This is a genomic window from Bacillus sp. SB49 (genome assembly GCF_000469135.2).
Classification (GTDB): Bacteria; Bacillota; Bacilli; order Bacillales; family Halobacillaceae; genus Halobacillus.
Map to the genome: position 1 here is coordinate 3,141,646 of NZ_CP048117.1, position 230,686 is coordinate 3,372,331.

The 230,686-nt window shown below is 47.6% G+C and carries 225 protein-coding genes and 2 pseudogenes (2 of these 227 running past the window's edge); 37 read left to right on the forward strand and 190 right to left on the reverse strand.

Translation table 11 applies throughout. From position 1 onward, the window contains the following. The 14 genes from M662_RS16460 to M662_RS16525 form a co-directional block, all read right to left on the reverse strand. A protein-coding gene (locus tag M662_RS16460; protein WP_035388273.1) for a solute:sodium symporter family transporter crosses the window boundary here: on the reverse strand, positions 1-554 show its start. It extends 1,207 nt beyond the left edge of the window; only the first 554 of its 1,761 coding nucleotides appear in the window; its start codon is at positions 552-554; its stop codon lies off the left edge, out of view. Next, positions 551-1,240, reverse strand: a complete 690-nt coding sequence (locus tag M662_RS16465; RefSeq protein ID WP_035388272.1) for a DUF4867 family protein — start codon at positions 1,238-1,240, stop codon at positions 551-553. Before M662_RS16465 ends, M662_RS16460 begins: the two co-directional genes overlap by 4 nt. 180 nt (positions 1,241-1,420) lie before the next feature. After that, positions 1,421-1,885 carry a hypothetical protein gene (locus M662_RS16470; protein WP_026577977.1) on the reverse strand — a complete coding sequence of 155 codons (465 nt, stop codon included), beginning with the start codon at positions 1,883-1,885 and terminating at the stop codon, positions 1,421-1,423. A gap of 172 nt (positions 1,886-2,057) precedes the next feature. Further along, entirely contained in the window at positions 2,058-3,353 is a 1,296-nt protein-coding gene (locus M662_RS16475) for a (Fe-S)-binding protein (protein WP_026577976.1), read from the reverse strand. Further along, entirely contained in the window at positions 3,346-4,749 is a 1,404-nt protein-coding gene (locus M662_RS16480) for an FAD-binding oxidoreductase (RefSeq protein WP_026577975.1), read from the reverse strand. Before M662_RS16480 ends, M662_RS16475 begins: the two co-directional genes overlap by 8 nt. A 27-nt stretch (positions 4,750-4,776) precedes the next feature. Then, complete coding sequence (locus tag M662_RS16485) at positions 4,777-6,207, reverse strand: NAD-dependent succinate-semialdehyde dehydrogenase (protein WP_026577974.1); 1,431 nt, start codon at positions 6,205-6,207, stop codon at positions 4,777-4,779. Between the two features lie 12 nt (positions 6,208-6,219). Next, positions 6,220-7,497, reverse strand: coding sequence for an aspartate aminotransferase family protein (locus M662_RS16490; RefSeq protein WP_026577973.1), 1,278 nt, complete (start codon positions 7,495-7,497; stop codon positions 6,220-6,222). Positions 7,498-7,508: 11 nt separating this feature from the next. After that, complete coding sequence (locus M662_RS16495; protein ID WP_236096523.1) at positions 7,509-9,206, reverse strand: M20/M25/M40 family metallo-hydrolase; 1,698 nt, start codon at positions 9,204-9,206, stop codon at positions 7,509-7,511. 17 nt (positions 9,207-9,223) lie between these two features. Next, positions 9,224-10,177, reverse strand: a complete 954-nt coding sequence (locus M662_RS16500) for a D-2-hydroxyacid dehydrogenase (protein WP_026577971.1) — start codon at positions 10,175-10,177, stop codon at positions 9,224-9,226. Between the two features lie 8 nt (positions 10,178-10,185). Continuing rightward, entirely contained in the window at positions 10,186-11,472 is a 1,287-nt protein-coding gene (locus M662_RS16505; RefSeq protein WP_026577970.1) for a TRAP transporter large permease, read from the reverse strand. Beyond that, on the reverse strand, positions 11,469-11,969 hold the full coding sequence (locus tag M662_RS16510; protein WP_026577969.1) for a TRAP transporter small permease: 501 nt from the start codon (positions 11,967-11,969) through the stop codon (positions 11,469-11,471). The genes M662_RS16505 and M662_RS16510 overlap by 4 nt, the downstream gene beginning before the upstream one ends. 80 nt (positions 11,970-12,049) lie before the next feature. After that, positions 12,050-13,066: a TRAP transporter substrate-binding protein gene (locus M662_RS16515; protein ID WP_026577968.1), complete on the reverse strand. Its 1,017-nt coding sequence runs from the start codon at positions 13,064-13,066 to the stop codon at positions 12,050-12,052. Further along, on the reverse strand, positions 13,063-13,731 hold the full coding sequence (locus M662_RS16520; RefSeq protein WP_026577967.1) for a GntR family transcriptional regulator: 669 nt from the start codon (positions 13,729-13,731) through the stop codon (positions 13,063-13,065). The genes M662_RS16515 and M662_RS16520 overlap by 4 nt, the downstream gene beginning before the upstream one ends. Before the next feature lie 230 nt (positions 13,732-13,961). Then, on the reverse strand, positions 13,962-15,008 hold the full coding sequence (locus M662_RS16525; RefSeq protein ID WP_026577966.1) for a lactonase family protein: 1,047 nt from the start codon (positions 15,006-15,008) through the stop codon (positions 13,962-13,964). A gap of 230 nt (positions 15,009-15,238) precedes the next feature. On the opposite strand from M662_RS16525, the gene M662_RS16530 reads away from it, so the two are divergent. Together M662_RS16530 and M662_RS16535 are read left to right on the forward strand one after the other, a co-directional pair. Continuing rightward, positions 15,239-15,490: a helix-turn-helix domain-containing protein gene (locus M662_RS16530; protein ID WP_051348904.1), complete on the forward strand. Its 252-nt coding sequence runs from the start codon at positions 15,239-15,241 to the stop codon at positions 15,488-15,490. Between the two features lie 81 nt (positions 15,491-15,571). Beyond that, positions 15,572-15,772 carry a hypothetical protein gene (locus M662_RS16535; protein ID WP_026577964.1) on the forward strand — a complete coding sequence of 67 codons (201 nt, stop codon included), beginning with the start codon at positions 15,572-15,574 and terminating at the stop codon, positions 15,770-15,772. Positions 15,773-15,897: 125 nt separating this feature from the next. Here the strand turns inward: M662_RS16535 and M662_RS16540 are convergent, their stop codons facing one another. From M662_RS16540 to M662_RS16650, 23 genes are all read right to left on the reverse strand, one after another. Next, positions 15,898-16,488, reverse strand: coding sequence for a hypothetical protein (locus M662_RS16540; RefSeq protein WP_162129314.1), 591 nt, complete (start codon positions 16,486-16,488; stop codon positions 15,898-15,900). A 32-nt stretch (positions 16,489-16,520) separates the two neighbouring features. Beyond that, a complete protein-coding gene (istB, locus tag M662_RS16545; protein WP_026577073.1) occupies positions 16,521-17,285 on the reverse strand; it encodes an IS21-like element IS643 family helper ATPase IstB in 765 nt (254 codons plus the stop codon). After that, positions 17,282-18,829 carry an IS21 family transposase gene (gene istA / locus M662_RS16550; RefSeq protein WP_051348847.1) on the reverse strand — a complete coding sequence of 516 codons (1,548 nt, stop codon included), beginning with the start codon at positions 18,827-18,829 and terminating at the stop codon, positions 17,282-17,284. The genes istB and istA overlap by 4 nt, the downstream gene beginning before the upstream one ends. 95 nt (positions 18,830-18,924) lie before the next feature. Continuing rightward, on the reverse strand, positions 18,925-19,239 hold the full coding sequence (locus M662_RS16555) for a hypothetical protein (RefSeq protein ID WP_162129315.1): 315 nt from the start codon (positions 19,237-19,239) through the stop codon (positions 18,925-18,927). A 240-nt stretch (positions 19,240-19,479) separates the two neighbouring features. Beyond that, entirely contained in the window at positions 19,480-20,508 is a 1,029-nt protein-coding gene (locus M662_RS16560) for a GDP-mannose 4,6-dehydratase (RefSeq protein WP_026577961.1), read from the reverse strand. Next, complete coding sequence (locus M662_RS16565) at positions 20,483-21,856, reverse strand: UDP-glucose dehydrogenase family protein (protein WP_026577960.1); 1,374 nt, start codon at positions 21,854-21,856, stop codon at positions 20,483-20,485. Before M662_RS16565 ends, M662_RS16560 begins: the two co-directional genes overlap by 26 nt. 31 nt (positions 21,857-21,887) lie before the next feature. Continuing rightward, entirely contained in the window at positions 21,888-22,907 is a 1,020-nt protein-coding gene (gene rfbB, locus M662_RS16570; RefSeq protein ID WP_026577959.1) for a dTDP-glucose 4,6-dehydratase, read from the reverse strand. Beyond that, positions 22,908-23,762, reverse strand: coding sequence for a dTDP-4-dehydrorhamnose reductase (gene rfbD / locus M662_RS16575; RefSeq protein WP_026577958.1), 855 nt, complete (start codon positions 23,760-23,762; stop codon positions 22,908-22,910). It abuts the gene before it with no gap. Between the two features lies 1 nt (position 23,763). Next, positions 23,764-24,327 carry a dTDP-4-dehydrorhamnose 3,5-epimerase gene (gene rfbC / locus M662_RS16580; protein WP_026577957.1) on the reverse strand — a complete coding sequence of 188 codons (564 nt, stop codon included), beginning with the start codon at positions 24,325-24,327 and terminating at the stop codon, positions 23,764-23,766. Positions 24,328-24,342: 15 nt separating this feature from the next. Beyond that, positions 24,343-25,221, reverse strand: coding sequence for a glucose-1-phosphate thymidylyltransferase RfbA (gene rfbA, locus M662_RS16585; RefSeq protein ID WP_026577956.1), 879 nt, complete (start codon positions 25,219-25,221; stop codon positions 24,343-24,345). Between the two features lie 5 nt (positions 25,222-25,226). Further along, positions 25,227-26,480 (reverse strand): oligosaccharide flippase family protein, encoded by a 1,254-nt coding sequence (locus tag M662_RS16590; RefSeq protein ID WP_026577955.1) that lies wholly within the window; start codon positions 26,478-26,480, stop codon positions 25,227-25,229. 47 nt (positions 26,481-26,527) lie between these two features. Next, positions 26,528-27,829: a hypothetical protein gene (locus tag M662_RS16595; protein WP_162129316.1), complete on the reverse strand. Its 1,302-nt coding sequence runs from the start codon at positions 27,827-27,829 to the stop codon at positions 26,528-26,530. A 67-nt stretch (positions 27,830-27,896) separates the two neighbouring features. After that, positions 27,897-28,862, reverse strand: coding sequence for a GT-D fold domain-containing glycosyltransferase (locus M662_RS16600; protein WP_051348900.1), 966 nt, complete (start codon positions 28,860-28,862; stop codon positions 27,897-27,899). A gap of 13 nt (positions 28,863-28,875) precedes the next feature. Beyond that, the gene (locus M662_RS16605) at positions 28,876-30,063 is read right to left on the reverse strand and encodes a glycosyltransferase (protein ID WP_026577952.1); all 1,188 of its coding nucleotides are present in this window, start codon (positions 30,061-30,063) and stop codon (positions 28,876-28,878) included. A 17-nt stretch (positions 30,064-30,080) separates the two neighbouring features. Then, positions 30,081-30,680 (reverse strand): DapH/DapD/GlmU-related protein, encoded by a 600-nt coding sequence (locus M662_RS16610; protein ID WP_035388173.1) that lies wholly within the window; start codon positions 30,678-30,680, stop codon positions 30,081-30,083. A 50-nt stretch (positions 30,681-30,730) separates the two neighbouring features. Continuing rightward, positions 30,731-31,510, reverse strand: coding sequence for a glycosyltransferase family 2 protein (locus M662_RS16615; RefSeq protein WP_035388172.1), 780 nt, complete (start codon positions 31,508-31,510; stop codon positions 30,731-30,733). Positions 31,511-31,530: 20 nt separating this feature from the next. Beyond that, on the reverse strand, positions 31,531-32,328 hold the full coding sequence (locus tag M662_RS16620; protein WP_051348899.1) for an NAD-dependent epimerase/dehydratase family protein: 798 nt from the start codon (positions 32,326-32,328) through the stop codon (positions 31,531-31,533). A 20-nt stretch (positions 32,329-32,348) separates the two neighbouring features. Further along, positions 32,349-32,936, reverse strand: coding sequence for a sugar transferase (locus M662_RS16625; protein WP_026577949.1), 588 nt, complete (start codon positions 32,934-32,936; stop codon positions 32,349-32,351). 75 nt (positions 32,937-33,011) lie between these two features. Further along, a complete protein-coding gene (gene galU / locus M662_RS16630) occupies positions 33,012-33,896 on the reverse strand; it encodes a UTP--glucose-1-phosphate uridylyltransferase GalU (RefSeq protein WP_026577948.1) in 885 nt (294 codons plus the stop codon). 20 nt (positions 33,897-33,916) lie between these two features. Next, entirely contained in the window at positions 33,917-35,779 is a 1,863-nt protein-coding gene (locus M662_RS16635) for a polysaccharide biosynthesis protein (protein WP_026577947.1), read from the reverse strand. Positions 35,780-36,053: 274 nt separating this feature from the next. Continuing rightward, complete coding sequence (locus M662_RS16640) at positions 36,054-36,821, reverse strand: tyrosine-protein phosphatase (RefSeq protein ID WP_026577946.1); 768 nt, start codon at positions 36,819-36,821, stop codon at positions 36,054-36,056. A 186-nt stretch (positions 36,822-37,007) separates the two neighbouring features. Beyond that, positions 37,008-37,703 carry a CpsD/CapB family tyrosine-protein kinase gene (locus tag M662_RS16645; RefSeq protein WP_026577945.1) on the reverse strand — a complete coding sequence of 232 codons (696 nt, stop codon included), beginning with the start codon at positions 37,701-37,703 and terminating at the stop codon, positions 37,008-37,010. Further along, positions 37,693-38,448: a YveK family protein gene (locus M662_RS16650; RefSeq protein WP_026577944.1), complete on the reverse strand. Its 756-nt coding sequence runs from the start codon at positions 38,446-38,448 to the stop codon at positions 37,693-37,695. Before M662_RS16650 ends, M662_RS16645 begins: the two co-directional genes overlap by 11 nt. Before the next feature lie 286 nt (positions 38,449-38,734). On the opposite strand from M662_RS16650, the gene M662_RS16655 reads away from it, so the two are divergent. Next, a complete protein-coding gene (locus tag M662_RS16655) occupies positions 38,735-40,681 on the forward strand; it encodes an InlB B-repeat-containing protein (RefSeq protein WP_026577943.1) in 1,947 nt (648 codons plus the stop codon). 119 nt (positions 40,682-40,800) lie between these two features. Here M662_RS16655 and M662_RS16660 read toward each other — a convergent pair whose 3' ends face one another. The 3 genes from M662_RS16660 to M662_RS16670 form a co-directional block, all read right to left on the reverse strand. Further along, positions 40,801-41,976 (reverse strand): tetratricopeptide repeat protein, encoded by a 1,176-nt coding sequence (locus M662_RS16660; RefSeq protein ID WP_026577942.1) that lies wholly within the window; start codon positions 41,974-41,976, stop codon positions 40,801-40,803. A gap of 75 nt (positions 41,977-42,051) precedes the next feature. Then, positions 42,052-43,674 (reverse strand): teichoic acids export ABC transporter ATP-binding subunit TagH, encoded by a 1,623-nt coding sequence (tagH, locus tag M662_RS16665; RefSeq protein ID WP_026577941.1) that lies wholly within the window; start codon positions 43,672-43,674, stop codon positions 42,052-42,054. Between the two features lie 15 nt (positions 43,675-43,689). Then, positions 43,690-44,505 (reverse strand): ABC transporter permease, encoded by an 816-nt coding sequence (locus M662_RS16670; RefSeq protein ID WP_026577940.1) that lies wholly within the window; start codon positions 44,503-44,505, stop codon positions 43,690-43,692. Between the two features lie 375 nt (positions 44,506-44,880). On the opposite strand from M662_RS16670, the gene M662_RS16675 reads away from it, so the two are divergent. Next, on the forward strand, positions 44,881-48,684 hold the full coding sequence (locus tag M662_RS16675) for an HAD-IA family hydrolase (RefSeq protein ID WP_026577939.1): 3,804 nt from the start codon (positions 44,881-44,883) through the stop codon (positions 48,682-48,684). A 68-nt stretch (positions 48,685-48,752) separates the two neighbouring features. Here M662_RS16675 and M662_RS16680 read toward each other — a convergent pair whose 3' ends face one another. The 9 genes from M662_RS16680 to M662_RS16720 form a co-directional block, all read right to left on the reverse strand. Further along, positions 48,753-49,949, reverse strand: a complete 1,197-nt coding sequence (locus M662_RS16680; RefSeq protein WP_081694896.1) for a tetratricopeptide repeat protein — start codon at positions 49,947-49,949, stop codon at positions 48,753-48,755. Between the two features lie 60 nt (positions 49,950-50,009). Beyond that, a complete protein-coding gene (locus M662_RS16685; protein WP_201276721.1) occupies positions 50,010-51,134 on the reverse strand; it encodes a capsular polysaccharide export protein, LipB/KpsS family in 1,125 nt (374 codons plus the stop codon). Between the two features lie 21 nt (positions 51,135-51,155). Beyond that, positions 51,156-54,362 carry a capsular polysaccharide export protein, LipB/KpsS family gene (locus M662_RS16690; RefSeq protein WP_236096565.1) on the reverse strand — a complete coding sequence of 1,069 codons (3,207 nt, stop codon included), beginning with the start codon at positions 54,360-54,362 and terminating at the stop codon, positions 51,156-51,158. Positions 54,363-54,442: 80 nt separating this feature from the next. Continuing rightward, positions 54,443-54,877 carry an HIT family protein gene (locus tag M662_RS16695; RefSeq protein ID WP_026577936.1) on the reverse strand — a complete coding sequence of 145 codons (435 nt, stop codon included), beginning with the start codon at positions 54,875-54,877 and terminating at the stop codon, positions 54,443-54,445. 11 nt (positions 54,878-54,888) lie between these two features. Next, complete coding sequence (locus M662_RS16700; RefSeq protein ID WP_201276722.1) at positions 54,889-55,434, reverse strand: KdsC family phosphatase; 546 nt, start codon at positions 55,432-55,434, stop codon at positions 54,889-54,891. 2 nt (positions 55,435-55,436) lie between these two features. Further along, positions 55,437-56,420: a KpsF/GutQ family sugar-phosphate isomerase gene (locus M662_RS16705; RefSeq protein ID WP_051348898.1), complete on the reverse strand. Its 984-nt coding sequence runs from the start codon at positions 56,418-56,420 to the stop codon at positions 55,437-55,439. 18 nt (positions 56,421-56,438) lie between these two features. Continuing rightward, complete coding sequence (gene kdsA / locus M662_RS16710) at positions 56,439-57,269, reverse strand: 3-deoxy-8-phosphooctulonate synthase (protein WP_035388169.1); 831 nt, start codon at positions 57,267-57,269, stop codon at positions 56,439-56,441. Beyond that, on the reverse strand, positions 57,266-57,991 hold the full coding sequence (gene kdsB, locus M662_RS16715) for a 3-deoxy-manno-octulosonate cytidylyltransferase (protein ID WP_026577932.1): 726 nt from the start codon (positions 57,989-57,991) through the stop codon (positions 57,266-57,268). Before kdsB ends, kdsA begins: the two co-directional genes overlap by 4 nt. Beyond that, positions 57,957-59,354 carry a capsular polysaccharide export protein, LipB/KpsS family gene (locus M662_RS16720; protein ID WP_026577931.1) on the reverse strand — a complete coding sequence of 466 codons (1,398 nt, stop codon included), beginning with the start codon at positions 59,352-59,354 and terminating at the stop codon, positions 57,957-57,959. Before M662_RS16720 ends, kdsB begins: the two co-directional genes overlap by 35 nt. A 440-nt stretch (positions 59,355-59,794) precedes the next feature. Here M662_RS16720 and M662_RS16725 point away from each other — a divergent pair, with 440 nt between their 5' ends. Next, a complete protein-coding gene (locus tag M662_RS16725; protein ID WP_026577930.1) occupies positions 59,795-60,226 on the forward strand; it encodes a hypothetical protein in 432 nt (143 codons plus the stop codon). A gap of 24 nt (positions 60,227-60,250) precedes the next feature. Beyond that, positions 60,251-60,679 carry a hypothetical protein gene (locus M662_RS16730; RefSeq protein ID WP_026577929.1) on the forward strand — a complete coding sequence of 143 codons (429 nt, stop codon included), beginning with the start codon at positions 60,251-60,253 and terminating at the stop codon, positions 60,677-60,679. Between the two features lie 392 nt (positions 60,680-61,071). Here the strand turns inward: M662_RS16730 and M662_RS16735 are convergent, their stop codons facing one another. Next, positions 61,072-61,398, reverse strand: coding sequence for a hypothetical protein (locus M662_RS16735; RefSeq protein WP_051348897.1), 327 nt, complete (start codon positions 61,396-61,398; stop codon positions 61,072-61,074). A 142-nt stretch (positions 61,399-61,540) separates the two neighbouring features. Between M662_RS16735 and M662_RS16740 the strand changes: the two genes are divergently transcribed. After that, positions 61,541-61,825 carry a hypothetical protein gene (locus M662_RS16740; protein ID WP_026577928.1) on the forward strand — a complete coding sequence of 95 codons (285 nt, stop codon included), beginning with the start codon at positions 61,541-61,543 and terminating at the stop codon, positions 61,823-61,825. 705 nt (positions 61,826-62,530) lie between these two features. On the opposite strand, the gene gndA is transcribed toward M662_RS16740, so the two are convergent. From gndA to M662_RS16795, 11 genes are all read right to left on the reverse strand, one after another. Continuing rightward, entirely contained in the window at positions 62,531-63,940 is a 1,410-nt protein-coding gene (gene gndA, locus M662_RS16745; protein ID WP_026577927.1) for an NADP-dependent phosphogluconate dehydrogenase, read from the reverse strand. Positions 63,941-63,979: 39 nt separating this feature from the next. Beyond that, positions 63,980-65,479: a glucose-6-phosphate dehydrogenase gene (gene zwf, locus M662_RS16750; RefSeq protein WP_236096524.1), complete on the reverse strand. Its 1,500-nt coding sequence runs from the start codon at positions 65,477-65,479 to the stop codon at positions 63,980-63,982. 211 nt (positions 65,480-65,690) lie between these two features. Beyond that, positions 65,691-66,779, reverse strand: coding sequence for a glycosyltransferase (locus tag M662_RS16755; RefSeq protein WP_026577925.1), 1,089 nt, complete (start codon positions 66,777-66,779; stop codon positions 65,691-65,693). Between the two features lie 15 nt (positions 66,780-66,794). Then, positions 66,795-68,240: an O-antigen ligase family protein gene (locus tag M662_RS16760; protein ID WP_026577924.1), complete on the reverse strand. Its 1,446-nt coding sequence runs from the start codon at positions 68,238-68,240 to the stop codon at positions 66,795-66,797. 25 nt (positions 68,241-68,265) lie between these two features. Beyond that, positions 68,266-69,153, reverse strand: a complete 888-nt coding sequence (locus M662_RS16765) for a PIG-L deacetylase family protein (protein ID WP_051348896.1) — start codon at positions 69,151-69,153, stop codon at positions 68,266-68,268. Further along, positions 69,146-70,675 carry a murein biosynthesis integral membrane protein MurJ gene (gene murJ, locus M662_RS16770; protein ID WP_008634828.1) on the reverse strand — a complete coding sequence of 510 codons (1,530 nt, stop codon included), beginning with the start codon at positions 70,673-70,675 and terminating at the stop codon, positions 69,146-69,148. The genes M662_RS16765 and murJ overlap by 8 nt, the downstream gene beginning before the upstream one ends. A gap of 705 nt (positions 70,676-71,380) precedes the next feature. Then, positions 71,381-73,747 (reverse strand): cell wall-binding repeat-containing protein, encoded by a 2,367-nt coding sequence (locus M662_RS16775; RefSeq protein ID WP_026577923.1) that lies wholly within the window; start codon positions 73,745-73,747, stop codon positions 71,381-71,383. A gap of 27 nt (positions 73,748-73,774) precedes the next feature. Further along, entirely contained in the window at positions 73,775-74,656 is an 882-nt protein-coding gene (locus M662_RS16780; RefSeq protein WP_051348895.1) for a hypothetical protein, read from the reverse strand. Positions 74,657-74,672: 16 nt separating this feature from the next. Then, on the reverse strand, positions 74,673-76,892 hold the full coding sequence (locus M662_RS16785; protein ID WP_026577922.1) for a cell wall-binding repeat-containing protein: 2,220 nt from the start codon (positions 76,890-76,892) through the stop codon (positions 74,673-74,675). Between the two features lie 538 nt (positions 76,893-77,430). Further along, positions 77,431-78,144 (reverse strand): WecB/TagA/CpsF family glycosyltransferase, encoded by a 714-nt coding sequence (locus tag M662_RS16790; RefSeq protein WP_026577921.1) that lies wholly within the window; start codon positions 78,142-78,144, stop codon positions 77,431-77,433. Between the two features lie 14 nt (positions 78,145-78,158). Beyond that, complete coding sequence (locus M662_RS16795; protein ID WP_026577920.1) at positions 78,159-79,436, reverse strand: nucleotide sugar dehydrogenase; 1,278 nt, start codon at positions 79,434-79,436, stop codon at positions 78,159-78,161. A gap of 464 nt (positions 79,437-79,900) precedes the next feature. On the opposite strand from M662_RS16795, the gene M662_RS16800 reads away from it, so the two are divergent. After that, positions 79,901-80,917 (forward strand): GNAT family N-acetyltransferase, encoded by a 1,017-nt coding sequence (locus M662_RS16800; protein WP_236096525.1) that lies wholly within the window; start codon positions 79,901-79,903, stop codon positions 80,915-80,917. Between the two features lie 630 nt (positions 80,918-81,547). Here M662_RS16800 and M662_RS16805 read toward each other — a convergent pair. The 11 genes from M662_RS16805 to M662_RS16855 all read right to left on the reverse strand — a co-directional run bounded on the left by M662_RS16805 (position 81,548) and on the right by M662_RS16855 (position 93,082). Continuing rightward, positions 81,548-82,633: a glycosyltransferase family 4 protein gene (locus M662_RS16805; protein ID WP_008640240.1), complete on the reverse strand. Its 1,086-nt coding sequence runs from the start codon at positions 82,631-82,633 to the stop codon at positions 81,548-81,550. Positions 82,634-83,514: 881 nt separating this feature from the next. Then, positions 83,515-84,081, reverse strand: a complete 567-nt coding sequence (locus M662_RS16810; RefSeq protein WP_162129317.1) for a hypothetical protein — start codon at positions 84,079-84,081, stop codon at positions 83,515-83,517. A 39-nt stretch (positions 84,082-84,120) separates the two neighbouring features. Further along, on the reverse strand, positions 84,121-84,357 hold the full coding sequence (locus M662_RS16815) for a helix-turn-helix domain-containing protein (protein ID WP_008639979.1): 237 nt from the start codon (positions 84,355-84,357) through the stop codon (positions 84,121-84,123). A gap of 232 nt (positions 84,358-84,589) precedes the next feature. Beyond that, positions 84,590-85,786, reverse strand: coding sequence for a helix-turn-helix domain-containing protein (locus tag M662_RS16820; protein ID WP_026577917.1), 1,197 nt, complete (start codon positions 85,784-85,786; stop codon positions 84,590-84,592). Between the two features lie 95 nt (positions 85,787-85,881). Further along, complete coding sequence (locus M662_RS16825; RefSeq protein ID WP_008639976.1) at positions 85,882-86,022, reverse strand: anti-repressor SinI family protein; 141 nt, start codon at positions 86,020-86,022, stop codon at positions 85,882-85,884. A gap of 299 nt (positions 86,023-86,321) precedes the next feature. Further along, a complete protein-coding gene (locus M662_RS16830) occupies positions 86,322-86,777 on the reverse strand; it encodes an IDEAL domain-containing protein (protein WP_008639974.1) in 456 nt (151 codons plus the stop codon). A gap of 529 nt (positions 86,778-87,306) precedes the next feature. Continuing rightward, the gene (locus tag M662_RS16835; protein WP_026577916.1) at positions 87,307-89,013 is read right to left on the reverse strand and encodes a phospho-sugar mutase; all 1,707 of its coding nucleotides are present in this window, start codon (positions 89,011-89,013) and stop codon (positions 87,307-87,309) included. 21 nt (positions 89,014-89,034) lie between these two features. After that, positions 89,035-89,991 carry a mannose-6-phosphate isomerase, class I gene (gene manA, locus M662_RS16840; protein WP_008632910.1) on the reverse strand — a complete coding sequence of 319 codons (957 nt, stop codon included), beginning with the start codon at positions 89,989-89,991 and terminating at the stop codon, positions 89,035-89,037. 155 nt (positions 89,992-90,146) lie between these two features. Then, a complete protein-coding gene (locus tag M662_RS16845) occupies positions 90,147-91,544 on the reverse strand; it encodes a sucrose-specific PTS transporter subunit IIBC (protein ID WP_026577915.1) in 1,398 nt (465 codons plus the stop codon). Positions 91,545-91,697: 153 nt separating this feature from the next. Then, positions 91,698-92,687 carry a LacI family DNA-binding transcriptional regulator gene (locus M662_RS16850; protein WP_026577914.1) on the reverse strand — a complete coding sequence of 330 codons (990 nt, stop codon included), beginning with the start codon at positions 92,685-92,687 and terminating at the stop codon, positions 91,698-91,700. A 155-nt stretch (positions 92,688-92,842) separates the two neighbouring features. Further along, positions 92,843-93,082 (reverse strand): hypothetical protein, encoded by a 240-nt coding sequence (locus tag M662_RS16855; RefSeq protein ID WP_008632917.1) that lies wholly within the window; start codon positions 93,080-93,082, stop codon positions 92,843-92,845. A 398-nt stretch (positions 93,083-93,480) separates the two neighbouring features. Between M662_RS16855 and M662_RS16860 the strand changes: the two genes are divergently transcribed. Genes M662_RS16860 through thrB form a run of 3 tightly spaced genes read left to right on the forward strand, consistent with a single transcriptional unit; the run spans position 93,481 to position 96,744 of the window. After that, entirely contained in the window at positions 93,481-94,773 is a 1,293-nt protein-coding gene (locus M662_RS16860) for a homoserine dehydrogenase (RefSeq protein WP_008632919.1), read from the forward strand. A gap of 1 nt (position 94,774) precedes the next feature. After that, a complete protein-coding gene (gene thrC, locus M662_RS16865; protein ID WP_008632920.1) occupies positions 94,775-95,830 on the forward strand; it encodes a threonine synthase in 1,056 nt (351 codons plus the stop codon). After that, positions 95,827-96,744, forward strand: coding sequence for a homoserine kinase (thrB, locus tag M662_RS16870; RefSeq protein ID WP_026577913.1), 918 nt, complete (start codon positions 95,827-95,829; stop codon positions 96,742-96,744). The genes thrC and thrB overlap by 4 nt, the downstream gene beginning before the upstream one ends. A gap of 303 nt (positions 96,745-97,047) precedes the next feature. On the opposite strand, the gene M662_RS16875 is transcribed toward thrB, so the two are convergent. Continuing rightward, positions 97,048-97,539, reverse strand: a complete 492-nt coding sequence (locus tag M662_RS16875; protein WP_035388166.1) for a VanZ family protein — start codon at positions 97,537-97,539, stop codon at positions 97,048-97,050. Between the two features lie 169 nt (positions 97,540-97,708). On the opposite strand from M662_RS16875, the gene M662_RS16880 reads away from it, so the two are divergent. Beyond that, entirely contained in the window at positions 97,709-98,086 is a 378-nt protein-coding gene (locus M662_RS16880) for a hypothetical protein (RefSeq protein ID WP_008632926.1), read from the forward strand. Positions 98,087-98,125: 39 nt separating this feature from the next. On the opposite strand, the gene M662_RS16885 is transcribed toward M662_RS16880, so the two are convergent. Further along, the gene (locus M662_RS16885; protein WP_026577911.1) at positions 98,126-98,617 is read right to left on the reverse strand and encodes a sigma-70 family RNA polymerase sigma factor; all 492 of its coding nucleotides are present in this window, start codon (positions 98,615-98,617) and stop codon (positions 98,126-98,128) included. A 105-nt stretch (positions 98,618-98,722) separates the two neighbouring features. Beyond that, positions 98,723-99,127 (reverse strand): hypothetical protein, encoded by a 405-nt coding sequence (locus tag M662_RS16890; RefSeq protein ID WP_062514804.1) that lies wholly within the window; start codon positions 99,125-99,127, stop codon positions 98,723-98,725. Between the two features lie 195 nt (positions 99,128-99,322). Between M662_RS16890 and M662_RS16895 the strand changes: the two genes are divergently transcribed. Both M662_RS16895 and M662_RS16900 read left to right on the forward strand, forming a co-directional pair. Continuing rightward, positions 99,323-99,607 (forward strand): hypothetical protein, encoded by a 285-nt coding sequence (locus tag M662_RS16895; RefSeq protein WP_026577909.1) that lies wholly within the window; start codon positions 99,323-99,325, stop codon positions 99,605-99,607. 17 nt (positions 99,608-99,624) lie between these two features. Beyond that, on the forward strand, positions 99,625-99,831 hold the full coding sequence (locus tag M662_RS16900) for a hypothetical protein (protein ID WP_008632930.1): 207 nt from the start codon (positions 99,625-99,627) through the stop codon (positions 99,829-99,831). Positions 99,832-100,127: 296 nt separating this feature from the next. Here M662_RS16900 and M662_RS16905 read toward each other — a convergent pair whose 3' ends face one another. After that, entirely contained in the window at positions 100,128-101,024 is an 897-nt protein-coding gene (locus M662_RS16905; protein WP_026577908.1) for an AEC family transporter, read from the reverse strand. A 174-nt stretch (positions 101,025-101,198) separates the two neighbouring features. Here M662_RS16905 and M662_RS16910 point away from each other — a divergent pair, with 174 nt between their 5' ends. Next, positions 101,199-102,686, forward strand: a complete 1,488-nt coding sequence (locus M662_RS16910; RefSeq protein ID WP_008632932.1) for a gluconokinase — start codon at positions 101,199-101,201, stop codon at positions 102,684-102,686. Between the two features lie 91 nt (positions 102,687-102,777). On the opposite strand, the gene M662_RS16915 is transcribed toward M662_RS16910, so the two are convergent. Beyond that, complete coding sequence (locus M662_RS16915; protein WP_026577907.1) at positions 102,778-104,355, reverse strand: BCCT family transporter; 1,578 nt, start codon at positions 104,353-104,355, stop codon at positions 102,778-102,780. 197 nt (positions 104,356-104,552) lie between these two features. On the opposite strand from M662_RS16915, the gene M662_RS16920 reads away from it, so the two are divergent. Continuing rightward, positions 104,553-104,894: a hypothetical protein gene (locus tag M662_RS16920; RefSeq protein WP_026577906.1), complete on the forward strand. Its 342-nt coding sequence runs from the start codon at positions 104,553-104,555 to the stop codon at positions 104,892-104,894. Positions 104,895-105,168: 274 nt separating this feature from the next. Here the strand turns inward: M662_RS16920 and M662_RS16925 are convergent, their stop codons facing one another. The 5 genes from M662_RS16925 to M662_RS16945 all read right to left on the reverse strand — a co-directional run bounded on the left by M662_RS16925 (position 105,169) and on the right by M662_RS16945 (position 109,796). Further along, positions 105,169-106,065, reverse strand: a complete 897-nt coding sequence (locus M662_RS16925) for a DNA/RNA non-specific endonuclease (RefSeq protein ID WP_026577905.1) — start codon at positions 106,063-106,065, stop codon at positions 105,169-105,171. A 505-nt stretch (positions 106,066-106,570) separates the two neighbouring features. Continuing rightward, entirely contained in the window at positions 106,571-108,229 is a 1,659-nt protein-coding gene (locus M662_RS16930; protein ID WP_026577904.1) for a sodium:solute symporter family protein, read from the reverse strand. A gap of 15 nt (positions 108,230-108,244) precedes the next feature. Next, positions 108,245-108,532, reverse strand: coding sequence for a DUF4212 domain-containing protein (locus M662_RS16935; RefSeq protein ID WP_328700190.1), 288 nt, complete (start codon positions 108,530-108,532; stop codon positions 108,245-108,247). Between the two features lie 29 nt (positions 108,533-108,561). Next, entirely contained in the window at positions 108,562-108,747 is a 186-nt protein-coding gene (locus tag M662_RS16940) for a hypothetical protein (protein ID WP_008632508.1), read from the reverse strand. A 200-nt stretch (positions 108,748-108,947) separates the two neighbouring features. Then, the gene (locus M662_RS16945) at positions 108,948-109,796 is read right to left on the reverse strand and encodes a peptidoglycan-binding protein (RefSeq protein WP_026577903.1); all 849 of its coding nucleotides are present in this window, start codon (positions 109,794-109,796) and stop codon (positions 108,948-108,950) included. 124 nt (positions 109,797-109,920) lie between these two features. On the opposite strand from M662_RS16945, the gene M662_RS16950 reads away from it, so the two are divergent. Beyond that, positions 109,921-110,634 carry a DsbA family oxidoreductase gene (locus tag M662_RS16950; protein ID WP_026577902.1) on the forward strand — a complete coding sequence of 238 codons (714 nt, stop codon included), beginning with the start codon at positions 109,921-109,923 and terminating at the stop codon, positions 110,632-110,634. A 239-nt stretch (positions 110,635-110,873) separates the two neighbouring features. On the opposite strand, the gene M662_RS16955 is transcribed toward M662_RS16950, so the two are convergent. Together M662_RS16955 and M662_RS16960 are read right to left on the reverse strand one after the other, a co-directional pair. Beyond that, positions 110,874-111,326, reverse strand: coding sequence for a hypothetical protein (locus tag M662_RS16955; RefSeq protein ID WP_026577901.1), 453 nt, complete (start codon positions 111,324-111,326; stop codon positions 110,874-110,876). Between the two features lie 2 nt (positions 111,327-111,328). Then, complete coding sequence (locus tag M662_RS16960; protein ID WP_008632501.1) at positions 111,329-112,138, reverse strand: DUF3100 domain-containing protein; 810 nt, start codon at positions 112,136-112,138, stop codon at positions 111,329-111,331. A gap of 249 nt (positions 112,139-112,387) precedes the next feature. Here M662_RS16960 and M662_RS16965 point away from each other — a divergent pair, with 249 nt between their 5' ends. Further along, on the forward strand, positions 112,388-113,803 hold the full coding sequence (locus M662_RS16965) for a hypothetical protein (protein WP_026577900.1): 1,416 nt from the start codon (positions 112,388-112,390) through the stop codon (positions 113,801-113,803). A 127-nt stretch (positions 113,804-113,930) separates the two neighbouring features. Here M662_RS16965 and M662_RS16970 read toward each other — a convergent pair whose 3' ends face one another. From M662_RS16970 to M662_RS16995, 6 genes are read right to left on the reverse strand one after another with little or no spacing between them, the layout of a single operon-like run. Further along, positions 113,931-115,886 carry a beta-galactosidase gene (locus M662_RS16970; protein ID WP_008632497.1) on the reverse strand — a complete coding sequence of 652 codons (1,956 nt, stop codon included), beginning with the start codon at positions 115,884-115,886 and terminating at the stop codon, positions 113,931-113,933. Then, positions 115,887-116,837 carry an aldose epimerase family protein gene (locus M662_RS16975; RefSeq protein WP_026577899.1) on the reverse strand — a complete coding sequence of 317 codons (951 nt, stop codon included), beginning with the start codon at positions 116,835-116,837 and terminating at the stop codon, positions 115,887-115,889. Positions 116,838-116,850: 13 nt separating this feature from the next. Then, positions 116,851-118,362: a UDP-glucose--hexose-1-phosphate uridylyltransferase gene (gene galT / locus M662_RS16980; RefSeq protein WP_026577898.1), complete on the reverse strand. Its 1,512-nt coding sequence runs from the start codon at positions 118,360-118,362 to the stop codon at positions 116,851-116,853. A gap of 5 nt (positions 118,363-118,367) precedes the next feature. Continuing rightward, a complete protein-coding gene (gene galE, locus M662_RS16985; RefSeq protein ID WP_008632491.1) occupies positions 118,368-119,363 on the reverse strand; it encodes a UDP-glucose 4-epimerase GalE in 996 nt (331 codons plus the stop codon). Continuing rightward, positions 119,360-120,532 (reverse strand): galactokinase, encoded by a 1,173-nt coding sequence (locus M662_RS16990; protein ID WP_026577897.1) that lies wholly within the window; start codon positions 120,530-120,532, stop codon positions 119,360-119,362. Before M662_RS16990 ends, galE begins: the two co-directional genes overlap by 4 nt. 18 nt (positions 120,533-120,550) lie before the next feature. Further along, the gene (locus M662_RS16995) at positions 120,551-122,776 is read right to left on the reverse strand and encodes an alpha-galactosidase (RefSeq protein ID WP_008632482.1); all 2,226 of its coding nucleotides are present in this window, start codon (positions 122,774-122,776) and stop codon (positions 120,551-120,553) included. A 309-nt stretch (positions 122,777-123,085) separates the two neighbouring features. On the opposite strand from M662_RS16995, the gene M662_RS17000 reads away from it, so the two are divergent. Further along, entirely contained in the window at positions 123,086-124,297 is a 1,212-nt protein-coding gene (locus M662_RS17000) for an ROK family transcriptional regulator (protein WP_008632481.1), read from the forward strand. Positions 124,298-124,442: 145 nt separating this feature from the next. On the opposite strand, the gene M662_RS17005 is transcribed toward M662_RS17000, so the two are convergent. Both M662_RS17005 and M662_RS17010 read right to left on the reverse strand, forming a co-directional pair. After that, positions 124,443-124,814 carry a hypothetical protein gene (locus tag M662_RS17005; RefSeq protein ID WP_008632480.1) on the reverse strand — a complete coding sequence of 124 codons (372 nt, stop codon included), beginning with the start codon at positions 124,812-124,814 and terminating at the stop codon, positions 124,443-124,445. Positions 124,815-124,888: 74 nt separating this feature from the next. After that, positions 124,889-125,788, reverse strand: a complete 900-nt coding sequence (locus M662_RS17010; protein ID WP_026577896.1) for an ROK family protein — start codon at positions 125,786-125,788, stop codon at positions 124,889-124,891. 127 nt (positions 125,789-125,915) lie between these two features. On the opposite strand from M662_RS17010, the gene M662_RS17015 reads away from it, so the two are divergent. After that, on the forward strand, positions 125,916-126,848 hold the full coding sequence (locus M662_RS17015; protein ID WP_008632478.1) for an LCP family glycopolymer transferase: 933 nt from the start codon (positions 125,916-125,918) through the stop codon (positions 126,846-126,848). A gap of 197 nt (positions 126,849-127,045) precedes the next feature. Beyond that, a pseudogene (locus M662_RS17020) lies at positions 127,046-127,474 on the forward strand (ferritin-like domain-containing protein); the annotation flags it as partial. Positions 127,475-127,526: 52 nt separating this feature from the next. Here M662_RS17020 and M662_RS17025 read toward each other — a convergent pair. The 5 genes from M662_RS17025 to M662_RS17045 all read right to left on the reverse strand — a co-directional run bounded on the left by M662_RS17025 (position 127,527) and on the right by M662_RS17045 (position 130,582). Continuing rightward, complete coding sequence (locus M662_RS17025; RefSeq protein WP_008632474.1) at positions 127,527-127,724, reverse strand: hypothetical protein; 198 nt, start codon at positions 127,722-127,724, stop codon at positions 127,527-127,529. Between the two features lie 182 nt (positions 127,725-127,906). Further along, positions 127,907-128,410, reverse strand: a complete 504-nt coding sequence (locus M662_RS17030) for a GNAT family N-acetyltransferase (protein WP_035388162.1) — start codon at positions 128,408-128,410, stop codon at positions 127,907-127,909. A gap of 71 nt (positions 128,411-128,481) precedes the next feature. Then, positions 128,482-128,904, reverse strand: coding sequence for an arsenate reductase (thioredoxin) (gene arsC, locus M662_RS17035; RefSeq protein ID WP_026577893.1), 423 nt, complete (start codon positions 128,902-128,904; stop codon positions 128,482-128,484). Positions 128,905-128,928: 24 nt separating this feature from the next. After that, positions 128,929-130,224, reverse strand: a complete 1,296-nt coding sequence (locus M662_RS17040) for an arsenic transporter (RefSeq protein ID WP_026577892.1) — start codon at positions 130,222-130,224, stop codon at positions 128,929-128,931. 10 nt (positions 130,225-130,234) lie between these two features. Next, complete coding sequence (locus tag M662_RS17045; protein WP_026577891.1) at positions 130,235-130,582, reverse strand: ArsR/SmtB family transcription factor; 348 nt, start codon at positions 130,580-130,582, stop codon at positions 130,235-130,237. A gap of 150 nt (positions 130,583-130,732) precedes the next feature. Between M662_RS17045 and M662_RS17050 the strand changes: the two genes are divergently transcribed. The 3 genes and pseudogenes from M662_RS17050 to M662_RS17060 all read left to right on the forward strand — a co-directional run bounded on the left by M662_RS17050 (position 130,733) and on the right by M662_RS17060 (position 131,633). Further along, positions 130,733-131,053 (forward strand): ArsR/SmtB family transcription factor, encoded by a 321-nt coding sequence (locus M662_RS17050; protein ID WP_051348893.1) that lies wholly within the window; start codon positions 130,733-130,735, stop codon positions 131,051-131,053. 48 nt (positions 131,054-131,101) lie between these two features. Further along, a pseudogene (locus M662_RS17055) lies at positions 131,102-131,467 on the forward strand (ArsI/CadI family heavy metal resistance metalloenzyme); the annotation flags it as partial. A gap of 16 nt (positions 131,468-131,483) precedes the next feature. Next, positions 131,484-131,633, forward strand: coding sequence for a hypothetical protein (locus M662_RS17060; RefSeq protein WP_162129318.1), 150 nt, complete (start codon positions 131,484-131,486; stop codon positions 131,631-131,633). Positions 131,634-131,682: 49 nt separating this feature from the next. On the opposite strand, the gene M662_RS17065 is transcribed toward M662_RS17060, so the two are convergent. The 16 genes from M662_RS17065 to M662_RS17140 all read right to left on the reverse strand — a co-directional run bounded on the left by M662_RS17065 (position 131,683) and on the right by M662_RS17140 (position 147,549). Further along, positions 131,683-131,958: a hypothetical protein gene (locus tag M662_RS17065; protein WP_008632462.1), complete on the reverse strand. Its 276-nt coding sequence runs from the start codon at positions 131,956-131,958 to the stop codon at positions 131,683-131,685. 43 nt (positions 131,959-132,001) lie between these two features. After that, on the reverse strand, positions 132,002-132,466 hold the full coding sequence (locus tag M662_RS17070; RefSeq protein ID WP_026577888.1) for a GNAT family N-acetyltransferase: 465 nt from the start codon (positions 132,464-132,466) through the stop codon (positions 132,002-132,004). Positions 132,467-132,559: 93 nt separating this feature from the next. Beyond that, positions 132,560-132,970 carry a hypothetical protein gene (locus M662_RS17075; RefSeq protein ID WP_026577887.1) on the reverse strand — a complete coding sequence of 137 codons (411 nt, stop codon included), beginning with the start codon at positions 132,968-132,970 and terminating at the stop codon, positions 132,560-132,562. A gap of 67 nt (positions 132,971-133,037) precedes the next feature. Further along, a complete protein-coding gene (hutG, locus tag M662_RS17080) occupies positions 133,038-133,973 on the reverse strand; it encodes a formimidoylglutamase (RefSeq protein WP_026577886.1) in 936 nt (311 codons plus the stop codon). Further along, positions 133,954-135,204: an imidazolonepropionase gene (gene hutI, locus M662_RS17085; protein ID WP_026577885.1), complete on the reverse strand. Its 1,251-nt coding sequence runs from the start codon at positions 135,202-135,204 to the stop codon at positions 133,954-133,956. Before hutI ends, hutG begins: the two co-directional genes overlap by 20 nt. After that, positions 135,204-136,910, reverse strand: coding sequence for a urocanate hydratase (gene hutU, locus M662_RS17090; RefSeq protein ID WP_051348892.1), 1,707 nt, complete (start codon positions 136,908-136,910; stop codon positions 135,204-135,206). The genes hutI and hutU overlap by 1 nt, the downstream gene beginning before the upstream one ends. Next, positions 136,822-138,384, reverse strand: coding sequence for a histidine ammonia-lyase (hutH, locus tag M662_RS17095; protein WP_035388159.1), 1,563 nt, complete (start codon positions 138,382-138,384; stop codon positions 136,822-136,824). The genes hutU and hutH overlap by 89 nt, the downstream gene beginning before the upstream one ends. A gap of 383 nt (positions 138,385-138,767) precedes the next feature. Then, entirely contained in the window at positions 138,768-139,463 is a 696-nt protein-coding gene (locus M662_RS17100; RefSeq protein ID WP_008632444.1) for a YesL family protein, read from the reverse strand. 41 nt (positions 139,464-139,504) lie between these two features. Beyond that, entirely contained in the window at positions 139,505-140,473 is a 969-nt protein-coding gene (locus M662_RS17105; protein ID WP_026577883.1) for a sugar phosphate isomerase/epimerase family protein, read from the reverse strand. Positions 140,474-140,487: 14 nt separating this feature from the next. Further along, positions 140,488-141,531, reverse strand: coding sequence for a Gfo/Idh/MocA family protein (locus M662_RS17110; RefSeq protein WP_026577882.1), 1,044 nt, complete (start codon positions 141,529-141,531; stop codon positions 140,488-140,490). Continuing rightward, the gene (locus tag M662_RS17115; protein WP_008632441.1) at positions 141,528-142,568 is read right to left on the reverse strand and encodes a Gfo/Idh/MocA family protein; all 1,041 of its coding nucleotides are present in this window, start codon (positions 142,566-142,568) and stop codon (positions 141,528-141,530) included. Before M662_RS17115 ends, M662_RS17110 begins: the two co-directional genes overlap by 4 nt. Positions 142,569-142,589: 21 nt before the next feature. Further along, complete coding sequence (locus M662_RS17120) at positions 142,590-143,309, reverse strand: ThuA domain-containing protein (protein WP_008632434.1); 720 nt, start codon at positions 143,307-143,309, stop codon at positions 142,590-142,592. A gap of 25 nt (positions 143,310-143,334) precedes the next feature. Further along, positions 143,335-144,372, reverse strand: a complete 1,038-nt coding sequence (locus M662_RS17125; RefSeq protein ID WP_008632432.1) for a LacI family DNA-binding transcriptional regulator — start codon at positions 144,370-144,372, stop codon at positions 143,335-143,337. A gap of 21 nt (positions 144,373-144,393) precedes the next feature. After that, on the reverse strand, positions 144,394-145,218 hold the full coding sequence (locus tag M662_RS17130; RefSeq protein ID WP_026577881.1) for a carbohydrate ABC transporter permease: 825 nt from the start codon (positions 145,216-145,218) through the stop codon (positions 144,394-144,396). Beyond that, on the reverse strand, positions 145,218-146,078 hold the full coding sequence (locus M662_RS17135; RefSeq protein WP_008632424.1) for a carbohydrate ABC transporter permease: 861 nt from the start codon (positions 146,076-146,078) through the stop codon (positions 145,218-145,220). The genes M662_RS17130 and M662_RS17135 overlap by 1 nt, the downstream gene beginning before the upstream one ends. Before the next feature lie 163 nt (positions 146,079-146,241). Then, entirely contained in the window at positions 146,242-147,549 is a 1,308-nt protein-coding gene (locus tag M662_RS17140; RefSeq protein WP_008632423.1) for an ABC transporter substrate-binding protein, read from the reverse strand. 359 nt (positions 147,550-147,908) lie between these two features. On the opposite strand from M662_RS17140, the gene M662_RS17145 reads away from it, so the two are divergent. Further along, positions 147,909-148,343, forward strand: coding sequence for an Hsp20/alpha crystallin family protein (locus tag M662_RS17145; RefSeq protein ID WP_008632422.1), 435 nt, complete (start codon positions 147,909-147,911; stop codon positions 148,341-148,343). On the opposite strand, the gene M662_RS17150 is transcribed toward M662_RS17145, so the two are convergent. After that, complete coding sequence (locus M662_RS17150) at positions 148,337-148,795, reverse strand: Hsp20/alpha crystallin family protein (RefSeq protein ID WP_008632421.1); 459 nt, start codon at positions 148,793-148,795, stop codon at positions 148,337-148,339. The two genes, M662_RS17145 and M662_RS17150, sit on opposite strands and share 7 nt — an antisense overlap. Before the next feature lie 43 nt (positions 148,796-148,838). Here M662_RS17150 and M662_RS17155 point away from each other — a divergent pair, with 43 nt between their 5' ends. From M662_RS17155 to M662_RS17165, 3 genes are read left to right on the forward strand one after another with little or no spacing between them, the layout of a single operon-like run. Then, positions 148,839-149,033 carry a hypothetical protein gene (locus M662_RS17155; protein ID WP_008632420.1) on the forward strand — a complete coding sequence of 65 codons (195 nt, stop codon included), beginning with the start codon at positions 148,839-148,841 and terminating at the stop codon, positions 149,031-149,033. A 4-nt stretch (positions 149,034-149,037) separates the two neighbouring features. After that, positions 149,038-149,358: a hypothetical protein gene (locus M662_RS17160; protein WP_008632419.1), complete on the forward strand. Its 321-nt coding sequence runs from the start codon at positions 149,038-149,040 to the stop codon at positions 149,356-149,358. A gap of 1 nt (position 149,359) precedes the next feature. Beyond that, positions 149,360-149,653 (forward strand): hypothetical protein, encoded by a 294-nt coding sequence (locus M662_RS17165; RefSeq protein WP_008632418.1) that lies wholly within the window; start codon positions 149,360-149,362, stop codon positions 149,651-149,653. A 257-nt stretch (positions 149,654-149,910) separates the two neighbouring features. Here M662_RS17165 and M662_RS17170 read toward each other — a convergent pair whose 3' ends face one another. From M662_RS17170 to M662_RS17180, 3 genes are all read right to left on the reverse strand, one after another. Continuing rightward, the gene (locus M662_RS17170) at positions 149,911-150,156 is read right to left on the reverse strand and encodes a hypothetical protein (RefSeq protein ID WP_008632417.1); all 246 of its coding nucleotides are present in this window, start codon (positions 150,154-150,156) and stop codon (positions 149,911-149,913) included. Between the two features lie 56 nt (positions 150,157-150,212). Beyond that, complete coding sequence (locus M662_RS17175) at positions 150,213-150,383, reverse strand: hypothetical protein (RefSeq protein WP_161484927.1); 171 nt, start codon at positions 150,381-150,383, stop codon at positions 150,213-150,215. 338 nt (positions 150,384-150,721) lie between these two features. Next, the gene (locus tag M662_RS17180; RefSeq protein ID WP_008632415.1) at positions 150,722-151,051 is read right to left on the reverse strand and encodes a helix-turn-helix domain-containing protein; all 330 of its coding nucleotides are present in this window, start codon (positions 151,049-151,051) and stop codon (positions 150,722-150,724) included. Positions 151,052-151,302: 251 nt separating this feature from the next. On the opposite strand from M662_RS17180, the gene M662_RS17185 reads away from it, so the two are divergent. Continuing rightward, positions 151,303-152,019 (forward strand): CBS domain-containing protein, encoded by a 717-nt coding sequence (locus M662_RS17185; RefSeq protein ID WP_026577880.1) that lies wholly within the window; start codon positions 151,303-151,305, stop codon positions 152,017-152,019. 81 nt (positions 152,020-152,100) lie between these two features. After that, positions 152,101-152,460 carry a PilZ domain-containing protein gene (locus tag M662_RS17190; protein ID WP_152413288.1) on the forward strand — a complete coding sequence of 120 codons (360 nt, stop codon included), beginning with the start codon at positions 152,101-152,103 and terminating at the stop codon, positions 152,458-152,460. A 65-nt stretch (positions 152,461-152,525) separates the two neighbouring features. Here M662_RS17190 and M662_RS17195 read toward each other — a convergent pair whose 3' ends face one another. From M662_RS17195 to M662_RS17210, 4 genes are all read right to left on the reverse strand, one after another. Continuing rightward, positions 152,526-153,479 (reverse strand): class F sortase, encoded by a 954-nt coding sequence (locus M662_RS17195; protein ID WP_051348891.1) that lies wholly within the window; start codon positions 153,477-153,479, stop codon positions 152,526-152,528. Between the two features lie 138 nt (positions 153,480-153,617). Further along, positions 153,618-156,692, reverse strand: a complete 3,075-nt coding sequence (locus tag M662_RS17200; protein ID WP_008632409.1) for an efflux RND transporter permease subunit — start codon at positions 156,690-156,692, stop codon at positions 153,618-153,620. Then, complete coding sequence (locus tag M662_RS17205) at positions 156,679-158,028, reverse strand: efflux RND transporter periplasmic adaptor subunit (protein WP_008632407.1); 1,350 nt, start codon at positions 158,026-158,028, stop codon at positions 156,679-156,681. The genes M662_RS17200 and M662_RS17205 overlap by 14 nt, the downstream gene beginning before the upstream one ends. 290 nt (positions 158,029-158,318) lie before the next feature. Continuing rightward, positions 158,319-158,939: a hypothetical protein gene (locus M662_RS17210; protein WP_026577878.1), complete on the reverse strand. Its 621-nt coding sequence runs from the start codon at positions 158,937-158,939 to the stop codon at positions 158,319-158,321. 195 nt (positions 158,940-159,134) lie between these two features. Here M662_RS17210 and M662_RS17215 point away from each other — a divergent pair, with 195 nt between their 5' ends. Together M662_RS17215 and M662_RS17220 are read left to right on the forward strand one after the other, a co-directional pair. Then, a complete protein-coding gene (locus tag M662_RS17215) occupies positions 159,135-159,314 on the forward strand; it encodes a YjfB family protein (RefSeq protein WP_008632402.1) in 180 nt (59 codons plus the stop codon). A 46-nt stretch (positions 159,315-159,360) separates the two neighbouring features. Continuing rightward, complete coding sequence (locus M662_RS17220; RefSeq protein ID WP_161484928.1) at positions 159,361-159,528, forward strand: hypothetical protein; 168 nt, start codon at positions 159,361-159,363, stop codon at positions 159,526-159,528. Positions 159,529-159,549: 21 nt separating this feature from the next. Here the strand turns inward: M662_RS17220 and M662_RS17225 are convergent, their stop codons facing one another. After that, entirely contained in the window at positions 159,550-159,843 is a 294-nt protein-coding gene (locus M662_RS17225; protein ID WP_152413287.1) for a hypothetical protein, read from the reverse strand. Positions 159,844-159,957: 114 nt separating this feature from the next. Continuing rightward, positions 159,958-160,380 carry a 3-hydroxyacyl-ACP dehydratase FabZ gene (fabZ, locus tag M662_RS17230; RefSeq protein WP_008632383.1) on the reverse strand — a complete coding sequence of 141 codons (423 nt, stop codon included), beginning with the start codon at positions 160,378-160,380 and terminating at the stop codon, positions 159,958-159,960. A gap of 148 nt (positions 160,381-160,528) precedes the next feature. Here fabZ and M662_RS17235 point away from each other — a divergent pair, with 148 nt between their 5' ends. Next, positions 160,529-160,672, forward strand: coding sequence for a lmo0937 family membrane protein (locus M662_RS17235; RefSeq protein WP_008632381.1), 144 nt, complete (start codon positions 160,529-160,531; stop codon positions 160,670-160,672). Positions 160,673-160,714: 42 nt separating this feature from the next. Here the strand turns inward: M662_RS17235 and M662_RS17240 are convergent, their stop codons facing one another. From M662_RS17240 to rpoE, 46 genes are all read right to left on the reverse strand, one after another. Next, positions 160,715-161,797 (reverse strand): class I SAM-dependent methyltransferase, encoded by a 1,083-nt coding sequence (locus M662_RS17240; RefSeq protein ID WP_035388155.1) that lies wholly within the window; start codon positions 161,795-161,797, stop codon positions 160,715-160,717. After that, positions 161,794-163,125: an FAD-dependent oxidoreductase gene (locus tag M662_RS17245; protein ID WP_008632377.1), complete on the reverse strand. Its 1,332-nt coding sequence runs from the start codon at positions 163,123-163,125 to the stop codon at positions 161,794-161,796. The genes M662_RS17240 and M662_RS17245 overlap by 4 nt, the downstream gene beginning before the upstream one ends. A 150-nt stretch (positions 163,126-163,275) precedes the next feature. After that, positions 163,276-163,566: a DNA-directed RNA polymerase subunit beta gene (locus M662_RS17250; protein ID WP_008632376.1), complete on the reverse strand. Its 291-nt coding sequence runs from the start codon at positions 163,564-163,566 to the stop codon at positions 163,276-163,278. Positions 163,567-163,586: 20 nt separating this feature from the next. Further along, positions 163,587-164,411, reverse strand: a complete 825-nt coding sequence (locus M662_RS17255) for a flagellar hook-basal body protein (protein WP_081694889.1) — start codon at positions 164,409-164,411, stop codon at positions 163,587-163,589. A gap of 14 nt (positions 164,412-164,425) precedes the next feature. Further along, positions 164,426-165,241 carry a flagellar hook-basal body protein gene (locus M662_RS17260; protein ID WP_026577876.1) on the reverse strand — a complete coding sequence of 272 codons (816 nt, stop codon included), beginning with the start codon at positions 165,239-165,241 and terminating at the stop codon, positions 164,426-164,428. 31 nt (positions 165,242-165,272) lie between these two features. Beyond that, positions 165,273-166,271, reverse strand: coding sequence for a rod shape-determining protein (locus tag M662_RS17265; RefSeq protein WP_008632370.1), 999 nt, complete (start codon positions 166,269-166,271; stop codon positions 165,273-165,275). 261 nt (positions 166,272-166,532) lie between these two features. Next, positions 166,533-166,814 (reverse strand): sporulation transcriptional regulator SpoIIID, encoded by a 282-nt coding sequence (gene spoIIID, locus M662_RS17270; RefSeq protein WP_008632369.1) that lies wholly within the window; start codon positions 166,812-166,814, stop codon positions 166,533-166,535. 373 nt (positions 166,815-167,187) lie between these two features. After that, on the reverse strand, positions 167,188-168,135 hold the full coding sequence (locus tag M662_RS17275) for a stage II sporulation protein SpoIIQ (protein WP_235601502.1): 948 nt from the start codon (positions 168,133-168,135) through the stop codon (positions 167,188-167,190). Positions 168,136-168,305: 170 nt separating this feature from the next. Further along, entirely contained in the window at positions 168,306-169,352 is a 1,047-nt protein-coding gene (gene spoIID / locus M662_RS17280; RefSeq protein WP_008632367.1) for a stage II sporulation protein D, read from the reverse strand. 125 nt (positions 169,353-169,477) lie between these two features. Next, positions 169,478-170,788: a UDP-N-acetylglucosamine 1-carboxyvinyltransferase gene (gene murA, locus M662_RS17285; RefSeq protein ID WP_008632366.1), complete on the reverse strand. Its 1,311-nt coding sequence runs from the start codon at positions 170,786-170,788 to the stop codon at positions 169,478-169,480. A gap of 34 nt (positions 170,789-170,822) precedes the next feature. Continuing rightward, a complete protein-coding gene (locus M662_RS17290; protein ID WP_008632365.1) occupies positions 170,823-171,533 on the reverse strand; it encodes a YwmB family TATA-box binding protein in 711 nt (236 codons plus the stop codon). A gap of 98 nt (positions 171,534-171,631) precedes the next feature. Further along, positions 171,632-171,865, reverse strand: a complete 234-nt coding sequence (locus M662_RS17295; RefSeq protein ID WP_008632363.1) for a DUF1146 family protein — start codon at positions 171,863-171,865, stop codon at positions 171,632-171,634. Positions 171,866-172,086: 221 nt separating this feature from the next. Beyond that, positions 172,087-172,491 (reverse strand): F0F1 ATP synthase subunit epsilon, encoded by a 405-nt coding sequence (locus tag M662_RS17300; protein WP_008632360.1) that lies wholly within the window; start codon positions 172,489-172,491, stop codon positions 172,087-172,089. A 75-nt stretch (positions 172,492-172,566) separates the two neighbouring features. Continuing rightward, positions 172,567-173,979, reverse strand: coding sequence for a F0F1 ATP synthase subunit beta (atpD, locus tag M662_RS17305; protein WP_008632359.1), 1,413 nt, complete (start codon positions 173,977-173,979; stop codon positions 172,567-172,569). 42 nt (positions 173,980-174,021) lie between these two features. Next, positions 174,022-174,885 carry a F0F1 ATP synthase subunit gamma gene (locus M662_RS17310; protein ID WP_026577875.1) on the reverse strand — a complete coding sequence of 288 codons (864 nt, stop codon included), beginning with the start codon at positions 174,883-174,885 and terminating at the stop codon, positions 174,022-174,024. Between the two features lie 33 nt (positions 174,886-174,918). Further along, a complete protein-coding gene (atpA, locus tag M662_RS17315) occupies positions 174,919-176,427 on the reverse strand; it encodes a F0F1 ATP synthase subunit alpha (RefSeq protein WP_008632357.1) in 1,509 nt (502 codons plus the stop codon). Between the two features lie 18 nt (positions 176,428-176,445). Continuing rightward, positions 176,446-176,991, reverse strand: coding sequence for a F0F1 ATP synthase subunit delta (locus tag M662_RS17320; RefSeq protein WP_026577874.1), 546 nt, complete (start codon positions 176,989-176,991; stop codon positions 176,446-176,448). Further along, a complete protein-coding gene (gene atpF / locus M662_RS17325) occupies positions 176,988-177,512 on the reverse strand; it encodes a F0F1 ATP synthase subunit B (protein WP_026577873.1) in 525 nt (174 codons plus the stop codon). Before atpF ends, M662_RS17320 begins: the two co-directional genes overlap by 4 nt. Positions 177,513-177,741: 229 nt before the next feature. After that, positions 177,742-177,954: a F0F1 ATP synthase subunit C gene (atpE, locus tag M662_RS17330; protein WP_008632354.1), complete on the reverse strand. Its 213-nt coding sequence runs from the start codon at positions 177,952-177,954 to the stop codon at positions 177,742-177,744. Between the two features lie 50 nt (positions 177,955-178,004). Beyond that, positions 178,005-178,727: a F0F1 ATP synthase subunit A gene (gene atpB, locus M662_RS17335; RefSeq protein ID WP_008632352.1), complete on the reverse strand. Its 723-nt coding sequence runs from the start codon at positions 178,725-178,727 to the stop codon at positions 178,005-178,007. Between the two features lie 24 nt (positions 178,728-178,751). Continuing rightward, the gene (locus M662_RS17340; protein ID WP_008632351.1) at positions 178,752-179,120 is read right to left on the reverse strand and encodes an ATP synthase subunit I; all 369 of its coding nucleotides are present in this window, start codon (positions 179,118-179,120) and stop codon (positions 178,752-178,754) included. 1 nt (position 179,121) lies between these two features. Beyond that, positions 179,122-179,340, reverse strand: coding sequence for an AtpZ/AtpI family protein (locus M662_RS17345; protein ID WP_008632348.1), 219 nt, complete (start codon positions 179,338-179,340; stop codon positions 179,122-179,124). 320 nt (positions 179,341-179,660) lie between these two features. After that, on the reverse strand, positions 179,661-181,811 hold the full coding sequence (locus M662_RS17350; protein ID WP_026577872.1) for a S8 family serine peptidase: 2,151 nt from the start codon (positions 181,809-181,811) through the stop codon (positions 179,661-179,663). Between the two features lie 109 nt (positions 181,812-181,920). Further along, positions 181,921-183,069 carry a non-hydrolyzing UDP-N-acetylglucosamine 2-epimerase gene (wecB, locus tag M662_RS17355; protein WP_026577871.1) on the reverse strand — a complete coding sequence of 383 codons (1,149 nt, stop codon included), beginning with the start codon at positions 183,067-183,069 and terminating at the stop codon, positions 181,921-181,923. Positions 183,070-183,101: 32 nt separating this feature from the next. Further along, entirely contained in the window at positions 183,102-183,734 is a 633-nt protein-coding gene (gene upp / locus M662_RS17360; protein WP_008632331.1) for a uracil phosphoribosyltransferase, read from the reverse strand. A 266-nt stretch (positions 183,735-184,000) separates the two neighbouring features. Next, positions 184,001-185,257, reverse strand: coding sequence for a serine hydroxymethyltransferase (glyA, locus tag M662_RS17365; RefSeq protein ID WP_008632329.1), 1,257 nt, complete (start codon positions 185,255-185,257; stop codon positions 184,001-184,003). A gap of 27 nt (positions 185,258-185,284) precedes the next feature. Continuing rightward, positions 185,285-185,854, reverse strand: coding sequence for a TIGR01440 family protein (locus M662_RS17370; protein ID WP_026577870.1), 570 nt, complete (start codon positions 185,852-185,854; stop codon positions 185,285-185,287). Positions 185,855-185,961: 107 nt separating this feature from the next. Next, a complete protein-coding gene (gene rpiB / locus M662_RS17375; RefSeq protein WP_008632322.1) occupies positions 185,962-186,402 on the reverse strand; it encodes a ribose 5-phosphate isomerase B in 441 nt (146 codons plus the stop codon). A 127-nt stretch (positions 186,403-186,529) separates the two neighbouring features. Then, positions 186,530-187,144: a low molecular weight protein arginine phosphatase gene (locus M662_RS17380; RefSeq protein WP_008632320.1), complete on the reverse strand. Its 615-nt coding sequence runs from the start codon at positions 187,142-187,144 to the stop codon at positions 186,530-186,532. A gap of 71 nt (positions 187,145-187,215) precedes the next feature. Beyond that, on the reverse strand, positions 187,216-187,752 hold the full coding sequence (locus M662_RS17385; protein WP_008632318.1) for a manganese efflux pump MntP: 537 nt from the start codon (positions 187,750-187,752) through the stop codon (positions 187,216-187,218). Between the two features lie 60 nt (positions 187,753-187,812). Next, a complete protein-coding gene (locus M662_RS17390; RefSeq protein WP_026577869.1) occupies positions 187,813-188,847 on the reverse strand; it encodes an L-threonylcarbamoyladenylate synthase in 1,035 nt (344 codons plus the stop codon). Positions 188,848-189,084: 237 nt separating this feature from the next. After that, the gene (locus M662_RS17395) at positions 189,085-189,396 is read right to left on the reverse strand and encodes a hypothetical protein (RefSeq protein WP_008632314.1); all 312 of its coding nucleotides are present in this window, start codon (positions 189,394-189,396) and stop codon (positions 189,085-189,087) included. A gap of 54 nt (positions 189,397-189,450) precedes the next feature. Further along, a complete protein-coding gene (gene spoIIR / locus M662_RS17400) occupies positions 189,451-190,104 on the reverse strand; it encodes a stage II sporulation protein R (RefSeq protein WP_008632313.1) in 654 nt (217 codons plus the stop codon). Positions 190,105-190,188: 84 nt separating this feature from the next. Then, positions 190,189-191,061 (reverse strand): peptide chain release factor N(5)-glutamine methyltransferase, encoded by an 873-nt coding sequence (gene prmC / locus M662_RS17405; protein WP_035388149.1) that lies wholly within the window; start codon positions 191,059-191,061, stop codon positions 190,189-190,191. Position 191,062: 1 nt separating this feature from the next. Then, complete coding sequence (gene prfA / locus M662_RS17410) at positions 191,063-192,133, reverse strand: peptide chain release factor 1 (protein ID WP_008632311.1); 1,071 nt, start codon at positions 192,131-192,133, stop codon at positions 191,063-191,065. Positions 192,134-192,262: 129 nt separating this feature from the next. Beyond that, the gene (locus M662_RS17415) at positions 192,263-192,667 is read right to left on the reverse strand and encodes a hypothetical protein (protein ID WP_026577866.1); all 405 of its coding nucleotides are present in this window, start codon (positions 192,665-192,667) and stop codon (positions 192,263-192,265) included. 73 nt (positions 192,668-192,740) lie between these two features. Then, positions 192,741-193,031: a four-helix bundle copper-binding protein gene (locus tag M662_RS17420; RefSeq protein ID WP_026577865.1), complete on the reverse strand. Its 291-nt coding sequence runs from the start codon at positions 193,029-193,031 to the stop codon at positions 192,741-192,743. A gap of 128 nt (positions 193,032-193,159) precedes the next feature. Next, positions 193,160-193,786: a thymidine kinase gene (locus tag M662_RS17425; RefSeq protein ID WP_008632306.1), complete on the reverse strand. Its 627-nt coding sequence runs from the start codon at positions 193,784-193,786 to the stop codon at positions 193,160-193,162. A 369-nt stretch (positions 193,787-194,155) separates the two neighbouring features. Next, entirely contained in the window at positions 194,156-194,401 is a 246-nt protein-coding gene (locus tag M662_RS17430; protein ID WP_008632303.1) for a type B 50S ribosomal protein L31, read from the reverse strand. Positions 194,402-194,582: 181 nt separating this feature from the next. Next, positions 194,583-195,866 carry a transcription termination factor Rho gene (gene rho, locus M662_RS17435; RefSeq protein ID WP_008632301.1) on the reverse strand — a complete coding sequence of 428 codons (1,284 nt, stop codon included), beginning with the start codon at positions 195,864-195,866 and terminating at the stop codon, positions 194,583-194,585. 439 nt (positions 195,867-196,305) lie between these two features. Next, complete coding sequence (locus M662_RS17440) at positions 196,306-197,592, reverse strand: UDP-N-acetylglucosamine 1-carboxyvinyltransferase (RefSeq protein WP_008632299.1); 1,287 nt, start codon at positions 197,590-197,592, stop codon at positions 196,306-196,308. Positions 197,593-197,658: 66 nt separating this feature from the next. Then, positions 197,659-198,303, reverse strand: a complete 645-nt coding sequence (gene fsa, locus M662_RS17445; RefSeq protein WP_026577864.1) for a fructose-6-phosphate aldolase — start codon at positions 198,301-198,303, stop codon at positions 197,659-197,661. 122 nt (positions 198,304-198,425) lie between these two features. Next, a complete protein-coding gene (fba, locus tag M662_RS17450) occupies positions 198,426-199,289 on the reverse strand; it encodes a class II fructose-1,6-bisphosphate aldolase (RefSeq protein WP_008632295.1) in 864 nt (287 codons plus the stop codon). Between the two features lie 163 nt (positions 199,290-199,452). Next, the gene (locus tag M662_RS17455) at positions 199,453-199,818 is read right to left on the reverse strand and encodes a response regulator (protein WP_008632294.1); all 366 of its coding nucleotides are present in this window, start codon (positions 199,816-199,818) and stop codon (positions 199,453-199,455) included. A 247-nt stretch (positions 199,819-200,065) separates the two neighbouring features. Beyond that, positions 200,066-201,670: a CTP synthase gene (locus M662_RS17460; protein WP_026577863.1), complete on the reverse strand. Its 1,605-nt coding sequence runs from the start codon at positions 201,668-201,670 to the stop codon at positions 200,066-200,068. A gap of 237 nt (positions 201,671-201,907) precedes the next feature. Then, positions 201,908-202,453 carry a DNA-directed RNA polymerase subunit delta gene (gene rpoE, locus M662_RS17465; protein ID WP_008632292.1) on the reverse strand — a complete coding sequence of 182 codons (546 nt, stop codon included), beginning with the start codon at positions 202,451-202,453 and terminating at the stop codon, positions 201,908-201,910. A 342-nt stretch (positions 202,454-202,795) separates the two neighbouring features. On the opposite strand from rpoE, the gene M662_RS17470 reads away from it, so the two are divergent. Then, positions 202,796-203,110: a hypothetical protein gene (locus M662_RS17470; RefSeq protein ID WP_008632291.1), complete on the forward strand. Its 315-nt coding sequence runs from the start codon at positions 202,796-202,798 to the stop codon at positions 203,108-203,110. A 43-nt stretch (positions 203,111-203,153) separates the two neighbouring features. Here M662_RS17470 and icmF read toward each other — a convergent pair whose 3' ends face one another. The 8 genes from icmF to M662_RS17510 all read right to left on the reverse strand — a co-directional run bounded on the left by icmF (position 203,154) and on the right by M662_RS17510 (position 214,681). Beyond that, on the reverse strand, positions 203,154-206,399 hold the full coding sequence (gene icmF / locus M662_RS17475) for a fused isobutyryl-CoA mutase/GTPase IcmF (protein ID WP_026577862.1): 3,246 nt from the start codon (positions 206,397-206,399) through the stop codon (positions 203,154-203,156). Between the two features lie 24 nt (positions 206,400-206,423). Further along, entirely contained in the window at positions 206,424-207,059 is a 636-nt protein-coding gene (locus M662_RS17480; RefSeq protein ID WP_026577861.1) for a TetR/AcrR family transcriptional regulator, read from the reverse strand. Next, the gene (meaB, locus tag M662_RS17485; RefSeq protein ID WP_026577860.1) at positions 207,049-207,999 is read right to left on the reverse strand and encodes a methylmalonyl Co-A mutase-associated GTPase MeaB; all 951 of its coding nucleotides are present in this window, start codon (positions 207,997-207,999) and stop codon (positions 207,049-207,051) included. Before meaB ends, M662_RS17480 begins: the two co-directional genes overlap by 11 nt. Positions 208,000-208,022: 23 nt before the next feature. Beyond that, complete coding sequence (locus tag M662_RS17490) at positions 208,023-209,162, reverse strand: acyl-CoA dehydrogenase (protein ID WP_008632286.1); 1,140 nt, start codon at positions 209,160-209,162, stop codon at positions 208,023-208,025. A gap of 13 nt (positions 209,163-209,175) precedes the next feature. Beyond that, entirely contained in the window at positions 209,176-210,321 is a 1,146-nt protein-coding gene (locus M662_RS17495; protein WP_026577859.1) for an acyl-CoA dehydrogenase, read from the reverse strand. 21 nt (positions 210,322-210,342) lie between these two features. Beyond that, on the reverse strand, positions 210,343-211,194 hold the full coding sequence (locus M662_RS17500) for a 3-hydroxybutyryl-CoA dehydrogenase (RefSeq protein WP_026577858.1): 852 nt from the start codon (positions 211,192-211,194) through the stop codon (positions 210,343-210,345). 13 nt (positions 211,195-211,207) lie between these two features. Continuing rightward, a complete protein-coding gene (locus M662_RS17505) occupies positions 211,208-212,395 on the reverse strand; it encodes an acetyl-CoA C-acetyltransferase (RefSeq protein WP_008632282.1) in 1,188 nt (395 codons plus the stop codon). Positions 212,396-212,548: 153 nt separating this feature from the next. Next, on the reverse strand, positions 212,549-214,681 hold the full coding sequence (locus tag M662_RS17510) for a heterodisulfide reductase-related iron-sulfur binding cluster (RefSeq protein ID WP_026577857.1): 2,133 nt from the start codon (positions 214,679-214,681) through the stop codon (positions 212,549-212,551). 181 nt (positions 214,682-214,862) lie between these two features. Here M662_RS17510 and M662_RS17515 point away from each other — a divergent pair, with 181 nt between their 5' ends. Then, positions 214,863-216,059, forward strand: coding sequence for a phospholipase D-like domain-containing protein (locus M662_RS17515; RefSeq protein WP_026577856.1), 1,197 nt, complete (start codon positions 214,863-214,865; stop codon positions 216,057-216,059). 2 nt (positions 216,060-216,061) lie between these two features. On the opposite strand, the gene M662_RS17520 is transcribed toward M662_RS17515, so the two are convergent. From M662_RS17520 to speE, 6 genes are all read right to left on the reverse strand, one after another. Beyond that, entirely contained in the window at positions 216,062-216,241 is a 180-nt protein-coding gene (locus M662_RS17520; protein WP_008632279.1) for a XapX domain-containing protein, read from the reverse strand. A 187-nt stretch (positions 216,242-216,428) separates the two neighbouring features. Then, positions 216,429-218,096: an arginine--tRNA ligase gene (gene argS / locus M662_RS17525; RefSeq protein WP_026577855.1), complete on the reverse strand. Its 1,668-nt coding sequence runs from the start codon at positions 218,094-218,096 to the stop codon at positions 216,429-216,431. Beyond that, positions 218,093-218,533, reverse strand: a complete 441-nt coding sequence (locus M662_RS17530; protein ID WP_008632277.1) for a YwiB family protein — start codon at positions 218,531-218,533, stop codon at positions 218,093-218,095. Before M662_RS17530 ends, argS begins: the two co-directional genes overlap by 4 nt. Before the next feature lie 88 nt (positions 218,534-218,621). After that, positions 218,622-219,068, reverse strand: a complete 447-nt coding sequence (locus tag M662_RS17535; RefSeq protein WP_026577854.1) for a hypothetical protein — start codon at positions 219,066-219,068, stop codon at positions 218,622-218,624. A gap of 80 nt (positions 219,069-219,148) precedes the next feature. Then, positions 219,149-220,021, reverse strand: coding sequence for an agmatinase (gene speB / locus M662_RS17540; RefSeq protein ID WP_026577853.1), 873 nt, complete (start codon positions 220,019-220,021; stop codon positions 219,149-219,151). 6 nt (positions 220,022-220,027) lie between these two features. Next, positions 220,028-220,858, reverse strand: a complete 831-nt coding sequence (gene speE, locus M662_RS17545; protein WP_026577852.1) for a spermidine synthase — start codon at positions 220,856-220,858, stop codon at positions 220,028-220,030. A gap of 131 nt (positions 220,859-220,989) precedes the next feature. On the opposite strand from speE, the gene M662_RS17550 reads away from it, so the two are divergent. Further along, the gene (locus M662_RS17550; RefSeq protein WP_026577851.1) at positions 220,990-223,041 is read left to right on the forward strand and encodes a transglycosylase domain-containing protein; all 2,052 of its coding nucleotides are present in this window, start codon (positions 220,990-220,992) and stop codon (positions 223,039-223,041) included. A 67-nt stretch (positions 223,042-223,108) separates the two neighbouring features. On the opposite strand, the gene M662_RS17555 is transcribed toward M662_RS17550, so the two are convergent. The 5 genes from M662_RS17555 to M662_RS17575 all read right to left on the reverse strand — a co-directional run bounded on the left by M662_RS17555 (position 223,109) and on the right by M662_RS17575 (position 228,177). After that, a complete protein-coding gene (locus M662_RS17555) occupies positions 223,109-223,450 on the reverse strand; it encodes a YolD-like family protein (protein ID WP_152413285.1) in 342 nt (113 codons plus the stop codon). A 124-nt stretch (positions 223,451-223,574) separates the two neighbouring features. Continuing rightward, positions 223,575-224,117 (reverse strand): YwhD family protein, encoded by a 543-nt coding sequence (locus tag M662_RS17560; protein WP_008632268.1) that lies wholly within the window; start codon positions 224,115-224,117, stop codon positions 223,575-223,577. 121 nt (positions 224,118-224,238) lie between these two features. Further along, positions 224,239-226,239: an ABC transporter permease subunit gene (locus tag M662_RS17565; RefSeq protein WP_026577850.1), complete on the reverse strand. Its 2,001-nt coding sequence runs from the start codon at positions 226,237-226,239 to the stop codon at positions 224,239-224,241. 128 nt (positions 226,240-226,367) lie between these two features. Beyond that, positions 226,368-226,868, reverse strand: coding sequence for a YwgA family protein (locus M662_RS17570; RefSeq protein WP_026577849.1), 501 nt, complete (start codon positions 226,866-226,868; stop codon positions 226,368-226,370). A 13-nt stretch (positions 226,869-226,881) separates the two neighbouring features. After that, positions 226,882-228,177, reverse strand: coding sequence for an HD domain-containing protein (locus M662_RS17575; protein ID WP_008632265.1), 1,296 nt, complete (start codon positions 228,175-228,177; stop codon positions 226,882-226,884). A 192-nt stretch (positions 228,178-228,369) separates the two neighbouring features. On the opposite strand from M662_RS17575, the gene M662_RS17580 reads away from it, so the two are divergent. Continuing rightward, a complete protein-coding gene (locus M662_RS17580; protein ID WP_026577848.1) occupies positions 228,370-229,212 on the forward strand; it encodes an octanoyl-[GcvH]:protein N-octanoyltransferase in 843 nt (280 codons plus the stop codon). Between the two features lie 20 nt (positions 229,213-229,232). Here M662_RS17580 and M662_RS17585 read toward each other — a convergent pair whose 3' ends face one another. Both M662_RS17585 and M662_RS17590 read right to left on the reverse strand, forming a co-directional pair. Beyond that, positions 229,233-230,360 carry a hypothetical protein gene (locus M662_RS17585; protein WP_026577847.1) on the reverse strand — a complete coding sequence of 376 codons (1,128 nt, stop codon included), beginning with the start codon at positions 230,358-230,360 and terminating at the stop codon, positions 229,233-229,235. 64 nt (positions 230,361-230,424) lie between these two features. Next, positions 230,425-230,686, reverse strand: the 3' portion of a protein-coding gene (locus M662_RS17590) for a hypothetical protein (RefSeq protein ID WP_152522205.1). It continues 896 nt past the right edge of the window; the window shows 262 of its 1,158 coding nt (coding positions 897-1,158); its start codon lies beyond the right edge, outside the window; it ends in the stop codon at positions 230,425-230,427.

Genomic DNA, 230,686 nt, shown 5'->3' on the forward strand with positions numbered 1-230,686 from the left:
TTCAATCCTCCGAAAATAGCATAAACTGCACCGATGATTCCGATAATCCATATCACTAACCAAACCGAGGATTCAAACGAAATTCCGAGAAGGCCCGGGACGTCGAATAATTTCAGGACTGCCAGTGCTCCCGAATACAAAACCGAAGGAATCGTAACAAATACATAACCAAGCATGAACAACAGGACAATGTACCGTCTCACACCATCATCGAACCTGGTGCTGAGGAATTCCGGCAGCGTGGAGAAGGCCCCGCCCAAGTACTTCGGCAAGAGGACAAGCGCCATGATAATGACAGCAATCGGTGCCGTGACTTCCCAAGCCATGTTGGATAGATTCGCACTGTACGCCTGTCCGTTCAATCCGATCAGCTGCTCCGCAGACAAGTTCGTCAGAAGCAGACTACCAGCTATGAATCCCCCTGTCAGACCGCGTCCTGCCAAGAAGTATCCATCCGAATCATTGACCTGGCCCTTCGCCTTCCGATAAGAGATCCAACCGACAAGTCCCATAAAGAATACACATGTAATCAGAGTAAAAGCGATGCTATTCATGTCCTTCCTCCTTGAGTGAATTCATTTTCCAGAAACTGAACAAATACATTCGGACCTTTGATCCCGACATGAGCGCCATTAGAGACAAACCTGTCATGCTCTTCGTGAGCAAGAAGCCATTTGTTCTTCATGTAAAGCAGAGGGTCTTCCCCTGCCTGTTCCTCTTCCAAGGGAGTATTCGTACCCTCCGGCAAGATGACCATGCATTTAAATCCGTCAGCGGTTACTTTGCAAGGTGCCAGGTGCAGAGTCGTTTGATAGATTTCCACCGCTGTGCCCTTCGGTATGTAGAATGCCTTCAGAAATCCCGTATCGAATGAATTATCCTCCACTTCATTCAAGTGCCCTAACAACAACACCATATCCGTCATGGCGACGTTGATCTCACTGCCTTTGTGGTACTCCAGTCCACCCAGGTTCGAATTATTGCCGTTACAGTATCCAATCTGACAGCTCATCCCCCCGTAGTACCTTCGTTCCAAAAGCGACTTCAATTCGGGTTCCTCCAACTCCGCTGACCCGGGAACATATTCATTACCCTCCTCCGGAATCAACGTGCGGGCCATCCGTTCCTCGAACCTCTGAAAAGGAAAATCCTCCAACACTCTTCCGTAACGTATAAAGGACTTCGATCTGACATCTTCCACATTCATCGACTGATTAAGGTCCTGCAACTGCTTCAGCATATGCTTCCTCCTCCAAAAGGTATGAACCTTTAATTAAACATCACTACCTATCTTTGAGTCTTATTCTAATGGAAGCGCATTCAATAAAGCAAGTGTTTTTTTAATTTTGAGATAACTTTTCATAGTTTGTTGTTTTAGATAACAAAAAAACGCAGACATAGTCTGCGCTCTTCGTCCTGTTCAGGAAGGATGGACAATCGGTTTAAACCCACCCAATTCCACGATTTCCTGTTTCCCACCGGCCGTAACGAGGTAAAAGTATTCCTTTTCCATAGCCTCGATTCCCTCAACCGTTACCCCCTTCTTCTTATAAAAATTTATGATTTCACTTCTCGCGGCGGTAGATACATTTTTTGAAATCCCTGCGTCTGTAGTCGACGATGGCGTGGGAATGTCCTCCTTGTCCCGCTCCTTCTCCGGCGCTCCTTGGTTATAGATTCCCTGCAGCAGTTTGATGATTTCAGAGAATCCCAGTAACACGACTCCCCAGACGACCCCGTAGATGACGAAGGACCATCCAAGTGTTCGTTGATCGTAGCCATAGGACGGCTCCTCCGTTCCGTAAACCAAGCCTAAAATGATCCCTCCAACAATGGATAACACGCCGAGAATAAACAGCGCTGTAGCAATCGGATTTTTCTTCATACCCTTTCCCCCTTCCTCACATAGTCCTATGTATTCCCTATTTCCTCCAGTATTCCTTCATTAACCACAAAAACAACAAAGTGGGGGCGTAATTGTTATAGAATTGTTATAGTGCATGTAAATAACAGGCATGAGCTAAAACAAAGCCCATGCCTGTTATAAAGAAACGCTCCTATTGAGGCTCCGGATCAGCCTCCAGTAATAGATCCACAAGGTGAACGGCTGACATACTCTCCGTTCTCCCTTCTCTTTCTATCCCTAACTTCATTTGCAGCAAACAGCCGGGATTAGTCGTAACGACAGTATCCGCTTCCTTGGAGCAGACATCCTTCATTTTCACATCCAGAATATCCATCGACTCTTCATAGTTTACTAGGTTATAAATCCCGGCAGAGCCGCAGCAGAACTCAGGACGGTCCAGCTCTTTCAACGTGATACCGGGCACCCGTTTCAACAGCTCAAGGGGCGGTGTGATGACCTTCTGTACATTGGTCATATGACAGGAAGGTTGATACGTGATTGTCTTATGTACAGGCTTAAGGAATTTCAGACCATCGACGTTAAGAAGGACTTCAGAAATATCCATCACTTTAGAAGTGAAGCTCTTTGCCCGGTTGTACCATTCGGGGTCTTCTTCAAAGAGATGATGGAGTTCAATCAGGCGAGCGCCGCAGCCCCCGGCGTTATTGATGATATAGTCGACCTCCTCGTTTTCAAACGCTTCAATATTGCGCTTGGCGAGCTCTTTGGATTCTTCCACCTTCCCTGCATGCGCATGCAGGGCACCGCAACAGGTTTGCTGTTCCGGTATGACAACCTCTAAGCCGCTCCGCAGCAGCAGCTCCACCGTATTTTGATTGGTGTCAAAAAAAACACCATCCATGACACAGCCGGTGAAGAAAGCGACTCTGCCTTTCGCCGGGCGTGTCCGCACGTACCTTTTTGCACGTTTTCTGTGTTTCGGCACTGGCTGAGGAGGAATGGCTTTTTCAAACGCACCTAAGTGAAGCGGCAATCGATCTGTCACCTTTAAGCGCTGGGCGCCTTTTTGCAGACCCGACACTTGGTAGAGCCAAGTAGCATTCCCTAAGAAGTTCATCCATTTACTTGAAGGGAAAAAGGATTCAAACAGGAAGTTTTCTGTTTTTCTCTGCCATGTTTTCTTTTCTTTCGTGGACTCGATTACTTCTTTCGCGCCTTCTAATATCTGCCCATACTGCACATTCGTCGGGCATACGGATGTGCAAGCCATACAGCCCAGGCATTTCTCTATCGGCTCCACCAGGTCCCCGATGGATATCTTGCCTTCGCCAGCCATTTTCACTAAGTTGATCCGGCCGCGTGGAGAGTGTGTTTCCCGTTCCATTGTCTCGTAGGTGGGGCAAACTGGAAGACAGTAGCCACATTGAACACAATCGAATGTTTTATCGTACTTAATGACACGTTGCAGCTCTTTTACACTATCCATCCGCAAGCACCAGCTTCTGTCCTTTTTCCGGGAAAATCTTGCCTGGGTTCATAATCCCGTTCGGGTCCCAGCTATCCTTGACGCGTTTCATCATATCTAATCCTACGGCCCCCAGTTCCGCTTCCATAAACGGCGCTTTCATCGTTCCAATACCGTGTTCCCCAGAAAGTGTTCCTCCGAGAGCTATCGCTGCTAGAAAGATCTCTTCCACTGCTTTCTCCACCCGGAGCATCTCTTCTCTATTCGTCTTATCACATAGTATATTCGGATGGAGGTTTCCATCGCCGGCATGGCCGAAGACAACCATCTCCACCTTATATTTCTCCTTGATTTCCTGCAATCGATCCATCATTTCCGGAATTTTACTACGAGGAACGGTAGCATCTTCGGATATTTTGGTCGGCTTGATCTTTGCGATTGCCGGCGAAACCTGCTTCCTTGCATGCCAAATAGCAGCTGCTTCCTCCTCTGAAGCGGGGATGACCATACTACGGGCGCCTATTTGCTCCATGATGGCTTTCATCATCGTCGTCTCCAGTTTCAGCGTTTCCGGATGACCGTCTAATTCAATAATAATAATGGATGCAGCATCGAGCGGAAGGCCGGATGGTTTGAAGTTCTCTACGGCACGGATACAGGCATGGTCCATCATTTCCATTTTGGATGGTAGAATCCCTGAGGTCAGCGTACGAGAAATCGCTTCTCCCGCTGTCCGGATATCATTGAATTCGACCATGATCGTTTGTTTGGCAATCGGTTTCGGCAGGAGTTTCAACGTTGCTTCCGTAATGACACCAAGCGTCCCTTCTGAGCCGACAATCAATTTCGTCAAATCATAACCAGTCACATTCTTGATGGTCTGTCCTCCCGTTCGGATGAGCTCGCCCTCTGGTGTAACCAGCTCGAGACCAAGAACATAGTCTTTCGTCACTCCATATTTCAACCCGCGGGGACCTCCGGAATTTTCAGCCAGGTTTCCACCAATCGTAGATACGTGGGCACTGCTTGGGTCCGGCGGGTACATCAGCCCATGCTTCTCCGCTTCTGCGTTGATTCGTGCTGTACGGACACTTGGAGATACCTTGACGATTAAATCTTCCGCACTCATCGTGATTTCCTCCGGCCACTGCGAGAGGTCCAGTACCATTCCCCCGTCAACAGCCAAGGGACCGCCGCTTAAGCATGTCCCTTGGCCTCTTGGATATACAGGTATGTGAAAGCTGTTGGCCACTCTCATACAGTGGACCACTTCTTGTTTACTTTTGACTTGGATCACTGCTTCAGGCAGGTGTTCCCCGAACGAAGCATCGAAGCTATAAGAATACCTTCCAGCCAAGTCTGTGATGATGCGCGGAGCCGGTATCCCCTCTTTCAGTTCATCCAGCCAGTGCTTCATCCCTTCCCCTCCTATCCAAGACTTTCCCTAAATACTTCCGATCGATACGAATTTGTCTTCTAAGTATTCATCGATTCCTTGATGTCCGCCTTCGCGCCCGATTCCGCTTTCTTTCATCCCTCCGAACGGAGCTTGTGCGGTGGTGGGAACCGGATCGTTCACTCCGATAATCCCGTATTCCAAGCCCTCCACCAACCGGTAGGAACGAGCCAGATCCTTCGTAAAGCAGTAAGCGGCTAGTCCATAATCCGGGTGGTTGGCGCGTTCAATCGCTTCCTCTTCCGTAGAAAAAGTATAAATGGGTGCCACAGGCCCGAACGTCTCTTCCTGTGTGATCAACATGTCATCGGTTGCTCCCCCTAGAACGGTCGGTTCATAGAAGCTGCTTCCATCCATTCCTGGAACACTTAAGCGGTTCCCGCCACAAAGGACAGCCGCGCCTTTCCCTTTCGCATCCTGAATCTGCTCTTCTACTTTCGCCACTGCAGATTCATCAATCAACGGACCGATTTCCACCCCTTCTTCCAATCCATTACCGATGGTGAGGTCCTTCACCTTAGCAACGAATTTCCGGGAGAACTCGTCTACGATTGTATCTTGAACGTAAATTCGGTTTGTACAGATACACGTTTGTCCTGCATTTCTGAACTTACTTCCGATGACACTATCGACAACCAGGTCTATATCCGCATCATCAAACACGACAAATGGTGCGTGTCCTCCTAATTCCATCGACATCTTCTTCACCGTATCCGCTGAATCCTTCATCAATTTCTTTCCGACTTCCGTCGATCCTGTAAAGGTGATTCTTTTCACTTTCGGATTTCTCGTCATTTCTCCGACAACAGCGGAAGCGGAACCGCTGACAAGGTTCGCAACGCCTGCTGGAAGTCCCACTTCGTGAAATGCTTCAAACACTTTCATGGCTGAAAGAGGCGTAGCGGAAGCAGGCTTCACTACGACCGTACATCCGGCAGCCAGGGCAGGAGCAACCTTCCTTGTAATCATCGCAACCGGGAAGTTCCAGGGAGTGACCGCCGCCGTCACACCGACCGGTTCCTTGAACACTTGTAACCGCTTGGATGGGTGGGAGGCTGGAATGATCTCTCCGTACACCCTTTTCGCTTCCTCTGCATACCAATCCAAATAATCAATGGCAAGGTTGACTTCACCTTTGGATTCAGCCAGCGGTTTTCCCATCTCTTTCGTCACTATTTCTGCCAAGCCATCCGCATGCTCTCTTAGATAATCCGCCGTTTTCCGCAGGTACGTGCTACGCTCTTTAGCCGTTTTTTTCTTCCAGATCTGGAATGATCGATCTGCCGCGGCGATAGCGCGCTCAGAGTCTTCCGCCCCGCCCTTCGCCACCTTATCCACGATGTCGCCCGTGGCCGGATTCACCACTTCGATGGTTTCCCCCGATGACGCATGACTCCACTCTCCATTTATATATAACATGTCTGGCCCTCCCTATTTCTCATCCAATACTTTTTCTACTATCGTAATGACACGATCGATTTCTTCCTTTTTCACCGTCGTCGGCGGGATAAATCGCAGGACATTCTTTTTCGTTCCGCATCCTAATAGGATGACCCCGTCTTCAAGTGCCGCTTGTCTGATTCTTGTGAGTGCATCTGAATCAGGGGAGCCGTCCGGATTGGTCAATTCAATGGCAAGCATTAAGCCGATCCCCCGTACATCTCCAATCCCTGCGACACGTCGTTGAAGCTGATGCAGCTGTTCTTTGAAATATGCACCTTTTTCTTTAGCATTGGACAGCCCTTCCCGCTCCAGGATTTCGATGGAAGCTAAGGAAGCAGCACAGGCTACTGGGTTGCCTCCATACGTGCCCCCGTGCGTACCGGCGGACCACTGCTCCATAATCCTTTTAGGCGCGACAATCGCGCTTAACGGAAAGCCGGATGCTATTCCCTTGGCAAGGGTAAGGATGTCCGGTTTCACACCAAAATTCTGATAGGCGAACATTTCCCCGGTCCGGCCGAACCCTGTTTGTATTTCATCGAAAATCAGAAGAATGCCATGTTTGTCACAAAGCGATCGCAGCTCCTCTAGGAACGTCACCGGAGGTACGATATAGCCACCCTCTCCCTGAACAGGTTCCAAAATGATCGCCGCCACACTCCCCGGGTCCACTTGAAAGGCAAACAGTTCATCCAGTTGGTATAAACACCGCTGCACTTCCTCTTCCTCTGATAGTCCCGTTCGGAAAGCGTATGGATAATCCGCATAGTAGACACTCGGAAGTAGACCTTCGTAATCTTTGCGATACGCGGCATTCGATGCTGTAATGGATGTAGCCGCTATCGTTCTCCCATGAAACCCGCGTTTAAAGGAAATGACCGCCGGCCGCTTCGTCACTTTCTTTGCCAGTTTAAGAGCTCCCTCATTCGCTTCCGCTCCACTGTTGCTGAAATAAACCATCTGCTCTCCACCATTAAGCTCGTTCAGCTTCTCTGCAAGCTTCACGTAGGAAGGATAATACACAACGTTGTGGCCTCCATGGATCATTTCATCCACCTGGGCTTTCGCAGCTGCCACGACTTCCGGATGATTGTGACCGACGTTCGTTACTGCTACTCCACTGGCAAAGTCCAGATAGCGCGTACCTTCCTCGCTGATCAAGTAATGCCCCTCTGCTTTAACTATCCCTAACTCCGTCGCACGGGCTGCGGTGGGAGGCGTGACTTCCTTCGCTCTTGCATATAAACTCTTCGTCGTCTGTACCATTCATGTTCCTCCTATTTATTAAGAACTTGTACCGTCACCTCACGAATAAGGTGTGGTAATATCCGAAAACTGTATGGTTTATAAACGCGTTCCGTGTATTTATGAGCATCCTTCCCGAATACCCCCATGGTTATAGAAGGGATGTTCAGCTTTCTGATTTCCTGGATTGGAACAGGGTAAATCTTCTCGTACTCCGGGAAATTGTTGATCAGCGACTTCACCTCTTCATTAGAATCATGAAGCGAAAGATAGCTGCTATCCGATAAGAACGGGAAGAATTTCTTTACCGCCACTTTATCTTCCAGCTTGTTCTTCTGAATGACGGTATCAAGGATGTGAAGGATTTCTCTCTCCTCTTCCACATGGTTCCTTAAATAATTGTGCGGGCAATAAGGGGGTGCGAAGAATACAATGACCTTCGGCTTCTTATCAGGATCGAGTGCTTGCAGGGTTTCGACTACATGGAAGGCCATCTCCCTTTTATCCATACCATCTGGATCAGTCATTCGATCGGTTACTGCCTTCACATCTATCCCATGACTTTCCAAGTAATTCACATACGCTTCGAAGGTATAGACAGATATATCCCAGTGCAGCGCTTCCGTATCCGGATAATCCCCTTGCTTTATGAAGGTCCTGTATTGTTTTTCCATGTGAGACTTGGCCGAGCGGCAAGCGTCCTCCGCCTGTTCGACAAGCTTCCTCATCACTTCATCAGGAGAAGCTTCATAAATGAAATAGTTGAAATAAAGCCTGCTGTACGGCGGAGTCTGTACATTATAGAAGTCTTTGATATCTCTTTGCTGCAGACACGTGGGCGGCAGCATATGCTCGCCTTCCATCTTTTCGGAGAGCTCCATGTTATTATTGATCCTTATATTGATTTCAGAAGAAACCAAGGTCGGATCCACCCCTTTAACGGTTTCCCCGACGTGCACTTCCCTCCCGCTTATAGAGAAACAGGGCAGCAGCTTACCGACGGCACCCGTATAAATATAGTAATGAGGATCACCGGGATAAAGCTCCGTTACGAAGTCGCTGTTTACAGCTAATTGAATAGACAGTCCGAGATCCTCCTGGACTCTTTTCAATTCATGGATAGATTGGATTACTCCCGTGTGTTCGTTCTCCTCTACCGGGTTCAACATCAACAGGATGTTCCCTTCTAACTCCTCCAAATGACAGCAGAAGTGCAGAAGATTGACGATATGAACAGCAATGCCGCTCTTCATATCCAGCGCCCCTCTGCCGAACATCCATTGATCGCTCCGGGCGTGGCTTCTGACTTCAGGATTGTCGGAGTACTTGGAGAAATGCTCCTTCAACTCCTCGGGGGAAGATGCGATCGCTTTGATATCTCTATAATCTTCAATGCCTACGGTATCCATATGAGAATGATATAGAATTGTCTGGCTGCTTGCCGCTTTTCTTACAAGGGCATAAACATTCCGCCTCTTTAAGGAATCATTCGGTAATTCCTGTGTCCAAACGTGGGACGGGTTGCTTCGGAAATAGGGGAAGGCGCGGATGAACGCTTCCAGGTATTCAGCCATATGGACTTCTCCTGCTGTACCGTTGATACTTCTAATTCGGACAAGCGTTTCGGTTATACGCTCCATTTTCTCTTCATCAGAAAGACCTTTAATTTGATCAAATAGGGCTTCCGGACTCTGCGTGACCCATTCATTCGTCTGCATAGGATTAGACATATCATGACTCCTCTCTATTAATAATTCCTGCTGATATCAATCAAGTTCTTCATATTGGCAGGATCGTTACTCCGGTACCGTTGATAATTCTCCAGCAAAATGTCCATGCAGCGAGTCATATAATGATTGGACTTGGCAGACATATGAGGGGTCAGCAGCAGATTAGGTACCTCCCATAAACTATGGTCCCTTGGTAAAGGCTCCTGGATGAAAACGTCGAGAACCGCGCCTTTCAATCTTCCGGTCTTCAACATATGTACAAGGGCCTCCTCATCCAGAACCGCTCCCCGTCCCAGATTCATGAATACACTGTCGGTTGCAAGGGTGGCCAGCCTTTCTTTTGAGAACACATTCTTTGTGGAAGCCGTGAGTGGAAGGACGGAGATCACGTAATCGTACTCCCCGATCTTATCCAGACCTTCCTCCAATCCATATACATGGTGGAAGGCATCAACCTCCCTGCCACGGGTATTGACTCCATCCACACGCATTCCAAAATAACTCGATGCTTTCGCAATTTCCGTACCGATGGTCCCTGTACCGAACAGCAGCACTTTCCGCCCGATGAGTTCCCCGACAAGCGTCTCCCTTTCCCAGACCCTTTCTTCCTTCTGCTTCAAAAAACGATGGAAATGTTTTTCGAAATGTAACATCGCACCGATGACATACTCCTTCATCGGAATAGAATGGACGCCTTTCGCATTGGTGATATAGAGACCCTTCTTCCGTAATTCTTCAAACGGCAGATCCTCAAGTCCCGCACTTAACAATTGGATCCATTTCAAAGATGGGAAATCATGAATGTTCTTTGCGGTCAAATCATTCCCGAAGGTAATTAACACATCTGTCCGAGAGCGGATTTCCTTAGGAATCTCCTCGATTCCATTGAAAATATAGACTTCTTCGTCATAGCGCTCCTTCCAGCAGGATACATGAGATTCTCTCCATTCATCAGAAGTACTGACAATCATGGTCCCACTTACCTCCCCTCATATAATTCAGGTAAATACAGTGATAAAGAAGGAACATAGGTAATGATCAATAAAGAAAGGATGAGCATAAGTAAAATAGGCAGGATCGCTTTCGATATGACTTCTATCCTCGTTCCGCTGATATTAGATGCTACAAACAAGTTGACCCCTACAGGAGGAGTAATGAAACCGATAGCTAAGTTAGCGACTAAAATGACGCCGAAATGAATCGGATCCACACCCAGCGCAGTCACGACAGGCAATAGAATCGGCGCTAATACCACTAAAGCAGAGATCGTATCAATAAACGCACCGACGATAAGAAGGAGAATGTTGATCAATAAGAGAATGACCAGCGGATTCTGCGAAAGGTTCGTTAGGTATTCTGCAATCGTCATCGGCACTCTTTCGGAAGTCATCAAGAAAGAGAAGGAAATGGATAATCCGATGATGATCATCGTCGCCCCATTGATCACAGCCGCCTCAGACAGGGAAGCATAGACATCTTTCCAGCTCAGCTCCCGGTACACGAAGACACCGACAACAATGGCATAGACGACCGCTACAACAGCAGCTTCCGTTGGAGAAAAGATACTTCCATAAATTCCGCCTAAGATAATGAAAGGAATGAGAAGCGCCCATTTCGCATCCCAGAAAGTTCGTAAAACATCTTTAAAGGAAAAAGACTCTACCGCAGCTGTATAGTTATTCTTCTTCGAAATAACATAGGAGATCGCAAGCAGGCAGATGCTGATTAATATTCCCGGCAGGATTCCTGCCAAGAACATGCTTCCGACAGACACACTTCCCACAACCCCGTAAAGGACAAAGGGAATACTTGGAGGAATGATAACCCCGATGGAACCAGCGGCTGCGGTGATGGCGGCAGCGAAGCCTTCTCCATAGTTACGCCTTTTCATTTCAGGAATCATGAAGGAACCGATGGCAGCAACCGTCGCTGGACCGGAACCCGAAATCGCAGAGAAGAACATGCAAGCTACGACCGTAACCATGGCCAGTCCGCCGACAATCCAGCCGACTAGAGCACTGGCGAAGTTGAGAATACGTTTGGATATCCCTCCTTTGCCCATCAGAATTCCGGCAAGCATAAAGAAAGGGATAGCCATTAAAGGAAAAGAATCAAGGGAAGTGAAAGCTCGTTGTGCAACGATGGTGAGGTTCATGTTAGTGGCGAACATTATAGTGAAGATAGACGATAAACCGAGTGCAATGGCTATGGGGACATTGATAATGATGAATAGAAACAGAGTTCCAAATAATATTAAAATGGTCATAGGCTCTCACCCTCTGATGAAGAATATTCCTGATCAGGATGTTTCCACAAGCGAATGAACTGTTGGATCAAGCGGATAGACATGAGCAAACCGCCGACAGGAATAGCAAGATACGCCCACCACATTGGAATCCTCATGGCAGGTGACACTTGTCCCTGCTCCATCAAGCTTAGGATGACATCACTTCCTACATAAGCCAGGGTGACTGCAACGAAGAACCATAAAGCCAAAGCAATGAAGTCGATGATTCTCCTGTACAGGTTAGGAAGCAGATCCTTGAACATTTCTACTTTGATATGTTTGCCTTTCTTCACAGCGAAACTCGCCGCTATCCAAACCTGCCAAATATGTATATACCGCGCCAGTTCTTCTGTCCAACTCATCGAGTCATTGAAAACATAACGAGACACGACTTGATAGAAAATCAGAAGCACCATTAAAGCCATGGTAATTACGATAAGGATTTCTTCTAACCTTTCATCTAAAAACTGCTTCATATTGTCGCTCCTTTATTCCAGCTGATTCGTCAGGAACAGATGAACTGGTGAGGCAGGAACACCCCACCAATTCGATCCTGTTATTCGTTGGCAGCTTTCGCCTGCTCAATCAGGTCTTTGCCGATTTCATCTTCGTAATCTGTATAAACCGACTTGGTCGCTTCAATGAACGCATCCTTTTGCTCATCTGTCAGTTCATTGATCTTAACTCCTTCTTTCTCCAGCTCTTTCACCCATTCTTCATCCTGCTCACTGGCAATCTTCCGCTGCTCATCGCGATAGGTCTCTGCTTCTTCTTCAAGAATCGTTTGCAGGTCTTCCGGAAGATCATCCATGAAATCCTTGTTCATCAACAAGATAGTTGCTGCATAAAAGTGACCACTCTTCGTCAGGTAATCCTGTACTTCATAGAACTTGTTGGTATAGATCAATGAAATAGGACTCTCCATTGCGTCATATGTACCCTGCTGCAAAGAAGTGTACAGTTCACCAAAGGCAAACGGAGAAGCATTCGCTCCTAAAGCGTTGAACGTATCGGTATGAACCGGATTCTCCATCGTTCTCAGTTTCAATCCTTCCAAATCTTCAGGGCTCTCGATCGGACCTTTATTGTTGGTCATGTGACGGAATCCGTTCTCCCCAAAGGCCAGCCCCTTAAACCCTTCATCTTCCAAGTCCGATAAGAGTGACTGTCCAAGCTCGCCATCCAGTGCGGAGTAAGCCGCTTCTTTCGTCTTGAACAAGAAAGGTAAATCAAAAACCATAAACTTGCTGTTAAAGCCTGATAATGGCGCGACCGCTGGAATCGTCATCTCCAGGTTGCCCATCTGTACGGCCTCAATCGCTTCCCGATCCGATCCATATAGCGATCCATTCGGATAAGCTTCAATCTTCAAGCGGCCATCCGATCGATCTTCCACCCGATCGATGAAGGACTCCAGAGCAACATGTGTCGACTGTTCTTCACTCACTAGGTGAGCGACCCGTATTTCATACGTGTCACCATCTCCACCATTGGAGCTCGCCTCTTTACTGTCGCAACCTACTAAAGCAGAAGATAACAAAATGCCGGCTAAGGGTAATAACCATTTTTTCATCCTTTAACTTCCTCCTCTTGTTTATAGTTAATGATCCGTCTCGTCACTTGCTTGATGTGCTCTTCCATGGAGTGCTCAGCCAACACGGGATCATTACTCTTAATTGCTTCGATAATTCGGTAGTGCTCTTCCACCGCACCTATCGCACTATCAGACAGTGTGCTTGTCAGGATTAAGAAACGCTGGATTTGGCTGTACAGGTTTTCTATGAATTCTTTTAACTTCTCGTTTTGCGATATGTCTGCCACGGTAGAATGGAAGTCATAATCCAATTCAATAAATTGGTGATAATCCCTTTCATCTATGGACTCCTTCTGCTTCACACATATTTCTGTCAACCGCTCGACGTCCTCCGCTGTGGCAAAACGGCTGGCCAGTCCTGCAGCCATCGACTCCAAACGCTCCCGAATCAATTGATAATCATAAGCATTCTCAGGAGTCACCGAGCTCACTTTCGCCTTGCTGCCTTTCTTCAGTTCTACCAATCCTTCAAAAGCCAGTCTCTTCAATGCCTCACGTATAGGTGTTCTGCTGATACCCAACTGCGAAGCAATTCTTTCTTCTGCTAAATTATCTCCAGGCTGAACTTCGTTATTAACGATAGAAGCCTTGATCGCTTTGTATGCTTGTTCCATCAATGTTTCCCTCGGTGCAATCGGTCTCAAAAAATCTTCCTCCAATTATGATATTCTGTATACTGTATACAGTTTGATACTACTAGTCTATCTGCTCGCTATGAACAATGTCAAGACTTTTCTGAAAATTATAATATTATGTGGATACTTGTATAATTCGGTCGGAAATTGGCATAAAAAGACCGCAGACACATTCGTCTGCGGTCTTTCCTTCTATTTAAAATCTGTTTTCCTCGCATTTATAGTTGGTACAGAGCTTCTTATTTACCGGAAGTAAACTTCACACAAACCGGCTCCGGAACATACACATCCGACTGAACAAGCGTCAGCTTCCCTGTATCCTTATCCCGCTCAAACAACGTCATCGTGTTCGATTTCTGGTTCGTCGCAATCAAGAATTCCTCCGTCGGATCAAGGACGAAATCGCGCGGCCAGTTTCCTTCCGTCGACGTCCATTCGATGAACGTCAGCTCTCCGGAATCCTGGTCCACTTTGTATGCCGCAATCGAATTGTGGCCGCGGTTTCCGGCGTAGACGAACTGTCCGTCGGACGAGATGTGGATCGCACTTCCGTCGTTCGTCTCTTCGAACGTTTCCGGAATCGTTGTGATCGCCTGCTTCTGGGTGAAGCTTCCGTCCTTTTCGTCATAGTGAAGCACGAGTACGTCCGAGCTCAGCTCGGTCATGACGTAGGCATATTTGCCGTTCGGGTGGAAGGTGATGTGGCGCGGACCGGCACCAGGTGCTGTCTTAAACACTTGGACTTGATCGAGCTTCCCGTCATTTACCGCATAAGAAATCACGCGGTCGCTTCCGAGGTCGATGGCGATGACATACTTCTCATCCGGCGTGAAGCCTGTATAGTGCATGTGCGGCTTCTCCTGGCGTTCGTGCGGGCCTGTCCCTTCGTGCTCCACGACGGAAGCAGCCGGATTCAGCGATCCGTTTTCATTCGTTAAATAGGAAGCAATTTTCGTCGTATGGTAATTCGCTGTCACGACCGTATTCGTATTGCGGTCGACGCTCACATGACACGGAGGTGATCCGGCTGCGAACTGCCCGTTCAGCGGTGTCAGCCCGCCGTCGCTTCCGATCGAGAACGCCGTCACGCCGCCTTCATCACCGTCTTTTGCAACCGCATATAAATGCTGATCATCGTCACTGACCGTTACATACGTAGGGTTGTTCAATTCAGCAGCGAGCTTCACATCGCCAAGCTCTTTCTTCTCCGTATCGAGCGTGAACTGGTACACGCCTTTACTTTCCTGTTTCGTATACGTACCGACATATCCATTATACTTAGCCATTCCAAAACTCCTTTAACGATTAGTGTGCTGCGTTTCTTATCTAATTATCTCATAAACTAGTCGATTGCAAAATGAAACACCTTTCCAGATAACGAGAAAAAGAACGCAGCCTTATAACAGGCCATGTATATAGTCGCGCACACGGAAAAATTCCGATAAATTGTAAATAAAACCCAAAACTTGACTCATAGTCCATGGGCAGATCACCGAAACCATTGGATGATTTTCACATGGCTAATTATATTGAAAGTAAGTTGTACAACGTGGTTGTAGGAATCAAAATTCGCAAACTCCGCATTGAAAGAAATTGGACGCAAGAGGAGCTGGCCTTCCGTGCCGGTATGGATGTGACCTACATCAGTGATTTAGAAAACGGAAAGAGAAATCCCACCATTATCACCATGAAAGCAGTGGCGGAAGCATTAGAAATCGAATACAACGAAATCTATCCCACCCCGGAAGAGATAAAAGAGTATAATTAAACCTGTTCCTTTATCTCTTCCCGCTCCTCAAGCGCTATCCCCGGTAACACTCCAACCATTCCCCGAACGAGGTGAACCCCATTGAAAAAAGAATATCTCTACTTTACCATCGAGCAGGAACGTATTTGCATTGAAATCTGGTGCGGTCTCTTGTCTTACTTTGTCATTGGCAGCGTGCTTGGAACTTTCGAGTTTGGAAGTCTTCGTGAAGGCCGTGATAAGGAGGAGGCTGTCGGTTATGTTGTGGATCAGTTGAGGAAGGAGATTGAGAGAAGGAAATAATCGTAGCGCCTAAAACTCTTAACCAAATGATCCTTATATGAAAAATCCACCTATCACTTAGAAATTTGGGACAAAAAAGAGGCGAATACTAAAATAGCGCTACGCCTCTTTTATATTTTGCAAAGCTACTCAATGACTTCCGCTTCCATAGCAGGAAGAGTAATTTGATGACCAGCTGTAGATTCATATGTATAAGAGCCTGAAACCGTTCCATAAACAGTAACGATATCCTCTTCCACAAACGGTGTCGTATCATCAAACGTTACATAAACAACGTCATTATAATCATATCCATAGCTGTCTTTCGTTACAGCCAGGCGAATGACCGTTGACGTTTCATCTTCCATGATTTGTATGATTTCTCCTTGGTACTTGAGAAAGTCCCCACTATATTTATCCGGATTTTTGTCCAGCTCCTTAAATCGAATGTCTTTAGCATTATCTTTCTTCTTTTCTAATTCTTTCTCAGCTTTTTCGTTCTTCTCTTTTATATACGCTTCAAAGGCTGCATCTGACTCTTCCACGGAATGCCCTTCTGTGACATTTACTGTGCCAATAGACTCATACGTGATAATATAATGGGTGTAGTAATCTTCCACGTCACCATCAACCAGATTCTCTACTTGCTCAGCAGACCCATTATTATCATAGAATTCCGTATTATATTCGGATTCATTAACGTATATGGTCGCTGCTAAACTATATGTAGACGTCAAGTCGAATTTTACACTTTATGCTCGTTTTCCCTTTACACTTCTGCTGAAAATATGCTTTTTCTATTTTTCATACGATGACTTTCCTCATTCTCTCCGCCATGTATAACTTCCACACGATGGAGTAAACGATCTAAAATCGCTGTCGTAATCCCCTGGTCGCCAATCAAATGCCCCCATTCCTCTGGACTTTTATTTGAGGTCAAAATGATCGAACTTCGTTCGTATAAATGGTTAATTAAATGAAAAAACAGATTTGCCTCTCGTTGATCCATCGCCATATACATCAGGTCATCAATAATCACAAGGTCAGCGTTTCTCATTCGTTTCAGTTGTACCTTTGATTTGTTCAGATACTCTTCCGTCTTTAAGAGCTGCACAAGATCCCCCATTGTAACGAAGTAAACATTGAATCCCCTGGAAACAGCTTCGATCCCCAGTCCAATGGCAATATACGTTTTCCCTATGCCGGGTGGCCCGAGAATAATTAAGTTATACTGCTGTTCCAGCCAGCTTAACTCTCTGAGTTGAGTTAGTTGGCGGGCAGTCAGAACGTTTTGACCACTCAGTTCAAACTCATCTAACGACTTAACGAAAGGAAAACGTGCCCATTTCATTCTTTTTTCAAGGCTTTTTGCTTCACGCTTTGCTAGTTCATATTGCGTAATCGATTCTAGAAATTCTAAGTAGGTCCATGAGGATTTTTCAGCTTCGCGAAGAAGCTGTGGAAGCTCCTCCGCCGTTTCTGAGAGCCGTAACTGACGAAACTGATCTTGTAATTCTTGTACTGTCTTGTTCATGATGATCGACCTCCTAAAATGCTGGTATAAGCATTTAAAGATCGAGTAGAGGCTTTAATATGACAACGTCTTGTTGAATAGGTATTAAAGGGTTTTATCTCTTTTAGCGGGTCATGAGGTAATTTATGAATGTGCTGGGCGATATCACGAAAGTCATTCGCACTAAACAGCTTTTCTCTCATACATTTGGCTAATACTTTTCCGATTACCGTTGGGTACTGTTGGATGACCTGGTGAATGATCGCAAACTGGTCTCGACGATACCTTGGGTATCTTTGGCTAATCTCGTCAAAGTAAGTAGCTGCCTGTGTTTGATTTTCAAAAAAGGAGACCAACCGTTGTTTGAATTCTTCAACCCCTTTGGAGCGATCACGGGTATGATTGCGGTTTTGAATGAGCTTTCCTTTTTCTAAACTGACACAGTGTTCGGCGATGATTTCACTTTCTGCTTCCTTTCGAATTACGAGCGTCGCCGGTTCTTGGCCTGTCACTTCAATCAAAACATGATTATCAACGTTTGTTTGATAAGTCCCGAGAGGGACGGAATATCGATTAGACTTATACCGGATTGTATTGTCCTTGCTTACACTTCTTGATATACTTTGATTATTGGTACTTTCAAATGAAAGTAGGGAAGAGACCGGCTTTAAGTGTTGCTTTTCGACGAGAAACACTTCGGCTGGTCTTTTTTTTGTTGTCTGATGAACTTGATAATTTCCGGTACGCTTTAGCCATTGTAGGGCCCGCTGATTCCAATCCTCTATATCACGGAACACTCGACTGTCTGCGAAATTGCCTTTAATGTACTTCACTACATTCTCAATCATTCCTTTAGATTCCGGATCAGCTCTCCTACACAAATGAACCGTAAACTTACGTTCATTCACATAACTTTGAAACTCAGCTGTTAAAAGCAGCTGTCCTGCATTTTCACTAACCGTAATTAAATGATCCTGATCGTATACAATTTCTTCTGTACACCCTCCGTAGAATTGAAAGGCATTTTCATGGCAGCGAATCGCATCTCTCGTGGTAAATGGTCTTGACTGCCATTCCATATACTTTTGTCTGGAGTGGGCGAGTACAAACGCAATGAAATACAACTTAATCTCTTTACGGTCAGTTGTCTTCTGTTTTGTTTCACCCCAGTCTACCTGGAGTTGTTTCCCCATTGGTTGTTCAGGTATTGCCTCATATTGGCGAACCAATTGTTTCTTCTCAATTTGGTAGACTTCCCTGACTTCTCTAACATATGACCTCACTGTACTTCCACCGACCGCTAGGTCGGGGTATCTCTCTAAAAGCCAATCGTGTATCTGTGCAGCACTCAAGTGGGGATACTCTTCTAACCAGGCGAGTATCCAATCTTTGTAGCTGTCTAATTTCTTTTTCTTGCCAATCGGTTGTTCCGTATAAGCTTTGGCTTCTTCAAAAGTCATCTCTAAATATTTATAGACAGTTGGTCTTGAGATCTTAAGCTCCTTAGCAATTTGTGCTATTTTAAACTTCCGTTTATGTAGGTCTTTGATATTTAAATACAACACTAATTTCTCCTCCAAAATCCTAACCTCCAGTAAAATAATGTCACCAACTATTTTACTAAAGTAATAGGCTGATAGAGCAAAAGTGTAAAATCTTATCAAGCGAAAACTGTCAACTTTATTCTAGCGTTTACACTATATCGACCGTTAGCAACCAACTGCCCTTCATCATCTCCAAATACCACGTTCAGCTCTCCGTTTTCAACAGTGCTCTCACCAGGATAATCCTTTAACTCATCATCATCGTTCAATCGCATATTAACAACTGTCCCATCCGGGAGATTGGTCTCCAAAGTAGCATGGATGACGTCTTCCCCTTTGTCAAAACTCATTTCTTCCAATGTAATTGTAAACTTTTCTTCTTGATCTGTCGGACTCTCTGCGTCTGCCTCTACGTCAACACTCGTATCCAAAAGAACACCTACAACAAAGACCAGGAAACAAACTAAAGAAGTTAAGAAAGTTTTCACATTAAACTTCCGTTGTCTTATAGAATTAATTATTGACATTATGAATAAAATTACAGCCGCGATTAAACAAGCAAAAGTGAACAAAAACCCCATAAACTCTACCTTCTCTCTATGTACTTACACTCCATCTAACGCAATAAAGTGCAACCCTTTTAAAAAGGGTTGCACTTTTGTTCTCCCTAGTTATTTCAATTTGTAATAATCTACATACCAATCAGCAAAATGCTGCAAGCCTTCTTCAATGGATGTTTCCGGCTTAAACCCGACAGCTTCCTGCAGCTGATCCGTACTTGCATACGTTGCAGGAACGTCTCCCGGCTTAATCGGCTCATACTCTTTATGGAACTCCACTTCCTTGCCAAGCGCACTGCTCAATGCCTTCTCCAGAGCGTGGATGAATGTCATAAGTTTCTCAGGGCTGTTATTCCCGATGTTGAATACTTTATGCGGTGCCGCTTCCGTTTCCGGAGGATTACTCAGAAGCCTCTCTATCCCAATGACAATATCATCAATATATGTAAAGTCACGGTAAAGGTCATTGTCAAAATCCGCATTGTTAAAGATTTTGATAGCTTCATCATTAAAGTATTTATCCGTAAAGCCGAAATAGGCCATATCCGGGCGCCCCATAGGACCGTACACGGTAAAGAACCGCAACCCGGTTGAAGGGATATCGTACAAGTGACTGTAGGTATGTGCCATCAGCTCATTTGATTTCTTCGTCGAAGCATACAGGGAAACCGGATGATCGACAAAGTCCGTCTCTTCAAATGGAACTTTCTTATTAGCACCATATACGGAGCTTGAAGAAGCATAAACGAGATGATCGACTGGATGATGACGACATGCTTCCAGGATATTATAAAAGCCTATGACGTTACTTTGAATATAGGCATCTGGATTTTCAATGGAATAACGAACGCCTGCCTGTGCAGCCAAGTTTACCACAATATCCGGCTTATACTCTGTGAATACATCATTCACCACACCCTTGTCAGACAAGTCCCCTTTTACGAAAGTAAACGCGTTATATGGCTTTAACAATTCCAAGCGCTTATGTTTAAGTTTCACATCATAATAGTCGTTTACGTTATCAATCCCGATTACCTTACATCCCTGCTCTAATAGTTTCTTAGATAGGTAATATCCAATAAAACCGGCAGCACCGGTTACGAGATAGGTCTTATTAGTATCTAGCTGCTTGTAGCTCATCAGAAAACTCCTTCGTCACTTCAATCTTCCCAGGCTCTCTGCCGATAGAGTGGTATTCTACTTTCGCCTGCTTCATCGCCTCAATATCATAGATGTTACGACCATCATAAACTAGCGGGGTACGCATAAGCTCTCTATATTGACTCGGAGTCACAGCCTTAACCTCTCCCCATTCTGTCAGCACGAAGCACACGTTCGCATCTTCTAGGGCTTCTTCCGGAGTGTTTACATAGGTAATAGATCCTTGCCCGTTCTCACCTTCCGGGTAAACTTTAGCAAAGTTCTCTGCTCCTACAGGATCATAGGCATAAATATCGGCACCTTGTTCAAGCAGCAATGGTACGTTATCCAAAGAAGGAGATTCTCTTAAATCGTCGGTACCAGGCTTAAATGTTAACCCAAGCACAGCCACTTTCAAACCATCGAACGTAATCAGACGATTACTTGCTTTTTTATACAATACCGTTTTCTGCTTTTTGTTTACATCAATCGCAGCTTTTACTGTTTTCAGCTCATAGCCATTTTGCTTGGCAAGATAGTCTAAGGCCTGTGTATCTTTAGGGAAGCAAGAACCTCCAAAGCCGATTCCTGCATTCAAGAACTTCGCACCAATTCGCTCATCATAGCTCATACCTCTGGCAACATCCTGGACATCTGCACCGATTAGCTCACATAGGTTGGCAATATCGTTCATATAAGAAATCTTCAAGGCAAGAAAATCGTTGGAAGCATATTTGATCATTTCTGCTGATCTTCTATTTACCGATACGACTGGCAGATGGAAAGGCTCATAGATATCCTGAAGCACTTTTTCTGCCCATTCCGATTCTGTCCCAATAATAATTCTTTCCGCATAAAGCGTGTCATGAACCGCAGATCCCTGAGCCAAGAATTCCGGGTTAGAAGCGACTTCTACTCGGACATCGTTCACCAGGAAGTCTTGGATGAACTGTTCTACCTTGTCATTCGTTCCAACAGGTACAGTAGATTTAACGACAACTAAACAATCTTTCTCAACAGATTCAGCAATTTGTCTGGCAACGGTAGCTATGTATGATAGGTTTGCTGAACCATCCGGTTTCTCAGGAGTTCCTACGCCAAGGAAAATGGCATCGGCATTTTTATAAGCAGATTGGTAATCCGTTGTATAGTCAATCCTGCCTGCGGCATAATTTTTCTGCATCAGTTCTTCTAAGCCTTCTTCGTAGATTGGAGAGGCACCTGATTTCATTAATTCTACTTTCCTCTGATCAATATCAACACAAGTCACTTGGTGACCCATTTCTGCGAAACATACACCTGCAACTAAACCTACATAACCTGTACCTGCTACTGCAATTTGCATAATAGCAACTCCCTTTTTAATATGCAATTTAAAACTATATATTATACTGCTCTACAAAGTATTGTTTATATTCACCACTAACTATTTGTTCCCACCATCTTTTATTATTTAAATACCATTTGATTGTTTGCTCCATTCCGGTTTCAAAATTGTAGTTGGGTTTCCAACCTAATTTTTCTAATTTAGTAGGGTCAATAGCATATCTCTTATCATGGCCTAAACGATCTTTTACGAATTCGATAAGATCTTCAGATTTATCTAACGACTTGATAATAGTCTTTACTACTTCCAGATTGGTACGTTCATTATGTCCTCCAACGTTATATACTTGACCGCTGACGCCATTGTGCATGACTAAATCAATTGCTTTGCAATGATCTTCAACGTGTAACCAGTCTCTAATATTTTTACCATCACCATACACAGGTACTGTCTGATTATTTAGTACTCTCGAAATAGTTAAGGGTATTAATTTTTCAGGGAAATGATATGGACCGTAATTGTTTGAACATCTAGTAATATTAATGGGTAAACCATAAGTCTCGTGATACGCTCTTACTAGAAGATCAGATGAAGCTTTACTTGCGCTATAAGGACTGTTGGGCTGTAATGGTGTCTCTTCGGTAAAGAAAGTAGATGGATCAAAATCTAGTTCTCCATATACTTCATCGGTTGATACATGCACAAATTTTTCAATCCTATTTTTCAAAGAAGCATCGAGTAGTACTTGAGTACCCTTTATGTTTGTCTCTACAAAAATTCCGGGATCAGTTATAGAACGATCTACATGACTTTCGGCTGCAAAATGAACCACAAAATCAAATTGTTCTTGTTGAAACAAATTATCTATAGTGGAGCGATCCGCTATATCAGCTTTGATGAATTTATAGTTAGCTTTATGTTCTATCTCTTTATGCTTTGTTAGATCTCCTGCATATGTGAGTAAATCAAGGTTATAAATCGTTATATCTGGATATTTATTAACCATATAATTAACGAAATTACCCCCTATAAATCCTGCGCCACCTGTAACTAAAACCTTCTTACCAATCATTTACTTCACCTCATCTTTTAATTGTTGTAAATAATGATCAAGTGCTTCGTCCCAAGAGGGAAGTGGTTTAAACCCTTTTTTCACCAATTTATCTTTAGACATTCGTGAGTTCTTTGGTCGTACTGCTTTTGTTGGAAATTCTTCTGTGCTAATTGGATTTACATCCACTTTATTCCTTGTCTTATAAAATATTGCTATTGCAAAGTCCGCCCATGTGCAATAGCCTTCATTAGAAGCATGATAAATTCCAAATTTATCTGTACGAATCATATCAATAATTAGCCTTGCTAAATGAAAGGTGTATGTGGGGGATCCGTATTGATCACTCACTATATCTAGTGTTGTTCTAGTTTCAGCTAACTTCAACATGGTTTTCACAAAATTATTCCCATTAGTTCCAAACACCCAAGAAATACGCAATATAAAATACTTTTCTAATATATTTTCAACTCTTTTCTCACCAATATATTTAGAAAAACCGTAGTATCCTATGGGATCAGGAATGTCTTCTTCATGAAATGGCACATTACCTTCTCCGTGAAAAACATAATCAGTACTTACATAAAGAAATTTAGCGTCAATATCTTTAGCTGCTTTAGCTAAATTCTCTGTACCTATAACATTCGTATTCCAACAGGTTTCACGTTCTTCCTCAGCTTTATCGACAGCTGTGTAGGCAGCACAATGTATAATTACATCTGGCTCCATATTCCTAACGAATTGTAAGGTTGAAAGCCCATCAGTAATATCAAAATCAGCACTGCTAACTCCGGTCATATTGAGCCCGCGTGCATTTCCTTCTTTAACAACATCGTATCCAAGCTGACCAGTATATCCTGTCACTAATATGCTCATATTACTGGTCACCATATGTAAAATTGTTTTCAGCCTCTTTTAAACTTGGTGCACTCTTATCTTTTTCTGATAATACAGGAGTGATATTTTCAGGCCAATTTATATTTATAGTAGGATCATCCCATATAATACTTCTGTCATTTTTAGGAGAATAAAACTCATCTACCTTATATTGAACTTCTGCATCCTCTGTTAGAGTTATAAAACCGTGCGCAAATCCCTTTGGAACTAGTAATTGCTTTTTATTATCTTCTGATAACTCTAAACCAAACCATTTACCATATGAAGGACTACCTTCTCTAATATCCACAGCTACATCAAATATCGATCCCTTTGTACAACGGACAAGTTTCGTTTGAGCCTTAGGATTCGTTTGGTAGTGGAGACCCCTAAGAGTACCTTTAACCGATGAGAATGAATGATTGTCTTGTGAAAATTTTATATTAATACCTACTTTGCGGAAGCTAGCCTCACTATAGGTTTCCATGAACCAACCTCTATGGTCGCCATGTATATTAGGATCGATTATTAAAACTTCTTTTAGAGGTGACTCTGCTACTTTCATTACAACACACTCCAATTAGTATTTTATTTCATCATTGGCTACTTTTAATAAATACTGACCATAACCTGTTTTAGAGAATTGTTCTCCAGACTTTATTAAGCTTTCTTTTGAAATCCACCCGTTTATGTAAGCTATTTCTTCTAATGATGCAATTTTAACACCTTGGTGCTCCTCTACTGTTTTCACAAAATTGGTGGCAGCAACTAAACTTTGATGGGTACCAGTATCTAGCCAAGTATAACCTCTTCCTAGCAATTCAACCTCTAGATTTCCCCTGGATAAGTATGCTTCGTTAATAGCTGTAATTTCTAATTCACCACGAAAGGACGGCTTAACATTTTTGGCTATTTCAACGACATTGTTATCGTAAAAGTAAAGACCGGTTATAGCATAATTAGATTTTGGAACTTTGGGCTTTTCTTCTACACTAATAACTTTACCTTTATTATCAAACTCTACTACTCCAAATCGCTCAGGGTCCTGTACATGGTAGCCAAATACAGTTGCTCCGTTTTCCTTACTAGCCGATCTTTTTAGAATTTCTCTCATACCGCTTCCATAATATATGTTATCTCCTAAAATCATTGCCACTGAATCGTCACCAATGAACTCTTCACCTATTATAAAGGCTTGGGCTAAACCTTCAGGTTCCGGTTGTATAGCGTAATCTATGTTAATTCCGTATTGTGATCCATCCCCAAAAAGTTCCGAAAAACGTGGCGTATCTTCTGGGGTGGAAATTATTAAAATATCCTTTATTCCTGCTAACATTAAAGTTGAAAGAGGGTAAAAGACCATCGGTTTATCATATATAGGTAGAAGTTGTTTGCTAGTGACCATAGTCAAAGGATGCAATCGTGTTCCGCTTCCTCCGGCCAAAATAATACCTTTCATACTAATTACCTCCTATTCAAAGAAAAATTTTTATATTTATTTTTTAGTATATCCTTTTCATAAGCTTGAAAAATAAAAATTTCATCTAACCTAATTTTGTATCTTTTCATAAATGATGCTAGCATAATTATTCCAGATAATAAGTAAGAGATTACTGAAGAAATCGCCGCTCCTAGAATACCCATATATGGGATTAAAATCACATTTAAAATGACATTTAAAATGACAGAAATTAACAGAATATAAAAACTGAATTTTTGTGCACCAATTGATTGGTATAGTGTATTAATCATTTTGAAAAAAATCATAGGAATAGTACCAATTAACAAAATTAGAGAAACATTATATGAAGACGAATACTGAACTCCATAAATAAAATCAATAAACAACTGTCCTATTAAGAAAAAGAAAAGGATTACTACTATGCATATATATATATTAATTTTTATACTAAGTTTAACTAAATATATAGAATCACTTTTGGCAGTTCTATTAAATAAAACATCCTTAAAAGCATCTGGTATAATCCATAGCATTGAAGCAAGTGTCACACCTACACTATATATACCGACTTCTTTACTTCCTACAAACAATTTAAGTATAACCACATCAATATTGTAGTTGAATATTGTAAATAAAGATATTATCATAGGAAAAAAACTAAACTTAAGAACTTCTTTTGTACTTAGTTTAAATGTGTTTTTTCCAGGTATAAGTTTGTTACTAATTAAAAATAAGAATATTTTCAGAATATTGTACGCTAATAGAACAAACAATACATACTGAACTTTACTTTCAAAACTAAAAGATAAATATATTAAAGAAATAGTATTTATTATAGAGGCTATTATTACTATTCTGTTTCTTTTGTTTACATTCAATATGATACTTAAGAAATCAAGTTGATTACTAAATTGAATAATTATACTTATGATAATTACACTTACTAAAAGTTTATTATCAAAAAAACAATAAATCACAAGTATAGCAATTGCATAGATACTAATTTGTACAAATAAAATATTTATGTAATTCCTAATTAGGTTACTTCCAGTTTTTCTTGAAAAGAATGGGTATGAAGAGGCAATATTGAATCCTATGATAATTGTTATTATATTTGATATATTTAGTATAAAAGCGTAATCGCCTCTTAATTCAGCACCTAAGTAGCGGTTAATAACTATAGTGTTAACAAAAGATAGTAATACTAATGTTATTTTTGAAATAATAGATACAAGAAATTCATTATCTCTTCTCAATAAATTCTCAACCTTACACTTTTAAATTTTGTTTATTTTATAATTAACTATCCATGTTTTAATTTTTTTGTAGTAAGAGTATCTACAATTATACTAATAATTAACAAGACAGATAAGATAAATATAACAGATCTATACAAGACGAATGGAGTGTACAAATACCACCTAAAAGTCATGACTATTAAGCAAATTCTGTATAGTTTAATGTAATTATTTTGGCTCGAAAAAAGAGACCTAATTATATAGCCTAATACAATAGCACCTACTATTACCCCAACTATTCCAAACCAAAAATAAAACCAAGAGAAATAAAAGCCCCCGCCTTTATTCAATAAATATTCAAAGGATACAGCTCCAACATCAGCATTCCTAAATCCCCCACCCAAAAATATCCCTCCTAAAAAATCGAAGAAATAGCTCTCGGTTGAGTTTACTAAATAATGTGATTTAACAATTGTAATTCCTGTGTAATATGATTGTGAAACTGTATCCGACAAAAATGCGGTCATACCATACTTATCAAAAAATATATCCTTTAAATCGCTTAATGAAAAAGCTATTCTATAAGCTGATACAATATTTGAAGCTAATATTCCTGAGATAGCCAATATTATTAATGTTCTGAGATTTATTTTGAAATCATTAATTAAAACTAAGGCAAGAATCATAGGAAAAGCAGAAGAGCGGTCTCCTCTAACTAAAGCTTGTAAAATATACATAATGGCAAAGAAATAAAGTAGAAGGAGTCTAATGTTTGACTTACCGCTATAAAACCATACAACTAAAAAGATTAAAATACTGTACTCGTATATCGTTCTAGTATTACTGTGATAGGTATCCCCCATTGAAGAACTGTAACCGAAGAACCAAAATACTAAGAGTACTAACATCCCTGCAAAAAAAATATAAAAATTATCTTTTTTTATAATTGTATTTGTAGAAGCTGTTTTTATCTTATTTAAATATTCTTTATTAATCATAATATTCAATATAATCATAACAAACAGCAATGCCTTTGATGCTATGATATTATAATCAGATGAACGTAATCCCATTTGCCAATTTAAACTTTCTGACCCTAAGACTTGACTAACTTGTAGAAGATCACCAATTGCAACAGATAAATTAACATACGCAATTAGACCAAATAAAATCAATAAGCTTGAATAAAACCTTACCTTATATATTAGATAGAATGAAATTAGAATTAAAAGAAAGCCAATTATCTTGAGTGAATTCTGTGAATTATTAAGAGTCAAAAGTATTATAGTAATTAATAGTGATATAGCTACATCATTATAAATATTAAACACTTTTATATATTTATTGTGCTGCTCATTTTTACTCATATGCACCCCAACCAAAAATAAATGATATAGACAAAACTTATAAGAGTAACTTACTTAATTTCTAAAATTATATTTTGTCTATTATCTCTAATTTATATTTCTCGTGTGTCTTTTTCGGTAACTCTAAAGTGTAAGCCCCCCCTGCTTCATTAACATATTTCCCTTGAACAGGCTCTTTCTTAGTTGCACCGGAAAGATACCATTCATATTCTATATCTAAGTGCCCTATATCTATTGCTTGCCCTCCCATTTTTCCAATATCATAGGCCAAAATTGTTGCTGTAGGACCAAGTGATATTAAGAATAAAGTTTCTTTGTTAATGTAATTCTTTACAACACCATAAATTTCATTATATTTTTTAAAAGCATTTTCGGAAGGAGCAATTATTCTTTTAATGCTTGTTGCATTATCAAGTAAATCATTACCAACACCAAATCGTGTTTGGCTGCCTTCTACAACTATAATATGTTTATCCTCCCAAATTTTTCTCCAATCGTTAAACAATGGACTAGTACAATTATTTTCTAAACCATTATAAACTCTTGTAATCAGAGCGTCAGCATACTTTTTATCAGTTTCAAGTAATTCATTCCATCTATTATAGTATTTACCAAGATGAGCATTTCGAGAATTTTTTCTTTTTCTTGAGAAGCCATTCAACTCTCCAAAGAAATTTGGTACCCCTATTAGGATTCGATCATCATTCGAAAATATTATTTCCCTTAATCTGTCACTAAGTTCTTTTGAATTCTCTTGACTAAAATACCCTCTAGAGTCTCTGTATATCCAAGATATCTCTCCATCACCAAATCGGCACAGAGATTTCTTATAGCTATTAATTAAGTCAAAAGTTTCTTTATTATTATAAAAATTTACTTTTTTAATTTTATGTTTAATGAAATTAAACTTTAATGCGTAAATTTTTGTAAGCGGTACCGCAAGAATATAGTGATATGCTTTTAAAAAAAACTTACCGTAGGGATTACCAGAAAGTACACGCTTTATATTTATTAACGTAGTCATTAAATTCATATAGCCCTCTTCCTTAATTTCTTTTCGAAAAAGATGCCAACACATCTTCTTTATATGCCTCGTAAATTTTTTTTCGATTAGAATCTAGTTTTATTAACTCAAACTCTTTTGCTTTATTAAAGTTTCTACTTGCTATCCACTCTAAATTCATATAACTAATTCTTTTTAGTATTTTACATATATCATTCGTATCACCTTTTCGAAAAACCATATCCTCTTGGATTAATTCAGGAATTCCTGCTGTAGTTGATCCAATAGCTGGACATGCTCTACTCAAAGCTTCAATCATAGCTCTAGGTAAACCTTCTTGTTTACTTGGTTGTGCATATATATCAATTGAATCCAACCATGATATTACATCTTTATTTAATAAAACACCTTTAAATCGAACTTTATCCTCCACACCAAGATTTTTAGCAATTTTTTTTAGACGGCTTTTATTACCACCTCCTACTAATTCATACTCAAAATTATAGCCTTGTTTATTTAATTTCGAAATAGCCTTAATAATATATTCCTGACCTTTATATCTAACATCAATTGCTGCTGTCGTACCTATAATTATTGGATCTTTAAAATTTCTTTTTCTCAATTTAATCATTCTCTGTTTGTACACATTATCATCTAGAGGATTCAAATATACATTAGAAGCTGGGATATTGGGGCGCTTGCATGGGTATCTTTGCTGCAACCACTTTTCAGTCACATAAGTGGCATAACTAGCATTTTTAACTCCTATATACTCATTGTAAAACATAAGTGGAGCTACCAGCTTCCCTTTTATTCCATGGTTCCAAAAAGCATCCCATGCACATCCGCCTACTTCTACCATATATTTTTTTTTCTTTTGCCGTGCTAAATCAATTGTTATATCACTAATTACACTGGGCATTCTTGCAAATATCATATCTGCTTTATCGACTTGTGTCTCTATTTGTCTCTTGTATTCCTTTTTATCGAATAACATTCCTTTAAAAGAATTAATATTAGGAATTTCAATTATTTTTATACCCTTTAGATCCACCTTGTTTAAATTTGCTTCTTTATAAGTTTTATCCAAATGAAAAGTTCGTATTACTAATATTAACTCATCAACTACATGAAAATATCTAGACAACATTTCCGAAGTAATTGTAGTATTACAATATACACCATTACTGTCTCTATACATTGGACCATCAAAACTAAATAAACCAATCATATTACTCACTACTCCCACTATCTAGGTACTTGCCATTCTTTAGTTGTATAATTATATTTTTTAACTACTTTTGCAGGAACACCAACAGCAATACTGTTATCGGGGATATTTTTATTCACAACAGAATTAGCGCCTATTACGCATCCATTACCAATTTTCACGCCCGGTAGCACACATACATTTTCACCTAGCCACACATTACTGCCTATGGTCACAGGCTTTGTTGTTAAAGGTCTATCATCAGGTGGTATAGAAGGATCTGAGTTTCTATTTGAAGAAGAATATTCACCATGGCTTATATCACTAATATATATTTTTGAAGCAAATAAGCATTTGTCACCGATAATGACTTTTTGACCCGCTGCAATATGTACATTGTCACCAATCTTACAACCTTCTCCAATTTCTAATAAGTTTTCAGGATTACTATCATTTACTACTAACATCTCAAACCTACAATTATATCCTGTAGTAAAACCCTTCCCAAAACTCATATACTTCCTTCCTCTTATAAAAATAGGTCTTCTTATCAGTCTAGCTTGCTTAAAGAAGATTTTAGTATATATAAGCGATATAGAATTTTTTATAAACTCGCTCAAACTATATGTATTTTGCACAGAAGAAAATCTCCTCTCGTTGTTTCAATAATTCTTTGTATATCTTCTTTTCAAAATAACTTCCATCCCCATTTTTTAAAGTAAATCTTCATAGATTTTAACGTAATCAAAGCTAATTTAAAGCTTTTGTGCCCCCCACGTTCCCAAGCATGTATTACTTTCGCTTCGGGATAATATATAGCTTTTGAAACTTGATTAACTCTCCTAGTTATATCAGCGTCTTCTAAATACATGAAAAATCTTTCATCAAATCCATTAATACTTAGATAAACATCACTTCTAAACACCATAAAACAACCCGAAGCGTAGTCCACACTCATAATCTGATTATAGCCTGTTGATTTCAATATGTACCTTGCTTGCCTAGAAGGAAAAAGATTAGGTGATATTCTTCTAATCATCATATCAAAAACAGTTGGATTTTGTTTACAAAGATATTGTATTGACAAATCAGTATTTAATATCTTTGGAGATAATAATCCAACTTCTTCATTTTGTTCCATATAACTAATGATTTTTCTTAAATCGTTCTCCGTTTGGATAGTTATATCTGGATTTACAACAATATGATAATCTGATCTAATTTTATCCTTTATTATGTTGTGCCCATGTGCAAATCCTTTATTATCCTTTAACGCGATGATCTCAATGGAACCAGCTATTTTTTTTGCTATTTTTAAAGTGTCATCAGAAGAATTATTATCGATTATATACAATTTGTATTCCATATCATTTGGTATATTACTAATAATACTCTCTATTGTCTCTTCAATTATATTTTCATTATTATAAGTAACGATTGCTAAACTCAGAATTACTTTCTCTTCCATCAAGTTCCCCTCACTCTTTATCATTCTTTTTTATAAGTTAAATTTCCAAATACTTTATTAATTAAACTAGACTTTTTACCTATGAATAATATTAATATCCCAAGTTTTTTGGACAAGATCATTTTACGACCACTTTCTTCTCTAATACTTTTAACTAGCCTACTTGTGTTTACATATGCTTCATCTTGTGGAAGATAAATTCCACTGGCATTTAAATCTATATACTTCTCCAAAAAATAACACAGTTTATTAACATTCAACATACTTCTTTGATTATCTATCATAGGGAATATAGGGGTTAGCAAAGCTAACTTCTTTAATGATTTAAAGTTCCCCGGGCAATCCTCTCCGTATATCATAGGTGGTCTAACAATTGTAACCTTAAAATTTTCAGACGCTAACTTCATTATTTCTTTCTCTGCATGCAACTTGCTCTTTCCATAAAGAGATATAGGATTTGGTACAGTTTTTTTAGTAATATTAACTTCCTTAGATAATTTTCCTTGCTCTCCATAAACAGCCATAGTACTCATAAATATAAATTGCTTTACACCTGATTCTTTTGCTTTTTTTGCTAATTTAACGGTTAAATTCGAATTAACTTCAAAGTATGTAAGTTCCTTTTCCTTTTTCTCTCTTTTGTGTACTATAGCCGCAACATGGAGAAGGATATTGTATTTTGAGAAGTCCTTATCAATCCATTCATCACTCTTCACACTAATTGAATCCGTTGAATAATCATTAAAATTCTGATTAATATAATTATCGAAATTTCGACCGATATAACTATTTATTCCAGTGATTAAAATACTTTTCACTACGCACTTTCTCCTTATTATTATTTACTAGGGCCTTCTACAATATTTTCTCTTTTAATTACTTTTATAAGTGTCAGAAAAATACACTTCAAATCCATAGACATGCTTATATTTCCAACATACTCTCCATCTAATTTTGCTTTCAAGTCAATTGGTACTTCATCTCTTCCATTAACTTGAGCCCATCCGGTTAACCCTGGCAAAGCATCATTTGCACCATACTTCTCTCTAGCTATTATTAAGTCCTCTTGGTTCCATAGAGCTGGTCTAGGTCCAACAAAACTCATATGGCCTAATAATATATTCCAAATTTGTGGTAATTCATCCAATGAAGTCTTACGCATGAATTTTCCTACATTAGTAATATAATTTTCTGCATTAATTAGTAAATGTGTGGGGGTATCCTTAGGAGTATCAACTTTCATAGTGCGGAATTTCAACATATAGAAGTATTTTTGATTAATCCCTACTCTTTTCTGTTTAAATAAAACAGGCCCTTTTGAATCTAACTTTAGTATTATCACGAATATAAGGATGAAAGGTGACAATAGTAAAAGTGCTGTTACTGATAACATGACATCAATAAATCTTTTTAATTTAATATACATAACTTACTCCTTTTATAAAATAAAACTGGGAAATCACTTTATATACATCTTTACGCATTATACAATTGAGGACAGCTACTCAGATAGTGCTTTATTTTTTAATAATATCTCTTCAATAAAACATAGCACGTCGCTTTTTAACTCTTTTTGATCTAAGGCTAATTCAAGTGTAGTCTTCACAAAACCTAACTTCTCTCCGACATCATAGCGCTTACCTTCAAAATCATACGCATAAACAAGCTGAATCTCATTCAACTTTTGAATAGCGTCCGTCAACTGTACCTCACCACCAGCGCCTTTCTCCTGCTTATCCAAAAACATAAAGATTTCAGGATTTAACACGTAACGTCCCATGATGGCCAAGTTAGAAGGAGCCGTCCCCAGTACAGGTTTCTCAACGAAAGCATTTACTTGATAACGACGACCATCCTGACTTTGTGGATCAATAATTCCATATCGATGTGTTTCTTCATCAGGAACAGTCTGCACACCGATGACGGAAGAAAGGGTGTCTTCGAACTGGTCCATCAGTTGTCGCAGGCAGGGCTTTTCCGCACGGACGATATCGTCCCCGAGAAGGACCGCAAACGGTTCATCGCCAATGAATTTGCGAGCACACCAGACTGCATGACCAAGGCCTTTCGGTTCTTTCTGGCGGATAAAGTGGATTTCTACATTAGAAGTGGCATTGACCTTTTCAAGGAGATCGAACTTTTCCTTTTCCATCAAGTTATTCTCGAGTTCGAAGTTCTTATCGAAGTGATCCTCGATGGCCCGTTTCCCTTTTCCGGTAACAATGATGATATCTTCGATTCCAGACTCAATCGCTTCTTCTACTATGTATTGAATCGTCGGTTTGTCGACGATCGGCAGCATTTCCTTCGGCATCGCTTTTGTTGCCGGAAGGAATCGGGTTCCGAGTCCCGCAGCGGGAATAATCGCTTTTCTTACTTTTTTCATCACTGACTCCCCCTTGGCGTTTAATGTACTTTTTCCATGATTGGTATACTTGTTAATTTATTGTTAGCTAAAGCAATGGCATAGTCTTTTATATCCTTTGCATTACTCTCTACATGCTGGTCGATCAAATATTGAACCAGTTGAAAATCGAAATCGACGGTCTTCCCGATAAAAATTTTAGGGAATACCGGTTCTTTGTTCACTTCCTTCTCACTCAACAGTTCTTCGTACATCTTCTCTCCAGGGCGGATACCGCTGAAGGCGATCGGAATCTGTTCTTCTGTAAAGCCGGAAAGATGAATAAGATTTTTCGCAAGGTCGACAATTTTGACTGGTTCTCCCATATCGAGCACAAATACTTCTCCCCCGCGGGCAAGTGCTCCTGCCTGCAGAACCAATCTAGAGGCTTCCGGAATCGTCATGAAGTAGCGCGTCATATCCGGGTGGGTTACGGTAACTGGTCCACCTGCTGCGATCTGTTTCTTGAATAGTGGAATGACACTCCCACGGCTTCCCAATACGTTCCCAAAACGGACGGCAACGAATTTCGTTTCGCTCTTCTTACTTAAGTTCTGGACAACCATTTCTGCGATTCGTTTCGTCGAACCCATCACGTTTGGCGGGTTAACCGCTTTGTCTGTGGAGACGAGCACGAAGGCTTTTACGCCTGCATGATCGGCTGCTTCTGCGACGTTCTTCGTACCGATGACGTTGTTCTTCACCGCTTCTTTCGGGTTCGCTTCCATTAACGGCACGTGTTTATGGGCTGCAGCATGATAAATATAAGACGGGTAATAGTCGGATACCACTTGGAAGATCCGTTCCCTATCCTGCACATCAGCGATGACAGTGACCAGCTCTGTCGGGATGTCTAATTGCTGTAATTCCATATGTATCGTATAAATGCTATTTTCCCCGTGTCCCAAAAGAACCAGTCGCTCCGGCTCGAACTTCACGAGCTGACGGCAGATTTCCGACCCGATACTGCCTCCCGCACCGGTGACAAGCACCGTTCTTCCTTTCACTTCCGATTCAATCGATTGGATGTCGAGTTCCACCGGCTCTCTTCCGAGCAGGTCTTCGATCTGGACATCCCGGATCTGGTTGACAGATACGTTTCCGAAGGCGATATCTTCAATCATCGGCAGCGTCTGTACGTTCTTGACTACTCCCTTTGCGTCATGAATGATATCTTTCACCCGTTCATGGTCGACCGAAGGCATCGCCATGACGATATGGTTCACGGTATGTTTTTCCGCGATCGCTTGGATGTTCCTCGTACTACCCAGGACAGGTAAGTGCGCGACTGTCAGTCCATGCATCGTAAAGTCATCATCGACAAAGCCGATCACGTCTGCATTAAATTCCTTTGAATTCCTCATCTGCCTTGCAAGCATCCGTCCGGCAGAACCAGCACCGACGATCAGCGTGCGCTGGCGGTTTGGATCGCGGAGGACCACTTTCGCTTTCTTCCTTCTAGGCTTCAGCGTCAGGCCGTACGTTTTATAGTACTGCCACGTGAAGCGAATTCCACCGAGAAGAAGGATATGCAGCATCCACGCAACCGTCAGCGCCCTCTCATAGATATTTCCGAAGGCTGCCAGCTGAATGACGGCAGCGGATAGGATCGAGAGCGTGACGACGGCGATGATACCGATCAATTCTTCGATACTCGCATAGCGCCATTTCATCTTGTACAAGCCGAACAGGCTGGAGTATGTATGATGCGTGATCAGCAGCACTGCAGATAAAACGATCATTTTCGCATCGAACACGTTGACGTATGGATTTAAGAAAAAGTGCGACATATAAATAGAGAACGCGACGATGATCGAATCGATGCCCATCAATAGTAATAGTCGTTTCCGATAAGCAGCTGTCATTAGTCCATCCTTCTCCTTTCTTATTCTTATATTTCCAATCTTGGATTGTGTGTGTGAATCATTTATCCTGCTTTGTAACATAATTGCAACATTGGCTATTGTAACAGGTTTTACTAGGATAATGAAGGTATGAAAAGGACAATTTTACAATCTTTTATAAAAATGTTTGTTAACCGCTTTCTTTTTCCTACAAGTTGTTAAGTTTATTTAAAAAAAGGGAGTAACAATAGACTATTACCTCGACTAAAGTTACTCCAAAAGAAAGATACAATGGTTAAAAAAGACCTAAGAATTTAGTTTTCCTTACATGTTCCGGCGGGTAAGCCTGCAGAACCCGGTTTCCGACGATGTCTTCTGCGTTCTCCCTCAGCATATAGACCATATCCATTCCGAAGTTCTTCTCGACCGTCTCATAGGCTTCCGATAAACAGAACCCTCTCGTATCCGTATTGTGGGCATCTGTCGCAATCAAGTGAGCTAGGTTCGCTTCCAGCAGCTGTTCGGAGAACTTCTTGATCTTCTTGCCGAACTTGCCGCACACGCTTCCGGCCGTTAGTTGGGCGAAAGCTCCCTTCTTTACAAAAGAGTAAAGGATGTCCGGCTTCTCCATGATCGCCTTATTCCGCTCCGGATGGACAATGATCGGCGTGTAGCCGGCGACTTGAATCTCAAAGAAGAGCTCGGATGCATAACGCGGTACAGAAGAAGAGGGGAATTCGACCAGCACATAGCTGCTGTCTACCTGTATAGGAAGAATCTCTTCTTGTTCCAAACCTGCGATGAATTCGCCGTACACTCTTGTTTCCTGCCCCGGAAGGACCTCCAGTTTAATACCCCGCTCCTGAAAGGTTCTGTTCAGCTCCGAAACCTGCAGAATAATGTCATGCTTGTAATTGTCATACCGGCCGTTCTTATGATGGGGGGTTGCAATGATCGTATGTATGCCGTCTGCCTCTGCTGCACGGGCCATCTGGACACTTTCTTCAATCGTCTGAGCGCCGTCATCGACACCGGGTAAGATATGACTATGTAAATCTATCAATCGTCCTGCTCCCTTACAAAATATTTCTTTTTCCGCTATTTTCTAACTAAAATGGTTCCTGTTAGATACTGAAACTTATTATAACAATTTAGGACAAATTATTGAATACTTTTATCTATTTTTCTTTTATTTTTATCCTTTTCAGGGAAAAAGAACAAAAAAAGAGAGTCCTTAGACTCTCTTTTCCTATTGGCCGTAATAGTAGTAATAATTACTCTTCTTGATATCCTGATCATTCAGCACGACGCCAAGGATGTTCGCCTGCGCCTGGACCAGCTGATCCTTCGCTTTCAAGATCGATTCTTTCTCGGTCTGCTTGCTGCGGACGACGAGGACGACACCGTCGACGAAATTCGCAAGCACCTGAGAATCTGTCACCGCATGGACGGGAGGGGTATCAAAGATGATCATGTCATACATGCCCTTCGCTTCTTCGATGAAAGCCTCCATCTTGTTCGAGCCGAGCAGCTCGGACGGATTCGGCGGAATCGGTCCGCATGTCAAGACGTCCAGCTTGCTCAAGTCCGTCTGGTGGACGATATTCCCCAGCTTCTGAGCTCCAATCAAGTAATTACTCAAGCCTTCCGTATTGGAAACGCGGAAGGTGTAATGAATCGTCGGCTTCCGTAAATCAGCATCGACAAGGAGTGTCCGCTTGCCCTGCTGGGCGAAGACGACGGCGACGTTCGCTGCCGTTACGGATTTCCCTTCCGATGGGTTCGCTGACGTCACGACCATCGTCGAAACGTCCTGGTCGACGGATGTGTACTGCAGGTTGGTACGGATCGTCCGGAACTGTTCGGCGATCGGGGATTTCGGATTATCATGGGCGATCAACGTCTTCGCCCGTGTTTGCACTGCTGCTTTCTTCTTACGTGCCAACAGACTCACCTCTTACTTCTCTGAGTTGTTTCTTATTCGAACGGCCCTGTACCATATCACTCGGTGAAATGGTCGTTACGACTCCAAGGACAGGCAGATCAAGAATATCATCGATATCCTGTTCGGACTTGACGGTGTTATCCAAGTATTCAAGCAGGAAGGCGATTCCGACACCAAGCATCAACCCGACAACAAGGGCGATCGCGATATTCAACGTCGTATTCGGGCTGACCGGTGCAGGGTCCGCTCCGACAGACGCTTCTGTCAGCACCTGGATGTTATCGACACCGTTCATCAAGGTCGGTACTTCTTCCTTGAAGATTTCGACCGTCGTATTGGCAATGTCCGCAGCCATCAGCGCATTCGCATCCGTTGCTGTGACATTCACGACTTGGGATTCTGCCGCATTCGCGACGGTGATTTTACTGGATAAAGCTTCTGCTGATAGGTCGAGATTCAATTCTTCCGCCACGCGATCGAGGATGCGCGGACTTTCAATGATGACATTGTATGTATTGATGAGTTCGACGTTTGTCCGGATTTCATTGATATCATAGGCGGCATTCGCCTTCTGTTCCTGGGACTGGTTGACGATGAACTGAGAAGAAGACTCGTAGGTAGGAGTGACTAGGAAAATCGTATAAGCAGCACTAAGAACCGCTGCTCCGACTGCCAAAGCGATGATGAGCCAGATTCTCTTCTTGATGACCTCGAAAATTTCTTTCAAGGAAATTGTCTCTTCCATTAATAAACCTCCAATTTATGTCGAAATTACAGATAGGGATATTATAGCACACTCTTTTTCTAGAAAAATAGAACATTAGGAAATTTTTCTAAACCTTTACGTGCTATGTCCCCCGCCATTGTAATCATCGGAACAGAACGGAGAACTTAAAGGAAAACGCTTAAAATCCATCCCTTTGACCTATGAATTGCATAAGTTTGTAAAAATCGGTCGAATGAACGCAAACGGAAGAATGGAACATGTATAATGGTAATAATTATCTCTATTTACAGAAAGGTGTGAGTCTATGAATAAAAAGTACTTCCTGCTCGTACTGGCAGGAATCATCGTCGTCGGTGCCGCGGCCTTCTTCACGATGAACGCCGTCCAGGCCGATAGCGTGGACGAGCTGTATAAAGAAGCGAAGGCGGCTTACGATGACGAAGACTACGAAAAGAGCGTGGAACTCTATCAGGATGTCCTCGATATGGATGCCGCGCATGAGAAGGCAAGGCTCGAACTCGGGAAATCATACATAGCCTTATCCGACTACGAAGCAGCCATCCGCACGTTGAACGACGGCATCTATGAAGTGCCGGAGCGTGCCTCCAACTACCTGCTTCTCTCTGATGTCTACCTCAATCAGGAGAACGTGGAGAAAGCATTGGAAACATTGGATAAAGGCCAAAAGTACAGTGAAGCAGCTTCCATCAAGGAAGCGCATGACGCCATCACCTCCAACATTTTCGTTAACGTCGACGGTCCGATGATCCAGAAAGGCTACGACCGTGAACTTGAACTCGTCTGGGAAAGCAAGGAAGGGAACCTCGTCCCTCTCCCTGCCGAATGGGAAGTGGAAGACCCTGCCGTCGGTGACATAGCGAAAGAAGAAGATACCGTCACCTTCACATCAGCCGCTGTCGGCAAAACGAATGTGAACGCCAACTGGGAATCGATCACCCAGTCCATTGAACTGGAAGTGGCCGATCAGGTCTTGAAGGAAGTGACCGTCACTCCGGAAGAAATCGATCCCTTAGCTGTCGGAGAGACCCTCGAGCTGTCCGTCACCGGTGTCGATGAAGCCGGAGAAGAAATGGCCTTCACACCAGAGTGGGAAGTGAGCAAAGACTTCTTCTCGATTGAACCAGGAGAAGATCAGAACGTGACGATCACCGCGGAGAAGGAAGGGAAAGACACCCTGATTGTCCGCTACCAGAACTACCAGGAAGGCATTGATATCTACGTGGAAGGCGAGAACAAATACGTCCGCACAGAAGTAGTCGGAGAAGGACAGGTCACCGTCTTTCCAGCCGAAGAAAGCTTCCCTGTCGGAGAAGACATCACCATCGAAGCCAGACCGGCAGAGGGATGGGAATTCGTCCGCTGGGAAGGCGACATAGACGCAGACGGTCCTAAAGTGAATCTGACCATCGAAGATCACATCAACGCAACCGCCGTCTTCGAGAAAGTAGGACACAACCTGGAACTATCCATCGAAGGGGAAGGACAAATTATCCGCGACTCCCTGGCAGCCACCTACGCCCATAACGCCGAAGTCTCTCTTCGCGCCCGCGCCGACCAAGGATGGGAATTCGTCCGCTGGGAAGGTTCACAAACCGGCAGCGAATCCGATATCGAAGTCCTCATGGATGACGATAAAGCATTGAAAGCCGTCTTCCAGCAAGTCGGTGCAGAAGAGGAAGAAGAACAGGAAGAGGAAACGACAGATGAGACAGAAGCTTCCTCCGCTGCCTACAGCCTCAACCTCGCCATCAACGGCAACGGAAGAATAACGAAGAGCAAATCAGGAAGCAGTTTCCCGGAAGATACCGACGTCACCATCACCGCCATACCGGCAGATGGATGGACCTTCAAAGGCTGGAGCACAGGCAGCTACTCCTCCAGCCTGACCGTGACCATGAACCAAAACCGGGCCATGACCGCAACATTCGAGAAGAAAGCCTCCCAACCGGCCCCAACGCCGGCACCGGAGCCGAAACCGGAACCGAAGCCCGATCCGAAGCCTGAACCAGAACCGGAACAGTTCAGCCTTTCGACATCCGTAGAAGGACAAGGCAGCATCCAGGCCTCCGACCGCAGCGTGCGTGCCGGCAGGAATATAACCGTGACGGCTGTACCCGCTGAAGGCTGGTCGTTTGTCAGATGGTCTGGAGACATCAGTGGATCGAGTCCGTCAGCGACGTTTATGATGGATCGGAATAAGAGTGTGACGGCTGTGTTTGAGGAGAATTAACAGCAAGCCATATTTGCGATAATGAATCTTCATCTATCATAACGAATAAAAAGGATGATCTTGATTACTGCTCAAGATCATCCTTTTTCAATGCTGAAATCTGGTTTAAGTATCAGAGATTATACTTCCAATAATTCTTTTACTTCTTCTATCCGCTTTTCACTATTGTATTTTAGAACTTCTGCAAACTTATCCCTGTAATTCTTTTTGTGCTTCGCTAGGGAATAGGCTTGTCTGAACTCTTTTTCTGCATCGTCATGTTCTCCCAATTTCTCTAGAGCTAATCCAGCATGATGATAGGCACTTGCTAATTTAGGATCTAATTCATACGCGATCTTATTCGCCTCATAAGATTCTTTGTAACGCCCTATCGCTCTGAGACAAATCCCCAGGTGATGATGTGCCTTTTCGTTGTGTGGACTAAGTTCTGTCGCACGCTTTTGGTGGATATAAGCTTCTTTATGTTCTTTCAAGTGATACAAAGTAATTCCCAGAACGTGATGAACAATGTCATTGTCCGGCTCAAGATCGGCTGCTCTGGAAACAAGTTCCTTTGCATCCACAAAGTTCTTCACTTCAATTAGATCTAAAGCAGCCAACACTTTGTCTCTGACACCATTAGACATGGTACTCTTTTCAGGCATCTCTACAAAGGGGGTCCCATCGATAAAGTCGCTGAGTATTCTCTTGAAGCCATACTTCTTACTCAGATATAAAGGGGTCTTGTGTGCAATACCTTTCATACTGATACATTGCACATTAGGTAAGTGACTCAACTGCTGGACGGCAAGAAGATCATTATAATCCGTTTCACCTTGGTAGCTTAGAATACTGCATTCGCTCTTTTCTACTAAAGGAACGATACTCTTATATTTAAATTGGTATCCACTTTTAGCTAAACGGAAGCTTTGGCTTCCTCTAGTTCCAAGGACGACCCTTGCACCAAAGGATAACACCTTGCAATTCAGAAGTGCACCATACATAATAGCTGCATAAGCTCCCATGCTGCTTCCAATAGTAATGATATTATCTGCTCCTAATCTCTTCTTTAATTCGTTTATCTCTTGAACTGTTTCTTCTACAGTCACCCCGAGTCCCTCTATACCGTCTTGATACCATGTATTCTTGTCATTGAGATACAGTTTATGAACGGGTAAGTCTATTGTCTGTTTGTAAAATACGAATTTACCAGGCTGCATACCTACACTAGAGAATATTAACGCTAAAGTCTTCGCTCCTTCATGAGGAACAAATTTATAATAAGTATCTTCCACTTTTTCCAATAATGCCGACATAAGAAAGCCCCTTTATGAACTGAAATTCTAAAAAAACACATTTTCTTCATCATATTTCATTTCTGGTGTACGTAATTAAAGCGCATGATAGATCTCTACAGTGTCAACATTAACACCATCAGAAGATCGGAAGGAGTAGTCATAGTCCGCTGTATGATACAACATTAAGGTTGAACCACTTTCTAAATCAGGGTCTCCCAGCTCTCCTTTTAAGTTAGCTACAGCGACGTCTATGTCTTCAATAATAAATTTCTCAGCTTTAGAATCTTCCCCAAATACAGCCATTAACCCATTGCTGTATCTGTACTCATTCCCTACCAATAAAGGCTCGCCGTAATTTCGGTCCAGTACAACTTTACTTTTACCTAATTCATTTTTCGACAAGTCGATCAAAGGCTTTGTTTCACTTATGAAAACTTCTTCGACCTCTTCTTCCGTATAGGAAGGGGAAGTTATTTCACTTGTAGAGTCCTCTTGAATCCATGCTTTTTTGTTGTTATCCACGCTTACTTTCAACCACTCTTCACCATTCGTATCTTTTTCTTTCTCCAACACCAGCAGAGATTCTGAAAACATCACATTACCTGAGTCCTCAGATTCTGCATCAGGAGAACTCTTTAACACTGCGCCCTCCGGTTCAGTTACATAACGGGCTTCTGTGTCCGTATTTTCCGTACTATTTTCCGTAGTCTCTACAACATCGTTTTCTTCCTTGTCGCTTATTGTTTTTTCAACCTGAACATTACTCGTCGTAAGAGCATTTACATACTCAGTAATATCGTTCTTGGACATATACGTAAAAGAAACCAAGATCAACATGAATATAGTAAGCAATGTATTCTTTACAGCTTTTTTTCTCTTTCTTCTTTTCTTCTTTTTAAGCTTTTCCTTGCTTACAGTAGCTTCTTTGACTTCTGCTTGCTTACTGATTCCTTGTTCTTTAAATGCTTGTTGGTCTTTTTTGCTCATTTTCTTATAATCATTTATGAATTCTGTGTATTTAGGCAGAACCTCATGTATATCTCCTTGATCCCTTACCTCACCATGCTCAAGCCAGACGGCCTTTGTACAAAAGCTTCTTACTTGAGCTGCCGAGTGACTGACGAAGAATATTGTCTTCCCCTGAGCCTTGAATTCATTCAATTTATCCAAACACTTATCTGCAAAGGTTTGATCCCCAACAGAAAGAGCTTCATCTATAATCAACACATCTGGATCGACACTGACGGAGATCGCAAAACCTAACCTTGACCTCATTCCACTTGAGTACTTCTTTACCGGCATATCAATAAACTTACCAATATCAGCAAAGTCGATAATCTCCGGCTCCAAGTCTTTGATTTCTTCTTTTTTAATACCCATCATCAGGCATTTCAGCTCAATATTTTCTCTACCTGTCAATTCTTTATTTAATCCAGCAGAAACTGCAATTAATGCAACTTCTCCTCTGACAGTAATGCTTCCATAGGTAGGCGCTGTTACATTCGCGATCAGGTTGGAAATCGTTGACTTACCGGAACCGTTGATTCCTATAACTCCTACAATGTCTCCAGGTCTCGCCTCGAAGCTGATATTTCGGACAGCATAGAAATCGTTCTCAGAACTCCCGGTCGAGAACAGACTCTTTAATTTATCGGACTTCTTACTATGCATCTTATATCGTTTTGTTACGTTATGAAGCTTAACTGAAAAACTCATGATATTAAGACCTCTCTATAAATAATCTACGAAATGCTTCTTAAACTTCATGTGGAGACTTGCCCCTACTATGAGCATACATATAACTAAAGTCCAGAAATAAAGTGTGTATCCTACATCTTCAAAAAACCAGCGGCCTCCTATAAATGCGTCTCTATAGCCTTCAACAATATAATATAGAGGATTAATCTTAAGGATGGTTTCCACCAGATTTTTCATCGACTCGGGAAGACTATCGGTTGTCCACAGAATAGGTGTTAAATACAGCAGCATACGAATTACCGAACGTAAGCCTGTCTGAATATCCCGCACAACTGTAGTTAAAGTGGAGAATATAAGTGCAAAGGCAAAAATAAAGCTTACCAAAGCAAACATATAGTAGGGTAACTGAATAAAGTAGATGGATATCCCACCTGCAAAGATAATATAAATAATGGTTAGAAATGTCCCTAGGAAAAGGTGTTGATAAAAGGACGATAATATAACAAAACTAGGAATGGCACTGACAGGAAAATTCATTTTGGATATTAAATTCAGTCTAGAATGAATAGACCTCGATCCGTTCATTGCCGCCGCATTGAAGAAAAACCAGACGAACATGCCGATGGACAACCAATAAACAAAAGGGACTCCGTTGACATCTTCCCCACCACGAATACCTATGCCGAATACAAACCAATAAATTAGTAATTGGATGATCGGGTTGATTATCTCCCAAGCCATACCCAGATAATGGTTACTGTTATTGCTTTTCATTTGAAAAATGGACAATCGCTTAATTAAATACGCACTGCCGATTTGTTCTCGTAATAATTTGATTGTGGAATTCACAAGCAGTTTCCTCACGATCTTTACTGTATTTAAAGCATTTTACTATGTATCTTTAATCTCTAAGAGAAAATTTTAACACATTATCCTTACTTTTTACTAGACTGGAAAAGAATATCTGTCTGTCATTTCTGAATTGAATAATATTATCTCTGTGTCATTTGTTGCAGCTATATCACCATAGGTCCTCTATTTCCTTAAGAAATCGATACTGGCAAAAGCAGCCTATTTTACTGATTCCCTGCAGACTATTGTCTAACCTTGGCAATTTAGGTAGAATATAAAAGTATGACAATTAGGAGAATTCCACATAATTTGTAATTATAGATGATTATGTTATTAAAATATTGTATATAAAAGAAAGGATGATAGATACATATGGCAAACACCCCGTTTAAAAACGCTTTGTTCCTCTCCAACTTCACCATTGATATGGGGGACCCAAATTTCCGTACAGGTGCTTACTCCAAGTTCCTGGAGCCGATGGCTGATTCTTTATCAAAGATCAGTGATGTAGATGTCAAGTTCCTGGCTTCTAAACACACGTTTGACTCGATCACGAGGGATGCTAAAGCATCCAAAATAAAGAAAGACAATACGTTCATTGTCGATTACCAACGTAGTATCGATATCTTCGGATTCGGGGACTGGTTTATCCGCAAATCTTATAATGACGAGTTTACGAATGAAGAGAAAGCTTATATATCCGGCTATTTCAAGTCATTATTCGGTAACTGGGAGCCTGATCTTATCGTAAGCTGGGAATTCCCGACTACCATCCTGCGGTCTCTGTTCCCAGATGCTTTAGTCATTGACCTCATGCCTGGTTTGTTTATGAGACCTCCCTACCCAAGGACTATTTCCATTGATCCATCAGGTCTATACAAAGACAGTGCTTTTTCCAGCCAGATAGATCCTTCAACACGTGCGAAAGCTACAGATCAGGAATTGGATAATTATTATCGGATCAGAGATCACTATGAAACCTTCTATCGTGATCATAAAACAAAAGATATGATTCTATCCAAATTCCAAAACCCTGAGAAATTCAACAAGTTCGCATTAGTTCCTTTGCAGATTTCCCAGTACTTTGGCTTCCATGAGAATACACCTTATACATCACAATTCGATTTCTTATTAGATGTCCTCAGAAATACGCCGGAGGATACGGGGGTTATTGCTACACAGTATATTAGTGGTCTATTACAGGAAAAAGCTATCAATGACAAGAACATAGACTTCCTTCATGCTAACTTCCCGAATTTCCTTTACTCTAAAGAATTCGAGAAAGTAGACAACATATCCCAGTATATCGTTCCGTGGGCAGATATTACTTATTCCGTCTCCAGTACAATCGGCTTACAGACGAAATTCTTTGATAAGAAATTGATTTCCCCTTCCAGATCCCATCTGGCATATTTTGCAGACGAGACAGAACTGGGTAAGGATGGTTCAAACGAACACAATGATCATAATATGGCTTTGCTGTTGAATAGAGGTACATTCCTTGAGTCCCGACTTATCAATGAACCACAGTACCTGCTGGATATATTCACAGAAATGGCCGCTAACAAAAAGAATGGTAAAACTGGAATCGATCTCTTAGCTGGTCGTACCATCCATAAAGCCAATAAAGAAACACCGCTTCATTACATCGCTACATCCTCTCAACATGCAGCCGAGCGTCAACTGGCCAAACTTGGTGGATCAGCTGCCAAGTCTAAGAAAAATGAGTTGAAGGATATTCTTAATAAAATGGAAGAAGCCAGCATCGTTTCCTTCGACGTATTTGACACGTTGCTTTGTCGTTCTGTGTTCAAGCCGGAAGATGTCTTCCTCCTCATGCAGAAGGAACTGGCTTCAGGAGAGAAGAAGATAGATATTCCTTCTCACATCATCGGTGCGTTCGCTGAATTGCGGAAAGGCGTGGAAAGACAGTTAAGACAGGAAAGAGATGCAGCGTTAAAACTTCCAGAGTGTGAGCTGCAGGAAGAAATCCTTATTGAGGATGTGTACCGCATCCTGATCGAACAATTCGGCGGAAGTGCAAACGCTGCTCAGGAACTTGTAGATTTTGAGCAGGAAATGGAGTTCCGCATATTAAAACCGCGGCCGGTCGGTAAGTTCCTATTTGACGAAGCTGTCCGCGCTGGAAAACAAGTGATTATCATTTCTGATTTCATTCATGATAAAGTCTTTGTCAGCCAAGCACTTAAAAATGCCGGAATCACACAATATGATCATCTGTTCGTCTCTGCAAATGCTGGTATGAAGAAACACTCCGGTGATCTCTTCCATCATGTCGTAGAGCAGTTGAGTCTTGATACTAACAGTGTTCTTCATATTGGGGATAATGCGATAGGAGACCTAGCTAAAGGACATGAAGCTGGTTGGACGACCATGCGGATTACTTCAGCAAGGGAAAGAGCATTGGATATCCTTAAAAACCGTGATCTCTCTCCGGCAATCGTCGATAAGAGCTTCTTCCTGCGTACATCTCTGTCGCTATTTGCCGAAGAGTTCTTCAACACGAAGACATACAATCCGGACACTCCTAAGAATGAGAAGGAGAATCGCAATATTGTAGAAAGCGGTTTTGAGTTCGGATACCTGGCCTTGGGTCCAATCATGTACAATTTCTCCGAATGGATTCTTAAGCAGGCGAAAGACAAGGGCTGCACTTCCATCGTCTTCTTTGCCAGGGACTGTTACCTGCCTCATAAAGTTACAAAGAAAATTCTTGAAACGAGACAGGATGACAGCATAGAAGTGCATTACATCCCAGCCTCCAGAAAAGGTTTGATGGGGCTTAACCTGTATCAGCCGGAAGATTTCCTAAAAGTACGGATCGATGATTTCAACAGACGTAAGACGCTTGCAGATTTGATCGAGAGCCGTTTCGGGTTGGATCCTTACACCTTCTCCCAAGCCACTTTGGACAAATGGGGCGTAGAGGATATTGATGTAGAAGTCCGCTATGTAACATCTGCCGCAGTTTATGGTATCGTTCTTGCCCACGTAAGAAACAACTGGGAAGACGTATCTGCCATGCTTGACGATAAGCGTGATGTGTACACGAGGAAGTTGAAGGAAATTGGAGTCGACTTGAGCAAGGATACTCTGGCGCTGGACTTCGGATACAAAGGATCCACTCACAAAATGATCCGTGAACTGTTCCAAGGAGAATTCCATCCTGCATTCTTCATGACCTTTGCAGATGATTTCGGCAGAGATCCTATCGAGAATGCCGCAAGCTTCTACATGACGAATTTGAACCCTGTTCATAAGAACGGTAACATCATGTTAAGTCATAACTTGATTATCGAAACGTTAGTCAACGAACCTACCGGAAGCTTGATCGAAGTCATAGAACAAGATGGAGAGATAAGGACGGTAAAAGAAGAATTGGGTTCCGCCGATCACTTATCCAAGGTCAATGCGATCCACCAGGGTGTATTGAAGTTTGCTGACAGCTGGCTGGGAAGTTTCCAGGCCTTCCCTTCCTCTCTCGCTACGTTGGAAATGAATTCAGCCGAGTACTTCCTTTCCTCTATTTTGAGAAAGCCGGTCGTAGAGGAAACGGACGTGTTGAAAGGTTTATTGTTTGATAATGCATTCGCAGGACATGCCAACCGTTATATCCTTTCTCCAAATGCAGGGGCAAAAGACAACCAGAGTATTTGGAAAGAGGGTCATCGCGTCTATCAAGCGAGCATTCCAAAAAAAAACAGCAATCCGGTAAAAAAGCCCGCACCGAAAAAAAAGCCTGAACCACCAGTAAAACAAGTAAATACACCGGCTCCTGCTCCCGCAAAACCAAAGCAGCAAGCTGCTCCGAAGAAACCGGCAGCTAAAGCTGTACCGGAGAAGAAAAAAGCCGTGAAGAAACCGGCGAAAATCGTACTGCAGAAGAATAAAGTTATGATCGGAGATCAAAGCTATCCTAAGCAGATAACTGCACTTAAAGTGCTGCATAGAAATGAATTTATCGAGGTCATCTCCTGGCTGGCTAAACTTACTCCATCCGAGGAAGTTCGAAGAAGCTATGCGGATATGATCAAAGAAAATCCCAAAACATATGTAGCTGCCAGGTTATTGAACGAGTATGGCGGTATTTCAAAAGCAGATATCTCCAAGAAAGATAAGCTGCGTTCCTATAGAAGCCTGATGATGAAAAAATAAACGGAATCAGCTGACAAAAACGGATGAATTCCATGCATTTGCTGCATGGAATTCATCCGTTTTCTTTATTAATCAAAGGAGTTTCTTATTCTATTCGCAAAAAAAGATGCCTCCGCATATCCTAAATCGGAATCTTTCATAAAGAAAGTAATCAAACTTTCCCTGAATGTCGGATTTCCTCTATTAATTTTCACGGCGCATTTCAAGTAATGTCCTGCTTCATCCAAGTCTCCTGCCTGCATATACATCAAACCTAAACTATGGTAGGCATGGGCATGCCATGGATTTATAAGAATGGAGTGTTTCAGCAATTTCTCTGCCCGCTCTCTCTTGCCTCTTCTTTTGTACAATGCTCCCAGCTTCGCGTATGCTTCAAACTGATATTCACAAAGGTCGATGGACTTCCACCACGCTTCTTCCGCATCATCGTGCTGACGCAGGCGGTGGTATGCTTCCCCCAAACGAAGCCAGTAAAGGGATTCTCCCTTACAGGTAGAAAACATTCTCTTTAAGTATTTTATATGATATTTCTTATCCTTCTTCACCTTTTTTATATGATCGGCATGATACAGGGCTACGACAGCCTCCTGATTCTCTTCCAATATTCCTCTTCTCGGTATATCTTCCTCTGTTTCATTCCCTTTTGTGAATGTTTCAATTAAATGTACCAGTTTGTTTTCTAAGTGGACCGGCTGTACACCTGGATGAAAAGATCCCTTCACTGTATATGTATGTACATTGGGGATATCTCTTAACCAGTATTGGCTGATAAGATCCCACTCATCACTTTCACTTGCAAGCAGCCAAATTTTCATCGTGTTTTGATTCATAAGAGGTTTTAACCTCCGATACTTTACCTTCAGGCCATCCGGCATATGAAGCTGACTTCTGCTCCCTTGTTTATTAAGGACAGACTCCACACCAAAAGCCAAACATTTGTCCGCTCCGCCTAGTAACCCATATAACAGTGCACCATAAGCCCCCATGGAAGTCCCGAATGTCGTAACATGACCATTCCCTAATTCTCTTGCAGCACGGATAAGCATTTCCGCCGCTTCTTTCGGATCTATGGAGTAACCGACGATACCATGCTGATACCACAGGTTCCCATGATCGTTTACAAAAATGATATTAACATCCGCTTCGATAATTGCCTTATATGGTTTGAACTTCCCCGGTGGAGTATTCACTTGGGAGAATGCCACTAACGTAGGCAGGTGCTTTCCTTTACTGATAATCTGTACGTATTCATTTTCTATCATCATCTTTCCCCCCACAAAAAGACACTGGTAAATAAAAGGATGAGAGAGAAACTTAATCCCCTCTCATCCCATTAACTGCATATTCTTCTGTTTATAGAGCAGGTCGATTGCTTCTTCCACTTCTATTCTGGAACGATCTACCGGATTAACGTACACAGGATAGAGAATATATGCTGCAGCAAATACTTCTGCCAAGGTTCGTTGCTGTTTCCTTCTCGGAACTGGCTGACGGTCGTCTGTAAGGCCCCAACCAGAATAAAAGGGAGCTCCTATGCACGTCACCTTTATTCCTCTCATCAATGCTTCAAAGCCCGCTAAAGAAGTGATCGTATACACGTGATCGATCGTCTGAAATGCGTCCGACAAACTCAATGGGGTTGTAATTACAGTGGCTATATCCTGCACATGTGCTGGATTACTGAGAGCATCCCTCCGCCCGAATAATACATCAGGATGAGGCTTATAAATGATTTCCGCATCCGGATTTTCTTTACTCGCCAGCCTGACTAAGTCATTATTCGTAATGGAACGCTCACAACCCATTTTAATAGACGCATCGTCCTCTACTTGACCGATGACGAGAATCCTCTTTCTATTCTTAGGGCCATAGATCTCCTGTATGTTCTGACTTTTCACATGATTATACTTACTTAAACCTAGTTGGTTTAAACGAGTCATGCATATCCCGGCACGCTCCAGCAGCTCTACATCTTTAGAAAAATCATAGGTATTAAGCATATCCTCCAAGTCACTTGGTTTCTTGGAGTTATAATAAAGCTCTTGTTTGTCCAAGCACATGGATATAGGCTCAGAGAACATCGAGCCTAGACCGATGGACCGGATGAAGCCGTCTTCCATCCTGTAAACCGGGATGTTGTATTTGTCTGCGTATTCCACTAACTTCTTCTGCTCGGCATATCCCCACACGATAAACACTTTGTTCTTGTAAAGGCGAAGCAGGTATGGGAGAAGCACCCCTCCAGATGAAGGGATAAACTTAATGGTATAGCCAGTCAGGAAATTTGGTATGAATGAATGTTTCCACTTGGAGAAGTGAAAAAGGAAAGCTACGGGAGCTTCTTTCTTACTCCTCCGTTCAAACAGCCATCGCATAAACAGGATGTCCGCTTCTATCCTATTGATGATCTTCTTGATGATACGCTTTGTCCTCTTAAACACAACATTCATTCTTCAAGCTCCTTCACTGGCTCAGTTAACCGGTTCTGTTCTTGATTCTTTAATATGCTCAATTACCTCAAAGATCGTCCCGCGTCTGCCTGTTTCCGGATTAATATATCTCGGGTACATTAAGTAAGCAGCAGCAAACACTTCTTCTACCGTCCTTGTTACTTGCCTTCTCGGACACTGCAGCCGGTCCACTGTAATTCCCCAATTGGAGTAGAAAGGAAGTCCGAAACAATGCACTCGCTTCCCGAGCATCAATGCTTCAAATCCCATTTGGGAAGTGACCACATAAACTTCGGAGAACTGTTCTAACAGGGTCAACGGGTTGCAGTCATCATATATAAAGTACGTATGCTCATCTATTTCTACGTTGGAGAAGTAACCCTGCTTCTTCCCTGCGATGACATCCGGGTGTGTCTTGATATAGATGTCCGCTTCAGGATGGTCTTCTCTAGCGGAATGATACATCTCTTCAAAACGGCTTTCATCCGCCATTCCCAATCCTACAGACTTGTCTCCGAGAGTTTGGTCGATCAGTAATACTCTTGTTTTTGAATAATCCTTGATCAGACTCTTATCCATAGGAGGAGCATGGTTATACTTGCTCAACTGGTTCTCAACAATTAAACGCTTTGCTTCGCAGGCTTGATCCATCAGCTCTTCCGTTTCCCATCCTGGCGTGTTCAAAATGTTCTCCAGTCTGGAAGGTCGAGTGCCGTCATAATAAATACCTACATCATCCACACACATGGAAAGAGGAGGATAATTATTCACTCCCAGCCCCACCGAACGAAGGAATCCATCTTCCAGGCGTAAATACGGGATGTTATGCTTTTCCCCGAAAGCGATAGCCTTCTCTGCACTCGGCTTCATCCCCCAGCCTGCAATGAAGCTCAAACTGTTGATTGACTTCGCAGGAGAAAAGTTCACTGTACCATTAAGGAAAGACTGCAGGTTTGGGATGTCTTTGATTCCCTTCGACAAGATTCCAATATCCCCATTCTCTTCTCCTTTCACTTCAAGTTCCTCGAGTGACAAGGGTTGATTCTCTTTAGATGAAGTCATGCTATTGGTCGGGAGATTAGTGGTCCTTTCTTTGTTTATCCACTTATCTTTAACACCTTTCAGAGCCGTCTTCATGAATCCGATCATCTCTATCGCCTCTTTCAAACTAATCTTTTCTTTCGTGAAAGGATGGTAATAGGAGGTGCAGAGCATATAACTGCCGATAAACAACTCTTCCAAAAGAAGGGTCCTGTGACGGAATAACGTCTTACTTCTATCATCGGTCAGACCCCACCCTGCATAAAACGGCTCCCCAAAAGTGGTCACTTGCTTCCCGTAAAGCAAAGCTTCCATTCCACCCAAAGCTCCTTGTGTATAGACATGATCGACTCCACCTATGACCTGTGCCAGTGTCACAGGTTGGTCGATGATCCGGACAAAATGTTCGATGTCCTCCACTTCAGGATCTTTCTTACCTTCCAATAGATACAAAGGATGAGGAATGTAGAGAAGTTCTGCCTCCGGGTTTTCCATTTTTGCAATCCATGCCATATCCTTCACGGATGTGTTTGAGGTTTGTTTTTTGTCTCCTAGTAATAAAACTCGCCTTCCAGAGTCTGTTTCGCTCATTTCATAGACATGCTCTTGGCTGGAGAGATTATATTCACTTATTCCGTATTTCTTTATCAGCTTCATAGCCTCTTGAGCTTTCGCCTTCAGCTCAGGGCGAGAGGCAAAGTCATAGTTATACATAGATTGGATGATGGCCTCATCTGTACTCTTCAAGCTCCCATCTGCTTCGTGAACATACAGAGAGAACGAAAGGTCGTTACCCAAACGGCCCCCTCCCATGTTGATGGGACCTGTCTTGACAACTTTCACTTGGATCTTCTTCTCAGCGGCCAATTCAAGGATCTCATCTATCTTAGAAAAACCATCCCATATGATGAATTCTAAATCGGTATATGGTGCAGATCTCTCATCTAAACTTGCAAGCGTTTCATCAGCAGAAATGAACACTTTCTCATCATGAGAAAAGTAAGCATTGGCATAATCCGCTTTAGTTAAGTCGAATCCAAAGAAAAACGCAGCCGGTTCCGTAACCTTCTTCTGTATCGCGCGGTCTTGAATAGCACTTCTCATACGCTCTATGATACGGACAGCTTCTTCTGCGGATATCTCCTCTTTAGTAAAGGGACTGATATACTTCGGATAGAGCAAGTAAGCTGCTGCAAATATTTCATCGATCGTCAATGTTCTGTTACGCCGAGCTACTTCTTGTCTATCATCTGTCAATCCCCATCCAGAATAGAACGGAGCACCGACAGTTGTCACACTTATCCCACGTATGAGTGCTTCAAAACCTGCAAGTGATGTGATGGTATAAACGTGATCAATGGTTTTGAAGGCATCATTCAAACTTAGTGGTTCTCTAATGACTTGGGCAATATGAGCTACATCTTCAGGGTTTGACTGCATAGCTCTTTTACCGAATAATACATCTGGATGTGGTTTGTATATAATTTGTGCGTCGGGATTCTCTGTCTTCGCAAGCCACACTAAATCATTATTCGTCATTTTCCTCGCGCTTCCTTTGGCTATGGAAGCATCATCCTCCACCTGACCTACTACAAGTATCCTCTTCTGTGTTTTAGGGCCGTAAATCTTCTCGGTGTTTTTCTTTGAGACATTGTTATATTTACTGATTTCAAGATTCGTTAACAATTTCATCGTAGTTCTTGCTTTATCCATTAATTCATTGTCTTCCGAAAAAGGGTGGTTATTCAGAATATCCTCCAGGTCGCTTGCTTCTGTACTATCATAATATAAAGCTTTACTGTCAAGACACATGGATAACGGGATACTGTGAGCAGCTCCTAAATCTACTGAACGAATGAAACCATCTTCCATTCTGTAAAGCGGTATTCCGTAATTTTGTGCGAAAGACTTCATCTTTTGATGCTCTTTATACCCCCACACAATAAACACTACATCGTCATACTGCTTGGCTTGCTTCAATGTTTTACCTACACTTTGTTTCTCTTCTACGAAAATCATTTGATATTCAGGATAAAACGATTGAACATGATCTCTTTTCCAGAGGCTGAAACCTATCATGAACGCAACCGTCTTCTCTGTTTTTTGCTTTGGTTTAATTTTATGTACACTGGAAGCCAACTTCGCATAACCTTTATCTCCGACAATCGCCTTTGTCAAATCCTTCATTTTACTCACGACAGCCACACCACCTTTAAATTTACTCTGACATAAAACAAATAGCAGGGCTAGGCCTGCTATAAGGGAAGTTATCTATTCAAGTATGAAGAGACACGATCATTCAAACGATCGTATTCCAGGACAGCAACTTGTTTGCTCGTCTTAACCTTTTGTTGAGTTGCCTGTTCAATCAGAGGCAGCCCTTTAACTTCTTCTTCTCTGCTCCTGGGAATCAAATGCAGATGCAAATGCCTCACTGCTTCACTGATTGTAACTACATAAAGGCGTTCTGCTTTATCTTCTTCCCGAAGGACTTTTTCTACTTCCTGTACAAGCGGCCCCATCTCTGTCAACTCTTGAACAGATAAATCCGTCCAATTCTCTACATGCCTCTTCGGTTCCAGGTAATAATAACCGAGGACCTGCGAAGCATGAGGACCAGCGCTAACAGCCCAGTGGGCATTCTCATATAGAATGGAAGCGTCTTTCTTCTTATGTTTCTCGCATATTGGACATATGGTCATGGTGAATCCCCTTACTGTTGAAGCTTTATAGTTTCTGACTGGGTTACACCGGCAAGGTAATCTTCAATGAACTGGTTAAGGTCGCCTTTTTCTTGAAGGATTGCTTCGACAACTTCCCTCACGGCCCCTTCGCCGCCTTTCGCCTTCGTAACGAAATCGACATCCCGCTTCACTATCTCCACCCCGTCACTCGGAGCACAGGAGAAACCGGCATTTCTTAAGACCGGAAGATCATTGATGTCATCTCCGACATAACAAACGTCTTCCATTGTAAGACTTAGAGATTCCAAGATTTCATCCAGCACTTTCTGCTTGTGATGAATTCCTTGGTAGACAAAGTCTATTTTCAGTTCACCGGCACGTTTCTCCACAGAAGGAGATTTCCTGCCCGTAATAATCGCCGTCTTAATACCGGCATAACGGGCTAGGCTCAACCCCATGCCGTCTTTCGTATGGAACGGTTTATATTCTACTTGGTCGGACCCGATGTAGAGCTTGCCGTCTGTTAGGACGCCGTCTACGTCAAGAACGATTAATTTCACGTTTTCTGCACTCATCATTAAATCCCCAAATTCATCATATCGTGGAAGTGGATCATTCCCAGAGGCTTGTTATTGTCATCAATAACCGGCATGACATTGATCCGCTTCTCTTCCATTATTTCCAGGACGTTCGTTGCCAACACATCGGCTTTCGTAGTGATAGGCATCGTATTTCCTAATTCCTGAACAGTCTTGCCTAAGACAGACTCTCCATCAGCCATGGCTCTACGGATATCTCCATCTGTGAGTATTCCTGCCAGTTCTCCAGCTTCATCCACAATACACGTGGCACCAAGTCCGTGTCGTGTCATTTCAAACAACGCTTCTTGGACTGTTGTTCCTGACGTGACGATCGGTGTCTTTTTCTTAGTGGCAAGCAGATTATCGATGGTCATCAACAACCGGCGCCCTAATGATCCACTTGGATGATAAAGTGCAAAGTCTTCCGGTTGGAAATTGCGCTTTTTAAGTAGTGCGACAGCAATGGCATCACCGAGAGCGAGTGTTACCGTCGTACTGGTAGTAGGTGCCAAACGTAAAGGACAAGCTTCTTCAAAATGCCCCAACGTAAGGACAACATCAGATTTGATAGCTAAAGTTGACATCGGATTTTTCACAATAGCGATAAGGTTGACCCCGATCTTATCCAGGGAAGGTAGTAGATTTAACACTTCGTCTGTTTCCCCGCTGTTGGATAGGGCAATGACTGTATCGTCAGAAGTAACCATCCCAAGATCCCCGTGAAGACCTTCAGAAGGATGCATATAGATAGCCGGTGTTCCCGTACTGGCAAGGGTGGCAGCGATTTTCTTACCGACAAGTCCGGATTTCCCCATGCCGGTGATGATCGTACGGTTTTTGGTCGTGTAGATCATCTCAATCGCTTTTTCGAGATCATCCATGTCAATAGATTCAATTAAATCACGAATAGCATTCGCTTCTACATCCAGCACTTCCTTGACGATCGTCTTATAGTCAACTTCCGTTTTCAAATCTAACATTATACACCTACCACCTTTTTATTTTATATTCTTCACTAACCTGTCGATTTCTTTAATTGGCTTCAAAATCTCTTCCAGCTCTTCCATGCGGACCATGTTCGGACCATCAGAAGGTGATTTCTCAGGCTCTGGGTGTACTTCCATGAACAGACCGTCGATGCCGATACTTGCTGCTGCTCTGGATAGGTATGGAACGAATTCACGTTTACCACCTGTAGAAGTTCCATTACCACCTGGGATTTGTACACTGTGTGTTGCGTCAAAGACAACCGGCGCACCAAGCTCACGCATTGTCACAAGGGAACGCATGTCGACGACAAGGTTGTTGTAACCGAACGTAGAACCACGCTCTGTAAGAAGTGTGTTATCGTTCCCAGACTCCTGAAGCTTCGTTACAACGTTCTTCATATCGTTAGCTGCAAGGAATTGACCCTTCTTCACGTTAACGACTTTTCCTGTTTTTGCTGCTTCTACAAGCAGGTCCGTTTGACGGCAAAGGAAAGCAGGGATTTGAATGATATCCAATACTTCTCCAGCTGCTGCAGCTTGGTCTGGTGTGTGGATATCGGAAGTGACAGGTACGCCTACTTCTTCTTTGATAGCCGCAAGCATTTCCAAGCCTTTTTCCAAACCAGGTCCACGGTAAGAATGGATTGAAGAACGGTTTGCTTTATCGAATGATGCTTTGTACACATAAGGAATTTCCAGACGATCGGTAATTTCTTTCACGCGTTTCGCATTTTCAATTGCTTCCTGCTGGTCTTCCAGTACACAAGGTCCTGCGATTAGGACGAAGGGATTGTTTCCTCCGAAAGTGATTTGGTCGTTTAGTTTCGTCTCGATTGTCATTGTGTTACCCCCATGATTGTCTCTACTTTTTGTATATCTTCTGGTACATCAACGCCGACAGCGTCGTATGTCGTTTCAATTACTTTGATCGTATAGTCATTTTCCAATAGACGCAGCTGCTCCAGCACTTCCACTCTCTCCAGTGGAGACTGCGGCAGATCGACGAATTTGGTGATGACGTTTCTTGGATAACTATATATGCCTAAATGTTTATAATATGTAGTCGGTTCTTTGGAGCGGTTATAAGGAATTGGCGACCTTGAGAAATAAATTGCCGTGTCCTTTGAATCTGCGATGACTTTCACAACGTTAGGATCCTGTACATCTTCCATATCCTCAAGCTTTGTCTTTGCAGTAATGACGCTCTCAGGATTTTCAAGGGCCGCTTCGACCAGCTTATCGATCGTACCTGTGTGAATAAGCGGCTCGTCTCCTTGGATGTTGACGAAGATATCGCCTTCCATTTTGGATACGACTTCCGCCATACGGTCGGAACCGGTCTCGTGATCTTCTCTTGTCATGACGACCTTACCACCGAAGTTTAAAACGGTCTGTTTGATATCTTCATGATCGGTTGCGACGACTACCTCGTCGATTTTGTCAGACGCGCTGACTCTTTCGAATACGTGCTGGACCATCGGCTTTCCTAGAATGTCTGCCAATGGTTTCCCTGGGAATCGGGATGAATTATATCTTGCCGGAATAACACCAATCACTTTCATCTCTTTCACCTCTGATGGATAGATTGTTTTCCTGATGCTTATATGCTGCACTTTCTAAATGGTTCGCTACTTTCTTAGCCGTAGCTGCGTTCGGACTGATCAAGTTGCCTTCTACTTGATAATGAAACCGCAAATAATATAGGAACTGAGAAATCAATGTTTCATTAACCGGTTGTTCCAGCACATCTTCAATTAATTCATAAAGCCGGTGAAATTCTTCACAATGCCGGACGACGCCCTCAATATTATAAAAAGCGTCTCCAAGTGTGATTACACGCTTGTGCTGTGCTAACGCTTCTATGCCTACCGTAGAATTGATGGTTATGACTGCGAGACTTTTCTCGATCAATTCACTAACACTCTGTTTCTGCAGAAAGACGACATTAGGATCAGAAGCATAACGTTCCTTTAATGCCTTGTAATTATTTCGGGGCATGTCTTCTGGATGTTCCTTGAACACTAGACATATATTGCGCCCTTGTCTTTTATTAACTTTTGCTACATGTTCATAAACGAAATCTACGAGCGTCTCCATATTCTTTATGGACGAGTTGTAGAATATTTGGGTATCCCTGGAGACTTGGAACGGGACGAAGATGTATTCCTTTGGTAATGGTTCTTCATCCTTCTTCTTAAACTTGAATGCTTGCTTGAAAAGAAAATATTTAAATGCTTCGTACCAAGTTATGTGGGCATAAAGCTTGGGATTGATACCAAGTATACTTCCAAGCATACTGACAAACTTAACAAAGGCTACCTGAGTCAGGTTTTCACCTTTCACTTTCAGTAAGTCTTCATTCTCTGGAGCCATTAAATAGTTCTTATATTTATGGGAATTTACTGTGATAGATTCGTAGAATTCCTGGTATCGTGGGATGGTGGCTGCATTGTTTATTCCATTCGGATCACATGTCAGCGTATATGGGCGGAAATAACCTTGTTCAAAGTAAACCGTTTTGAGGCCACGTTGTTTCGCAATGTATGTAGAGACTTGGTCAATCCAATGATAGCCATTAAACATACAGATAACATCAATGTCGTGCTCTTCTATGAAACGATCGATAAAGTACATATAACGCTTGTACATCTTCAGCTCACGTTTCGATATGTCGGTGTCTTTCATCTCTCTCATGTATGTAATATTATAAATCTGCATGTCCAACAGTTCTGAGTCGGATATGGAATATGTCTTCCGAGAAACGCGGTTTGGAACAAACACCGCTTCAATCTTACTCGGTATTAAAAGCTCCCCCAGTTCAAACTTCAACTGATAACATTTATGTCCTGTCTCTTCCAGCTCCGATGCTACATCAGAAAAAAAATATTTATTTCGGTTCCCTCTCAAAAACAAGTAATTTGCCATCCATTTGCCCCCATGCTGCCATAAAAACCTTCTATCACCAGTTATTTCGGTTTGACTTTTCGAATAATTTCGAATCACGCTATACATTCTACCATATACAGGTAAGTAAATGAAGAAAAATAATGGACCTTCTGTAATTATGTTGAAATTTGTATAACCATTGACGTAATACGTCGGAATATTCCGTTAAAACATAACTAAATGTCCAATTACTACATAGATCGCTTCCGCAACCTTTTTGCAACTAAAACCACAAACTGTGTCTCCATACCTAAAAAATACATAGGTATAAAATAACATAACATAGTAAAATAATCCAATTACGTTTTTGTACCTGTCTTTCTATTCATCTCTATTGTATTAGGAACGATTTCATGAATTTAATGAGTTTTCTATTCAAATTTCTTTATGGTAAAATTAGCAAAAAAAGGTGGGTAAATATGAAACAAATGAAGATCATAGTAGCAGCTCTCAGCATATTACTACTTCTATGTGCCTGCAGCAGCGGAGAGACTTTAGTAGAGAAAGACTATCAAGAGTTCATGGACACCATTCAGAGTGAAGACTTTACTGGATTCGCTTATATTCTAAGAACCTATGAAGCACAGGATAATCATTACTTGGACGACTTGAAAGAAGTCTTTGATGAAAAAGGAGAAACATTGACGTACTTCAACGTTCAGACCGCTTCTGAAGAAACCAAAGACTTACATAACGAAGAAAGCAGCCAAATAGCTCTTTATCAGCCGAATGACGAGGTCGTTTATATCCAAGACGGCGAGCCGATGGAAGCATTAGAGATTACAGATGAGATCATGGCTGAGGGCTATCACGATACCTTGAAGGAATTCATTGATAACAATCCAAGATAAACCAAACATGGAGGTAGAGAATTCATGAAAAAAGTGAGACGAGTTGGGGCAGCTATCATTCTCCTCTTTATTCTGGGAGCATGCAGCAGCGGGGAGCCTCTTGTGGAAAAAGATTACCGTGACTTCATGGATACGATGCAAAGCGAAGATTTCACAGGATTCGCCTATATATTAACTAAATTCAAAGGTGAAGATAATGGATATTTAACCACAATGGAAGAAATCTTTGATGAAACCGGAGCATCATTAATGTATTACAACGCAGTATCCGATTCTGAGGATTTTGAAGTATTCAATAAAGAGTCTGGAACAATTGCCATTTATCAACCAACTAACACGATTGCCTTTATTGAAAATGGAGAGCCAAAGAAAGAGTTGGATATTACAGAGGAAATCATGTCCGAAGACAATCATGAAACGTTAAAAGAATTCATTGAGAATAATAAGAAATAAAGATGAACGAACGGTCCGCCCCATAACAGGCGGACCGTTTCTTTCAAATTGAAGCATTTCTTTAGTAAAGGAAGGACCCTACAAAAAAGACTCCCGCCGCTATCATAGAGAAAATCCCTGCAGCCACATGAGATCTCCGACGATTCGGTCTCACCCACACCGCTTCCGCTCCAAGCATAAACAGAAACACACACATCAGCCATTGGTAAAGGGTAGTGGACAATAATGAATGATTAAAAAATGCGGCATATAAGAATAGAAAAGCAAAAAGAAATGTAACGATGGTACTTATTTTGTGATACACAGGCGTCCCTCTCTTCCAAGCTACACCCTAACACAAAATGGTTAATTTAACCATAATAAAATTTAGAAGAAGAAAAGCAGCCTCCGTTTCAATCGGATGCTGCTTCTTCTGCCTCTCCCCTTGTTTTTACCTCTCCGACATGAAGATCCAGATGCGTCTGTGCCAGGAAAAACAACCCTGCAACAATGAGGAAGCCCGCTGCCAGCACAGAAAAAGCGGTCGCGTAAGTACCGTTGATGATCAAATTGTACGCATCCGCACCGACATAAGCATTCACGGCATCTCCGCTGCTTGTGAGAATATCATCCTCATACGGATTGTTGTAGGCCAAGATCTTGTAAAACCCGGCGATGATGAAACCGACACTCACCAGCCCCGACAGGATGCTCCACGCATAAAGCCGTTTCTCCCCCACTTCTATTCCCCCGCTTCGTCTGAATTGGCTGTTCCCATCACTATACGAAGCACCGGTATATTTCATTCCTTGATATGTTCGGCTCTATTTTTGTAAATGCTTTCATAACCATGTATAGTAGAAGCAAATAAGGAGGGATGACATGGAAACCATCGTCTATGTGTTCGTCATTGCTCTGTTCATCGTCGCCAACGTCTACGCTGTCAAATGGCAGCGCGACGGCTCCGCCGATCTCATGATCTCCGGCGTCCTCATCATGATTGGCGGCATTCTCGTCTCCATCACAGCCGGCGCCCTGTTCGCTGTGCTCGGATCGACAGGCGAAGCCTTCACCGGCGCCTACTTCGCCATCTTCGCCATCGCCAACGGCCTGCTCCTCTTCCTTCTAGGACTCATCACACAAATCACCAGAAGCAAAAAAGCATAACCCCACTCCCCCCATGTTCCCCAAAGAACATGGGCCTTCTTTTGCCCTCTCCATCTCCAAAAAAAAAGAAAATGGCTGTGACGTACCAGACGTTTCCGTTATTCCCATCATCGCAAGGAGGGGCGGGGGGACGGCGAGACTCCTGTGGGAACTGGAGAAGCAGGGAGACCCCGCAGATTTGAAAAATCGAGGAGGCTCCCCCTCTCCCCACGGAAAGCAAGTCGTCCCCCGCCCGCCATGTTCTTTTCCCTCCAAAAAAAAGAGAGTTGCTGTGACAATCCTCAGCGTTTCCGTTTCTCCATCACCGCAAGGAGGGGGCGGGGGTGACGAGACTCCTGTGGGAAGTGGAGCGTAGGGAAGACCCCACAGATCTGAAAGATCGAGGAGGCTTCCCACCTCCCCACGGAAAGCGAGTCGTCCCCAGCCCGCCATGTTCTTTTCCCTCCAAAAAAAGAGAGTAGCTGTGACAATTCTCAGCGTTTCCGTTTCTCCATCACCGCAAGGAGGGGGCGGGGGTGACGAGACTCCTGTGGGAACTGGAGAAGCGGGGAGACCCCACAGATCCAGAGGATCGAGGAGGCTCCCCCTCTCCCCACGGAAAGCGAGTCGTCCCCCGCCCCTCCTACACCCAACTAGATTACGGAAACACCCCCCAAACAAAACAAAAAAAGTCAGCACCCAAAAGGGCACTGACTCTAAAAAACATTAAATATTCATCCAGTCCGTATGGAACGTACCTTCCTTATCCACACGCTGATACGTATGCGCACCAAAATAATCACGCTGCGCCTGAAGCAGATTCGCCGGAAGCTTCGCCGTGCGATAACTGTCAAAGTACGCAAGCGCACCAGAGAACGCAGGAACAGGAATACCATTCTGGATCGCAAGCGTTAACGTATCACGAAGATCCTTCTGATAATTCACCGCGATATCCTGGAAATAAGGATCAAGCAGCAAGTTCGTCAACTCTTTATCATTCTCAAACGCATCCTTGATCTTCTGCAGGAACTGCGCACGGATGATACAGCCGCCGCGGAAGTTCATCGCGATGTCGCCGTACTGAAGGTCCCATCCTTTTTCTTCGGATGCTGCCTTCATCTGCGTGAAGCCTTGCGCGTAGGAAGCGATTTTACTCATGTACAACGCTTTGCGGATCGATTCGATCGCTTCTTCTTTGTTGCCGGTGAACTTGATTTCCGGACCAGTCAGGTATTGGCTCGCTTTCTGACGCTCTTCTTTCATAGCGGAGATGAAGCGTGCGAATACGGATTCGGTGATGATCGGAAGCGGTACACCGAGGTCAAGCGCGCTTTGGCTCGTCCATTTTCCGGTACCTTTCTGACCTGCGGTATCAAGGATCACTTCGACAAGCGGTTTGCCTGTTTCTTCGTCGACTTTCGTGAAGATGTCGGCTGTGATTTCGATCAGGTAGCTGTCGAGTTCGCCTTCGTTCCACTCTTTGAAGACTTGGTGAAGCTCTTCAGCGGACAGGCCGAGAACGTTCTTCATAAGGAAGTATGCTTCACAGATGAGCTGCATGTCGCCGTACTCGATGCCGTTGTGGACCATCTTCACGTAGTGGCCGGCTCCGCCTTGGCCCATGTAGGCAGCACAAGGAGTTCCTTGGACTTTCGCTGCGATCGCATCGAAGATCGGTTTCACTTCTTCGTATGCTTCGCGTGGTCCGCCAGGCATGATGGAAGGTCCTTTACGGGCACCTTCCTCCCCGCCGGAGAAGCCTGTTCCGATGAAGTGGATGCCTTTTTCTTCGAGATAAGAAGCGCGGCGCTCGGTATCTTCATAGAACGTGTTCCCGCCGTCGATCAGCATGTCACCTTTTTCAAGATAAGGGACGAGGCTGTCGATGACTTTGTCCGTCGTTTCGCCGGCTTTGACCATCATCAAGATCTTTCTCGGTGTTTCGAGGGAATCGACGAATTCTTCGGCACTGTATGTGCCGACGACTTTGTCGTCATTCGCATCCTTCACCATTTCTTCGACGCGGTCTGTCCAGTAATCGTAGACAGATACGCTGTAGCCGTTGTCTTTGATGTTCAGGGAAAGGTTCGCACCCATGACCCCTAAACCGATAACTCCGATATTCTGTTTACCCATGTTCCGATCAATCCTTCCCTTTTGTAATAAACGTCGTTCTTACCACCAGTTGAAGCCGTCTTCTTTAAGCAGGTCGTCGGCAGCTGCCGGTCCTTGTGATCCTGCTTTGTAGCCGTGGAGCGGAAGCTGGTCCGCTTCGAAGGCTTCCAAGATCGGCTGGATCCATTTCCATGACAGCTCTACTTCGCTCCAGTGGGCAAAGTAGGTGGAAAGGCCGCCCATGGCGTCGTTCAACAGGTTCTCGTATGCTTCGGGCTGGTCGTCCAAGTTCTTCGAGAACGTGACGTAAGCCGGTTCGAAGTGTTCGTTCGAGTCGTCCTTCATGTTGACGCGCAGGCTGATGCTTTCGTTCGGGTTGATTTCAATGACGAGCAGGTTGGAGACAACGCCTTGTTGTACCTCTGCTTCGTCTGCTTCGTTCTTGAATTCAATGACGATCTGGGTCGATTTCTTGGACAGGCGTTTTCCTGTACGGATGTAGAACGGGATGTCCTTCCAGTATTCGTTATCGAGATACAAGCGCGCTGCAAAGTAAGTATCGTTGTTGGAATCTTCGGCGACGCCGTCTTCTTCCATGTAACCAGGCAGAGCTTCGCCGTCGAGTTCGCCTGCTTCATACTGCCCGCGGACGACGTGCTGTTCGATGTTGTCCGTTACAGGACGGATCGACTGCATGATCGCTGTCTTTCTCTCTTCGATCTCTTTCGCTGACAACTTCTCTGGGTGGTGCAGCGCCGTCATCATTACCAATTGTAACAGATGGTTCTGGACCATATCACGGATTGCTCCGGATTTGTCATAATAACCGGCACGTGTACCGACACCGACTGTCTCACTCGCCGTAATCTGGACGTTGGAGATCAGTTCGTGGTTCCAGATCGATTTCAGGATCGGGTTCGGACGGATCAGGGATTCCAGGTTCTGCACCATCGGTTTTCCTAAGTAGTGGTCGATACGGAAGATTTCGTCCTCGTTAAACACTTGTGTCAGGCGCTCGTTCAAGTGCTGGGCGCTGGCAAGGTCGCTGCCAAATGGTTTCTCGACGATCAGACGCTTCCATCCTTCTGTATTCGTGATGCCGTTCTCGTTCATCGATTCGGTGATCGGCTCGACGAGTGTCGGCGCGACGGATAGATAGAACAGACGGTTGTCCGGAATACCGATCTCCGCTTCACGCTCTTCGATGAAGGCTTTCAGGTCCTGATAAGACTGAGCTTCCATCGCATCGAAAATGAAGTAACGGAACTGGTCGAGGAAAGTCTCGAGCTTGTCCGGGTCCGCTTTGCGGCGGGAGAAGGTTTCCAGGGACTCCTTGATGATGTCGTGGAACACTTCTTTCGTATATGGCTTACGTCCAAGACCTACGACAGAGAGCTTCTCTGGAGTTTTGCCTTCGATATATAAGTTGTATAAGGCCGGATAGATTTTACGTTTGGCCAAATCTCCGCTTGCTCCGAATAAAACAAAGGTCATGTCATCCATCATTTCGACGGAATCGATTCCATTTACATCCAATTGTTCACGTTCCTTTTGATCCATTTCTTTTCTACCTCCTGTACTTTACCAATGCACTGTACTCAAGTATATAGCATCTTTACCAATTTTTTAAGTCATCCACACTATACCCTATTATATAATTCGACATTTTTTTATGAAAGCAAGACGATTTAAACGAAAGCAGGCTGAGCATGGAAATTGCGTCAGCCTGCTGGTTTAACCTTATGTTTCGACCATTTGATAGAAGTATGCATCACTTGTTGTAAAGGGCGATGATTTTGTCCAAAAGGATATCGGTGTCGTTTTGTGCCGCTATTTCTTCGCCTTTGTCGATCATCCGCTTCCGGCCGAGTTCGTCTTCGACCATCTGCTTAAGACCAGCTTCGAGCGACTCGGCGCTCTTCGGTTCGACGAGGATGCCGGCTCCGTCCTTCAGGAGGTACGTGAGCCCGCCGACGTTCGATGCGACGACCGGCGTATGGCACGACATCGCTTCGAGGGCGACGAGTCCGAAGCCTTCGATATAGGAAGGAAGGGCGAACACATCGGCCGCAGCCGTCCACTTGGCAAGGTCGGCCTGGCTCTTCGTCCCGTGGAAATGGACGTGCGCCTTCTGATCCGGATGGACGCTCCGCTTCAGGAAGTCGAGGAAGTTCTCATCCTTCACGCTTCCGATATAGTGAAGCTCCATATCGCTGCGCTGTTTGTTGAGCGACTGGAACGCTTCGAGAAGCTCCTGGAGTCCTTTTGCCTTGATGTGGTTGCCGACGAACAGGATGTGCTTGCGGTCGCGAGAAAGTCCGAGTTCGTCCTTCATCTCCCCGGCATCGACCGGGCGGAAGACGCTGCGGTCGACGCCCATGTTGATGACGGATACTTTGTCGGGGCGGATGTGGAACTCCCCGACGACTTCGTCCTTCAGCGCTTCGCCGACGACGATGACTTCATCCGCCTTCTCCATGATCTTCTTCGTCATCTTACGGATCCACGGGTTCTTCTTCGCCATCTGGTCGAGATCTCCCCCGTGGGAGGTGACGACGAGCTTCGTTTTGAACAGCTTCTTGAAGAGAAGCGCCGGCAGTCCGCTCGGGAAGATGTAATGGGCATGGATGACGTCATAGGAGCGCCCGTTTGTCAGAAGCTTGATCAGGATCTTCAGCATCCAGATCAAGTATTTCTTAAGCAGGTGGAACTTGCCGCCGCGGTTGTCGCGGTTGACGGCGATATCGATCGACATCCCCTTCTCCTTCAATGCTTCCACCTGGTTTCTTACAAAGATTCCGTACGTCGGATTCTTCCGACTGGGATACATGTTGCTGATGACTAGCACACGTTTATTCATAAGCTTTCTCTCTCCTTAGTGGAGGTCAGGCTCATGGTCTGGCCTCATGTTCAACAAAAATCCGAGCAGGGCGAAGTAGAAGATCGTGAACGAATCCCCTTCCCATATGTTGTAAACCATACCGGCCGCAAACGCAGCAAGCAGTACAGCGAACAGGAATGGTGCGAGGATCGTTTCTTTTCTCCGCTTCCAAATTTCATACAGCATGTTCAACAGGAAGACGGCAAACAGGATGACGCCGACAGCTCCCGTTCCGGTGATGATCTGGATGTACTGGTTGTCGGAATAGAATTCGCGTTCGATGCCGTAATCGTCATAGATTGGAGACCCGTAGCTGAGTGTAGCTCCATCACCGTAGGTCGCGAATCCGGTTCCGATGACCGGGTGATCGAGGAAGATCTCGAATCCTTGCTTCACGATCCAGATACGGCCGGACTGCCCGCTTTGTTCACGGGTTTCCTTATCGAACGTCGAACCGATCCGGTCGCGGAAGCTTCCTTCACTTTCATCATAGACGGACTGCTTCGACTTCTTCTCCTGACCGAAGTTGGTATCTTCGATGAAGGACGTTGCGTAGCTGACCGGGACAGCGATAAGCACGATTCCGGCAGCAAGCGTAAGGGCGAGTGTCTTCAGGAACTTCCACGATTTCGTTACGAGCACGTAGGCAAGCAGGGCGACGCCGACAGCGATCCACGTCCCGCGGGAATACGTAAGCGCCCAGACGCCGAACGTCAGCGCAAGGATGACGTAGAAGAGCCACTGGTACTTCCCTTTGAACCAGTTACGGTAATACAGGATGATCGCAAACGAGAACGACAGATAGTAAGCCAGGATGTTCGGGTTTCCGATCATGCCGTAAATACGGATCCGGTTCTTCGAAGACAGCGGCATATCCTGCCAGCTTTGCGGAAGCAGCCACCCTCGGAGGGAGAGCTTCTCGATCAATCCATGGATACAGATGATGACCGTCACGAATATCGTCGTCGCGACGAACTTGTAGACATCCTCCTTCGTGATCTCGAGGCGCTTCGCAATGTAGAAGACGAGATAGAACAGGACGAATCCGCGGATCTGGAAAATGATTGCGGTCGGCGTCACGCCTGTGATCAAGGCGGAAACGGCTCCGACGATGATGAATCCGATGAAGGCGAGCTCGAACCAGTAGAAATGGAACAGCTTCTTCAAGTCTTTTCTATACATCCAAAGGATGCGGAATAAGAGCGCGAAGACGATGATGTCTCCGATCCCCTTCAATGCCGTGTTGTACTCCAGCAAAAACGGGCGGATCGGGAAATACATGAACAGCACGATGAGTGCGTTTTTCGGTTTCACAAGCGCGTAGCCTGCGAAGAAGAGCATCATCACAAGGTCTACGACGGTATTATCAAGGGCCGCTCCGACAAAGAAGAAAGCCAGGATGAGCGGGATGAATGTGAGTTTTTTCCATTCTATGGGCATGGGATAGGCACCTCTTTTCTGTTATTTAGGGCATCGTTTTGCGGTAGAGATCTTTCTTCATGGCGTAGTTCTTAAAGATCGCCCACAGCAGTGTGTCTGTCCGGTTGACTTGTTTGAAGTATTTCGGGAAATGGTAGTTCATATTCGTCAGGGTGTCACAGTGGTTGATAAAGTACCCCCGCTCCCATTCGATGAAGGCTTCCGCCGTCTCAACTCCGGGAGTAACGAGATTCCCCTTCAGGTGATTGAGCTCAAGGAAGCCGTCGAAGGCGATGGCCTGGGAGCCGAACACTTTCGTCGCTTCGACTTTATGGCCGTGCTGATCCGTCGTGTCGATCACACAGTTGATCGCACTCGGCGGGAAAGCACAGTTGATTTCATACATGCGGACCTTCGGATAGAAGTTCGGCAGCTCCTTCAGCGTATCAGCAAGGAGTTGCGCTGTATGGGTATGGTCCGGATGAGCATCTATGTACGGCGTCGTATAGATGACCTCCGGCTGGATCCGTTCGATTTTCTCTTTGATGTAGGAAATGCTTGTCGGATCGCTCGAAACGCTTCCATCCGGAAGGTTCAAATAATCGACGCTCGTCAGACCGAGGATGGTCGTGACTTCATCGATTTCCGCACGGCGGGCCTCCATCAGCTCTTCCTTCGACAGGTCGCTGACGCTGCTTCCGCCGTCCGTGATGAACAGGACGTGGACGTTCGCACCGGCATCGGCGTGCTTGCGGAGCGTCGCGCCGGGTCCGATCGTCTCATCATCCATATGTGGAGCAAGGACGAGGACGTTCTTCACGCCCTCATCGATGACCGGCTCCAAATCTTCATTATAATGCCGTTTCAACAACGTCTTCGTCACCGGCGAGTTGACCGGGCGGACGACTTTCATAGCTAATTCTTTTCTACTCATCACGATTCCCCTTCTTCTTTCGTTTGGTTAGATTATTCCATAAAAATAGGAAGGCATTCGTTCTCATCGCAAAGACGGCGATGACGAATACGATGGCGCCTGTAATGGCTGCCGTGATGATCTGGATGATGTTCGGAATCGTGTCCATCACTTGAAGCAGGCCGTAAACGGCGGCTGCCATGATCGCCGTTGCGATCGTAATTTTCACATAGTCGATGATGATCGCCTTGAAGTCGAGGCTGCCCACGAGCTTCACGAAGACGATCAGACAGGCACCTGTGTAGAACAGGGCCATGACGGATGCAGCAAGCGGGATACCGAGATATCCGAGCCACTCCGCAAACAGGAAGTTGAACAACACGTTCAGGCCGATGGAGCCGATGCTGATCATCAGGATCATGTGGCCTTTCTTCAGCGTGTAGAAGCCTTTGTTGATGACGTTGTTCAGGCTGAAGAACAGGACGGACCCGAAGTAGTAATACGCAACCTGGGATGTTGCCGTCGTCGCGTCTTCTCCGAACGCTCCGCGCTGGAAGAAGAGCTCGATCAAGTTCGGCATCAGAAGCATCATGCCGATGACCGCCGGCATAAGCACGAGGTACATCGTCGTGAGCCCTTTTTCAATGCCGCGCTTGAACAGGTCGTTATCCTCGTTCGTGATCGCTTTCGAGAGCATCGGGAAGATGATCGTCGCGATCGTCACGCCGAAGATCGCCTGTGGCATGTGGACGAGGTTCTTCGCGTAGTTGATGTAGGTGACCGCCCCTTCGCCCTGGAAACCGGCGAAGATCGAGCCGACCATCAGGTTGACCTGGCCGACCGCAACGGTGAGTCCGACGGGCAGGAACACCCAGTAGAACTTCTTCACTTCGATCCAGTCCAGCTTCTCGCGGATGCGCATCGACTTGTTCGGAATGGTGATGAACAGCTTGAAGACAAGCGACAGCACCGTTCCGACGACATACCCGAGCGCAAGCGAGTACGGCCCGATTTTGTTTGCGAAAAGGAACGCAGACAGGATCGAGCTCAGGATGACGATGATCTGCGAGACGATCGACAGCGAGAACTTGCTTTCGGCATCAAAGAATGCCTCCAGCACCGCGTTCATGCCGACGATGGCGATACATGAGAAGAAGATGACCGTCACCCATGTCGCGATCTCCGTCGCCTCCGGACTGAAATCCGGATAGAAGATGCGGATCATGAACGGCGCCACCGCCATTCCGATCAAGGACAGCACAAAAGCGAGGACGAGCGTCCCCTTGAAGACCTGTCCTAAATGACTCCTGCCGCGATTCTCTTCCACGGCGTCGATGTAGCTTGGTACGAGCGCGTTCTTCATCCCGTTCTGCATGAAGAGAATCAACATGTTGGGGATGATGAAGGCAGCAAGGTACGCATCCGCCACGTAGCTGTCCCCGAAATAATAGGCGACGACCATGTCGCGGATCAGCCCGGAAACCTTCAGCAGCAAGGTCGCACCGATGAACAGAATACTGGCTAGTCCTAATTTAGATTTCACTATATTTACCTCTTTCACTTTTGGGTATTTCATACAAAATACGACAATTACAACTATAAATCATATCTTGTGATTTTACCATAACTTCCAGGCAATCGTAATTTGCTAGTAAAATTATTCCCATTAATTTGTAAAGTTGGTTAGATCGACATAGGATCATCTCATCCCTGTGTGGTTCAACCCGCCGGGGGTTTCCGGGCAGAACTGTGCTTTCCGCGGGCGGGCGGCGAGCCTTCTCAGCGCTATGCTCTTCCGGGGTCTCTCCTGTCTCGCTTTTCCGCAGGATTCTCCGTCCTTGCCTCCAACTCCCAGCTCGATGAGAGGAAAGAGTATAGTGCTTAACCTATTCGTGCAGAAAACACAACACAGCAATGCTCAGTACCATCCCGTCTATTTCCCGGGGGCAACAGCAACTTGCTGCCGCCGGGGATTTCCGGGCAGGGCTGCGCTTTCCGCGGGCGGTCGGCGAGCCTCCTCAGAGCTACGCTCTTCCGGGGTCTCTCCTGTCTCGCTTTTCCCGCAGGAGTCTCCGCCCTGCCCTCCAATCCCCAGCTGGATGAGAGGAAATAACAGACGCCTGCACCTACTTCCTCTTCTTCATCGTGTAGTAGGCTATCTGTGAAGTTAATGGAAACGAAAAAGCGCGTAGAGTCTCTTTGGACTCTACGCGCTTTTTATATCGACCAAACAGTGTTTAGGATTCGATCAACGATAGCTTTCAAGCTTGGAACGTGTGGAACCGGAGATGGCTGCATCTCCACCTAGATAGTAGAGCTTAGGTGCGATGTTCAAGCCCTTCAAGTAACCCGATACCGTGCTCGGAACAGCATCCGTTCGTGTCAGGATGATCGGAGCTTCCATCTTCGCAGCGAGCGGCGATGCAGACAAAGCATCGACCACGATATGGCCGCGGGCGAAGAAAACATTCTCCATGTTCTTACCGAAGTACTTCTTCGCAATCTTCACACTCGTACTGAAACGATCCGAACCGGAGACACGCTCGACCGTGCCGACCTGGCTCTTCAGCTGGGATTCGACCCGTGACGAAACCGCGTTCGTTCCGCCGATGATCGTCACCTTCTTGACGCCGTTCTCCTTGATGAACCGGCTCGTCTCTTCATCCAGATCGTTCGTTCCTGTCAACAAGATCGGCGTGTGCGCCTGTCCTGCATAGGAAGCGATCGACAAGGCATCCGGAGATTCTGCATCCGCAGTCGTGACGAAAATCTCATCGACATTGATCTGGCTCGTCAATTCATCCGCAATTTCGTAAGCTGTGCCGTAACGCGTGTCGCCGGAAAGGCGGACGACGTTGCCGAACTGGCTCTTCAATTGGTTTTCGACCTTAGCGGAGATCGCTCCACCTTCGCCGCCCAATAGATAGATCTTATCCGGGTTCATGCGTCGCAGCTCTTTTTCGACATGCTCGGGAAGAATATCCGGCTGTGTCAAAAGCAGCGGCGAATCATAATAGGAAGCAAGGACACTTCCTGTCAGGGAATCAATCGGCAGATCGCCGCGTCCTAAGACGGCGACTTTCGGCTTGTCCCAATGCCATCCAAAGTTGGAAAGGGAAGCACTTGTGTCATAGCGGTGCTTACCAGCAAGCTCGACGGAGCGTGGTTCTTTATTTTCAGACAGGTAGCTGGAAGCGACATAGCCGGTCATTCCGCTTGACGTGCGGACCGGGTACCACATCCAGTGCTGCGTGTTGCTGTTCGATCCGATCGCCGGACCTGTGACCGTCAGCGCATCACCGCGCTTCAGGCTCGCTCTGACGACGCCGTTCGGTGTGGAGCGCATGTTAAGCGATCCTGCCGTCACATAGACCTTCTGCCCCTTCGTGAAGGCAGCCTTCGATGTATGGACCGGGTTGTCGATCGTTACATTCGTTTTCTCAAACTTCAGGATGCCGTCGATTCTCGGATTGAGTTCCTGTGTCGCAAGTGGCGTGACAGGGAACAATCCGTAGGAACGCATCCGGTCGTACACTTTGTCCTGATAAGAAACATAGGCACTGTCGATCGGGTGGTTACGGGAAGACAGGCCGTTGTAAGCGAGAATGGCGAAGTACCAGTTCTCGATGACGTCACGGTCCGCATTGTTGACCGTCGGGATCAGGCCGCTGTTTGCGTACTTCCACTTTTGATCGAGGATTTTCAGACCTTCACGGATGTTGTAGTTGATATCCGTCGAAAGCTTCGTCACTTCCTCTTGACGCTTGACCGGATCTTCGATGAAACGGTAGTCCGATACCTGCATGATACCGATTCCGATACAGTCGTAACCGAGCTTCACGTTCGTGCCGTCCCACTTCGTTCCTGTCGTGCTGTTGGAGGTACAGCTGTTCTGATAATGCGACACCGGCGTACGGCCCGGGTCCCAGTACTGCTGCCAGCCGCTCTCCTGGAAGGCGATCGCTTTCACGACTTCCGGCGGCATATCGAACTCTTCCGCAGCATCGGTCAGCATCCGGTTGATTTCCGCGTAGCTCGGGTTTTTGTATTTCTCATTCACCGACGTGCTCGCTGCTTTCACCGTGGCACTCTGAGCGGAAATCTTATCCTCCGCCGCTTCTTTCTTCACTTCACCACCATCCAACGTGAACGTATCTGTCACGATAGCGGAAGGCTCTGTGCTGATCGCATCTTCGTCGAAGGTAGGATAATCAACGGCGATTTTTCCACCGTCGACTTTGAAGTTCGCTCGCTCGTAGGCGTCAGAACCGTAGACTTTCTTCCACGTATCGGTGTTGTAGACGTCGAAGAACAGGCTCTGTCCGGAACCGTCGGCGCGGTAAACGACTGCCAGGCGGTTATCGGAGAGCTTATGTACTTCCGTCACTTTCGTCAGGTCGATTTTCTTCTCTTCTACGACTTTGCCGTTGTCACGGATCGTGACCGCAGCAGACGTTTCTCCGTTCGTGATGTCGACAGTCGTCCCTTCCTCCACAGTGAAGGACTCTTTCTGTTTCTCAACGACCCAGTCACTCGCTGATTCCGCGTTGGCAGACAGCGGTGCAACAAGGGAGCCGAACAAGACAGCAGTCAATAGTGGCAGACGTTTTTTCATGATCGTTACCTCTCTCTTATGCATAGTTTATTTTTTCAAAGCGGTAAGCTTGGAGTCGACTTCATAACCGTTATCTCCGTTGTCCTCAATTTGTTCGTCAATCAACCCGACACCAGGCGCGTAGGACTGGAGGGTGATGACGTTCCCGCCCTGGGAAACCGAACGTACGATGATGACGTTATCGAACGTCTGGACATCGGATTGGACCGTCGCCTTCTGATCGACGATCTGGAACTGATCGGTATCGCCTTTCGTCGCGTCAACGAGGACATTGATCGTTTCGACAGGCTCGAATGTATCGAGCATATTAGACGTATCCTTCGGGTTGTACTCTTCGTACACGACAGCGATGCTGCCTTCTTTCCATTCCAATACCTGCAGCGTCACCATATCCCCGAAGGTGATGACCCGCTGGACGAAGTTCCCTTTCACCGCAACGATGTCATAAGTCGCTTCGTACTCCCCGTTATGAAGGAATGTCTTCGTCATCGGACCATCCGGCATGTATGCCTTCAGACCGACGTTCGTTTCTTCCTCCGACTCCGATGCTTTGTCACCGGCGGCGTTTACGCTGTCATCCTCTGCATCTGCTTCTTCCTCAGCGGCAGGTTCCTCTTCCGGCGTCCCATCTTCCTCCGGCTGTGCTTCCTCTTCTGCAGGTGCTTCTTCTTCGGCCGTTCCATCCTCTTCCGCAGGTTCGGCAGCGGCTTCCCCGCTCTCCGTATCTTCCTGAGCTTCTTCCTCAGGCACTTCGGTTTCGGATTCCGGCGCAGCGTCCGTTTCTTCTTCGGCCGCTTCCTCCGTCGGCTCTTCGGAAGGCTCCAGCTGATCGGCCTTGTCCACATCTTCGGAACAGGCCGACAGCAGAGCGATGAACAGTACGGAAGCAGGCATCCATCCTTTTCTCATAGCTCTACACTCCTTCTTACTTCAAATAACCGGCGATTTCATTACGCAGTTGATCGGTTACGACACCACCGATGACGTCCAGACGATCGACGACGTTCTCGCGGCCGTATGTTTGTAACAGCTCTTTCATATCTGGATCAAGATCTTTTCCGACGAGAATCAGCGGTGCAGATGTCTTCGCTGATAAGGAGGATGCTGTGAGCGCATCCGGATAGTTCGTTCCTGTCGCTGTCAGGACGGTATCCGCATGGAGCTCATCCTCGAAGTGACGGATCGCTTCGACGACGGTTCCATAACGCGTCGCACCAGACAAGCGGACGACACGGTCTGCCCCGTTGTTGTTGATGATCGCTTTCTCGACTTTTTCAGAAACGACGGCTGTTCCACCGAGGATCGCTACTTCTTTCCCTGCAAGATAAGCGAGGCTTTCGTCCCCGATTTCCTCTTTATCTGTCAAAATGATCGACCAGCCGTTCGCTGCTGCGATCGCTGATGCTTCCAGTGCATCCGGGAAGCTTGTGCTGGAAGCGACGAAGACACCTTCTGCATTCGTCAGATGTTTGTTGATCGCAATGTTCGATTCGATCCTTGTCTTACCGGAAATACGCTCGACGGCGTAGTTCTTCTTCAACTGATCCTCCACTTTTTTGGACAGGGCATTCTCTCCACCGAGAAGCAGAACCTTGTCCGCCTTCAGACGGGCGAGTTCCTGACTCACTTCGGTGCTTAACGATTCCGTCCGGTTCAAGAGGATCGGTGCATTGTCATACTTCGCAGCAAGCGGTCCTGCCGACAGGGCGTCCGCAAATTCGAACGCTGTCGCAAGAACGACGGTGCGGCTTCCGCTCTGGAATCCGTTCGGATACAGCTCTTTCGATACTTCGACAGCCGTCTTCATCCGGTCTTTTCCGGAGAGCTTCTTCGTATCGAACGCATAGCTGTAGCCGGATTCGATATTATCCCAGACGACATCTCCCGATTGGGTGTTCGTCACTTTCGTGTTCTTCCAATGTTTCGCATAGGCGACCGCTTCGTCCTCTCTATAGAAGGAAGCAAGACTGCCTTTCTCTGTATGGGTTACGTCATAGATTTCTTTCAAATAGTTCGTCCAGACGACCTTGTCGTTCTTCTCGTTGATGACGGACGTATTCTTCCATTTCTTCGCATAGGCGACGGCTTCGTCTTCCGTATAGGCTTCAAAGAGCGTGCCTTGGTTGGAGTGGACGACCTTATAGCTCTTATCCAGGTAGTTGGACCAGATCACACGGCCTTCCTTGTTATCGACGACGCGCATGTTCTTCCACTTCTTCGCATGGGCAATCGCTTCGTCCCGATCCAAGAACAACTCTGTCGCCGAGCTGTTGGAAGAATGATAGACGCCGTAGCGTTTATTGATATTGTTATAGATTCGCTCCTGGGCATACTTGTCGAAGACATAGACGTTGTCCTTCGACTCGGCATAATCGAGCGCTTCGCCCTTATCTTCGGTACGCTTCAACAGCTCATCGTCATGGGTGCGGACTTCATACACTTGGAAAAACTCATCCGCTGCCTTCACGACAGCCGCTGCCGCCTGATTTTGGAAGGATGCCGTTTGGATCAGCTTCTCTTCCTCCGGATTCGACATGTAGCCGAATTCGAGGAGAGCGGACGGCATCTGGGCATTCCTTGTCACATACAGGTTGCCGGGCACCTTGCCCCGTCCTTCTTTCAGCGGCGTTCCCGCCAAAATGTTCTTATGTACTGCATTCGTCAGCCGCTTACTCTCCGGTGCATACTCGATCTGCATCGGGTCCGGCGGGTATGTAGAACTGATCGTATCCATATCGAAATAATACGTTTCATACCCTCTCATATAAGGGTTGGATGGAAGCGCGTTCGAATGAATGGAAAGGAAAATGGCATTGTCATTGTTCCCTTTCACATAGTCGTTCCCGTTGTCCGACCGCATCTTCAGATCGGTGCGGAGGACGGACGAGAATTGCGTATCGCCTTCCCGTGTCATATGTACGTCATACCCCTCGGCCTCAAGTGCCGCCTTCATTTTCTTGGCTGTTTCCAAGTTGAAATGCTTCTCATAATAACCCGTCGATGCACCGGAATAGCCGGTGGTTCCGGAATAGATTCCTCCGTGTCCCGGGTCGAGGACGACGGTCCGTTCCGCCGCAGCTTCCGTAGGGAAGATGGCGAATAAACTGAATAGAACAAAGAAACTGAGCACGTGGATCTTCTTCATGATTACCTCCTATTTGGTCTGTGTTTGCCCGAAAGCAGTGCTGCTTCCCTTCCTCTTGTTCGGTTTCTCACGATGTTCTGCTGGATTGAAGTAATAGGAATAGAGAATAAGGCGGTACGTGTTGTAAGAATCGGAAAAAAATAAACGCGAGGATGAAAAGATTCTCCGTCTTTTGACCTACTCTTTTCTATCAAAAGAAGGAGCCGTGTGCTAAGAAACTTCACTCGATCGTCTTCCGAACGGAGAGAAATCTCTCTCCTTCTTTCATCGGCTGAGGGGGTCTGGATGTTTAACAGAAAACGACAAAATGCCATATTTTTCACGTGTATCCATGGGAATAGTTTCTTATTCTACACAGAACCTCATTATATCGGAGGTACTGACAACAAACAATGGCGCTTGGGGTTCATTTGCAAGATTGCAAGTATTTAGGAGTATAGTAATGGGGGTTTTATAGAAAAATAGGACTAATATTCTGTTTTTTTCATAAAAAAATCCAGATGCGTCTCTTCTACGCATCCGGATGGTAAAACTCTAGTTATTTTTTAGCCTTCCACACTTTCAGAAGGAAAAGCGGGAGACGGATTTGGCGTTTGATCCGCCACGGTTCGGAAATCAGACGATACAGCCACTCCAGACCGAAGCGCTGGAAAACGGCAGGCGCCCGTTTGATCCGGCCGGACAGCACGTCGAACGAGCCGCCGACGCCTTGGAAGATGCTCACGTCGAGCTTATCCATGTTCTCGACGATCCAGTATTCCTGACGCGGGCTGCCTAGTGCGACGAAAAGGATGTCGGGCTTTGCCGCGTTGATCGTTTCGATGATCTTCTGCTCGTCCTTCTCGTAGCCGTCGATGACACCGGCGACGTTCAGTCCCGGAAATTCTTCGATCAGCTTGTCCTTCGCTTCTTCCGCGATGCCCGGCTTCGCACCGTAGAGAAAGACGGATTTGTCGTTTTCCTGAGCGAGACCGCACAGCGTCATCAGCATGTCGATACCTGTGACGCGCTCTTTGATGCTGCCCTTGTTGAGCTTGGAAGCGATCAGGACTCCTACTCCGTCCGGAATCTGATAAGTCGCTTTATTAAGCAGGTTCTTCAAATCGGCATCTTCCTGGGCTTTCAGAATCTTCTCCGGGTTGATCGCGACGACGAACGACTGCTTCTTGTTTTCGATATCTGCCAACACATTCCGCTTCAAGTCATTATAGGAATGACTGCTTACATCGACACCTAAAAACTGTTCCTTCATGCTCTCACCTTAACTTATCCATTCTTGGAATCGCCCAAACGCTTGGCGACGAATCCAGCAGCTTTCCATGTATCTAAATTGAGGGCGTTCTTCGTATCATAGACGACACGGCTGCCCATCTTATCTTTGATCGTTTCCGGATCGAGCTTCTTGAACTCGTCGTGGTCGGTCAAAATGACGACGATGTCCGCATCTTGGAGCGCCTCGTCCATATCCTGCGTCTGGTTGGATACGACGTTCTCCTTGATATGCGGGTCATAAGACGTGAAGCTGATGCCGCGCTGAACAAGCTCCATGATGACCTTCAAGGACGGGCTCTCCCGCTGGTCGTCGATGTTGGCTTTGAACGATAGTCCGAACAACGCGACTTTCGGGTCGTTGATGAACTGTTCCTTCATCAGCTTCTCGATCTGGTCGGCCGTATAGACAGGCATGTAATCATTCGTATTACGGGACAGCTGGATGATTTCCGAAATCTCCGGCTCGATCTCCGCTAAGAACCAAGGATCGACCGCGATGCAGTGTCCACCGACGCCGGGACCTGGTGTATGGATGTTGACACGCGGGTGGAAGTTCGCAAGCTTGATCGCTTCCCACGCATTGACGCCGATCTTGTCGCTGATGCGGGCAAGCTCGTTCGCGAACGCGATGTTCACGTCACGATACGTGTTCTCGATGACCTTTGCCATCTCCGCTGTCGTCGCATCCGTCAAATGGATCGTCCCTTTGACGAACGACTCGTACAATTCCTTCGTCATTTCGGAAGACTTGTCGTCGATTCCGCCGACGATGCGGTCGTTGTCGACAAGCTCCTGGAACACCTTCCCTGGAATGACGCGCTCCGGAGAGTGGGAGACGAACAATTCTTTACCAAGCTCAAGGCCCGTCTGCTCCAGGACCGGAAGCATGACATCCTCCACCGTACGCGGAGGTACCGTCGATTCAAGGATGACGAGGTTGCCTTCCTTCACGAACGGCACGATCGATTCTGTCGCTTTACGGACGTAATCGAGGTTGGCTGTTTTATCTTCACGGATCGGGGATGGAACAGCGATGACGAATACATCTGCCTCCGTCGGTTCAAGAGAAGCCTTGAACATGCCTGCATCCACAGCCTCTTCCAGGCGCTCCTGCAGCCCGTTCTCTTCGATATGCAGCTGCTTGTTGTTGATCATTTCCACCGCTTTACGGTTGACGTCCACGCCGTGCACCTGATGGCCATGAATGGCGAACATGACAGATGTAGGCAGACCGATATACCCTAAACCGACGACACACAGTGACTTCTTCATACTACTATACTCCCTTTCTTTCTGACACGAACGTTGTGATCAGTGTGGTACCGTTTATTTGCATTCGTTTGTATATAGATGGATGAGTGACAAATTAGTCCTACTCCTTATAGCATTCGACAACATCCGGCGTTTATGACGTTTGTTGTCATCTTTCTTATATAATGGATAAAAAAAAGCAAACTCTTGCCTGTGTTCCTCTTTTCTCCATTGTTCAAACATTTCTAAGAAATAGGATCTCCGATTATCCATTGTAGCTCATTTCCGTAATCGGTTCTATCCTCATCATATAAACACATGCATCAATTATACTTCGAAGCGACCTGTTCCGACAACATCCAGCGGTGATATTTCCACAAACAGACAAATGTCCGCCTCTGAAGCGAACGGTTCATGCGCGGCGGGAGCTTTTTTTGCTATACTGGATGCATGATTTTCTTCATATAGAAAGGAAAGAATCCGAAATGACAGTCAGACGCTATCAACCAGGCGATGAAGCACAAATACAGACCCTGTTTACGAAAACGTTCCATCAGGAGCGCCCGCTCGATGCGTGGGAATGGAAATTCAAACAGAACCCTAAACATAAAGAACCGTTCATCCTCGTCTTCGAGGAGGATGGGAAAATTCTCGGTCACATCAGTCTCTGGCTGATGGATGCCTATATCAAAGGCGAAGTCACTACGGTCGGGATCCGTGTCGATACGATGGTCGACCCCGACGCCCGCGGGAAAGGCGTTTACAAGAAACTGAACGACGCCCTGCTCACCGAGGGGAAGAAAGCCGGCATCGAGTACTTGTACGGTTTTCCTGCACCGAAGGCGAAGGAGCTCTTCCTCCGCTACACCGGCGCGACCCATCTGACCGATATGCCGCGCTGGATGTACGTCCAGAAGCCGCTGCACCTGCTTTCCACCAAGTTCAAACCGCTGAAGGCCGTGAAATCGCTGGACGGCCTCTATACGAAGCTCCGTTCTCCGAAGGGGCAGTTGGACGGCTATGAGAAAAAAGAAATCACCCGCTGTGACGAAGCGTTCGACCGCCTCGCGGAACAGACGAAGCACATGGCGGACGGGCTGGTCGTCCGGGACAGTGCCTACTTGAACTGGCGCTATTTCGACCATCCGACGAAAACGTATAAAATGATTGCTCTATATAAGGAAGGCGAGCTGAAGGGCTATGTCATCACACACCAAAGCGAAGGGTCGTTTACGAACGGTCTCTTGATCGACTGGCTCGGCGTCGATGAACATGTGTGGCCGGTGCTCCTCGATCAGGCGCTGCTGGAGCTGAAGCATGCGGATGTCGTCCAATCCTGGGCGCTGCCTCATACGTTCGCCGCCGGCATCCTGAAAGCGAAGGGCTTCGTCCATAAAGACAGTCCGATGCCGCTCGTAGGAAAAGACCTCCACACGCGGACGGAAGAAATGAACGACCAGACGAAGTGGTACATCACTCCGGGGGATGTCGATTCGTATTAATCGGTTTGTAATCCACCCCCAATAACTTTTGTCACGAAGGTATCATCATAAAAAACCCCCTCGGTTCATTCAAGGGGGTTTCTTATCAATATGGAGAGGACCGGGCTCCGGGAAATGGGACGCTTTCCACGGGGCGGCCGCTGAGCCTCCTCATCGCATTCGCTCTTCCGGGGTCTCACCTATTCCGCTAATCCCGTTGGAGTCTGCCCATTTCCCTCCGCCCTTTGCTGAAATTAGCGTTCCGTAATTAGATACAAACGCTGAGTGGGACTTCTGCGGGTGATTTCTTTCGTTAGAACCCCTCGCGGAAGAACATCTAAAAATGTAGAAGCCAAAAACACCGAATCGAAATCGATTCGGTGTTTTTATACTTCTAATAAAAGGGAGAAAAGTAAGACGGCACTCCCATCACGCCTGACACTCATCAGCTGTTGATCGGAGGGGAAGGAGGAGACTCCTGCGGGAAAAGCGAGACAGGAGAGACCCCGGAAGAGCGGAGCTCTGAGGAGGCTCGCCGACCGCCCGCGGAAAGCGCAGCCTTCCCCGGAGATTAACAGCGTCGCCTGTGAGCCGGAATGAAAATTACTTCTTTGACAAGCAGAAAAAAAGAGCGGGGAAATCCCCGCTCTTTTAACCTTCTTCTTTTCTTTTTTCCTTCTTCCCTCTCGAAAACAGCCCGATGACCGGACGCTTTCCGCCGGATACCACACCCGTCATCTCCGCAAACAGATGAAGCAGGAACAAAATCACGATCGTAATGATCAACGATATGCCGAACGAAGTCAGCGAGAACAAGAGTGCCAGGAAACCGAAAATCGCACTGAACGCATAAATGATCAATACCGTCGTCCGGTGGCTGAAGCCGGCCGCCAGAATCTGATAGTGGATATGCTTGTTATCCGGCATCATGATCTTCTGCTTGTTGATGAGCCTGCGCAGGATCGAGAACAACGTATCGAACACAGGAATCGCAAGCACAATGATCGGAATGATGAAGCTGAACAACGTCACGTTCTTGAACAGACCGACCATCGAGATGACGGCCATCGAATACCCGAGGAACAAGGACCCTGTATCGCCCATATAAATCGACGCCGGGTAGAAGTTATGGAACAGAAAGCCGATGTTCGAACCGATCAGCACGACACAGAGGTAAACAATCGCGACCTGCGGCTCGATGGCAAGTGCCATGACGGCGATACTGATCAGCGATATGGTCGACACGCCGGCAGCGAGGCCGTCGAGGCCGTCGATCAAGTTGATCGCGTTCGTAATCCCGATGATCCAGAAGAACGACAAGAGGATACTGACAGGATCACTGAGCGTCACCATACCGATGAACGGTATACTGAGTACGTCGATCTGCAGTCCCGAGAAAATCAGGATCAGCGCCGCGATCACCTGACCGGCCAGCTTATAGAGCGGGCGGATCTGGAAGCGGTCGTCAAGCAGTCCCGTCAGGACGATGACGAATCCGCCGATACAGATCGGCAGGAGATACGGTACATCAGGTCGCGTGTACAAAAGCCCTGCCGCCGTACCACCGAAGATCGCCAGCCCTCCCATACGGGGAGTGATTTCTTTATGTATTTTTCTCATTTCCGGATAGTCCATCATCTTCCACTTTACAGCAAGCTTCATGACCGGAAAAACCAGCACATAACTGACGGCCATGGACAAAAGAATAGCAATGGTCAAGTCTATATAAATGTTCATACAAATCCTCACTAACTATTTTTAGTCTTTCGTTTTGAGACAACGCTAACATTATATCACAGGTGAAGGCGAGTTTTGTCAAACGTTGTCTCTATTTTTCGTCAATTTCGATAGTTACATCGACTTACACGCGAGGGAGCCTGCTCGAAGGGGTACAGCAAATATGGCGGAAAAACAAGAGGGTAAAATGAAAACAGCGTCCGGATGGACGCTGTTTTCTATCTATTTATCGTTGTTGTAATTCTTCAATCATATGGTCGATGACTTCTCTTGATGATAGCAGCTCAGAGTTCTCTGTCTTCTGAATGATGTTCTGTAACAATTCCTTTAAATTATCCATGCTACCCACCTTTTCAAACATAGCTTTCTACTACGGTTCACTCAAACATTCGGGACAAAACTACTTTTTTTGACGGCAGTCTATGTATCTTGTATAGATTAGACGGCTACATAACCGAAAAAGTTTCATCATTCGCTTCATTTCCCGGGAAATGTGTCCAATTTTTCGACTATTTCTCCTATCATAAGGTATTTGTAAATATTTGAAAAGTGTTTTGTCTATTTTTCTTTATTTTATGTAACTAGAGTCGAAACGTGAAGAAAACAGGTAGACGCCTAACCCCTAGCTGAATATGTTGTTAAACGATCTTGTCAAAGATGAAAGCGAACGTACACCTGGGCACAAACTATTCCAGGTTTATGCCTTCAAGCAGGTAACGAGAGTTTCTGGTGTGAAGACTAAAGAGCAAATGCGATAAAAAGGCTCACCGGCCACCCCGCGGAAAGCGTCCTATTACACGTAGCCCGCTCTCTCATTAAAAAAATGCATCTTGAAAAAATACATAAAAACAGGCAGAAGCCCGGGAAGGCTTCTGCCTGTTTCAGGAATGGGAGGTCCATGTCCGCTGCATCGTCTGCAGGGCGTAGGATTGATAAGCGAAACGGTGGATATGCTTCTGGATCGTCCCCGGCCCTTCCCGGTGATAGGTAAACAGGATGACAGCCGGGTGAAGCAGGGAATCATAGAAGAAAATCGGATTGAAGCTTCTTTCCCAACGGCCCATCTTCCACTGACCGAGCAGGTCCAGCTCCCGAACAAAGGCATCATCCATGATGGTATAGGCATTGACACCCGTCGGATGGTCGCTGTAGTCGAGCAGATGATGGAAGCAGACCGCCGCCTGCACATAGGAAAGGGGCGATTCATCCCCGGTTACGGCTTCCATCATCCGGTTTACAGGGAGCGTTTCTGTCTCTGATTGAGCAAAAACACTCCCTTTGGAACAGAGGAGCTGCCACCCCGGCTTCAGTAAAAGCTGGGAGTACTGATCGATGATCGGATCCAATACAAGAATATCCGGGCTGCCTGGACGACGGATCGGCAAATACATGGTTGCGATATTCCTTCGCGCCGCTTCTCTTGTGAAGATTGTCCTGTTTCTCACCATGTCACCACCTGTCAGATTAATCGGCGTTTCGAAGCTGAGTTACTCCTTCTCCTCCAGCTGCAGTTCTTTCGCATATTTATGTGTCAAAAGCTCCTCCAGCGAGACGTCGAGCGTCTTCGCCAACTTCCCCATGATGATCAAGGACGGGTTCTTCTGCACACCTCGTTCAATGTTGCTGATATAAGACTTGGACACCCCTGATTTCTTGGCAAACTCGTTGACGGACAACTCTTTGCTCACTCTAAGGACACGGATTTTCTCACCAATGGAAGTCACTTTTCCAACCTCACTTTCATCAACCAGCGAACAGCCGGCCGGTCATAGAATCAAGATGTTCGTTATTAAGAATATTATAATACGAAACCTACCGGAAATAAAAGAATAAATTTCATTATTAAGAACATAAAGTGCAGGAATTTCTCGCTTTTTCGCAGATTTTCTTCTTCTATTATTCTTTTTTGAGAACATTCGCATAAAAAAACAGCCGGGAGGCGCACCTCCCGGCTGTTTAATCTTCATAGGTCTGGTATTTCTTCCGGAATTCCTTCGGCCCGATACCTTCGACACCCTTGAACACCCGTGTGAAATAGCTTTGGCTGTTGTAGCCGAGCAGGGTGCTGATTTCAAGCAGCGAGTAGTTCGTTATCGAGAGCAGTTCCTTCGCCTCTTCGATCCGCTGCTGATTGATGAAGTGAGTGATGGCGACCCCGACTTCCCGTGCGAAAATGCCGGAAAGGTAGTTCGGGTTCACGTTCATCGCATCGGCGATTTTTTTCAAGGTCAAGTGCCTGCCGAGGTTCTCAAATATGTACCGTTTCGTCCGCTCGACAAGTGGAGAGGACCGGAGCATTTCATTCGTCCCGCCGATCCGTTCCAGAAAGGACCGTAAGACATTCTGCTCGAGCTCTTCCACTTCCCCGAGCGTCTCTCTCGTCTCCAAATAATTCAAATAGAAGTCGTTTAATGACATGATCTCATCCGGCTGCGAACCTGCTTCGATGGACCAGTTTCCGAGCTCGGTAATCAGCCGGATCAACTGGTTCTTCGCCGAACGGATCTCGTCCCTGTCCGAATGGGTAGGCTGAAGCAGTTTCTTATAATTTGCATAAGCAGCCACCGCCTCAGGCGATCCTGACAGGAACAGCTGCTGGAACTTCTCTTTCGCAGCGACCGCTTCCGAATAGGCAGGAACCGTCCGTGAATAATCATTCAACTGGCGGCGCATCTGCGTCTGCTCATTAAAGGAAGAAGACAGTTCCGGCCGGGGCAGAATCTGCACAAGCAGATGCTCGATCGCTTTGATCCTGCTTTCGCTGAGGACGGACAGCTGATCGAAGTAGTGCAGAAGGGTTTCTTCCACATCCGGCGCAAGCCCGCGGCCGGCGACCCGCGCCTTCACCTTCTTCTTTCCTATCTGATTAGACAAAAAAGGACCGATACCAAGTACAACTTCTATATCGGTCCTTTTGATCGTATAGAGAAAATAACTCTGCATGAACTCATCCGAATACATACGGAGACGGAAGGGGTGTTTCTTGCTTTCCTTAACGTACTGCACATTGGAATCACGCACGAACTGCGGCGGGCGCATCAGGTGATCCGGGTAATGATAAATCATCTTCGGCTGATCATTGACCATGAACACCGGCATCTGGAAAGCGAGTGAGCAATCCTTCAACAGATGAATCCATTCATGATTACTCATCCGGTCCTCTCCCCCCCACCATCCTACTTTCTATCTATTATACTAGAACACTTTGGAAAAAAATACACCTCCCGGTTTGGAGAGGTGTATTCCTTCTATATGGTTTTTCGTGATCTTATATGCTCTTGTTGTAAGTAATTCTTGACGTCTTCCACACTTAAACCTTGTGCCTTGGCTTCTCTCATCAGGGACACCCATTCCTCATCCAGCACGTGCATATCAGGTTTTGTATTCATTGTTCGGCAACCTCCCTGGTTTGGTTTCGCTGCGGCCCCGGGTCGTTTATGTATGATCCCTCGGTGCCTTAATTTCCTATACCTGTAAATCTAGTCTTATTATAATGGATGAATGCGTTAAATATTTTAACTAAATTCACTATTTTTTAACTATTTTCAGTTAGTTTCCTTTATTTTTTAAAAAAATGATGAGACTTTCATCCTTCTACATTTTTCATCATGAAAACGTTCACTATGCGACAAGGACAAGTATTCTCAGGGAATAAAAAAGCAGGCATGAGCGATCATACCCGCTTGGTTCATGTGTACAACGCATTCCATTTCTCTGTCAGAAGATGAAACGCGTCTTCATCTTGTTCGTCGATCGCCCTGTCAATGAGGCGCCGAAGATTATTTTTTTCTAATTCACGGATGAGTTCTTTCACTTCTCTTGATGATTGCTGGCTGATTTCGATCCCCTCTTCGTAATACGGCGACACAATCGTGTGAAGGTGTGTAATGAATTCCGGAAGCTGAAGCAAGTCGGTCACGGAGACGTAGACCATCTTCTTGCCTCGTTGGAAGACGAAGATATCGAAGACGTTGTGTACTCGCTTTTTGTTTCGGTCGATGATGATTTCTCTGGATTCCATCGGGATGAATTGGTATAGTTCGTTATCGATGAATAAGGAAAAGTACTGGTAGGCGAGAACGACACGGATAAAGCGTTTGTCTTCCTTAACATAGTATGGTTTTAACATTTTTATGTTCAACACGTTGCCCACCCCTTCGTTATTAAATCTGAATTTTCAGTATTTTATTCTATTATCGCTTATTTGTCAACAAATTAAAAGCCCTTTTAATCCTATTCGTATGCAGGTTTTTGCCGCTTGGTGACTGTGTTCGGGACACTTGCCGGAGGCCTCTTTTCACATATAGGAAGACGGAAAGCCCCTCAAGCTATCCTCTACTTCCCGCAGAAGCCCCGACTTCTCCCCGTCCTTGGCCCACGCAGGTTCTCATCACAAATTGGTTAGAGAAGTACGGAACCTATGTACTATGCCCATTAGGCTTAAAAAGTCCCCTTACGGCAAAGGGCGGAGGGAGTTGGGCAGACTCCTATGGGATTAGCGGAACAGGTGAGACCCCGGAAGAGCAACGCGATGAGGAGGCTCACCGGCCGCCCCATGGAAAGCGTCCCAACTCCCGGAGCCCGGTCTCTATACAAAGGATCATCACCTGTTTCCATCACACCTTTCCCCATACAAAAAACCCCTTTCCACTAAGGAAAGGGGTCGGTTGTATTTAGATAAGCGCGTGGAGGCGTTCGTTGACAGTTGCTTTGACTGCTTCAAGCAGTGCTTCGCTGTCGGCTTTCGCTCCGGACTTCACGCCGTAGTAGAATTTGATTTTCGGTTCGGTTCCGGACGGGCGGAGACAGAACCAGCAGTCGTCCTCCAGAATGAACTTCACGACGTTCGATGCCGGCAGGTCGATGTGTTCTTCGCTGCCGCTTTCGACGTCGCGGCGGATGGACGTGCTGTAGTCTTCGACAGCCACGACTTTCTTGCCGCCCGCTTCCTTAATATCCGCTTCGCGGAAGTCGTTCATGATCGTCTGGATCGTGTCCGCACCTGCTTTTCCTTCAAGCTTCATGGACTGAAGCCCTTCCAGGAAGAAGCCGTGCTTCTCGTACAGATCGTTCAACGCATCCAGAAGCGTCTTGCCCTGGTTCTTATAGTAGGCGCCGACTTCAGCGATCAAGACAGCCGACTGGACGGCATCTTTGTCGCGGGCGAAGTCTTTGACAAGGTAGCCGTAGCTCTCTTCATAACCGAAGAGGAAGGTGTGTTCCTTCGTCTGCTCGTACTCGCGGATCTTCTCACCGATGAATTTAAAGCCTGTCAGTGTATCAAGAGAGCTGATGCCGTAAGAATCGGCGATGACACGGCCGAATTCGGAGGTCACGATCGTCTTGATCATGCGGCCGTTCTTCGGAATTTCCGCCGACTGGCCGAGGATGTAATCGAGCATGAGGGCACCGGTCTGGTTCCCGGTCAGCACCTGGTATTCCCCGTTCTCATCCGGTACGGCGACGCCGAGACGGTCGGCATCCGGGTCTGTCGCAAGCAGGAGATCCGCACCGATCGCTTTGCCCTGTTCGATGGCGATTTCGAACGCCTGATGCTCTTCCGGGTTCGGAGAAGCGACGGTGGAGAATTCCGGATCCGGTTTGGCCTGTTCTTCCACGATATGGACGGATGTGAAACCACTCTGCGCCAATCCTTTTTCCACAAGGTGGCGGGCCGTTCCGTGCAGCGGTGTGAAGACGAGTGACAGATCCTTATCGATCTCTTTCTGGACGGTGACGGATTCCAACGCTTTCAAGTAGGCTTGATCGACCTCTTCATCGATCCAGCGCAGAAGGCCGTTCTCTTCCAATTCCTTCTGATCGGCTGCGTCGACTTCCAGTTCGTTCTCGACTTTGTTGACGAAATCGATCATAATCTCCGCCTGTTCCGGTGGCAGCTGGCCGCCGTCTTCGTTGTAGGCTTTGAAGCCGTTGTATTCCGGCGGGTTATGGCTTGCCGTCACGACGACGCCTGCTGCTGCGCCGAGATGACGGACAGCGAACGACAATTCCGGTGTCGGTCGTAAGGAAGTGAATACGTAGGATGGAATGCCGTGTGCTCCGAGGACGCGCGCCGTTTCGACCGCGAACTCTTTGGACATGTAGCGGGAGTCGTATGCGATGGCGACGCCTTTCTTCGACATGCCTTGATCGTTGACGTAAGCAGCAAGGCCTTCTGCCGCTTTACGGACGGTATAGATGTTCATGCGGTTCGTTCCCGGTCCGAGCTTTCCGCGCATGCCTCCCGTTCCGAATTCCAAGTCTTTGTAGAATGCATCCTCCAGGGACTGTTCATCTTCTGACAATTCTCCAAGCTTCGTTGAAAGCTCGGCATCCAGTCCTTTGAATTCTTTCCATCGTTCGTACTGCTCTTTCCACATACGCGACACTCCTCTGGTTTGTTATTTATTTGAGTTGGAAACGATCAAGGAAGCGTTTCCTTTTAAATCGAATGTCTTGACGGTCGCCGGGATGATCAGGTGGTCGCCTTTCTTGAATGGATACGAGCGGCCCTCCACGATCACTTCCCCTGTCCCGTCGATGACACTCAATAGTACATAAGGTTCCGGGGTGAGTCCTTTACATTCGCCTTCCAGGTCCCAGCGATAGACGGAGAAATACTTCTCTTCGACGAGTCTCTCTTTCCGCAGATCCTCCTGGTAGAACTGCGTGCGCTCGATTTCAGGGTCGACATGCGGAACCGTCGTCACTTCGATCGACTTATCGAGGTGCAGCTCGCGCTTGTTGCCGTCCTGCCCGACACGATCATAGTCGTAGACGCGGTACGTGATGTCCGAGCTCTGCTGGGTTTCCAAGATCTGAATCCCCGCTCCGATCGCGTGGATCGTCCCGCTCGGTACGTAAAAGAAGTCTCCGGGCTTCACTTCAATGGTTCGTAATAAGTCCCCCCATTCTCCATTCGCCACCATTGCTTCAAATTCCTGTTTATTCGAGGCATGATGTCCGAAAATAATTTCCGAGCCTTCCTCACAGTCGAGCACATACCAGCACTCGGTCTTGCCGTAGTTCTCCCCTTCCACTTCACGTGCATATGTATCGTCCGGATGCACCTGGACGGAGAGGTCCTTCTTCGAATCCAGAATCTTCACGAGCAGCGGGAATTCTTCGCCTTCTTCTCCGGCGAACAGCTCACGATGGCTGTCCCACGCTTCCCGAAGCGTCTTTCCTTCCAGAGGTCCGTTCTTGATCGTATTCGGCCCGTTCTTATGCCCGGAAATACACCACGCTTCTCCGGTATAGTCGGACGGGATCTTATAATGGAAGATTTCTTCAAGCTTCGTTCCACCCCAGAGCCGTTCCTTGAACGCCGGCTCTAAATAAATCGGTTCGTTGTACATTCGCTGCACCTCTTTCCAGTTTTTTAACACTATTGTACCATAGCGGCCGATCCAGAAGGGCCGCCTTTCTGCTCAAGAAAAAATCCGGAGCATCGTCCGGCACTCTGTTCAGAATGCGGAAGATGTCCGGATTTTTTTCTTCTTATAAAAAGGGCTTATTTATCTTCCAGCATCTTATCATTGAATCCGAACGCCCACGTCAATCCGAAGGCGACACCGATGGCGATGATGTTCGTCAGCAAGTAGAAGATGAAGGAGCTGTCCAGGTACAGCAGGGATCCCGGGATTACCGTGATCGCCATACCGGAAGCCTTCAAGCCTGTGATGGAGGCGAAGAAACCACCGACGGCTCCACCGATGAGACCCATGATGAACGGCTTCATGTAGCGCAGGTTGACACCGAAGATCGCGGGCTCGGTGATACCGAGGAACGCGGACAAAGCGGATGGCAGCGCCAATGCTTTCATTTTCTTCTTCTTCGTCTTCAAGCCGACTGCAAGCGCCGCGCCACCCTGGGCAGCGATCGCTGCTGTGATCAGCGGGTTGAACGCGTTTGAACCAACGCGGTCAAGCAACTGTATCTCAAGCAGGTTGAAGATGTGGTGTACCCCGGTGATAACGATGACCTGGTGAAGTCCACCGATGATCAGTCCACTGATACCAAGCGGAAGTTCCAAGACCCACAGCGTCGCTTCAAAGATACCGTTTTCAACAATATGGAACACAGGTCCGATGATGAACATAGCAAGCGTGATCATGATCAAAAGCACTAAGAATGGTGTAAGAATAAGATCGAGTGCTTCCGGAATCCTTTTTCTCAAGGCTTTCTCCAGTTTCGCCCCGACGATACCGGTGATGAATGCCGGAAGGACGGACCCTTGATAGCCGGTTACCGGAATGAAGCCGAAGAACTCAAGCGGTTCTGCACTTCCGTCGGCAACAGCCCAAGCGTTAGGCAGCGCCGGTGATACGAGCATGAGTCCGATGACGATCCCGAGTATCGGACTGCCTCCGAATACCCTGAAGGTCGACCAGGCGACAAGCGCCGGCAGGAATACAAAGGCCGTATCGGTAAGCACCTGGGTGAACAGGATGAAGTTCTCCGGAATGCTTTCAGGCGTGAGACCGAAGAGCGCGAGAATCGCTTCTTGTGTCAGAAGTCCCCGCAGTCCCATGAACAGACCAGTGGCAACTAGGGCCGGAATGATCGGAACGAAGACGTCTCCGAACGTACGGATCGCACGCTGGAATGAGTTCCCCTGTTTCTTCGCTTCCTGCTTCACTTCTTCCTTCGTAGCTCCCTGCACCTCTTGTTTCATCACTTCTTCATAAATACGGTTGACGGTACCAGTACCGAAGATGACCTGCAGCTGACCGGAGTTATAGAAAGCACCTTTCACTTTATCGATTTCTTCAATGGAAGAAATGTCCGCTTTCTCCTTGTCATGAAGCATGATCCGCAGCCGTGTCGCACAGTGGGCGACAGAGGCGATGTTCTCCTGACCACCAGCTGCTTTGATGACGTCTCTTGCAATTTGAGCGTTATCTGCCATGGTAATTCTCCTTTCGGGTTTTAGTGTGCACGTGTAATCGATTACACATTTCATAAAAAAATTTAGATAGTGAATAATTGCTAATGAAATTGATGTTTATAACCAGGTGTAACTCGTGTGTGAACGATTACATGATTGCGTTTTCAATTAGGACTATACACTATCTCGGACTATTAGTCTATACGTTAACTCCATTTTTTTATTTAAATTTTCTTTTTTTAATTTCTGGAGCAATACGCTCGCCGCTTTCCTCCCAGCTTCTTTGTTGAAATAGTCGACGGTAGTAAGGGACGGGGTCACGTGCTTCGACATCATCGATGCCCCGATGCCGGCAACAGCCATGTCTTCCGGGATCGAGTAGCCCTGTTCCTTCAAATACTCCATCGCACCGATCGCCATCCGATCCGTCACCGCGAACACAGCCGTAGGCTTCGTTTCTTTACTGGCACGGAGGATCCGCTTCATCGCTTCATACCCGGATTCCACACTGAAATCGCCCTCTGTCACCCAATCTTCTTTAATGGTCAGGCCGTTTTCTTTCATTCTATCTCTATATGCCTGTTTTCTCACACGACCGACGGCAGGATCGTCTTCTCCCACGCCGATAAACGCAATCTGTTCATGCCCCTTCTGGATCAGCATGTTCGTCACATCCCCTGCAGCATGGTAGTCGTCATAGACGATCGACGTCACACCGGGAAGCTCCTGGCCGATAGCAAGGAAGGGGACATCTGTATCCTGAATCGCCTGGATCAACGCGTCATTGACGTTCGTCGCAAGCAGGATGATGCCGTCAACATTACGACTTTTCAAAAGGCGGATGTATTCGATTTCCTTCTTTTCATCAAGCTCTGTATTCGTAAGCAGGATTTGGAATCCTTCTTTAGATAAAATTTCATTGATCCCGTTTACGACACGGGTCGATGTTTCTGTACTTAACCGCGGCAGAATGACACCGATGACGCCGGAACGCTTCGTCCGCAGCGACTTCGCTGACTGGCTAGGGATGTAACCGGTTTCTTCGACAATCTTCATAATCCGCTCCCTCGCCTCTTCACTGACATATCCGCTGTCGTTCAATGCGCGTGATACCGTCGTCCGGGAAACGTTCGCCATTTGTGCTATATCATTGATTGTAGTCATTGCTTTCATCCTCCATGGAATCCTTTTCATTTATCATCGTAGAGAAATATGAAGCCGTTGTCCAGAGATAGACAATTTTTAAGGGGAAAGTCGGACAGCGAAGACATGGAAAGTCCCCGGAAAGGAGCTTCCCGGGGACGGATTGACCGAAGAGATTAAGAGTGGCTGTCTAATGATTGGCAGAAATGGTCTTTGAGGATGTGGTACACGGTCGTTTCGTGGAGTACCTGCGGTTCTGTGCCGGCTTGTTCCTTTTCCATGCGCATAACTACGCCGACGCCCTCTTCAATATACTCTTCTTCCCATCCGTCAATCCCAAGCTCCTTGATGACAGAACGGATGACCCGCTCGTATTTCTGCAGCGGACCCGGCAATTGCAAACTAAACCATGACATAACGTATCCCCCTTAATTATCTAGTTCTTTTTTCTTACGCTTCCTTTCCTTTATAATCTACCTTTTGTTTCCAGTCAAGACCTTTCGATATCCTTATATCCCGGGTTTGGCGGGCATGTCGCGGTCGAAGTGTTGATATTGTCAGAATTTTGTAATCAAATTCCCGTTATAGGCCTCTTTTTCTTTTCATTCTTTTTTTTCTTTTATATAGGAAAAAGACGGAGAAAAACTTGGGAACGGTCGAAGCAGTCGCATCTGTTCCCGAAGACGGGTGTAAACCGGCTCGAACCCTGCGGAATCGTCGGATAATTCACTCTTGTACTTACTATGCCTTTCCGTTACAATGTCCTTTATATAAAGAAACATGTATATTTCAGATGGACAGGGGAGTGTGAACGATGAAGAAAACCATTACCGTAGGATTATTGGGATTAGGCACGGTCGGGAGCGGTGTCATAGAGATCCTGCGCGATCATAAAGAACGTATCGAACATAAGACAGGGTGCGATGTCACCATCAAGTCGGTACTCGTCCACGATTTGGATAAACCGCGCGAGCTGCCTTCCGAAACGAAGCTCACGGATCGCTATGAAGACATTACGAGAGATCCGGATATTGATGTCGTCATAGAGGTGATGGGTGGTATCGATCACACATTAGCTGTATTGCTGGAAGCGATCGAGCACGGCAAGCATATCGTGACAGCGAACAAAGACCTTGTCGCCCAGCACGGTGCGGAGCTGTTCGCTGCCTGCCAGCGTCATAACTGCGACCTTTATTATGAAGCGAGTGTTGCAGGCGGTATTCCGATCATCCGCAGCATCATGGATGGATTGTCCTCCGATCGGATCACGAAGATGATGGGGATCGTGAACGGAACGACGAACTTCATTATGACGAAAATGGCGAATGAAGGCGTCGACTTCGACAGCGTATTGAAGGAAGCGCAGGAGCTTGGGTTCGCAGAAGCAGATCCGACAGCAGACGTCGATGGACTGGATGCTGCAAGGAAAATGACGATCCTTTCCATCCTGGGCTTCTCGATGCCGTTCCATTTGGAAGATGTGCATGTCAAAGGAATCCGCGGCATTTCTATTGATGATATCAACTTCGCCCAGGAAATGGGCTACCGCATCAAGCTGATCGGTATTGCGGAGAGCGATCATAACGGTGTATCCGTAAGCGTCGAGCCGACCCTTCTGCCGGCTCAGCATCCGCTCGCATCGGTAAATGATGAATTCAACGCCGTCTACGTCTACGGAGACGCAGTCGGAGAAACGATGTTCTACGGACCGGGCGCAGGCAAGCTGCCGACGGCTACGGCAGTCGTCGCCGATTTGATTTCCGTATTGAAGAACATCCGTCTCGGTACGACCGGCACCTCTTACGTGCAGCCGCAGTTCGCAAAGCAGGTGAAAACGAAGAAAGAACAGCTTGCGAAGAAATACATCCGTCTTCATGTCGATGACAAAGCAGGCATGTTGAGAGATTTGACGAACATTTTCGCAGAATACGATATTTCTTTCGATCAGTTCACCCAGCGTGCAGCGGCCGAGGAAGGCCAACGGGAATTGATGATGGTCACTCATCAGGTAAGCGAAGAAGACTTTGAGAAAGCACTACGCGATTTGCAGGACCTGGATTCGGTGCAGGGCATCGACAGCGTCTACCGCGTAGAAGGGGGCGAATGATATGTGGAAAGGATTAATTGAACAATACGGAGAGTTTCTTCCCGTTACAGATAAGACACCGGCATTGACGTTGTATGAAGGAAACACACCGCTGATTCCGATTCCAACGATTTCTCAGGATCTCGGCATCGAAGGCTATGTGAAATTCGAAGGGTTGAACCCGACCGGATCGTTCAAGGACCGCGGCATGGTGATGGCGATGGCAAAAGCGATCGAAGAAGGCTCCGAGGCGGTCATCTGTGCCTCGACCGGTAACACATCCGCAGCAGCTGCTGCCTTTGCGGCACGCGCCGGCCTCCGCTGCATCGTCGTTATCCCGGACGGGAAAATCGCCGAAGGTAAACTGGCCCAGGCCGTTATGTACGGAGCAGAGATTTTTGCTATCAAAGGAAACTTCGACGACGCCCTTCGCATGGTACGTAAAATCGCAGAAACAGAACCGGTGACGCTTGTAAACTCGGTCAACCCATACCGGATCGAAGGCCAGAAGACAGCCGCTTTCGAAATCTGTGACGTCCTCGGCGGTGCTCCGGATATTCTGAGCATCCCTGTCGGCAACGCCGGTAACATTACGGCCTACTGGAAAGGTTTCAAGGAATATAACGAAACGAAACAGACCGGCCTTCCTAAAATGATGGGCTTTGAAGCGAGCGGTTCTGCCGCCATCGTCCGCAACCAGGTCATCGACAATCCGGAGACGCTTGCGACAGCCATCCGGATCGGAAACCCGGCAAGTTGGGACAAAGCGATTGAGGCGCGTGATGAATCGAACGGCCTGATCGATGAAGTGACGGATGAAGAAATCATCGAAGCGTATCAGCTGCTGGCCGAGAAGGAAGGCGTCTTCGCGGAGCCTGCCTCCTGTGCTTCCATCGCCGGCATGATCAAGAAAGTGAAAGACGGCACGATTCCGCAAGGCTCGAAAATCGTCCACGTCCTGACAGGAAACGGACTCAAGGACCCGACGACAGCGATCCAGCACAGCCCGGTCAAACCGACCCTTATTGAAAACGATTATGAAGTCTTCGCATCGGCGGTCACAGGAGTCCAATCATGACCCGCTTCCAGATCCAGGTTCCCGCGACATCCGCGAACCTCGGGCCTGGATTCGACTCTGTCGGCATCGCCTTAACGAAGTTCGTCACGCTCGACTGCCGTCCGGCCGATGAATGGCACTTTGCCGTTCCCGAAGAAGACCAGCCTTATATCCCGTCCGGCAAAACGAATCTCGTCTATCAAACGGCGCTCCATACAGCCAAGGTCCATGGACACGATTCCCTGCCTCCGACGCATGTGACGATGACGAACGACGTTCCGATCGCCCGCGGGCTCGGAAGTTCCTCGACAGCGGTCGTCGGCGGCATCGAACTTGCCAACCAGCTGCTCGATCTTCGTTTGAGCGATTATGATAAATTCAAGATCGCCTGTGAGATTGAAGGGCATCCCGACAATGTCGGCCCGGCGATCTACGGTGGTATCATGGTCTCGAATTATGATAACGGCGCTCTTGATTACGTCCACTTCACCGATGGACTGGATGATTTGACGTGGCTCGCCGTCATTCCGAACTACCATTTGAAGACAGAGAAAGCCCGCGGTCTTCTGCCTGTCGAGCTTCCTTACAAAGAAGCCGTCAATAACAGCGGCAGTGCCAACGTACTCGTCGCAGCGCTTGCGACGAAGAACTGGGAGCTTGCCGGCCGGATGATGAAGAGCGACCGCTGGCACCAGCCTTACCGCCAGGCTCTCATTCCGGGCTTCACTGACGTTGAGAAAGCGACCACAGACGCAGGAGCTCTCGGCTTCTATATCAGCGGCGCAGGCCCGACGATGCTCGCCCTCTTCGACGAGTGGGACGAAGCGAAAGCGGCACGCTTGAAGCAAGAGCTTACAGACTTCCAAGTCGAGCCGCTCCAAGCTCACCTGACAGGCGTCACCGTCCACAAACAGACCGAAGCGAAGCACTGTTAAACGGTTTAGCTGTTAGCCGCCGCTGATGATTTCCGTGCAGGGCTGCGCTTTCCGCGGGCGGCCGGCGAGCCTCCTCAGAGCTCCGCTCTTCCGGGGTCTCTCCTGTCTCGCTTTTCCCGCAGGAGTCTTCGCCCTGCCCTCCAATCATCAGCTGGTTAAACTTAAAGCTAATAAAAAACCGAACGCGATCCCTTTATTCAAAGGTGGACGCCGTTCGGTTTTTTTATCCTTTATTGTAGGTGGGTTAATCAAGGCGGAAAGCGCAGCCCTGCCCGCAGCCCCCCGGCGGCAGCCGAAAAAACCCTAAGCGCGCTTCCCAAACCGCCAAATGACCAAAATAAGCAGCGCACCGATCAAACCTCCGAAGCTGTCTAGCACCACATCCCCGATGTAAGGCGTCCGGTCCGGCGTCAACGACTGATGAAACTCATCAAACGAAGCGTACAGCACCGTAATCACAAACGCTGCTCCAAGCTTCGGCAAAAGCCGCAGACTCGTCAGCTTATGTAATGCGAGAAACGACGTCACCATCAACAGAAGAAACACCGTCACATGTGCCGCTTTTCGGATCAAGAATTCCACAAGCCCAGCCGGCCCGTGACTGGCAAGGTTCACCGGCTTGCCGTGGTACATGAAATCAATCGGCTCAAGAACAGGCTTCATCGCGTCTAGAGGAAGGTAGGACATCAGCGATGGACGCAGGTCCTGATCTCCATACGGCGTCGCCGAACTGTAAAAAATAATCCCCATGACGAGGAGCACGGGTATAATCCAAAACTTATTATTTTTTGACAACTTATTCACACTTTCTATCACTCTATTTATTTGATATATCAACATTTTACAATAAAACCCCATTTAAGCAATAGAATGAAATTTGTATCAAAAGATTTATATATAGTACTATTAATGACGATAGAATTTGTATACAATGGTAACTAGAGAAAGAAAAGGGGGATTCAACATGGCAAAGAAGAGTAAACAATACGATTACGACCTTGCAGAAGTGAAGCGTTTGATCGGGGAGACAGATAAAAACTACCGGGAGATCGCTCAGGAGACAGGCTGTCCTTATGCGAGCGTCGTTTACCATGGTCGTAAAATCCGCGGACGCGTCAACCGTATCCGTCAAGAGGAAATGAATGCGGAGCTGAATCAGGCACCTGTATTCACGATCAAGGAAGAACCGAAAGAGAATACGAACCTGTTGTCTGGCGGGACAGCACTAAGCATCTCAAGAAATGATATCCACATCCAGGACGCAGAGCAAGAGGCAGCGAAGATGATCAAAGCGGCACGTGCACTCGGCCTTACTAAAATTAACATCACGATTGATCGATAAACGCGCACGAAAGTCCTGGGGACGCGTTCTTCAGGGCTTTTATGCCTCAAGCTTCAGCCCCTTCAGCTTCCTTCTTGCATGTCTTCCCCAATTCTTCACCGCATCGATCGTCACTCCTTCCAAACTAGCGATCTGCTTAAGCGAACGATCGTGAATGAAATGATGATAGACCCATTTCCACTGATTGTCCGTCAGCGGATTCCGCACTTGAATCCAGAAGTACTCATCTTCTATTACATCTTCCCACAGAGACGCGTCCGTGCTGCTTAAACTGCGCCGGCACAGCGTCTCTTTTTCCTGTGTCCGGGAATCTTTGCGGATGAGATCGATCAGCGCGTTCCTGATCTTCCAGCTGAGATACGTCTCCCACTTACCCGCCGCCGGATCATACGTCCGGGAGGCGTTCCACACCGCCACCATCCCTTCTGCAAAAAAATCCCCGTTCCTATCCATGATGTGAAGCCTTCGGATGTGATAATGAATCAGCTTCTTACTATCCGCAACCAACTGACTGAATTGCTCATCGATCACAGTGCCACCCCTTCCATTTTTTAACGTTCATACTATAATCGTTAAAAAATGGATTTTTGGTGTCATATACCTATCAATTTCTTGATTTTCAACTAAAAAAAGCTGTTAAACTTCCATTTTCGCTTTCCTTTTCCTATGAAATGGAAGATAATGATAGGTAGAAAGGAGTGTAAAATGAGCCACATCCCCTCGTTTTTCTGCTGTCAAAACCTCGTCTACCAAATCCTTCACCGCCACAAGATTCCTGAGCCTTATGAAGACTACTGCCAGGAGGCCTATTTCATCTACAAACACTGTGAAGAAACCTACGATTCTTCCCGAGGCAAGTTCTCCACCTACTATTTCCACCATCTCTCCTGGAAGCTCCTCAGCCATCTCCAATCCAAGCGCCGGCTGCAGCTGATTTCCACAACCCAGCATCCCCCTTTCCCTCATCCAAAAAACGACCTCCATGACCGGATGTTCCTGCTTGATCTCTCCCTTCACGCTAACCTCACCGCACTGGAACAAAGCACCTGCCTGCTTGCGATGGCAGGCTACCGGACCTATGAAATTGCGGGAAAGATCGGCAAAAGCGAATCGACCGTCCTCCGCCTCCGCAAAAGTTTGCGCGAGAAACTATCCTCTGCTTCTATCCTCGTTTATACTTGTAATAGAAAGGGAAAATAAATCCACTAAATCCAACGGAAAACGGAGGAATCAGCATTGGAAGCTTCCACTCGATCTCTATCTCCTCTCACCAAGATTTGGCTGGACGATACACCGACTACGTTCACTCACGCTTTCCTGGAGCGGCTCGCGTATGAATGGATGGTCGAAATCGTCAATCCCTACCCCATCCCCATCATGGAAACGAAGGAGTACGTCACCCACATATCCGTCGAGCAGGCAGACGGGCTGCTTTATTCCAAATTACCGATCGAATCCTACAACATCGAAGTCGGCAATGAATTCACGGTCTACCGTTTCTACATGTATGCGCCGGACTGAGTCCGGAAGATGTTATAATGGCAGGGACGAATGATGGAAAGGAAGAGTTTATGTTTCATCTAGGCTTTGCAGCGTTTTTTCTAATCTTCATCATCCTTGGATGGTTCACCGATATGATTGAGCTGTCGTCGTTCAGCATGATCGTTGCGATCGCGCTGTTTTTCACGAATATTTATATGTTCTTGAAGTCGAGGAAAGAAGACAAGGAAAAGACGCCGTCTTAAATACGAAAAGCCCCCGTCCGAATGGAACGGGGGCTTTTTTCCGTTTGTGTAAAAACTTCGTTTAAATATAATAACCAAATCGAACTCAAGACAATGGGCTTTTCCGAAAAAGTTATACAGCTTTAAAACACCATCTACACTTGTGTAAACCTCGGCATGAAAGACTCCTGCGGGAGGTGTGGCACAGGTGAGACCCCGGAAGAGCAACGCGATGATGAGGCTCAGCGGCCGCCCCGCGGAAAGCGCCCCCTTTCCTGCAGCCCGCTCTCGCCACGTTATTTTTGTCAAAATACCCTTTACGTCAGTATATTGAGAACGATCGGGATAGTGACGACGCTTAGGAGCGTGGTCATGAGCGTGATGCTTGAGACGAGTTCAGGCTTCGAATCGAACTGGACGGCATACATCGTCGTCGTAGCCGCAGAAGGCATGGCTGCCGATACGATCAGCACGTTCGCCATCAGATCCCCCATTGGCAGGATCACCGTCAGCGCCCAGGCGATAAGCGGGGAGACAAGCAGCCGGACCGAAACCGCATAGGAAACTTTGTCCCAGGCCAGGTTCTTCACGGTGATGTTGGCAAGCTGCATCCCGAGCAGGATCATGACGGTCGGAATCTGGGCGTTCCCGACGAGCTCGATGCTCGACATGATATTATCGGAAATCGAAAGCGGCGTATATTTGAACACGAGTGCGAGCCAGATCGCATGCGTCGGCGGCATTTTGGCCACCTGCTTCAAAGCCATCGTAATGCCGGCTGTTCCCTTTGCTGCGTAATAGACGCCGAAGAAATTCATGACGATCTGCTGAAGCACCATGAACGAGACGGAATAAACGAAGCCCTGCTCTCCGAAGGCGAACAGGACAATCGGCGCCCCGTAATTCCCGGCGTTCATAAAGGCCGTGGATAAAATCAGTCCGCTTTCCGTCGGTGTATCGTAGCGGAGCACCTTTGCCCCGATTTTGTTGACAGCGAGGATGGCGATCAACAGAAACACCGAGAAAAGGACCATCAGGAAGTAATTGCGGTCAAACGTCGCTTCGTAGAACGTCTTGAAGACGAGGCACGGAAGCATGATATAGAGAGCGACCGTCGAAATCGACTTGATTTCGAGGCGCAGTACTTTTTGTAGGACGAACCCGGTACAGAAGATCAGTACGACAGGAAGTACTACCTGAAAGAAAATTGCCATTATATAACCACCCTGTCTGTTAAATACTAGAACTCTACTAGTTTATCAGAAATATCGGCCCTTGTTAGCTTCGGGATGAGGAAAATTTCTTGCTCCCTATGAATTGGAAATGTTATCGTTTACAATAGATGATAGAGTTATTGAAATCGTTCTCATATAGAAAGGAAGTCAGAAATGAATTACGTCATAGGCTTAGATTTAGGTACGACAAGCAGCAAATCCGTCGTGTTCGAGGAAAATGGACACGTCGTCGCAGAGCATGAAGTTGCATACCCGCTCCATCACCCGCAGGTCGGCTATGCCGAACAGGACCCGCTTGTGATCGAAAAGGCAGCGCTGGAATCGATCCGTCTCAGCGTCGCCGGACTCGATGCCGATAAGATCGTCGGTGTCGGTCTCTCCTCGGCTATGCATTCCCTGATCTGTACCGATGAAAGCGGAGCTCCCTTGTCGCCTTCCATCATCTGGGCGGACGCCCGCAGCTCGGAACAGGCGTCACACCTGAAGGAAGAACATCCCGACGTCTATTTGCGGACAGGCACGCCGCTTCACCCGATGTCTCCGCTCTCCAAGCTTGTTTGGATGAAGGAGAACGGGTATGAACCGTGTGGACAGGCCGCTTATTATATTTCTGTGAAGGAATTCCTGCTTTACCGCTGGTTCGGCGAGAAAGTCGTCGATTACTCGGTCGCCGCTGCGACAGGCCTTTATAACATCCACAGCAACGAATGGGATGAGGAGACACTTGCAATCGCCGGCATCAGCGAAGAACAGCTCTTCTCCCCGGTGCCGCCGACCTACACGATGGAAGGCATGGATGCAGCCATCGCAGAGAAAGCAGGCTTGAAGTCCTCCACCCCGTTCGTCATCGGCGGAAGCGACGGTCCGCTTGCCAATCTCGGTATCGGCGCCATCCAGCCGGGAGAAACAGCCATCACAATCGGTACAAGCGGTGCGATCCGCCAGTTCTCGAAGGAGCCGCTTCTTGACGAAAAACAGGAGATCTTCTCCTACCGTTTCTCTGATGACCTTTGGATTACAGGCGGTCCTTCCAACAACGGCGGCCTCGTTCTTCAATGGGTCCAGCGCCTGTTCGAAAACAAAGGTGAAGAAATGTCGATCGAAGAGCTGACGGAGCTTGCCGGTTCGGTCGCCCCGGGTGCAGACAACCTGCTGTTCCTGCCTTACCTGAACGGAGAACGCGCTCCATTTTGGCAGGCGGAAGCGAAAGGATCCTTCATCGGTCTGACGCCGAACCACCGCAAAGAGCACATGACCCGTGCCGCTATGGAAGGAGTACTCTTCTCGGTGCTGCACATCGCAAGTGCCCTCGAGCGCCTTGGAAACAGTCACGACCGCATCTTTGCAAGCGGAGGATTCGCCCGCTCGCCGTTATGGGTGCAGATGGTCGCCGATATGTTCAACAAACGAATCGACATTCCCGTCAGTCACCAAAGCTCTGCTTGGGGTGCTGCCTGGGTCGCTCTCTATGCCCTGGGGCTTACGGACAGCTTGGAGGCAATCAAGGATTCCATTCCGATGCAGGAGCACTATACGCCCGATCCCGAACGTCATGAGACATACAAGAAACTCTTCGACGTCTACCAATCGGTCTCCGGTAAGCTGCAGGACGACTTCTTCCGTCTTCACCAGCTGTCATAAATGATAAATCCCCGCTCAGGATTCCCGAGCGGGGATTTATCATTTTAAGCCTTCATCCGAGATACGAGGCTAATAACCTCCAAACGCCCTTTTATCCGTTCACTCTCTGTTTCCTGGCTGCTTCCTGATGGTCCTGTTTATGGACGTTATACATCCACGCCTTATCTTCGTCCATCATCCGCTTCGCTGCATAAACGAGCAGGAACTGGACAAGAATGATCGGCAGCCCCATCAACCCCGACACGACGTTCAGCGGAGCGAGGCCGCCGACACGCATCAGGATGAGAGCGAAGACGGTGATAATAGCTGCGATAAGGATACGCAGGACCCGCGGCGGTTCGAACCGGCTCATATCACGGGTACTTGTATAAGCAGCAACCGTGTACGTCGTCGAATCGAGCGTTGTCGTCAGGAAAATAAGGGCGACGATCATAAAGATAACGATTGCGATATTTCCAAACGGCAGCGTTGCCAAAATATCCGGAATGGCAGCCATCCGGTCCTTTTCTTCAACAAGCTCAAGCACAGACAGATCACCGGATAAATAGCGGTGCACGCCTAAGCCGCCGAGAACCCCCGTAGCGACCCATGAAAGGGCTGTCGGTGCCAAAAGGTAGGTAAGGATCATTTCCTTGATCGTCCTCCCCCTCGAAATCTTCGCTGCAAACACGCTGTGCAGCATAGCCCATGTCGCACTGTAGGCGAACCAGAAGACCGTGTTGCTCTGGATATGGGAGGCACCGCCCTGATGGACCGAGTCAGTATTCAGAGACAGGTTCAAATAGTTGGAAACGAGGAAAGAGACACTGTCCGAGAAATAATTCAGGATGAACACTCCAGGCCCGGCAACCAGAACGAAGACCGCAAAGATTCCGGCAAGGTACATGTTCCACGTACTGAGTCGTTTGATCCCTTTTTCAACACCTAAATATGCACTTAAGGAAAACAAAAAGACCCAGATGATCGTAACGATCAGCGTCAGCGTAAAGGTGACGGGAATGTTCAATAAATGAGATAAATTCTGTGTTATGATCGGTGCTCCCAACCCGAGTGTCACCGCGGCGCCGGCAAGGATGCTGACCAGAAACAGCATATCGAGGAGCTTACCGCCGATGCCTTCTGTGAAGCGGTCTCCAAACAGGGAGCGGCACGCTTCTGATATCCGCAGGAGCGGCCGTTTTTTTACATGCAGGATATACCCCATCGCCGGGGCAATCATGACGAAGATCGCAAACACTTGGAAGCCCCAGAGGAACATGCTGTAGGCGTTTCCCCACAACAGGGATTCCGGTGAACCGGCCTCCACTCCTGCCGGCGGATCGTTCGCAACCGACGTCCACTGCAGCATTCCCGTCCGCATGATCGTCGAGCCCACCCCCATGGCAATCAGGATGGCTGCATAAGAAAACAGCGATAATCGCGGCTTTTCCTGCGGGTCACCGAGGACGACCTTCCCATACTTGGAGAAGGAAAAATAAAGCGCCGCCCCCGTTATCAGGATTCCGTACCACAAGTACCCCCAGCCGAACATATTTACTATGTAATCAAAAACAGCGTTTAACCATTTCAGTGACTCTTCTTCAAAGAGGACGAATGGAACACTGACCGCCGCCATCATAAGAAGCGACGGCACAAAAATCTTATAATCCACCAATCTCTTGCTTTTCATCGAATCCTCCTAATCTTATTCCCCTTTTTTCTTAACGGGTCTACTCCCCTCTACCCGCTGATAAATATGCTATAACGGAATAATAAAAAGGTTTTTTACTATTTTTTTGCCGAAGGATCCTTATATGAATTTTTTTTACGAACAGCCCATGTTCAATCTGTAATGGAACATTCTTATTGTTTTTTTAGTGTCAAAAAGTGGTACATGAAACAGTAATCAAAAACATCGGAAGAGAAGATGTGGAATATGTCGCCATTGGGACAAAAGTATCTACTTCCAATGAAGATATTTCATTCACCCGTGAACATTTATCATTAGCCACAAATACAGGAGAGGAAATAAGCTCTCCAAATGCTTTTATGAGTGATGGTCTAAACAAAGATGTACTCGGTGAAAATGAGTTAATTAGAGTCTTCACATTCTTCCTGGAAGAATCAGATGTTGATGATATTAATGAATTAACCCTCCATATCCAAGCTCCCCAAAATAGTGATGAAGAACCTCTGGGAGAAGATATAGATGTGGATATTACTTTCTAGGTAGGTGAATGTCATGGAAGCCACCCTCTTTTATTCTGCCATTATCCTAATTCCTTCTTTTCTAATTTTTTTAGCTATAAAAAGGATTACGCTAAAATAATGGATCAAAATGAAAAAAGAATGGAATTACAAAATGAAATACTTAAGGAATTGAGAGAAATCAAAAACAAGCTTGGTTAAAAGAGTGCTTTACTTAATTGGACTCTCAAAGTCAAAAAGCCGGCTCCCTTGATGTAAGAGGACCGGCTTTTAAATACTTACTATAATTTAATTATTATTCTCCAACCATCCCATCCCCATCATTATCTCTCATGTACGGATACAACCAATGATCGTCCGTGATCGGCATGCTGAAACCGGCGTCTTTCGCTTCTTGAATGGTTACTTGACCATTGCCGTTCGTATCAATGCTCGAAACATCCCCTTCTTCCATGGAACGAGAACTGTCCTCCGCATTCGAAGGTTCGCTGTCCCCTGTTAAACCCAACGACTCATTGACTTCATCCGGGTTGACATTTTCGAAAGTGTCTACAACCTCGCTGCCGTTTATCGTGTAAGTATATTGATACTCGGAAGGGATCTGCGTTTCCGTATCCGGGTACGAAATCACGGCTTCAAAGTTAGTTGCGCCTCCGGCTTTGCTTATCATATTCTCCATGTACGATTGGTCGCCATGACGGTTCAGCGTACTTTCCTGAGGGGTAATATTATAAGCATTAGACACCCCTCCCAAAGAGTCTGCAATAACATGACCTTCGTCTAACACATCACTTTCGACACCTGGTACTTTCGCTTCGTCCGAAAAATATCTACCACTGGATAAGACAGGTTCTTTGTCATCATCCTGGAGAATAATTTCATCCGCAACGACTCTTATTAATTGACCATGCTCATTCGTAAATGCCCAGTACTCTCTGTCACCAAACCCTATGTCTACGACAACATTTGATTCCCTTTCCCCGCTTAGATCACCGCCGTCCACCTCAAGGAGTTCGTATCCTTCAAACGGTGCATCATTCGTTTCGGACGTATCTTGATCAACAACCGCCGAGGCCGTTTCTTCCTGCTGATCCGTCCCTTCCTCTTTCATAGATGTATCTTCAACATTCGCACATCCAGTGATAAAGAAAAACAGGAAAAGTACGATAAAAAACTTTGCTTTCTCTTTCATTTCAGACCCTCCTATTTAAGTTTTTTTGCAATAGACGCCCGCCCTTGTTAAACAAACAGCTGATTGCAGATTAGAAAACAAGATCAAGTGCTTATAAGACTTGTTTCCTTGTGCCCGTTCTTTTTACATTATGTATTCCTCTTACTAATCGAATGGCCCTTTTACATAGTGAACCCTAACATAAGAAAAAGCAACGTTCCCCATTTTTCTGTCAGCGATGCCCGTTCCATTAAACAGACGAACAACACGCCGCCGGCTGATACTTCCAAGCACGAACATTCGAATTCACAGCACTCCTCTCATCCAGCCGGGGATTGGAGGGCAGGGCGGAGACTCCTGCGGGAACAGCGAGACTGGAGAGACCCCGGAAGAGCGGAGCTCTGATGAGGCTCGCCGTCCGCCCGCGGAAAGCGCAGCCCTGCACGGAAATCCCCGGCGGCAGCCCGTGCACCTCAAAAAGCCGGTTCCCTTTTCAGGAAACCGGCCGGCAAAAGACCTCCAGGGATCACTTCACATTTTTCATCCAAAACTCTCCATCTTTATATTCGATCTGCTCCGGATACCTAAGGTCCGTCACCTCATCCTGCGTCTCCTGGGACGGCGCTTTCGTCAGGAGCGATACCGTGATGTTGGCAACGATGGCAGCAATCGCCCCGAACACGCCCGCCCCCGTATCAATGATCCCGAGAATCGTAAACCCACCGTATTTAGCAGCAAAGATGTAGCCGAGTGTGACAGATAAGCCGACGAGCATCCCCGCGATGACGCCAGGTCCGTTCGAACGCCGCCACCAGACACCAAGCAGCAGTGCCGGGAAGAACGATCCCGAAGCGAGTGCAAACGCCCAGGCGACAATCTGCGTAATCGCACCAGGCGGATTGAGCGCAATCAGCCCAGCAGCAACGGTAGCAAGCACGATGGACAAACGCCCGACGAACAGGCGGCGCGCTTCCGAGGCCTTCGGATTGATGGAACGATAGTAGATGTCATGCGACAAGGCAGCCGAAATCGCGATCATCAGCCCGCCCGCCGTTGATAAGGCAGCAGCCATCGCACCGGCAGCCATGAGACCGATCACGAAGATACCCAGGTCGGCGATCTCCGGAGTCGCCATGACGACGATGTCATTGCTGATGACGAGTTCCGACCATTGCAGAATCCCGTCGCCGTTCGTATCGGCAAGCGACAACCGCCCCGTATCGACCCACGGCTGTGTCCACGCCGGCAGGTTGTTAAGGGAAGAGCCGGCGACCTCGGTCATCAGGATGAACCGGGAGAAAGCCGCATAAGCAGGAGCAGACAAATAAAGAAGACCGATGAACAACAGCGCCCACGCCCCGCTCCAGCGGGCAGCCTTCATCGTCGCTACAGTATAGAAACGGACGATGACGTGTGGAAGCCCGGCCGTCCCTGCCATCAATGTGAACATGAGAGCGAGGAACTGCCATTTCGTCGCCTCTGTAAACGGCACGATATATTCCGAGATACCGAGCTGCTGGTCGAGGGTCCGCATCTCTTCGATGACGCCTCCATAAGACAACCACGGCAGCGGATTCTGAGTCAGCTGCAGCGACATGAAGATGACCGGGATCAAATAGGCAACAATGAGCACCAAATATTGAGCGACCTGGGTCCAGGTGATGCCTTTCATTCCACCGAGCGCCGAGTAAAAGGCGATAAGCACGACCCCGATCAGCGTACCGATGACCGTGTTCACCTCAAGCAGACGCCCGATGACGACACCGGATCCGGACAGCTGGCCGATCGAGTAGGTAAAGCTGATAATGATCGTCGCAACCGCTGCAATCAGGCGGGCCGCATTGCTTTTATAACGGTCGCCGATGAATTCCGGCACCGTGTAACGCCCGTACTTCCTGAGCTGCGGTGCGAGCAGGAAGGTGAGCAGCAGATACCCGCCTGTCCAGCCCATGATATAAGCAAGTCCGTCATAGCCGAGGATCATGACCGTCCCCGCCATACCGATGAAGGAGGCGGCGCTCATCCAGTCTGCGCCGATCGCCATTCCGTTGAAAACAGGCGGCACCCCTCTTCCCGCTACATAGAAATCCGACGTCTGTCTGGCCTTGTTATAGAGGGCGATTCCTATGTATAAGGCGAAGGTCCCTCCGATCAGTGCAAGTGAAACGAGAAATTGTGCATCCATGTTCTTCCCCCTATCCTATTGGTTTGCGGCTTTATCTTTTTCTTCTACTGGCTGCTCGGTCAAGCCGAATTTCTTATCTACGGCATCACTGATTGCGGCATTGAAGAAAAGCAGGAGGATGAAGACGAGCACTGCCCCCTGACTCCCCATGTAGTAGGGCAATGGGATCCCCATTATTTCAATCGACGAGAGACGTTCTGCAAAGAGGACAATGACAAACGAAGCGAGAACTCCGACCGCCAGGTAGATGCCGATCAAAGTCGTACGAAGACGAAAGTACGCCTTCGCCCGTGCTGGATCCATTTTCTTCACTGTAATCCTTCCCTTCGGTTTCATCCCCTCAGGTCGAAGATGAATTGAATTGTTTCCCAAAACGGCATAGGCACCTGGATGATTTTGATAAGAGCAGTGGCGAGAACCCCGGCAAGCGGCAGCAAAAGGAATATCGGACGCTTTCTGCGGAGTGCGAGAACGACAGAAAGGATTGTCAGCAAACCGAGTACGATGGGAATGAGCATGGCACACCTCCTTTGTATACGCTTCCAATTAAGCGCACGAAAATAATTAGAAAATACTGAATATTACAACTGTCATTATTATAGACCTTGGAATTATTGTCAACCGATGGAAAAACATATCGTAAAATCAAGGACAATGACACGGGACATTTTACCCCTGTAAAAGGTAAAAGCCCCCGGGTCCGGGAGCTTTTTCTCGATTACTTACCAAAAAGATGACGCCACGTCTTAGGGCCGACCATTCCGTCCACTTCCAGGCCGTGCTGCTCCTGATAAGTCTTCACGCCTTCCTTTGTTTTCGGACCGAATGATCCGTCCACAGAGACGCCTATCCTTCTCTGCACCTCACCGACGGCCAAACCTCGTGCCCCCTGTTTCAGGACGCCCGTGTACGTACGCATCTTCAAGCGGGTGCGGGTCTTCGGACCATAGCTACCGTCCACGGCAAGCTCCTCTTTTTCCTGAAACATCATCACTGCCTGCATCGTGGCAGGTCCAAAACGTCCGTCCACCCCTGAGGGACCAAGCGGATAGCCGAGATCCGCAAGCTGCTTTTGAAGTATGCGTACAGCAGGTCCACTGCTTCCGGCCTTAAGCACTACTGCCCATTTCTCTGCCTCCATCCATTCCAGATGGGCATAATCCTTGAATGATTTCCAGTCCCCACCCCACGAGAATCCAAGCCCTTTGGCAAGCGCAGCGACCCGTCTCCAACGGCTGTCGACGACCCAGAGCGCTTCGTTTCCTTCGGGTGAAACGAGGAAGAAGTCGACCGCCCTTCCGGAATGATGGTTGCTTTCCCCCGGCTCGGCGTAGGTGACGATTCGTCCCGCACTGCCGTAATGAACGCCGTTCCAATGATACCCCGGCCTCCCCTGCCCGTAGATCGCTGCCTGCTGGGTATGGGAACGATAGCCGGAGGACATTTGGACAGCGATTCCTTCCTCATAGGCTGCATCAATTAATTCGATCACTTTCTTCTTTACTTCCATATGAACCTCACCGATTCGTTCCAAGCTGCGTTTCTTTAACGTTTCTACACTTATCATGACTAATCCCCTCCCACTTTTACAATCGAAAAGAGACCCTTCCATGGTGTCTAAACAGATGGCTCGCAATCGAAGCAGGAATCATCGTAGAATAGAAACGTAATCTAATGAAGAGGTGACGACAATGAAAATAGAAGTATGGTCCGATTTCGTCTGTCCGTTCTGCTATATCGGCAAGCGCCGTCTGGAAGCAGCGCTTGAGCAGTTCCCGGGACAAGACGTAGACGTGGAATATAAGAGTTTCGAGCTTGATCCGAATGCACAGAAGAACACCGGTAAATCTGTTGTAGAAGGCCTTGCTGCGAAATACGGCCGCAGCCTGGAGGAAGCAAAAGGCATGACCGACAACATGACCGAGCAGGCGAAAACGGTCGGTCTCGATTTCCGCTTCGATACGATGAAACCGACGAACACGTTCGACGCTCACCGTGTCGCTCAGCTCGCTAATGAAAAAGGAGTCGGCAAATCCTATACCGAGCGTTTCCTTCATGCCGTCTTCACGGAGTCCAAAGACGTGGGCGACTACGACACGATCGTCGCACTTGCAACGGAAGCAGGTCTGGATGAAGCAGATGTGAAGGGTGTGCTTAATGGAAACGGCTATACGGAAGCCGTCCGCGCCCAGGAAGCTGAAGCGCAGCAGATCGGCGTCCAAGGCGTACCGTTCTTCGTCATCAACCGTAAGTATGCCGTGTCCGGCGCCCAGCCGACGGAAGTATTTGTCCAGGGGCTGGAGAAAGCCTTTGCTGAAGAAAAGCCGGTATTCGAGGATTTATCCCAGGACCAAGGCGCTGTCTGCACCGACGACGGCTGTGAAGTACCGGGAAATAAGGAATAATAATAAGAAAAAGCGCGGGACCCGTTTGGTTCCCGCGCTTTTTTTGTATGTAATAAAATAGATATTCGATCCGCGTGCGCCAGGCTGAAGGGAGTTCCTATCCGGCAAAGGGCGTAGGGAAAGGAGGGAATCCGATGGGCTCACCGGCCGCCCCATGGAAAGCCTCTCCTTTCCCGGAGCCCGCTCTCCCTAATAGGATTATTGGACCTCGGATTACAAGCTGCTGGTACCCAATCGTATTAAATAATTCCCTGGATGCGGAGCGTGATTTCCGCGATTAACGCTGAGCCGAGGAACGTCCCGAACATGACGAAGACGGCGACGACGATCGAGCGCCAGCCGAGCTTCGCGAAGTCGGCCCACGAACGGCCGATCGCGATCCCGGCATAGGCAAGGATCGGTGTCGTCAACGCGAGCAGGTTGACTTCATTCGTCGCAGCGACGATGTAATCCGATCCCGGCATCCACGGCATCGAGAACAACACGCCGACAATGGCAACATAAGCGACGCTCGGAATGCTTCCAGGGAGTACTTTCCCCAGAAGCAGACCGATCAGGCAGATGATGACGAGAATGACCATTCCGGGAAGGGCTTCGACGATACCGACATCATAACCGATCCTGTTCCCGAGCAGGGAAACGATACCGAAAATTACGAGCAGGAGCACCCACTCTTGAATCGTTTTCAACATAATCAGACCTCCTCCGTTTTCTTCGTTGTTTTCTTCTCCCGGGTGAGCAGTTGGTACATCTTCTCTGTGAGCGGGAGTCCGATGAAGATACTCATATAAAGGCCTGTCGAAAGAGAAAGGAGGTTACTCGCACCGGCAAACGCGAGGATGTCCGATTCCATAGACGGAAAGGCGGCGACGAGAGAGCCGCTGGCCGCAGCCATCATGCTTCCACTCCCGATTCCGGATGCCATCGCGAACGACAGCGGGCTGAGTGGTGTGATGGTCGCGAGAAAACCGGAGATCAATCCCATGAATACCGCGCCGAAGACGGTACCGAATATGTAAATGGCCATGACTCCCCGTCCTTCCGGTGAATGGAAGCCGTATTTATCCATGATCAGTCCGACGTTCGGCTCCCGCGCGACCGAGTGCGTCATACCGATCGCTTCCCGTTTCAACCCAAGCAGGACAGCGACCGGGAGTGCGATGAAGATCGTGCCGAGATTTCCGAACTCCTGAAGCAGCAGGGCAGGGCCTGCGGCGATGATCTCCGGCAGCGACGGACCGATGACAACACCTATTTTCGCAATGAGGAGCGTTACACCGAGAATGATAAGCGGTTCGGCGTTTTTCGCCTGTTTTTCCTTAATGAGCGGTGTGAAGAATAAAGCAAGACCGATGATGATGGCATAAAGCATAGGCAGGAGCAGGACGACGCCCGGCCCGACCGTGAAGGAATGGGTTCCGATGAATTCCGTAAGTACGACGATGATCAGTACGATGGCATGAAGGCGCCAGTCTTTCCAAATGTTAGTCAGCTTCTGTTCCAAGACATATCCCCCTAGATGATGTTTTCTCTCCGGCTGCTCCTTTCTCGAATAATACTAATAATTATAATTATCTAAACAATCAAATCAAGGGCAGATTTTGACATGATTCGATACAGGTGCCGTCTGGACGCGGACCACCCCTCCAAGAAAAAATTCTCCGATCGTTCCCGCCGTGCCCGTCACTCCTTCAGATCCCGGTGAATAGCCTATAGTGTCTACGCGTGTCGTAGAAAGAAAGGAGGCACTATGGTGGAACTAACCCTGTCTCATTGGATCTATGGTTTGTTCACCTTCCTCATCATCGTTACGATGATTTTCAGAAAAGGAGTCGTCCTTCCGACGCTGCTCGGAACGTTCCTCGTCGCGTGGGTCTTCCACGGCAGCATCGTCAGCGGCTTCATCGGCGTGTTCCAGGCCAACCTGGTCGCGGCCAGAGAACTGTTCAACATCTTCTTGATCATTACCTTCATGGTCGCCCTGCTTCGGTCACTCCGGGATCTCGGCGCCGATACGAAAATGATTCAACCGATAGAAAAGGTGATGGTCAACAGCCATCTCTCCTTCTTCGTCCTGCTTGCCGTCACCTATATCGTCTCCCTGTTCTTCTGGCCGACACCGGCCGTGCCGCTCATCTGTGCCCTGCTCGTTCCAGCGGCCATCCGCACCGGACTGCCGGCGATGACAGCTGCGGTCGTCGTCGCCATCGCCGGGCAGGGGATGGCACTTTCCTCGGATTACATCATCCAGGTCGCACCGGGACTGTCTGCGAAGTCCGCCGGTGTGGAAACTGCTGCGGTCATGGATCAAGCGATGATTCTTTCGCTCATTACCGGAGCCGTCGCCATCAGTCTCGTCTACCTCTTCCATCGGAAATCGTTCCGTAAAAAAGGAGACCCGGAAAACAGCCGGGAGCTTGCTGCCATGCAGGGGACAGACGATATAAATGGGACAGACGCGCATCCGTTCTTCAGCAGACTTTTCGCCATTCTCGTCCCACTCGCTATGCTGGCGATCATGATCTACATGGTCACTACGAAGGTGACTTCCGGCGGAATGGGCGGGTTTGAAGGAGGAACCGGTGCTGCCTTTATCGGGGGTGTCGCCGTCCTGCTTCTTCTGCTTTCTGCGACCGCCCACGGAAAACTGCGGGCGCTTGATGATGTCAGCAAACACTTGACCGAAGGCTTCGTTTTCGCTTTCCGGGCGATGGGACCGGTCATTCCGATTGCCGGCTTCTTCTTTCTCGGAAGTGCGGATTTCGCTAAAGATATCCTGGTCCTGTCCGCCGATTCCGCCCCGTCGCTGTTGTTCGACCTTGTCCAGTCGATCCAGCAGTTCCTGCCGGAGAGCGCCGTTTGGACTGCATTCTCGATTCTTCTGATCGGGATCATCACAGGGCTCGACGGTTCCGGATTCTCCGGCCTCCCTCTGACCGGTGCATTATCGGCGTCGCTTGCGAACGGTCAGATCGATGTCGAAACGCTTGCTGCCATCGGACAGATGGGATCGATCTGGACGGGAGGAGGAACGATCATCGCCTGGTCGTCCTTGATTGCGATTGCCGGTTTCTGCGGCGTGCCCGTGATGGAACTCGTCCGGAAGAACTTCTTCCCCGTCCTCCTCGGCCTGATCGCATCCACTACCCTGGCCATCTTCCTGTTTTAAGGAGATAGTCTGCCCCATTTCCCTCCGCCCTCCGCCATACAACAGCTCCATTCTCCTTAAGTGCAGGCCCCTTCCAACCATAAACAAAAAAAGACCGAACGCAGCAGAGGCGTTCGGTCTTTTTCTTCTACTCTTGTTTGATGATCCGACTTTCGTATGGAGCGAGCTCCACATCCTCGAAGGAGCGGACTTCTTCGCCGTGGTTCATGACGAACAGGAAGCTTCCCTCTTCGCTTGTGCGGCGGTATACTTCTACATCCTCTTCCGACTCTACGTGGAAGATTCCGTGCTTCTCTATAATCGGCTGGACAAGCTCTTTCAGCGTATCTGCATCGAGACCGCCGCCGATGTAGTAGACATCTCCACTTCCGTAGCGGTTCCGCGTTACCGCAGCAAACTGCTTGTAGAACGTGTCGGTGTAACGGAACAGGACTTCCGCTTCTTCCGCAACGAGCAGGTCGCGCCAAACGGATACATAAGCGGCGGCACCTTCCCATTCTTCTTCCCCGCGGATAGCGAGACGATGTTCTTTTGTGAGTGATTCAATCTCCTCGACTCTTGCACCGACGAGCTTACTGACAGGCCCCGGAAGGGTTTCTCCAAGACGGATGTTGTTGTCTTTGTCCTTCAGTCCCGTACGATAGGAGAAAATGACCGTTCCGCCTCTGTCTGCGAATGCATGAAGCCGGTCCGCGAGCCCCTGTTCCATCATCTGCATAACAGGTACGACGACGACTTTGTAACCGCTGAAGTCCCGACCGGCAGGAATGACGTCGATCGCCGTGTTCCACTGATAGAACGGACGATAGAGTCGCAGCAGTTCTTCATTGAAATCGAAATCTTTACTCTGAATCTGAGCGCGCCATGACCAAATATTATCGTAATCATACAGAACCGCTACGTCCGCTTCAATCTTCGCATCCAGCAGTCGAGAATGATCTTTGATCGATGAAAACAGCGATTGGACTTCCTTATACTTCCGTCCGTAAACGTTATCATGATCGACGACACCGAAGCAGAACTGCTCGGCTCCCTTCGTCATCCCGCGCCAGCGGAAGTAGAGCATATTGGAACAGCCGTGGGCGAAGGCTTGATACGACCACATCTTCGCCTGGTCCGGCCGTGGCAGATAGCCGATGACGTCGTGCCCCTGCGCGCCCATCAGTTCCTCCACGATCCAATAGTTCTGATCGAGCAGCCCCCGGTTGAAATCATGGGTCATCGCGATGGATTCCCGCGGTACCGGCTTCTCAAGGCCGCCCCACACCGGGTAGTTATCATAAGAAACGAAGTCCATCGGCTCTACGTTTTCTTCATGGTCGAACGATTTATTGAAGAAACCTCCCGACACGTTCGTCGTCACCGTCTGATGCCCGCCTTTACACTCTTTTACAATCTCCGTCATCTCATGAGTGAAGCTGTTGATGGAGTAAGAACGGAACCGCGCCCACTCCAGCTTCAAACTTGGATTGTGTGTGGTGATCGTCGGCTTTGGATGAGGAATTTCCGAGAAGTCGTTGTACGTCTGTCCCCAGAAAATCGTCCCCCACGTCTCATTCAATTCCTCAATGGAAGCATATTTCTTTTCCAAATACTTTTGAAATGCCTGGTGGCATTGATCGCAATAGCAGAGGTCGCTGCCTTCGTGACCGATCTCATTATCGATCTGCCAGGAGATGATCGCCTCTTCATCCTTGTAATGGGCGACGAGTTCCCTTGTGATCCTCGCCGCATATTCCTTGTATTTATCAGAATTGAAGCAGTACTGCCGGCGGCCTCCGAAGACACGCGTCTGTCCCTGTTCATCCTCTGACAGGATAGACGGATGTTTCTTCGCGAGCCAGGCCGGAAACGTCGCTGTCGGCGTGCCGAACATGACGGACAGCCCCGCTTCCTTCAACTTCTTCATAACCCCGTCGAAATAGGAGAAGTCGAATCTTCCCTCTTCCGGTTCCATCCTATGCCAGGCGAATTCACCGATCCGGACGATATTCGCACCCAGCCCTTTTATTCCATTGATGTCTTCATCGATCATTTCCTCCGGCCAATGCTCCGGATAATAATCGACTCCCAAATATGTCATCTAACGCTCCCCCGTTTCTATCGTCAATGTCCATTTATATGTTCCTTTTGGAGGAATGTAGGAAGCCTTCCCGATCTTGTCCGCCACGTACACGTCATCGTAGACGCCTGTGCACGGCTCAAGCGCGACGTTATGCTCCCCGCGGTAGCCGCCGCGTGTCTTCCAGATGCCGAGATAAGGCACCATCTCCTCCGGAAAATCATACGTCAGCTTCCTGCCGAGCTCCGGCTGGGAAAGCGTGCACCACCCTTTTTGCAGCGGTTCAGTGAAATAGAACTTCTCCATCGTTCCTTCCTCGAGAGGTTCAAGCTTCGAGAGGTCGATCTTCTCCCCGGTAGACAAGGATGTCGTAACCGGATAATCATGGACCGTCCCCCAATCCCCGAGATGCTTCGTACCTTTCTCCACATTCATCACCTTATCGGCGCCCTCCGGAACTTCGATCTCCGTATGCTCGTTGTAATTAAGCAGCGCATGCGGCGTCCAGATGAACGGAAACGGCTCATCGCCGTAGTTTTTCGCTTCATAGGACGTTACGACGACGTTCTTATACAGCCCGACTTTTTTCTTCAAACGATACGGAAACACCGGACTGTCTACATACATCTCGATACAGCCGTTGTTCTCTTTGTACTCCCAGGGAAGTGCCCACACTTCCCCGTGATCCGGCACTTCTTTCCACGACAGCGGATGCGGCCCGCGGTCGATCCCCGGGAACATTTCATCGAATCCGCTGGAGTCATACTTGGAGAAATCCGCTCCATAAGGCGGGACCGTCAACTGCTTATCCTTCACCTGATAGAGCCACTCATGATTGATTTCCTTATCATACAGACTCACCATTTTCCCGCCATAAGCCGGCAGGATGGCACATCGTACGTAGGAATTCTCCAACACCACGGCCTCGAGCCCTTTGTACTTCTTCTTATGATAAGTCGATACATCGATCATGTTCTCTTCCTCCTTATACGATTTGTTTGATGAACCGGCGGAACGCCTTCTGGCCGGCCTCATCTCTTTTGAACACACCGGCATGCTCAAGTACTTCCGAGAAGCGTCTGCCGATTTCCTGCTCGATCTGCGACCACAGTGCCTCCCTGGACGACCTGTCCCAATCGATGCCGAGTGCCCACGGGACATGCTTCGCCGTCGCCTCTTCCTTGGCAGCATCCTGCAGACGGCTCTCCATGATTGCATCGGCCAATTTCTCCATTTCCTCTACGAGACGGCCGGGCAGCACTGCCAGCCCCATCACTTCGATCAAGCCGATATTCTCCTTCTTAATATGGTGCACCTCTTCATGCGGATGAAAAATACCCAGCGGGTGCTCTTCACTCGTACGATTGTTCCGCAAGACAAGGCCGAGCTCATACTGACCATCCCGGTACCTTGCAATCGGCGTGACCGTATTGTGCGGCTCCCCCGCCGTTTCTGCATAAATACCCGCTTCCTCATCGGAATAAGCACGCCACGATTGTAAAATCACTTCCCCGAGTTCTGATACCCGGTGCCGGTCCGCTCCCTTCACACGAAGCACCGACATCGGCCAGCGTACGATCGACACCTCCACATCTGAAAAGCGTGGCAGGCGATAGCTTTCCTGTTCCTCGGCTTTCGCCATCGGGAATTCATGGTGCCCGCCCTGGAAGTGGTCATGGCTCAGAATGGAACCACCCACAATCGGCAGGTCCGCATTCGATCCGACGAAATAATGTGGCAGCTGATCCGTGAAATCCAGCAGACGATCGAAGCCCTCCTTCGATATCTTCATCGGCCGGTGGTCACGCGAGAGGACGATGGCATGCTCGTTGTAATACACATACGGCGAATACTGCAGGAACCAATGCTCTCCTTCCAGATCGATCGGAATGATGCGGTGGTTATCGCGCGCCGGATGATCGAGCCTTCCTGCATAGCCGACGTTCTCCTTACACAACAGACAGGATGGGTACGCTTCCGACGGCGGTGCAGCTTTTGCCGCCGCAATCGCCTTCGGATCCTTCTCCGGCTTCGACAGGTTGATCGTTATTTCCAAGTTCCCGTACTCCGTCGCGCTGTACCAGTGTTTGTTCTTTGCAATCCGGTCCGTACGTATATAGTGGGCATCCTGCGACAGTTGATAAAAATAATCCGTTGCCGCTTCCGGTCCCTCTTTCTCGAATTTGTGATAGAAATCCCGGATGACCTCCGACGGCCGCGGCATGAGACAGTCCATCAGCTTCGTATCAAAAAGATCACGGTCTGTCGTCGTATCCTCTTCCAGAACCCCGCGTGCCGCTGCATCGTCCAACAGACGCTCCAGCACCGGCACCGGACTCTCCAACGCTACTGCGCCGTTGATACGAACCGGCCCTTTCCCTGTAAGTTCCATGACACGGAACAGCTGGTTCCTGACGTAATCGACATCCCAGACAGAAATCATCTTTTTGTTCAAACCGAACTGAATCAGACGTTCGATATCTTCGTAGACAGCCATTTGCTTCACTCCTTCCCGCCGTAACCGTTTGGATGCTGCTGGAACCAATTCCAGGCGGTTTGGATCATCGTTTCAAGACCGGCATATTTCGGTATCCAGCCGAGCTCTTCCATCGCTTTTTCGGAAGATGCCACGAGCTGAGCCGGATCACCCGCTCTTCTCGGTGCCACTTCGGCAGGAATCGGATGCCCCGTCACTCTGCGGGCAGCGTCGACGACTTCCTTCACACTGAAGCCGTTCCCGTTGCCAAGGTTGTAGGTCGCACTTTCTCCTGATTTTTCAAGCTTCGCCAGTGCCAGCAGGTGGGCATCGACAAGGTCGTTGACGTGAATGTAGTCACGGATACATGTGCCGTCCGGTGTGTCATAATCATCCCCGAACATCATGATTTTCTCCCTCTTCCCTTGGGCGACCTGCAGAATGATTGGAATCAAATGGGACTCCGGCCGGTGATCTTCCCCGATCCTTCCATCCGGATCCGCACCGGCAACATTGAAGTAACGGAGGACGACATGCTTGATGCCGTGTGCTTCTTCCGTCCAGCGCAGCATCTTCTCAATGGCGAGCTTCGTTTCGCCGTATGGATTAGTCGGAACTGTCCGGTCCGTCTCCTGGATCGGCACCTGTTCCGGTTCCCCGTAGACGGCAGCCGTCGAAGAGAAGACAATCTTATCGACGCCGTGCTTCGCCATGCTCTTCAGGAGAGCGACGGCTCCGTAGACGTTGTTATCGTAATACTTCAATGGATCTTCCACACTTTCACCGACGAGGGAATCAGCGGCAAAATGAATCACCGCCGCAATCTCATTCTCCTGAAAAACACGGTCAAGAAATGCTTCATCTCTCAAATCCCCGTTGTAAAAGTCCGCTCCTTCCAGAATGGCCGGCTCATGCCCCTTCTGGAGGTTGTCTGCGACAACCACCTTTTCTTTCCTGTCCAACAGCTCCGCCACTGCGTGGCTGCCGATATATCCTGCTCCTCCACATACGAGAATGGTCATATTCTTTCCTCCTCCATACGTTTCGCTCCATCTCCGATTTCCACCACGTAGAAATCTGCTTCGAGATCGACCGCCTTTTTGTATCGATCTCCGACATTCGTAAGGAAGGAATCAACGGCATCCTTCTTCACGATACTGATCGTACAGCCGCCGAAACCTGCACCGGTCATGCGGGATCCGACTGCCCCTTCCGCCCAGGCTGCTTCGACAAGGGCATCGAGCTCGCGACCCGTCACTTCATAATCATCGCGCAGGGAGCGGTGCGAGTCATTCATCAGCGCACCGAAACCTTCGATGTCCCCCTGATCAAGCAGATCGACCGCCTTGATGGTACGACGGTTTTCATAAACGGCATGCTTTGCGCGCTTCTGTACGACGGGATCGTCTATCAGATGTTTGTGCGCTTCGAATGCCTCCTCTGTCAAATCTCCTAAGCTGTGAATCTTAAGCTCTGTCTGCAAGGCTGCAAGAGCTGTCTCGCATTGTGAGCGGCGTTCATTATATTTGGAGTCTGCAAGTCCTCGGCGCTTGTTCGTATTAGCAATAATCAGCGCGTGAGAATCAAGCTCTACCGGAGTGTAGCGGTAGTCGAGCGTATTACAATTCAATAGAACCGCATGGTCCCGTTTTCCCATACCGATGGCGAACTGATCCATGATGCCGCAGTTGACGCCGACGAATTCGTTCTCCGCCTCCTGCGCAAGCTTCACCATCTCCACTCTGTCCACCGACCAATCGCTCGTCTCCTCAAGCACTGTCCCCATGACAAGCTCGATCGAAGCGGACGAAGAAAGCCCTGCCCCGTTCGGGATATTTCCGAAAAAGGCAATATCAAAGCCGGAAGAAACCGCATAGCCGTGCTTCTTGAAGGCAGCGACGACTCCCTTCGGATAATTGGCCCAGTCGTGCTTTTCCTCATATGTTAATTCTTCTATATCAGCATCGATGATTCCTTTTTCCGGGAAATTCATCGAATAAAACCGAAGTTTCGTATCTTCTCGTTTTCTCGCGACAGCGTATGTCCCGACACTCAGGGCGCATGGAAAGACGTGCCCTCCGTTGTAATCCGTATGTTCTCCGATCAAATTGACCCGGCCCGGTGCGAAGAACAGCAATGCCCCCTGGTCCCCGCCGAACTTCTCTGCGAACGCATCTCGTAATTGTTTCATTCTGACTCCTTCTCCCTTCTATTCTTCTACCTTTTCGATTAAAAACAGCTGGGACTGAAAATCTCCGGCCCGCTCTGCCTGCGGTGCATTCGCCCCGTTGAACTCGACGGGAAGCGGAAGGCCGCGGTACATGCATTCATCCCCGTAGTAAACCGTATCCTGCCCTGTGACTCTATAAGCTGCGTCCGGATCGAGTCCGGTAAGCTTCAAAACCTGATCCTGCTTCGGATTCGGGTGATACGTCTGGCGATACCACCCGGCAAGCGCCTTCGTACCATCCTCCGACACGACGATCCAGGCGGTTTCTCCGCCTTCAAACGGGCTGAGCAGCCGGTGAAAGGTGCCAGTCTGAATCAAGCGGCGGACGTTCTGGAACTCTTTGATCTGGCGGCGGACTTCCAACTTCTCTTCTTCGGTCAAACCGGACGGATCGAGCTCATATCCGAACGTTCCGAAAACCGCGACATCATTGCGGAACTTCATCGGCGTCTCGCGCGACGTCTGGTGGTTCGGTACAGCAGATATATGCGATCCGATGCTTGACAGCGGATAAGCGATCGAGGTGCCGTACTGGATCTTCAGACGCTCGGCAGCATCGGTGTCATCACTAGCCCACGCCTGCGGGGCATAATACAGAAGGCCGGCATCGAAACGTCCCCCGCCTCCGGCACATGATTCGAACAAAACGTCCGGATGTGCCGACGTCAAGCGCTCATACAAATCATAGACTCCAAGAATATAGCGGTGGAAGAACTCCCCCTGATGCTCGAGATGCGGGGAGAACGGTTCTGTGATGTTCCGGTTCATATCCCATTTGATGTAGTCGAGCTTCGTTTCCTTGATGATGCTGTCCATCCGGCTGAACAAGTAGTCGACGACCTCCGGATTGGCATAATCCAGCACCTTCTGGTTCCGTTCCAGCGTCTGGTGGCGTCCAGGTACACCGACGACCCATTCCGGATGTTCCTTGATCAAGTCACTGACAGGGCTGACCATCTCCGGTTCAAACCACAAACCGAACTGCAGCCCTTTCGCCTTCACCTGCTTCGCTAATGCACCGATTCCGTTCGGCAGCTTGGCTTCATCAACGAACCAATCACCGAGCGATGTCGTATCATCGTTCCGCTTCCCGAACCAACCGTCATCGAGGACAAACAATTCAATGCCGAGATCTTTCGCTTCCTCTGCAAAAGCGTCAAGCTTCGCTTCATCGAAGTCGAAGTAAGTCGCCTCCCAGTTGTTAATGAGGATCGGACGTTCTTTTTCGAGCCATCTCGGTGCGATTAAATGACCATGATGAAGCGCGTGCAGCGCCTGACTCATCCCGTTCATCCCGTTTTCTGAATAGACGAGGACCGCTTCCGGCGCCTGGAACGAGGCTCCGCTCTCCAGATGCCACGTGAATGTATCCGGGTTGATTCCCATCGACACCCGCGTCCGGTCGTAATGATCGACTTCCACTTCCCCGAGGAAATTGCCGCTGTATACGAACTGACAGCCGAGTACTTCGCCGGCAAACTCGGTCGCTCCCTTTCTTTTCAACGCGAGAAAAGGGTTGTGCTGATGCGAACTCGCTCCGCGGCTCGTGCCGATCGACTGGATACCAGGACGGAGCGGACGTTCTTCGATATGACGCTCGCGCGACCAGGCTCCTGCCAAATGGACCATGTCATACGCGCTGTCCGGAAGATCGACGGTCAGGGACATCAGCCGCTCCACCTTCACCTTCTCTGTTCCATCGTTTCGGAGGATACTGCTCCTTGAAAGGACGGGATGGTCCCGGAAGATTGTATAGGAAAGGTCCCATTCTACACCGGATGGTTCATCTTTAAGCGTGATCGTCAGCGTCTCCGCTTCTTCCTCCTCCGCGAATGTCGCAGGAAGTCCCGGCAGCTTCGCTTTGCCTTTTTCCAGGTGGTAACGGTCAAATCGGAAATCAGAAACGTACGAGCCGTCGGCTGCTTCCAGCTTCACCGCCGGCTCTCGAAAATCTCCTTTCCCATAAGCTGTCGCTTCGTGAAGGATCGTTTCCATTGAGAATCCGAGCTCTCCTTCATAGACGTGCGTACTGGAAGGTGCGACCGTCTCATAATCCTGAAACCTCGCAAATCCGGATCGATCCCGGATGGCTTTGCCGTAATACAAATGTCCAAGCTGTCCGTTACGCATGACATGAAAGATATAGCTGATCTTTCCGTTTGTCAGATGGAACTGTTTCTCCGCTTCGTGTATATGAATCAACACTGTTCACCAACCCTTTCCTATGTCTTCCGTCTATAGAAACGCTTACATTTCAACGTTTTGACTTTGTTAATTAATTTAATTTATGTAAATAGTAACACAGCTTCCTAGCTTTGTCTGCTATCCTTTCGTAAATTTTTTAAATATTCTCATGTAACGGCCTTATGTCCTATCACCAAGGCGTTTAAGACGTTAAAATATGTCCATCTTTCCCGATTCCTCAAACAGGACTTTCTTCACAACTTAATAAAATTAATTAAAAAAGTGGAATTTGTGGTATGCTAAACGAAGAATGAATAGTGGAGGAATCCTATGAATACCAACTATACACGGGGCAGCTTCCAGTTGATGAAATCGATCAACCGCTCGATCATTTTGAACATGATCCGTGAGCACGGCCCCATTTCAAGAGCTGATATTGCAAAACAGACACGCCTCACTCCCCCGACAGTCAGCAACATCGTCAAAGAGCTGATTCAGACGAAATTCGTCATCGAAACGACGCAGGGAGAGTCCAAAGGCGGGCGCAAACCGACGCTGCTCGCTATCAATGCCGACCAGTTCTATATTCTCGGCGTCGATGTCGGTACGAATCAGATGAAATTCGTCGTCACGAACCTGTTCGGTCAGCTGAAGCGTGATTTCCAACTCGAGATACCACTGAATCCGTCCAAGGAAGATATTATCTCGACGATGAAGAACGGCATCCGTGAGCTGTTGACCTGCGGCGATGGAGATGAACACAAGTTTCTCGGTATCGGCATCGGTATGCACGGAATCGTCGATCCGGAAGAGGGGACATCCCTATTCGCCCCCTCCTTCCAGCTATACGATATCCCGATCAAGGAAGAGCTGGAGAAGGAATTCAACATGATCGTCAAAGTCGAGAACGACGCCCATACGATGACGCTCGGTGAGTATTGGTTCGGAAACGGCAACGATGCCGATAACCTCGTCGGCATTAATGTAGGAAACGGAATCGGTGCCGGGATCATGATCAACGGCAAACTATTCCACGGGGAAAACCACCTGGCAGGAGAAATCGGCCACGTCACTATTGATCTATCCGGAACGAAGTGCCCGTGCGGCAACTACGGCTGCCTTCAGACATTCGCGGCCGGACCCGCCATCGCTGACCGGGCACGGAAGGAACTGAAAACAGGCAAGCCTTCCTTGATCACCGAACTGGTCGACCATGACCTCGAAAAAGTGGATGGTGCGACCGTCCACAAAGCGGCACTGCAAGGCGACGCCTTCAGCATCCAGCTGTTGAACCAAACAGGCCGCTACTTAGGCATCGGCCTCGCCAATTTGATCCACACGCTGAACCCGAAACGGATCATCGTCGGGGGTGGTGTTGCGAGATCGGGTGACTTTTTATTAGAGGGTCTTCGTGAGACGATCCAGTCGCGCGGCTTGACGATAAAGGCGAAAGAAACGGAAATCGTGCTCTCGAAGCTCGGAGCCAACGCCTCCGCCATCGGTGCCTGTGTCCTCGTGTTAGAAGAATTCTTCTCCCGATAAATCAGGACCGATTAACAGGAGATAAAGGAAATACGAAGAATGTCAGGGGTTTGATGTCCGTTTACGGAGTCCGTCCGCTCCTTTCTTATAAATACTCCTTCAACAAACTGAAAAGGAAACCAGCAGACGCTGGTTTCCTTTTTAATTATCCGTTATTCGCAAATTGGAGGACCATGCCCTCCAGGACGTCGAGGTTTCTCGCCTGGAACCGGATCCCCTTGTAATCGAAAACGACGATTTGTTTGTCTTCCACGTTCAACGTTTCCTTATACTCATTGTCCTCCGTCAACGGCTGGTAGGTGACTTCGGCCTGCACGCTCTTCCGGGCAAGGAACACTTTCATCCCGTTCAGCCGGGAGCGCACCTTTTCCTCCGGCGGGTCCCCCTCATAGAAGTAGACGAAGTGCAAAGCATTGGTCACAGGTATTTTGAACTCATCAATCGACCGCTGTGTCGCGCTTTCCATACATCCCGTAAGCAGAACGATCCCCAACAACAGCCAGACACGCGTTCTCACTCAGACATTCCTCCAGAAAAGATAGCTTATACCATCTTATGCCGGGCGGGAATGGATTAGCACGGACGAGTCTATTACTTTTTCTGAAGCGGGAGCAGGGCGGCACCGATGACGCCGGCATGTCCATCCAGCTCTGCACGCTTGAGCTTGATCTCCGGAATCAGACCGGGAAAAAGGTACTCCTTCACCCGCTCTTCAAGAGGAACCCAGATCAAATCCCCTGCATTCATCACACCGCCTCCAAGGACGAATACTTCCGGATTGATGATGTGGGTGAGATTCGCAATCGCCATCGCCAGGAAATCAACCGCTTCCTCGACAATGTGCTGCGCCTCCTCTTTCCCTTCCTTCACGAGTTCAAAGACACGCTCCGCTCCGCCTTCGATGCCGTATAACTCTTCCGCTCTCTTTCCGATCGCCGTGCCGCTTGCATAACTTTCAAGGGATCCTTTATTGAGGTTGCTGTATTGATAGCCGTTCGGCTGCAGGATCATGTTGCCGATTTCCCCGGCGTAGCCCTGCGCCCCGCTGAACACCCGGCCGTCGATCACTAATCCCCCGCCGACACCGGTACTCACCGTTATGTAGAAAACACTCGTATAGTCTCTGCCAGCTCCGAATTTCGCTTCGGCGAGCGCCGCGGCATTGGCATCGTTGTCCAACTGGACATCGACGCCGAAGTGGGACTCCATTCGTTCCACCAGCGCCACCTCTTCCCATCCCGGCAGGTTCGGCGGATCGAGAATGACTCCACGGTGCGGGTCGAGCGGACCAGGAGCTCCGATGCCGATGGTATCAATCGTTCGGCCGCCGGCGGTCCTCTCAATCATGTCGATCATTTTTTCAAGCGTCCGGTCCACCCCGTTTTCCACTTCCGTCTTCTCCTGAATGAGCTGTTCGACCGTTCCATCTTCCTGTACGATTCCCGTGCGGACGTTCGTCCCGCCGAGATCGACACCGATATGAATTCCCATAAGATCCCCCTCATTATTCGCACTATTTAGTTAATAGTAGCACTTTTCTTAAAAACATGCTTTTACATGATTCTACAAAAAACGTATAATATAGAAGTACGCTTTTTTTTAGAGAAGGGGTGGAGGAATGGGGCGCAAAGAGCTCAAACGCAGCAAACGTAAAAAGAAGAAACGCTGGAAAGTCCTCTTAGTCCTGTTAGCTCTCGTGCTGGCAGGCGGAGGCATTTACTTATATACGATATTCCATAATGTACGGGCGACCGTGAATCAGGATCTACATGAAGACGTATCGTCGATCGATACCGAAGAAACGAAAGCGAAGGTCGACAAGAAGGAACCGTTGAATATTCTCCTTCTCGGTGTCGATGAACGGGAAAACGATGTCGGACGCTCTGATACGATGATCGTGATGACCCTCGATCCGAACAATGATCAGATGCAGATGGTCAGCATCCCGCGGGATACGAGAACTGAAATTGCAGGCGACGGCCGCGTTACGCGGATCAACCACGCCTACGCCTATGGTGGAAGCGATATGGCCGTCGATACCGTCGAGAACTTTCTCGATATCGACCTCGATTACTACGTCCGCGTCAATATGGAAGGACTCTCCCAGGTCGTGGATGCGGTGAACGGTGTAACCGTTCAGAACGACCGCGCCTTCAAGTCCGGCAACTTCACCTTTGAAGAAGGGGAGCTTGATCTCGACGGACGTGAAGCGCTCGCCTATGTTCGGATGCGTAAAGAAGACCCTCAAGGCGACCTCGGCCGGAACGAACGCCAGCGGCAGGTCATCCAGGGCATCATCAACAAAGGTGCCAGCTTGAACGTCGTCAATAAGATCAACGACATTCTCGACGTCCTCGGCAGCAATGTCAGCACGAACATGGAGTTCAGTGATATGCGCCGTCTGGCGACGAAATACAGCAGTGCCCGCAAGGAATCCTCTACGTATCAGATGAGCGGGGAAGGCCGGATGACAAACGGCATGTACCTGATTTACATGAGCGACGAAGAAGTCCAGAAAGCGCACGACATGATTGTGAATTTCGGTAAATGATAAAAAACCCCGCATCCTTGATTAGGATGCGGGGTTTTTTAGGTTACCGAGAAGATAGGCAGAATCCGTCTACTCTCTAAAGGGTCCGAAGAAAATAGACAACGAACCTCCGAAACGTCCTGCACATAATTTAATAAAAAGGAGGAAGATCCATGTATAACACTCCCTACGACAGCCATAAACGGTCTATCCGTCAAGATTACGGCGCTGTTGGTGCGTTAAATGCAGCGACATTGACCATCCCCCAAATGTTGACCTACGCCCTTCAGGATGAATACCTGGCTCAGGCGAGGTATGCAGATATAATAAATAAATTCGGCAGCATCCGTACTTTTGTGCAAATAAAAGAAGCAGAAATGAGACATATTTACGCATTATGGCAGCTGTTCGACCGTTACCAAATCCCTTTACCGGAAGACACATCCGCCTCCCTTGTCACCACTCCGGAGACAATAAAAGCCGCCTATGCCGCCGGAGTTCAAGGAGAAATCGATAATATCGCGATGTACGAAAAATTTCTAACTTTCCAGCTGCCTCCAGACATCCGAATCGTTTTCAACTCCTTACGCAACGCTTCCGTCAACCACCTCTCCGCATTTGAGCGGGGACTTGCCAGAGTTCTTTAATCCAAGCACTATCCTTATTCCCTCTTCTTGGATTCTTTCAAGCGGAGGGATTTCATCCATTCTTCAGAGCTTTTTTTATAAAAGAAGCGAGTAATAAGGATATGATGATCATAAGCGGGATCACAAAAATAACGGCGATCAAATTGGTTTTATAATTCAGCGGGACGAAGGCATTCCACACAAGATCCATCCCTTTCCAAAGTGCAGAGAAGATTAGAACAGCCAGTACATAATAAACCACACTCCACATAAATATCTTCCTTTCTCTCCTACCTGGTTATAATCCAATCATTTCAAAAATTCCTATTGAGTACAATACGTTTCATTTCTCACTTTCCACGTACTAATTATGAAAGACCAGCCAAGTACATTCCCTTACGAACACCTTTCCATTCATTCAATAAAAAAACAGCCTGGGACACCAGACTGTTTTCAATCCAACCCTATTCTATTACTTCGTCTTTCCAGAAACACCGTATCACGCCAGATGCCGTCCATCCTGCCGATCCGTTCACGGCGTCCGACTTCCCGGAATCCGTTTTTCTTATGGATCGCTATGCTGGAACCGTTCTCAGGGAAGATCCCAGCCTGTAATGTCCAAAAGCCATGCGCTTCACTCGCCTCAATCAGCTGCTCCAATAATTTGCTGCCCACTCCCTGCCCTTTGCTTTCCGGGCGGACGTAGACGCTGACTTCCGCCACGCCTGCATACACACATCTGCTCGACACGGGACTCAAGGCCGCCCAACCGATAATTTCGTCGTCGCGTTTTGCGACGATTCGGCACTCCAAAGCATGTCCGGCATCCCAGTCATCCCAAGATGGGACCTCCTTCTGGAAGGTTGCATTCCCTGTCGCTATTCCTGCTTCATAAATGGCCCGCACCTGCTCCCAATCTTCCGGAAGCATAGGTTCCACAACAATCTCTCTTCCCATCCCTGCACCTTCTCTCCTTCTATGTATAGAAAAATCCGCCAAAACGATTCCGTCCCGGCGGCTTCTTCTGATTATTTGCCTGTCTCAGCAAACTCCTGAATTCGAGCTTCGATTTCATCACGGACGCGCTGGAAGAAAGCCCACTTCTCTTCTTCGGTACCTTCTGCTTTGGCAGGGTCATCGAATCCCCAGTGGAAGCGTGTCACATGCGGCGGCGTCATCGGACATTTGTCGTTAGCATCCCCGCACAGCGTAATCGCATAAGCGGCGTTGTTCAAAATATCAGAATCGATGATGTCGGATGTTTGATCAGTAATATCGACGTCCACTTCCTTCATCGCTTTCACGGCATTCGGGTTCAATCCGTGTGCTTCAATTCCCGCTGAACGCACATCGTATTTCTCCCCAAGGTATTTCTTTCCGAACCCTTCCGCCATCTGACTGCGGCAGGAGTTTCCTGTACATAGAAAATAAATAACTGGTTTGTTTGACATAATTTCCATCTCCTTCGTGTTGGTTTATAAGAGTAACAGCCAGATATAAAGGCCGGTCAGTGTGATGAATAACGTCGGTACCGTCAGAATCACACCAACTTTAAAATAGTATCCCCATGAAATCTTGACGCCTTTCAAAGAAAGGACGTGGAGCCAAAGCAATGTAGCAAGCGACCCGATCGGAGTGATTTTCGGACCTAGATCCGAACCGATGACGTTGGCATAGATCAACGCTTCCCTGATTGTCCCGGATGTATCGGTTCCTGCAATGGCCAGTGCATCGATCATCACAGTCGGCATGTTGTTCATGACCGAAGAAAGAATCGCTGCGATGAATCCCATGGAAATAGTCGCTGCAAACAATCCTTGATCCGCTGTGTACTGAATGACCTCTGCCAGTACGTCGGTCAACCCGACGTTCCGCAGTCCATATACAACGACATACATGCCGACCGAGAAGAACACGATCGCCCAAGGCGCACCTTTGACGACCTTTGCCGTTTCCACTGCTGCACTTCTCCTCGCCATCAGCAGGAAGAAAATCGCCACGATGCCGGCAATGATGGAAACCGGAATCTCAAGCGGCTCACTGGCGAAGTACCCGATGAGCAGCACAGCAAGGACGCCCCATGACAGGCGGAACATTTTAGGATCTTTGATTGCCCTTTTCGGCTCCTGCAGCTGACTTACCTCGTACGTTCCCGGAATGCTCCTCCGGAAGAACAGGAAGAGGACGAGGATGCTCGCCGCAATCGAGAACAAGTTCGGCACGATCATACGCGAAGCATATTCTACGAAACCAATGCCGAAGAAATCTGCGGATACAATATTCACAAGGTTACTGACGACAAGCGGCAGGGAGGCGGTATCGGCAATGAAGCCGCTCGCCATGATGAACGGCAGAATCATCGCTTCCTTGAAGTTCAAATTCCTGACCATTGCGAGTACGATCGGTGTCAGAATCAGAGCCGCTCCGTCATTGGCAAACAGAGCAGAAACGAGCGCCCCGAGCAGGATGACGTAAATAAACATTTTCTTTCCGTTTCCTTTGGCAATGCGGGCCATATGTAACGCAGCCCACTCAAAAAAGCCGATCTCATCCAGAATCAAGGATATGATGATGATCGCTATAAACGCTAAAGTGGCATTCCAGACGATACCTGTTACATCAGCGACATCCTGGAAATCGACGACGCCGAACAGGAGGGCAAGCACGGCTCCCCCGCAGGCCGACCAGCCGATTCCCAAGTTCTTCGGCTGCCAGATCACCAATGTCAGGGTGATCAGGAAAATAATGATGGCAATAATGGCTGAACTCACGTGCATCCCCCTAGATGTCGCACTGGATTCGCAGTCCTGCTTCTTCCAATGCTCTTAATTTATCTCTTTGATCAGGTATTTGGTTTAACACCTGCTCGATGATCGAATACGTCTCATGTGCTTCATTCAACGAATAAAAAACCCACTGCCCGCTGCGGCGCTCCTTTACGAGACCGGCGTCTCTCAGCTTCCGCAAATGCTGACTGATGGACGGCTGGCTCATCTGCAGCACTTCCACGAACTCACACACGCAGCACTCGCCGCCCTTGATCATCCCGAGGATCGTCAAGCGCGTTTTGTCTCCAAGCAGCTTCAGCGTTTTTGCGGCATTTTCCAAATCGATCGTCTTCGGCTCCATACCCTTCCCCTCCCTTTCATCCACCGCCATTATATAAGTGTATGCTTATATATGCAACTTATTTTTTACTGCCAATATAATCCTTGACTTACCGAATTTTCTGACATATGATTAATTCATCAAAAAAAATTGATGAAGGAGGAGGATTCCATGAAAGAGAACATGGCCTTTACAGATGTATCCCTTACGAATACATTCGCGCTCTATGAGAAGAAGTTCAAAGCGCTGGCAGACAAACGCCGCCTTCACATCCTCCATGAAATTACCGAATACGGAGAAGTATGCGTCTGCGATTTGTCTGAGAAGCTGGAGCTCCCGCAATCCAAGCTGTCCTATCATTTGAAGATTTTGATGGATGCCGGTCTGATCGAGAAAGAAACACGGGGTACATGGAGCTATTACACCCTCCAACATAAAGAAATCAACCACCTTTTATCAGAAGAGCTATGCTGCCTGTTCCGTCGCGGTTAATTTTTTTACCTTATAAATCAAAAAAAGTTGATGAATGGAGGAAAGTACATGAATGTACACGTGGGATTGAACGTCACCAATTTAGAGGAGTCGATCGCTTTTTATAACAAAGTTTTCGGTGAAACCCCGGTGAAGGAGGAAGAAGACTATGCGAAATATTTACCGGAAGGGCTCGGACTGAACTTCACCCTTAATAAGAAACCGGAAGTCGCGGGCAATCAGGTCGGCCACTTCGGTATTCAAGTCGATCAACAGGAAGACATCGATCATCAGAAACGACGGTTGGAAGCTCTCGGCTTCTTCACTCGGGAAGAGAAGGACACGAACTGCTGCTATGCGCTTCAGGACAAGTTCTGGATCACGGACCCGGACGGAAACGAGTGGGAATTCTTCTATACGAAAGCAGACACGAACGGAGGAGAGAACTGATATGGAGACCTTTTATGTCATAGAAAAGCAGTTAGAGTACGGTCGCCGCAATAACGAGTATCGCATTCCGATCGCCAAGAAGGAACCAAAGAACCCAAGTACCCGCTTCTTCCGGGAGAAGAAACAGCCGTGCTGTGCGCCGTGCTGCTAAACACAAAAAAGGAACGGGATGGAAATCCTCGTTCCTTTTTCTTTACGTATCAAGGGTTTTGAAATCCGAAGATGGCTACGAAGAGGACGAACCCCCAGAAGATGACGCTCGCCGTATTGAGAAGGATCAGCACCACTTTCCACGTCCCCTTCGATCCGAAGATGCTGAACAGCAGACCGGCAATGGCGAAAACAACAGGCAGGAAGATGCTGATACCGAAGAAAAATTCAGAAATACCGGAGCCGAATCCGTTCCATACCCCAAGAATCGGCAGAGCAGAAAGAACAAACAACAGACCACCTAAGAAAATAGACAACCGCTTCACTTATCCTACACCCCCTAAAGCTTCCTTCTCTTATGATAACATCCTATGATTCCCTCAGGTCTTTTGTCAGAAAGACACTGTTTGGATCATCCGTATAATCCGAAAACGGGGCGCAGTAATGGAAACCGAAACGCTCATACAACGTCCGCGCCGGCTTGAAGTATTCCATCGATCCGGTTTCCAGACTGACCCGTTCGTATCCCGCTTCCTTCGCTGCTTTCAGCACGTGTGCGAGGATACTTCTGCCGACGCCCTTCCGTTCATGACCAGCTTTCGTTTTCATCGACTTGAGCTCTACATGTTTTCTGTCCAGCACCTTCCATGCCGCACAGCCAACCAACTCCCCATCTTCCCAGGCACTCCAAAATGTCACCTCCGATGCGCGCAGTGCCTCGAGATCAAGGGCATGTTTACTTTCCGGAGGCGAATGCCTCCTCATCATCTGAAGATGTTCCTCCAGTAAATCCGCCACTTCCCGTCCCTGTAAATCATCTATCCTAATATCCATCGTCTTCTCTCCTTTTATCTGCCGTCAGCTATGTCACTTTAGACCATAAAACAAAAACCCCCGGCTATTCCATATAGAATAGCCGGGGTTCCTTTATGCCGCGGACTTCTCGTCCCGCTTGTCAATCCACCGCTTCACTGCCTTTGAAATCAAACGCAGGATCATATAGATACCGCAGAAGAGGAAAAAGCCGAGTACGCTTGCGACCGCGTCTCCGAATTCCATGTTCCCGCTGCCTGTGATCTTCTGCTGGATTTCGACGGCGAAAACGAACACCAGCACCATGGCGAAGGTGAATAGAAACGAGATGGCCGTAATGCTCCACTTGGCGAGAATGTGAAAAAGAATATCGACGAATACGAGGCCAATAATGCCAAGTATCCCGATTACCCAAAAATGCAGTTCCTTATCCGTCAGAGTCCACCCCATGGAGGACGAAAAATCTGCGATCACCTCATGCCAGATGTTGACGATCTCCGCTAACAGCACAATGACTTCTTTCATCCGTACCTCTGTCTCCTTGCAACTGATTTATATCCATACTTTACCACATCGATCGTCGACTGCCTATCTATTTCGCATGGAGGAACGTCATCATCGCATAGGCAGCCAAACGACTTGTCATGTCACGGATATCCTTAGATGGATCGTTTTCTACAAGATCCATCGCTTTAACCGAAGGATCTGCCGCGGCTGCCGCTATGCTTGAAATAAGCTCCCGCGATGTTATTCCCCCCGGTCCGGCTGCCGGGCAACCTGGTGCGAAGGCCTGGTCGACCACATCCATATCGACAGATAAATAGACGGCGTCCGTCACTGTTTTCAACCGGGCTATTTCCTTCTGAAGAATCGTCGTGATGCCCTGCCGTTCCACTTCCTCCATCGTGTACACGTGTACACCTTTCTCTTCGCCATATTCCGCATACGCTCCTGCGTTACAGTAGTCCCGGATACCGATCTGTACTAGATACTCACCCTTCAGAATACCTGCTTCCAGCAAACTGCGAAAAGGTGTCCCGTTTGTTCGTCCGCCGTCCTCCAGGTTACGCAGATCGTGATGGGCGTCCCACTGCAGCACGCCGATCGTGCCGTATTTTTCCTGAAAGGCAGCGATCGAAGGGTAGCTGATGCCGTGATCCCCACCGAGAATAATGTAGCGATGACACGCCTCCTGTTTCAACATGTCCCGGATGCTTTCTTTCAGCCTGGCAATATTCTCATCGATATCCGTCGGATGCATGAGGACATCGCCGAAATCGAGAATCGTTCCTGCATAATCCCCTTTTCCGGAGGCGTAAGTGGTCAAAGACCGGAACGCCTTCCTGATTGCAGCCGGCGCTTCCGATGCCGTCGACGGGGAAATCGAGGACTTCGACAAAGGCAGGCCGATGATCCCTGCTTCCGCCCCCTTTCCTTGGCGGTACGGAACGATGCGGTCCTCCATCTTCGTCGTCAGGCTGTCTTTGAAAACTGCTTCCCCTGCCGGTTTAACGTAACGGAAAGACATCGGCATCCCTCTTTTCCCAAATGTTCCGGCCGTCCTTCCAAACCGAACGGGCATGGTTCACGCCGTAATGATAGGGAAGGTACGTGTAGTTCGGAATGTCCCAAAGTACGAGATCAGCGGCCGCTCCGATTTCAATGCGCCCGGCCGTATCTTCCAATCCGATGGCGCAGGCCGCGTTCGTCGTCACCGCATTCCAGATTTCCTCCGCCGTCATCTTCAGCTTCAATGCAGCAAGCGACATGATGAGCTGCAGGTTCTCGGTCACACAGCTTCCAGGGTTGAAGTCGGTCGCAAGGGCAACGGCGGCCCCTTTCCCGAGCATCCTCCGTGCATCGGCATACGCATCTTTCCCTAAGTAGAAGGTCGTGCCCGGAAGAAGCACAGCAATCGTCCGGCCGGCGGCAAGCTTTTCCATCCCAATCTCTGTCGCAGCGACGAGATGATCCGCCGATACCGCTTCCAGTTCAACAGCAAGCTCTGTACCGCCAAGCGCGTCGATCTCATCGGCGTGAATTTTGACAGGGAAGCCGAGTTTCTTCGATGCTTCCATAAACCGACGCGACTGATCGACCGTGAACACGCCCGTCTCACAGAAGATATCCGTAAAGCGTGCAAGGCCCTCGTTTTTGATATCAGAAAGCAGATCGATCATGCCCTGTAAAAAGACGTCCGGGTCCATGCTGTCAGGAATCGCATGTGGACCAAGGAAAGTCGGCACGACGGTCAGCATTCCTTCCTCCCCGAGACGTTTGATGACGCGGAGCTGCTTCCGTTCCGTTTCCCGATCAAGGCCGTAGCCGCTTTTTGCCTCCACGGCCGTCACCCCGTGAGCCGCCATTCTCGCAAGCGTCGCTTTCCCTTTTTCATAGAGTCCAGTCTCAGTCGCAAGCCTCGTTTTCTCGACGGTCGCAAGGATACCGCCGCCCCGTTTCAAGATTTCCAAATACGGCATGCCCGCCTGCTTCAACGGGAGTTCCTGTTCCCGGGAACCTCCGAAAACAAGGTGGGTGTGGGGGTCGATAAGTCCGGGGGAAACCACCTGATGACGAGCATCGACATAGGTACGTGCCGGGGCCGCTTCGCCCTGATTCCCAATCCACGTGACCTTGCCGTTCTGAATGCCGAGGGCCGCGTTCCGCCGAACGGGCAGCTCAGCCATTGCTTCGCCCTTCAGCGGTCCCTTTTCCGGCAGGATCAGCTCACCAATCCGGTCGATCACGAGATCCAACATTACGTCTCCTCCTTCTTCATCGGAATATCGATGCCGTGCCGTTTCGCTTCTGCCACCGCTTTCTCATATCCTGCGTCAGCGTGCCGGATGATGCCCATGCCGGGGTCCGTCGTAAGCACCCGTCGGAGGCGCTCTTCTGCAAGCTGCGATCCATCAGCGACGGCGACCATTCCGGCGTGCAGGGAATATCCCATGCCGACACCACCACCGTGGTGGAAGGACACCCACGAAGCACCGGCAGCCGTATTAAGGAGTGCATTGAGTACCGCCCAGTCCCCCACCGCATCGCTGCCGTCGATCATCGCTTCTGTTTCCCTGTTGGGAGAGGCGACCGAGCCGCAGTCCAAATGATCCCTGCCGATTACGACCGGTGCGCGCAGTTCCCCTTTCCGCACGAGTTCGTTGATCGCAAGCCCCATCTTCATCCGCTCTCCGTAGCCCAGCCAGCAGATTCTCGACGGGAGGCCCTGGAACTGGACCTTCTCTTCTGCCATCCGGATCCAACGCAGCAGTTTTTCATCGTTCGGGAACAATTCTTTCAAAAGGTCATCCGTCCGTTTGATATCTGCCGGATCCCCGGAGAGCGCCGCCCAGCGGAACGGTCCTTTCCCCTCACAGAACAGCGGCCGGATATAGGCAGGGACGAATCCCGGGAAGGCAAAAGCATCCTTAACTCCTTGATCATAGGCGACCTGCCGGATATTGTTGCCGTAGTCGAACACGATCGTCCCCTCTTTTTGAAAATGAAGCATCGACGTGACGTGATCGGCCATCGACCGGGAGGAAAGCTCCACATAGCGCTCCGGGTCTTCCTTTCTCAGTTCCGCCGCCTTCTCCAGACTCCAACCCTTCGGTATGTATCCGTTCAACGGGTCATGTGCCGAGGTCTGGTCTGTCAAAATATCGATTTCTTCCTTTCTATTAATCAAAGATGGATAGACATCTGCAGCATTTGCGAGGAGCGCAATCGACAGCGGGCGCCCGGCACGCTTTGCTTCCTCCGCCCATTTTAACGCCTCTGTAAGCGACGCCGTTTTCCGGTCACAGTATCCTGTCGCAATCCGTTTATCGATCCGGGTTTCGTCCACTTCGACCGCGACGACGACTCCGCCGTTCATCGTCACTGCGAGCGGCTGTGCGCCCCCCATGCCGCCAAGGCCGGCCGTCCACGTAATTGTTCCTTGAAGCGATCCTCCGAAGTGCTGTTCAGCAAGCGACGCGAACGTTTCATATGTCCCTTGCAGGATTCCCTGCGAGCCGATATAGATCCAGCTCCCGGCCGTCATTTGGCCGTACATCATCAATCCTTTCCGGTCAAGCTCATGAAACGTATCCCAATCCGCCCATTTCGGGACAAGGACCGAATTAGCAAGCAGCACACGCGGCGCCTGTTCGTGGGTCCGGAAAACTCCGACCGGTTTACCGGACTGAACAAGCATCGTTTCATCCTTTTCCAGACGCTTCAACGTCGAAACGATGGCATCAAACGCCTCCCAATTCCTGGCCGCCTTGCCGATGCCGCCGTATACGACTAAATCCTCCGGCCGCTCGGCGACGTCCGGATCAAGATTATTGCAGAGCATCCGCAGCACCGCTTCCTGCTCCCATCCTTTACACTCAAGACCTCTCCCCGTCTTCGCGCGTACCTTCCTCGCTTCCGCCACTGGGATCTCCCCCTTCTCTCCATTTCTTCCAACCAAACACATCCGTCTGCAGCCACGCCGCCGCCCGTTCGATATCCTCCGCAAAAACCCGGTCCTCTGTCATGCTCGGCACGACCTTTCGCCCTGCTTCATACAAGGTCGCCGTCTTCGGAGAGGCCTTCTCCACTCCCCGGTACTCCAGCGCCTGCATGCTGCAGATCAGCTCGATCGCCAGCACCTTGTACGTATTTCTGACAATCTCAGCGGCATGGCGGGCGGCGATCGTTCCCATACTGACATGGTCCTCCTGATTCGCAGAGGACGGAATCGAATCGACGCTCGCCGGATGGGCAAACGTTTTATTCTCCGAAACGAGAGACGCCGCCACATATTGCAGAATCATGGCACCTGACTGAAGCCCGGGGTCTCTGCTTAAAAAAGGGGGAAGATCGTTCAACTGCGGATTGACGAGCCGCTCGACCCGACGTTCGGAAATGCTTGCAAATTCAGCGATCGCGATTTTCATAAAGTCCATCGCCAGCGCAATCGGCTGACCATGAAAATTCCCCCCGGAGACGACAACCCTTCCGTCTTCCAACAGCAATGGATTATCCGTTGCAGCGTTCATCTCGATCGTCAGCTTGTCTTCCACGTAACGTAAAGCCTGCCAGGACGCTCCGTGGACCTGTGGAATACAGCGGATCGAATACGCATCCTGCACCCGCTTCTCTCCTTGGTACGTAACAAGCTGACTACCGTGGATCAAGTGCCTGATCCGCTCCGCCACCTCCTCTTGTTCCGGATACCCGCGCGCCGCGTGGATGCTCGGATGGAACGCATCACGAACCCCTTCCAACGCCTGCATCGTCATGCTGCTGATCCAGTCACACTGCAGAGCGAGCCGTTCCGATTCGATGAACTGGATGACCCCGACCGCCGTCATCGCCTGCGTACCGTTGATCAACGCAAGTCCTTCTTTCGCTTTCAATTGGATCGGCTCCATGCCAAGTCGCGCATACACATCTTCTGCCGGAAGTACTTCCCCCCGATAGTTGACCCAACCTTCTCCCATCAAAACAAGTGCAAGATGAGCAAGCGGCGCCAAATCACCCGACGCCCCGAGCGATCCCTGTGATGGAATCACCGGATGGATGCCCTTATTGATCAAATCGCGCAGACGGCATACGACTTCTTCCCGTACCCCGGACACGCCTTTCAAGAGCGCATTGAGACGCAGCACGATCATTGCCCTGCTCACGATTTCCGGAAAAGGATCCCCGACACCGCAGGCATGCGATCGGATCAAATGCTGCTGCAGTTGATCGACATCCGCCGCTGCTACCCGGACATCACTCAGTTTCCCGAACCCTGTATTAATGCCATATACGATGCTGCCCTTCTTCACAATCTCCTCGACCACCCGACGGCTCGCCCGGACCTTCTCCAGACTAATCTCATTCAAAGAAACCGGCGCGTTTTGGTAACATACCGCTCGTATTTGACTGATAGTCAACGTCCTTCCGTTCAATTCGACCATCGATCCCCCTCCTGCCTGTGCCTGCGGCGAAAAAAGAGGTGACAATGGCAGAACTCACACCACTGTCACCTCCATAATAGGAGTCATAGACCACTCACTCTCATCTATATGCGCCCTTTCCACAGCTCATACCACCAAGGCAGCTTTTCCTTAACATCATTTCCTACTGAGAGATAAATCAGTGAGATGGCTTGAATGTAAGATGTGGAGGCTCCACGTAAAAAACACCTTCCTTTCCGAAGAACACTCCCCCAAAAACCTTTCTGTCTTAACCTGCTGCTATTGTGGAAAGATATTTTCGCGCAGAAAGCGTCCCATATCCTCCAGCCCGTCCCTCCCACTTAAATGAAAACAACAAAAAACCGGAAACCAAAGGCTTCCGGTTAAGCTGCTTCCGTTTTCTCCTGCCATTTCAGCACAAGACGATAAAAGGCAGAAAAAGCGAGGAAAGAAAGAATCGATCCCGTGAAAATTGGAAGAATCAACGGGAAGATATAAAGACTGACCATCAGAATGAAACCGGCCGTCACTGCAACGGCGAGGAACAACACCGGACTCGAGAACGTCAGGAAGAACGCCTGTTTCAGCACACCACCCACCTTAAGGTCGTAATGCACCATGGCCGAAAATACGTTGATGGTATAGACAAAAAGGATGATGCTCGAGACGAGGAAGGCGTTCATCATCAACGGATTCGCTGCAGAGAAATAATACACATCTGCTGCGACAACCACCCAGAGAAAAGTCAATAGTGCTCCAACCTTCACGCTTCCAGCGTAGTTTTCTTTGTAATAGTACCAATAGCTGTATTCCCTGCCGTGTTTCTCCTCCTTCCGCACCCATTCCCGTGCTTTCGCGAACAGAGCGGTCGTCGCCGGGAAGAAGACGATCGGAAGAAGTAAGACGAGCGGCGGCAGCAGATACCAGAGTTGTCCCCTCTCCCCAATGCCGAGGATGCTTAACAAAATCAACACGACCGGCAAATTGAACAATGTCCACAGCAGATTCGTCAGCGCAAACTTGGAAATCCACTCACTGACCGCATATAAGCCACCCCTGATTCCCTTCATCCGATCCATATCCATTCCCCTTTCTTTCCCTTACAGACTGTACGTGCTGTTTACGCCCACCACATATCGGCCGGCTGTTCTTCTATCAAGACGGACTTCAAATTCTTCACGGCCTGGCGGAAACCTTCATCAATCGACATGATCGGATCCTCATGCTCGATGCTGACGGCATGATCGTAGCCGAACGTCCTTAGTGCACTGATAATATCCGACCATTCCTTGACACTGTGGCCGTAGCCGACGGAACGGAAACTCCAAGCCCGCGTCTGGACGGCTGCGTAATTCTGCATGTCGGTCAACCCGTACATGTTTACATTTTCCTGGTCGATATACGTATCCTTCGCATGGAAGTGATGGATGGCATTCTCTTTTCCAAGTATCTTAATGGCCGCGACCGGATCGATGCCCTGCCACCATAAGTGACTCGGATCGAGATTGGCTCCGATCGCCTCCCCTGCCGCTTCGCGAAGCTTCAGCATCGTGTAAGGCGTATGAACGAGGAATCCGGCATGAAGCTCGAGTCCGATTTTGACCCCGTTCTCCTCGGCAAGCTTCGCTTGTTCCTTCCAGTAAGGAATCAGTTTTTCCGTCCACTGCCACTCCAGAATATCGGAGTATTCCGGCGGCCAAGGTGTGACAGGCCAGTTCGGCGCCGTATCCTGTTCACTTCCACCAGGGGTTCCGGAGAACGTGTTGACGACAGGGACTCCCATTAATCCGGCGAGCTTCACCGTCTTGACGAACGTCTCATGGCATTGATCAGCGAAAGCTTTATCCGGAGAAATCGGGTTGCCGTGACAGCTGAAGGCACTGATGGTCAAACCACGATCCTCCACCTTCGCCAAGTATTCCTTCCGCTTCTCTTCACTTTCAAGAAGCGCATCAACGTCACAGTGAGCGTTACCCGGATAGCCGCCTGTTCCGATTTCCACTGCTTTCAATCCGGATTCTTTTGCATGGTCAAGCATTTCTTCAAACGATTTATCAGAGAATAATACCGTAAATACGCCTAGTTTCATCGCTCATTCCTCCATTATCGATTTATTTTCACACTGGAACCGGTCCGACTGCTTTCGTAGATCGCTTCCATCAATTTCGTCACTTTAAGCGCCTGTTCAGGCTGAACGACAAGCTCTGTACGCCCAAGACAGCTGTCCACGAAGTTCCTTGCCTGGGCCACTCCCGGTTCCGGATACCCTTCGTTTACTTTCATCGTACTATCGACCAGAGCACCATACTTCGCCTGATAAAGCTCCAGCGGATAAACGCTGAGTCCTCCATCGACTCCTGAAATAGAAAGGGATGTATGGTCCTCTTTGATATTCGCAGCCCAGGAGCATTCGAACTGCATGGAAGAACCATCCGCAAACGTGATATAACTGGTCACATGATCATCGACGTTGAACGTTTCATGATCAAATGTTCCCCAGTCATTCACCTGCCCCGGCGTCTTACTCAGCCGGTCATAGGCACGTCCCATCACTTCTACAGGCTCGGGATCATCCAGCAGCCAGAGAGCAAGGTCGAGAAGATGACAGCCGAAATCAATCAAACTGCCTCCCCCCTGCAGCTCTTTATTCGTAAAGACGCCCCATCCCGGGACTTTTCTCCGTCGCATCGCCTGGACACGGGTCACAAGCGGATCACCAATCTCTTTCTCAAGGATGGCGTTTTTCGCAAGTTTCGCCTCCGGAGTGAAACGATAATGATACGCAATCGACAAAAGGCGGTCATTTTTCTCTGCCGCTTCGATCATTCTTTCGCATTCCTCTGTCGTAATCGCCATCGGCTTCTCGCACAAGACGTGCACGCCCGCTTCCAATGCCGCAACCGCAATCTCGGCGTGAAATTTATTCGGTGTACAGATGATAACGGCGTCGATATCCTGAAACATCGCAGGATAATCTTCATATACGTGCGGAATGCCGTGTGTTTCTGCTACTTCCTTCGCTCTTTGTTCATTCACATCCTGGACAGCATGCAGGATGACATCCTCCTGTAATTCAAGGAAAGAGGGAATATGCCTCCCTTGGGCAATTCCCCCTACTCCAATCAAACCTATACGGAGACGGGTCATTTCGTGACTTTCTCCAAGCTTGCAATTTGACCTGTTTCACTGGAACGAAGCGCTCCCAGAATGACTTCCAGTGACTTCAGTCCTTCTTCTCCGGTGATCAACGGATCTTTCTTATTAATAATGCTGTCAAGGAAATGATCGATCACGTGAGAATTGCTTTGTCCACCCTCATCGTTGGACTGGATTTTTCCAAGCTCGTAACGGACGGTGTCCCCGTTGTTGTAGTTGGCAATCAAAGAATACGTCGGATCATCTTCTAAGCGAAGCGTTCCTTCTGATCCGTAGATGACCGTCGAATTGTCTTCCTTCGGGTTGTATGCCCAGCTCGCAGCCATTGTACCGACAATACCTGATTCAGAACGGAGGATGCAGACGGCATTATCATCCACCGTGCTGTTTTCTTTCGCACTGCTTTCGATGAAGCCGGCGACGTTCGTGAACTCTTCCCCCAGCACGTAGCGCATCAGGTCTGCCTTATGTACACCAAGGTCTCCCATCGCTCCGATGAACGCCTCTTCTTTCTTGAAGAACCAGCTGTCTTTCCCTTCTGCACTCCAGCCTTCCGGTCCGCCATGACCGAATGCCGTACGGAAGCTGTATACTTTTCCGATGGAACCTGCTGCAAGCAGTTCTTTCGCCTTTTCATGAGAAGGTACGAAGCGCTGGTTGTGGCCGATCATCAATTTCTTTCCTGCTTTTTCAGCAGCTGCGATCATCGCTTCACCTTCTTCTTTCGACGTCGCCATCGGTTTCTCGCATAGGACGTGGCAGCCTGCATTCAGTGCTGCGATGGAAACAGGTGCGTGGAGGTAGTTCGGCAGACAGACGCTGACAGCATCTACGGATTCTTTCTCCAACAATTCTTCATAGCTCGTATACGCTTTCGCTCCGTATTCAGCTGCAATTTCCTCGGCACGGGCTTCGACAATATCGCAGACAGCCGTGATTTCTGCATTTGGATTATTGTTGTATTCCGGGAGGTGACGGTGCTGAGCGATGCTTCCACAGCCGATGACGGCAATTTTCAATGTAGACATGATATCAGGCTCCTTTATTGTTTATTTCGGCGCAATCTTTTCGAGTGGCTGTGCGTTTCCATATACAGGTGTCGGCGTTTCCGTTTGACGGGCCCATTTCACACCATTCTTGATCACGTGCTGGATCTCTTTATTATGATAAGTCGGGTACGTTTCATGTCCCGGGCGGAAGTAGAAGACTTTCCCTTTGCCGCGTCGGAAGGTCGCTCCACTTCGGAATACCTCTCCGCCTTCAAACCAGCTGACGAAAATCAGTTCATCCGGGGTCGGAATGTCGAAGTGTTCCCCGTACATCTCTTCTCTCTCAAGCTCGATATACTCTCCGATTCCTTCTGTAATCGGGTGGGATGGATCGACGACCCAGATCCGTTCCTTATCATCGGCTTCGCGCCACTTCAGATCACAGGACGTTCCCATCAGTTTCTTGAACGGCTTGGAGAAGTGACCGGAATGAAGCACGACCAGACCCATACCGTCCAATACCCGCTGCTTCACTTTCTCTGCGATATGATCCTCTACTTCATCGTGCGCCTTGTGTCCCCACCAGACGAGGACATCGGTTCCATCCAGCACGTCGTCGGTCAACCCGTGTTCTTCCTCATCCAGAGTTGCTGTACGAACGGTTACGTTTTCCTCTTCCAAAAATTCGGCAATCGCACCGTGGATTCCTTCCGGATAAATATCGCGGACGATCTCGCTTTCTTTTTCATGACGGTATTCGTTCCATACTAGGACGTTCATGTTCATTCCCCTTTTCTTTTTATAGTTAAGACGGACGGATCGGCGATTTCCTGCTGCAGGATTCGCGTTCGATAATGATCGTCGGAATAATGACGCTCTTCTTGATTCTGTCCGGATGTTTCAACCATTCAATAAGGTTGCGTGCCGATTCATGGCCGAGCTGGAACGACTGGGTATCAACCGTCGTCAGCGGAGGGCTGGAGAGCCGGGCGATCATCGTGTTGTTAAATCCGATCACACTCATCTGCTCCGGCAGCTTCCAGCCTTTGGTCGTCAATTCACGCATGACCATCATGGCATTGTAGTCGTCCGTGATCACGAGTCCCGTCGGCGGGTCGGAGAGAGCCGTCAATGCAGCAGCCACTTCTTCCGCTCCCGACTGATCCGCCTGGATGTTCTTCCAGATGTGCGCCGTTTCATCCAGTCCGTTCGCCTGAAGCGCCTGCTTAAATCCTTGCAGACGATCCCGGGCTACTTCGTACTGTGCGTCGCCGCCGATGAAACCGAGCTTCTCATGGCCGAGCTTGATCAGATGGTTCGTCGCATCTTTACTCGCCTGTACGTTGTCATTATCGACATAGAGGGTGTCTCCCGGAGAATCGACCGGTTTGCCGATCATGACGAAAGGAAATTCGCATTCCCTTAAATACGGGACAACCTTGTCATCCTCGCGGGAATAAAGGACGATACAGCCGTCGACACGCTTTCCCTGGACCATCTTGACGACTTCTTTATAAATAGCTTCTTCTGTGTTTCCCGTCGTTAAGTAAATACTGTAGTCACTATCATGACAGGCATCGCTGATCCCTCTCAACAATTCCGAAAAAAACGGGTTGTCGAAGGAGTGGATCGAGGATACCTTCGTTACGATGCCGATTGTCTGGGTGGACTGACTGACAAGGACCCGGCCGTTGTAATTCAAATGATAGCCGAGCTCCTCCATTACTTTCCTTACCTTCCGCTTCGTCTTCTCACTGATACGCGGACTGTCTGAAATAACGCGGGAAACAGTAGAGGGAGCCACGTTCGCCTTCTTCGCTACATCTTTTATCGTTACGGACATACCCATCTACTCCCCTGCTGATTATTTGACGGCACCTTCTGAAACACCGGCAATGATTTGCTTCTGAGCGAAGAAGTAGCCGATGATGACCGGCAGGATGGCAATTGTCAATCCTGCAAGCGCCAGGTGCCACTGCTTCGTATATTGTCCGAAGAAATAGAACATCTTCAACGGGATCGTCGCATTCGACTCATTCAAGACAAGAGATGGAAGGAGGTAATCGTTCCAAATCCAGATGACGTTCAAGATCGCGACTGTTACGGAAATCGGTTTAAGCAGCGGGAAGATGATGTGCCAGAATAGCTGGAAGCGGTTCGCTCCATCGATGATGGCTGCTTCATCCATGGATGTAGATACACCCGTCATTGCTCCGTGATACAAGAAGATCGACAGGCTGCATCCGAATCCGAGATACATAAAGATCAAACCGCCGGCGTTCAGCATGTCTGCCTGTCCGAAAATCGAAACAAGCGGAATCATGACAGACTGGAACGGAATCAGCATTGCCGCTACAAACACGAAGAAGATGATGCCGCTGAGCTTGCTTTTATTCCGGGCCAGCGCGTAGCCGGCCATGGAAGAGAACAGGATGATGATCGCAATGCTTAAGCCCGTGATCATCAACGAGTTGAACAACGACTTTAGAAATTCCAGATCGATGAACGCTTCCACAAAGTTTGAGAAAACGAATTCGTCAGGAAGACCGAGGACACCTTCAAAGATGCCCCGTTTTGTTTTAAACGCATTGACGATCATCAAGTAAAACGGTGCAATCCAAATCAAGCCGAGCAGAAGGCCGAGGACTTCAATGGAAATTAAATTTCTTCTTTCTTTATTTCGCTTCATTACATCTCCACCTCCCGCTTCTTGTTGTAATACACTTGGCTCAACGCAATAACCGCGACAATCAGGAAGAAGATGACGGCTTTCGCCTGTGCGTAGGCCATATCGTTATCCTGGAATGCTGTGTTGACGATTTCCATTGCTACCATCTGTGTCGAGTTGAACGGCCCGCCGTTCGTCAACGACAAGTTCTGGTCATAAATTTTGAATGCCATCGACAATGTCAGGAACATACTGACCGTGAAAGCTGGTGCGACAAGTGGGAACGTGATGTTCTTGAAGCGCTGGAAGCTGCTCGCACCGTCGATCTTCGCTGCTTCGATCAGTTCTTTCGGAATGTTTTCTAAGTATGCGATATAGATGATCATGATATAGCCGGCCATCTGCCAGGCTGTTAAAATGACAAGCCCCCAGAAACCGGTGCCCTTCGTGGAAAGCCAGCCGTTCAGGCCTTCGATACCGGTCAGGTTGGCGACATCTCCGAACACGCTGATGAATATGAACTGCCAGATGAACCCGAGAATCAATCCGCCGATCAAGTTAGGCATGAAGAAAACCGTACGAAGCAGGTTTCCGGACCGGATTTTTCTTGTGACAAGAAGCGCAAGCCCGAGACCCATCACGTTTAATAAAATGACGGTGACGACTGCGAATTGTACTGTAAACCAGATGGAATCTACGAATTCCTGCTCCTGGAATAGATTGATATAGTTTTCAAGACCGAGGAACTGGGTCGCTGATATTCCGTCCCAATCGGTGAACGAGTAGAAAAGACCATAGATGAAAGGAATGACGACGACGATTCCCAACCCGAGGATGACGGGGGTGAGGAACAGCCAGAAGGACAAACTGCGGTTCTGCATGTAGAACTCCTCCAATGCTTATTATGATAACGATTTCATATCTGCCTTTAAATAAAACATCCCGTCTATTAACATACTTACCTTATAAATATCCTAATAGAGGGGATATTTTATAATGCCGGCAGGAGCGAGCTGCTCCTGCCGACCCTATAAGGTACGACCGTTATTGGCGGGCGTCTTCCCAAGCTTTCGTAGCTTTCTCTTCTACCTCTTCCCACTCGATGTCGCCTGCGATATATTCCTGCATCGCTACACCAAGTGCGTTTTCTGTCCAGCTCGTAGGAGCACCAAGGAAGACCCATCCAAGCGTGTTGCCTTCATTAGCATAGTTGTAGATTTCCTGAGAAATCGGATCAGCGATATTCTGATCTTCATACCCTTCATATGCCGGGATGAACTTGAACTCTTCTGTTACGAACTTCTTACCTGCATCAGATGTGTACATCCAATCAAGGAAGTCTTTACTGGCCTGCACGACTTCGTCATCGGATTCTTTGTTTACAACCCAGTAGTTAGGAACGCCGACAGGGATGCTTCCTTCATATCCTTCTACAGGAATCGGAAGAAGACCGACATTGTTTTCCGCGAATTCCGGATCCATGGACTCGATGGTGTTGTACACCCAGTTACCTTGCTGGATCATCGCTACTTTACCCAGTGAGAAGTTCTCTTCTACCTGTTGAGAATAGTCGAGGCTCAATGTAGGCTGAATGGAATACTCGTTCTGAATGTCTGTGAAACGCTTCATCTGATCGCCCATTTGGAATTCGACCGTATCAGCTTCATATGCTTCCATGACATCATGATTGAATTCGTCTGCAAGATAAGCGTTCGCCAGGTGGTTACCCATTACCCACTTCTCTTTCGCAGGGAAAGCGAATGGTGCGTCGATACCAAGGTCGCCTTTCTTGGAGTCAAGCGTCTTCACTGCTTCTTCCAAGTCATCCAGTGTCTTGATATCTTCTGCTTTGATCCCGGCATCTTCAAACACCTGTTTGTTGTAAAGCAGGCCGTAACCTTCCTGGTTGAAAGGAAGACCGAGGACCTGATCGTTTCTGGATACGCCGGAAAGCGTTCCATCAAGCGCCGCTTTGGCAGCTTCCGTATCAGATAGATCTGCTAAGTATTTTTCATATTGATCGACATCTGTCGGACCACCGACGTTGAAGATGTCCGGTTCTTCACCAGAGGAGAAGGACGTTTTCAGAGAGGCCCCATAATCGTTTCCTCCACCGACTGTTTTGACATTGATATCGACGTCCGGATTCTCTTCCTCATACATGGATACCAATTCTTCAAACTGATCTTTAAATTCCACTTTGAATTGGAAAACATCTACTGTAACAGCATCTCCGGAGTTTCCACTTGATTCTGAATCTCCATCACCGGAACCGAAGGAACAACCAGCCAGGGCAACCGTCGAAGCGAGTACTGCTGTAGCAATCCCCGCGGACCATTTGTTTCTTTTCATCTCATCCACTCCTTATTCATCCTATTAACCTTTGAATCCGCTTACATATCACATGTAAAAAAAGAGCTTTCGTGGTATGCCTTCGTGCAACAAACCGTGCATACGTTTGCACAAATGGCATGTAAAAAACTCATCAGCTTGTACAAAATGAGTAAAAAATATTGCTATGGCGCATGTGAATACGTTTGCATAAATTCATTGATTAATGAAGTTGAGTAAATCATAACATGCAAAAAAAACAAATACAACAACATTTTTCAAATAATTCCCCAAATGGGTAACGCTTTCACGTATACCTTATCCTTCCCTCGCATGAATGTCCCTTATCCTTCATAAATTGATGGAAAGAGGTGAGTTTCATGACAAAGAAAAAAGGGCAGCTCAATTGGGATGCGTTTTCTGAAAATGTGGAGAAAGTACTTGGAGAGGATTTTTGGAACGACATGCATCATGTCATTCCGAAGAAAGGTCCTTCCTATGACTTTTTTCAAACAAAAGATCAAGGGGTGCTCGTCATCGAACTTCCCGGTATGACCAAGAACGATCATGTGCAGATGACACAGGAAGGCACCCGCCTGATTGTAAAAGGAACCGTCACGCCTCCCTATCCTGTTCCGGTCGAGGAATTGATTCATGACGAGCGGATGAAAGGCAGTTTCAAGCGCATCATTCCGATTCCGTTCCCCTTTTCCATTGACGATATTACAACGGCCTACAGCGACGGCCTGATGGTGATAACCTTGCGCAAACATGCGGACAGTAACGAAGTACGCATCCATTTCGACCCTCAATAGCGCAGGAATATTTCCTTTTCATCGGAGTGACGTTTTGGCAGCCTCACTTCGACAATTCCCTCGTGGTACTGGGCATGGATATTACGCCGACTCGTCTGAGCGGGAAGTGCAATTGCAAGGCGTTCCTGACCGACTCCATCTACAAACAATTTGCCGTTCCCTACAGTCAGCCGAAGTTCCTCGACAGCTACTTCCAGAGGAACGGTGATCGTGACGACGACTTCATTGACTAATTCGATCACTTTGTATGGGACCTTCTCTTTTTCTTTGGCGGCTGGCTGCTGCATAAATGGATTGGGGGATAATGCTTCTTCCATCTGCTTTTGAACGAATTCATTCATTTTGAACATATCCATCATTTGATTCGGAAATCCGTTCCCAAAAGGGGAATTCGATGGATTTCCTTCTCCTTGTTTTCCAAAAGACGGGAACCAATTCATAAAGTCTTTCATGCTTGACTATTCCTTTCATACATTAGTGATAGGAGGTGACGACATGTGCCGCATCATTTTCGATCAATTATCCGTCCATCAAATCTCCAACGCCTCTGGTATATATTCCGGTACGAACATCCCTTCCGGATTCCGCTCCACTCAGAAGAAATGGGAAGGAAACGGCAAGGTGGTCGGTGACAGGAACATCCTCCAATCCAACAAACACCTTGTCATCAAAAAGCCGCAGGGAGATTAAGGCTATGTTTTTCTTTCGTAAACGAACGCCTCCTCCCACCAACGATTTGAAGGAATTGCTGCAAGAGCTTCAGCGTCTGCGCCAGACCGTCGAGCATCTTCAGGAGAAACACGTGGAGTACCACCTTCATATTGATCATGTCGATATTCACGATCCAAAGCTTGAGCAACTGACCTTTCAACTGGACAACTTGGATATTAAAGAGTTGAGCGGAGCTTTGAACATGGGCAATAATTTTGGTGTCCACGTCAAAAAGGACCCTAAACCGGAAGCGAAGCCGACGAAAGACGGCATGAAAATAACGTTTAAACCGAAGGAGGACTGACATGGCCTTTTTGTCCCCGAACTTCTTCATCCAAAACATCCGGATCGGAGCGATTGAGAATGCCTCGTGCTTGAACATGGGCAACAACGTCCCGAACGGATTTGAGAATCATCAGAAGCTTAATCAGGGGTTCGGAACCGTTCATGGTGATGAAAATACGCTGGAAGGGCTGCGTTCCATTCTAAGTGATTCCGCCCTCCTCGACATGATGATGGCTGATAAAGAACAAGAGATGCCTGAATGGCTCACAGACCTCATCAAACATAAAATGGAGGAGAATCAGCCTTCGGGTTGATCTCCTGCCTTGTTTTGTTTATGAGAGGAAGACGTGGACGGACTGTAGACCGGCATATCAACGAGGTCATCATCGTGCACGACATTGATGTTATACGTAATCATATTGCCTTCCCCGATCACAGATCCCAGCCCGACATTCTCCTTGCGATAGGTACTCCAGCCGTTCTGGGTGTTGGGACCGACGAAAATCCCGGAATTCCCTTCGATCTGATTAACATAAATGGAATCGAAACGAATATCGATGGAATCTCCCCCTTAGTACTGAACGTTCGGTTGAGGGTTATTGGCTGTAGGGACGAAGAATGGACTATCTGTGACATCGTTATCAAAGATTGTATTGACATTGTTTGCTGCAATAAAGAATCCGACCGTTATTCCCGCGGCATTGTTGTTCTTCCCCTGCCACGTCCAGTCCGGCTGGTTATTCTGACCTGTCGTTATCGTACCGTTCTCATTGAGCGCATTGACGGCAATCTGATTGAACACAACGGATACTGGCATCTCAATTCACCTCACCTTATACCGATATCCTATTCGCACGTCCGGGATATGTGCCTTTACCTATGTCGCTTCCCCCTATGTTGTTCATAACAGCGATAACAGAAGTCAATGGAGATCGAGTGACCGTCCGTGACCGTCATCACCTCCTCTTCCCGCAGTTCCGCCTTACACTTCCAGCAAATACGACTTGCTTCCTGGAGCGCTTTTAATCTGTCTTCCATCAACATGGCCCTTCCTCCTTTTTCCTGGGTGTCTCTACTTTACCCTTCTCGCCTCCTGAACACGAGTACGCCATTTCCCTGTTTAATAATCCTGAATCGCTGTATTCTCGCTTTTCATCAGCCGGATTCAGAAAAAGAGAGGTACACCAAGACATAAAAGGACAATTATCCCCTTTTTCTAATACACGAAAAAATGCCACCCGTAACCGGATGGCATTCGAACATGTCAGATGAGGCTTCCACGTGTGGAAGGGATCGGCAGCTTTTTAGAAAAACCCTTCTGCGCCGGAACCCCGGCGCACTTTTTAGACCCTTCAAGAAAGGCATGACTACGCAGTCTGCATTTATTTACTTTGGTGGATCCTCCACTTATTGAACTCCAAGTATTCCCTGAATTGATCTTTCGATATCCCTGAATTCATTGCTTCTTGAACGAGGTTCATCCATTCTTCATCCAGATTCTCATCCTGAGGTTCCGCTTCCCCATGGAGAAGAAAATTAATGGTTACGCCCAACTCCTGAGATATTTTTGTCAGAAACTGAACGGAAGGATTCGTTTGGATATTCCGCTCGATGGAACTTAGGTACGACTTCGCCACCCCTGCTCTTTCGGCTAATTCAGACAGCGACATATGACGGTCTTTACGTATTTTCTTAATCCGCTCACCGATCATACTCTCACCTCTTTCTATGTAATTTGAGTATAACACAACACGACAGGCCGTTCTATTTAAAGCACGAAAAATAAATATCCCGGCCTAATTCAAAAAGGGTTTTCATTTCTATGTATACATCGAATTCCCCATTTATTTATATCGGAAAATGACAAAAATGATAAAGCAATTTTTTATAAACGTTCTTTAAATGAGTATGAGTGAAGCGAGAAATGCAATACTAGGATTAAATGATGAGAAAGGTGAGCGACATGAATGATACCGTGGAACAGTTCGAAATCACATTCAATCAGATTCATCAGCATTTAAAAGAGCTGAACGGCTACCCGAAAAACGACAACTTCGTCGAACTGCTGCAGCGATCCAAGCTGAAACACAGCGTCATCCGTATCCATTTTGATCAGCTGAAGCAGTATGCCAAGTTGAGGAACGCCATCGTCCATGAACGGATCAGCGGGGATTATTATATAGCCAGTCCCCACGAAGACGTCGTACGGAAGCTGCAGGAAATTAAACGAACGCTTGATCAACCACCGGAAGCGCTGCAGTTCGCCACTCGTCCCGTCCTCTACTTCAAGGAAGATACGACGCTCATTCACTTGGTCGAAGCGTTCGACGAACACCGAATCTCCCAATTTCCTATCTATGCCAAAGACCGTTCCTTTCTCGGCCTGCTGACCAATGAAGGGATTCTCCACTGGATGGCTTCTGCCACTGCCGATGAGCACCTGTCACTGAAAGGGGTGACTGCCGCAGACATCCTCCAGCATGAAAAAGAAGCGAACGTCGAATTCCTGGCAGCCGACCGGACTGTTTTCGATTTGGAAGAGAGGTTTGAGAACAGTCTCGATCAAGACAGGAAACTGAAAGCGGTGCTTGTCACAGAAACCGGGTCCTCCAACGAATTACCGATGGGCATCGTTACTACGTGGGACTTGATCAAAGTGGACCGGCGCGGGGAAGGTTAAAAGATTATGTTGCAAAAACGTTGAACCTCTTCCCTCCACATTATATGATTATATAAATAAGGAGCATAAAGGGGATGGGGTATGATGCATGAACGTAGGAGCGAGCCCTTTCGTTACACCTTCCAATCACCTCTGCCAGGCTTTTATAACAAGAAGTGGAACCGCCAAGTTTCAGGTCCTTTAGAAGTGAATGACATAAGTCTTAACGGTTTACGCTTCACGAGCGCCCTTCATCCTGATTTGATGATGAAAGACGAATTGCTTGTGACAATGATGATTCAAAACCGCACGTTTATTGCCGAAGGGCGCGTCATCTGGCTGCAGAAAGAAGAAAAGAAGATGTCCTGCGGAGTCCACGTCTTCGACTATCCCGAACCGTTGAAACAGATAATCCATACACTTGGGGAATCGATGTCAGAAGCAATTATCCATCATCCTTAAAACAAAAAAAACTGGAGGACCACCGCCTACTGATCAGCATGCGGTTGGAACACCAGTTTTTTTAATCAATTCTCATTCGATTTCACGGATGGCGCGGATTCATTCCCTTCCGCATCAACCGCCGTAACGTAATAGATATGACTTCCCGCCTCAGGGTCGACATATGTCTTTCTTTCATGCGCAGAGATGCTGGCCACTTGTTCGAAGTCTTCGCCATCTGCGCTGCGGTACACCCGGTATCCGACAACATCGTCTTTACGGACGGCGTGCCAGTTTACGAAGGAACCACTCACTTCCACGGCTGTCGGAGAAGGAAGTTCTGTTTCATCTTCCACTTCTTCCTTCAGAGTAGTGTAGACTACGAGCCGGTCTTGATGACCTCCTTTATCCCGGATGAATTCACCGGTACAGGTAATTACATTCAGCCTCTTTTCACTCGTCGGACCGAAAATTTCTTCAATCGGAGATTCATCCCACGGATAGCTCTCCATCCGTTCCACTACATACGTTCTCTCTTTTTCTTCGTCATCCGTAACCGTTATCTCATCCCCCGGCTCCAGCTTCTCCAGATCGTAGAAGACAGCAGGACCGGTGTGACTGTCTACATGGCCCGCTATGACTGCGTTCCCTGTTTTTCCCGGCTGAGTCCCAGGCTCGAACCAGCCCGCTTTTGACGGGTCTTCCGGCACTCCCATCTCCCCGTTTTCAAGGACACCGACATTTTCTACAGCGGCATCGACGTCGATGGCAGGAATTTTAATATTTACCGGGACTATTCCTGCTTCCGCCTCTTCCGCCCGCTCTTTATTCTCTTCATTCAAGACTCGGAATTCCTCTGTTACCGTCTGCTCGTCCGCCTGCTCTCCCGATGGGTAGATATCGGTATTCACGACGTTACGGCTCCCCTTGCTCACCGGCTCATCAGATGTCCACATGGCAAACACGTTGGACTGATATAAGAACATCAACAGGGCGATCGTGCCCACGATAGAAAAGTAAATTTTCCACTTTCTTTCCACTGTCTGCCCCTCCTTTTTCCTGGACGTGTACTTAAACAGCTATCGTTTCAACGTTCTATTTGGATCACCTTTTTCATAAAAAAATCATTTAATAAAAACCCAAGCCTGTGTTTACAAGCTTGGGTTTTGGAATCACTACTATTTCTCTACCCGCCTCTGAAAGAAACCAGTCACTTTTCTCGATATATCATCGAAATACGTGTACACGACCGGAATGAGCACGAGTGTAAACAAGCTGGAAACGGATAACCCGAAGATGATTGTCACCGCCAGCGGCTGCTGGGCTTCGGACCCCTCACCGATGCCGAGGGCAAGCGGCACCATGCCGAGGATCGTCGTCAGCGTCGTCATGAGAATCGGACGCAGGCGGTTCGGTCCTGCCTCGAGAATCGCTTCCAACCGGTCATACGATTTCCTACGCAGAATATTGATGTAATCCACGAGAACAATTGCGTTGTTAACGACTATCCCTGCGAGCATAATGATGCCGACAAAAGCCGGAAGACTGAACGGCAGACCAGTCAACAGAAGACCACCCGATATACCGACAATCGTTGCCGGCAGCGAGAACATGATGATGAACGGGAACAGGAAGTTCTCGAACTGGATCGCCATGACGGCGTAAACAAGGAAAATAGAGAATACAAGGGCGATAGCTAAATCGCCGAACGCATCCTGCATATCCTGCGCCTGACCGCCGATGGTGTAGGAATATCCATCCGGGAAATTCAGCTGTTCCAGTTCCGCTCTTACTTGTTCGGTCGCTGTTCCTAGATCAATACCGCTGACTTCCGCTTCTACATTCACCTGGGGCTGCTGATTTTCACGTAACAGAGAGACGGGCCCCTGGACCTGTTCCAGTTCTGCGATCGTCGCAAGAGGAACAATCCCCCCACTCGGAGATTGAACCGGCATACTTTCGAGATCGGCGATCGTCTGCCGGTCCTCCTCAGGGAAGATGAATCGGACATCGACTTCGTCCGTGCCGTTCCGGTACCTTGTCGCAATTTGACCATTGAAGGCGAGCTGGACTTGACTGATGACCTGTTGATCCGTCAATCCATATTGGGCCGCTTTCTGGGAATCGACGTTGATTTGCATTTCCGGACGTCCTTCCTCTGTGGAAGAAGTGGCGTTATTTACACCGTCGACTTCGTTCATTACGTAAGCAACCTGTTCTCCAAGCTCATCAAGGACGTCATACTCTTCTCCGTTCAACTGGACTTGAAGAGGTGCTCCGGTTCCAAGGCCGGCATCGAGTTCACTCACCTCGATTTCCGCTCCTGCGATTCCAGCAACGGCTTCATCGAGCTCCCCCATCACTTCCTGGGTTGTCTTCTCCCTGGATTCAGGATCAATGAGCTGAATCGTATAGGATGCCGAATCGGTAGAACCGTTACCAAAGCTTCCCATACCACCGCTGCCAATGGATAAATAACTGACGTCAACGATATCTTTGAACTTTGCAATTTGTTCATCAACTTGATTTGTGACGGACTCCGTTTCGGAAAGCGATGTACCTGCAGGCATTTCGACTTGGATTTCCACCTGCCCTTGATCGGAAGGAGGAATGAATTCGGTTCCGATAAATGGAATGACCGCTATCGCTGCAGCAATCAAGGCCGTCGTAATCGCCAGCGTCGTTTTTCTGAACTTCAACACCCAGCGCAGTACAGAACGGTACACGTCATTCACCTTATCAAGGAAGCGGTCAAACCAATAACGCCGGCCGTTTTCCTTCAACGACTTCGTTAACAATTTCGAAGACAGCATCGGAATGAGTGTCACCGATACAGCAAGCGATGCAATCAGTGCGAACATGATCGTCAAGGCAAGCGGTGTGAATAATTCTGATGCAATTCCTTCTACAAAGATGATCGGCAGGAAAACAACCAAGGTTGTGGTAGCGGAAGCAACGACGGCAGGCGCGAGTTCCGATGCCCCCACTTTTGCCGCCTCCACCATAGAATACCCCTGCTGCCGGTAGCGGACGATATTCTCCAGGATGACAATGGAACTGTCCACCATCATTCCAATTCCAAGCGCCAGTCCACCCATCGTCAGGACATTCAACGTCTCTCCAGTGAAATACATCAACGTGAACGTCGAAATGATGGCGATCGGAATCGAAAGACCGATGACCAGTGTTGCCCGGAAGCTCTTTAAGAACAAGAGTAACACCAGAACAGATATGATTCCCCCGATAATAATATTCAAGACGACACTGTTGATGGATGTTTTGATAAAGTCGGACGTGTCCAGGACGATGCTCGTCCCGACCCCTTCCGGTAGATCCTCATCCAAATCTCCAAGTGCCGCTCTTACATTATCCGCCGTTTCTACACTGTTGGCATCGGTTTTCTTCAAGATGGACAGCACGACCGAAGACTCTCCATCGACCTTGCTGATCGAATTGGCATCGACAAGCGTTTCCTCGACATCCGCGATTTGATCGAGCGTCACTTTCGCACCCGATGGAGACTGAATGATGGTCTCACGCACATCATCCACCGAGGAAAACTCCCCTTCCAGTCTAAGCTGCAAATCTTTCTGACCGGACTCGATATTCCCGGCCGATGCGGATTGATTAGCGGCATTTAACGCTTGAATGACTGTCTGCGAATCCAGTCCATACTGAGCCATCTGTGCACGGTCGATAAGGACCTGCACCTCACTTACTTGTCCACCTTCCACGCTGACAGAGGCGACACCATCCTGTCGCTCAAGAAAAGGGACGATCCGACTTTCGGCAACCTGCTGTAACTCTGCCGGAGATCCGCCGGATAAGCCGATCGTCATGATCGGCAGCTGCTGCGGATCGAAGCGCAGCACACTTGGATCGGAAGCTTCTTCAGGAAGGACGCCCGTTACCTGATCGACGCTTTCCCTCACCTCAAGCAGCGTACTGTCAAGATTTACTCCTGTATTGAATTGAAGCAGCACGAGGGAAGAGCCTGCCTGAGACCTGGATTGAAGAACTTCCAGCCCTTCAATACTGCTTACTGCCGACTCCACCGGCCTGCTTACAAGCTTCTCTACTTCCTGAGGTGCCGCCCCTTCATAGGACGTCGAAACAACAGCGATAGGGAGCTCAATTTCCGGATAGAGATCGATCGTTAAATTACGCAGAGAAACGAAGCCGAGGGCAAGAATGGCGGCAACGACCATAATGACCCCGACAGGTCTCTTGACGGAAAGATTAACGAGCTTCATCCGGAGAATCCTCCTTCATGACACGTACAAGATCCCCGTCCGTAAGGGTCAACTGCCCGGAAGTGATGACATCTGCATCTGAAGGGAGATCTTCCGAGGTAACAGCAACCTGATCCGTTTGTCTTTCCACGACTTCCACAGCAACCTGCACCGCTTTTTCGTCCACGATCTGATAAACAAATGTCTCTTCATTTTCTTCTACTAAACTGTCTGTCGGAATGATTAACGTATCCTCGACCACCTTTTCCGGTAAAAGGAAAGTTGCCATCATGCCGGGTTTGATCGTCTCTTCTCCATTATCTACGCGTGCTTCAACAGGATACAATCCGGTGTCGTCCGGGACAGATGAAACATACGTGACGGTCGCAGTGACTTCGTCTTCAAGAGCCCCAATATCGACCTTCAGTTCTTCCTCTTTGTTAAACAAATCCAATTGTTCAGCAGTCACGGAAGCAGTAATCGTCATCGGATTCAAACTGACAACGGTAGCAAACGGCTGTTGGTTCGTAACGAGGTCCCCCTCTGATGCATTCAGGGAAGCCACTTCTCCGGAAACCGGCGCAGTCACTGCTTCGTTCGCCGCCTGCTCCTTCGCCTGTTCCAATTGGACATTCGCCTGCTCGACTTGAAGCTCTGCCTGTTCTACGGCCATATCCGCCTGCTCGATCTGCTGCTCGGCCTGATCGACTTGAGCTTCTGCCTGGGCGACAGCGGAAGCAGATGCAGGCGCCTGCCCACTCAACTGCTTCATCTGTGCCTGTGCCTGCTCCGCACGATTTGCCGCCTGCTCATACAGCGCTTCAGGAATCTTCTCCTCTTTAAACAGCTTCTGTGTCTCATCAGCCAGCTGTTTTGCCTGTTCGTACTGCTGTTCAGCCGCTTCCGCCGCCTGGGCCGTCTGACTCTTTTCTGATTGAGAAGCCTGCTTGGCAAGCGTCACCTGATCTTCCGCATTCTCGACGCCGGCTGCTGCTTGTTCTTTGGACAACCGGGCATTCTCAAGCTGCTGCTCCGCTTGACGGACCGCCAATTCCTGCAGCTCCACCTGACTTTCTCCGTTACCAGGATCGACGACACCGATCGTCTCTCCCTTCTCCACTCTGTCGCCTTTCTCCACATTCAAGGTAACCAGTTCACCAGGCGTCTTGGCTGTCACAGGCGCCTGCTCCCCGGCCGTTGCGGATCCCGAAATTTCCCGTTCGATGACGAAATCATCTTTTTGGACTGTATCCACCTGAACAGGGGTCACACGCTCCTCCGCTTTCTCTGAACCCGTCTCTTCCTGCATACACGCCGCCAATACTACCAGCGACAACACCATTACCAGCTGTTTCATCAAGACTTCCTCTCCTTCAAAGACTCTCTTCGATGTGTTTCCCCTGAACCTTTTATGTACGCCGAATACAAACCGCTGACCATGTAGTCATAATTACGATTAATGTTACTAAACTCCCCTATGTATTGCAACTTGCAGCATTCCGGGGAAAATGACAAAATTGTGTCTGCTTCCCGTGTCGGAATTTGCTGTACTTTCGTTTCATCTGCCCCTTATTGTGGTAATAAATAACAGACGTTATGCGACGAGGGCACAAAAAAAGCCAAACCGGATCGGTTCGGCCGTGATGCCTATTGGAGGCTGTTTCCGAGCTGTGCCACGAGCAGATCGAGTTTCTTAATCTTGGGAAGCTCATATTCCGGGAAACGCTGATCAAAATGAGTAAAAAGCGGCTCCAGTGCTTCATCCTCCATCATTTCACCGAACGTATGGAAAGTATGCTGGTACTGGGCGATGTAGCGTTTCATTTTCTTATCAAAACCGGACAGATGATACGTGGATGAGAAATCGAACGCTTTAACAATATCGCTGTCATACGAGGGGAAGCTGGGGTTCAGGGTATGCAGCATAGAGGCAGCAAGTGGAAACTGCATCGTAGGATTCCCTTTGTGGTTCTTTACTTCGTACAGACGTTTCGTTATCTGGACGATATTCGGTCGTTCATGGTCCCGCTGTTCTTCCATCAGTTTGAAGTAACAGCTCTCAAACTCCTTCGTCAAACTCGGATTATCCAATCGGAAGAAATGCCGGAAGATAAATTGATAGAGCTTGTCATCCGGGACATACGTATCTTCAAACACCGTATGCAGGTAAAGGTAAACATCCAGTTTTTCCTGCGGAATGTTGTTGACCACTCTCTCTCGCTCTTCTAACAATAATTCTTTTAAATCTTGTGCCGTTCTGTACTTCATCAATAATCACCTCTATTCGCTTATTCCACGCATCTAAAAACTGGAAACTTATAATTGTAAAGTTTTTATGAATTGTTCTATCTTCATTCTACCGAACCGACGCCTATTTTCCAAAGGATATAGACAATCTCTGGTCAAAATATCCCTTCATCCTCTTCTCTCGTATTCCGATACAAGAAAAGAAGGAGGGATCAAATGGATATTGCAGCCTTATCAATGGCGCTGAGCACAACACAGTTGAAACAGCAGACGAACCTGGCATTGATGGATAAAGTGATGGGGGACGCCGATACAAAAGGGGCCCGGATGGTGGAGATGATGGAGAACTCCATCCCCCACCCGGATCTCGGAAACAGCCTTGATATAAAGGCGTAATCAAAAGATTGCCACCGGCGGGCGTGATGATAAAGGAGCTGAGCGAATGGACAAAAGAATGGCATGGACTGGTTACTCCCTTTTCTTAGCAGGCATCGCTTTATTTCTCCTGTCCCCGCCCAAAGCTCAGCCGGTCTTCGTACCGATCTTTACCATCGGTGGTCTCTGTCTACTGATTATCGCCTTATTTCTGTCCATGAAAAAAAGCCGCTGAACAGCGGCTTTTTAAGACTTATTATTCGTTGTCTTTGTTTTCATCGTTTTCCATCGTATCTTCGTTCGTCATGTCTTCTTCGTTCTGCTTCTCTTCTTCATTCATATCGTCTTCCATCTTGTTCTCATCGTCCTGCATATCTTCTTCCATCTTGTTCTCGTCTTCCTGCATATCCTCTTCCATGTTATCTTCTTCTTCCTGCATATTCTCTTCTGTGTTGTTATCGTCCTCCGCGGGCTCCTCTTCCGAAGCACACGCACCTAAAAGAGAAACAGCGAACAAAGCGACCAACAATTTAAGTAACAAAGCTTTCATGGACATTTCCTCCTTTTTGATGATTACGTGCTCTAGTATGTCCAGAAGAAGAGAATCCATCCATATTCCACCAAGAAAATAAAAAAACCCGGCAGCAGCTGCCGGGTCTCTCCATTATTTCAATGCAAACATGATTTCCGCTTCACAGGCAAGCTGCCCGTCGACGGTGGCTTTCGCTTTCCCTTTGCCGATCGGTCCTTTCAAACGGACGATTTCCACTTCCAGCTTCAACCGATCGCCCGGTTTAACCTGACGCTTAAAGCGGCACTTATCGATACCTGTGAAGAACGCCAATTTCCCTTGGTTTTCTTCTTTCTTAAGCATCGCAACCGCGCCCATCTGCGCTAAGGCTTCTGTAATAAGTACGCCGGGCATCACCGGATAATCCGGAAAATGGCCCTGAAAGAAGGGTTCGTTTATCGTTACATTCTTGTATCCAACCGCACGCTCGCCTTCGACAATCTCCTCTACCTGGTCGATTAATAGAAACGGGTAACGGTGGGGAATAATTTCTTTGATTTGTTCAATATCCAGCATCATCTTGCTCCTTTCATCAGTCCTGTTCTCCATTATAAGCGTAGATTCCACGTGGAACAAATCGTTTTCCGCAATTTCGTTTGACATACCGAAATTAGGGAATGCTAATTTCTAGATGACACATCTAAAGGAAGGAGGATGAACAATCATGCTTTGGACTATCTTTATTATCATATTGGTATTATGGCTGCTTGGCGTCATCGGTGGTATTGCAGGGAACCTCGTCCACATTCTCTTAGTGGTCGCACTGGTTGTACTCATCATCCGCCTCGTCCAAGGAAAACGATTATAGCTTTAAAAGGCTGCCTGCATAACTACTGCGGCAGCCTTTTTTTCATGAACTCCTTGTCCAGGCACTTTCCCCGGCAGAAACCGGCACCTGCTCCCTGCTGTCTGTACCAGTCTGTCTGGCTTCCTGAACCGGAGAGGACGGACTCAGCCAGCACGTGTACCAGGATCCCTCTTTAACGATAGGGTCCAGATCAAACAGGTCATAGTTGCTTTTATTCGTTACACGTTCGAGCTCTGCTTTGTCTGGAAGGGCAAATAAATTGGAATGGGCAACGAAGAAACTATTGAACGCAGAGGAAAAGGCTTCTCCGTACATCGTTTCATTCATCGGAGTAATGACGGAAATAAGACCGTCCGGCTTCACATATCCATGCATCTGCTCGAGCAGACCCGACCGCTCATCCGGGTGAATATAATGAAAGAGATTGTGCAGCAGCACCACATCCGCCTTCCTATCCTCCGGGCTCCAGTCATGGACGTCCCCGACGACAAATTCGATATTCGGGTATCCCTCCGATGCCGCGCGGGCGCTCTCAATCACCTTCTGGTTGATATCGACCCCGATCATACGGACGGAAGGATAAGTTGCAGCCAGTTTTCGTAAATAACAACCGTTTCCGCATCCAAGATCAATGACCGTGTCGATGTCTTTATCACGTAGTGTCTTCATTATTTTCTTCATGGCAAAATGCTCAAGCAGAGCAGACGTTTCGGCAACGACTTCTCCATGCCTGTCATGATCGAACTCCGCCCGCTCCAACGACCGCATTATATCCGGATACTGCAACAAAGTAGGGATATGAAGTTCCATCATTTCTTTAAGCAGCGCCTTCACCCCTGGAGACGATCGTTCACCCATGAGGCTTGCGCAATGTTTCTTCGAAGTGCGGTAGCGCCCGCCAGGCCGTTTCTTCAGATGCTTCACAGCAACACCGACTTTGACCCAGGAAGAGAGCAGGTCCATCGGATACCCCGTCTTCTCACTAATTACATCAATGGTTCGTGCCGTTTCGAATTCATCAAACAAGTCGAGCTCCGATCCGACATATGCATGCCAAATCGGTAAAAAGGATTCATTCTTCTTCATCCACTTCCTCGCCTGCATCACGGTGATCCATTCATTCATCTGATCCTTCCTTTCTCATTTTTTATCCAAGGGTAATCTTCCGCTTCCGAGAATAAGCGCCGGTACTGTTCCGTATCCTTCACCCGCCTCTTTCTTGCCGGAAGCATGTTTCCCTGAACCGCCCTGTCGGTTAATGTGAAATCCCATTTTCCTAATCCGGATATGTTCAGCATCTGCTTAACGTGCAGCTTATCATCTTCATACATCCGCTCCACAGCCCTGCATCTCAGCTTTCTCCACCACTCGTACCGGAAAGAATAAACGAGGGCGGACATATGACTCAAGGTAAGGAGAAAGGAGACACGAGGCTTTCTTACTTCTTCATAATAGTGAAGGTATTCATGATAGCTTTTTCCCTCTTCTTTACACCAGGCCAGCAGTTCCCCGAGCACGTCGGCATCCTGCACCGCTAAGTTCATGCCTTCTCCCGCCATGGGATGTACCGTGTGGGCAGCGTCGCCGATCAATACAAGGTTACCGGCATAGTACCGATCGACATGATAGGTATAGGGAATCATAAGCTGGATATCGCGCCAGTCTCTGATGGCGCGGACGCCGTCCTTTAATTCAGGCGCAAGCTCGCTGTATGCTTCATAGAACCGCTCGAGTCCCTGTTTTTTGATTTGTTTATAACTCCCTGCTTCAATGAGGTAAACGGTACGGATCTCTTTGTCCGGCAAAGGGAATAAACCAAGGAAACCATTCGAAGTTGTAATGATTTTCCCCTTCGTGAAACGTTCCGGACGGGGAATAGTGACAGTGAGGAAATGATGATTATACTCTTTCCGTTCCATATGGACGTTCATCGCATCGCGCGTCGGTGAGCTTCTCCCTTCCGCTCCGACATACACATCCGCCTGGATTGATATTCTCTCCCTCTTCTGTTTAACGACAGCTACACCGTTCTCAAAGCCCAGGAACCGGGCACCCGGGAGGTAGTGAAAGTATTGCTCAAACGATTTCCCTTTATTTCTGAGGATATCCTTTGTCTTCTCATGAGGGACCATCAATGCATGATCATATACGCTCGCTACTCTGCCGTAGTCAAGCTCGGTCAAACTGATTTCTTCAGGCGGACGCCCTTTCCTGCGGTGGACTTCCTGAAAACGGAGCTGATCGATCGGATGACCGCACGCTTCCACCTGTTCTCCAACGCCGATTCGGTCTAATATAGCAATGGTCTTCGGCTGAAGGAGTTCCCCCTTATAAGCAGGCGATTTCCTGTTCATCTGCTCTGCAATGACGACATGAACTCCTCTGCTGGCAAGCTTCGCAGCAAGCATCAGGCCCCCTACACCGCCGCCTGCAATGAATACATCTGTTTTCATAGTTTCCCTCCCGGCTGACTTCGCTGTATCTACCTCATACCCCATAGGGGAATTTGAAAACATTGGAAGAACACAAAAAACACGGACTCTCATGAGTCCGTGTCGTCATATTCCGGAGGCTTCCACATATAATGAAGACAAGCCCGGTTTTTATTCTGTTTTCGTCACGATGTCCCATATATGCTGCCACGTTTCCACTTTCAGCGCATCTGTAGGATCACCATCACCGATCACACCATATCCGACCATCAATCCTATCAGTAAGGCAAGAGCACTGAGGAGGAGAACGATGAGGATCCGAAGCCATATCGGAAGAATCCGCCTGCGGGGTTTCTTTGTGGTCTTCTCTTTCTTCGGTTTATTCTTCCCTGCCTTCGGTTTGACGGCAGTTTCCTTCTCTTTCATTTGCTTTGTCCCTTTTGCTTTAGGATCTGTTGCCATGGTCGTCTAACTCCTTACTATTATGATCTCAGCTGATTGACAAGCCCCATCATCTGGTCTCCTGTCGAAATCGACTTCGCGTTGAATTGATAAGCACGCTGAGCCATCAGCATATCCGTCATTTGTTTCGAAACGTCTACATTAGACGTTTCCAGCGTCCCACTTTTTAATACCGTTTCTCCCGGCTGGACCGCGGTAACCAGTCCATCCGCAGCAATACCGTCCGGAATACGGAATCGATTGCCGCCGACAGCTTCCAGCATACGTGGTCGGACCGCATCAACGACAGCAAGCCTACCTGCTGTTTCTTCTGCTCCATTACGCCGTACAACAACGGATCCGTCCGCATTCAGTGTAATGGATTGAAAGCCATCTTCCAGGACAATCCGCTCCCCGTCTTCCCCTGCAACTGGATTGCCATTCGTATCCGTCAGCATGACTTCACCGTCATTCAACGGACTTAGATAAAAGTTCCCGGCACGGGTGTACTGTGTTTCTATACCTGCTTCTGTCGGAACTAAAACCTCGAACATGTGCCCTTCCTGAAGAAAAGCCGCATCAAGGGTGCGCCCCGTCTCCTGAAGGCTTCCAAGACTCAAATCAATATTCGTATGTCCGATCCCGGCACCGGAACCGATTCGGATTCCGTCCGGTGTGAGCCGTCCCGTTTCCGCAAGATTATCTGACTGATTATCAATCTGCTGATACAAAAGAGAGGAAAAATCAGCACTACGGCTTTTATATCCTGTCGTTTGACTATTGGCCAGGTTGTTACCGATCAAGTCCAGCTTCGTCTGCAGCTGGCCCATCGTTACTGCTGATTGAATCATGGAACGATTGATCATGGCTGTTCCTCCCTTTACCGGACTCTGCCGATTTCTGTTACAGCTTTCTGCATGCTTTCATCATATGCTTTCAACACACGCTGATTCATTTCAAACGAACGATATGTATTCATCATTTCCGTCATCGTGGTCGCAGGATCAACGTTGGACTGTTCCAATTGTCCTTGCACCACATCAAAACGGACGGCTTCATTTCCCCCGGCATCCGCCAGGTCTTCCTCCGAACGGAACAAGTCGCTGCCTTCCTTGACCATGGATGCCGGATCAGCACTGTAGGCAAAGCCTAAAGCCACCTGCTGCCCGTCCAATTGAAGCGTACCATCCGTGTTTACAACAAAATCGATTCCGGACGTATTGATTGGATTCCCGGCTTCATCAAGGACATACCCGCCCTGATTGGTCGTAAGGAACCCTTCTCCATCCACCGTGAAGTTTCCATTTCTCGTATAGCGTTCTTCCCCAGCATCGTTGCTGACACGGAAGAATACCATCCCTCCGTCATCCGGTACGCCTTGCTGAACGAGAGCCAGATCCGTCCCGACACCCGTCTCCCTTACGTCTCCCTGGACGAAGGAAGGGATAGATTCTTGCACATATACACCTGTGTTAAGGGATCCTACTTCTCTGTTGACAGGTATTTTCGTTCCACGTGATGTAGGCAGTGTGCGGCTTCCCATTTGTTCAATCAGAAGCTCAGGGAAAGACCGCATCGTCCCTTGATCCGCTTTGTACCCTGGAGTATAAGCATTGGCCATGTTATTCGATAATGTTTCCTGCATCCGCTGATTCGCCTTCATACCTGAGGCAGCTGTGTAGAATCCTCTCAACAAGGTGATCGCTCCTTCCGAATCTCAAGAAAAATTAAAACTTCGTCGAAATCCGTTTATCGATATTTTCAAGCATAATTCCTGTACCTGTCGCCACACAATCCATCGGTGCTTCTGCAACCAGAACCGGAACTTTCAGCTCCTCTGCAAGCAATTGATCGATTCCGTGAAGAAGTGCTCCTCCACCAGTCATGATCACACCACGATCGATGATATCCGCAGATAATTCCGGCGGCGTACGCTCCAGTACCTGCTTGGCTGCCTGAACAATCGCCTGAACAGATTCGCGCAGTGATTTCTCAATTTCTTCTGAGTTGACCGTAATCGTCCTCGGAAGCCCTGACACCATGTCACGACCGCGGATTTCGATCTCTTCATTTCTTGAACCAGGGAAGACCGTAGCGACACTGATTTTAATATCTTCCGCCGTACGCTCCCCAATTAGAAGTTTGTATTGTTTCTTGATGTATTGAAGTATTTCATGGTCGAACTTGTCTCCGGCCATTTTAATGGAAGACGCCGTTACGATATCTCCCATAGACAGCACAGCTACATCCGTTGTTCCTCCACCGATGTCTACAACCATATTACCGCTCGGTTGGAAAATATCCATACCAGCACCAATCGCAGCCACTTTCGGTTCTTCTTCCAAGTACACTTTCTTCCCGCCGGATTTCTCCGCCGCTTCTTTGATCGCCTTCTGCTCCACTTTCGTAATGTTTGTCGGGCAGCAGATCAGCATGCGCGGCTTAGAGAAGAATCCCTTCACGTTCGTCTTTTGGATAAAGTGCTTAAGCATCGCTTCCGTCACGTCAAAGTCCGCAATGACGCCATCCTTAAGTGGTCGGATCGCTTCGATGTTTCCAGGCGTACGTCCTACCATACGACGGGCTTCTTCGCCCACTTCCAATACTTTTCCTGTATTCCGGTCCATCGCTACGACGGATGGTTCATTCAATACGATTCCTTTACCTTTTACATGAATGAGTACATTCGCTGTACCGAGGTCGATTCCTATATCTCTCGCAAACATGTTCTGTAGATCCTCCCTATTGTATAAGCATAACCGCTCTCCAAACCTAATCCGCTCAAGAGAAACGGATATACGTTGGGACATTGGCGTTTCAGTCATCTCGCTGACTTAGTTTTTCCCAAATGATTCGAGTATATTTTGGCTTTGTACATTACACATCTAATTCTATATTCTATCACAAAATTACGACATTCGTCTCATGGGAAAAGAAAAAAGTTACCAATGTCGAGGATTTTTGACAAAGGGAGGGGAGTTATCTATTTAAGCGAGAGGCTGCACCGGATGATCTTCTATGATTTGGGTTTTATATTTGCGCCTCGTAGCTTCTCCGCCGCGCAGATGACGGATTTCTTTATGATAATCAAGGATCTTTTTGACTTCCTTCGCAAGCTCCGGATTCACTTCCGGAAGCCGTTCCGTCAAATCTTTGTGTACCGTACTCTTGGAAACACCGAATTCTTTAGCAATCACTCTCACCGTTTTCTTTGTTTCGATAATGTGCTCCCCGATCTTGATAGTCCTCTCTTTGATGTAATCATGCACTCCACTCGCCTCCTGTGATTGACTATCCAAGGGGGTGGGCTTCATTGGAAAGCGCAGCGATATTAAGTGGGCGTTTAGGTTCATAGGTGTTTATCCTGATGTATCACCCTGGATGTTACCGAGTGCTCGGTTATCCTCATTGTATTAATGAAACCTGCCGGATATGCCACAGGATGCAAGTGTGTTGCTGTTCTTTCGGATTATGCCCATTTTTTCATGGAATAAGCAGCCCTCCTTTTCACCAAAGGAGGGCTGCTTAGAGGCAGCGGATATTCCCACATACGGGGAAGGCGCCGTTTTATATTATATGGGACCTTCTTCCAAAACAAGGAACGATTCGACCAATAAAAAAAAGAGGGCGGATGCCCTCTTTTTATGCTTGTGTAGAAGAGATGGAGGAAGCACTTTCTTCATCCGGTGCCTGCTCTCCTTCTTCGGTTTGAGTTGGATCTTCTTCCACGTCTGCATCTTCCTGGCTTCCATCTTCAGGAGTTTCCGCCTGATCTTGAGATGGCGCCTCTTCAGAAGCATCGTCGGAAGTCTGTTCTTCCGCACCCTCTGCTGGATCATCGGCAGGAGCTTCTTCTGTTCCTTGCGCATCCTCTTCTGCAGGTGCTTCTTCTTTCGCTTCTTCAGCTTCTTGAGCCTTCTCTTTAATTTGAGTCATCGGCTGTCCGAAGAAGCTTTCCGGGTTGATCGGCTGTCCTTCGTTACGAACTTCAAAGTGGACGTGTACACCGCTTGCCTGGCCGAAGGAGTTGCGTCCGGCAGAACCGATAACGTCCCCTTGAGCAACGTCCGATCCCGCTTTCACTTCTACATCCTCAAGGCTTGCATAAACCGTTGCGACTTCATCTTCATGACTGATTTCTACAACGTTACCATACAATGGATCTTCTTTCACTTCCGTGACTGTCCCTGATAAGGAAGCCGTTACTTCAAACGTTTCCCCATCTTCCCTAGTGATGTCGACGCCTTCACTTTGATAGTATTTATTGTTGTATAGGACCAGTGCACTTTCCTGTTCTTCTTCAGACGAGTTGTAATCATAGAATTTTGTAACGATGGAAGCTGCTTGTTCGTCCGCTACGGGCATCTTCAGATTCTCTTTGCTGTCCATGACCGGTACTGCTTCTTCTCCGTCTTTCGTCAGGAATTCATCCTGTACGTCGGACTGCGGTGTTTCCGCAACCTGATCTTGTCCATCATTTGATCCTTGATACCAGAACACACCGACGAGCACCAGAGCTGCTACAGACAAGTACAAAGCTGGATACAACCACTTCTTGCGCATCAAGCGTTTAAACTTTAATTTTGTCACGCTTTTTTTACCTTCCTCTTTCATGTTCATCACCTCAAAAACCATTCTGAACAGTTATGAGCCAATATATACATGAACAGGAAAAATTTATGATGAACGAATAAGGAATCCAGGCACACACGTTCAAGAATGCGAATATAAGAGAAAGAGCCGCTCCGAAGAGCCGCTCTTTAGTCAGACGATGGATCCTCCGATGTACCCTCAGCAGAAGCAAGGGCTGCCGTCTGAGTGCTTAATGGGGAAATTTCTGTGTTGTGATAGTAATGCTGGATGATATCTTTATATGTTTTTCCCGATTTGGCCATTCCATTCGCTCCGTATTGGCTCATGCCGACACCGTGCCCATAGCCTTTCGTCGTGAAGATGATGTGATCGTCCTTCTGCTGGATCGTGAAATCACTGGAAGGAAGACCGAGCTTTTCTCTCACTTCTCTTCCTGTAAACACTTGATTGCCGAAATGGACTTCATCCACCCGGTTTCCTTCTGTCTTCGTAATGGACGTTTGACTCAGACCATCCACGGTAACGCCGAGCGTCTGTTGAAGCTCAGATACAGATACAACCTTTTGATCCGTAAACTTCGGTGAATCAGCATCCCATGGGCTCTCTACACTTTGCAGATAGGGGATATCATTCTCCCAGTAATCGCCGGCATTTTCCGTATAGCCGTTACTCGTAGAGAAAAAGGATGCCGTGATGGGCTCATGGTCGTACGTGATGATCTCACCAGCCGTCGCTTCCACAGCTTCGGTGATTTTCGCCATATTTGCATCATAATCATCTTTCCACAAATTTCTCAACTCATCTTCATCTTTATACACTTGATGATTAACGGTATCTGTGACATCCGCCTGTTCCGATACTTTGCTGCCTTCGACTAAATATCTAGTGATATACGTCCTTGCTGCGAGTGCCTGCGCCTTCAATGCTTCCAACTCGAAGTTAACAGGCATTTCCGAAGCTACCACCCTTGCAACATACGTTTCGATCGGTACCTGCTCCACTTCCTGACTGTTGCTGCGCAGAACCTTGACTGCGAGGGAAGAACTTTCTGCTGAAGCCGATTTGGCAGCTTTTTGTTCTTCAGGGTGCTCCTGAACGGTTTCTGTCTTGTTGGAATTGGTGAAAGGTACGACGATCAAGGTTGGAATGATTAGTATCACGATAAACAAACTCCCTAATGCGAGTAGTCCGACTCCATTGCTTTTCTTCTTCATCCGCATCCTCCTGGTTCCAAAAGTAGATCTCTACTAAAATGTATCCAGAAATGGGAGATGATAGAACCAAAAAAGCTTGCCCGTTTCAAAAATATTGAAACAGACAAGCAATGAGGATGTATATATTATAATGTCGATACAGATTCGCTCGGCTCATGTTCTTCTGCATAATGCTCATCTTCATGGATGCGTTCAATATCCGCACCAATTCCGGCAAGTTTACCTGCAAAATCAACATAACCGCGATCCAAGTGTTTCAGTTCTGTTACGCGCGTGTAGCCATCTGCGACGAGGCCGGCCAGAATAAGTGCCGCACCTGCACGCAGGTCTGTCGCCTGTACTTCTGCACCTTGAAGGGTGGAAGGACCTTCGACGATTACACTGCGTCCTTCGATTTTAAGGTTAGCGTTCATGCGACGGAACTCTTCGACGTGCATGAAACGATTCTCAAAAACGGTCTCTGTAATGACGCTGGTCCCAGGGGCATTCAGCATCAAAGCCATCATTTGTGACTGCATATCTGTCGGGAATCCCGGGTGAGGCATCGTCTTAATATCCGTCGCTTTCAGGATATCAGGACCAATAACACGTAACCCATCGCCCTCTTCTTCGATGATGACACCCATCTCTTCCATCTTGGATACAAGAGAACGTAGATGCTCATGCAGCGCTCCTTTTACAAGGACGTTACCGCCGGTGATAGCCGCAGCCACCATGAAGGTACCCGCTTCAATGCGGTCAGGAATGATCGTGTGTACAGCTCCTGTAAGCTTCTCCACACCTTCGATGCGGATTGTTTCTGTTCCGGCACCGACAATCTTGGCACCCATCTTGTTTAAATAGTTGGCAAGGTCAACAATTTCCGGCTCTTTGGCACAGTTCTCAAGTACGGTTTTCCCTTCCGCCAATGCTGCAGCCATCATCACGTTCTCCGTTGCCCCTACACTCGGAACATCGAAGTAGATTTTGGCGCCCTGCAGGCGTCCGTTTACTTCCGCCTCGACATAACCGTTACCAACGGTTACTTCTGCTCCCATCGCTTCAAACCCTTTCAGGTGTTGATCGATAGGACGGGAACCGATTGCGCAACCACCAGGGAGGGCAACCTTAGCATGGCCATAGCGGGCCAAAAGTGGTCCCAGTACAAGAACAGAAGCGCGCATCTTTCTCACATATTCGATTGGTGCTTCTGTTTCCAACCTGCCAGAAGCATCCACTGTAACTGTATTTCCAACCATATTGACGTCTGCGTTCATATGTCTGATTACTTCGTTAATTGTGTGTACATCGGCTAAAGCAGGTACTTCGTGGAGTACGCTTTTTCCTTCACTTGCAATTATACTTGCTGCGATGACAGGCAGTACGGCATTCTTGGCACCTTCTACTTTGACGGTACCATTCAGCTGCCTCCCACCACGGACGATGATTTTTTCCAAGGTTCATTCTCCTCCGCGTCCATATTCACTATTATTAATATTCAGCAGTAATAATGGGTGTGCCAATAGTGATGTTTGTCTCCCCGCCCAAAGTTCTTGATGCGAATTGAACATTCATCGGTTGATCCCCCGTAGGTATTGACTGACCCCATTCGGTTGTATGGCCGGATCTGCTAGTCCAGCCTTCTTCGTCGACTTCATCTATTGTTGTAACGTTGAAAGCTTCTTTGAATTCTTGATATACTAAAACATCGTTAATAATACCATTATAATTCGCCTTAAGACAAGAGAAAATGGTAGCAGTTTTCGAGAAAAGTCGACTTTTTACTTCCTTCAGTAAAGATGATGATTGCGCTTGTTCTAAAGAGGGTGTTCCCTGTCCTCCGATGGCATAAACCATTTCCACACTGCTCTTCATTTTTTTGGGAACAATCAATATATAAGATTCGACGATATCTGAATGTTTATGTCGGTTTTTCACCGAATATTTTACAGCATTCTTCAAATTTTCCCGCTTCATTTCCCTGTGGTCCGTAAGAGAGAGGATTTCCTTCTGCATCTTCTCGAATGATGAAGCATCGATCGTTTCTTTTATTGTAATTGTCCACTCATTCACTTCTAGCTGCTTATCCTCAGCAAATGACGCAATGTCCATGAGCTCTTCATGGCCTTCTATCATTTCCTGTGGATAAGCACCTGTACCGATGATAAGCAATGCAATAATTCCAGTTAAAACACTCTTCATTTTTATATGCCTCCCCAAGCATCAACTTACTATAAGTTTGACCTTGGCAGGCGGGATTCATACAGGACATTTGCTAACAACATTAGACAAATGAATCCTTAAAACAAATAGACCAGGCTGTTCGACCATTTAATGAAATCAAGAAAGAAATTACTGACCGTCGTGCCGATGGCGATCGTGATCAGGATGACGAGAATCCGTGCTTCGAAAACTTTGTTTCTTCTGAACAACGAATCGAAATTCACTGATTGAAGCACACGCCACGTAATGATGATGAAGATTAAATGGGACGTCATACTGAGAATGGCTTCTTCAGCAAAATACTGTTCCAAAACAAACACTCCTTCTTAAATAATGTCGACTTTCCCATCATACTATCAAACGGTTGCTGTGAATAGGAAAACGAGCGACAAAAGAGGAAATAAAACGATTCATTTCCCGGGGAATAACCGTTTGTTCTGGCGAATTTTACTTTTTAAGCAACAATTAGAAATAAATAGAAACAAAACTCGGACTTTCTACAAAAAAACAAACTGCTCTCATGTGAAAGCAGTCAGAAAGTGTTATCGTAAACATCCAAACGATTGATGGCTCGTTTGAGCGCCATTTCAGCCCGTTGGAAATCGATATCGGCTTGTTTATCTTGGAGTCGGCGTTCCGCACGTTCTTTTGCCATTTGTGCACGATCGGCATCAATATCCGATGGCCTTTCAGCAGATTGTGCAAGGATGGTCACTTTATCCGGACGGACTTCAAGAAATCCTCCGCTTACAGCAATCCGTTCCGACCGCTCTCCGCCCTTCAGGCGCACAGCACTGATCGTCAACGGAGCCACCATAGGAATGTGCCCCGGAAGAATTCCGAGTTCCCCGCTCTCCGCCTTACAACTCACCATTTCAAATGCATCTTCCAACACCGGGCCATCAGGAGTGACGACACTCACCGTCAGTGTACTCATACGTATTCCTCCTCGGCAGTGATCGTGAAGAAGGAAGGAACTCTACCGGAGAGCCCCTCCGCTTTCACGAATCGTTTATTGCATTTGTTTTGATTTCTCAACCACTTCTTCGATGCGACCGACAAGGCGGAAAGCATCTTCCGGAAGATCGTCATATTTACCTTCAAGAATTTCCTTGAAGCCTTGCACTGTTTCCGCAACGGGAACATAAGAACCCGGCTGACCAGTGAACTGTTCGGCAACGTGGAAGTTTTGGGACAGGAAGAACTGAACACGGCGCGCACGTGCAACCGTCATCTTATCTTCATCGGAAAGCTCGTCCATACCGAGAATGGCGATAATATCCTGCAGTTCTTTGTAACGTTGAAGCGTCCGCTGAACTTCACGCGCCACCTCGTAGTGCTCTTCTCCGACGATATCCGGATCAAGGGCACGGGATGTAGAGGCAAGCGGGTCTACGGCAGGGTAGATCCCTTGCTCAGAAAGCTTACGCTCAAGGTTTGTCGTCGCATCCAAGTGAGCGAACGTTGTCGCTGGAGCAGGGTCCGTGTAGTCATCGGCTGGGACATAAATCGCCTGGATCGACGTAACAGATCCTTTATCCGTGGACGTGATTCGTTCCTGAAGTTGACCCATCTCTGTTGCCAATGTCGGCTGGTAACCTACAGCTGACGGCATACGTCCGAGTAGTGCGGATACTTCCAGACCACCTTGTGTGAAACGGAAGATGTTATCGATGAAGAACAGAACGTCCTGACCTTGCTCATCACGGAAGTATTCCGCCATGGTAAGTCCGGAAAGAGCGACACGCATACGTGCTCCAGGCGGCTCGTTCATCTGACCGAAGACCATCGCCGTCTTCTTAATAACTCCGGAATCCGTCATTTCCCAGTAAAGGTCATTTCCTTCACGAGTACGTTCTCCGACGCCCGCGAATACGGAAATACCACCGTGTTCCTGGGCGATGTTATTGATAAGCTCCTGGATCAATACGGTTTTCCCTACTCCGGCTCCACCAAAGAGTCCGATTTTACCACCTTTAACATAAGGGGCAAGCAGGTCGACGACTTTAATTCCTGTTTCAAGGATTTCTGTCTCTGTCGCCAGGTTTTCAAACGTAGGAGCACTGCGGTGGATAGGGTCGCGGCGGACGTCTTCCCCCAGTGGCTCATCCAGGTCGATATTTTGACCAAGTACATTGAATACACGTCCAAGCGTCACGTCTCCGACAGGTACAGAGATCGGTTTCCCTGTGTCTGTAACGGGTGTGCCGCGCATAACACCTTCGGTAGATGACATCGCTACCGTACGGACGGTATTGTCACCAAGGTGAAGAGCGACTTCCAATGTAAGGTCGACGTTTGTTTCATTTTCAGATTGCGCATCATAGCTGACATGCAATGCGTTATTAAGATCCGGGAGGCTGCCTTCGTCGAATGTAACGTCCACAACCGGTCCCATGATCTGAGTCACGCGTCCTTTACTCATCGATTTCCCTCCTAACTTACTTTGAACAAAAAACGGTTTTCCCTATTCGAGAGCGGCTGCACCGCCGACGATTTCGGTAATCTCCTGGGTAATGGCAGCTTGACGTGCACGGTTGTAAGATAGCGTCAGATCTCCGATTAAATCATCAGCATTATCTGTCGCACTCTTCATTGCCGTCATCCGTGCCGCGTGTTCACTTGCTTTACTGTCAAGCAGGGCACCATATATTAAGCTCTCTGCGTATTGAGGAAGCAGTACTTCGAGAATCTCTTCTTGGTTCGGCTCATACTCATAAGAACTTCGGCTGCCTTTGCCGCTTTGACTCAAATCTGTCAGTGGAAGAATTTTCTTCTCCGTCACTTCCTGAGTGATCGCACTGACATAGTGGTTATAGTAAATATACAGCTGATCAATTCTTTCATCTGTATATAATTGAATTGTATCAGAAGCAATATCCTTGATATCAGCGAATTCAGGCTGATCCGAGATACCGGTGATATCCATATCTACAGGCATGTTCCGCTTACGGAAGAAATCACGCCCGATGCGTCCCATCGTAATCAGGGTATATTCCTCTGCAGATGTATGGTGATCACGGATCTGGTTGTAAACCTTACGCAGAATGCTGCTGTTAAATGCTCCCGCAAGCCCACGGTCTGATGTAATGACGAGATATCCCGTCTTCTTCACATCCCGTGCCTCCAGCATCGGGTGACTTGCATCACCACCGCCGTTTGCGATACTCGCAACGACATCCTGGATTTTTTCACTATAAGGAACGAATTTTTTGGCATTCTGCTCGGCACGGTTCAGCTTGGAAGCCGACACCATTTCCATTGCCTTCGTAATTTGTTTCGTCTTCTTCGTAGACGTAATCCGACCTTTTATATCTCTAAGGGATGCCACGCTGTTTCACCACCCTTTCCAGCTATCATTCATTTACTCCGAAACGACAAACGTTTTCTTGAACGCTTTGACAGCTTCGCTCATATCGCTGTCTTCACCAAGTTTACCTGTCTCACGGATTTGGGAAAGCAGCTCTTTGCGGTTGTTGTCCAACCACAGGTGGAACTCGGATTCGAAACGAGTGATATCCTGTACTGGAATATCATCAAGGAAACCTTTCGTCAGTGCATAAATGATCATGACCTGTTTTTCAACAGCAAGCGGCTGATGCAGGCCTTGTTTCAGTACTTCTACTGTACGGGCACCACGATTCAGTTTCGCCTGTGTCGATTTATCCAAGTCGGAACCGAACTGAGCGAATGCTTCCAGTTCACGATAAGAAGCCAGATCCAAACGAAGGGTACCTGCAACCTTCTTCATCGCTTTAATTTGTGCGGATCCCCCTACACGTGATACAGAAAGACCTGCGTTGATCGCCGGACGTACACCGGAGAAGAACAAGTCGGACTGAAGGAAGATCTGTCCGTCTGTAATGGAGATAACGTTCGTTGGAATATAGGCAGAGATGTCGCCCGCCTGGGTTTCTACGAATGGAAGAGCAGTCAAAGACCCTCCGCCTTTCGCATCACTAAGCTTCGCGGCACGCTCCAGCAAACGGGAGTGAAGATAGAATACGTCTCCCGGGAATGCTTCACGGCCTGGTGGACGACGAAGCAGCAAGGAAAGTTCACGATAAGCAGCTGCCTGCTTGGACAAGTCATCATAAACGACAAGTACGTGCTTTCCGTTGTACATGAAGTCTTCTCCCATTGCAACGCCGGCATATGGTGCCAGGTAAAGAAGTGGTGCAGGTTGGGAAGCACTTGCAGTTACGACGATCGTGTAATCCAAAGCCCCGTGACGGCGCAATGTTTCCACCGTACCACGGACAGTAGATTCTTTCTGCCCGATCGCTACATAGATACATATCATGTCTTGATCGTGCTGGTTCAAAATCGCATCGATCGCGACAGATGTTTTACCGGTTTGACGGTCACCAATGATCAATTCACGCTGCCCACGTCCAATTGGAACAAGTGCATCGATCGCTTTAATGCCGGTTTGAAGAGGTTCGTGTACGGATTTACGATCCATAACCCCTGGTGCCGGAGATTCGATTGGACGGGATTTCGTCGTTTCAATCGGTCCGAGTCCGTCCACCGGCTGGCCTAGAGGGTTTACGACACGTCCAAGCATTTCCTCTCCTACAGGCACCTGCATGATACGTCCTGTACGACGAACTTCATCGCCTTCTTTAATATCTGTATATGGTCCAAGAATGACAAGACCAACGTTACTTTCTTCCAAGTTCTGTGCCAAGCCCATAACACCATTGGAGAACTCAACCAGCTCACCGGCCATGACGTTATCAAGACCATGAGCACGTGCGATCCCGTCACCGACCTCGATTACGGTCCCCACATCATTGACTTCTATATCTGATTCATAGTTTTCAATCTGCTGCTTAATCAGCGCACTGATTTCTTCAGCTTTGATGCTCATGCCATTTCACCCCTATCATCATTTGTTCGTAGATATCAGCTTACGTTCGATGCGGCGCAGCTTCCCGCTGACCGATCCATCGAAGATCCGATTGCCGATTCTTACACGTAGACCGCCGAGAATGGAAGGGTCTACAATATTTCTAAGGTTCAAAGACTGTTTACCGACTTTTGGTGCGAAGGCCGCTGATACACGCTGCTTCTCTTCTTCAGAGAGCTCGCGCACAGAGTAAACATCCGCATCCGCCGTTCCTTTGGCATCATTCATCATAGTGATGAACTGCCCGATCATCTCCACGATGATATCCTCCCGGTGACGCTCGACGAGGAGCTGAACCGTATTTACGATTTCAACTGAGAAAGACTGGAGCGACTGGCGCACCGCTTCTTTCTTCTGATCGATAGTCACACGTGGATGCTTAAGGAAGGCCAACCATTGGGCATCGCCCTTATATACTTCACGTAATGTCAATAATTCCGTTTCGAACTGCTCTAGTTTAGATCTCTCTTTTCCAAGTTGAAAAAGAGCTTCCGCATAGCGTTTTGCAATGATCATTTCGCTCATCGCTCTTTACCTGCCTCATCGATATATTGATTGATCAATGTATCCTGATCCTTCTCGGAGAGTTCCTTCTCGATCACTTTCGATGCAATCATGACAGACATGGATGCAACTTGATCTTTAAGAGCCTGGACAGCTTTCTCCTTCTCCTGTTCGATTTCCTGTCGAGCCGATTCTTTCATGCGCTCTGCTTCGGCACGGGCTGATTCCAGAATATCTTTTTCCTGTTGGACAGCCGTCTTACGGGCATCCTCAATGATATTCTGTGCATCCTGGCGAGTCGCCTTCAGCTCATCAGAAGCTTCCTTCTGCATGCGCTGCGCTTCTTCACGGCTTTTCTCCGCCGTATTGATTTCATTAGCTACGTAATCTTCACGTTCTTTCATCATATTCATCAATGGTCCCCAAGCAAACTTACCCAAAAGAGCAAGCAGCAACAGGAAGAAAATGAGCTGAATGATCATGTCACCAACATGTAGTCCTCCTTCAGCACCGAGGACCAGACTATTTGTGAATCCTTGCACAGTTTTCACTCCTCTCCACACCATCTCGTAACAGTTTTTTGCCTGAGGCACTGCTCATCCCACCTCGATGGCGGTGCCTTACAAGCGAAAAACCCGGCTTCCGCTGTTAAACAGCTTCCGTCGAAGTTTTCTTACCATGACTTGCGGGTATATAGTTTTCGTAAAGTATAAAGGAAAGGCGAAGATCGATGGAGTTGAACTTCGCCATAAGCGTATATACTCGTCCGCTTTATCTACCCATTACGATGAATGCAATAACAACGCCGATGATAGGAATCGCCTCTACTAGTGCGACACCGATGAACATTGTTGTTTGAAGAGCACTGCGCAATTCTGGTTGACGCGCAATCCCTTCTACTGTACGACTTACGATTAGACCGTTACCAATACCAGCACCAAGTGCCGCTAAACCTACTGCGATTGCAGCTGCTAATAGACCCATAATGAAAATCCTCCTTAATATTTTAAAAAAGTTGATTATATTACTTTATATTAATGGTCTTCGCTCACTTTGTGAGACATATAAACCATCGTTAACATAACGAAAATGAACGCCTGGATAAAGCCGATGAATGTACTGAAGCCCATCCATGCAATCATCGGAAGGGTTGCCCCGATAAATCCTCCTATACCACCCGCTGCCATTGTAACGAGCAGGCTTAAAAGGATCTCTCCTGCATAAATGTTACCGTAAAGACGCAGACCGAGTGTCAGCGTATTGGAAAATTCCTCGATGATCTTGAAAGGAAGCAATAGTGGCAAAGGACGAATAAATCCTTTAGCATATTCTCTGCCGCCCCGTAACTTGACACCGTAATAATGAGTCAGCACAACGACCAAGGTTGCAAGCGTCAACGTGATTCCGGGATCCGCCGTCGGTGATTTCCACCAAAGCGTATGCCCTACGACACCATTGGTTACGACCCCGAGCATGTTGGCAACGAAAATGTAGGCGAATAAAGTAAGGCCGAGTGGCAAGAATAGCCTTCCCGTCTTCCAGTCCATGTTTGATCCAATGATTCCTTTAATGAAATCGATCAGCCATTCCATGAAATTCTGGTACCCTTTCGGATATCGCTTCATATTCCTTGTCGCCGCTACGCCGAGGATAAATACAATCAAGGAAGCAACAAACATCATCAATACGTTAGATAAGTTGAAATCCAGCCAAGAGATCCCAAACGCATCCTCTAATATCGGTGATTCGTGATTCAAACTGTTCACCTACCTTCCATCTTGCTAAACTGTTGATTTATGGAACAGATAATCTATTAAAATGACAATATAGGCTGCCATTAAGCCCAATACTACTGAAATTAAATGGAAATATTCTTCAAACTGAAGGGCAATGACTACGGCCAGTGCGCCGGAAGCCAATCGCGTAAAGGTGCCAATTCCTCCTACTTTGCGGTTTTCCGCAGAAGCTTCGCCGAGCATGCGAATCTTACGCTGCATAAGCCAGAGGTTGTAGAAGCTCAATGCACTTCCAAGTAGAAGTCCGAGGAAAATTGACGGCCATGGGGTTACGCCCCATCCAAGTACGAAAAGAGCCAGAAGATAGAACATCCATTTTCTTTGACGGGCTATCATGTGCTGATATGTCTGCATATTAATCGTCTCCCGTGTACGTTCGTACTAAATGAATGGTTCCGTATGTACCTGCTCCTAATCCTAAGAGAAGTCCTATGATCAGAAATGTGGGTCCTGTGGAAAGATGACTGTCAAGCCAGTTCCCGAGAAATGCGCCGGCAAGTGGTCCGCCTGCGAGCTGGGAAAGGATGCTGCTTGTCAAAGCCATCGCACGAAAAGGGGGTTTTGATTGGTTCATAGTTCTACCTTTCCCGACAATGGAATGATCTGTTGAAAACCTATGGTGTCACTGATGAAAACCTTATCATTCTACCCTATGTAAGAATACAATAGGGGTAGGTCCATGTCAATGCGTTTGTGATTAAAAATACAAATGCACGACATGCTTTGCTCACATTTTCGTCACATTTCTGACAATACAAAATATTCCTTATTAACCACCAAAATTTTCCTTTGCTAGGTACTTCTGCTATCAATTATAACAGACGCTGTCGAAGCATGGCAGTAAAAATAAAAAGGACAATCTGCTACGGCAGCAGATTGTCCTTTTTTAATATTTCACCCTTCCATATAAACAGGAAACGCATAGTGTTCGATACCATCTTTCGTCTCCACTAATGCGACAGCGATGTAACTGCCGGCCAGACTGTCCGCAGCAAGCTTCGCCGTTCCTTCTTTCATACCTGCGTCAGGATTGTCGATATCAAGCAGCTCTCCGGCATAGAAGAAGCTCCCGGCCCTGTACAAATCGACAGTGACCCGCTCTACTTCTTCTGCCAGATGAAAGCGGTAGGAGGCTTCCTTTCCTTTTCCTTCATCCACGAGCTCAAATCCTGATATTTGTTGATAGGATGCTTTCTCATTTACGTACGCATAAGGAAGCAGGTACTCTTTACCGTTTCCTCTCATTTTCAAATATCCTTGGTGGACACCGGGGTCAAGCAAGGAGGTCGTCAACCTGAGCTCCACTTCCACCTCTTTCTCCTCTGCCGGCAATAAATCAAACGACAACGGAACGGACCAGGATTCTCCATGCTTCATACTGGGCTGATCCATTTCCAACCGGACCACCTCATCTGTAGGGTTAGTTACACGGAAGCGGATCTTCTTCTTATAAAAAGCACCTTCTACTTTTCCAAAAGCAAGCGCTCCATGGTCAATCATCAGATCCGGATGGAGTGCTTTCCCAATGTCCATGGCTCCTGCCCCTTGTTCCATAGGAAGAGAGTCTTCTCCGTTAATCGGAATTGCTGTACTAGCCAAGGCCGTCTTTACTTGGGCAGGGGTCCACTCCGGATGGGCTTCTTTCAATAAAGCAGCAGCACCAGCGACATGAGGGGCAGCCATGCTTGTCCCCTGCATCGGCTGATATCCACCCGGAACCGTGCTCCAAATGTTCACACCAGGGGCGACGATATCCGGTTTGATTTCCCAGTTGGTTGTAACGAGTCCCCGGGAACTGAATGGTGCGATACGATCATTCAATGTATCCCATTCCGTCGCCACCCACTGATTCTGTGCCACCGCTTCCTCCACCAAAAATTCACCGGCCTCTTTGGAAAGAGAAGCGACGGGTACCGGGAGCTTCTGACCGTCCAAGGAACCTTGGAATACCCCCTCTTCATTGTTATAAATCAAAACAGCAACAGCACCGGCTTGATACGCTTTTATCGCTTTCTCCACGAAAGGAATGGTCCCACGTTCCACTAACGCTATCTTTCCGCGCAAGTCTCCGAGATGTCCCTCCCCCTTCCCAGCATAAACAACGGGATACTTTCTGCTTAACTGCCACTGCTTCGACCCGGCGAACAATTGCAGCGGCACTTTAGCACGTACGCCCGGCACTTTTAAAACCGGTATTTTCATCGATAAAGCCGATGCCCCCACGGTAATCGCCTCCGAGGAAGTGGCTGGGGAACCGACCGTCCAGGCATCAGGACCCGAATTTCCGGCGGCAACGACGACAACGGTCCCGAGTTCAACCGCTTTGTTGACGGCATGGGTCGTCGGCCAATCCGGGCCGTTGACATCATTCCCGAGAGAAAGATTAATGACATCCATCCCTTCCTTCACTGCTTCCTCCAAAGCTGCAATCACCTGGACGGAAGAACCGACACCACCAGGGCCGAGCGCTCGATACGCATAAATCCTGGCGTCAGGGGCAATCCCTTTCATCTTGCCGTCTGCCGCGATTACTCCAGCAACGTGAGATCCGTGCGCGGTCGCTCCTTCCCCTTTCGTTTCCATCGGATCATTATCGAAATCAACAGTATCAAATCCTCCAATGTAATTCTTCCTAAGGTCCGGATGCGTGTAATCCACGCCTGTATCGATGACGCCGACTTTGACACCTTTGCCCGTATAGGATGAGGAAAGATTTTCTCTCAGTTTTTCCGTCGAGAACGTCATTTCATCATCTCCAAGTGCTCGATACGTTTGAACCGGATATTGATTGGTCACCATATCCATCCGGGCAAGCTTCTCCAATTCCTCCGCTTTCCCCCGAACCGCCAAGCCGTTGAACAAACGATCATAGACGGCGACTACTTCCAACCGGGGAAGGCGGGCTTCCAACATCTCCTGGAAATCAGAAGGTTTCTCTTCTACTTCCACAATGATGGTTACTTCCTCTGATGGTTCGGGAGGATCAGGTGGGTCAAAACCAGTCAACAAAGCAAAAGCCATAACGGCAAGCAACCATAATCGCATAGGACGGCGACCCCTTTTTTTACCTTTAGCTTCTGTCTCAACCTTTCATTTATACGTACATCCGACAAAAGAAAAACCGAACCCCGGAGTGGGTTCGGTCGTTGTGTGACTATTCAATTTCAAACGGGGCAGGTTTATCTTCACGCTGTTTGAAGAAATAGCGGATCGCTTCCGCAATACGCGCAGACGCCTTTCCATCCCCATAAGGATTGGAAGCCTGAGCCATCGCTTGATGCTTCTCTTCATCTGAAAGCAGTTCATGAGCAAGGTGGAAAATATGATCTTCTTCCGTACCTGCAAGCTTTAATGTACCTGCTTCGATCCCTTCCGGGCGTTCCGTCGTATCACGAAGCACCAGGACAGGCACACCAAGAGACGGTGCCTCTTCCTGGACTCCACCGGAATCGGTTAAAATCAAGTGTGCCCTGGAAGCGAAGTTATGGAAATCGATGACGTCCAGCGGATCGATCAGCTTGATTCGATCATCATTCCCAAGAATATCATCCGCCGTCTCTTTAACAACAGGATTCAAATGCACGGGATAAATGACCTGGATTTCATCATGCTCTTCCACGAGACGCTTGATCGCACGGAACATCTGCCGCATGTTGTTCCCAAGGTTTTCCCGACGGTGGGCAGTCATGAGAACAAGTCGTTTATCCCCTATTTCTTTAAGGATTTCTGAAGAATACCCTTCATCTACCGTCGTCTTCAACGCATCAATCGCTGTGTTACCCGTTACGAAGATATGCTCCTCCGGCTTCCCTTCCGCCAAGAGGTTATCACGCGATTTGTTGGTCGGAGAGAAATGCAGGTCCGCCATAACCCCCGTCAACTGGCGATTCATCTCTTCCGGGAATGGAGAATATTTGTTCCATGTCCGTAAACCGGCTTCGACATGGCCGACTGGAATTTGATTATAATAGGCGGCAAGGGATGCGGCGAATGTCGTCGTGGTATCGCCATGCACAAGAACCATGTCCGGTTTGGTTTCTTTCATTACTTCATCGAGACCTTCCAACGCGCGGGTCGTAATTTGAGCAAGCGTCTGACGGGATTTCATAATATCCAAATCAAAATCGGGTTGAATATCGAAAATTGCCAGTACCTGATCCAACATTTCCCTGTGCTGAGCCGTAACGGTAACAATCGGTTCGAACTGATCCGCCCGCTTCTTCAATTCAAGAACAAGCGGAGCCATCTTAATTGCTTCCGGTCTTGTCCCAAAGATTGTCATCACTTTAATACGATCTGCCATCATCATTCTCCTTTAATGAAGAAATGTACCTCTTATTTTGTGCCGTACAAACGATCCCCAGCATCTCCGAGGCCTGGTACGATGTAACCTTTCTCATTAAGCTTCTCATCAAGCGCCGCAAGATATATATCTACGTCCGGGTGCTCTTCTTGTACAGCTTCCACACCCTCCGGTGCTGCAACGAGACACATCAAACGGATTTGACGTGCACCGCGTTTCTTCAGTGAGTGAATGGCTTCATTTGCGGATCCACCTGTCGCAAGCATCGGATCGATAACGATCAGTTCACGTTCTTCAATATCACTTGGAAGTTTGACATAGTATTCGACTGGCTTTAACGTCTCTGGGTCACGATAAAGGCCGACATGCCCGATCTTCGCAGCAGGAATCAATTGAACGATACCGTCTACCATGCCGAGACCGGCACGTAGAATCGGCACAAGACCGATCTTCTTACCAGTCAGCACTTTCGCTTTGGCGTTCTCCACCACTGGTGTATCGATTTCTACTTCCTCGAGGGGCAGGTCACGGGTAATTTCGAATGCCATCAGTGCCGCTACTTCATCAACTAATTCACGGAAATCTTTCGTTCCTGTCTCTTTTTTGCGTATGTACGTCAACTTATGCTGAATTAATGGATGATCCAGTACATAAACGTTCGCCATTGCCAATCACTCCTTCTCAGTGTTTACATCCTTTAAATTGTACTGAAAAAGTAGTGTCCCTGCAACCCGGGAATCGACATCTTGTCATTTATCCAGACAAAGACCGACGCCATAAAAGGATTGACGGTTCCGAAGTCTCAAAGATAAGGAAATAATTACATGAACATAAACAACCGCAAGAGCAAGAGTCCCTTCCCCTGTGAAGAATATCTCTGCGACATACTAAAAAGCCCTCCCGGCAAGGCCGGGAGGGCTTCCTTTTAAAATTATAAAGAGGAATAGTTAAGGGTTTGATACAAAGGGAAACGGGAAGTAAGTTCACGGACACGCGTTTCCGCTTCCTTCATCTTCTCCGTATCTTCATGGTGATCCAGAGTGAAAGCGATCAAGTCAGCGATCTCTTTCATCTCTTCTTCCCTGAAGCCTCTGCTTGTTACCGCTGCCGTACCTACGCGGATACCGCTGGTAACGAACGGGCTTTCCGGATCGAAAGGAATGCCGTTCTTGTTCGTTGTGATTCCGATCTCATCAAGAGCCTTCTCGACAACTTTACCGGTCAGATTCTTACTGCGAAGATCAAGAAGCAGTAAGTGGTTATCCGTACCGCCGGAAACGAGATCGACTCCTTTTTCCGTAAGGGATGCAGCAAGCTGTTTCGCATTGGCGATGACTTGACGGGAATACTCTTTGAATTCCGGCTGCAGGGCTTCTTTAAAGGATACAGCTTTGGCTGCGATGACATGCATCAAAGGACCGCCCTGCATACCAGGGAAAACGTTCTTATCGATTTGTTTGGCGAACTCTTCGATACACAGAACCATGCCGCCTCGCGGACCACGAAGAGTTTTGTGTGTTGTCGTCGTTACGAAATGAGCGTGAGGTACCGGGTTCGGGTGAAGACCGGAAGCTACAAGACCGGCGATGTGAGCCATGTCGACCATCAAGTAGGCACCGACTTCATCAGCAATTTCACGGAACTTGGCAAAGTCGATCTCACGAGGGTAAGCACTCGCACCAGCTACAATCAGCTTCGGTTTCACTTCTTTTGCTTTAGCAAGGACAGCATCATAATCGATACGTTGACCTTCTTCATCTACCCCGTACTCTTCAAAGTTGTACAACTTCCCACTGAAGTTGACAGGGCTGCCGTGTGTCAGGTGACCGCCGTGGTTCAGGTTCATACCAAGAACCGTATCACCAGGCTCCAATATAGTGAAGTAAACAGCCATGTTCGCCTGTGCACCGGAGTGCGGCTGTACGTTAACGTGCTCGGCACCGAACAACTCTTTCACACGATCACGGGCAAGGTTCTCCACAACATCCACGTGTTCACAACCGCCGTAATAACGACGTCCAGGATACCCTTCCGCGTACTTGTTGGTAAGAACAGATCCCATAGCCTCCATAACGGCTTCGGAAACAAAGTTTTCTGATGCAATCAATTCAATATTGTCCTGTTGGCGCCCTTTTTCATCCTGAATAGCTGAAAAAACCTCTGCGTCTACTGATTTAACATGATTCATTGTCAAAACTTTCCCCTTTCCATTCCTTTAATCACAAGAACCTTCTTCTGCAACCCTCTCATAAACAGCTCTAGCCCCGCCAATCAGAGGAGGACGTGTTGTGGCAGCTGTAATATGTGCCCGGCCAATGGATTTCTGCGCGATCCGGAGCGGTACGGCTACCCGCTTCAAGTGCATCCCGATCAGAGTGTCTCCGATATCAAGTCCGCCTGAAGCTTCGATTCTTTCCACCAAGACCGGATCCTCCATATGCTTGTACGCATACGATGCCATCGATCCACCGGCTTTAGGAACCGGGACCGCAGCGACTTCCATTAAGCGGTACTTTTCCATAACTGGACGTTCGACGACTAATGCTCGGTTCAAGTGCTCACAACATTGGAAAGCAAGCTCCGACTCCCCGGCACGCCGAAACTGCTGTAATTCTTTAAAGACGACCTCCGCAATCGCTTCGCTTCCGGATGTACCGATCCGTTCCCCGGCGATTTCGCTCGTTGAACAACCGATGACAAATACCCCTCGTCGGATGGAACCACCCTCTAACAATTGCTCCGCTGTCTTACGGACATCTTCCTGCACAGCATGTACATCTACCATCTCATCCACCTCCTGGCAGAACTATGAAAAAAGAGAAGCACCATACCGCTCCTCTTTTTTGTCAGCTTCCGCTTTTGACGGCATCCGCTTTTCTACATCCCATTGTATTACTTATTTTCGTATTCGGCAATCTTACTTATGCGAGTTTTGTGCCGACCCGCCTCAAAATTTGTCGAAACCCAGGTTTTTGCGATTTCCCTCGCCAATCCCGGACCAATAACACGTTCTCCCATACAAAGAACGTTAGAATCATTATGCTCCCGCGTTACCTTTGCCGTGAACAGATCATGGACCAGCGCAGCCCGGATTCCTTTCACTTTATTGGCAGCAATGGACATGCCGATTCCTGTGCCACAGATCAGAATTCCCTTGTCGAATTCTCCATCCGCAATCCGCTTCGCAGCCGGAATGGCATAATCCGGATAATCGACGGAACCTTCACAGTCGCACCCTATATCCTCGAATTCTATTTCCAACTCTTCCAGAACACCCGCCACTTCCTTACGCAGGTTGACTCCACCATGGTCAGAGGCAAGGATTACTCTCATCTACGACACTCCTATCTTTCATTAATATTATATCTAATCGTGCCAGTTTCCATTATAGGTGTCAATCCTGCCGACGACCAGCACCACAACTACTGTTTTTTGTCCACAAAAAAAGACTTGAGCACTCTCAAGCCTTGTCGCCCTGCCATTTCGCTACAAGCAGGTCCAAATATTTTTCAATCTCATCCCTTGTCGATCTGTAAATATGGATACTGCCTCCGAAGGGGTCGGATATATTGAGATCCGGCAGTTCTTCCTCTAGACTCTTGATCTCTTCGATCTCCTGCTGCAATTCCTCGTATAAACGCTGCTCAAGCTCTTGGGGATCAGAGTGGTCTTCAGAAGCATTTCTCAGCAGAATCGACCGCTTCTCTTCAAAGCTGCTGTATAGATCCTTGAGTCGGTTCCACTTGTTCTCATCCAATACCACATATTCTTTTAACGTAAAGTATTTATCTTGGTGATAAGGATACTGCAATGCTAAGGTCTGCTTGTGACGATCCGTCATCGTCAACACTATGTCCGCCCATTCCAGCAGATCATCATCCACGTTAACCGCTTGATGATTCATCGTCAAATCTTTCTCTTTCAGAACCAGTTCCGAATTCTTCGCCAATGGTTCTCCCTTGCCTGCAAATATTCCGGCGGAGCGGACCTCACCTTTGTCCCATTTTGACTTTAACAGCGCTTCAGCCATCGGACTTCGGCAAGTATTACCAGTACATACAAATAATATATTCATAGCCATTCTTCTCCTAACCAATAGTCCGTTTTCTCCATAATAGCACAGGTATAGGCAACTCGAAAAACATGTCAAAATATGGCACTTAATCCGAGTACACACAGAATGCTTCCCCCGAGCAATTCACTGGATGTTCCCAACAAGCTTCCGGCCCTCCGACCGATCACGAATCCTGCCCATGTCAATAACATACTGAACAAACCGAACGACAATACGGAAAGGATAACTTCCGCATCCCTCAAACCAAGACTGAAACCGACAGGAAAGCTGTCGATGCTCACACTTAAAGCGAACAACCACAACCCTACTCCCGTGATTCGATAGGAGACCGAGTGCTTTTCGGTAAAAGAAGCGAAAACCGTGTAGGCTCCAAGACCAAATAACATGACTCCGCCGGCAAAGGCTGCAAACTCACTCGCCGTTCCAGAAAGCCATTGACCGAGGACCATCCCGAGTCCCGGCATTAATATATGGAAGGCTCCGATGACAATGCCCGCAAAGAACGCATGCTTCAGACGGACGGCTTGCATTCCCATCCCCAACGAAACAGAGAATGCGTCCAACCCTAAAGCAATCGATAACAAAACTAGCGAAACCAGCTGTTCCAACTGTTCATCCTCCTCCTCGGACATGCTGTATCATCGTATGCCGAGAAAAGGAGGGGTATGTTAGTTCTGAGAGAGTTTCTTCGTGGACGCTTTTGTCAACCGGTTCATGACAGCAGCTCCAACACCTGTTTCCGGGAATGTTTCACAAAGAATGACATCGACGTCGGCTTCTTTGAATTCCCGAAGCGCCTGATACAAATGAACGGCGATTTGTTTCACGTCGGTTCTCGACCCACAAGCAATAACGCGGGAGTGATCCAGTTTCTGCGCCAGTTCCCGGCTGGCTATGACTCCAACACGAAGCCCCTTCGCTTTCTCCTTTTGAAGGCAGGAAAGAAAGAAATCATCCTCTCCATCCACAAGCCATAGCGGAGCTTCCGGTGCGTAATGGGTATATTTCATGCCCGGGGATTTAGGCTTTTCCGTCTCGTTCGCTAAGGCGGGATCGACAATCACTTCTGAAAGAATGCGCTCAAGATCCTCTTTCGTTATCCCACCTGGGCGAAGGATAATTGGTACTTCCGTCGTACAATCGACAACCGTGGACTCCACACCGACTCCGGTAGCTCCTCCATCTATAATACCGGCTATTCTGCCGTCTAAATCCTGACGAACATGCCCAGCAAGCGTAGGGCTCGGCCTTCCGGAACGGTTGGCACTTGGAGCAGCAAGCGGAAGGCGGGATGCTTTAATAAGCGAAGCAGCCACCGGATGATCCGGCATGCGGATACCGATGGATGATAATCCTGCTGTCACGTTATCCGCAGCTGTGCCGTTGCTTTTCATGATCAGGGTGAGAGGTCCGGGCCAGAAAGCATCCATCAGACGTTCAGCAACGGGAGGGATTTCAGATACAAGGCCCTTCACTTGAGCTCGATCAGCGACATGGACGATCAAAGGATTATCCGAAGGTCTGCCTTTCGCATCGAATATGCGCTGAACAGCAGCTTCCTTTGTTGCATCCGCTCCCAGTCCATACACCGTTTCTGTTGGAAAAGCGACGACCTCCCCCGATTGAAGCAGACGTGCCGCCTCTTCGATCGCTTCATCTGTTACCGCCGGTTGCTCCGGCATTGTCCACATTTTTGTATCCATCTCATCTGTACTCCTTTTTCCTACCTTACTCGATCGTGATTTACTAGTCTCTATTATGAATAATTCAACAAAATATCGCAAATATAGACATTATTCACAAGATGCCCCCAACTTACCCACAATATTGTCCACATATCCAAAGAATCCGTTAGTTTGAAAGCGTGTGAATAAAAAATAATCCACACGTTATACACAGAAAAATGAGTCGTTGTGTATAAGTGTGGTACTTACCCACAGTCACTTGTTATTAACCTCATAAATCCACACGCCTGATTCGACAGAGTCCCGTTGAAAGGATTGGTGCTGCAACAAGAAATCCAGCGTTTCCGAATGACTTTCTACGAGAAGCGCTCGAAGATCCGTTTCCTTTACGTATTTTTGTATCAATTCAAACACTGCAAGCAGGTGTCCAGGCTTTACCTCTCTACTGACCTGCAGGCGTTCCAGCTTTCCAATACCGGCCGGTAACCGGCGTATGTGGAAGCTTCCGATACTTCCGTTTTGCCCTTTGATCTGATAGGAATCCCTCTCTGTTTTCTCAATATACATACAAAACACACCCCTTTTGCTTTCTATTCTATGAAAAGGGGTGTGCCTGCTATGCTAGGAAAAGATATTTTCCCATATTTCTACGACAAAGAATTTCACTTCTTTCTCTTCTTCCGTCGTCTCTTTCATCGTTTCTTCTTCCGCAATCGCTTCCAGCTGATCCGCTTCTGATTCTTCTATCGGTGTTTCTTCTTCCGCCGCTACGCTCGTGCCGTCTGAGAAGTCAAGGAAACACATCGGAGGGAATAAAACGCACCACCAGTTGTCCCCTTCCCCTTCTCCAAGCGTAATGAGAATTGCTTCATACTCCCCCGCCGGATAAATGAACGGTCCATACAGCTTCGTCGGGAATGTAACATTCTTTCCATAATCGACGTGATAGGTTTGTTCCACCCCATTATCCTCCAACGTCTGAGCAACGATTGCCTCGAGTTCAGGGAGACGGTCCTGTATAAGCTGACGCGCCGCTTCGATTGATGTCAATTCTTCCACCCATTCCGTAATCTCTGCATTAACGCGGTCCCTGACCTCGCGCTTCAACGCTTGGGCTTCCGGCGCATTACTGTCCGCCAATATTCTCAATCGGATCGCTTCATCCGGAATCACTTGATAGTTCTCTCCTGTTTGATCAGCATCCGTTCTCTGTCCCCATGGCAATACGATAAGAATGATAGATAAGGATAATAATAGCAGCCACGCGTTTTTCATTTCCATTCCCCCTGTACTCTACTAGTCGCTAGTATAGTCAGAGGAGCGGAACTTTAAACAGGCTGATCTATGAATCTGGGATCTTCACATACGCATACAAGGCGCAAACGCGAACACCATGCGGTCTCTGCCATTTATATCTTTTTTCATCTCAACATTATATGTTGGAAAAGCCGTCGCCAGCAGCTCTTTCACCTGCGGCCCCTGTTGGTAACCGATCTCGAAAGCTATACATTTCGGTAGTTGTCTACATGTGGATAACTGTTCAACGATCGTCAAGTAGGCTGCCAATCCGTTCTTATCGGCGAACAAAGCCAATTCAGGATCAAAATCCACAACCGTATCAGCCATTTCTCCTTTTTCCTCCCAAGCTATATAAGGAGGGTTGGAAAGGAGGATATCCACTTCTACATCCATTAATGGTTGATAGAAATTCCCTTTATGAAACGTGACGTCCGCTCCGAGCGCCTGCGCGTTTTCAGAAGCTACTTTAAGCGCGGCTTCTGAAATATCCACTGCATGAACAGTACTTCCCGGTATTTCCAGCGCCGCTGTAACAGCGATAACGCCGCTTCCTGTACCGATATCGGCGATACGGGGATTCTTCATGCCGCAGCTTTCCACAATACCGATGATCCCATGCACCAACTCTTCCGTCTCCGGACGGGGAATGAGCACATGACGGTCGACTTTGAATTCTCTGCCGTAGAACGGAGCCGTGCCGATCAAGTGCTGTACCGGTACTCCCGTTTCCGCATGAGCCAGAACCGAGCGGACAAATGCCTCCCGGTGCTCTTCTGGAAATGGATCGGTCTCAAACGCCATCAGCTTGGCCCGCGACCAGCCGAACAAATCTTCCAACAGCATGTCAGCGACTCTCGTTTCTCTGTCCCTGTCCCGCAAAAAAGAAGAAGCCCAGCGGCGGGCTTCTTGAATCGTCGTAAAAGCAGGCTGCATATCATTCACCGAGCTGTTCCAACTTCTTCGCTTGTTCTTCCATCAGTAAAGCGTCAATAATTTCACTCATGTTCCCCTGCAGTACCTGATCGAGCTTCTGTAACGTCAATCCAATTCGGTGATCCGTCACTCGCGTCTGCGGGAAATTGTAAGTGCGGATACGTTCAGAACGGTCGCCGGTTCCTACCGCTGACTTCCGACTCTCATCATATTCTGCCTGCGCTTCCTGCTGGAATTTATCATAAATACGAGCACGAAGTACTTTCATCGCTTTTTCCTTGTTCTTAATCTGTGACTTCTCATCCTGAATGGACACAACGATCCCTGTAGGTTCATGAGTCAAACGTACAGCGGACATCGTTGTATTGACACTCTGCCCTCCCGGTCCACTTGACGCGAAGGTATCAACACGAATGTCCTTATCATGGATTTCCACTTCCACTTCTTCCGCTTCCGGCATGACGACGACCGTTGCAGTCGAGGTGTGAATCCTTCCGCCTGATTCCGTTTCAGGGACACGCTGCACACGGTGCGCACCGTTCTCAAACTTCAGCTTGGAGTAAGCCATGTTTCCATTAACCATGAAGATGATCTCCTTGTAACCACCAACATCACTCGGGTTGGCTTCCAAAACCTCCGTCTTCCAGCCTTGAGATTCCGCATAACGCGCATACATGCGGTATAAATCCCCGGCAAACAGAGAAGCCTCGTCTCCACCGGCAGCTCCACGCACTTCCATAATAACGTTCTTATCATCGTTTGGATCTTTCGGCAGCATCAGAACTTTCAGGCGTTCTTCAAGTTCCTGCTTCTGTCCGGACAATTCTCTGATTTCTTCTTTTACCATTTCCGTCATATCCGCATCCGACTCATCATCGAGCATCGCCTTTGCATCAGCAAGCTGCTCTGTCACTTCTTTATATTCACGGTAAGCATCGACAGTCGCCTGCAGACCAGACTGTTCCTTCGAGTATTCCCGAAGTTTATTTGTATCTGAAATGACCTCAGGATCACTTAACAATTCATTTAACTTCTCGTAACGATCTTCCAGCGTTTGTAAACGTTCGATCAATGATATGCACCTCTTTCTCCATAACATTCTAATTATATTATAGAGTAATCCCTGTTACAACCGGACATCCGCCCTCATGACGAGGAAACCCGATACACATGTGTACCGGGTTTGAAGGTCTTCCTTCTCTTACTTGATTTTCACGTGAACATCGTATCTTGGTACGGCTTGGAATACGGCTTCCTGTATCTGTTTCTTCCATTCCGAAAGTTCCGAATCACTCATGTCCGCTTCCCCGTCGATATCAACCGTCACCCACGCATCTCCCGCTTCAAGGATGATCCGTTTCACATCGACGCCGGGCAGCTGTTGAACCGCTTCTTTCATGTTTTCCCGATCCTGCTTCAACCCCCATGTATAACCAACCTTGTCGATGGAACGGGGATTTTCCGTATCACGGGTCACTTCATTGTTCATGCCCATGTTTTCAATATCGTCTCTGCTTGTCATTCCTTGATATTTATCTCCCTGCTGCAGACCGCAGGCAGCTCCGACAACAAGAATAACCAAGAGACTTATATATACCTTCCACATACCTTCACCTTCTTTTTACCGATAGTTTCTCCGGTTCAGGCGTGGATATGTAGATTTTTTACAAACAATTGTTTCACCCTGACCTGCGCATGCCTGTTCGTCGTTTCGGTTCTGTCACATACTGACGAAGCCCTTCACATAAGTCGGCATATTCCAAACACATCCGGTAGACAGGGTCCTCCTTCGAGCCTGTCAGTAACAGACATTCTTCCGCACTGGTCCTGCACACTTCCGCGCAGGATAGACACAGCTCGTCTTTCATATGGCTGCCTTTCTCCACCACTTCCGCTGCATACTTGAAGGCATTCATACATTCTTCCAACAGATTCGCTTTCACCAGAATGGAACTACTCTGATGTCTCATGGTATCTCCCTTCCTCCCTATGATGACCACCTACCATCAGAATATCACAATACCTCCCACAATAAACGACAGCGAGCACATCGACAATTATAAAAAAGACAGCCGGATTCCAGCTGTCTTCTCTTCTGTCAATTTATTGTTTTTTCTTCATAAACGGCTTCCACATCACGCTGCCGCGGCTTATTCGGAACTTCATGATGGTGGCGGCACCTTGGTTCGTAGGATTCTGATGCACCTACCAGAATGATCGGATCATCATACGAAGCCGGTTCACCGTCAATCAGACGCTGGGTACGGCTTGCCGGAGATCCACAGACGGGACAGATCGCATTCAGCTTCGTCACACTTTCACTGAGCGCCATCAATTCCGGCATCTTGCCGAATGGCTCACCTCTGAAATCTGTATCCAGACCGGCAACGATGACGCGTATGCCGCGGTCCGCCAGACATTCAACGACTTCGACGATATGCTCATCAAAGAACTGGATTTCATCAATACCGACGACGTCCACATCATCCGTCACATGCTTCAGGATTGCAAGCGAACTTTCAATGGGACGAGCCATGATCGATGTACCATTATGACTGACTACAGCATCCTCCTTGTAGCGATTGTCGATGGCAGGTTTATAAACACGAACGGTCAAATGACCGAAAGTCGCCCGCCTCACTCGTCGAATCAATTCTTCAGACTTTCCGCTGAACATACTTCCACAGATGAGTTCCACCCATCCACTCTGCTTCATTACATACACGTCACTGTCGCTCCCTTCTCATAAATCAAGAAAATCCATAAAAGGAAAAAGCCACGGCAGACGGCATATCCACCTTCCATGCACCTGGACCGTCCTGCCGAAAGATGCTGCCGGCTCCCGTGTCGCTTTTCCTTCTATTCCCATGTATCAACCGACTACCATAAAAAAAGAGCCACCCCGATCAGCCCCGATGAATCGGCGGCAATACTTCACCAAGGACAGCCCTTCCTATATATCAAACCGGATACAGGTCACACAAAGCTCCCTACACCCCTATTTTTTGACAAAAAAACAGGCAAACCTCTGAGACAATTTGCCTGTTTTTGTTCAAAATGATGAAATCTCCCCCGAAACGAGGGAGTATCATAATTATGAAAGGTTATATTTCTTCTTGAAGCGATCCACACGGCCGCCAGCTTTGTCAGCTTTCTGCTTACCTGTGTAGAACGGGTGAGACGCAGAACTAATCTCTACGCGGATCAATGGATAAGTGTTTCCATCTTCCCACTCGATTGTTTCTTCAGAAGTCTTAGTAGATCCTGTTAGAAACTTGAAATTAGAACTTGTGTCTAGGAATACGACTTTACGGTATTCTGGATGAATTCCTGCTTTCATGTTCTTCCACTCCTTTTTGCCCTGAATCCTTAGGAAACAGAGTTATTGTAAGAGCCGTCGAAGGTTCGTGATAACACCTTGTACTGAAACTCACATAGAATGATTATAACAGGGGGACTACCCCTTTGCAACAGCTAATGACAATTATCTGATTGTTGACAGAAAGTACCTTGAAAGAGAATCAGCGGCGGGTCGTCGCTTTCCCTTTCATGTCCTTATCCATCATATCGAAGAACTCTTCATTGTTCTTCGATGCTCTCAAACGGCGGAGGAGGCGGTCGGCGAAGTCATGGGAATCCGACATCGTCTTCCGGATCGCCCACAGCTTGTCCAGGTGTGCTTTAGGAAGCAGCAATTCTTCCTTCCTTGTGCCGGAACGCGGGATGTCGATTGCAGGAAAGATCCGGCGTTCGGCAAGAGAACGGTCGAGATGAAGCTCCATGTTTCCTGTCCCTTTGAATTCCTCATAAATGACGTCATCCATTCGGGACCCCGTATCTACAAGAGCCGTCGCAAGAATCGTCAAGCTTCCACCCTCTTCTATATTACGCGCGGCACCGAAGAATCGCTTCGGACGGTGGAAGGCGGCAGGATCTATACCGCCGGAAAGCGTCCGGCCACTCGGCGGAATGACAAGGTTATAGGCGCGTGCAAGACGCGTGATACTGTCCATAAGCACGATGACATCCCGCTTATGTTCAACAAGACGCATGGCACGCTCTAATACTAATTCTGATACTTTAATATGATTTTCCGGAACTTCATCGAATGTGGAACTGACAACATCGACATCAGGAGCGACGGAACGCTCGATATCCGTGACCTCTTCCGGACGCTCGTCTACAAGCAGAATGATCAGCTTGGCATCGGGATGATTCGTAGAGATGCTGTTAGCCATCTGCTTAAGGAGCATGGTTTTCCCTGCTTTCGGAGGTGCAACGATCAAACCACGCTGCCCATATCCGACAGGAGACACGAGATCCATAATCCTTGTTGAGAGCTTCTTCGTATCTGTCTCCAGCTTCATGTGCCGGTCCGGATACAGCGGAGTCAACGCCGGGAAGTGGACACGCTCTTTCGCAGAATCAGGGTCTTCCCCATTGACGGCGTCTACATGAAGAAGTCCATAATAGCGCTCGTTTTCTTTCGGAGGACGGACTTTTCCTGATACTTTATCTCCGTTTCGCAAATCGAAACGACGGATTTGGGAAGCCGAAATATAGATATCCTCCGCACTAGGAGAATAGTTGATTGGACGCAGGAATCCGAAACCTTCCGAAGGGATGATCTCCAATACCCCATCCATGAACAGAAAGCCGTCTTTCTCTGCCTGGGCTTTCAAAATCGCAAAGATCAGCTCCCGCTTTGTCAATTTGGCGTAATAGGATACTTTATATTGGCGGGCTTTCTCATAAAGTCCTTTGAGTGTCATAGTTTCTAAGCTGGAGATAGTTAAATCTGCCACGTAATCACCACTTTTTTATTTTTACTTTCGCAAGAATCCACTGGAGATAAGGTCGGTTTCACACGGAAACGGTCCCCTCCTTCAGATGATCCCTGAATATCAATAACGAGTTCCCGGACGATCCGGAACATTTGGAAAAAGTTGAATAAGGGCCTTGATCATCCCCACGAGCTGCAGCTCATTCATTCAGTTTAGAAAACGACTTTTCAAATAGATTAAGATGAAAAGAAGAAGCAGGAGAAGTGATAGGAAGTAGACGTACATACACAGAAGCTTCCAGAGGTTGATATCAAGTTCCTTAATCGCTATCAAACATCCTTTATTGTACTCCTGTCATTATACAGATTCAATGGCAATTTAAGAAATATTAAAGAGGGATAAATAATTGTAGAATAAGAGGAAGCCGCACCCCTACGGCTCCCTCTGATGGTCGTTCGATTTATGAACTTTGGAACTGTTCTATTTCTTCTTCGGACATTTCTTCGTACCAGACCTTGGCTCCCAAATCGATCAGCTTATTTGTGATATTTTCATATCCTCTTTCGATATGATCAACACCGGTTATTTCCGTAATTCCGTCTGCCATCAACCCAGCGATGACAAGAGCGGCACCGGCACGAAGATCCGTCGCTTTGACTTTAGCCCCCTGAAGAGTGGAAGGGCCGGTCACGATGGCCGAACCTCCTTCTACTTTGATGGAGGCATTCATACGCCGCAGCTCATCCACATGCTTGAAACGGGCCTGATAAATCGTATCTGTCACGACTCCGGTCCCTTCCGTCTGTGTAAGCAGCGTCGTGAAAGGTTGTTGGAGATCCGTCGGGAAACCCGGGTAGACAAGCGTTTTAATATCCACACTTTTCAATTTCTTACCAGGTCGGATATACAACTGCTCGTCATTCTCCTCAATGGTCACACCCATTTCCCTCAGCTTCGCCAACAACGACTCCAAATGTTGAGGAATGACGTTATCAATGATCATTTCCTCTCCTTGAGCAGCTGCCATAATCGTGTACGTACCAGCTTCGATACGATCCGGAATAATGGTATGCAGACAGCCGTTCAGCTGATCCACCCCTTCAATCCGGATGACATCCGTGCCGGCACCTTTGATTTTCGCACCCATACTCGTAAGCAGCGTAGCTACATCAATAATCTCTGGTTCTTTCGCAGCGTTCTCGATAACCGTTTTACCTTTAGCCTTTACGGCAGCAAGCATGATGTTGATTGTAGCACCGACGCTGACGACGTCAAGATAGATACGGGCACCCCGCAGCTCTTTGGCACGCAAATAGATCGCGCCTTGTTCATTAGTGACTTCCGCACCGAGCGCTTCAAACCCTTTAATATGCTGATCGATCGGACGCGGGCCAAGATGACAGCCGCCCGGAAGACCAATGACCGCTTTATTGAAACGGCCGAGCATGGCGCCCATGAAATAATAAGAGGCGCGCAATTTTTTTACTTTTCCGTTCGGCAGCGGCATGTCCACCATTTTAGATGGGTCGATATGCAGCGTCCGCCCTTGACGTTGGACGGTACCACCGATCTCTTCCAATAAATCTGACAATATCCCAACATCAGAGATGTCAGGCAGTCCCTCGATCGTCACAGGCGTCTCTGCTAAAATAGCAGCCGGCAAGAGCGCGACAGCACTGTTCTTCGCTCCGCTTACCCTCACCTGTCCACGAAGGCGGGTCCCACCTTCCACTAGTAGTTTATGCATGAAAAACTCCTCGCTTTAAGGTAAAGATTTATGACCTTAGTATGTGCATGTTTTTCCAAAAAACACTTATTTATTATATTTATTCCAGTCGTTCTTGAACTTCTCGATGCCCTGATCCGTAAGCGGATGCTTGACGATCTGCTGGAACACCTGAAACGGTACTGTAGCAATATGAGCCCCGTGCTCGGCGGCTTCCGTCACATGGACAGGGTGCCGGACGGAAGCGGCAATAATTTCTGTATCAATGGAATGGAGATCGAATATCTCTGAAATTTGAGCGATCAGTTCTACTCCGTTATGACCGATATCATCCAGACGTCCGAGGAAGGGGGATACATAAGATGCCCCGGCGCGAGCGGCAAGAAGCGCCTGATTGGCAGAAAAGATCAGCGTCACGTTCGTTTTTATACTCAAATCACTGAACGCTTTTACAGCCTTCAGACCTTCCAGCGTCATAGGCACTTTGATAGTGATGTTCGGAGCGATGGCGGCTAGTTCCTTCCCTTCCGCAATCATACCTTCCGCATCTTCAGCCATGACTTCAGCACTGACCGATCCTTCTACTTCTTCCGTAATTTCACGCAGGCGGTCATGGAAGGATACCCCTTCTTTAGCCACAAGACTTGGATTAGTCGTTACCCCGGCCAGGATTCCTAAAGCGTTCGCGTTACGGATATCATCTATATTCGCTGTATCGATGAAAAATTTCATATTCCCACTCCTCTTCCTTTATATAGTAGATCGGGCATAAGGAAACAATGTCGAATGATGGCGTTTTCATCCATGATGAAAAGGAAACCGCTACATCGTAGCGGCTTCCTTGCTGATAGTTGTTACGCTTTTTGAGAAGAACCGAACTCACGCATTTTACCGATGACAGTAGCCTTGATTGCATCACGGCCAGGTCCTAGGTATTTACGAGGATCGTATTGTTCCGGTTGCTCCGCAAGTACTTCGCGGACAGCCTTCGCTTGAGAAATTTGGTTCTCTGTGTTCACGTTGATCTTAGCTGTACCGAAAGAGATAGCTTTCTTGATATCAGCAGTCGGGATACCTGTACCACCGTGAAGAACTAGAGGCTTGTCTACAAGACCCATGATTTCTTCCATGCGCTCGAAGCCAAGGTTAGGCTCACCCTTGTATGGTCCGTGTACAGAACCAAGTGCAGGTGCGAATACGTCAACGTTTGTTTCGTCTACCAATTGCTTACATTCAGATGGAATCGCGTACGCTGCTTCCGCGTCATCTACGATAAGATCGTCTTCTTGTCCACCTACGCGGCCAAGCTCTGCTTCAACAGAAACGCCGTGGATGTGTGCAAGTTCAACTACTTTTTTCGTTACAGCAATGTTTTCTTCCAACGGATCGTGGGAAGCATCGATCATTACAGAAGTGAATCCAGCATGGATTGCTTCTGCACATTTTTCGAAGCTGGAACCGTGGTCAAGGTGAATCGCTACAGGTACAGTCGTACCGTAAGCTTTCATAAGTGCTTTCACCATGTCTACGACTACGTTGAAACCACCCATGTAACGGGCTGCTCCTTCAGATACACCAAGGATTACCGGAGACTTTTCTTCTTCTGCTGCTTGAAGAATCGCCTGCGCATATTCTAGGTTATTAAGGTTGAACTGTCCTACACCGTAGCGTTCTTCCTTAGCTTTTTCTAGCATTTCTTTCATTGATACTAATGGCATGAAAGATATCCTCCTTTAAATAACGTGCATTCCTATTTACAAGTCTGTTTCCATACGAAAACACACCATGTAAGTTTGGTTACAGTATTAGAATACCAATACCCTTCTTATGGTGCAACAGGAGGAGGTTTATATAGCGCTTACATCGAGAAAAAAGTCATAATCACGCCTGAACCAAGGTCCCATTAACCAATTCTTTCAAATTATGGATGTCAAAAGGCTTCTCTATGATATGGGTAACGAATGGGAAATTTATTTCTTTTTCGACGCTGTCTTTGGAAGAACCTGTAATGATCATGACGGATGAATCGTACTCACGTTCGTTCAGATAAGACAGAACATCCCTGCCATGCATGACCGGCAGGTTATAGTCCATGATGATTAGATCGAAGTTTTTCTTCTTCGTACAGTCACAGGCTTCTTTACCTGTTTTGGCGGAAGTGACGGCATACCCTTCCGCTTTTAATATTTCTTCCAGCAGAAGCCGTATTCCTGGTTGGTCGTCCACGATCAGGATGCTGTTTGTCATTCTTTTCCCTGCCTTCCCTGTTTAAGTCTCTGCCTAACCCTAATTCCTTTATTTTCTCTAGATATGTACATTCGAGAAGTCCCGCTCATTTTCCTGCATGCAAGGGGTAATAGAAGAAAATATACTTCTGTGCAGAAGAAAACGAACGACCCTCCATTCTTTTGCCAAGATTGGAGGGTCGTTCGGATGTTTTTCAAGATTCCCAGAGCCCTTGCCTGGATGGGTTCGGACTTATGGAAGCTTTCTCTTACTGATTTGTCTTCATTGCAGCCCCGATAAAGCCGTGGAAAAGCTCTTGCGGGCGTGTAGGGCGAGATTTAAATTCCGGGTGGAACTGACTCGCCACGAACCAAGGATGATCTTCGACCTCAATAATTTCAACAAGGCGGCCGTCCGGGCTTGTACCGGAGAACTTGAAGCCTTTGGCCTCCATTTGCTCTCTGTAATGGTTATTGAACTCAAAGCGGTGACGGTGACGCTCGTAGACGACTTCCTCTCCGTATGCTTCCATTGCTCTTGTACCCGGCTGCAGACGGGATGGGTAAATACCAAGACGGAGTGTGCCGCCAAGGTCGGAGATATCTTTCTGCTCTGGAAGCAGGTCGATGATCGGGTGTTCCGTAGCAGGATCAATTTCTGCAGAATGCGCTCCCTTAAGACCAAGCACGTTACGGGCAAATTCAACGGTAGCCAACTGCATACCCAGACAGATACCGAGGAAAGGAATACGCTCTTCACGAGCATAGCGGATGGCATCAATTTTTCCTTCAATACCACGATCTCCGAATCCACCGGGAACGAGGATACCGTCAACTGCCGACAAGTATTCCGCAACGTTTGATTCATTCAAGTCTTCGGAATTGACCCATTTCACATCAATGTCGGAATCATAGCCGTAGCCTGCGTGCTTCAATGCTTCGACGACAGAGATATAAGCGTCAGGAAGCTCGACGTACTTCCCTACCAAAGCAATCGTCGTCTTATGCTGCAGATTCTTCACGCGGTCGATCAACTCATTCCATTCTTTCATATCCGCCGGAGGACAAGACAAGCCGAAATGATCCAATGTCAGCTGATCAAGGTTCTGTTCTTGAAGCGTAATCGGTATTTGGTAAAGCGTCTCTGCGTCGCCTGCTTCAATGACTGCATTCTTATTAATGTCACAGAAAAGCGCGATTTTCTCCTTCATATCTTCAGAAATAGGCATTTCCGTACGCAAAACAATGACATCCGGCTGAATTCCAAGAGAACGGAGCTCTTTTACACTGTGCTGTGTCGGTTTCGTCTTCATTTCTCCTGCCGCTTTCAAATATGGTACAAGCGTACAGTGAAGGTACATAACATTATCACGGCCGATATCGCTCTTAATCTGACGGATCGCTTCAAGGAATGGAAGAGATTCGATATCCCCTACTGTACCGCCGATTTCCGTGATGACGACGTCTGCATTCGTTTCGTGCCCTGCACGGAAGACCTTGTCCTTAATTTCGTTGGTGATATGTGGAATGACCTGGACGGTTCCACCGAGGTAGTCTCCACGACGTTCTTTCTTAATGACGTTGGAATAAACTTTACCAGTCGTCACATTGCTGAATTTATTCAGATTGATATCGATGAAGCGCTCGTAGTGACCAAGGTCAAGGTCTGTCTCTGCACCGTCATCGGTTACGAAAACTTCTCCGTGCTGATACGGGCTCATCGTTCCCGGATCGACGTTGATATAAGGGTCAAACTTCTGAATCGTCACTTTCAAGCCTCTGTTTTTAAGCAGACGCCCTAGTGATGCAGCCGTAATCCCTTTCCCTAATGATGAAACGACACCGCCGGTTACAAAAATGTACTTTGTTGCCACGTTGAATCCCTCTTTCTCTATTTGTCTTTTTAGTTATTGACTAATAAGCGATTTTGATAAGGGGTATAAAAAAGAAAATACGGGAGCATGCCATGTCCCGGTATCTTCCGCTGTTCTGTTGTTTTCCATGCAAAAAATAAAAAACGCTCCCCGGTCCGGGGAGCGTTTGGAATTTCGTTTCGGAAATTAAAGAGCCCAAATAAGATTGTACTGATATGACTTTTAAAAGTCAACCACTTATCTGTCGTCTTCTTCATCCTCATCGCCAATGAAGCTGATGTCATCCTCTACAATCTCTTCTTCTTCTTCATCGAGGTCATCTTCTTCATAGTCGCCTTCGAAATCGTCATCGTCCTCATCCAAATCTAGATCTTCGTCTGTCAGTTCCAGATCTTCTTCTAAATCTTCATCTTCTTCATTATCATCGAATTCAGAAATGCCAAGCTCATCTTCCAGCAGCTTGGATGGTTTCTTTTTCTTCTTCTTTTTACGCTTCTGTGGAAGACTGGCAATTTCTTCTTCCATTTGTTCTACAGGATACCAGCGCTTCAGCCCCCAACGGTTCGTTCCGATCGTCATGAATTGACCATCGACGTTGATGTCTGTGTAGAACTGCGCGATGTACTGCTCTTTCTGCGCTTCTGTAAATCCTTTAATTTTGGCGATACGATTGAACATCTCGTTGAAATCGATCGCTTCTCTTTCTTCTTCCAATATAATAGTAGCCAGTTCAATCATGGATATTTCATCAATTTGCTCTTGGCTAAAGTCTTTTAAGCTCACGGTCCAGCACTCCTTTAAATAGACAGAATAGAATAAATGACCTCTTAGGCATACGAATCACATTTAATCATACCATCCATTATATGATTTGCCCGTATAAAAATCAAATTGCTTTTACGACTCTTTATCTATTACCTTTTGTAGCCAACTTCACATAAATATAAACCCTGGAAGCAGGATAAAGCTTAGTTACACTTGGTATTCGCGCTTTATTTCCATTATAATTAAACCGATATGGGGGCTGCCTCTTTGCGAAGCGCCCTGAGCGACCGGAACCTCTCTATCGTATCATTCCCCGGGTTACGTTCTATCCCCATCATTTATGTAAAGGAGAGACGCAGTATGAAAACACACCCATTTAACTGGATCGCAACCATCATCTTCGTCATCGCTGCAGGCATCTGGTTGTTCACGAACTACGGCCTCGTCCATTCCAAGCATTTGGAGGAAGCGGTGATCACAGGGAAATCCCATACGGATGACGGATATTTCGTCATCGTCGATGATAAGAAGCTCCACGTCAAAGATACGAGCACATGGATGCTGCTGGAAGAAGGCGAAACGTATAATCTGACGTATGAATGGTATGGAATAAAGAAACCTTACGTGAAAGAAGTCAATCAACCTCACGACGACGATCAAGTCGGAGGCCACTAATAAATATCGCCCTTGCACATCGCAAGGGCGTATTTTTACGACTTTACATATTACGACGGTACTGCCCCCCGACCTCATAGAGGGCGTTGGTGATCTGTCCGAGACTTGCCACTCGGACGGTTTCCATTAATTCAGCAAAAATGTTCCCGTCATTCGCTGCCGTTTCTTTCAGGCGGCGAAGCGAAGCATCCACTACATCTTCATGGCGACTCTGGAAATGGCGCAGTTCTCTTATCTGATGCTCCTTCTCTTCTTGAGAAGCACGCGCAAGTTCCATGGCATCAATTTCCTCCTCGGACGGCGGATGCGGATTCAAATACGTATTGACTCCGATGATCGGCAGCTCCCCCGAATGCTTCTTGCCTTCATAATAAAGTGATTCTTCCTGAATTTTCCCGCGCTGATACTGTCTCTCCATTGCACCGAGTACTCCGCCTCGATCATTGATGCGTTCAAATTCCTGAAGTACAGCCTCTTCCACAAGGTCCGTCAACTCTTTAATGATGTAAGATCCTTGCAGAGAATTTTCATTCTTCGTCAGACCGAATTCTTTATTGATGATCATTTGAATCGCCATCGCCCTCCGCACGGACTCTTCGGTCGGTGTCGTGATTGCTTCATCATAGGAATTCGTATGCAGGGAATTACAGTTATCCTGGATGGCCAGCAGCGCCTGTAACGTTGTACGGATGTCGTTAAAGTCAATTTCCTGGGCATGAAGCGAACGTCCGGAGGTTTGAATGTGATACTTTAACTTTTGGCTGCGTTCGTTCGCTCCATATTTATCACGCATGACGACAGCCCAAATCCTTCTTGCGACCCGCCCGAGCACACTGTACTCCGGATCAAGACCGTTCGAGAAGAAGAAGGAAAGGTTCGGGGCGAACTTGTTGATATCCATCCCTCTGCTCAAATAATATTCTACATACGTGAAGCCGTTCGCCAGTGTGAAAGCGAGCTGAGTAATTGGATTGGCGCCTGCCTCAGCGATATGATAACCGGAGATGGATACGGAATAATAATTACGCACATCCTGGTCGATGAAGTACTGCTGGATATCCCCCATCATACGTAGAGCGAACTCTGTAGAAAATATGCACGTGTTCTGCCCCTGATCCTCTTTAAGAATATCCGCCTGCACCGTACCCCTTACAACGTGGATCGTCTCCGCTTTAATCCGTTCCGCTTCCGACTGATCCGGCGCTCTTCCCTTCTCTGCTTTGAACTTCTCGATCTGCTGATCGACAGCGGTATTAAAGAACATCGCCAGGATAATCGGAGCGGGGCCGTTAATTGTCATGGAAACAGAAGTGGAAGGAGCAACCAGATCGAAGCCCGCGTACAGCTTTTTCATGTCCTCCAATGTACAGATATTGACTCCGCTCTCCCCGACTTTCCCGTATATGTCCGGTCGTTCATCCGGATCTTCTCCGTACAAGGTTACAGAATCGAAGGCCGTACTCAGACGTTTGGCATCTTCCCCTTCTGATAAATAGTGGAATCTGCGGTTCGTCCGCTCGGGGGTCCCTTCTCCAGCAAACTGTCGTTTCGGGTCCTCTCCTTTCCGCTTAAAAGGGAAGACACCTGCTGTAAACGGGAATGCCCCGGGCACATTTTCACGAAGCAGCCACAGAAGGCGGTCCCCCCAGTCCGAATAGGTCGGTAAGGCGACTTTCGGTATTTTCGTACCACTCAAACTTTCGGTCGTCAGATCCATTGTAATTTCTTTGCCGCGAACTTGGAACGTGTACGTATCTCCGCTGTATTTGTCATGGAGATCATCCCAGCCGTCGACCAGCCGCTTCGCTTCCGGATCGATGGAAGCTTCCAGATCGTCTATCATTTGTTTCAGCTGTTCTTTTCCTGCTCCTTCTTCAAGCAAATGGAAAGATCCTTTCAATTGGTAGAGCTTGCGTTCTTGAGCTGCCTGCTTCTCCGATTCTTCGTGATAGCGGCGTACGGTCATCGAGATGTCCCTTAGATACTGTTGTCTCTCATTCGGGATGATGACGTTCTGTTTCTCTACTTTTCCGGTTTTCGAAAACGACGTTTCTTCCTGCCACTCATAAGTTTCTTTCAATTTATCTACAAGGGCGGCGAATAACGTGTTCGTCCCCGGATCATTAAACTGACTGGCAATCGTTCCGAAGACCGGGAATTCGGCATCACTCTCATGGAACAGCATCCGGCTCCGCTGATACTGTTTCTTCACTTGGGCCATGGCATCCTCCGAGCCTTTCTGCTCGAACTTGTTAATGACGATAAAATCAGCGAAGTCAATCATATCAATTTTTTCAAGCTGGGACGGTGCCCCGAATTCTGCAGTCATTACATACATCGATAGATCCGTGACATCTGTTATGGCCGCATCCCCCTGGCCGATCCCACTCGTTTCGACGATGATGAAGTCAACACCGGAAGCTTTCAGCACGCGGATAGCGTCGCTAACGGCCGTCGAAAGCTCGGACCGCGCTTCCCTCGTTGCAAGGGAGCGCATGTACACTCTCGGATGGAAGATGGCGTTCATCCGGATCCTGTCACCAAGCAGGGCTCCTCCCGTTTTCTTTTTCGTTGGATCAATCGATAGAATAGCAATTTTCTTATCTGGAATTTCATTCAGGAAACGACGAATCAATTCGTCTGTGAGCGAGCTTTTCCCTGCCCCTCCTGTTCCTGTAATACCAAGGACGGGAACTTCCCTGTCTGTTTTCTGTTTGACTGCTGTATCAAAAGCAGCCACAAGCTCCCGTTCTTCCTTCGGTTTATTCTCTACGTACGTGATGAACCGCGCAATCGATTGTGGATTCCCCGCAGACAGCCCTTTGACTTCTTCCTCTACATCAAGCGGCGGCAGGAAATCGCACTCTTCGATCATTTTATTGATCATGCCCTGAAGCCCGAGCGTTCTTCCATCCTCCGGCGAGAAGACACGGGCAACCCCGTAAGCGTGCAGTTCTTTGATTTCACGCGGGATGATGACACCTCCACCACCGCCGTAAACGCGGATATGTCCCGCTCCCTTCTGCTGAAGGAGGTCCACCATATATTTGAAATACTCCACATGTCCGCCCTGATAGGACGAGATAGCTATTCCCTGAACATCTTCCTGAATAGCTGCATTCACTACTTCTTCTACGGAGCGGTTATGTCCCAAGTGGATGACTTCCGCCCCTGTTGATTGCAGAATCCGCCTCATAATATTGATGGACGCGTCGTGCCCGTCAAACAAACTGGAAGCGGTTACAAAACGAACCGGATTTTTCGGACGATATACAGCCGGTTGTTCCATCTTCTCCTCCCCTTTCTATCCATTTCATTCTTTATTACCAGATGGTCTTTTCTCCTTGAGGGGAAGTCCCTCCAATAAAAGCCGAACCTGCAGATCCGCATACGCTTCAATTGTGAACGTCCTCTGCAATATCCAACGCCGGAATCCCCACATCTGGCCCTGCACGAATATATTATTGGCGATCAATTGAACCTTCTCTTCGGAACAGGGGCCTGAGATATGCTTACGGATCACCTCTTCCAGCATCGCAACCATTTCTCTTTCTTTCTGCAGAACGTAATCCTGCGCATCCTTCGGAAGGGATTTGACCTCCTGGTACATGACTACCACTTCATCCTGCATTTCATCCATTAAATAAAAGTACGAATGGACCGCATGGATCAGGCTGCTTACCTGTGCCGGATCGATATCATCTTCCATCCGCGCCTTTACGCGCTGGTAGATAGAGTCACATACGAGAAAAAGGACATCCTCCTTCTTACGTATGTATTCATATAACGTACCAATACTGAAGCCGGACGCCTTGGCGATCTCCCGTGTCGTCGTCTTGTGGAAACCTTTCTCGATGAACAAGGTGACCGCTCCTTTGACCATCTGGTTTCTCCGCTTCATCACTAAAGCTTCGTCCTTGATCGTCGAGGGGACTTGTTTATCGGCCATTCTTTCCACCCCTCTCTTTCCATTCGTCCACCCATGCACGGGCAAGCTTATACGGATCGGCGTCAGGTCGGTTCAAGCATTCGCGTTTATGAGAATCGGACTCGACTTCCGTTCGAACATCCCGCCACAGCTCTTCCCTGATCAGATCATATACTTCGAGCTGTAATTGCTGCTTCCGACGCCGCTGTCCTTCATCGGTTTCGTGTAAATACGTCCGGTGTGCTTCGATCCCACCCCATAGGTCATCAAATCCTGTGGACTCTGTGGCAATCGTCTTTACAACCGGCGGATCCCACCCTTTTGTCTGGACAATCATCTTGTATTCATCAAGCGTAGAGGCAAGCTTCCTCACACCAGGAAGATCGGCCTTATTAATGATAAAAAGGTCTGCGATCTCCATGATCCCCGCTTTGAAAATCTGGAGAACGTCCCCGCTGTTCGGCGTCAAAACCAGCCCGGTCGTATCCACTACCTTCATGATATCAAGCTCCGACTGTCCGACACCGACCGTCTCGACAAGAACGACATCGAATCCACAAGCATCACATACGCGGATACTATCCTTTGTCGCTCTTGCCACTCCGCCGAGATGTCCTCTCGTCGCCATACTGCGGATGAATATTCCCGGGTCGAGGAAATGTTGATTCATCCGCGTACGATCTCCGAGCAGAGCCCCGCCGCTGAACGGACTTGTAGGATCGACCGCAAGAACAGCGACGGTCAGCCCCTGTTTGCGGATATAGGACAGAAGCCGGTTGATCAAAGAGCTTTTTCCCGCTCCAGGGGAACCGGTGATCCCAATATAGTGCGCCTTTTTCTGTATGGAGAAAATCTCACTCATCCATTCCAGCTTCTCTTCATCATCATTTTCAATCCGTGTGATGGCTTTAGCGAGTGCCCGAATATCCTGATTACGTATCCGTTCTGCGAGTGGGTGCATGATTCTTCACCTTTCCAGCCTGGTTATTTCGTCACCATCCGACCGATGACAAGTCTTTGTATCTCTTGTGTCCCTTCATAAATCTGAGTAATTTTGGCATCTCTCATGTAACGCTCGACAGGATAATCCTTCGTATACCCGTATCCTCCATGCACCTGTACCGCTTCCGTTGTCACCTTCATTGCTGTATCTCCTGCGAAAAGTTTCGCCATCGCCGATGCTTTCGAATATGGAAGACCCTCTGATTCTAAATAGGCAGCCTGGTACGTTAATAACCTGGATGCCTCGATTTCCGTAGCCATATCGGCCAATTTAAAGGAAATGCCTTGCAGTGCCGCAATAGGCTTACCGAACTGCTCTCTTTCTTTCGCATAAGCAACGGCTTCGTCAAGTGCACCCTGTGCTATTCCCACTGCCTGAGCGGCTATACCATTACGGCCGCCGTCCAGCGTCATCATAGCAATTTTGAATCCCTGACCTTCCTCACCAAGCAGATTCCCCTTCGGTATCCGGCAGTTTTCAAAGATCAATTCGGTCGTTGGAGATGAACGGATCCCCAATTTCTTCTCTTTTTTGCCTGTCGTGAATCCCGGGGTATCCTTTTCGACAATAAAAGCGCTGATTCCTTTGTTCCCTTTGTCCATATCTGTTTTGGCGAAAACGACATAGATATCCGCCACTCCACCGTTTGTAATCCATACTTTACTGCCGTTCAACACGTAATGATCCCCTTCAAGCTTAGCATTCGTGCGCATGGAGGATACGTCACTCCCGGCCCCCGGCTCGGAGAGTGCATAGGCACCCAGCTTTTCACCGGATGCAAGGGCTTGAAGGAACGTTTTCTTCTGCTCCTCGGAACCAAATTTATAAATCGGCCAGCTGGCGAGTGAGATATGAGCGGATAATGTAACGCCGGTAGAGGCACACACCCGAGACAATTCCTCCACAGCAATAACATAGCTGACGAAATCCGAGCCGATACCGCCGTACTCTTCCGGCCACGGAATGCCCGTCAGACCGAGTTCGGCCATCTTATTAAAAATAGTCCTGTCGAAGCGTTCCTCCTCATCCCTTTCCGCTGCTGTCGGTTCTACCTCTTTTTTTGCAAAATCGCCCACCATTTTCCTCAGCATTTCCTGTTCTTCTGTCAACGTAAAGTTCATCCTTACAGCCTCCCTAATCTCTGAGCAAGTGATTGCCGATTACAATCCTTTGAATTTCACTTGTTCCTTCATATATTTCACAGACTTTGGCATCCCGGAACAGCCTTTCTACCGGGTAGTCCTCTGTGTATCCGTATCCTCCATGAACCTGAACGGCTTCAATCGCTGCTTCCACCGCAGTCTTGGATGCCATCAGTTTAGCAATCGATACTTCCTTGCCGCATTTCTTGCCTTCCGCCTGAAGGAAGGCAGCATGGTAGACGAGCAGCTTGGACGCTTCCACCTTTGTCGCCATATCTGCGAGCTTGAATGACACCCCCTGAAGATGGGCAATCGGGCGGCCGAACTGCTCCCTTTCCTTCGCATAAGCGATGCTGTGATCCAGTGCTGCTTCCGCAATCCCCAATGACTGAGCAGCAATACCAATTCTTCCGACGTTCAAATTGGAAAGAGCAATTTTATACCCTTCTCCTTCTTGCCCAAGAAGCTGGCTTTCCGACACCTTACACTGATCGAAATTCAAGGAAACGGTACTGGATCCATGCAGTCCCATTTTCTTCTCCGCTTTCCCGATCGTAAATCCAGGGGTATCTCGTTCCACAATGAATGCACTCAGCCCCTTCCCTGCCGGCACATCCGGATTCGTCCGGGCGAAAACGATAAACGTATCCGCTTTTCCTCCGTTTGTTATGAATACTTTGGATCCATTCAATACGTAATGGTCTTCCTGCTTGACCGCGCGTGTCTTCAGGCTGCCGGCATCCGATCCAGCACTCGGTTCCGTGAGCGCGAAAGCACCCAGGTATTCACCGGAAGCAAGTTTAGGAATGTACCGCTCCTTCTGCACCTCTGTTCCAAAATATAGAATCGGATTCGTGCCGACAGACGTGTGGACAGAGAGGATCACTCCGAGCGTCGCACTGACTCTTGAAATCTCATGAATGGCGGTTATATAGGAGATGTAATCCATTGCGGCTCCGCCGTATTGCTCAGGGATTGGAATGCCCATTAAGCCGAGCTCTCCCATCCTTGCTACCAGTTCTTCCGGAAAACGGTCTTCCTTCTCCATCCGTTCTACTGCAGGAGCCACTTCCTTCTCCGCGAAGTCCCGAACCATTTTCCTCATCATCTGCTGTTCATCCGTGAATCGCAAATCCATCGCCGTTCTCCCCTTTACCGGTTAATCGTAGATGTAGAAACCACGTCCAGATTTCTTTCCAAGCCAGCCAGCGCTGACGTATTTCCGAAGCAGTGGACACGGACGGTACTTACTGTCACCAAATCCTTCATGCAGTACTTCCATAATAGAAAGGCACGTGTCGAGTCCGATGAAATCAGCAAGGGTCAGCGGTCCCATCGGATGATTCATACCCAGCTTCATCACAGCATCGACATCCTCCGGGGTAGCCACACCTTCATAGACGGTATAAATCGCTTCATTAATCATCGGCATCAGAATACGGTTGGATACAAAGCCCGGGAAATCTTCTACCTCCACAGGTGTTTTCTCAAGCTTGACCGTCATCGCTTCCACTGCTTCATAGGTAGCATCACTCGTTTGGATCGCACGAATGATTTCGACAAGCTTCATGACAGGAACCGGATTCATAAAGTGCATGCCGATCACTTGTGATGGGCGGTTGGTTGCCGCTGCAATATCCGTAATCGGCAGGGATGACGTATTAGTCGCAAGAATCGCGTGTTCCGGTGCAATTTCATCCAGCTGACGGAATACATTCGTTTTGACATCCATCTTCTCTACTACCGCTTCAATGATCAAGTCACAGTCAGAAGCCTCTTTCAAATCTGTGGTTGTCGTTATCCTCCCAAGCACATCCCGCATATCCGCTTCCGTGATACGGCCTTTATCGACCGCCCGCCTTAAACGGTTTTCTATTCCTTTTCTCCCTTGAATCAATGCATCTTCACTGATGTCGTTGAACTTCACCTCAAGTCCAGCCTGTGCAAATACCTGGGCTATTCCAGACCCCATTTGGCCGGCCCCGATCACCATCATTCGTTTCATCGTCATCGCGCTCTCCCCCTTACGCTTTTGGTACTTCAATCAAAACCGCATCCCCTTGACCGCCGCCGGAACAGATAGCAGCAATACCAAGTCCGCCTCCGCGGCGTTTCAGTTCAAGAGCCAAGGTAAGAATAATCCGTGCTCCGCTTGCCCCAATCGGATGCCCTAGTGCAATCGCTCCCCCATTAACGTTGACTTTCTCAGGATCAAGCCCAGCGATTTCTCCACTCGCGAGCGCTACAGCCGCGAACGCTTCGTTCACTTCGAATAGATCAATTTGATCCATCGACTTCCCTGCTTTCTTCAACAATTTATTGATGACAAGCCCCGGCGTCTGTGGGAAGTCCTGCGCCTCAACGGCTATTTCATCATGTGCAATGATTGCAGCAAGCGGCGTCTTCCCTAGTTCAGACGCTTTCCCTTCTGACATCAGGACCATTGCACAGGCTCCATCATTGACGCCTGGTGCATTCCCGGCTGTTATGGAACCCGTCTGATCGAATACAGGACGCAGCTTGGCAAGAGCCGTGACAGAAGTATCTTTTCGGGGAGCCTCATCACGGTCGACAATAACAGGATTTCCTTTGCGCTGTGGAACTTCGACAGCCGCAATCTCTTCTCCAAGCACTCCGGATTCGATCGCTTTCACTGCTCGTTGGTGGCTGCGATAAGCCCATTCATCCTGCGCCTCTCTGGAGAGATCGAATTGTTCCGCCGTCCTGTTCCCGTAAGTGCCCATATGGACGTTTTCAAACGAACAAGTAAGTCCGTCATGGATCATCATATCTTTCACTGTACTGTCTCCCATCCGAAGCCCCCACCTGGCTTTGGACATAATATACGGAGCGTTGCTCATGCTTTCCATTCCCCCGGCAACGATGATTTCTTCTTCTCCCAACCGGATGAATTGATCCGCCATCGTAACACTTCTCATACCAGAGGCGCACACTTTGTTTATCGTTTCCGTCTTTACATCCCATGGAATGCCGGCATTTCGAGCCGCCTGTCGGGATGGCAGCTGGCCCTGCCCACCTTGAAGGACGGACCCCATGATGACTTCCTGAACATCCTCTGCATCTATCTCCGCTCTGCTCAAAGCCGCTTTGATCGCCGTCCCTCCAAGCTCCGATGCAGTAAGAGATGAAAGACCTCCACCAAGTTTAGCGAAAGGGGTACGGGCACCTGCTACGATTACTGTTTTTGTCATAGATCGTTCCTCCTCATTTTTGATAACGCTTTCAAAATTAGTGATTGAACGCTCGCTCGATGTATCTCCATAAGGAAAGTGTACAAAAAATTCTGTACACTTTCCACAATTTTCGAATTATTTAGATCTTTTTCCTGTTGGTCAAACGTTTAATCAAGCGGACTGTTCTTCCTTACTTTCAAACATGGATTTTGCAAGTATTTCCGCAATATCCATCGTACTTACCTGTTCTTCTACTTCCTTCGCTTTCGTCCCATCAGACAGCATCGTCAGACAGAATGGGCACCCGCTTGAAATCATCGTCGGTTCAACAGCAAGAGCCTGTTCCGTTCTTGCCACGTTAACACGATTTCCTGATTTCTCTTCCATCCACATCATTCCGCCACCGGCACCACAGCACATTCCATTGGAGCGATTGCGTTTCATTTCCACCACTTCAACACCGGGAATCATTTCGAGCACTTCGCGCGGTGGTTCGTACACTTCGTTGTAACGTCCAAGATAACAGCTGTCATGATAGGTGATCCGTTCGTTAACGACACCCTCCGGTTTTAACTTGCCATCCTTCAGCCATTCCGCCAGCATTTCTGTATGGTGGTAGACTTCCGCTTCCAACCCGAAATCCGGATACTCATTCTTAAAGATGTTGTATGCGTGTGGATCAATAGTAATGATTTTCTTTACTTCGTGCTTTTCAAATTCTTTCATGTTCTTCTCCGCGAGCTCCTGGAAGAGGAATTCATTTCCCATCCGTCGCGCTGTATCACCGGAATTCTGCTCTTTGTTACCAAGAATAGCGAATTTGACGCCCGCTGCGTTCATCAGTTTCGCAAAAGCGATAGCGATCTTCTGGCTGCGGCTGTCATAGGATCCCATCGAGCTTACCCAGAAAAGATACTCGAAGGTTTCTCCCGCTTTCTTCAACTCTTTAACTGTTGGGATAGCGGCGTCTTCATCAAGGCTGCGCCAGTCTTCCCGTTCCTTCTTAGAAAGCCCCCATGGATTACCTTGACGCTCGATGTTCATCATCGCTCTTTGTCCGTCTGCATCCATCTTCCCTTCCGTTAAAACGAGGTATCTGCGAAGGTCGATAATCTTATCCACGTGCTCGTTCATTACCGGGCACGCATCTTCACAGTTACGGCAGGTAGTGCATGCCCAAAGTTCTTCTTCGGTGATGACATCACCGATCAAGCTTTTGCTTTGGACAGCATCCAGTGTTGCCGCTGCTTCATCGGACCCACTCGACCTCGACATCTGGGCAAGTGTATTCCCTTCTGTGCCGGAGAACGCGTAGGCTGGGACCCATGGTGACTTTCCTGTAACGGCAGCACCTTTTTCAGTCAGGTGGTCTCTCAACTTGATGATAAGATCCATCGGAGAGAGCATTTTTCCTGAGCCGGCAGCCGGGCAGACATTCGTACAGCGGCCACATTCGACACAAGCATAGAAATCGATCATCTGCAGCTGATTGAAATCCTCAATTTTACCGACACCGAATGAAACATCTTCCTCCGCGGCATCTTCATCGATTTCAAAATTGATCGTCTTCAGCTTCCCAGGCGGTTCTTCTCTGCTTAAATAAACGTTGACCGGTGCGGCGATTAAGTGTGCATGTTTGGATTGTGGAACATAAACCATAAATGTGAGCAGGATAAGCAGGTGGATCCACCACATGACAAAAAATACAGTCGCAGCGGCTGCTGGCGGCATCCAAGAGAAAGCGCTTGCAACAGCGGACGCAACAGGTTCTGTCCACGCTCCTTCATGACCGTTCCATATAAGCCCCATTCCATTCCCTACAAGTACGGTGACCATCAGAGTTCCGATAAAAATCAATACTAGTCCTGCTTTAAATCCGCGCTTTAAGCGGACAAGTTTCTCGATATATCGACGATAGAAAGCCCAAATAACGGCTACCAGAATGGTCAGTGTTACAATTTCCTGGAAGAAGGTGAACCCTGGATAGAACGGTCCTAACGGCAGGTGACTGTCCGGTGCCAACCCTTTCCAAATAAAATCGATGGCCCCGAATTGGACAAGAAGGAAACCATAAAACATCATGACATGAATGATTCCTGATTTCTTATCTTTCAACAGCTTTTTCTGGCCGAACACATAAATCCAAATCTTTTTTAAACGTTCTTTCAGTTTGTTATCATACTCAAATTTCTTCCCTAAACGGATGTATGCAACCCTTGTCCTGATAACGCGTGTGAACAAGTAGAGACCATACACCGTGACAGCAAGGAACAAGACCCAGTTTGCCACTAATAACGGATTCATGAACTCTCCCCCTTTTTCTTTATCACCGGGCAATTCCCGCAGCACCCGGAATGTTGAATTTTCTGACTCTTATACATCAACTATAAATTATGAATGAGCATTCAGTCAATATATTTTCGCTATTTCCTGTTGAAATGTAAGGAACTGGGGAAACTATTAGGAAAATCGATCTGCAGGAGGAATGTTCGTGGTCGTCTTCTATATCATTTTATGCCTTTCCATCTTCGCCTTATTACTGATTCTCGATTTCAAATTCGGACGTGCCTCTCACCTTAAACACGCCCGTAGACTGCCGTTCTTTGAAGGAACAGGAGATGCCCGATTATACACGAACGGATCTTCCCTCTACGAGGACCTTTTTCAATCGATTCGAGATGCTGATAAACAAGTGGATGTCCAGTTCTTTTCCATAGAAACCGACTACATCAGTGATAACTTTCTTACTGTCCTCAAGGAGAAAGCGGAACAAGGTGTTCCCGTCCGTCTGCTTGTCGACCGCCTCGCCGGTTTCAAAATGAATAAACACATCCAGAAGGAACTTACAAATAATGGAGTCATTTTTCAATTCGCCGAAACTCCCGGTTTTCCTTTCTTATTCTACAAAATGAACCGAAGGAACCACAGAAAAATCACCGTTATTGATGGAAAAATCGGCTATGTCGGCGGTTTTAACATTGGCAGGAATTATATTGGTGAAAATCCGAAATTCGGAAATTGGCGGGATTACCATCTTCGGTTAACCGGTGAAATCGTCCAAGGACTCCACGATATATTTGAAGACGATTGGCAGATATCGAAAGGAAACAAGGTTCCACTTCCTAATGCATCCGGCAGGAACAAAGAACGTGGGATCACTCTCTTTCCTACAGACGGGGTGGAACTGGAAGACGCATTCATGGAACTCTTCCGTTCTGCCGAAGAAGAAATTCTGCTCGGTTCCCCTTATTTCGTTCCTACCGAACGCTTGATGACCGAACTGGAAAAGGGCTTAAAGCTTGGCATCACTCTCCACGTCATGGTACCGCTGAAATCAGATCACCCTTTCGTCAAAGAAGCCGGCATACCTTATCTGGAAAGGCTGTACCGACTGGGCGCACATGTTCATTTCTACGACGCCGGATTCTATCATCCAAAAATGACGATCATTGACAAAAAGGTCGTCGACATCGGGACGGCTAATTTTGACCGAAGAAGCTTGTTCCTGAATAAAGAGGTGAACACGTTCTTGTACGATCCAGTGTTTATCCAAACGGTCCGCAATTCCTTTTTTAAGGATATGGAAGATTCGATTCCTTTTGACGACCACTGGTTAAAGCATCGTTCTTGGAAGACCAGAATAAATGAAAAGATCGCAGTTCTCCTGCGACCTCTTCTGTAGAATTATTTCATTAAGGAAGAAAAGAAAGGACCAACCCATCCGACTATTTTAAACCCCAAATAAATGCCGATGATTCCAGATACCCCGGCAAATGCCGGAGGTGCCGGGATCGGCAGTTTGCAAAGAGCGAAGACGATACCGACCACCAGCCCTGTCACTAAAGCGAAGATGATTTCTTTCACATTTCCACAGCCTTTCTCCACAAGAGACGTTTCTGCCTTTAGCTTTCACGTCCGCCTGCGAGCTCATGCATTCTCTTACATCCTATCAGTAAGGATATAAAAAGATGTCAAAAAAACCGGACGCCCCCGCCTCATTCTGTTTACAGAATGAGAGGGATCGTCCGGTTTTTTCATTCATTTGATGGGTTTACATCTGCTCCGGTGCAGACACACCGATCAAGTTCAGAGCATTACGCAGGGTCGTACGTACTGCCTGCATCAAGGCAATACGTGCAGCAGTCGCTTCTTTATTGTCTTCATCCAGAACTTTGACAGCGTTGTAGAAGCTGTGGAGATTGGAAGCGAGATCAAACGTGTACTGGGTAATACGGTGAGGTATCCGTTTGTCAGCGGCGTCAGCAACCACCTGTGGGAATTCACCAAGTCGTTTCAGCAGGTCCTCTTCTTTCTCGGAAGCCAGATGACTTCCATCGAAGGAGTCTGCCTTCAGCCCTTTCTCTTCTGCTTGTTTCAACATCGTACAAATGCGGGCATGCGCATACTGCACATAATAGACAGGGTTCTCGTTGGATTCTGAACGTGCAAGGTCCATATCGAAGTCCAAGTGAGAATCGCTGGAACGCATGGAGAAGAAATAGCGCATAGCGTCAATTCCCACTTCTTCCATCAGCTCACGAAGCGTGACAGCTTTTCCAGTCCGCTTACTCATTTTCACTTTCTCTCCGTCCTGGAACAGGTTGACCATTTGAATGATTTCCACTTCCAGTGTGTCTTTATCGTAACCAAGCGCTTGAATAGCCGCTTTCATACGTGGAATATAGCCGTGGTGATCCGCTCCCCAAATATTGATCAGCGTATCAAAGCCTCGGTCCAGTTTATTTTTATGATAAGCGATATCCGGTGTCAGATACGTGTAGGAGCCGTCATTTTTAATGAGTACGCGGTCTTTGTCGTCATCAAAGCGTGTCGTCTCAAACCATGTAGCATCTTCTTTCTCGTAGACATACCCCTGGTCTTTCAACACCTGAAGAGCATCTGTGATCTGATCTCCCTGGTACAAGGATGTTTCCGAGAACCACTCGTCGAACGGAACGCGGAATTCTTCGAGGTCTGTCTTGATATTGTTCAGAAGGAACTTCAATCCGTACTCACGGAAATATTGAAGACGTTCTGCATCCTCGACGTCCACCCATTTCTCTCCGTCTTCTTCTACAAGCTTATTACCAAGACCGATAATATCCTGACCGTGATAACCATCTTCCGGCATTGCCCACTCTTTACCAAGGGCCTGCATATAACGCGCTTCAACGGAATACGCCAGATTAGCCATCTGATTTCCTGCATCGTTGATATAATATTCACGGGAAACTTCATATCCTGCTGCATCCAGGACGTTACAGAGCGAATCGCCGACAGCTGCTCCGCGAGCGTGGCCGAGGTGAAGCGTACCCGTCGGGTTGGCAGATACGAACTCGACTTGTATCTTATGGCCATTGCCGCTGTCTGTACGGCCATAGGCATCGCCTGCCTCAAGAATGGTCGGGACAAGCTCCGTCAGATACTGATTGTTCATATAGAAATTGATGAACCCGGGGCCGGCAATTTCAATCTTTTCGATAGAAGCTTTCGAATGATCAAATGCTTCAACCAGCTCTGCAGCGATGGCGCGGGGGTTCTTTTTGGCGATCCGTGCCAGCTGCATCGCCATGTTCGTCGCATAGTCTCCGTGGGCTTTGTCCTTTGGCTGCTCCAGAACAACTTCCGGGAGCTCTTCCTCTGCAGCCAACCCGGCAGCCACGACGGCGCGGCTGATTTCTTCTTTCAATTTCAGTTCCATTTGTTCAACGATATTCATGTTTCGCTCTCCTCCTCAAACGTCAACGTCAAGCGGTGGGCTTGAGTCACTTCGTGATTTAACGTCATCGTATAATTCAAAAACAGTCGTCCTGGAACGGTTTCCGCCGGGGAACGAAAATCCAATTCCTTTGTATATGTCTTCATATGGAAATCACCATAGGTGTGATGGTACAGGTTTTCTGTTTCCGCGGATTCTATGAATACCTGGCGCATCTCCACGCCTCCGCTCCGCTTAATGCTGACATGACCCGGCTTGACCGTCACCATCGTGCGGACCGGATCGCCTTCCTCCTGATGCTCGATAAAGGTGAGCACTTGAGTATCGCCGCGCGTGAGAAATTGTCCGGACTCTTGGATTTCCATCTTCTCCACACGATCTCCATCCCTTATTTCCGTGACGAGCTGCACCTGGACGTCCCTAGCGTTACTTGGCATATTCCCCTCCACCTTCGTTTCTCTGATTTACGTACAAGATATAACTTATTTATTATAAGAATTCATATAAAAAAACGCAAGCCGCCCCTCAGCCCGCAAGCAGCCGCACCATTTCCTTTATCTCACCGATCTGCACGATATGTCCTGGTATCGTATAAGCCCCATATAGGATAAGGATAGCCAAAACGAGGGTCCGATACCATCCTTTGGAGAGATATTTTTGGAATGGGCGCTGATCAGGAACGAAAACAAGCAGCAGAAAAGGAAGCAGAATACCGACAGCAAGCAAATCCACATTCCATTGGGACTGCTCTTCCGAAACAGCCAGTGTGAACTTCAGGACATCATCGATCTGCTCTTCCACGTCCAGTCCCGCTACCTTATCCTTCGTAAGACCTTGCTCTATTGTCAACGTCCCTTCATTCCAGGTATAGCTGTAGTTGGACGGATTCCATTGGCCGACAAACGTGACGAGTAAAAGCCCGACCATCACGACCGCATAGATGATCATGATAATTCTTCTTTTTTTATTCAAAACAAAGCCGCTCCTTTGTATAAAAATCAAATAGAAAAACCACTATGATCCGCTCACAGTGGCTTGTTCTATTCTATCATTTATTTCACGAACCCTAAAAGCATTTCACGGACGAATTTACTCGCGACGATCGGTGTCATCTCTGTCGGGTCATAGACAGGAGCTACTTCAACGAGATCCGAACCGACGATATTCATGTCACTCGCTGCCATCGCATGGATGCTGGCAAGCAGCTCTTTCGAGGAAATACCGCCGGCTTCCGCCGTACCTGTGCCCGGTGCAAAAGCGGGGTCAAGCACGTCGATGTCGATCGTTACATATACCGGACGTCCTGCCAAGGTTGGAAGCACTTCCTTCAACGGCTCAAGCACTTCGAATTTCGACATATGCATCCCGGACTCTTCGGCATACTGAAATTCTTCCCTCATGCCGGAACGGATTCCGAACGAGTACACGTTCTCAGGACCGATAAGTCCGCACGTCTTCCTGATCGGTGTGGAGTGGGAAAGCGTCTCTCCTTCGTACTCTTCCCGCAGATCCGCATGGGCATCGATGTGAATGACGGCAAGATCGGGGTACTTCTTATACATTGCCTTAATCACAGGCCATGTAACCAAATGTTCTCCACCAAGTCCAAGTGGATACTTCCCTTTCTCCAATAAGTCATCCATAAAACCTTCGATAATATCAAGACTCCGGGCCGGGTTCCCGAATGGAAGCAGCATATCCCCTTTATCATGGTAACGTACTTCTTCCAAATGCTTGTCTAGATAAGGACTGTACTCTTCCAACCCGATCGACGCTTCACGAATCCGGTTGGGACCGAAACGGGATCCGGGACGGAAGCTCACCGTCCAATCCATCGGCATGCCGTAGATGACAGCATCCGCCTCTTCTTCTGTCGCTCTGCTCATAATGAACACTTTGCCGGAATACGACTCATCAAAAATCATGGCCTGTCACTCCTCCGTCAAATCTTTTACGAATTTCGGAAGAGCGAAACTCGCTTTATGAATCTCTTCTGTATAGTACTTCGTATCAATAGACGAGAACCGCTCCTCTTTCACTTGAAGTGGATCGTACACTTTACTTCCCATCGTGAATGTCCAAAGACCGCTCGGATACGTCGGAATATTCGCCGTGTACACTTTCGTAATTGGGAACGTCTCTTTCACATCGCCGTACACCTGACGGATTAAATCTGCTTTAAACCATGGATTATCCGTCTGCGCAACAAAGATTCCATCTTCTTTCAACGCTTTGGCAATCCCTTCATAGAACCCTTTAGAGAACAAGTTCACAGCAGGGCCCACCGGCTCGGTGGAGTCGACCATGATCACATCATACTCCTGCTCACTTGTCGCAATATGCATGAAGCCGTCATCCACTTTGACTTCCACACGCGGATCATCCAGCGCTCCGGCAATGGATGGAAGATATTTCTTGGAGTACTCGATGACTTTGCCGTCGATTTCGACAAGCGTCGCCTTCTCCACCCCTTCATGCTTTAAGACCTCACGAATCACACCGCCGTCTCCGCCGCCGACAACAAGGACGTTCTTCGGATTTGGATGAGTAAACAACGGTACATGGGCAACCATTTCGTGATAGACGAATTCATCTTTCTCTGTCGTCATGACCATGTCATCAAGAACGAGCATGTTCCCCCATTCTTCCGTTTCCAGCATTTCCAACTCTTGAAAATCTGTCTTTTCCTTATGAAGCGAACGATTGACTTTCGCTGTAATACCGAAATTCTCGGTTTGTTTCTCGGTAAACCATGTACCCATGTTTCATTCTCCTTTTTCATCTATAAGTAGTTCCATTGTATATAAACTTTCACAAGAAGTTTATTTTACTACGTATTCTCACATAATAATAGCAGTCTTTATACATTCTTAACAGTTGGGAGTATAAAAAGATGCGCTCATTATTTAAACGTACGTATAAATGGGGGAAACGAGGGTTCAAGCTGGCTTTGTTCGGTTTGATTGCCGGAGTTGTCCTCACAATCGGTGTATTGATTGCAGCCGTCATCCAAGGGCCTCCTTCCTTGACGACTGAACAAAATACGGTCTTCTATGGATCGGACGGAGAAATTATCGGCGAGGATCAAGGAGCCGAAGAACGCTACTGGATCGACATCGATGACATGCCGGAGTCCTTGAAAGATGCCACCCTTGCCATTGAGGACAGACGCTTTTATAACCATTTCGGCTTCGATTTCAAGCGAATCGCAGGCGCGGCTCTCACAGATTTGAAGCAGATGAGGATGGCGGAAGGAGCCAGTACGATCACACAGCAATACGCCAGGAACCTGTACCTTTCCCATGACAAGACATGGACGAGGAAGCTCCATGAAGCAATGTATGCCCTACGTCTCGAAATCTTCTACAATAAAGATGAAATTCTGGAAGGCTACCTAAATACGATTTACTACGGACACGGTGCCTATGGAGTAGAAGCAGCAAGCAGGTATTACTTCGATAAAAATGCGGAAGAGCTCTCTTTGAAAGAAGCCAGTATGCTTGCCGGAATACCTAAGGGACCGAGCTATTATTCTCCATTAGATAATGAAGAAAATGCGGAAGAACGTCAGGAGCTTATATTGACGGAAATGGAGAATAACGGCTACATCACGCCATCTGAGAAAGAGGCGGCCGTAACCGCAAGCATTACGTATGCAGATCCCGACAAATCCGAGGAGAAGGAAATTGCTCCTTATTTTCAGGACCAGGTCGTGACAGAAGCAGCCGGCATCCTTGACGTAAGCAGGGAAGAAATTGAAAGCGGAGGCTTCCATATCCATACGACGTTGAAGGAAGACCACCAGAATATCCTCGAAGAAAAGGTGAAGAAAAATATACCCGCGGAGGAAGAGATACAGGTCGCTGCTGCGGTCATGGATGATCAGACCGGAGCCATCACAGCCATGATCGGCGGGAAAGATTACGAAGAGAGCCCTTATAATCGTGCCACCCAGGCGGAACGACCGGTTGGATCCACGATCAAACCATTCCTCTATTACGCAGCGCTGCAGGAAGGCTACTCTCCAGTCACCATGATAGAAAGCAAACCGACAGAGTTTGAAGTGTCCGGAAAAAGTGAACCGTATGCTCCGACGAACTTCAACGGAAAGTTTGCCGATAAACCGATTACGATGGCTCAGGCTCTCGCCATATCCGATAACATCTATGCCGTCTCTACCCATATGGACATCGGACCGGAGAAGCTTGTCCGGACGCTGCAGGATTTCGGTATCGATAAGCAATTCAAACCGAACCCTTCCCTTGCCCTCGGCTACTCCTCTGTATCCCTTTTGGATATGGTAACCGCCTACGGCAAGCTCGTGCAGGGAACAGAATCGATCTCCGGGCATACGGTGAGCAAAATCACCGATCAGCACGGGAGCGTCTTGTATGAATATGAACCGGTTTACGATAAGGGTAAAGCCATTGATAAGAAAACGGCATTCGCCGTGACGCATATGATGACAGGCATGTTTGACTCGGGGCTTAACGCCAACTACGCAGACGTCACCGGTTCACCAATCAACGGCAAACTGACACGTATGTATGGCGGCAAATCAGGAACAACGGATACCGACAGCTGGATGGTCGGCTTCAGTCCTCAGTATTTGTCCGCCGTGTGGATCGGGTATGATGAAGGCGGCAAAGTACTCGAAGACTTTAACGACCATCGCTATGCCAAGAACATCTGGGCAGATACGATGGAGGCTGTCCACGAGCCGCTTCCTGAAGCTTCTTTCATTCCACCGCCGGGCTTGAAAGGCGTCTATATCGACCCTGACACCGGGGCCCTCTCCGGACCGAACTGTCCTAAGGAGCGGCTTGTGTATATGGAGAAAGCCGCAATTCCTGATGATGTCTGCGGCGGAGATGACAGCAAGGATGTAGAGGAGGAATTCAAGAATGACCCGTGGTTCAAAGATGTGGTCGACTGGTTCTTCTAATTTCAATATTCTCCTAAAAATAAACCCGGGCGATCCGATAAACGGACGTCCGGGTTTTCTTTATCTGCTATAAAATAGCCAGATCCGCAAGATCATCTAAACGGAAGCTGTAGGGCTCTTTCGTTTTCCAGTTTATTGCGTTCACCCGCCGCTCCGTTTTGTTCAACTGCTTCAGCTTCAGTATGACATCCTCGTAATCAAAACCGTTATGCACTCTGGCTTTTACAGTAAGATCATCTTTCCATGCCCGCTGCAGCAGAAAATCGACTTCCGCCGCCTTCTGCTCATCGATGATTCCTTTCTCCACCCGTTCATCCTCTTTCCACAGGTTTTTAATCATTTCTACATGCTCCGGCAGCATTAAGGACGTCCACTTGATCGTCCCACGGTCACGATTTCGATTATCCATTTCGCTCTCTCCTCCAAAACGAACGTTTGTTCTCATTTTAACACAAAAAAGCAAAAGGTATACTGGGTTTTCAAGGGAATGACACATAAAAAATCCACCCCCGCAGATGCGGGAGCGGAACATTTCATTCTACTCCTAGCGATTCCTTTAAAGAAGACGTCGTATTTTCCCACAATTCCGGCTTGAAATCCCGTAAGTAGTCACCGAGAATTTTCTTGGACTTTTCATCCATGTGATCAACGACATACTTCCCTTTCAATGACTTATCCATATGATTCACGTGCTCAGGCATCAGTTTGTAGCCACGCTTGATGGAACGGTCGACGACGATTTCGCTCGCTGCCACTCCATAATAACAAGGTTTGCCTTCTTTAAACTCCACCGTGACCCAGGCAATCCAATACAGCAGACCGTTCTTCACGACTTCTCTGTCCGTAATGAACTTGATCCGCTTCTCGACTTTACTTCTCGCATGAAGAGCTCCCATATCGACGTAGGCCTCTTCTTCATTCGGATCGACGATGACAGGCGTCATGTTCTCCAGGCTTATGGAACCGACACCGTAACCGCCGTGGCCGTCCGTGGAGTCGTCCTTAATGATGGTAAACTGATTCTTTTTCTTATCTTCCGAGTCTTTGTTGTTTTTGAACTGATCGAATTCTCTCATGCTTTAAACGCTCCTCCTCATTGTGTACACCAGCTATTTTGTCCCATTTTAACATACAACAGCAGGATTATTGTCAAGGAAGCGTCGAACACCCCATTAATCAAACGCTTGTTTAAGTCTCCTATGATTCATCTCGCCTCCAGCCCTCGCCGGACGCCCGCTTCATAAAAGTGAAGTCCTCCGTAGCAGGATCTTTATATCGGGTTTGTCTTTTCTCTTTCTTAGATCGTCGGGCACGGAGCAGGTGCAGTCCTTCCACCGGCACCCCTACCCTCCGCTGCTGGACATCTTTGATCCCCTGGATGATAAGCTGCATAGAGGCGATAATAACGACAAAACAAAGAAGAGCGGGAATGATCAGCCACCAGCGGCCGGTCATGAGAGAATTCTTCGCAGAACCGATTAACCCTGACCATTCGTAGGTCGTACTCAGCGGTGGATCGTTCTGATATGGTTCGTACGTAACTTTTGTGCCGCCGAAGTAAATATCAAATACGCCGAGGTGAATGAAAATCAGGAGCGTTTGAATGAATTGCTGCCCGAATACAACCCCTATCCTTGCACTCATATGTGGAAGCAGATGCTTCCATAGAAGATGGACGGAACTGCCTCCAAGTACTTTGGTACTGACAACAAACTCTTCTTTCATGATCCCTTTCATTTCCTTTCCGAACAGCGTTACGACAAGCGGAGCAGCCAGCAGAGTAAGGATCAGAGCCTGGTACAGGATCCGCTCGGTTTCCGTCGTCACAAACCCTCCCTCCGGCATCCATAACACCGGCCGGAGAAGCAGGTAGGCGATGACCGTCATCGGCAGGAAGTGCATGCCGTCCACCAGCTTCTCGATCCCCTGCTGCCATTTCGACGGCAGAAAGAACGTATACGGGACTGCCAGAATAAAGCCGATAAAGATGCGCAGGAAAGCGATAGCCAATGCAAAAAGGATCGTGTATTTCGCCCCGACAAGCAATTGATCAAATACGCTGAATCCAAGGACGTCCGTCCCAAGAAAAACGTACTCCGGTGTATGGGGCGCACCGCTCACCAGTCGATCATTCTCATCGTATATTTGAAAGTACTGATCGACGAGGGGATCGGCAGTCATTGTATAGACGATGCTTACGATAACCGTCGAGACGATGATCAGGAAGCCGGTCAGGAATTTGACATTCCTAAAGTGGGCGAGTATTTCTCTCCAGATGAAGGAGAACCGCACTCCTCCCGTACGTTTTCCTGTGCCCATAAAGGAATTCATGTGCAAATTCTCTTCTTCCAAGCGCCGTCCATCCTTGATCAGGAAAGACTCCGTTCCCTGATACAGTAAATAAAATGGAGTGAACAAAAGAAAAAGGACAAAAGCAGAAACAATAGGCCGGAAATCGTCTATGAACACCGTTGTGATTCCGTTGATGTTAAATATGTATTCAATGATCAATAGACTGGAAAGCGCTCCCCAGACGATGATTTTTGAATGGGAAAAGGCACTGGAAACGATGTTTCGCACCACATGAACGGAAAGGATGTTCCATTTCGTCAATCCCTTCCCCAGCGCCAGCTGCACATAAGGCTTTGCCATCTCTTCCTCCATTAACAGCAGAAGAATCCTGTACATCATGACCATCGGAAGCACCGCAATGGCGATGATCGGAAGCAGATAAATCTTATCCTCTCCAAGCGAAGTGAACGGGGCTATCAGCCATCCGGTCTGTTTGAAGAACCAAACGATGAAGAGCTGTAAAGAAAAAGCGAGCAGAAGATCCGGGACAGCCTCCAGAAGGCCGACGATACGATCGACTACGGTCCGGATCCATTTCGGCAGGAATAAGGTAAAGAACGCACCGAAAAAAGCAAGGGCGACACCAAGCAGAATGCCTCCAAAGAAGAGAAGCATGGAATAACGATACGGCTCCCATATATAATCAAGCATCGGCACCTGCTGACCTTTGAACCAATATGTCCATTCAGTTGGATGACCAAGACTCATAATAAGATCCCGCAACTGCAGACCGTAGCTGCGCAAATCAAAGAAAGCCCCCTCATAAAACAGCGCCGGCGACGCGCTGATCAATACAATCCCGATCAGCCCCAGCACATAATAACCAATGAACTTCACTAATTTCACAACTCAATCCCACCTTTTTTCGAAATAATCAGACATATAGATAAAAAAAGAAAAGGCATACTCACGTGGTACACCTTTCCGCTGTCGGAAAAAAATCAGGATAATCAACCGGATCCTATAGTCCCAGTTTAATGAATAGCGCGCAATTTTTCAATAAATTTCCAAGCGTCAGCTATGTCTTCTTCCGTATACTTTTGAGCGCTTTTTACTGTGAACACCTTCTCCGCTATTTCATCCTTCGGTAGATCTTCAAAGAAAAGCATCGTCGAAACCAGCTCTAAAAACCGGGAGCTCCGTCCGTTCATTTCTGCAATCTGTGCGTGAAGCGGCGGCAGGTTCATTTCATAGTGGGTGAGGAATTCCCTGCCGCTGTCCGTCAATTGATAGCGGTATTGATAGTAATTCTTTTTCTCTTCCCTCGTTTCCCTGATAAATCCCAGATTGCACATCTCTTCTACACGCAGCGTCAACTCTTCCGAATACGGTCCGTAAAAATGGAACTGGTACCGCTCTTCGAAAGGAATGTCACATTTCTTCAAAATATAGATCATCTTCTGCAGCTTCTTCCTTCCGACGATTTCATCGGTACTAGAAAAGAACTGCATCAACTTCGCATGGTTTTCCAACATGGAAGCTCACTCCTTATCCATACAAAATTTCCATAATCCGCTTCTTCGTCTTACTTCGATTCGACATATCACGCAGTAGATCCATCGGGAAATAAAGCTTATGGTCGGTCCGCTTCTTCCCTGAAATAGACTCCACAATATCCGACAGACGGGAAAGCTCCTTCAATTCATCGTTCGGCTGCAGGAGATGAATTGGCAGACGTTCCCCTTCTTCTCCTGGACGATAGAAGTCATAAGGAAGGTCCGAGCTTGAATCTACAACCAAATAATAGTCAGGATTCAGTCCTGCCTTCTGGAACAGCTTATACAGCTCCATCCATTCGTTCATCTGGGAATTAGGGTTGAACTCGACATACTTGAAGAGTCTGCGGTTGACGAACCGCTGGCATAGATCACGAAGGACCGGGTCCTCCTCTTCCATCCACGTCTGAAAATAGAAAAGTGTCACAGGTTCATCCAGAGCCAAGTACTCTGCTAATGTCGGTTTCCCTGCAAAAAAAGAAAGGAAATGGACTGGGGACAGCCGGAAGGTATAGTCACTCTCGTAAAGCTCTTTCGCTCTGTGAAGGATTTTCGATAAGATGACTTCCGCACTCCTCGTCACCGGATGGAAATATACCTGCCAGTACATTTGGTATCTGCTCATAATATAGTCTTCGACAGCATGCATACCGCTTTCCTTCACAACGACCTGATCTTCCATCGGACGCATGACCCTTAAGATCCGTTCCATGTCGAAGTGGCCGTAGCTGACGCCTGTGAAGTAAGCGTCACGCTGCAGATAATCCATACGATCGGCATCGATCTGACTCGAAATCAAGCTGACGACCAGCTTATTCTTATATGTTTTGTTAATGACATCCGCAACTTTTTTCGGGAACCCTTTCTCTACACGGCTGAGGACCTCGTTTACTTCTGTATCGCCAAGAAGAATTGCCTGGGTGAATGCCTCATGATCGAGCTTGAAGACTTTCTCGAACGAATGGGAGAAGGGACCGTGTCCGAGGTCATGAAGCAGCGCAGCACAAAGACAGAGAAGCCGTTCCTGGTCGTCCCAGTTCGGCCGATCTTTGAAGTTATCTATAATTCTCCTTACAATTTCATAGACTCCGAGCGAATGATTGAAGCGGCTGTGCTCTGCTCCGTGGAACGTTAAATATGACGTCCCAAGCTGCTTGATACGCCGCAGTCTTTGAAATTCGGCGGTTCCGATCAAATCCCAAACCACCCTGTCCCGTACGTGAACATAACGGTGGACAGGATCTTTGAACACTTTTTCTTCGCTTAGTTTCTCATCACGATAGGCCATCTGCTTGTCCTTTCTAAACGACATTTTCCTCTATTATATACCTTAAAATCCGACAAAAAAACCTGAATACATACATTAAATTCCAATATTATTTTTTCATCCTCCGCAGATTTTACCTTTCCCAGCTGATTCATGCAACACTCATCTTTTGCTATAATAGAACAGAATGCAAAAAAGGAGTACGGAACTACAATGACTAACATCCATCCATTATTAAAAACAAAAGCATATCGCTTTATTGACCAAAGCAATCTCGGCCCCACCTTTTCGGCTCTTCAGTCTTTCGCAACCGATGACGCACTGTCCATTTCTGTCGGTGAACGGAGGAGTCCGACTGCCGCACGGCTGTGGGTCCATCACGACACGGTCGTACTGGGAATCCCTGATGCCCGGCTTCCTTACATCGAGGAAGGAATCGCCTATTTGAAAGAGAACGGCTATAAAGTGATCGTCCGTAATTCCGGCGGTCTGGCTGTGGTCCTGGATGACGGGGTTTTGAACCTTTCCCTCATCTTCCCTGATTCCAAAGAGGTCAACATTCACGAAGGATATGAAGCAATGGTTTCCTTCATTCAATTCTTGTTTGCGGATTTAACCGACCGCATTGAAGCCTATGAAATTACCCGGTCCTACTGCCCGGGTACGTACGACTTGAGTATTGACGGCAAGAAGTTTGCCGGTATTTCCCAGCGAAGGGTTAAGAACGGTTCTGCCGTCCAAATTTACTTGGACGTCAGTGGAAGCGGTCGGGAAAGAGCCTCCCTGCTGAAGGAATTCTACAACATCGGGAAACGCGGAGAACAAACAAGATTCACTTATCCAGACATCGATCCCTCCGTCATGGCATCCTTGAACGAATTGCTCGGCACCGAACTTACCGTATCCGATGTAAGAGACCGAATTCTCTACAAACTGTATGAACTATCCGGTTCCATGACGACCAATCCCCTCGAAGGCGTGGAAATCGAATGGTTCAATAAACGCTTCGATCAAATGGTCAAACGGAATGAAAAAGCGCTCGAAAACCTTACTTGATAGGTTTCGAACGCTTTTTTTCATTTCTTCTTTCTGGTCATACCCGCAAAGTCGAACATCATAGAAAAGACAATACCGATGAAATAAAGAAACTTGCTCAGGAGGAAAGCCACAGGCACAGAGAGAAAACCTACGAAGGCGTGATTAACCGCTGCATCCAAATATCTCGGTGTTTCTGAAAATAGAAGATAACCGAGAAGCCCTCCCGTCATGAATGACGCAAGGACAAGGAGCATGTCCCGTCCAACCATGAGGAAATTGCGAAAGGCGAACGGAGTCTTGGCATATCGGAAAACACCCAGGATGAGCATCGTGACAACGGTGAACCCATACGACCACGGCCCTGCAAAGACGGCGCCGGATACCTCCCAGAACGGCATCCAGAACAAGGAGAGCAGGAAACTGATCAGCAGCCAGCTGTTGAATACGCGCTCCCCGACCTTTTTCCTAGCTTCCTCTTTTTTACGCTGCTCCTGCCTCTTTTCTTCTGGAATGAAAACAGGAACGTCTCCATGCTTCACTACCCCGAGTTTATGGGGAAAAGCGAGCCCTCTTTCGGTTTCACCATAGGGACGGGCGGAGTCCAACACAACCCCCAGCGCATAATCGGGATAATGAGTCAGCTCGTATTCTGTTTCATAAACAGGAATACCCTCAGGAAGGATCTTACATGCAACCTTCCACTCTTCCGGTGTAAGTCCCATTCCCCTGAATTGCTGCTGCCCCTCCTCTTCCCAGCTCAATACAAGTACGGGATAAGCTATACTGCGGGACGGGGCTTCCTGCCTGTATATATTCCTGATCGCCCTCCCTGCGTATAGAGCTGTAATCTCTGCAAAAGGAATGGTCTTCTCGATCGTTTCTTCTCGTTCCGGGAGATGGAAATACTCATAGAAGCCTTCCTTTGTCACCTTTTTTATCGATGTGTACCTTTTCTGTTTGTCCCGAAGCATTCCTATGCCGACCAACAAGCAGATGCTGCCGGCGAAGATGCTGAGCAGCCCGGCAACCCAGTGACTGTGCCTCGACACCCAAATAGATATACTCAATAATGCCGTTCCCAACAGAGCGAAAATCCCACCCATGATGTACATAAGTGCTTTGGATGCGCGATTTATCTCGCTTTTAAACGTCAGTTCTTCCTGCATGTCTTCCACCTTCCCTCAAATCTTTCCTTGTTTCTTGTCCTACGATGGAATAGATAGATTGGTTTCATTCCATATCGATATTACGGCGCGGTTTCGTTTTTCCTTTGAAGAAACCCGAATGAAGGAGAGCCGCATACATCAATACACCAAGAAGATATAAGAACTTACTTAGGAGGAACGCGGCAGGGATCGACCAGAATGAAAGCAGGGAATGATTGACGACAGCGTCCAGATGACGGGGCGTTTCTGAAAACAGCAAATAGCCAAGGTACCCGCCTCCCCCGTACACGGCGATGACAAACAACATATGCCGACCGACAAGCAGC

Coding starts and splice junctions, on each gene's coding strand:
- arsC (WP_026577893.1), bottom strand. CDS start 128,904: ATGTCAAACAAACCAGTTATTTATTTTCTATGTACAGGAAACTCCTGC.
- M662_RS17165 (WP_008632418.1), top strand. CDS start 149,360: ATGGCCTTTTTGTCCCCGAACTTCTTCATCCAAAACATCCGGATCGGA.
- M662_RS16860 (WP_008632919.1), top strand. CDS start 93,481: ATGAAGAAAACCATTACCGTAGGATTATTGGGATTAGGCACGGTCGGG.
- M662_RS16485 (WP_026577974.1), bottom strand. CDS start 6,207: ATGTTATATATAAATGGAGAGTGGAGTCATGCGTCATCGGGGGAAACC.
- M662_RS17505 (WP_008632282.1), bottom strand. CDS start 212,395: ATGACAAAAACAGTAATCGTAGCAGGTGCCCGTACCCCTTTCGCTAAA.
- M662_RS16940 (WP_008632508.1), bottom strand. CDS start 108,747: ATGCTCATTCCCATCGTACTCGGTTTGCTGACAATCCTTTCTGTCGTT.
- manA (WP_008632910.1), bottom strand. CDS start 89,991: ATGTACAACGAACCGATTTATTTAGAGCCGGCGTTCAAGGAACGGCTC.
- M662_RS16975 (WP_026577899.1), bottom strand. CDS start 116,837: ATGATCGATGTATCGACTTATCATAAGAAGAAGTACAAAGGGCTCGAG.
- M662_RS16505 (WP_026577970.1), bottom strand. CDS start 11,472: ATGACCATTTTAATATTATTTGGAACTCTGTTTCTATTCATCATTATC.
- M662_RS17210 (WP_026577878.1), bottom strand. CDS start 158,939: ATGAAGTACAGAACGGCACAAGATTTAAAAGAATTATTGTTAGAAGAG.
- M662_RS17050 (WP_051348893.1), top strand. CDS start 130,733: ATGAAAGAGAACATGGCCTTTACAGATGTATCCCTTACGAATACATTC.
- spoIID (WP_008632367.1), bottom strand. CDS start 169,352: ATGAAGAAGAAAAGCAATGGAGTCGGACTACTCGCATTAGGGAGTTTG.
- M662_RS16845 (WP_026577915.1), bottom strand. CDS start 91,544: ATGGCAGATAACGCTCAAATTGCAAGAGACGTCATCAAAGCAGCTGGT.
- M662_RS17180 (WP_008632415.1), bottom strand. CDS start 151,051: ATGATCGGTGAGCGGATTAAGAAAATACGTAAAGACCGTCATATGTCG.
- hutH (WP_035388159.1), bottom strand. CDS start 138,384: ATGGTCGAATTGAACGGAAGGACGTTGACTATCAGTCAAATACGAGCG.
- M662_RS17455 (WP_008632294.1), bottom strand. CDS start 199,818: ATGACAAACAGCATCCTGATCGTGGACGACCAACCAGGAATACGGCTT.
- M662_RS17160 (WP_008632419.1), top strand. CDS start 149,038: ATGTTTTTCTTTCGTAAACGAACGCCTCCTCCCACCAACGATTTGAAG.
- M662_RS16685 (WP_201276721.1), bottom strand. CDS start 51,134: ATGAATGTTGTGTTTAAGAGGACAAAGCGTATCATCAAGAAGATCATC.
- M662_RS17170 (WP_008632417.1), bottom strand. CDS start 150,156: ATGCCAGTATCCGTTGTGTTCAATCAGATTGCCGTCAATGCGCTCAAT.
- glyA (WP_008632329.1), bottom strand. CDS start 185,257: ATGAATCATGTTAAATCAGTAGACGCAGAGGTTTTTTCAGCTATTCAG.
- rfbD (WP_026577958.1), bottom strand. CDS start 23,762: ATGAGCATATTAGTGACAGGATATACTGGTCAGCTTGGATACGATGTT.
- M662_RS16690 (WP_236096565.1), bottom strand. CDS start 54,362: ATGAAGGATTTGACAAAGGCGATTGTCGGAGATAAAGGTTATGCGAAG.
- M662_RS16800 (WP_236096525.1), top strand. CDS start 79,901: ATGACAGTCAGACGCTATCAACCAGGCGATGAAGCACAAATACAGACC.
- M662_RS17585 (WP_026577847.1), bottom strand. CDS start 230,360: ATGCAGGAAGAACTGACGTTTAAAAGCGAGATAAATCGCGCATCCAAA.
- M662_RS16930 (WP_026577904.1), bottom strand. CDS start 108,229: ATGGATGCACAATTTCTCGTTTCACTTGCACTGATCGGAGGGACCTTC.
- fabZ (WP_008632383.1), bottom strand. CDS start 160,380: ATGCTGGATATTGAACAAATCAAAGAAATTATTCCCCACCGTTACCCG.
- M662_RS16605 (WP_026577952.1), bottom strand. CDS start 30,063: ATGATTGGTTTATTTAGTTTTGATGGTCCAATGTATAGAGACAGTAAT.
- M662_RS17480 (WP_026577861.1), bottom strand. CDS start 207,059: ATGGCCGATAAACAAGTCCCCTCGACGATCAAGGACGAAGCTTTAGTG.
- M662_RS17490 (WP_008632286.1), bottom strand. CDS start 209,162: ATGAACTTTACGTTGACAGAAGAACAGGAAATGCTGAGGAAAATGGTG.
- M662_RS16835 (WP_026577916.1), bottom strand. CDS start 89,013: ATGTGGAAAGAGCAGTACGAACGATGGAAAGAATTCAAAGGACTGGAT.
- M662_RS17430 (WP_008632303.1), bottom strand. CDS start 194,401: ATGAAAGCAGGAATTCATCCAGAATACCGTAAAGTCGTATTCCTAGAC.
- M662_RS16935 (WP_328700190.1), bottom strand. CDS start 108,532: ATGGATCCAGCACGGGCGAAGGCGTACTTTCGTCTTCGTACGACTTTG.
- M662_RS16775 (WP_026577923.1), bottom strand. CDS start 73,747: ATGAAAAAACGTCTGCCACTATTGACTGCTGTCTTGTTCGGCTCCCTT.
- M662_RS16780 (WP_051348895.1), bottom strand. CDS start 74,656: ATGAGAAAAGGATGGATGCCTGCTTCCGTACTGTTCATCGCTCTGCTG.
- M662_RS16625 (WP_026577949.1), bottom strand. CDS start 32,936: ATGTATATTAAATTAAAAAGATTTATTGATGTCATGTTATCAGTAACA.
- M662_RS17110 (WP_026577882.1), bottom strand. CDS start 141,531: ATGACCCGTCTCCGTATAGGTTTGATTGGAGTAGGGGGAATTGCCCAA.
- M662_RS17510 (WP_026577857.1), bottom strand. CDS start 214,681: ATGAATCCGTTATTAGTGGCAAACTGGGTCTTGTTCCTTGCTGTCACG.
- M662_RS16945 (WP_026577903.1), bottom strand. CDS start 109,796: ATGATAAGTGTAGAAACGTTAAAGAAACGCAGCTTGGAACGAATCGGT.
- M662_RS17515 (WP_026577856.1), top strand. CDS start 214,863: ATGTTCGTGGTCGTCTTCTATATCATTTTATGCCTTTCCATCTTCGCC.
- kdsA (WP_035388169.1), bottom strand. CDS start 57,269: ATGACAATCGAGACGAAACTAAACGACCAAATCACTTTCGGAGGAAAC.
- speE (WP_026577852.1), bottom strand. CDS start 220,858: ATGGGTACATGGTTTACCGAGAAACAAACCGAGAATTTCGGTATTACA.
- M662_RS16695 (WP_026577936.1), bottom strand. CDS start 54,877: ATGACCATATGTCCAATATGCGAGAAACATAAGAAGAAAGACGCTTCC.
- M662_RS16705 (WP_051348898.1), bottom strand. CDS start 56,420: ATGTTAGATTTGAAAACGGAAGTTGACTATAAGACGATCGTCAAGGAA.
- rfbB (WP_026577959.1), bottom strand. CDS start 22,907: ATGATTGGTAAGAAGGTTTTAGTTACAGGTGGCGCAGGATTTATAGGG.
- M662_RS17100 (WP_008632444.1), bottom strand. CDS start 139,463: ATGGATCGGATGAAGGGAATCAGGGGTGGCTTATATGCGGTCAGTGAG.
- M662_RS16990 (WP_026577897.1), bottom strand. CDS start 120,532: ATGAAACAATTACGAGATGCGTTCGCAGAGAAGTTCGGCGGGGACCAG.
- hutG (WP_026577886.1), bottom strand. CDS start 133,973: ATGTCTTTCCGTTACGTTAAACCGGCAGGGGAAGCAGTTTTCAAAGAC.
- M662_RS16850 (WP_026577914.1), bottom strand. CDS start 92,687: ATGACTACAATCAATGATATAGCACAAATGGCGAACGTTTCCCGGACG.
- M662_RS17345 (WP_008632348.1), bottom strand. CDS start 179,340: ATGAACCAATCAAAACCCCCTTTTCGTGCGATGGCTTTGACAAGCAGC.
- galT (WP_026577898.1), bottom strand. CDS start 118,362: ATGGCTGTCTACGAAGATATCGAACGTCTGATTCAGTTCGGTTTGAAC.
- M662_RS16490 (WP_026577973.1), bottom strand. CDS start 7,497: ATGGTACAGACGACGAAGAGTTTATATGCAAGAGCGAAGGAAGTCACG.
- M662_RS17265 (WP_008632370.1), bottom strand. CDS start 166,271: ATGTTTGCGAGAGATATAGGAATCGACCTCGGTACAGCGAATGTACTC.
- M662_RS17350 (WP_026577872.1), bottom strand. CDS start 181,811: ATGCGATTATGGTTGCTTGCCGTTATGGCTTTTGCTTTGTTGACTGGT.
- M662_RS17105 (WP_026577883.1), bottom strand. CDS start 140,473: ATGAAACTAGGCGTATTTACGGTATTATTCTCTGATAAATCGTTTGAA.
- M662_RS17440 (WP_008632299.1), bottom strand. CDS start 197,592: ATGCATAAACTACTAGTGGAAGGTGGGACCCGCCTTCGTGGACAGGTG.
- M662_RS17120 (WP_008632434.1), bottom strand. CDS start 143,309: ATGAACGTCCTAGTATGGAACGAATACCGTCATGAAAAAGAAAGCGAG.
- M662_RS17150 (WP_008632421.1), bottom strand. CDS start 148,795: ATGAAAGACTTTATGAATTGGTTCCCGTCTTTTGGAAAACAAGGAGAA.
- M662_RS17420 (WP_026577865.1), bottom strand. CDS start 193,031: ATGAGACATCAGAGTAGTTCCATTCTGGTGAAAGCGAATCTGTTGGAA.
- M662_RS17000 (WP_008632481.1), top strand. CDS start 123,086: ATGAATACCAACTATACACGGGGCAGCTTCCAGTTGATGAAATCGATC.
- M662_RS17220 (WP_161484928.1), top strand. CDS start 159,361: ATGGACAAAAGAATGGCATGGACTGGTTACTCCCTTTTCTTAGCAGGC.
- M662_RS17175 (WP_161484927.1), bottom strand. CDS start 150,383: ATGTTGATGGAAGACAGATTAAAAGCGCTCCAGGAAGCAAGTCGTATT.
- upp (WP_008632331.1), bottom strand. CDS start 183,734: ATGGCGAACGTTTATGTACTGGATCATCCATTAATTCAGCATAAGTTG.
- gndA (WP_026577927.1), bottom strand. CDS start 63,940: ATGGGTAAACAGAATATCGGAGTTATCGGTTTAGGGGTCATGGGTGCG.
- M662_RS16475 (WP_026577976.1), bottom strand. CDS start 3,353: ATGGATAGTGTAAAAGAGCTGCAACGTGTCATTAAGTACGATAAAACA.
- kdsB (WP_026577932.1), bottom strand. CDS start 57,991: ATGAAAGTGATTGGTGTTATTCCGGCAAGATATAATTCATCCCGATTC.
- atpD (WP_008632359.1), bottom strand. CDS start 173,979: ATGAGTAAAGGACGCGTGACTCAGATCATGGGACCGGTTGTGGACGTT.
- M662_RS16615 (WP_035388172.1), bottom strand. CDS start 31,510: ATGGAAGAGAAAGTAATTCTGAGTTTAGCAATCGTTACTTATAATAAT.
- speB (WP_026577853.1), bottom strand. CDS start 220,021: ATGATTTTTGATGAGTCGTATTCCGGCAAAGTGTTCATTATGAGCAGA.
- M662_RS16905 (WP_026577908.1), bottom strand. CDS start 101,024: ATGGCAATTTTCTTTCAGGTAGTACTTCCTGTCGTACTGATCTTCTGT.
- M662_RS17290 (WP_008632365.1), bottom strand. CDS start 171,533: ATGAAGAGTGTTTTAACTGGAATTATTGCATTGCTTATCATCGGTACA.
- M662_RS16700 (WP_201276722.1), bottom strand. CDS start 55,434: ATGAGTGCAGAAAACGTGAAATTAATCGTTCTTGACGTAGACGGCGTC.
- M662_RS17500 (WP_026577858.1), bottom strand. CDS start 211,194: ATGACGATGAAACGAATGATGGTGATCGGGGCCGGCCAAATGGGGTCT.
- M662_RS16970 (WP_008632497.1), bottom strand. CDS start 115,886: ATGACATATTTGGGAGTCGATTATTATCCGGAGCATTGGCCGGAGGAA.
- M662_RS16470 (WP_026577977.1), bottom strand. CDS start 1,885: ATGAAGAAAAATCCGATTGCTACAGCGCTGTTTATTCTCGGCGTGTTA.
- M662_RS17200 (WP_008632409.1), bottom strand. CDS start 156,692: ATGAAGCTCGTTAATCTTTCCGTCAAGAGACCTGTCGGGGTCATTATG.
- M662_RS16810 (WP_162129317.1), bottom strand. CDS start 84,081: ATGGTGAGAAACAGGACAATCTTCACAAGAGAAGCGGCGCGAAGGAAT.
- tagH (WP_026577941.1), bottom strand. CDS start 43,674: ATGAGTTTTTCAGTTAAGCTTCATAACGTAACAAAACGATATAAGATG.
- M662_RS16595 (WP_162129316.1), bottom strand. CDS start 27,829: ATGAGTAAAAATGAGCAGCACAATAAATATATAAAAGTGTTTAATATT.
- M662_RS17390 (WP_026577869.1), bottom strand. CDS start 188,847: ATGGATACAAAAATGTGGACAATGCCGGAGCAACCGGCGGTAACAGAT.
- M662_RS16480 (WP_026577975.1), bottom strand. CDS start 4,749: ATGAAGCACTGGCTGGATGAACTGAAAGAGGGGATACCGGCTCCGCGC.
- M662_RS16755 (WP_026577925.1), bottom strand. CDS start 66,779: ATGAATAAACGTGTGCTAGTCATCAGCAACATGTATCCCAGTCGGAAG.
- M662_RS17125 (WP_008632432.1), bottom strand. CDS start 144,372: ATGTCCGTAACGATAAAAGATGTAGCGAAGAAGGCGAACGTGGCTCCC.
- M662_RS17185 (WP_026577880.1), top strand. CDS start 151,303: ATGAATGATACCGTGGAACAGTTCGAAATCACATTCAATCAGATTCAT.
- M662_RS16515 (WP_026577968.1), bottom strand. CDS start 13,066: ATGAAAAAATGGTTATTACCCTTAGCCGGCATTTTGTTATCTTCTGCT.
- M662_RS17320 (WP_026577874.1), bottom strand. CDS start 176,991: ATGAGCGAAATGATCATTGCAAAACGCTATGCGGAAGCTCTTTTTCAA.
- rfbA (WP_026577956.1), bottom strand. CDS start 25,221: ATGAAAGGTATTATTTTGGCCGGAGGAAGCGGAACACGATTGCATCCT.
- M662_RS16910 (WP_008632932.1), top strand. CDS start 101,199: ATGAATTACGTCATAGGCTTAGATTTAGGTACGACAAGCAGCAAATCC.
- hutU (WP_051348892.1), bottom strand. CDS start 136,910: ATGTGTTTGGTTGGAAGAAATGGAGAGAAGGGGGAGATCCCAGTGGCG.
- M662_RS17255 (WP_081694889.1), bottom strand. CDS start 164,411: ATGATCAATCGTTCCATGATTCAATCAGCAGTAACGATGGGCCAGCTG.
- M662_RS16720 (WP_026577931.1), bottom strand. CDS start 59,354: ATGGCAAATTACTTGTTTTTGAGAGGGAACCGAAATAAATATTTTTTT.
- M662_RS16495 (WP_236096523.1), bottom strand. CDS start 9,206: ATGTCTAATCCTATGCAGACGAATGAATGGGTCACGCAGAGTCCGGAA.
- M662_RS17560 (WP_008632268.1), bottom strand. CDS start 224,117: ATGAGAGAATTCGATCAGTTCAAAAACAACAAAGACTCGGAAGATAAG.
- thrC (WP_008632920.1), top strand. CDS start 94,775: ATGTGGAAAGGATTAATTGAACAATACGGAGAGTTTCTTCCCGTTACA.
- atpA (WP_008632357.1), bottom strand. CDS start 176,427: ATGAGCATCAAAGCTGAAGAAATCAGTGCGCTGATTAAGCAGCAGATT.
- M662_RS17205 (WP_008632407.1), bottom strand. CDS start 158,028: ATGAAACAGCTGGTAATGGTGTTGTCGCTGGTAGTATTGGCGGCGTGT.
- prmC (WP_035388149.1), bottom strand. CDS start 191,061: ATGCAGCCTGCTTTTACGACGATTCAAGAAGCCCGCCGCTGGGCTTCT.
- M662_RS17340 (WP_008632351.1), bottom strand. CDS start 179,120: ATGCAGACATATCAGCACATGATAGCCCGTCAAAGAAAATGGATGTTC.
- M662_RS17370 (WP_026577870.1), bottom strand. CDS start 185,854: ATGGTAGATGTACATGCTGTGCAGGAAGATGTCCGTAAGACAGCGGAG.
- M662_RS17225 (WP_152413287.1), bottom strand. CDS start 159,843: ATGAAAGCTTTGTTACTTAAATTGTTGGTCGCTTTGTTCGCTGTTTCT.
- rfbC (WP_026577957.1), bottom strand. CDS start 24,327: ATGAAAGTAGCAGAGTCACCTCTAAAAGAAGTTTTAATAATCGATCCT.
- M662_RS17235 (WP_008632381.1), top strand. CDS start 160,529: ATGCTTTGGACTATCTTTATTATCATATTGGTATTATGGCTGCTTGGC.
- fba (WP_008632295.1), bottom strand. CDS start 199,289: ATGCCATTAGTATCAATGAAAGAAATGCTAGAAAAAGCTAAGGAAGAA.
- M662_RS16530 (WP_051348904.1), top strand. CDS start 15,239: ATGGCTAATTATATTGAAAGTAAGTTGTACAACGTGGTTGTAGGAATC.
- M662_RS16600 (WP_051348900.1), bottom strand. CDS start 28,862: ATGAATTTAATGACTACGTTAATAAATATAAAGCGTGTACTTTCTGGT.
- M662_RS17030 (WP_035388162.1), bottom strand. CDS start 128,410: ATGGGAAGAGAGATTGTTGTGGAACCTATGCTTCCGGAAGATTGGGAG.
- M662_RS16805 (WP_008640240.1), bottom strand. CDS start 82,633: ATGAACATTTATATAGACTTGACCATTGCTATTCTTTTGTCCATGGCC.
- M662_RS16790 (WP_026577921.1), bottom strand. CDS start 78,144: ATGAAGGAACAGTTTTTAGGTGTCGATGTAAGCAGTCATTCCTATAAT.
- M662_RS17190 (WP_152413288.1), top strand. CDS start 152,101: ATGATGCATGAACGTAGGAGCGAGCCCTTTCGTTACACCTTCCAATCA.
- M662_RS17155 (WP_008632420.1), top strand. CDS start 148,839: ATGTGCCGCATCATTTTCGATCAATTATCCGTCCATCAAATCTCCAAC.
- galE (WP_008632491.1), bottom strand. CDS start 119,363: ATGACCATTCTCGTATGTGGAGGAGCAGGATATATCGGCAGCCACGCA.
- M662_RS16680 (WP_081694896.1), bottom strand. CDS start 49,949: ATGATGATAGAAAATGAATACGTACAGATTATCAGTAAAGGAAAGCAC.
- M662_RS17115 (WP_008632441.1), bottom strand. CDS start 142,568: ATGTCTACATTGAAAATTGCCGTCATCGGCTGTGGAAGCATCGCTCAG.
- M662_RS16740 (WP_026577928.1), top strand. CDS start 61,541: ATGGAAACCATCGTCTATGTGTTCGTCATTGCTCTGTTCATCGTCGCC.
- M662_RS17250 (WP_008632376.1), bottom strand. CDS start 163,566: ATGGCAACAGATCCTAAAGCAAAAGGGACAAAGCAAATGAAAGAGAAG.
- M662_RS17025 (WP_008632474.1), bottom strand. CDS start 127,724: ATGTGGAGTGTGGTTTATTATGTACTGGCTGTTCTAATCTTCTCTGCA.
- M662_RS17495 (WP_026577859.1), bottom strand. CDS start 210,321: ATGGATTTGCGATTCACGGATGAACAGCAGATGATGAGGAAAATGGTT.
- M662_RS17570 (WP_026577849.1), bottom strand. CDS start 226,868: ATGTTGGAAAACCATGCGAAGTTGATGCAGTTCTTTTCTAGTACCGAT.
- zwf (WP_236096524.1), bottom strand. CDS start 65,479: ATGGATCAAAAGGAACGTGAACAATTGGATGTAAATGGAATCGATTCC.
- M662_RS16950 (WP_026577902.1), top strand. CDS start 109,921: ATGAAAATAGAAGTATGGTCCGATTTCGTCTGTCCGTTCTGCTATATC.
- M662_RS17555 (WP_152413285.1), bottom strand. CDS start 223,450: ATGGATAATCGAAATCGTGACCGTGGGACGATCAAGTGGACGTCCTTA.
- M662_RS17015 (WP_008632478.1), top strand. CDS start 125,916: ATGGGGCGCAAAGAGCTCAAACGCAGCAAACGTAAAAAGAAGAAACGC.
- M662_RS16465 (WP_035388272.1), bottom strand. CDS start 1,240: ATGCTGAAGCAGTTGCAGGACCTTAATCAGTCGATGAATGTGGAAGAT.
- M662_RS16635 (WP_026577947.1), bottom strand. CDS start 35,779: ATGACAGCTGCTTATCGGAAACGACTATTACTATTGATGGGCATCGAT.
- wecB (WP_026577871.1), bottom strand. CDS start 183,069: ATGGCAGATCGTATTAAAGTGATGACAATCTTTGGGACAAGACCGGAA.
- M662_RS17145 (WP_008632422.1), top strand. CDS start 147,909: ATGACAAAGAAAAAAGGGCAGCTCAATTGGGATGCGTTTTCTGAAAAT.
- M662_RS17135 (WP_008632424.1), bottom strand. CDS start 146,078: ATGCAGAACCGCAGTTTGTCCTTCTGGCTGTTCCTCACCCCCGTCATC.
- M662_RS16655 (WP_026577943.1), top strand. CDS start 38,735: ATGAATAAAAAGTACTTCCTGCTCGTACTGGCAGGAATCATCGTCGTC.
- M662_RS17130 (WP_026577881.1), bottom strand. CDS start 145,218: ATGAAGCGAAATAAAGAAAGAAGAAATTTAATTTCCATTGAAGTCCTC.
- M662_RS16925 (WP_026577905.1), bottom strand. CDS start 106,065: ATGAAAGAGAAAGCAAAGTTTTTTATCGTACTTTTCCTGTTTTTCTTT.
- M662_RS17010 (WP_026577896.1), bottom strand. CDS start 125,788: ATGGGAATTCATATCGGTGTCGATCTCGGCGGGACGAACGTCCGCACG.
- M662_RS16785 (WP_026577922.1), bottom strand. CDS start 76,892: ATGAAGAAGATCCACGTGCTCAGTTTCTTTGTTCTATTCAGTTTATTC.
- icmF (WP_026577862.1), bottom strand. CDS start 206,399: ATGGAACAACCGGCTGTATATCGTCCGAAAAATCCGGTTCGTTTTGTA.
- M662_RS16855 (WP_008632917.1), bottom strand. CDS start 93,082: ATGTCATGGTTTAGTTTGCAATTGCCGGGTCCGCTGCAGAAATACGAG.
- M662_RS16955 (WP_026577901.1), bottom strand. CDS start 111,326: ATGTTGAAAACGATTCAAGAGTGGGTGCTCCTGCTCGTAATTTTCGGT.
- meaB (WP_026577860.1), bottom strand. CDS start 207,999: ATGCACCCACTCGCAGAACGGATACGTAATCAGGATATTCGGGCACTC.
- M662_RS17245 (WP_008632377.1), bottom strand. CDS start 163,125: ATGAAAACAGATGTATTCATTGCAGGCGGCGGTGTAGGGGGCCTGATG.
- M662_RS16915 (WP_026577907.1), bottom strand. CDS start 104,355: ATGAAAAGCAAGAGATTGGTGGATTATAAGATTTTTGTGCCGTCGCTT.
- hutI (WP_026577885.1), bottom strand. CDS start 135,204: ATGTTGGATCTCGTGATCGACCGGATTGGTGAGCTGATCCTGCCGGAA.
- M662_RS17215 (WP_008632402.1), top strand. CDS start 159,135: ATGGATATTGCAGCCTTATCAATGGCGCTGAGCACAACACAGTTGAAA.
- M662_RS17395 (WP_008632314.1), bottom strand. CDS start 189,396: ATGTATATTGAGAAAACAGAGAGGGATTCCTATCAGATCAAAGGGCAA.
- M662_RS17530 (WP_008632277.1), bottom strand. CDS start 218,533: ATGCCAAGTAACGCTAGGGACGTCCAGGTGCAGCTCGTCACGGAAATA.
- thrB (WP_026577913.1), top strand. CDS start 95,827: ATGACCCGCTTCCAGATCCAGGTTCCCGCGACATCCGCGAACCTCGGG.
- M662_RS16650 (WP_026577944.1), bottom strand. CDS start 38,448: ATGGAAGAGACAATTTCCTTGAAAGAAATTTTCGAGGTCATCAAGAAG.
- M662_RS16900 (WP_008632930.1), top strand. CDS start 99,625: ATGGCAGGGACGAATGATGGAAAGGAAGAGTTTATGTTTCATCTAGGC.
- M662_RS16525 (WP_026577966.1), bottom strand. CDS start 15,008: ATGGCTAAGTATAATGGATATGTCGGTACGTATACGAAACAGGAAAGT.
- M662_RS16560 (WP_026577961.1), bottom strand. CDS start 20,508: ATGAGCTACAAGCAGCTAGATACTAATAAGACCTATCTCGTAACCGGT.
- M662_RS16760 (WP_026577924.1), bottom strand. CDS start 68,240: ATGCCCATAGAATGGAAAAAACTCACATTCATCCCGCTCATCCTGGCT.
- M662_RS16795 (WP_026577920.1), bottom strand. CDS start 79,436: ATGAAGAAGTCACTGTGTGTCGTCGGTTTAGGGTATATCGGTCTGCCT.
- M662_RS17075 (WP_026577887.1), bottom strand. CDS start 132,970: ATGAAAGAAGTCATTGTGCTGTTAGCGGAGATCGTCAACATCTGGCAT.
- rpiB (WP_008632322.1), bottom strand. CDS start 186,402: ATGAGAGTAATCCTTGCCTCTGACCATGGTGGAGTCAACCTGCGTAAG.
- M662_RS16510 (WP_026577969.1), bottom strand. CDS start 11,969: ATGAAGCAGTTTTTAGATGAAAGGTTAGAAGAAATCCTTATCGTAATT.
- argS (WP_026577855.1), bottom strand. CDS start 218,096: ATGAATATCGTTGAACAAATGGAACTGAAATTGAAAGAAGAAATCAGC.
- M662_RS17300 (WP_008632360.1), bottom strand. CDS start 172,491: ATGAGTACACTGACGGTGAGTGTCGTCACTCCTGATGGCCCGGTGTTG.
- M662_RS17140 (WP_008632423.1), bottom strand. CDS start 147,549: ATGAAAAGAAACAAATGGTCCGCGGGGATTGCTACAGCAGTACTCGCT.
- M662_RS17060 (WP_162129318.1), top strand. CDS start 131,484: ATGGAGACCTTTTATGTCATAGAAAAGCAGTTAGAGTACGGTCGCCGC.
- M662_RS17550 (WP_026577851.1), top strand. CDS start 220,990: ATGCGCTCATTATTTAAACGTACGTATAAATGGGGGAAACGAGGGTTC.
- M662_RS17380 (WP_008632320.1), bottom strand. CDS start 187,144: ATGAATATATTATTTGTATGTACTGGTAATACTTGCCGAAGTCCGATG.
- M662_RS16660 (WP_026577942.1), bottom strand. CDS start 41,976: ATGTCGGCATTATTGGAAAAAGTGGAAGATACTTATTATAAATTTGTT.
- istB (WP_026577073.1), bottom strand. CDS start 17,285: ATGAACAAGACAGTACAAGAATTACAAGATCAGTTTCGTCAGTTACGG.
- M662_RS16675 (WP_026577939.1), top strand. CDS start 44,881: ATGGCAAACACCCCGTTTAAAAACGCTTTGTTCCTCTCCAACTTCACC.
- M662_RS16820 (WP_026577917.1), bottom strand. CDS start 85,786: ATGAGTAATCATGAATGGATTCATCTGTTGAAGGATTGCTCACTCGCT.
- M662_RS16880 (WP_008632926.1), top strand. CDS start 97,709: ATGGCAAAGAAGAGTAAACAATACGATTACGACCTTGCAGAAGTGAAG.
- fsa (WP_026577864.1), bottom strand. CDS start 198,303: ATGAAATTTTTCATCGATACAGCGAATATAGATGATATCCGTAACGCG.
- M662_RS17575 (WP_008632265.1), bottom strand. CDS start 228,177: ATGGCCTATCGTGATGAGAAACTAAGCGAAGAAAAAGTGTTCAAAGAT.
- M662_RS16500 (WP_026577971.1), bottom strand. CDS start 10,177: ATGATTGTCAGTACTTCTGATGAATGGAGAGAATCTCATGTATCCTGC.
- atpE (WP_008632354.1), bottom strand. CDS start 177,954: ATGGGTCTATTAGCAGCTGCAATCGCAGTAGGTTTAGCGGCACTTGGT.
- M662_RS17470 (WP_008632291.1), top strand. CDS start 202,796: ATGAAAACACACCCATTTAACTGGATCGCAACCATCATCTTCGTCATC.
- M662_RS17070 (WP_026577888.1), bottom strand. CDS start 132,466: ATGGATATTAGGATAGATGATTTACAGGGACGGGAAGTGGCGGATTTA.
- M662_RS16825 (WP_008639976.1), bottom strand. CDS start 86,022: ATGAATACAAAACCTGATATGCACGTGCTGGATGAGGAATGGGTGTCC.
- M662_RS16730 (WP_026577929.1), top strand. CDS start 60,251: ATGAAAAAAGTGAGACGAGTTGGGGCAGCTATCATTCTCCTCTTTATT.
- M662_RS16765 (WP_051348896.1), bottom strand. CDS start 69,153: ATGAGTAGAAAAGAATTAGCTATGAAAGTCGTCCGCCCGGTCAACTCG.
- M662_RS17580 (WP_026577848.1), top strand. CDS start 228,370: ATGACTAACATCCATCCATTATTAAAAACAAAAGCATATCGCTTTATT.
- M662_RS16725 (WP_026577930.1), top strand. CDS start 59,795: ATGAAACAAATGAAGATCATAGTAGCAGCTCTCAGCATATTACTACTT.
- galU (WP_026577948.1), bottom strand. CDS start 33,896: ATGAAAAAAGTAAGAAAAGCGATTATTCCCGCTGCGGGACTCGGAACC.
- M662_RS17240 (WP_035388155.1), bottom strand. CDS start 161,797: ATGAATGAATGGATCACCGTGATGCAGGCGAGGAAGTGGATGAAGAAG.
- M662_RS17415 (WP_026577866.1), bottom strand. CDS start 192,667: ATGTGGAAGGTATATATAAGTCTCTTGGTTATTCTTGTTGTCGGAGCT.
- spoIIR (WP_008632313.1), bottom strand. CDS start 190,104: ATGAAAAACGCGTGGCTGCTATTATTATCCTTATCTATCATTCTTATC.
- M662_RS17045 (WP_026577891.1), bottom strand. CDS start 130,582: ATGGAGCCGAAGACGATCGATTTGGAAAATGCCGCAAAAACGCTGAAG.